At 66.7% G+C, this 230,686-nt stretch carries 200 protein-coding genes (2 of these 200 only partly in view); 115 read left to right on the top strand and 85 right to left on the bottom strand.

What is annotated here, in order from left to right:
* The 9 genes from CJ014_RS06050 to CJ014_RS06010 form a co-directional block, all read right to left on the bottom strand.
* A protein-coding gene (locus CJ014_RS06050) for an ABC transporter permease (RefSeq protein WP_100079630.1) crosses the window boundary here: on the bottom strand, positions 1–60 show its start. It extends 1,083 nt beyond the left edge of the window; only the first 60 of its 1,143 coding nucleotides appear in the window; it begins with the start codon at positions 58–60; its stop codon lies off the left edge, out of view.
* 195 nt (positions 61–255) lie between these two features.
* Positions 256–1,263, bottom strand: a complete 1,008-nt coding sequence (locus CJ014_RS06045) for a sugar ABC transporter substrate-binding protein (RefSeq protein WP_207765681.1) — start codon at positions 1,261–1,263, stop codon at positions 256–258.
* Positions 1,264–1,479: 216 nt separating this feature from the next.
* Entirely contained in the window at positions 1,480–2,154 is a 675-nt protein-coding gene (gene rpe / locus CJ014_RS06040) for a ribulose-phosphate 3-epimerase (RefSeq protein ID WP_100079629.1), read from the bottom strand.
* Positions 2,155–2,168: 14 nt separating this feature from the next.
* Complete coding sequence (locus CJ014_RS06035) at positions 2,169–3,257, bottom strand: DUF6786 family protein (RefSeq protein WP_100079628.1); 1,089 nt, start codon at positions 3,255–3,257, stop codon at positions 2,169–2,171.
* Positions 3,258–3,385: 128 nt separating this feature from the next.
* Complete coding sequence (locus CJ014_RS06030) at positions 3,386–4,255, bottom strand: MurR/RpiR family transcriptional regulator (RefSeq protein WP_100079627.1); 870 nt, start codon at positions 4,253–4,255, stop codon at positions 3,386–3,388.
* The gene (locus tag CJ014_RS06025) at positions 4,252–5,766 is read right to left on the bottom strand and encodes an FGGY-family carbohydrate kinase (protein ID WP_100079626.1); all 1,515 of its coding nucleotides are present in this window, start codon (positions 5,764–5,766) and stop codon (positions 4,252–4,254) included. Before CJ014_RS06025 ends, CJ014_RS06030 begins: the two co-directional genes overlap by 4 nt.
* 14 nt (positions 5,767–5,780) lie before the next feature.
* The gene (locus CJ014_RS06020) at positions 5,781–7,067 is read right to left on the bottom strand and encodes an NAD(P)H-dependent oxidoreductase (protein WP_100079625.1); all 1,287 of its coding nucleotides are present in this window, start codon (positions 7,065–7,067) and stop codon (positions 5,781–5,783) included.
* A gap of 124 nt (positions 7,068–7,191) precedes the next feature.
* On the bottom strand, positions 7,192–8,229 hold the full coding sequence (locus CJ014_RS06015; RefSeq protein ID WP_100079624.1) for an alcohol dehydrogenase catalytic domain-containing protein: 1,038 nt from the start codon (positions 8,227–8,229) through the stop codon (positions 7,192–7,194).
* Between the two features lie 5 nt (positions 8,230–8,234).
* Positions 8,235–8,843, bottom strand: a complete 609-nt coding sequence (locus CJ014_RS06010) for a KpsF/GutQ family sugar-phosphate isomerase (protein ID WP_100079623.1) — start codon at positions 8,841–8,843, stop codon at positions 8,235–8,237.
* A gap of 230 nt (positions 8,844–9,073) precedes the next feature.
* On the opposite strand from CJ014_RS06010, the gene CJ014_RS06005 reads away from it, so the two are divergent.
* Entirely contained in the window at positions 9,074–10,513 is a 1,440-nt protein-coding gene (locus CJ014_RS06005) for an L-fucose/L-arabinose isomerase family protein (protein ID WP_100079622.1), read from the top strand.
* A 158-nt stretch (positions 10,514–10,671) separates the two neighbouring features.
* On the opposite strand, the gene CJ014_RS06000 is transcribed toward CJ014_RS06005, so the two are convergent.
* From CJ014_RS06000 to CJ014_RS05965, 8 genes are all read right to left on the bottom strand, one after another.
* Complete coding sequence (locus tag CJ014_RS06000) at positions 10,672–11,931, bottom strand: MGH1-like glycoside hydrolase domain-containing protein (RefSeq protein ID WP_100079621.1); 1,260 nt, start codon at positions 11,929–11,931, stop codon at positions 10,672–10,674.
* Positions 11,932–11,948: 17 nt separating this feature from the next.
* A complete protein-coding gene (locus CJ014_RS05995; RefSeq protein ID WP_100079620.1) occupies positions 11,949–13,007 on the bottom strand; it encodes an ABC transporter ATP-binding protein in 1,059 nt (352 codons plus the stop codon).
* Positions 13,008–13,020: 13 nt separating this feature from the next.
* Complete coding sequence (locus CJ014_RS05990) at positions 13,021–13,863, bottom strand: carbohydrate ABC transporter permease (RefSeq protein WP_100079619.1); 843 nt, start codon at positions 13,861–13,863, stop codon at positions 13,021–13,023.
* The gene (locus CJ014_RS05985) at positions 13,860–14,711 is read right to left on the bottom strand and encodes a carbohydrate ABC transporter permease (protein WP_100079618.1); all 852 of its coding nucleotides are present in this window, start codon (positions 14,709–14,711) and stop codon (positions 13,860–13,862) included. Before CJ014_RS05985 ends, CJ014_RS05990 begins: the two co-directional genes overlap by 4 nt.
* 102 nt (positions 14,712–14,813) lie before the next feature.
* Complete coding sequence (locus CJ014_RS05980) at positions 14,814–16,088, bottom strand: ABC transporter substrate-binding protein (protein WP_100079617.1); 1,275 nt, start codon at positions 16,086–16,088, stop codon at positions 14,814–14,816.
* A gap of 42 nt (positions 16,089–16,130) precedes the next feature.
* Positions 16,131–17,141 (bottom strand): LacI family DNA-binding transcriptional regulator, encoded by a 1,011-nt coding sequence (locus tag CJ014_RS05975; protein ID WP_100079616.1) that lies wholly within the window; start codon positions 17,139–17,141, stop codon positions 16,131–16,133.
* 443 nt (positions 17,142–17,584) lie between these two features.
* Complete coding sequence (locus tag CJ014_RS05970; RefSeq protein WP_100079615.1) at positions 17,585–18,388, bottom strand: 2-keto-4-pentenoate hydratase; 804 nt, start codon at positions 18,386–18,388, stop codon at positions 17,585–17,587.
* Between the two features lie 68 nt (positions 18,389–18,456).
* Positions 18,457–19,524 carry a LacI family DNA-binding transcriptional regulator gene (locus CJ014_RS05965; RefSeq protein WP_100079614.1) on the bottom strand — a complete coding sequence of 356 codons (1,068 nt, stop codon included), beginning with the start codon at positions 19,522–19,524 and terminating at the stop codon, positions 18,457–18,459.
* A gap of 327 nt (positions 19,525–19,851) precedes the next feature.
* On the opposite strand from CJ014_RS05965, the gene CJ014_RS05960 reads away from it, so the two are divergent.
* From CJ014_RS05960 to CJ014_RS05940, 5 genes are all read left to right on the top strand, one after another.
* Positions 19,852–21,795 carry a heparinase II/III domain-containing protein gene (locus CJ014_RS05960; protein WP_100079613.1) on the top strand — a complete coding sequence of 648 codons (1,944 nt, stop codon included), beginning with the start codon at positions 19,852–19,854 and terminating at the stop codon, positions 21,793–21,795.
* A 155-nt stretch (positions 21,796–21,950) separates the two neighbouring features.
* Positions 21,951–23,246, top strand: a complete 1,296-nt coding sequence (locus CJ014_RS05955; RefSeq protein WP_207765680.1) for an ABC transporter substrate-binding protein — start codon at positions 21,951–21,953, stop codon at positions 23,244–23,246.
* A 75-nt stretch (positions 23,247–23,321) separates the two neighbouring features.
* Positions 23,322–24,203 carry a carbohydrate ABC transporter permease gene (locus CJ014_RS05950; protein ID WP_100079611.1) on the top strand — a complete coding sequence of 294 codons (882 nt, stop codon included), beginning with the start codon at positions 23,322–23,324 and terminating at the stop codon, positions 24,201–24,203.
* 15 nt (positions 24,204–24,218) lie between these two features.
* Positions 24,219–25,058, top strand: a complete 840-nt coding sequence (locus tag CJ014_RS05945) for a carbohydrate ABC transporter permease (RefSeq protein WP_100079610.1) — start codon at positions 24,219–24,221, stop codon at positions 25,056–25,058.
* 28 nt (positions 25,059–25,086) lie between these two features.
* The gene (locus tag CJ014_RS05940; RefSeq protein WP_100079846.1) at positions 25,087–26,175 is read left to right on the top strand and encodes an ABC transporter ATP-binding protein; all 1,089 of its coding nucleotides are present in this window, start codon (positions 25,087–25,089) and stop codon (positions 26,173–26,175) included.
* 76 nt (positions 26,176–26,251) lie between these two features.
* Here the strand turns inward: CJ014_RS05940 and CJ014_RS05935 are convergent, their stop codons facing one another.
* The gene (locus CJ014_RS05935; RefSeq protein WP_100079609.1) at positions 26,252–27,262 is read right to left on the bottom strand and encodes a tetratricopeptide repeat protein; all 1,011 of its coding nucleotides are present in this window, start codon (positions 27,260–27,262) and stop codon (positions 26,252–26,254) included.
* Positions 27,263–27,428: 166 nt separating this feature from the next.
* The gene (locus CJ014_RS05930) at positions 27,429–27,659 is read right to left on the bottom strand and encodes a DUF6429 family protein (protein WP_100079608.1); all 231 of its coding nucleotides are present in this window, start codon (positions 27,657–27,659) and stop codon (positions 27,429–27,431) included.
* Positions 27,660–28,057: 398 nt separating this feature from the next.
* Here CJ014_RS05930 and CJ014_RS05925 point away from each other — a divergent pair, with 398 nt between their 5' ends.
* The 11 genes from CJ014_RS05925 (at position 28,058) to CJ014_RS05875 (ending at position 39,261) form a co-directional block, all read left to right on the top strand.
* Positions 28,058–28,720 carry a pyridoxamine 5'-phosphate oxidase family protein gene (locus CJ014_RS05925; RefSeq protein ID WP_100079845.1) on the top strand — a complete coding sequence of 221 codons (663 nt, stop codon included), beginning with the start codon at positions 28,058–28,060 and terminating at the stop codon, positions 28,718–28,720.
* A gap of 3 nt (positions 28,721–28,723) precedes the next feature.
* Complete coding sequence (locus CJ014_RS05920) at positions 28,724–29,437, top strand: type 1 glutamine amidotransferase (RefSeq protein ID WP_100079607.1); 714 nt, start codon at positions 28,724–28,726, stop codon at positions 29,435–29,437.
* A 123-nt stretch (positions 29,438–29,560) separates the two neighbouring features.
* Positions 29,561–31,198 (top strand): sigma 54-interacting transcriptional regulator, encoded by a 1,638-nt coding sequence (locus CJ014_RS05915; protein WP_245427132.1) that lies wholly within the window; start codon positions 29,561–29,563, stop codon positions 31,196–31,198.
* A gap of 408 nt (positions 31,199–31,606) precedes the next feature.
* A complete protein-coding gene (gene nifH / locus CJ014_RS05910; RefSeq protein ID WP_100079605.1) occupies positions 31,607–32,437 on the top strand; it encodes a nitrogenase iron protein in 831 nt (276 codons plus the stop codon).
* An 84-nt stretch (positions 32,438–32,521) separates the two neighbouring features.
* Positions 32,522–34,087, top strand: a complete 1,566-nt coding sequence (gene anfD / locus CJ014_RS05905; protein WP_100079604.1) for a nitrogenase iron-iron protein, alpha chain — start codon at positions 32,522–32,524, stop codon at positions 34,085–34,087.
* An 11-nt stretch (positions 34,088–34,098) separates the two neighbouring features.
* Entirely contained in the window at positions 34,099–34,524 is a 426-nt protein-coding gene (gene anfG / locus CJ014_RS05900; protein ID WP_100079603.1) for a Fe-only nitrogenase subunit delta, read from the top strand.
* An 11-nt stretch (positions 34,525–34,535) separates the two neighbouring features.
* Positions 34,536–35,924 (top strand): Fe-only nitrogenase subunit beta, encoded by a 1,389-nt coding sequence (anfK, locus tag CJ014_RS05895; RefSeq protein WP_100079602.1) that lies wholly within the window; start codon positions 34,536–34,538, stop codon positions 35,922–35,924.
* A 73-nt stretch (positions 35,925–35,997) separates the two neighbouring features.
* Positions 35,998–36,684: a Fe-only nitrogenase accessory protein AnfO gene (anfO, locus tag CJ014_RS05890; RefSeq protein ID WP_165790763.1), complete on the top strand. Its 687-nt coding sequence runs from the start codon at positions 35,998–36,000 to the stop codon at positions 36,682–36,684.
* Between the two features lie 10 nt (positions 36,685–36,694).
* Entirely contained in the window at positions 36,695–37,234 is a 540-nt protein-coding gene (locus tag CJ014_RS05885) for a gamma-glutamylcyclotransferase (RefSeq protein WP_100079600.1), read from the top strand.
* A gap of 1 nt (position 37,235) precedes the next feature.
* On the top strand, positions 37,236–38,051 hold the full coding sequence (locus CJ014_RS05880; protein ID WP_100079599.1) for an NAD(+)--dinitrogen-reductase ADP-D-ribosyltransferase: 816 nt from the start codon (positions 37,236–37,238) through the stop codon (positions 38,049–38,051).
* 4 nt (positions 38,052–38,055) lie between these two features.
* A complete protein-coding gene (locus CJ014_RS05875; RefSeq protein WP_207765679.1) occupies positions 38,056–39,261 on the top strand; it encodes a sigma 54-interacting transcriptional regulator in 1,206 nt (401 codons plus the stop codon).
* A gap of 72 nt (positions 39,262–39,333) precedes the next feature.
* Here the strand turns inward: CJ014_RS05875 and CJ014_RS05870 are convergent, their stop codons facing one another.
* Positions 39,334–40,257: an alpha/beta hydrolase gene (locus CJ014_RS05870; RefSeq protein WP_100079598.1), complete on the bottom strand. Its 924-nt coding sequence runs from the start codon at positions 40,255–40,257 to the stop codon at positions 39,334–39,336.
* A gap of 99 nt (positions 40,258–40,356) precedes the next feature.
* On the opposite strand from CJ014_RS05870, the gene CJ014_RS05865 reads away from it, so the two are divergent.
* A complete protein-coding gene (locus CJ014_RS05865; protein WP_100079597.1) occupies positions 40,357–41,250 on the top strand; it encodes a LysR family transcriptional regulator in 894 nt (297 codons plus the stop codon).
* Between the two features lie 124 nt (positions 41,251–41,374).
* Here CJ014_RS05865 and CJ014_RS05860 read toward each other — a convergent pair whose 3' ends face one another.
* The gene (locus tag CJ014_RS05860; RefSeq protein WP_100079596.1) at positions 41,375–42,127 is read right to left on the bottom strand and encodes a winged helix-turn-helix domain-containing protein; all 753 of its coding nucleotides are present in this window, start codon (positions 42,125–42,127) and stop codon (positions 41,375–41,377) included.
* A gap of 484 nt (positions 42,128–42,611) precedes the next feature.
* Between CJ014_RS05860 and CJ014_RS05855 the strand changes: the two genes are divergently transcribed.
* The 26 genes from CJ014_RS05855 (at position 42,612) to CJ014_RS05730 (ending at position 72,013) form a co-directional block, all read left to right on the top strand.
* A complete protein-coding gene (locus CJ014_RS05855; RefSeq protein ID WP_100079595.1) occupies positions 42,612–44,423 on the top strand; it encodes a sensor histidine kinase in 1,812 nt (603 codons plus the stop codon).
* A 173-nt stretch (positions 44,424–44,596) separates the two neighbouring features.
* Complete coding sequence (locus CJ014_RS05850) at positions 44,597–45,574, top strand: extracellular solute-binding protein (protein ID WP_100079594.1); 978 nt, start codon at positions 44,597–44,599, stop codon at positions 45,572–45,574.
* Between the two features lie 77 nt (positions 45,575–45,651).
* Positions 45,652–46,719 (top strand): ABC transporter ATP-binding protein, encoded by a 1,068-nt coding sequence (locus CJ014_RS05845; protein WP_100079593.1) that lies wholly within the window; start codon positions 45,652–45,654, stop codon positions 46,717–46,719.
* On the top strand, positions 46,716–48,401 hold the full coding sequence (locus CJ014_RS05840; RefSeq protein WP_100079592.1) for an ABC transporter permease: 1,686 nt from the start codon (positions 46,716–46,718) through the stop codon (positions 48,399–48,401). Before CJ014_RS05845 ends, CJ014_RS05840 begins: the two co-directional genes overlap by 4 nt.
* A gap of 65 nt (positions 48,402–48,466) precedes the next feature.
* Positions 48,467–49,441, top strand: a complete 975-nt coding sequence (locus CJ014_RS05835) for a hypothetical protein (protein ID WP_100079591.1) — start codon at positions 48,467–48,469, stop codon at positions 49,439–49,441.
* 156 nt (positions 49,442–49,597) lie between these two features.
* Positions 49,598–53,389 (top strand): proton-conducting transporter transmembrane domain-containing protein, encoded by a 3,792-nt coding sequence (locus tag CJ014_RS05830; protein WP_100079590.1) that lies wholly within the window; start codon positions 49,598–49,600, stop codon positions 53,387–53,389.
* Positions 53,382–54,344 carry a respiratory chain complex I subunit 1 family protein gene (locus CJ014_RS05825; protein WP_100079589.1) on the top strand — a complete coding sequence of 321 codons (963 nt, stop codon included), beginning with the start codon at positions 53,382–53,384 and terminating at the stop codon, positions 54,342–54,344. The genes CJ014_RS05830 and CJ014_RS05825 overlap by 8 nt, the downstream gene beginning before the upstream one ends.
* A gap of 10 nt (positions 54,345–54,354) precedes the next feature.
* Positions 54,355–54,783: an NADH-quinone oxidoreductase subunit B family protein gene (locus tag CJ014_RS05820; RefSeq protein ID WP_100079588.1), complete on the top strand. Its 429-nt coding sequence runs from the start codon at positions 54,355–54,357 to the stop codon at positions 54,781–54,783.
* Between the two features lie 10 nt (positions 54,784–54,793).
* A complete protein-coding gene (locus tag CJ014_RS05815; RefSeq protein ID WP_100079587.1) occupies positions 54,794–55,294 on the top strand; it encodes a 4Fe-4S dicluster domain-containing protein in 501 nt (166 codons plus the stop codon).
* Positions 55,291–55,806: an NADH-quinone oxidoreductase subunit C gene (locus CJ014_RS05810; protein WP_100079586.1), complete on the top strand. Its 516-nt coding sequence runs from the start codon at positions 55,291–55,293 to the stop codon at positions 55,804–55,806. The genes CJ014_RS05815 and CJ014_RS05810 overlap by 4 nt, the downstream gene beginning before the upstream one ends.
* On the top strand, positions 55,806–56,891 hold the full coding sequence (locus tag CJ014_RS05805) for a hydrogenase large subunit (RefSeq protein ID WP_100079585.1): 1,086 nt from the start codon (positions 55,806–55,808) through the stop codon (positions 56,889–56,891). The genes CJ014_RS05810 and CJ014_RS05805 overlap by 1 nt, the downstream gene beginning before the upstream one ends.
* Before the next feature lie 10 nt (positions 56,892–56,901).
* Positions 56,902–57,135, top strand: coding sequence for a HypC/HybG/HupF family hydrogenase formation chaperone (locus CJ014_RS05800; RefSeq protein WP_165790762.1), 234 nt, complete (start codon positions 56,902–56,904; stop codon positions 57,133–57,135).
* A gap of 346 nt (positions 57,136–57,481) precedes the next feature.
* A complete protein-coding gene (locus tag CJ014_RS05795) occupies positions 57,482–58,054 on the top strand; it encodes a 4Fe-4S dicluster domain-containing protein (RefSeq protein WP_100079583.1) in 573 nt (190 codons plus the stop codon).
* 19 nt (positions 58,055–58,073) lie between these two features.
* The gene (gene cooS / locus CJ014_RS05790; protein WP_100079582.1) at positions 58,074–59,993 is read left to right on the top strand and encodes an anaerobic carbon-monoxide dehydrogenase catalytic subunit; all 1,920 of its coding nucleotides are present in this window, start codon (positions 58,074–58,076) and stop codon (positions 59,991–59,993) included.
* A 50-nt stretch (positions 59,994–60,043) separates the two neighbouring features.
* The gene (locus tag CJ014_RS05785) at positions 60,044–60,847 is read left to right on the top strand and encodes an ATP-binding protein (protein WP_100079581.1); all 804 of its coding nucleotides are present in this window, start codon (positions 60,044–60,046) and stop codon (positions 60,845–60,847) included.
* Positions 60,835–61,035: a CooT family nickel-binding protein gene (locus CJ014_RS05780; protein WP_100079580.1), complete on the top strand. Its 201-nt coding sequence runs from the start codon at positions 60,835–60,837 to the stop codon at positions 61,033–61,035. The genes CJ014_RS05785 and CJ014_RS05780 overlap by 13 nt, the downstream gene beginning before the upstream one ends.
* Entirely contained in the window at positions 61,032–61,340 is a 309-nt protein-coding gene (locus CJ014_RS05775; RefSeq protein WP_100079579.1) for a hypothetical protein, read from the top strand. Before CJ014_RS05780 ends, CJ014_RS05775 begins: the two co-directional genes overlap by 4 nt.
* A gap of 119 nt (positions 61,341–61,459) precedes the next feature.
* Positions 61,460–62,101 (top strand): Crp/Fnr family transcriptional regulator, encoded by a 642-nt coding sequence (locus CJ014_RS05770; RefSeq protein ID WP_100079578.1) that lies wholly within the window; start codon positions 61,460–61,462, stop codon positions 62,099–62,101.
* Positions 62,102–62,462: 361 nt separating this feature from the next.
* Positions 62,463–63,923, top strand: a complete 1,461-nt coding sequence (locus tag CJ014_RS05765) for a GumC family protein (RefSeq protein ID WP_100079577.1) — start codon at positions 62,463–62,465, stop codon at positions 63,921–63,923.
* A gap of 39 nt (positions 63,924–63,962) precedes the next feature.
* Entirely contained in the window at positions 63,963–64,970 is a 1,008-nt protein-coding gene (locus CJ014_RS05760; protein ID WP_100079576.1) for a UDP-glucuronic acid decarboxylase family protein, read from the top strand.
* Entirely contained in the window at positions 64,970–66,694 is a 1,725-nt protein-coding gene (locus CJ014_RS05755) for a sugar transferase (RefSeq protein WP_100079575.1), read from the top strand. The genes CJ014_RS05760 and CJ014_RS05755 overlap by 1 nt, the downstream gene beginning before the upstream one ends.
* Complete coding sequence (locus tag CJ014_RS05750) at positions 66,684–67,394, top strand: polysaccharide deacetylase family protein (protein ID WP_100079574.1); 711 nt, start codon at positions 66,684–66,686, stop codon at positions 67,392–67,394. Before CJ014_RS05755 ends, CJ014_RS05750 begins: the two co-directional genes overlap by 11 nt.
* The gene (locus CJ014_RS05745; RefSeq protein WP_100079573.1) at positions 67,391–68,635 is read left to right on the top strand and encodes a lipopolysaccharide biosynthesis protein; all 1,245 of its coding nucleotides are present in this window, start codon (positions 67,391–67,393) and stop codon (positions 68,633–68,635) included. The genes CJ014_RS05750 and CJ014_RS05745 overlap by 4 nt, the downstream gene beginning before the upstream one ends.
* Positions 68,632–69,909 carry an O-antigen ligase family protein gene (locus CJ014_RS05740; protein ID WP_165790761.1) on the top strand — a complete coding sequence of 426 codons (1,278 nt, stop codon included), beginning with the start codon at positions 68,632–68,634 and terminating at the stop codon, positions 69,907–69,909. The genes CJ014_RS05745 and CJ014_RS05740 overlap by 4 nt, the downstream gene beginning before the upstream one ends.
* A complete protein-coding gene (locus CJ014_RS05735; protein ID WP_165790760.1) occupies positions 69,906–70,793 on the top strand; it encodes a glycosyltransferase family 2 protein in 888 nt (295 codons plus the stop codon). Before CJ014_RS05740 ends, CJ014_RS05735 begins: the two co-directional genes overlap by 4 nt.
* On the top strand, positions 70,784–72,013 hold the full coding sequence (locus CJ014_RS05730) for a glycosyltransferase (protein WP_100079570.1): 1,230 nt from the start codon (positions 70,784–70,786) through the stop codon (positions 72,011–72,013). Before CJ014_RS05735 ends, CJ014_RS05730 begins: the two co-directional genes overlap by 10 nt.
* Here CJ014_RS05730 and CJ014_RS05725 read toward each other — a convergent pair.
* Genes CJ014_RS05725 through CJ014_RS05710 form a run of 4 tightly spaced genes read right to left on the bottom strand, consistent with a single transcriptional unit; the run spans position 71,982 to position 76,631 of the window.
* On the bottom strand, positions 71,982–72,725 hold the full coding sequence (locus tag CJ014_RS05725; protein WP_100079569.1) for a WecB/TagA/CpsF family glycosyltransferase: 744 nt from the start codon (positions 72,723–72,725) through the stop codon (positions 71,982–71,984). The genes CJ014_RS05730 and CJ014_RS05725 overlap by 32 nt on opposite strands.
* Positions 72,722–74,359, bottom strand: coding sequence for an FAD-dependent oxidoreductase (locus tag CJ014_RS05720; RefSeq protein WP_100079568.1), 1,638 nt, complete (start codon positions 74,357–74,359; stop codon positions 72,722–72,724). The genes CJ014_RS05725 and CJ014_RS05720 overlap by 4 nt, the downstream gene beginning before the upstream one ends.
* A 48-nt stretch (positions 74,360–74,407) precedes the next feature.
* A complete protein-coding gene (locus tag CJ014_RS05715) occupies positions 74,408–75,367 on the bottom strand; it encodes an aldo/keto reductase (protein WP_165790759.1) in 960 nt (319 codons plus the stop codon).
* 43 nt (positions 75,368–75,410) lie between these two features.
* Complete coding sequence (locus CJ014_RS05710; RefSeq protein WP_165790758.1) at positions 75,411–76,631, bottom strand: GNAT family N-acetyltransferase; 1,221 nt, start codon at positions 76,629–76,631, stop codon at positions 75,411–75,413.
* Between the two features lie 210 nt (positions 76,632–76,841).
* Between CJ014_RS05710 and CJ014_RS05705 the strand changes: the two genes are divergently transcribed.
* From CJ014_RS05705 to CJ014_RS05675, 7 genes are read left to right on the top strand one after another with little or no spacing between them, the layout of a single operon-like run.
* Positions 76,842–77,558 (top strand): GntR family transcriptional regulator, encoded by a 717-nt coding sequence (locus tag CJ014_RS05705; RefSeq protein WP_100079565.1) that lies wholly within the window; start codon positions 76,842–76,844, stop codon positions 77,556–77,558.
* Positions 77,559–77,562: 4 nt separating this feature from the next.
* Positions 77,563–78,588 carry an ADP-ribosylglycohydrolase family protein gene (locus CJ014_RS05700; RefSeq protein ID WP_100079564.1) on the top strand — a complete coding sequence of 342 codons (1,026 nt, stop codon included), beginning with the start codon at positions 77,563–77,565 and terminating at the stop codon, positions 78,586–78,588.
* A 1-nt stretch (position 78,589) separates the two neighbouring features.
* Complete coding sequence (locus CJ014_RS05695) at positions 78,590–79,531, top strand: PfkB family carbohydrate kinase (RefSeq protein WP_100079563.1); 942 nt, start codon at positions 78,590–78,592, stop codon at positions 79,529–79,531.
* A 45-nt stretch (positions 79,532–79,576) separates the two neighbouring features.
* Positions 79,577–80,626 carry an ABC transporter substrate-binding protein gene (locus CJ014_RS05690; protein WP_100079562.1) on the top strand — a complete coding sequence of 350 codons (1,050 nt, stop codon included), beginning with the start codon at positions 79,577–79,579 and terminating at the stop codon, positions 80,624–80,626.
* A gap of 22 nt (positions 80,627–80,648) precedes the next feature.
* A complete protein-coding gene (locus tag CJ014_RS05685) occupies positions 80,649–81,521 on the top strand; it encodes an ABC transporter permease (protein ID WP_165790757.1) in 873 nt (290 codons plus the stop codon).
* Positions 81,518–82,309 carry an ABC transporter permease gene (locus CJ014_RS05680; RefSeq protein ID WP_100079561.1) on the top strand — a complete coding sequence of 264 codons (792 nt, stop codon included), beginning with the start codon at positions 81,518–81,520 and terminating at the stop codon, positions 82,307–82,309. Before CJ014_RS05685 ends, CJ014_RS05680 begins: the two co-directional genes overlap by 4 nt.
* Entirely contained in the window at positions 82,309–83,367 is a 1,059-nt protein-coding gene (locus tag CJ014_RS05675) for an ABC transporter ATP-binding protein (protein WP_100079560.1), read from the top strand. The genes CJ014_RS05680 and CJ014_RS05675 overlap by 1 nt, the downstream gene beginning before the upstream one ends.
* 151 nt (positions 83,368–83,518) lie before the next feature.
* Here the strand turns inward: CJ014_RS05675 and CJ014_RS05670 are convergent, their stop codons facing one another.
* The 6 genes from CJ014_RS05670 to CJ014_RS05645 form a co-directional block, all read right to left on the bottom strand.
* Positions 83,519–85,588, bottom strand: a complete 2,070-nt coding sequence (locus CJ014_RS05670; RefSeq protein WP_100079559.1) for a heavy metal translocating P-type ATPase — start codon at positions 85,586–85,588, stop codon at positions 83,519–83,521.
* Positions 85,588–85,920 (bottom strand): hypothetical protein, encoded by a 333-nt coding sequence (locus CJ014_RS05665; RefSeq protein ID WP_100079558.1) that lies wholly within the window; start codon positions 85,918–85,920, stop codon positions 85,588–85,590. The genes CJ014_RS05670 and CJ014_RS05665 overlap by 1 nt, the downstream gene beginning before the upstream one ends.
* Positions 85,913–86,239 (bottom strand): hypothetical protein, encoded by a 327-nt coding sequence (locus CJ014_RS05660; protein ID WP_100079557.1) that lies wholly within the window; start codon positions 86,237–86,239, stop codon positions 85,913–85,915. The genes CJ014_RS05665 and CJ014_RS05660 overlap by 8 nt, the downstream gene beginning before the upstream one ends.
* Positions 86,236–86,628: a hypothetical protein gene (locus CJ014_RS05655; protein ID WP_100079556.1), complete on the bottom strand. Its 393-nt coding sequence runs from the start codon at positions 86,626–86,628 to the stop codon at positions 86,236–86,238. Before CJ014_RS05655 ends, CJ014_RS05660 begins: the two co-directional genes overlap by 4 nt.
* 112 nt (positions 86,629–86,740) lie before the next feature.
* The gene (locus CJ014_RS05650) at positions 86,741–87,082 is read right to left on the bottom strand and encodes a cation transporter (protein WP_207765678.1); all 342 of its coding nucleotides are present in this window, start codon (positions 87,080–87,082) and stop codon (positions 86,741–86,743) included.
* A complete protein-coding gene (locus CJ014_RS05645; protein ID WP_100079555.1) occupies positions 87,079–87,555 on the bottom strand; it encodes a hypothetical protein in 477 nt (158 codons plus the stop codon). The genes CJ014_RS05650 and CJ014_RS05645 overlap by 4 nt, the downstream gene beginning before the upstream one ends.
* Positions 87,556–87,870: 315 nt before the next feature.
* Here CJ014_RS05645 and CJ014_RS05640 point away from each other — a divergent pair, with 315 nt between their 5' ends.
* From CJ014_RS05640 to CJ014_RS05630, 3 genes are read left to right on the top strand one after another with little or no spacing between them, the layout of a single operon-like run.
* Positions 87,871–89,775, top strand: coding sequence for an ABC transporter ATP-binding protein (locus CJ014_RS05640; RefSeq protein WP_245427127.1), 1,905 nt, complete (start codon positions 87,871–87,873; stop codon positions 89,773–89,775).
* Complete coding sequence (locus CJ014_RS05635; RefSeq protein WP_100079553.1) at positions 89,772–91,571, top strand: ABC transporter ATP-binding protein; 1,800 nt, start codon at positions 89,772–89,774, stop codon at positions 91,569–91,571. Before CJ014_RS05640 ends, CJ014_RS05635 begins: the two co-directional genes overlap by 4 nt.
* Before the next feature lie 20 nt (positions 91,572–91,591).
* The gene (locus CJ014_RS05630; protein ID WP_133121812.1) at positions 91,592–92,320 is read left to right on the top strand and encodes a TetR/AcrR family transcriptional regulator; all 729 of its coding nucleotides are present in this window, start codon (positions 91,592–91,594) and stop codon (positions 92,318–92,320) included.
* Between the two features lie 54 nt (positions 92,321–92,374).
* Here CJ014_RS05630 and CJ014_RS05625 read toward each other — a convergent pair whose 3' ends face one another.
* Positions 92,375–93,547, bottom strand: a complete 1,173-nt coding sequence (locus CJ014_RS05625) for an NnrS family protein (RefSeq protein ID WP_100079841.1) — start codon at positions 93,545–93,547, stop codon at positions 92,375–92,377.
* 5 nt (positions 93,548–93,552) lie between these two features.
* Positions 93,553–94,248, bottom strand: coding sequence for an NnrU family protein (locus tag CJ014_RS05620; RefSeq protein ID WP_100079551.1), 696 nt, complete (start codon positions 94,246–94,248; stop codon positions 93,553–93,555).
* A 154-nt stretch (positions 94,249–94,402) separates the two neighbouring features.
* Between CJ014_RS05620 and CJ014_RS05615 the strand changes: the two genes are divergently transcribed.
* From CJ014_RS05615 to CJ014_RS05555, 13 genes are all read left to right on the top strand, one after another.
* Complete coding sequence (locus CJ014_RS05615; RefSeq protein WP_100079550.1) at positions 94,403–94,879, top strand: RrF2 family transcriptional regulator; 477 nt, start codon at positions 94,403–94,405, stop codon at positions 94,877–94,879.
* Between the two features lie 132 nt (positions 94,880–95,011).
* Complete coding sequence (gene fdxA, locus CJ014_RS05610) at positions 95,012–95,350, top strand: ferredoxin FdxA (RefSeq protein WP_100079840.1); 339 nt, start codon at positions 95,012–95,014, stop codon at positions 95,348–95,350.
* Positions 95,351–95,473: 123 nt separating this feature from the next.
* A complete protein-coding gene (locus tag CJ014_RS05605; RefSeq protein WP_100079549.1) occupies positions 95,474–96,760 on the top strand; it encodes an FAD-dependent oxidoreductase in 1,287 nt (428 codons plus the stop codon).
* Between the two features lie 17 nt (positions 96,761–96,777).
* A complete protein-coding gene (locus CJ014_RS05600) occupies positions 96,778–97,440 on the top strand; it encodes a protein-S-isoprenylcysteine O-methyltransferase (protein ID WP_207765677.1) in 663 nt (220 codons plus the stop codon).
* Positions 97,441–97,572: 132 nt separating this feature from the next.
* Positions 97,573–99,930, top strand: a complete 2,358-nt coding sequence (locus CJ014_RS05595; RefSeq protein WP_100079548.1) for a helix-turn-helix transcriptional regulator — start codon at positions 97,573–97,575, stop codon at positions 99,928–99,930.
* Between the two features lie 196 nt (positions 99,931–100,126).
* Positions 100,127–101,692 carry an ABC transporter substrate-binding protein gene (locus tag CJ014_RS05590; RefSeq protein WP_100079547.1) on the top strand — a complete coding sequence of 522 codons (1,566 nt, stop codon included), beginning with the start codon at positions 100,127–100,129 and terminating at the stop codon, positions 101,690–101,692.
* A gap of 143 nt (positions 101,693–101,835) precedes the next feature.
* The gene (locus tag CJ014_RS05585) at positions 101,836–102,861 is read left to right on the top strand and encodes an ABC transporter permease (RefSeq protein WP_100079546.1); all 1,026 of its coding nucleotides are present in this window, start codon (positions 101,836–101,838) and stop codon (positions 102,859–102,861) included.
* Positions 102,858–103,745, top strand: coding sequence for an ABC transporter permease (locus CJ014_RS05580; protein WP_100079545.1), 888 nt, complete (start codon positions 102,858–102,860; stop codon positions 103,743–103,745). Before CJ014_RS05585 ends, CJ014_RS05580 begins: the two co-directional genes overlap by 4 nt.
* Positions 103,742–104,587, top strand: a complete 846-nt coding sequence (locus CJ014_RS05575; RefSeq protein WP_100079544.1) for an ABC transporter ATP-binding protein — start codon at positions 103,742–103,744, stop codon at positions 104,585–104,587. The genes CJ014_RS05580 and CJ014_RS05575 overlap by 4 nt, the downstream gene beginning before the upstream one ends.
* Complete coding sequence (locus CJ014_RS05570; RefSeq protein WP_100079543.1) at positions 104,584–105,489, top strand: ATP-binding cassette domain-containing protein; 906 nt, start codon at positions 104,584–104,586, stop codon at positions 105,487–105,489. Before CJ014_RS05575 ends, CJ014_RS05570 begins: the two co-directional genes overlap by 4 nt.
* A 3-nt stretch (positions 105,490–105,492) precedes the next feature.
* Positions 105,493–107,040 (top strand): hydantoinase/oxoprolinase N-terminal domain-containing protein, encoded by a 1,548-nt coding sequence (locus CJ014_RS05565; protein ID WP_100079542.1) that lies wholly within the window; start codon positions 105,493–105,495, stop codon positions 107,038–107,040.
* Positions 107,030–108,139 carry an S-methyl thiohydantoin desulfurase family protein gene (locus CJ014_RS05560; protein WP_100079541.1) on the top strand — a complete coding sequence of 370 codons (1,110 nt, stop codon included), beginning with the start codon at positions 107,030–107,032 and terminating at the stop codon, positions 108,137–108,139. Before CJ014_RS05565 ends, CJ014_RS05560 begins: the two co-directional genes overlap by 11 nt.
* A 5-nt stretch (positions 108,140–108,144) precedes the next feature.
* Positions 108,145–109,248 carry an S-methyl thiohydantoin desulfurase family protein gene (locus tag CJ014_RS05555; protein ID WP_100079540.1) on the top strand — a complete coding sequence of 368 codons (1,104 nt, stop codon included), beginning with the start codon at positions 108,145–108,147 and terminating at the stop codon, positions 109,246–109,248.
* 132 nt (positions 109,249–109,380) lie between these two features.
* Here the strand turns inward: CJ014_RS05555 and CJ014_RS05550 are convergent, their stop codons facing one another.
* The 6 genes from CJ014_RS05550 to CJ014_RS05525 all read right to left on the bottom strand — a co-directional run bounded on the left by CJ014_RS05550 (position 109,381) and on the right by CJ014_RS05525 (position 115,210).
* Positions 109,381–109,722, bottom strand: coding sequence for a carboxymuconolactone decarboxylase family protein (locus tag CJ014_RS05550; protein ID WP_100079539.1), 342 nt, complete (start codon positions 109,720–109,722; stop codon positions 109,381–109,383).
* A gap of 40 nt (positions 109,723–109,762) precedes the next feature.
* A complete protein-coding gene (locus CJ014_RS05545; protein WP_100079538.1) occupies positions 109,763–110,641 on the bottom strand; it encodes a carbohydrate ABC transporter permease in 879 nt (292 codons plus the stop codon).
* Positions 110,638–111,534, bottom strand: coding sequence for a carbohydrate ABC transporter permease (locus CJ014_RS05540; protein ID WP_100079537.1), 897 nt, complete (start codon positions 111,532–111,534; stop codon positions 110,638–110,640). Before CJ014_RS05540 ends, CJ014_RS05545 begins: the two co-directional genes overlap by 4 nt.
* A complete protein-coding gene (locus CJ014_RS05535) occupies positions 111,527–112,582 on the bottom strand; it encodes an ABC transporter ATP-binding protein (protein WP_100079536.1) in 1,056 nt (351 codons plus the stop codon). The genes CJ014_RS05540 and CJ014_RS05535 overlap by 8 nt, the downstream gene beginning before the upstream one ends.
* 98 nt (positions 112,583–112,680) lie before the next feature.
* Complete coding sequence (locus tag CJ014_RS05530; protein ID WP_165790756.1) at positions 112,681–114,069, bottom strand: ABC transporter substrate-binding protein; 1,389 nt, start codon at positions 114,067–114,069, stop codon at positions 112,681–112,683.
* A 49-nt stretch (positions 114,070–114,118) separates the two neighbouring features.
* Positions 114,119–115,210: a mandelate racemase/muconate lactonizing enzyme family protein gene (locus tag CJ014_RS05525; RefSeq protein WP_100079534.1), complete on the bottom strand. Its 1,092-nt coding sequence runs from the start codon at positions 115,208–115,210 to the stop codon at positions 114,119–114,121.
* Positions 115,211–115,352: 142 nt separating this feature from the next.
* Between CJ014_RS05525 and CJ014_RS27780 the strand changes: the two genes are divergently transcribed.
* The 3 genes from CJ014_RS27780 to CJ014_RS05510 all read left to right on the top strand — a co-directional run bounded on the left by CJ014_RS27780 (position 115,353) and on the right by CJ014_RS05510 (position 118,904).
* Entirely contained in the window at positions 115,353–116,264 is a 912-nt protein-coding gene (locus CJ014_RS27780) for an alpha/beta fold hydrolase (protein ID WP_165790755.1), read from the top strand.
* Positions 116,261–117,100, top strand: a complete 840-nt coding sequence (locus tag CJ014_RS27775) for an IclR family transcriptional regulator (protein WP_165790754.1) — start codon at positions 116,261–116,263, stop codon at positions 117,098–117,100. The genes CJ014_RS27780 and CJ014_RS27775 overlap by 4 nt, the downstream gene beginning before the upstream one ends.
* 286 nt (positions 117,101–117,386) lie before the next feature.
* Positions 117,387–118,904 carry a S10 family peptidase gene (locus CJ014_RS05510; RefSeq protein ID WP_100079533.1) on the top strand — a complete coding sequence of 506 codons (1,518 nt, stop codon included), beginning with the start codon at positions 117,387–117,389 and terminating at the stop codon, positions 118,902–118,904.
* Positions 118,905–118,928: 24 nt separating this feature from the next.
* On the opposite strand, the gene CJ014_RS05505 is transcribed toward CJ014_RS05510, so the two are convergent.
* The gene (locus tag CJ014_RS05505) at positions 118,929–119,960 is read right to left on the bottom strand and encodes a serine hydrolase domain-containing protein (protein WP_100079532.1); all 1,032 of its coding nucleotides are present in this window, start codon (positions 119,958–119,960) and stop codon (positions 118,929–118,931) included.
* Between the two features lie 234 nt (positions 119,961–120,194).
* On the opposite strand from CJ014_RS05505, the gene CJ014_RS05500 reads away from it, so the two are divergent.
* The 8 genes from CJ014_RS05500 to CJ014_RS05465 all read left to right on the top strand — a co-directional run bounded on the left by CJ014_RS05500 (position 120,195) and on the right by CJ014_RS05465 (position 128,840).
* A complete protein-coding gene (locus tag CJ014_RS05500) occupies positions 120,195–121,424 on the top strand; it encodes a putative DNA modification/repair radical SAM protein (RefSeq protein WP_165790753.1) in 1,230 nt (409 codons plus the stop codon).
* On the top strand, positions 121,421–122,857 hold the full coding sequence (locus CJ014_RS05495) for a UdgX family uracil-DNA binding protein (RefSeq protein ID WP_100079530.1): 1,437 nt from the start codon (positions 121,421–121,423) through the stop codon (positions 122,855–122,857). Before CJ014_RS05500 ends, CJ014_RS05495 begins: the two co-directional genes overlap by 4 nt.
* Positions 122,858–122,933: 76 nt before the next feature.
* Positions 122,934–123,248, top strand: a complete 315-nt coding sequence (locus CJ014_RS05490; RefSeq protein ID WP_100079529.1) for a hypothetical protein — start codon at positions 122,934–122,936, stop codon at positions 123,246–123,248.
* A 238-nt stretch (positions 123,249–123,486) separates the two neighbouring features.
* Positions 123,487–124,482 carry a ligase-associated DNA damage response exonuclease gene (locus tag CJ014_RS05485; protein WP_425351895.1) on the top strand — a complete coding sequence of 332 codons (996 nt, stop codon included), beginning with the start codon at positions 123,487–123,489 and terminating at the stop codon, positions 124,480–124,482.
* Positions 124,479–126,029, top strand: coding sequence for a cisplatin damage response ATP-dependent DNA ligase (locus CJ014_RS05480; protein ID WP_100079528.1), 1,551 nt, complete (start codon positions 124,479–124,481; stop codon positions 126,027–126,029). Before CJ014_RS05485 ends, CJ014_RS05480 begins: the two co-directional genes overlap by 4 nt.
* Before the next feature lie 30 nt (positions 126,030–126,059).
* The gene (locus CJ014_RS05475; protein ID WP_100079527.1) at positions 126,060–126,254 is read left to right on the top strand and encodes a hypothetical protein; all 195 of its coding nucleotides are present in this window, start codon (positions 126,060–126,062) and stop codon (positions 126,252–126,254) included.
* 289 nt (positions 126,255–126,543) lie between these two features.
* On the top strand, positions 126,544–127,938 hold the full coding sequence (gene uxaC, locus CJ014_RS05470; RefSeq protein WP_100079526.1) for a glucuronate isomerase: 1,395 nt from the start codon (positions 126,544–126,546) through the stop codon (positions 127,936–127,938).
* Between the two features lie 176 nt (positions 127,939–128,114).
* Positions 128,115–128,840, top strand: a complete 726-nt coding sequence (locus CJ014_RS05465) for a GntR family transcriptional regulator (RefSeq protein ID WP_207765675.1) — start codon at positions 128,115–128,117, stop codon at positions 128,838–128,840.
* A 123-nt stretch (positions 128,841–128,963) separates the two neighbouring features.
* On the opposite strand, the gene CJ014_RS05460 is transcribed toward CJ014_RS05465, so the two are convergent.
* From CJ014_RS05460 to CJ014_RS05450, 3 genes are all read right to left on the bottom strand, one after another.
* On the bottom strand, positions 128,964–130,244 hold the full coding sequence (locus tag CJ014_RS05460) for a TRAP transporter large permease (protein WP_100079525.1): 1,281 nt from the start codon (positions 130,242–130,244) through the stop codon (positions 128,964–128,966).
* The gene (locus CJ014_RS05455; RefSeq protein ID WP_100079524.1) at positions 130,235–130,789 is read right to left on the bottom strand and encodes a TRAP transporter small permease; all 555 of its coding nucleotides are present in this window, start codon (positions 130,787–130,789) and stop codon (positions 130,235–130,237) included. Before CJ014_RS05455 ends, CJ014_RS05460 begins: the two co-directional genes overlap by 10 nt.
* A 184-nt stretch (positions 130,790–130,973) precedes the next feature.
* The gene (locus CJ014_RS05450) at positions 130,974–131,948 is read right to left on the bottom strand and encodes a TRAP transporter substrate-binding protein (protein ID WP_100079523.1); all 975 of its coding nucleotides are present in this window, start codon (positions 131,946–131,948) and stop codon (positions 130,974–130,976) included.
* A 903-nt stretch (positions 131,949–132,851) separates the two neighbouring features.
* On the opposite strand from CJ014_RS05450, the gene CJ014_RS05440 reads away from it, so the two are divergent.
* Together CJ014_RS05440 and CJ014_RS05435 are read left to right on the top strand one after the other, a co-directional pair.
* Positions 132,852–134,330, top strand: coding sequence for a tagaturonate reductase (locus CJ014_RS05440; protein ID WP_100079521.1), 1,479 nt, complete (start codon positions 132,852–132,854; stop codon positions 134,328–134,330).
* Between the two features lie 17 nt (positions 134,331–134,347).
* Entirely contained in the window at positions 134,348–135,835 is a 1,488-nt protein-coding gene (locus CJ014_RS05435; protein ID WP_100079520.1) for a UxaA family hydrolase, read from the top strand.
* Positions 135,836–135,886: 51 nt separating this feature from the next.
* Here the strand turns inward: CJ014_RS05435 and CJ014_RS05430 are convergent, their stop codons facing one another.
* Genes CJ014_RS05430 through CJ014_RS05420 form a run of 3 tightly spaced genes read right to left on the bottom strand, consistent with a single transcriptional unit; the run spans position 135,887 to position 138,597 of the window.
* Complete coding sequence (locus tag CJ014_RS05430; RefSeq protein ID WP_100079835.1) at positions 135,887–136,738, bottom strand: SDR family oxidoreductase; 852 nt, start codon at positions 136,736–136,738, stop codon at positions 135,887–135,889.
* 8 nt (positions 136,739–136,746) lie between these two features.
* The gene (uxuA, locus tag CJ014_RS05425) at positions 136,747–137,799 is read right to left on the bottom strand and encodes a mannonate dehydratase (protein WP_100079519.1); all 1,053 of its coding nucleotides are present in this window, start codon (positions 137,797–137,799) and stop codon (positions 136,747–136,749) included.
* 30 nt (positions 137,800–137,829) lie between these two features.
* On the bottom strand, positions 137,830–138,597 hold the full coding sequence (locus tag CJ014_RS05420; RefSeq protein ID WP_100079518.1) for an FCD domain-containing protein: 768 nt from the start codon (positions 138,595–138,597) through the stop codon (positions 137,830–137,832).
* Between the two features lie 345 nt (positions 138,598–138,942).
* On the opposite strand from CJ014_RS05420, the gene CJ014_RS05415 reads away from it, so the two are divergent.
* Positions 138,943–139,995 carry a LacI family DNA-binding transcriptional regulator gene (locus CJ014_RS05415; protein ID WP_100079517.1) on the top strand — a complete coding sequence of 351 codons (1,053 nt, stop codon included), beginning with the start codon at positions 138,943–138,945 and terminating at the stop codon, positions 139,993–139,995.
* Between the two features lie 21 nt (positions 139,996–140,016).
* Here the strand turns inward: CJ014_RS05415 and CJ014_RS05410 are convergent, their stop codons facing one another.
* Genes CJ014_RS05410 through CJ014_RS05385 form a run of 6 tightly spaced genes read right to left on the bottom strand, consistent with a single transcriptional unit; the run spans position 140,017 to position 148,163 of the window.
* Positions 140,017–141,063, bottom strand: coding sequence for a carbohydrate ABC transporter permease (locus CJ014_RS05410; RefSeq protein WP_425351896.1), 1,047 nt, complete (start codon positions 141,061–141,063; stop codon positions 140,017–140,019).
* Positions 141,064–141,077: 14 nt separating this feature from the next.
* Positions 141,078–142,073 (bottom strand): carbohydrate ABC transporter permease, encoded by a 996-nt coding sequence (locus tag CJ014_RS05405; protein ID WP_100079834.1) that lies wholly within the window; start codon positions 142,071–142,073, stop codon positions 141,078–141,080.
* The gene (locus CJ014_RS05400; protein WP_100079515.1) at positions 142,063–143,187 is read right to left on the bottom strand and encodes an ABC transporter ATP-binding protein; all 1,125 of its coding nucleotides are present in this window, start codon (positions 143,185–143,187) and stop codon (positions 142,063–142,065) included. Before CJ014_RS05400 ends, CJ014_RS05405 begins: the two co-directional genes overlap by 11 nt.
* A gap of 18 nt (positions 143,188–143,205) precedes the next feature.
* Positions 143,206–144,540 (bottom strand): polygalacturonase PglB, encoded by a 1,335-nt coding sequence (gene pglB / locus CJ014_RS05395; RefSeq protein WP_100079514.1) that lies wholly within the window; start codon positions 144,538–144,540, stop codon positions 143,206–143,208.
* Entirely contained in the window at positions 144,537–145,628 is a 1,092-nt protein-coding gene (gene bglB, locus CJ014_RS05390) for a beta-galactosidase BglB (RefSeq protein WP_100079513.1), read from the bottom strand. Before bglB ends, pglB begins: the two co-directional genes overlap by 4 nt.
* Before the next feature lie 12 nt (positions 145,629–145,640).
* Positions 145,641–148,163 (bottom strand): hypothetical protein, encoded by a 2,523-nt coding sequence (locus tag CJ014_RS05385; protein ID WP_245427123.1) that lies wholly within the window; start codon positions 148,161–148,163, stop codon positions 145,641–145,643.
* Between the two features lie 184 nt (positions 148,164–148,347).
* On the opposite strand from CJ014_RS05385, the gene CJ014_RS05380 reads away from it, so the two are divergent.
* The 3 genes from CJ014_RS05380 to CJ014_RS05370 all read left to right on the top strand — a co-directional run bounded on the left by CJ014_RS05380 (position 148,348) and on the right by CJ014_RS05370 (position 153,554).
* Complete coding sequence (locus tag CJ014_RS05380) at positions 148,348–149,622, top strand: ABC transporter substrate-binding protein (RefSeq protein ID WP_100079512.1); 1,275 nt, start codon at positions 148,348–148,350, stop codon at positions 149,620–149,622.
* A 198-nt stretch (positions 149,623–149,820) separates the two neighbouring features.
* Positions 149,821–151,539 carry a sensor histidine kinase gene (locus CJ014_RS05375; RefSeq protein WP_100079511.1) on the top strand — a complete coding sequence of 573 codons (1,719 nt, stop codon included), beginning with the start codon at positions 149,821–149,823 and terminating at the stop codon, positions 151,537–151,539.
* A 197-nt stretch (positions 151,540–151,736) separates the two neighbouring features.
* Entirely contained in the window at positions 151,737–153,554 is a 1,818-nt protein-coding gene (locus CJ014_RS05370; RefSeq protein ID WP_100079510.1) for a carbon starvation CstA family protein, read from the top strand.
* Positions 153,555–153,639: 85 nt separating this feature from the next.
* Here CJ014_RS05370 and btsR read toward each other — a convergent pair whose 3' ends face one another.
* A complete protein-coding gene (btsR, locus tag CJ014_RS05365; protein ID WP_100079509.1) occupies positions 153,640–154,356 on the bottom strand; it encodes a two-component system response regulator BtsR in 717 nt (238 codons plus the stop codon).
* A 429-nt stretch (positions 154,357–154,785) separates the two neighbouring features.
* On the opposite strand from btsR, the gene CJ014_RS05360 reads away from it, so the two are divergent.
* The gene (locus CJ014_RS05360; RefSeq protein WP_100079508.1) at positions 154,786–155,751 is read left to right on the top strand and encodes a GGDEF domain-containing protein; all 966 of its coding nucleotides are present in this window, start codon (positions 154,786–154,788) and stop codon (positions 155,749–155,751) included.
* An 82-nt stretch (positions 155,752–155,833) separates the two neighbouring features.
* On the opposite strand, the gene CJ014_RS05355 is transcribed toward CJ014_RS05360, so the two are convergent.
* The 19 genes from CJ014_RS05355 to CJ014_RS05260 all read right to left on the bottom strand — a co-directional run bounded on the left by CJ014_RS05355 (position 155,834) and on the right by CJ014_RS05260 (position 176,783).
* Positions 155,834–156,673, bottom strand: coding sequence for an energy transducer TonB (locus CJ014_RS05355; protein ID WP_100079507.1), 840 nt, complete (start codon positions 156,671–156,673; stop codon positions 155,834–155,836).
* A complete protein-coding gene (gene exbD, locus CJ014_RS05350; protein WP_100079506.1) occupies positions 156,670–157,146 on the bottom strand; it encodes a TonB system transport protein ExbD in 477 nt (158 codons plus the stop codon). The genes CJ014_RS05355 and exbD overlap by 4 nt, the downstream gene beginning before the upstream one ends.
* Before the next feature lie 4 nt (positions 157,147–157,150).
* Positions 157,151–158,101 carry a tonB-system energizer ExbB gene (gene exbB / locus CJ014_RS05345; RefSeq protein WP_100079505.1) on the bottom strand — a complete coding sequence of 317 codons (951 nt, stop codon included), beginning with the start codon at positions 158,099–158,101 and terminating at the stop codon, positions 157,151–157,153.
* Positions 158,102–158,103: 2 nt separating this feature from the next.
* Positions 158,104–158,556 (bottom strand): YbaN family protein, encoded by a 453-nt coding sequence (locus CJ014_RS05340; protein ID WP_100079832.1) that lies wholly within the window; start codon positions 158,554–158,556, stop codon positions 158,104–158,106.
* A gap of 11 nt (positions 158,557–158,567) precedes the next feature.
* On the bottom strand, positions 158,568–159,173 hold the full coding sequence (locus CJ014_RS05335) for a biliverdin-producing heme oxygenase (protein WP_100079504.1): 606 nt from the start codon (positions 159,171–159,173) through the stop codon (positions 158,568–158,570).
* Between the two features lie 80 nt (positions 159,174–159,253).
* The gene (gene hutW / locus CJ014_RS05330; protein WP_100079503.1) at positions 159,254–160,690 is read right to left on the bottom strand and encodes a heme anaerobic degradation radical SAM methyltransferase ChuW/HutW; all 1,437 of its coding nucleotides are present in this window, start codon (positions 160,688–160,690) and stop codon (positions 159,254–159,256) included.
* Positions 160,687–161,361 (bottom strand): biliverdin-producing heme oxygenase, encoded by a 675-nt coding sequence (locus CJ014_RS05325; protein ID WP_100079502.1) that lies wholly within the window; start codon positions 161,359–161,361, stop codon positions 160,687–160,689. Before CJ014_RS05325 ends, hutW begins: the two co-directional genes overlap by 4 nt.
* A gap of 146 nt (positions 161,362–161,507) precedes the next feature.
* Entirely contained in the window at positions 161,508–162,818 is a 1,311-nt protein-coding gene (locus CJ014_RS05320) for an HlyD family type I secretion periplasmic adaptor subunit (protein WP_100079501.1), read from the bottom strand.
* Positions 162,805–164,661 carry a type I secretion system permease/ATPase gene (locus tag CJ014_RS05315; protein WP_100079500.1) on the bottom strand — a complete coding sequence of 619 codons (1,857 nt, stop codon included), beginning with the start codon at positions 164,659–164,661 and terminating at the stop codon, positions 162,805–162,807. Before CJ014_RS05315 ends, CJ014_RS05320 begins: the two co-directional genes overlap by 14 nt.
* An 84-nt stretch (positions 164,662–164,745) precedes the next feature.
* Positions 164,746–165,477, bottom strand: coding sequence for a calcium-binding protein (locus CJ014_RS05310; RefSeq protein WP_133121809.1), 732 nt, complete (start codon positions 165,475–165,477; stop codon positions 164,746–164,748).
* A 158-nt stretch (positions 165,478–165,635) separates the two neighbouring features.
* Positions 165,636–166,421, bottom strand: coding sequence for a hypothetical protein (locus tag CJ014_RS05305; RefSeq protein ID WP_100079498.1), 786 nt, complete (start codon positions 166,419–166,421; stop codon positions 165,636–165,638).
* A 180-nt stretch (positions 166,422–166,601) separates the two neighbouring features.
* Positions 166,602–169,232, bottom strand: a complete 2,631-nt coding sequence (locus CJ014_RS05300; protein ID WP_165790752.1) for a TonB-dependent receptor — start codon at positions 169,230–169,232, stop codon at positions 166,602–166,604.
* 289 nt (positions 169,233–169,521) lie between these two features.
* Entirely contained in the window at positions 169,522–170,655 is a 1,134-nt protein-coding gene (locus CJ014_RS05295; RefSeq protein WP_133121808.1) for a FecR family protein, read from the bottom strand.
* A complete protein-coding gene (locus CJ014_RS05290) occupies positions 170,652–171,176 on the bottom strand; it encodes an RNA polymerase sigma factor (RefSeq protein WP_100079495.1) in 525 nt (174 codons plus the stop codon). Before CJ014_RS05290 ends, CJ014_RS05295 begins: the two co-directional genes overlap by 4 nt.
* Before the next feature lie 424 nt (positions 171,177–171,600).
* Complete coding sequence (locus CJ014_RS05285) at positions 171,601–171,849, bottom strand: alpha/beta hydrolase family protein (protein ID WP_100079494.1); 249 nt, start codon at positions 171,847–171,849, stop codon at positions 171,601–171,603.
* Between the two features lie 972 nt (positions 171,850–172,821).
* Positions 172,822–173,709 (bottom strand): YghX family hydrolase, encoded by an 888-nt coding sequence (gene yghX / locus CJ014_RS05275; protein ID WP_100079492.1) that lies wholly within the window; start codon positions 173,707–173,709, stop codon positions 172,822–172,824.
* A 322-nt stretch (positions 173,710–174,031) separates the two neighbouring features.
* On the bottom strand, positions 174,032–174,847 hold the full coding sequence (locus CJ014_RS05270) for a heme ABC transporter ATP-binding protein (RefSeq protein WP_342588521.1): 816 nt from the start codon (positions 174,845–174,847) through the stop codon (positions 174,032–174,034).
* On the bottom strand, positions 174,829–175,908 hold the full coding sequence (locus CJ014_RS05265; protein ID WP_100079490.1) for a FecCD family ABC transporter permease: 1,080 nt from the start codon (positions 175,906–175,908) through the stop codon (positions 174,829–174,831). Before CJ014_RS05265 ends, CJ014_RS05270 begins: the two co-directional genes overlap by 19 nt.
* Positions 175,905–176,783 (bottom strand): heme/hemin ABC transporter substrate-binding protein, encoded by an 879-nt coding sequence (locus CJ014_RS05260; protein WP_100079489.1) that lies wholly within the window; start codon positions 176,781–176,783, stop codon positions 175,905–175,907. Before CJ014_RS05260 ends, CJ014_RS05265 begins: the two co-directional genes overlap by 4 nt.
* A 745-nt stretch (positions 176,784–177,528) precedes the next feature.
* On the opposite strand from CJ014_RS05260, the gene hmuQ reads away from it, so the two are divergent.
* Positions 177,529–177,870, top strand: coding sequence for a heme-degrading protein HmuQ (hmuQ, locus tag CJ014_RS05255; protein WP_100079488.1), 342 nt, complete (start codon positions 177,529–177,531; stop codon positions 177,868–177,870).
* Positions 177,867–178,388, top strand: coding sequence for a heme utilization cystosolic carrier protein HutX (hutX, locus tag CJ014_RS05250; RefSeq protein WP_100079487.1), 522 nt, complete (start codon positions 177,867–177,869; stop codon positions 178,386–178,388). Before hmuQ ends, hutX begins: the two co-directional genes overlap by 4 nt.
* Before the next feature lie 236 nt (positions 178,389–178,624).
* On the opposite strand, the gene CJ014_RS05245 is transcribed toward hutX, so the two are convergent.
* The gene (locus tag CJ014_RS05245) at positions 178,625–179,260 is read right to left on the bottom strand and encodes a TetR/AcrR family transcriptional regulator (protein ID WP_100079486.1); all 636 of its coding nucleotides are present in this window, start codon (positions 179,258–179,260) and stop codon (positions 178,625–178,627) included.
* 403 nt (positions 179,261–179,663) lie between these two features.
* Between CJ014_RS05245 and CJ014_RS05240 the strand changes: the two genes are divergently transcribed.
* Positions 179,664–181,034, top strand: coding sequence for a hypothetical protein (locus CJ014_RS05240; protein WP_100079485.1), 1,371 nt, complete (start codon positions 179,664–179,666; stop codon positions 181,032–181,034).
* Between the two features lie 195 nt (positions 181,035–181,229).
* Entirely contained in the window at positions 181,230–182,543 is a 1,314-nt protein-coding gene (locus tag CJ014_RS05235; protein ID WP_100079484.1) for a PHB depolymerase family esterase, read from the top strand.
* Positions 182,544–183,086: 543 nt separating this feature from the next.
* On the opposite strand, the gene CJ014_RS05225 is transcribed toward CJ014_RS05235, so the two are convergent.
* From CJ014_RS05225 to CJ014_RS05205, 5 genes are read right to left on the bottom strand one after another with little or no spacing between them, the layout of a single operon-like run.
* The gene (locus tag CJ014_RS05225; protein ID WP_100079483.1) at positions 183,087–184,478 is read right to left on the bottom strand and encodes an ADP-ribosylglycohydrolase family protein; all 1,392 of its coding nucleotides are present in this window, start codon (positions 184,476–184,478) and stop codon (positions 183,087–183,089) included.
* 22 nt (positions 184,479–184,500) lie between these two features.
* Positions 184,501–185,415, bottom strand: a complete 915-nt coding sequence (locus CJ014_RS05220) for an ABC transporter permease (RefSeq protein ID WP_100079482.1) — start codon at positions 185,413–185,415, stop codon at positions 184,501–184,503.
* The gene (locus CJ014_RS05215) at positions 185,412–186,479 is read right to left on the bottom strand and encodes an ABC transporter permease (protein ID WP_100079481.1); all 1,068 of its coding nucleotides are present in this window, start codon (positions 186,477–186,479) and stop codon (positions 185,412–185,414) included. The genes CJ014_RS05220 and CJ014_RS05215 overlap by 4 nt, the downstream gene beginning before the upstream one ends.
* Positions 186,476–188,035 (bottom strand): ABC transporter ATP-binding protein, encoded by a 1,560-nt coding sequence (locus CJ014_RS05210; protein WP_100079480.1) that lies wholly within the window; start codon positions 188,033–188,035, stop codon positions 186,476–186,478. Before CJ014_RS05210 ends, CJ014_RS05215 begins: the two co-directional genes overlap by 4 nt.
* On the bottom strand, positions 188,032–189,144 hold the full coding sequence (locus tag CJ014_RS05205) for a BMP family ABC transporter substrate-binding protein (protein WP_100079479.1): 1,113 nt from the start codon (positions 189,142–189,144) through the stop codon (positions 188,032–188,034). Before CJ014_RS05205 ends, CJ014_RS05210 begins: the two co-directional genes overlap by 4 nt.
* A 231-nt stretch (positions 189,145–189,375) precedes the next feature.
* On the opposite strand from CJ014_RS05205, the gene CJ014_RS05200 reads away from it, so the two are divergent.
* A complete protein-coding gene (locus CJ014_RS05200) occupies positions 189,376–190,317 on the top strand; it encodes a LacI family DNA-binding transcriptional regulator (RefSeq protein ID WP_165790751.1) in 942 nt (313 codons plus the stop codon).
* A 303-nt stretch (positions 190,318–190,620) separates the two neighbouring features.
* Here CJ014_RS05200 and CJ014_RS05195 read toward each other — a convergent pair whose 3' ends face one another.
* The gene (locus CJ014_RS05195) at positions 190,621–192,138 is read right to left on the bottom strand and encodes an aldehyde dehydrogenase (NADP(+)) (protein ID WP_100079477.1); all 1,518 of its coding nucleotides are present in this window, start codon (positions 192,136–192,138) and stop codon (positions 190,621–190,623) included.
* Between the two features lie 26 nt (positions 192,139–192,164).
* On the bottom strand, positions 192,165–193,406 hold the full coding sequence (locus CJ014_RS05190) for an NAD(P)/FAD-dependent oxidoreductase (RefSeq protein ID WP_207765673.1): 1,242 nt from the start codon (positions 193,404–193,406) through the stop codon (positions 192,165–192,167).
* 67 nt (positions 193,407–193,473) lie between these two features.
* On the opposite strand from CJ014_RS05190, the gene CJ014_RS05185 reads away from it, so the two are divergent.
* From CJ014_RS05185 to CJ014_RS05175, 3 genes are read left to right on the top strand one after another with little or no spacing between them, the layout of a single operon-like run.
* A complete protein-coding gene (locus CJ014_RS05185; RefSeq protein ID WP_100079476.1) occupies positions 193,474–194,385 on the top strand; it encodes a dihydrodipicolinate synthase family protein in 912 nt (303 codons plus the stop codon).
* Positions 194,386–194,390: 5 nt separating this feature from the next.
* Positions 194,391–195,389 (top strand): 4-hydroxyproline epimerase, encoded by a 999-nt coding sequence (locus CJ014_RS05180; protein WP_100079475.1) that lies wholly within the window; start codon positions 194,391–194,393, stop codon positions 195,387–195,389.
* Positions 195,390–195,400: 11 nt separating this feature from the next.
* Entirely contained in the window at positions 195,401–196,054 is a 654-nt protein-coding gene (locus CJ014_RS05175) for a GntR family transcriptional regulator (RefSeq protein WP_100079474.1), read from the top strand.
* Between the two features lie 16 nt (positions 196,055–196,070).
* Here CJ014_RS05175 and CJ014_RS05170 read toward each other — a convergent pair whose 3' ends face one another.
* Positions 196,071–196,706, bottom strand: coding sequence for a helix-turn-helix domain-containing protein (locus tag CJ014_RS05170; protein ID WP_100079473.1), 636 nt, complete (start codon positions 196,704–196,706; stop codon positions 196,071–196,073).
* Positions 196,707–197,069: 363 nt separating this feature from the next.
* Between CJ014_RS05170 and CJ014_RS05165 the strand changes: the two genes are divergently transcribed.
* From CJ014_RS05165 to CJ014_RS05100, 14 genes are all read left to right on the top strand, one after another.
* Positions 197,070–198,668, top strand: coding sequence for an ABC transporter substrate-binding protein (locus CJ014_RS05165; RefSeq protein WP_100079472.1), 1,599 nt, complete (start codon positions 197,070–197,072; stop codon positions 198,666–198,668).
* 136 nt (positions 198,669–198,804) lie between these two features.
* The gene (locus CJ014_RS05160; RefSeq protein ID WP_100079471.1) at positions 198,805–199,827 is read left to right on the top strand and encodes an ABC transporter permease; all 1,023 of its coding nucleotides are present in this window, start codon (positions 198,805–198,807) and stop codon (positions 199,825–199,827) included.
* 1 nt (position 199,828) lies between these two features.
* Entirely contained in the window at positions 199,829–200,704 is an 876-nt protein-coding gene (locus CJ014_RS05155) for an ABC transporter permease (protein WP_100079470.1), read from the top strand.
* A gap of 1 nt (position 200,705) precedes the next feature.
* Complete coding sequence (locus CJ014_RS05150) at positions 200,706–201,593, top strand: ABC transporter ATP-binding protein (protein ID WP_100079469.1); 888 nt, start codon at positions 200,706–200,708, stop codon at positions 201,591–201,593.
* Complete coding sequence (locus tag CJ014_RS05145) at positions 201,590–202,414, top strand: ABC transporter ATP-binding protein (RefSeq protein WP_100079468.1); 825 nt, start codon at positions 201,590–201,592, stop codon at positions 202,412–202,414. The genes CJ014_RS05150 and CJ014_RS05145 overlap by 4 nt, the downstream gene beginning before the upstream one ends.
* A 75-nt stretch (positions 202,415–202,489) precedes the next feature.
* Positions 202,490–204,514 (top strand): hydantoinase/oxoprolinase family protein, encoded by a 2,025-nt coding sequence (locus tag CJ014_RS05140; protein WP_100079467.1) that lies wholly within the window; start codon positions 202,490–202,492, stop codon positions 204,512–204,514.
* 2 nt (positions 204,515–204,516) lie between these two features.
* Entirely contained in the window at positions 204,517–206,235 is a 1,719-nt protein-coding gene (locus CJ014_RS05135) for a hydantoinase B/oxoprolinase family protein (RefSeq protein WP_100079466.1), read from the top strand.
* Between the two features lie 65 nt (positions 206,236–206,300).
* Entirely contained in the window at positions 206,301–207,950 is a 1,650-nt protein-coding gene (locus tag CJ014_RS05130) for a hydantoinase B/oxoprolinase family protein (RefSeq protein WP_100079465.1), read from the top strand.
* Positions 207,951–207,986: 36 nt separating this feature from the next.
* Entirely contained in the window at positions 207,987–208,478 is a 492-nt protein-coding gene (locus CJ014_RS05125; RefSeq protein ID WP_100079464.1) for a GAF domain-containing protein, read from the top strand.
* Between the two features lie 6 nt (positions 208,479–208,484).
* Complete coding sequence (locus CJ014_RS05120; RefSeq protein WP_100079463.1) at positions 208,485–210,557, top strand: hydantoinase/oxoprolinase family protein; 2,073 nt, start codon at positions 208,485–208,487, stop codon at positions 210,555–210,557.
* An 11-nt stretch (positions 210,558–210,568) separates the two neighbouring features.
* Positions 210,569–212,233, top strand: a complete 1,665-nt coding sequence (locus tag CJ014_RS05115; RefSeq protein ID WP_100079462.1) for a hydantoinase B/oxoprolinase family protein — start codon at positions 210,569–210,571, stop codon at positions 212,231–212,233.
* A 14-nt stretch (positions 212,234–212,247) separates the two neighbouring features.
* Complete coding sequence (locus tag CJ014_RS05110) at positions 212,248–213,051, top strand: aspartate/glutamate racemase family protein (RefSeq protein ID WP_100079461.1); 804 nt, start codon at positions 212,248–212,250, stop codon at positions 213,049–213,051.
* 28 nt (positions 213,052–213,079) lie between these two features.
* A complete protein-coding gene (locus CJ014_RS05105; protein ID WP_100079460.1) occupies positions 213,080–214,183 on the top strand; it encodes a M24 family metallopeptidase in 1,104 nt (367 codons plus the stop codon).
* A gap of 610 nt (positions 214,184–214,793) precedes the next feature.
* Complete coding sequence (locus CJ014_RS05100) at positions 214,794–215,765, top strand: sugar-binding transcriptional regulator (protein ID WP_100079459.1); 972 nt, start codon at positions 214,794–214,796, stop codon at positions 215,763–215,765.
* A 60-nt stretch (positions 215,766–215,825) separates the two neighbouring features.
* Here the strand turns inward: CJ014_RS05100 and CJ014_RS05095 are convergent, their stop codons facing one another.
* The 3 genes from CJ014_RS05095 to CJ014_RS05085 form a co-directional block, all read right to left on the bottom strand.
* A complete protein-coding gene (locus tag CJ014_RS05095) occupies positions 215,826–216,650 on the bottom strand; it encodes a DeoR/GlpR family DNA-binding transcription regulator (protein WP_100079458.1) in 825 nt (274 codons plus the stop codon).
* Positions 216,651–216,764: 114 nt separating this feature from the next.
* A complete protein-coding gene (locus CJ014_RS05090; protein ID WP_100079457.1) occupies positions 216,765–217,796 on the bottom strand; it encodes a galactitol-1-phosphate 5-dehydrogenase in 1,032 nt (343 codons plus the stop codon).
* Positions 217,793–219,289: a xylulokinase gene (locus CJ014_RS05085; protein ID WP_165790750.1), complete on the bottom strand. Its 1,497-nt coding sequence runs from the start codon at positions 219,287–219,289 to the stop codon at positions 217,793–217,795. Before CJ014_RS05085 ends, CJ014_RS05090 begins: the two co-directional genes overlap by 4 nt.
* A gap of 635 nt (positions 219,290–219,924) precedes the next feature.
* Here CJ014_RS05085 and CJ014_RS05080 point away from each other — a divergent pair.
* From CJ014_RS05080 to CJ014_RS05060, 5 genes are all read left to right on the top strand, one after another.
* The gene (locus CJ014_RS05080; protein WP_100079455.1) at positions 219,925–220,887 is read left to right on the top strand and encodes a substrate-binding domain-containing protein; all 963 of its coding nucleotides are present in this window, start codon (positions 219,925–219,927) and stop codon (positions 220,885–220,887) included.
* A gap of 175 nt (positions 220,888–221,062) precedes the next feature.
* On the top strand, positions 221,063–222,076 hold the full coding sequence (locus tag CJ014_RS05075) for an alcohol dehydrogenase catalytic domain-containing protein (protein WP_100079454.1): 1,014 nt from the start codon (positions 221,063–221,065) through the stop codon (positions 222,074–222,076).
* A 63-nt stretch (positions 222,077–222,139) separates the two neighbouring features.
* Entirely contained in the window at positions 222,140–223,402 is a 1,263-nt protein-coding gene (gene gatZ / locus CJ014_RS05070; protein WP_100079453.1) for a tagatose-bisphosphate aldolase subunit GatZ, read from the top strand.
* 131 nt (positions 223,403–223,533) lie between these two features.
* Positions 223,534–225,039 (top strand): sugar ABC transporter ATP-binding protein, encoded by a 1,506-nt coding sequence (locus CJ014_RS05065; RefSeq protein WP_100079452.1) that lies wholly within the window; start codon positions 223,534–223,536, stop codon positions 225,037–225,039.
* An 18-nt stretch (positions 225,040–225,057) separates the two neighbouring features.
* Positions 225,058–226,005 (top strand): ABC transporter permease, encoded by a 948-nt coding sequence (locus CJ014_RS05060; protein ID WP_100079451.1) that lies wholly within the window; start codon positions 225,058–225,060, stop codon positions 226,003–226,005.
* 115 nt (positions 226,006–226,120) lie between these two features.
* On the opposite strand, the gene CJ014_RS05055 is transcribed toward CJ014_RS05060, so the two are convergent.
* Positions 226,121–227,128 carry a LacI family DNA-binding transcriptional regulator gene (locus CJ014_RS05055; RefSeq protein WP_100079450.1) on the bottom strand — a complete coding sequence of 336 codons (1,008 nt, stop codon included), beginning with the start codon at positions 227,126–227,128 and terminating at the stop codon, positions 226,121–226,123.
* Between the two features lie 201 nt (positions 227,129–227,329).
* On the opposite strand from CJ014_RS05055, the gene CJ014_RS05050 reads away from it, so the two are divergent.
* The 3 genes from CJ014_RS05050 to CJ014_RS05040 all read left to right on the top strand — a co-directional run.
* Positions 227,330–228,652 (top strand): alpha-L-fucosidase, encoded by a 1,323-nt coding sequence (locus CJ014_RS05050; RefSeq protein ID WP_100079449.1) that lies wholly within the window; start codon positions 227,330–227,332, stop codon positions 228,650–228,652.
* A 31-nt stretch (positions 228,653–228,683) separates the two neighbouring features.
* Positions 228,684–229,472, top strand: a complete 789-nt coding sequence (locus CJ014_RS05045) for a DUF4037 domain-containing protein (protein ID WP_245427117.1) — start codon at positions 228,684–228,686, stop codon at positions 229,470–229,472.
* Positions 229,473–229,556: 84 nt separating this feature from the next.
* On the top strand, positions 229,557–230,686 hold the 5' portion of the coding sequence (locus CJ014_RS05040) for an ABC transporter substrate-binding protein (protein ID WP_100079448.1). It continues 85 nt past the right edge of the window; 1,130 of the gene's 1,215 nt are visible here — the first part of the coding sequence; the start codon lies at positions 229,557–229,559; its stop codon lies beyond the right edge, outside the window.

Raw genomic sequence — 230,686 nt, 5'->3', positions numbered from 1 at the left:
GAGACGATTTCCGCCAGTCCTGTAGCTGCCCGACACCTGGTTGGTCTCTTGCGTTTCCATGGCGTATTTGAACCTTTGTCCGGGATGGGACGACGTGATTGCGCCGGCGCCGGAATGCTCCTGGTTTCCGTCGAAGGCTGCCGGCGCCGGCCGAATCCGGTCATGCGGCAGCCCGGCTCGCGATCGGCAGCCGAAGGGGAGACCCCGCCCGCATCGGACGGGGTCGTCCCATCTTGGCCAGCCGGAAAGGGCGCGTCACTTGCCCTTCTGGGCGAGGAGCTTGCAGCCCCACATGTCGTCCTTCTTGGCGTCGTAGTTGCCGAGCGTCAGGGCGAAGCCGGGGTCCAGCATCCACTTCTCGGGGGTCTTCTCGCCGGCCTTCACCGCCTCGGTGATGGCATCGAGCACCAGGTCCGCCTCGTTGTAGACGTCTTGCACGCCAGTGGCGTCGAGATAGCCGTCCCCCAGGAGCTTGCAGGCGGTCTTGTCGCCGTCGACGCCGCCGAGAATGACGTGGTTGTCGCTGCCCGACTTCTCCCACTTGCCGAGCGGCGCCAGCACCGACTTCACCACCGGGAACAGGAAGTCCGAGCTGACGAACAGGAAGTCGATATCCGGATTGGCCTGGAGGGCGCTCTGCAGGTTGGCGAGCGCGGTATTGGCGTCCCACTTGGTCGGGATCTCGATCGGTGCGCCGGTCCAAAGGTCCGGATTGGCCTCGATCGCGTCGAGGAAGCCCTGGCGGCGCTCGACCGCGTTGGGATCGCCAAGGTCGCCGACCAGAATGGCCGGGGTGACCTTGCGGCCGAGTTTCTTGGCCTGCTCGGCCATGAAGCCGGCGGCCTCGGCGGAGATCTTGCGATTGTCGGCGACGGCGACCAGCGCCTTGGCGTCCTTGCTGGACGGCGGGCGGTTGAACACGCCGTAGGGAATGCCGGCCTGGTTGGCGAGCTTGCCGATGGTCACGGCCAGTTCGCCGTCCTTCGGGATGATGATGATACCGTCAACGCCCTGGGCGATGACGCTCTTGACCTGCTCGAGCTGCTTGTTGGCGTCCTCGCTGGCATTCTTCTCGATCACGTTGAAGCCGCGCTCCTCCAGCGTCGACGTGATGGCCTGATGTCCGGCGACCCAGAACTCCGTTTCGAGGTCCTGGAAGGAAAAGGCGATGGTGAGCTTCTTGTCCGCGGCGTAAGCCGAACTGGCGAAGGCCATCGGCACCACGAGACAGGCTGAAAGCAGCAGGTTGGTAGCGAGTTTCACGGGCTCCTCCTTTGGTTGTTTTCTCTATTCGATTTGAATTTTGAAAACTACGCGGCGATAATGCCGCTAATCATATATCGACGCAAGGCCAAAATCTCGGGATTTTTCACATTTTTTCAGCGACTTGTCGGACAAAATACCCCCTCCACCTCCAGCCTGGTAGCTGAAGATTTTCGATTTTTGTTTTTCATATTGAAAATATGAAGTTTCCCGGAGCTAGGCAGCCCGCCGCAGCTCCGAAAGGTTCGACCGGTAGGCCTTCCGTCCGCCGGCAAAGGCCGCCGTCCCCGCGACGAGGAGGTTGGCGCCGGCCTCGACCGCCAGCCTGCCGGTTTCGGGGTTGATGCCGCCGTCGACTTCGACCTCGACGCCGCGACCGTCCTTGGCATCGAGGATGTCTCTCAGCGCCCGCACCTTCTCGAGCTGGGACCGGAGCAGCGTCTGTGCCGGCAGGCCCGGATCGACCATCAGCACGAGGACGACGTCGATATCGCCGATCACCGCCTCGATGGCGCCGGCCGGCGTGCCCGGATTGAGCGCCACGCCGGCACGGCGACCGAGCGCCTTGATGGTGGCGATGGCGCGATGAAGGTGCGGCCCCGCCTCGGCGTGCACGGTGACGATATCGGCGCCGGCGCGGACAAAGGGGTCGACGAGGCGATGCGGCTCGTCGACCATCAGATGCACGTCGAACGGCTTTCGCGTGTGTCCGCGCAGGGCGGCTACCGTCTGCGGGCCGAAGGTCAGTCCCGGCACGAAATGGGCGTCCATCACATCGATGTGGATGAGGTCGGCGCCAGCGGCGTCGATGGCCCGAACCTCCTCGCCGAGAGCGGCGAAGTCGGCGGACAGAAGCGAAGGCGCGATGCGGAGCGGCAGAGCGGCCGGCATGATCGGATCCTCCCTCAGAAGCCGGCGGCGGCCACGGCGCCGGCCCCGAGCAGGGTGGCGGCGATGGCGCGGACGCGGTGCGCGGGACCGGTGAACTGCCAGAAGGCGAAGATGTCGCGGCCGCTGCTACCGGCCGCGCCGCCGACGGTGCGGCCGTTGCACTCGAGCTCACCGAAGCCGCCGAACACGCCGCCGTCGTTATAGACGTGGACGGACAGGCCGCGGCAGTCCGGGCGGTCGGCCGGCTCCTCGACATAGTCGGACGACGGATCGTTCAGGAAGTTGCGGACGACGAGTTGCGCCCGCTCCTCCGGCAGCGCCTTCAGATAGCCAAGGCGTCCCGTCAGGTGCGGCGACCGGAAGCCGACCTTGTAGCGGCGGCGGCCGGTAACCGACAGCAACGCCGCGCCCGCCGCCCAGCGATAGTGAGCGGCATCGACCGGCTCGTAATAGTCCTCGTGCTCGACGCCCTCGCTGCTCGGGATGACCAGCGTGCCGTCCGGGATGAGCTGCGCCAGCGTCCAGGATTCGACGCGGGCGCCATCGGTCGAGCCGGGCCGCAGCGTCAGGTCGGCGCTGTGCTCGAAGCCGGCGTAGGCGACGCCGTCGAGCAATTGGTCGGCGGCCGACAGATGGCGGAGCGGGTTGGCGAGCGGCCGGTAGCGGCGGTCGATGCCGACCGCCACGACGTCGCCCTCGGGATTGAAGCAGGCGAGCGTCGCCTCGGTGTCGAGCCGGACCGACCGCGCCGCCGCGCCGAGGCGGTAGCTGCCGGGCGCCATCGCGGCAGGCAGGTGGTAGCTGCCCCAGTAGTCGGCGCGATCGCGGATGGTGAAGCGGATCTCCGGCGCCAGCCAGTAGCGCTCGCCGCCGATGTTCCAGTTGCCGGCCGCCGCGAAGTCGGCCATCGCCGTCGCCGATCGCCAGGCGGCCGGGTTGAGCCACAGCGTTGAACGACCGCCCGCGTCGAACGGGCCGAGGGCATGGCCGCCGCGCTCGACCACCACCAGCCGGTGGCCGGCGTCGAGATCGAGCACCGCATGCGCCAGCGCGCAACGGTCGAGTATGGACAGAACCTCGTCAAGGCCGACGGGACGGGCCACGGTCGTCTCCTCCGCTTTGGTGGCCGGCAGGCAAAAGATATCCCGCCCGGCGCGACGGACGTGCCGGAGAATGGCGGGAAAGCCCGCGGCGAAATGTTGGTTCCGGCTTGCCCGGCGGAGCTGCTCCGTCAGGCCTTGTTGATCTTCAGCGACTCGTTCGACAGCGTAAGCTGTTCGATGTATTTGTCTTTCTGCCGCATCAAAAAGTTCACGAACAGGCTCTCGACCACGCACAGCTCGGCGATGCGCTTCGACATGATCTCGCCGGAGATGTAGGTCGAGAACACAGCCGTCTGCAGCACGAAGGAGGCCCGCTTGGCCAGGGCCGAGAATGGGAAATTGGTGATGGCGACCACCACCGCGCCGCTGCCGATCGCCTGGTTGACCACCGTCAGCAGCGTCTTGGTCTGTCCCGAATGGCTGATGGCCACCAGCACGTCGCCTTTCTTGAGCTGGGCGGCCTGCATCAGTTGGATGTCGGGATCGGCCGACATCATGGCCGGGAAGCCGATGCGGCACCAGCGGTAGTAGGCCTCCTGCGACACCACGGCGCCGTTGCCGACGCCGCAGAACATGATCTTGCCGGCCGAGCAGAGGGCGTCGAGCGCGCCCTCGTAAGCGGCCTGGTCCAGCACGTTGGCCGTGTCGAGGATCGCCTGCGCTGCCGAGTTGAACACCTTGCGCGCCACCTCCTGCGGCGTATCGTCGAGGCGGAGGTCCTGATAGTCGAACAGGCCGTTGCGGCTCTCGGACGGCCGGAAGTCCGCCTTGAGCTCGGGATAGCCATCGTAGCCGATCCGCTTCGACAGGCGGACGATGGTGGCTTCCGAGCAGCCGGCCCGTTCGGCAAAATCGACGATCGACAGCGCCTCGATCTGGTCGGGATACTGCATGATGAAGTCGGCCGCCTTCTTCTCGGCAGACTTCAGCTTGTCGTAGACCGCCTGGAGCTTGAGCGCGCAGTTGTGCGGCACGCGATCGATATTGATCTTGTTCATGGCGCCCTCAAGCGTTGGTGGATGGGTCTCAGCGCCCCGTGCAGACCCTTGTAGACCTCGAAACGGCGCGCGTAGGCGGCATGGGCCGCCGGATCCGGCTCATGGACCGACCTGAACCGGACGGCCCTGCGCACGCCGTCGTCCAGCGAACTATATACGCCGGTTCCGCAGCCGGCAAAGATCGCCGCCCCCAGGCAGCCGGCTTCGGTGACCTCCAGGGTGCGGATCGGCACGGCGAGCACGTCGGCCTTGGTCTTGAGCCACGCCTCGGAGCGGGCGCCGCCGCCGATGGCCGTGAGACGGCTCACCTCGACCCCGGCCGCTCGCAGCGCGGCGAGGTTGAGGGCAAGCTCGTAGGTCTGGCACTCGATGATCGCCTTGGCGACGTCGGCGCGCCGGGTGGCGAGCGTCAGCCCGACCACCGCACCCATCGACACGGGGTCGCAGCTCGGCGTGCCGGCGCCGTTGAGATGCGGCAGCACCATCACCGGCGACGGCCCGTCCGGCAATTCGGACAGGATGGTCTCGTAGGCGTCGGCGCCGCGCTTCTCCGCCTCGATGACTTCCGCCGTCCCCCAGACATCGCGATACCAGCGCAGCATCAGCCCGCCGACGTGGTTGAGGGAGAAGGTGAAGTAACGGCCGGGGACCGCCGACAGCGTCGACGGATAGTAGCCGGCATAGAGGTCGGCGGCGCCGGCCAGATTGCTGAAGGTGGTCGACAGCACCTCGGCGGTGCCGGTCGATACCGCGGCATCGCCGTCCGTCAGCACACCGGCACCGACCGCGCCGGCCGGCTGGTCGTGCGCGCCGGCCACCAGCGCAACGTCGCCGGTGATACGGAGTTCGGCGGCGAGCGCCGGAGCGAGACGGCCGCATACCGTTCCGGTCGGCACGGCGGCCGAGAACAGCGAGCGGTCGAGCCCGAGATCGGCGAGCAGGTCGTCGGCCCAGTCGCCGCGCTCGATGTCCCAGGCCATGGTCCGCGAGGCCATGGTCAGGTCGATGAAGCCCGGCGCGCCGAGCCGGCCGAGGATGAAGTCGGCGTAGGTCACCACCTTGCATGTGCGCGCCCAGACCTCCGGCCGCGCCTCGCGCAGCCACAACAGCTTGCAAAGCGAATTGATGGCGTGCGGGCGCATGCCGGTGCGCCGATAGAGGGCCTCGGGACCGAACCGTTCGGCACAGGCACCGGCCTGCGGCGCCGAGCGGTAGTCCATGCCGAGGATGGCCGGATGGACCGGCTCGCCGTCGGCACCGAGCGGGATGATCGCATCCCCCTGGACGGAGAGGCTGAGCCCGGCGATCGCCGGCCGGCCAGCCCGCTCGACAGCCTCGGCCAGCACCTGGCGCGTCAAGCTCCAGACCTCGGCAGTATCCTGCTCGGCCTTGCCCTCCCGGTCGGCGTCGATGCCGTATTCGCGGTAGGACGCGCCGAGGGGCCGGCCGCCTTCCGAGAAGACGACCGCCTTGCAGCCGGTGGTGCCGACGTCGAGACCCACGAGTGTCATCGCCACAGCACTCCTCAGGCGTAAAGCTGATCCTGGATGCGGCGAAGCTGCAGGAGCACGGTCTCCTTCGCCGGTTCGACCATATCATAGGTAAGCGGCGTGCCTTCCGGCACCTCCGTCGTGACGACGCATCCCTTGGCGAGGCCGAGCGGCAGCAGCCGCTCCGCGCGCGCCACGGCCGCCGTCTCGATCGAGCCGCGATAGCAGAACTCGCCGATGCCGTCGAGAACGTCGCCCGGCTTCAGCGCCTTCTTGGTGATGGCGATGCACTCGGACACCAGCCCGCCCGCGGCATGGCCGGAGGACTCGCCGTAGAGCACGCACTGGGCGATGGTGAGCGGCACCTCGATCGAGCAGAGATGATAGGGCCGGTAGAGCGTGTAGTAGGGTCCGTTGCCCATGTCGCGCTGCACCAGGCCGTCGCGGATACGGGGATTGTCAGTGGTGACGATCACGAACACGCCGGGATGGACGCCGATGGCGAAATCGACGACGCCCCTCCTGCCGAGGACGCCGCCCTCGGCCTTTGGTACGAACACGCGGGTGAGGTCGGCCACCGACGACCTGGCGCCGTGCATGCCACGCACGTCCGGGACCAAGCCGGTGGCGTTCGACACCGCCGCCATTTCGACCGCCGTCTTGGAGCCGTCGACGAACTCGCACAGCATGCGGGCGTTCATGTTGCGCGCCTCGGCCTTGGCGCGTTCGGTGTCCGGCGTCGAGGCGTAGTTGAGCGGATTGTTCTTGCCCTTGCCGGCGGCGACGATCTCGAAACCGAGCGCATTGGCGAAGCGATGCAGCTCCAGGATGGCCGCCGGCTCGTCGCCGGCCGCCCAGCTGTAGACGACGCCGGCATTCTCGGCAAAGCGATGCAGCACCGGACCGATGGTAACGTCGCATTCGACGTTCATCATCACCACATGCTTCTTGTGGTCGAACGCGTCGAGCGACACGGTGGCGCCCATCTCGGCCTGCCCGGTGGCGTCGACCACCGCCGCGACGGCGGTCAGGCGGGTCGCCAGGCGATAGTCGGTGGTGGCGATGCGCCGGCCGGCCGCCACGGCCGCTTCCGCCTCGGCGAGATCGTTGGTGCGGACGACATCGGCCTTCTTCCGGGAGCTGGCATAGCCGGCGGCGGCGCGCTCGAAGCTGAGGTCGACGACGACGTAGACCTCCATGCCCTTCATCTCGCCGATCTGGCTGATGATTTCCGTGCCCATCTGGCCGGCGCCGACCACGGCGACGGCAATCGGGTCGCCGGCCTTTTCGCGCTCCAAGAGCCGCTTGTCGATCTCGTACATTCTCGGTTCCTTTCCGCACGCCGGCCGAAGCGGGACGTGACCAGCTTTTCCAGCGGGCGCGACAGATCGTTTCCCGTTCCGTGGATGGAACCGGATCGCCGCGCCGCGCGCCGCGTGAGCGATGTCAGGGCTTGACCAGCACCTTCAGGGCCCGCCCTTCGGCTGCGGCCCTGAAGCCCTCGACGATGTCGTCGAGGCCGACGGTCAGGTTGAAATATTTCTCCGGCCTGATCTGGCCGGCCGCGATGGTCGCCAGTGCCTTTTCGTGGATGTAGGCGGGATAGGAGAAGGCGCCGATCACCGAGATCTCGCCGTAATGCACCCGGTTGGCATCGAAGGTGGTGTCCGGCGCCGTCTTGGGCAGGCCGCCAAACAGCACGACCACGCCGCGCTTGCGGACCGCCCTCACCGCCTGGGCGTGGGTGGCCGCCACCGGGGTGGCGCAGATCGCCACGTCGGCACCGAGACCGGCGGTCGCCTTCAGTACTTCCGCCACCGTGTCCTGCGACCCGGCGTCGATCAAGAGATCGGGCTCGAAGCGCGCCGCCTCCTTCAGGCGGGTGAGGCCGGCCATAATGACGCGCGCCGCGCCGCGCGCCCGCGCCACCTCGATATGCAGGCAGCCGATCGGCCCGTCGCCGATGATCAGCACGGTGTCGCCGAGACCGACGCCGGCGTTTTCCTGCGCCGCGATCACCGAGGACGCCGGCTCCGACAGCGCCGCATCGTCGAGCGACAATCCCTCGGGGATGGCATGGATCATGCCGCGCTCCATGACCACCTTCGGGAAATGGACATATTCGGCAAAGGCGCCCGGCCAATGCGTGCCGACCATGCGGTGGTTGTCGCAGAGGTTGACGAGGCCGCGCCGGCAGTAATAGCAGACGCCGCAGGAGACGTCGGGCGCCACGGCGACGCGATCGCCCGGCTTGAAGCGGGTGACGTTGAAGCCGGTCTCGGTGACCACGCCGGTGAACTCGTGCCCCATGATCTGGGCGCCGACGTCGGCCTTGAGACCGGTCCTGAAGTTGCGGATGTCGGAGCCGCAGATGCCGCAGGCATGCACCTTGACGATCATGTCGTCGGGGCCGCAGGGCGCGAGGTCGAACGTACCGACCATCATGTGTTCGGGAGCGTCGAACAGAGCCGCCTTCATCTTCATCGACTTCACTCCTTGCCGGCCAGGAGGCGCTCGCCGACCGCCCCCGAGGGATGGATGATGGCGAACTGCTCGCGAGAATATCCGGTGTAGGTCATCAGCGCGATGCAGACCGCGTCGAACACGGCGATCACCGCCATGGTGCTGGTGGTGGCCAGCATGTTGAAGCGATCCGCCTCGCGTTCGATGCGGATCTTCAGCAGCTGGTCGGCGGCGCGGCCGATCTCGGAATTTTCATTTTCCGTGACGGCGATGATGAAAACCCGCTTGGCCTTCAGGGAGGCAACGAGGCGCACGATTTCAGGTGAGTTGCCGCCTTTTGAAATCAGGATGGCGATATCGTCCGGCTGCACTGCACCCAGCGCGCCATGCACGCCATCGCCCGGCGACAGGAAGAACGCCGGCCGCTCGATGCAGCAGAGCGAATGAGCGATTTTCTTGGCAGCGGCGCCGGACGTTCCGACGCCGGCGACGGCAATGCGCCCCCGGCAATCGCCGATAGCCTCGACCACTTTGGTGAAGGCAACCCTGTCGATGGCCGATGCAAGCCGGTCCAGTTCGGCCCTGCCGACCGACCAGGTCTCGCAGGCGGCGTCCCATATAGCCTCAGGCGACATTCTTTCCTCGCAGTGCTGATCCGGCACCGGCCGGGTGGGAGCGAATGCCCCAATACCGGTCAGCCGTTTTTCATATCAGTATTTCATTTCTAAAAACTGGAATTGGGAAATGCAAGCAGATTCTCGCCTCAAGTCGGCATAAATTTTCGTTTCGTAATTTCAATTATGAAATTCTGATTGACAGACAAGGGCGCAATGCTAGGCTCGGCCATCCAAAAAGGGAGGTTCTGATGAAAGACGGAAAGACCGTGTTCGGCTTGGTCGTCGGCACGCGCGGCTGCTTCAACACCGAGCTCGCCATCGCCGGGCGGACGCAGCTTGTCGCCAAGCTGGAGGCCCTCGGCTACGGCAGCGTCATCCTGCCGACGGACGCCACGCCCAATGGCCTCGTCGAGGATGCCGGCGACGGCTTCAAGTGTGGCAGGCTATTTTCGGACAACCGCGACATCATCGACGGCATCATCGTGGTGCTGCCGAATTTCGGCAACGAACTCGGCGTCGTGCACGCCATCGCCTCGGCCAAGCTCGACGTGCCGATCCTGCTGCAGGCCTGCGACGACGACATCGACCACGTCTCGGACGCCGAGCGCCGCGATTCCTTCTGCGGCAAGATCTCGGTCGCCAACAACTTCTACCAATACGGCATCAGGTTCACCGACACGGCTTTCCACACCTCTGCCATCGACAGCGAGCGCTTCAGCGCCGACATCCGCCACTTCGAGAGGGTGTGCCGGGTGACGAACGGCCTGCGCAGCGCCCGCATCGGCGCCATCGGCGCCCGGCCGCGCGATTTCCAGACCATGCGCTTCTCCGAGAAGCTGCTGCAGGCCTCGGGCATCACCGTGGTGAGCGCCGACCTGTCGGAGATCCTCGGCGCCGCCGGGCGGCTCGACGACGACGCCGCGGCCGTCAAGGCCAAGATCGCCGAAATCCAGGACTACGGCAAAGTCGTTCCCGACGTCCGCCGCGAGCATATGCTGCGCCAGGCCAAGCTCGGCATCGCCATCGGCGACTGGATCGCCGAGAATCAGGTTCACGCGGCCGGCGTCCAGTGCTGGACCAGCGTGCAGCAGAATTACGGCTGCGCCACCTGCCTGTCGATGAGCATGCTCGGCGAGCAGCTCATCCCCTGCGCCTGCGAGACCGACGTCGCCGGCGTGATCTCGATGTATGCGCTGATGCTGGCCACCGGCAATCCGTCGGCCCTGCTGGACTGGAACAACAACTACGGCGACGCGATCGACAAGTGCGTCTGCACGCATTGCTCCAACTATCCGTCGAGCTTCACCTTCGGCAAGGGCGCCGCGGAAAAGCTGGAGATCTCCTACCTCGGCGTACTCAGCACGACGCTCGGCCACGACAACTGCTTCGGCGCCGTCAAGGGCAAGGTGGCGCCCGGCGACATGACCTACTTCCGCCTGACCACCGACGACATCCACGGCACCATCAGAGCCTATGTCGGCGAGGGCCGGTTCACCGACGACCCGTTCCCGATGAAGGGCGGCATCGCCGTCTGTGCCATCCTGGAGCTGCGCAAGCTCCTGCGCTACATCATCAAGAACGGCTTCGAGCATCATGTCGGCATGGTGCGCGAGCACTGTGCGGCGGTGATCGAGGAAGCCACCAGCAACTATCTGGGATGGAACGTCTACCGGCACGGCGAGGATTGAGGCGGACAGGAAACGCGACGATCCCAAGACGAGTTGTCGTCCGTTCTTTCTCAGAACGAACCGCCGCCAAGTCGGCCCGGCTGCCAGGCAACCGGGCCGGATCGACTTGAAGCACGCCGCCGAGGCTCATATCCCCCACCCGCAGACCCAGGTCGCCGTCACGCGCTCTCCGCCTCCGCCAGCACCATGTAGGCCGCGGCCGTCCAGGAGAAGCCGAGGCCGCCGCAGCCTTCGCCGGTGACCGGGTCGAAATATTCCGCGAAGCCCTCGGCCTCGATGGCCGCGATGGCGGAGCGGCGCAGCGCCGCCGCGGCGGCCGGCTGTCGGTTGCGCATCAATCCGTCGATCAGCAGCCAGTCGATGATCGCCCAGGCCGGCCCGCGCCAGTAGCGCTTCGGTTCCCAGGCGCTGGTGCCCGGCTTGGTGGTCGGAAAAGCGACCTTCAGCCCGTCGGACCAGACCTTCATCTCCGCGACGATGGCCTCGACGATGGCCCGGTCGAGGTCGAGCGACAATAGCGGCATGAACCCGGCCTGCGTCGCGGCCTCGACGTCGGCGCCGGAGACGAGGTCGCGCGAGACGAAGCGCGAGAGCTGCGGCCGCCATTGCGCCAGGATGGCGCGCCGCGTGCGGTCGTTGAGGGCGGCGATCTCGTCGGCCTCGGCCGGCCGGTCGAAGCGGCGCGCCAGGACTTCGAGATCCTCGCCGGCCTTCAGCAGGATGGCGGTGGTCTGGATGTCGGCGACCTTGAACGGCGCCTTTTGCCACTGCCGGATCGGATTCCAGCCGCAGTCGGCATAGGTGTCGACGAGGTGGATGAAGCGGTGGTAGTCGGCGTCGCGCGGCCGCATGTCGGCGCTCACGTGGCCGGTATCCTTGCGCGCCACCGGCGTCGCCGTGGTCGTCGGCACCCGCGCCAGCGCCACGTCCCAGGCCGGCGAATTGTCGCTGCCGCTCTCCCAGGGGTGGAGCAAGGCGACGAGGCCGGTGCCGTCCGGGTCGCGGGCGCGATACCACCAGCGATGCCAGCGGAGCGCCGCTTCGTAGAGTGCCAGGCTGCGGGCGCGATCGCCGCCGGCCTCGTGGAGCTTGCGCAGCGCGATGGCGAACACCGGCGGCTGGGTGATGCCGGAGGTGGGAACCGGGTTCGGCGTGCGCCAGACCGCCGGACCGGGGAAATAGGTGTCGCTCGGCTGGTGGAAGACGATGTGCGGGATCATGCCGTCGGCCCACTGGCCCTCGGCGAGCCGCTCCAGCTCCCGGTAGGCGCGCTCGACGTCGTAGAGCGCGAAGCCCATGGCGACGAAGGCGGAGTCCCAATTCCATTGGAAGGGATAGAGCCGGTCGGTCGGTACGGTGTAGCCGCCGCGGTCGTTGGCGGCGAGGATGCGCCGGGCCTCGGCGATATGCTGGTTCATGCTGGAACTCCAGGAGGTCAGGCCATGGCGGCCGGATAGGACTTGCCGCTTTCCGGCGACAGCCAGGTGATGCGGTCGAGATCCGGGCGCAGGCTGATGACGTCGCCGCCGCGCACGCGCTCGGCCGGCGGCAGGATGACCCTGACCGGCTGGCCGTGGATGGCGCCGGTCAGCAGCAGATGCGAGCCCATCGGCTCGGCGACGCGCACCGTCATGTCGAGCCCGTCGCCGGGGGCGGCAAGCGCCACCGCCTCGCCGCGCAGGCCGAGCACCACCTCGCGGCCCGCTCCGGCCGGCGCCGGCAGCCGCAGCGTACCGGCCGCCACCGCGCCGTCCTCGACCGCGACGGTGATGAAGTTCATCGGCGGGTTGCCGATGAAGCCGCCGACGAAGCGCGTCGCCGGATGATTGTAGATTTCGACCGGCGAGCCGACCTGCTCGACCACGCCGTCGTGCATGACGGCGATCCGGTTGGACAGCCCCATGGCTTCCGTCTGGTCGTGGGTGACGTAGATCGTCGTGGTCCCGGCGCCCTGCAGCACGGTCTTGAGCTCGGTGCGCATCTCCAGCCGCAGCAGCGCGTCGAGGTTGGAGAGCGGCTCGTCCATCAGCAGCACCCGCGGCTCCACGGCCAGCGCCCGGGCGACCGCGACGCGCTGGCGCTGGCCGCCGGACAGCTTGTTGGGATAGCGGTCGAGATAGGGCTCGATGTGCAGGAGCCCGGCCGCCTTCTCCACCTGCTCCTTCACCCGCCTGTCGTCCGCCTTCTGCATCCGGAGCCCGAAGGCGACGTTCTCGTAGACCGTCATGTGCGGGAACACGGCGTAGTTCTGGAACACCATGGCAAGGCCGCGATCCTTCGGCGGCAGGCCGATCACCGAGCGCTCGCCGATCAGCACGTCGCCCGAGGTGGCGGTCTCCAGCCCGGCGATGATGCGCAGGAGCGTGGTCTTGCCGCAGCCCGAGGGACCGAGGAGGGACACGAATTCGCCGTCGCTGATCGTCAGCGAAATGTCCTTCAGCGCTTCGAAGGCGCCGAAATTCTTGCGGATCCCGTCAATGACGATGTTGGCCACGGGTCTGGTTCCGTTACTTGGAGGAGATGCCCCAGATCGCGAACAGGTAGCGCCTGACCGCGAAGATGAAGACCACCGAGGGAAGGATGAGGAGCAGTCCGCCGGCGAAGCGGTAGTGCATCGGGCTTTCGGCCAGCACCGTCAGCAGATAGGCGGTCAGCGTCCGGTTGCGGACGGTCAGCACCGAGGCCGCGAACACCTCGTTCCAGGAGATGACGAAGGCGAAGACGGCGGTCGCGGCGAGGCCCGGCATCGCCAGCGGCACCACGACCCTGAGCACCGCCTGGAGCCGGGTGCAGCCGAACACCCAGGCCGCCTCCTCCAGTTCGCGCGGCACGCCGAGGAAGATGCCCTGCGTGACCAGCGCGGCGAAGGGCAGCGCCAGCACGGTGTGGATCAGCCCGACGCCGACGACGGTGTCGTAGAGGCCGAGCTTGATGAAGGAGACGGTCAGCGGCAGCGCAAGGATGGCGAGCGGGAAGGCGCGGGTCAGCAGCACCAGCAGCCGGTAGCCGTCCTTGCCGGGAAAGCTGTAGCGGGCGAGCGCGTAGCCGGCCGGCGCGCCGAGCAGGATCGACAGCGCCACGGTGATGCCCGCCGCGCCCAGCGAGTTGAGGAACGAGCCGACGACGCCTTCCGTCCGCAGGAACAGCAGGAACGGCTCGATCGAGACGCCGGTCGGCAGCACGGTCTTCGGCCACAGGTAGACGCCCTGCCGGCCGCCGAATGCGCCGAGCGCCACGAGATAGATCGGCACCAGCACCCAGGCGCAGAGCGCGGCGATACCGCTCCACAGCAGCAGGCGGCGGGAGGACGGAAAGCTCGCGGGCGCCGTCTTCGGAAGGGTCGTGGTCATGGCAGCCGCTCCGGATCGACCTTGATGGCCCTGAGGTAGACGACGGTGGCGGCCAGCGAGACCACCATGATCAGCACGGCATAGGCCGCCGCCACGCCGTAGTTCTGGTTCTGGTTCTGCCAATTGTAGGCTTCGCCGACCAGGACGGGAAAGTTGCGGCCGCCCAGCGCGTAGACCACCGAGAAGACCTCGAAGGCGAGCACGGTGCGCAGGATCAGCGCCGATTGCAGGGCCGGCCGGATCAGCGGCAGCGTGATGCGCCAGAACCGCACCCACGGGCCGGCGCCGAAGATCTCGGCCGCCTCGCGGAACTCCTTCGGCACCTGGTTGAGGCCGGCGACGATGATCACCATGACGATGGCCGTGCCGCGCCAGATCTCGGCAACGGCGATGGCGAGGAACAGCGCGACCGGCGTCTGGTAGGACAGCCAGCTCGTCTGCCGCTCGATGATGCCGAGGCCGTAGAGCAGCGAGTTGAAGTAGCCGCTGTTCTGCAGGATCGCCAGCCAGACGAGGCCGGCGGCGAGATCGGAGATGCCGAGCGGGATGGTCCATATCCACAGGATCGTCTCGCGTCCGCGCCCGATCTTGCCGACCATCGTGCCCATGGCGAGCGCGATGGCGAGCTGCACCGGCACCACCGCCAGCGTCAGCAGGAAGGTATTCTTCAGCGAGCGGGTGAAGTTGAGGTCGCCGGCCATGCGCTGCGCGTTGGCCAGCGACGGCACGCCGTTGTCGGACATGGACAGCCAGATCGTCTGCACCAGCGGCACGAGGAACAGGAGCGCCAGGAAGGCGACCGATGGCAGGATCAGGACATAGGGGATCCAGGGCCGGTTCTGGGACATGGAATGCTTGTCGCCTTGAAACGAGTTCCGGGCAGCGATGCCCGCCGGGAAGGATGGGCGCCCGCACTCCGTCCGGGCGCCCGACAGGTCATGGCAGAGCGATCACTGCACCGGACAGGGGCCGTCGCTGCTGGCGTCGGGAGCCCAGCAGGGCGCCTTGGTGTCGGTCATCAGCTTGGCCAGCACGGCGGACTCCTCCTTGAGCACGGCGGCGACCGGCTCGTTCTGCAGGACGATGCGCTGGAAGCTGTCCATGTAGACCTTGTTGAACTCGCCGCCCTTGTCGCCGAGCCCGACCGGCAGCAGCGAGATCACCGCGTCCTTGGCGGCCTGGGTGGCCGTCACGCCGCCGGCGAGCAGGGCGACGCCGGGGTCGAGGTCCGGCGGCAGGTCGACGTTGAGCGTCGGAAAGAAGCCGACCCGCGCCGCGGTCAGCAGTTGCACGTCAGGCGTGGTGAGGTGCTCGATGACCTTGATGGCGCCGTCCTTGTCCGGCGCGCCCTTGGGGATGGCGAGCCCGGCCAGCACCGGCATGTAGCCGCGCCCCTTCGGCCCGGCCGGCGCCGGGAAGACGACGTAGTCGTCGGGCGTCGCCGAGATGGCGTTCTTGAGGCGGGCGATGTGGTCCCACGCCACCATGACTTCGCCGGCCGCCAGCGGCTCCTGCATGAAGTCGTAATTTGTGGAATTGGGCGTTACGTAGGCCCACAGCGCCTTCAGCTTCTCCCAGCCGGCGGCGGCGTCGGCGTTCTGGAACGTGCGGACGACGCCGCCGGTGAAGGAGGGATAGAAATAGCCCTGGAAATAGCGGGCCATCAGGCCCTTCGGACCGGCGGGAAAGCCGATCTGCGGCTGGCCGGTCGCCTCCTGCAGCGCCTTGCCCCAGTCGATGAGCTGGTCGTAGCTGAGCGCGTTCACGTCGGCGCCGGCCGGCAGATACTGGAGGGCCTCCTTCTTGGCGGCCATCACGTAGGTCGCCTGCATCCACGGGATATATTGCTGCGTCGGCTTGCCGAGCTTGCCGAGATCCAGCACCGACTGCGGCATGCCGTCGGCCGCGAGCTTCTTGGCCAGATCGTCGAGCGGTTCGAGCGTGTCGTTGTCGGCCAGCGGCGACAGTTCGCCGTGCAGGGCGCCGACCAGGCTGACGGTGCGCTTGCCGGCCTGACGCTCGGCCTCCATGCGGACCGCGAATTGCGGCGGCTCCTCGACCACGTAGTCGACTTGGCCGGCGTCCTTCAGCAGCTCCTGCCGCACCACGGTCGCCTCCTCGATCGGGCGCAGTTGGGTCGAGACGAAAACGGTCTGGGCCTGGGTGGGAGCGGCGAGCGCCATCAGCGCCGGCGCCAGAATCCCGAGTGACATGAGGCGTTGCATATCTTCTCCTCCTTGGTAGCTGGGTTGTCGTTCACGCCTTCCTCATGCCGTCCTGAGCGGGCGGCGATGGCTGTCGCGGTCGACGAATTCGATCGCGTGGAGTTCCTGGAGCCGATCGGCGGGCTCGCCGGCCATGGCGCGCAACAGCAGCGAGGCAAAGTTCGCGCCGAGGTTCTCCCCGGTCATGCGCATGGTCGAGAGCGACGGGCTGGCAAAGGCGCCGATCGGCAGGTCGTCATGGCCGACGATGCTGATCTCTTCGCCGCCGTCGACTTCGCGCAGCGCCCTCAGCGCGCCGATGGCCATCTCGTCGGTGGCGCAGACCAGGGCGGTCGGCCGTTCCGGCCGGCGCAGCAGGTCGAGCGCGGCGATGTAGCCGCCCTGCTCCGTCGGAGCGGCCTCGGCGCACAGGTCCGTGCCGAGGCCGGCCTCCTGCATGGCCGCCTGCCAGCCCCGCTGGCGGGCATGGGCGAAATAGTAGTCCTGCGGCCCGGCGATGTGGCCGATGCGGCGATGGCCGGCATCCTGGAAGCGTCTCGTCGCGGCGTGGAAGCCGGCGTAGCCGTCGCCGTCGATGTAGGGATGCGGCACGGCGCTCTCGGTGCGGCCGTTGGTGACGAAGGGAATGCCGCGCGATTGCAGGAACTCGACGCGCTCGTCGTGGCGCCTGGTGCGCACCAGCAGCATGGCGTCGACGCGACGCCCGTCGACGAAACGCCGGCAGAGGTCGAGCTCGCTCTCGCCGCGCGGCACCGGCGCGATGACGAGGTTGAGGCCGGCGCCGGCCAGGCACTCGGCGCATCCCGACAGCATGTCGAGGAAATGCGGCGGACCGATATGGCCGGGGTCGCTCGGCAGGGTCACGGCCACCAGCTCCGCCCGCTGCTTGCGCAGGCGCCGCGCCGAGGCATTGGGACGGTAGCCGGCCGTGGCGGCGGCGGCCAGCACCCGCTCGCGCGTCGCCGCGGAGACATCGGCATAGCCGTCGAGCGCCCGCGACACCGTGGTGATCGACAGGCCGAGCGATTGCGCGAGCTGTTTCAGGTTGGCCACGATCTTCCTCCCGATGGCCGGGCAGGATTTTCCAAAACGTTTTGGGAGTCAATCCCAAACGTTTTGGACATTTGTCGCAGGCCCGGTCCAAGCGTTCTTGCGGATCTTGCACGGCGCCGGATGTGCCCGCGTCCGAAATCCCCCGCCCGGCCAGGGGTTTGGCGCCGATCGCACCTTCCGACGAACGGGCGGCGCGACGGCCTTACCGATTCAATGGCGGCTTATCCTTTGGTCGATGGGATCACAGCGTCGGCCGCGAGACCGCCACAGGCGCTCTCGTCAACATCCGGGTTCTGCGACTTGCACCCGCCATCCGGGCACATGCCGGCAAGCGGATTGCCGGCAGCACGCCGCCGGCACCGCTCGGCGCACAAGACCGATGCTGCCTGTCGCTGATCCGGCTGCCGGCCGGATTGCCCTAAGTCCTGATCCTCGAAGGCGCTTCAGCGCGCCCTGGCGACGACGACGTCGATGTCGCAGGCGGCGGCGCCGGCGAACTCGATCCGGCCCAGGGAGCCGGGCTTGACGGGATGAATGCCGGTGGTCATGCCGGTCAGCACCACGTCGCCCTTTCCGAGATGCCGCCCGCGCCGGCGCAGGTTCTCCGCCAGGAAGACCAGCGCGGCCACCGGCCCGCCGGCGACGCTGGCGGCCGTGCCCTCCCCGGCCACCTGACCGTCGATCAGCATCCTCGAGGCCAGTTGCTCGGCCGGCAGATTCCGCCAGTCCGCGATCAGCGGACCGACGATCGCCCCGGCGTTGTTGCCGTGATCGCACACGACGGCGAGCGGGCCGATGTCGTTGAGGCTGGCCAGCGGGCTCGAGGCGACCTCGGAGCCGGCGTGGAGGCCTTCGAGCGCATCGAGCACCGCGTCCGCCGTCACGCCGGCCGGCCCCGGCTTGAGGTCCCTGGCGAACACGGCGACGAATTCGGCCTCGAGGGCGGCAAAGCCACCCTGGTAGACCGCCGCTTCGGCGCGTCCGCCGTCCGGAAGCCGGCGGACGTTGTCGGCGAAGATCGGTCCCGCGAGCCGGTCGGCGCCGAGAACCGGCCGGAGATCCGGCCGGATGCCGGCGACCTTCCAGCCGGCGACCGGCCGGCCGTCGAGCGCCAGCGCCCGCTCCTGGACGCGATAGGCATCGGCGAGCGTCGCCGGCAGGGCGCCGGGGAAGGCCTCGAGCTTCTCTGCCCGTCGCCGCGCCGTCACGAAGGCGGAGGCGATCTTTTCGATTTCAGCGGCAGTCATCTTCGTGTTCCTGATCTTCGTTGCATGCCGGCCTGTCACCTTCGGGTAACCGGCCGTCCGGTTGGGTGCTAGATGCTCGACCTGACCACCAGATGCGGCTCGACCTTCAGATGCTCGGCGCCGCGGCGGCCGTTGATCCGGCCGAGCAAGGCGTCGGCGGCCATGGCTCCGAGGCGGCGCCCTTCCGGATCGATCGAGGCGAGGTCGACGAAGGGGAGCGCCGCGACGCTCGAATTGTCGAAGCCGATCACCGCCAGGTCGTCCGGCATGGACAGGCCGACGGACCGGGCGATGTTGACGACGTGAACGCCGACGAGGTCGCTCCAGCAGAAGAAGGCGCTCGGCCGGTCCGGGGCGGAGAGGATCTGCCGGATGCGCGCGTCGCGCGCCGCCGAGGCCTCGCCGCCCGGCACGCGGTGGGGAATCATGGCGATCCGGATGTTGTCGGCCAGCCCGGCCTCCTGCATGGCCCGGCGATAGCCGAGGCTGCGCTGATGCATGACGCTGTGGAGGAACAGCGGGCTGTCCGGCGGCTGCAGCGCTCCCTCGTCGGGCAGCATCAGGCCGATGCGGGTGTGGCCCCGTTCGACGAGGGCGCGCACCGCGATGGCCGCGCCGAGCTGGTCGTCGCTGTTGACGGTGTCGAAGTCCGTCGCGTCGGGCTCATGCTGGTTCATGACCACCAGGGGCGTCTGCCTGGCGAAATGCTGCAGTTGCGCGCTCATCAGATGGGGCGAGACGAGAATGAGGCCGTCCATGCGGCTGTCGATCATCGACTCGATCAGCGAGGTCTCGATCTCCGTCCGCGACTGGCCAATGCCGATCATCGCGTGGTATCCGGCGGGTTTCAGCGTCTCCATGACGCCGTCGATGACCTCCGGCAGAAACGGATTGGTGATGTTGATGAGGAGGACGCCGACCCGGAAGGTCCGGCCGCGCATGCCGCGCGCCGCGGCGCTCGGCCGGTAGTCGAGGCGTTCGATGGATGCCATCACCTTGCTGCGCAGCGCCTCGCTGACGCCGTAGGCATCGCCCCGAAGCACCTTGGAGACGGCCGCGACCGAAACACCCGCGTCGGCGGCGACGGTGCTGATCGTCGCCCGCCGCCCGGGCTTGGGAATTGTCTCCGAATTCACTTCCGCGAGCGTCCTTTCCCGAGCACGTCACCCAACTCGGAGCAATCTAGAAAAAAGGGACTTGCAATGCAACGCATTTTATAGAACGATATATATATCGATACACAAACCGGACCGACAGAGGTTCGGCGCGGCAGGCGGGCGGCGAGGCCCGCGGGAGGAAGAGGCGGAAATCCGGCGATCGGCAAAGGATGACCGGCGTACGCCGGCATCCGGCCGCTGCCGCTATCCGATTGCCGGCCAGGCGTCCCGAACGGCTCGAATCGGATTTTCCGGATCGGCGCGGGACGGCCGGCGCTTCCAGCCGCAGCATGGGGAGACGCGTAAGTGTTCATCAACGGCCCGGACACGGAAAGGCTTTACCGGGGCTATGCCGGCCCGGAGGCGTGGAAGCCCTTTCCCGACATCGCCGATCGTGCGGGCTGGACCAGGCCGAAGCAGGATCCACGGCTGCAGGCGTCGGTCGACGCCATCATCCGGATCGCCGACGAAGTCACCGGACGCGCCATCGACCCGCTGCCGGCGACGCTCTACATGGATTTCATCCGCAACGGCGACCGCCAGGCCTACGAGGACCGCTATTTCCGCCGCCGCGCCCATCTGTCCCATCTCGTCATCGCCGAATGCCTGACCGCCGAGGGGCGCTATCTCGACCCGATCATCGACCACATCTGGGCCATTCTCGGCGAACCCTACTGGTGCGTGCCGGCGCACAACTTCGCCGGCCAGCACGAGATGGTCATGTACAAGACGGCCAATCCCTGGAAGGACGACGATCCGCTGCCGGTGCCGGGCGAGGAATATCTCGACCTCTTCAACTGCGAGACCGCCGCCATCCTGGCCGAGGCCTGCTACCTGCTGAAGCCGCTGCTGCTCGAGCGGGTGCCGTCGCTCTATCATCTCGTCCACCGGCAGATCGCGGCGCGGACGCTTTCGTTGCTGGAGGGGCCGAACCTCTACGGCTGGTACAACGGTCTCAACAACTGGACCGTCTGGTGCGCCCACAACCTGCTGACCGCCGCCTGCTACGTCGTCGACGACAGGGATCGCCTGATCAGCATCGTCCAGAAGCTGCTGCCGCCGATGCAGCGCTTCTTCGACAATCTGGAGGAGAGCGGCAGTTGCATCGAGGGGCCGACCTACTGGGTGGTGAGCGCCGGGCGGCTGGTCGGCTTCATCGATCTGGTGGAAAAGCGCTTCGGCGTCAAATTCGGCTTCGAGGACAGCACCAAGTTCCGCAATTTCGGCGCCCATCTGGTCCAGCTCCACATCGCCGGCAACAAATACGTCAACTTCGCCGACGGAAACCTCAAGATCGACCTCGATCACGGCCTGCTCAGCCGCTATGCGGAGATGATCGGCGCCCAGTCGCTGACCAACCTGATCTGGCAGGACGTCGCGCGGGTCGCCCCGGAACGGGAAGAGCGCCTGTTCAGGGAGACGGGCCACGCCGACTACGTGCGCCAGATCCTCATCCACCTCACCCGGCTGCTGTTCTGGACGCCGGAGATCGCCGAGGCGCCCGACCGGACCTATCGCAAGAGCCTGTGGCTGTCGGACATGCAGGTCATGGTGGCCCGCGAGTATCCGGAGGTTGGCAAGGGGCTGATGCTGAGCGCCATCGCCGGCAGCAACGACCCCAAGGTCAATCACCACTCCCACAACGACATCGGCCATTTCAACGTCTATCTCGACGGCGCGCCGCTGCTGATCGATCTCGGCCAGAGCACCTATTCCAAGGCGACCTTCGCCGCCGGCCGCTACGACATGTGGCACATCAGCTCCGAAGGGCACGCCGTTCCGAAAATCAACGGCCTCGTCCAGCGCGCCGGTTCCGGCACCGATGCGAGCGACGTCGCCTTTTCCGAGGACGAAGGCGCGAGCGTTCTCAGCCTCGACGCGGCGCCGGCCTATTTCGAAGCGGTCGGCAACAACCGGGTGCGCCGCCGCATCGTCTTCGACCACCACAAGGCTTCGGTCCACGTCGAGGACGACGTCTCGCTGGAGGCGGGACTGACCTCCTTCCAGCTGCCGCTCTACGTCTCCGACCGCGACATATCGGTCGAGGCGGCGGGCGTCTGCCGGATCCGGTGCGGGGCGCGCTTGCTGAGGATCGCCGCCACCAACCTGCGGCTCGACGGCATCGAGCGGCTGCCCCTGTCCGATCCCCGGCACCGCGATACCTGGGGCGAGGCGGTTCACCGGCTTCGCTATGTCGGCGAGGACCTACGGTCCGGCCGGTTCGCGCTGGATATCCGGGTCGAGGATTGAGGCCGGAGAGAATGGCCCGGCGGCGGACGATGGCGCCCGCCGCCGGGAGAGGAAAGGGTCTTCGCCGCCGCAACGGGCAAAGGCGCAGACGTTCGGAGGCGCCCGGCGGCGGGACCCGATGGCCTGTTGATCATCTCATGAAACGGGAGGAAACGATGAAACTGAGAAATGTCGCCCTTGTTACCTTGCTGGCCGGCACGGCTTTCGCCTCGTCCGCCCTGGCAGCCGAGCCCCTGAAGATCTGGATGCGCTACGGCGACAACGAAAAGGCGGTTCTGGAGGCGTTCACCAAGGCCTTCACCGAGAAGACCGGCATCCAGCTCGACGTCTTCCTCGCCAACCTCGACTTCGAGACGCGCCTTGCCCGCGCGGCGGTCGGCGGCACCCTGCCCGACGTGATCCTGAACGATGCCACGGCCATGGGCCAGATGAACGAGATGGGCATCCTGAAGGAAATCGACCGGGCCTCCATCGAGGGCGGCGACAAGCTGCTCGACGTGTCCTGGGACAGCATGCGCGCGCCCGACGGCAAGTATTACGGCGTTCCCTTCTCCGCCCAGGCCTTCGGCCTGTTCGTCCGCAAGGACTGGCGCGAGAAGCTGGGCTATCCGGTGCCCAAGACCTGGGACGACCTCTACGAGCTCGCCAAGGCGTTCACCACCAAGGATCCCGACGGCAACGGCAAGGACGACACCTACGGCTACGTGATGGCCCTGTCGCCGACGCGCGGCTATGCGAGCTGGTTCCTGTCCGACCTGATCTGGCAATCGGGCGGCGAGTTCCTGGCGTCGAAGAACGGCGGCTTCGCGTCGTCGCTGGCGACGCCCGAGGTCGAGCGGGCCATCGGCTACGCCCGCAAGATGGTCTGCGACGGCTACGCCCAGCCGGGCGCGATCACCTCGACCACCGGCGAGACGACGCCGGTGTTCAATTCCGGGCAGGCCGGCATCTACCGCTCCGGCCCCTACCACATCGCCGCCTTCGACAAGGAGCCGGGCAAGGACAAGTTCGAGGTCATCTCGCCGCCGGCCGGGCCGGCCGGCGTCGCCGAGCTCGCCGAGGGAACGTCCGCCTTCATCACGGCGGGCACGCAGAACGAGGCGGCCGCCAAGACCTTCATCGCCTTCCTGGTCTCCAAGGAGGGACAGGAAATCGGCATGGGATCGCTGAGCCCGAACGCGCAGCCCATCGTCCGCCTGTCGGTCAACAAGGACGTCAACACCGGCGAGGTCTACAAGGATCCGAGATGGGAGACCTTCGCCCAGCTCTATGCGACCAGCGCGCATTATTTCCCGCAGGTACCGAACTGGCAGCCGATCCGCCAGATGACGGCGGACGGCTTCAACGCGATCCTGTCCGACTGCTCCTCCGACATCGGCGCCGAGCTCAAGACGCTGGACGAGACCGTCGACCAGGAGCTGACCCGGCAGAACGTCCTCGCCAACGACTGACGGGAAAGAGGCAAGACTTCCGGCATCGACCGCCCGCGGCCGGTGCCGGCGCTTCCGCGACACAGAGGTGATGAAATGGGCGCCGATTCCCGACGCTGGCAATGGATCGTCCCGTGGCTGTTCCTGGCCCCGGCCCTGGTCGTCTTTACCTGGTTCAAGTTCGTGCCGGTCGTGAAGGGGCTCGTCATGAGCTTCTACAAGATCAAGTTCACCGGCGCCGACCAGTGGGTGGGGCTGGCCAATTTCCAGCGGATGCTGTCGGACACGGCGCTGCACGCCGCCACCGCGCATACGTTCATCTATGTCATCTCGTCGACCATCGCCGGCGGCATACTGTCCTTCGCGGTGGCGCTGCTGCTCGACAAGCCGGCGACGCACATCAAGATCATCCGGACGGCGATCTTCTTCCCGGCCGTCACCTCGGTGGCCGTGCTCGCCGAGATCTGGCGGATCATCTTCTATCCGGCGGCCGGCGGCGTCGTGAACAGCATCCTCGGCCTGTTCGGCGCCGGCCCCTACGGCTGGATGTCGGACCCCAACCAGGCGCTGTTCACCGTCATCCTGCTGCAGATCTGGAAGAGCGTGCCCTACAACATGGTCATCTTCATCGCCGGGCTCGCCGGCATCAACCGGGAGCTCTACGACGCGGCCGACGTCGACGGCGCCGGCCCCTGGTCGAAGATGTGGCACGTGACCATCCCGGGGCTCATTCCCGCCTTCTCCGTCGTGATCATGCTCTCGTTCATCCGCGGCTTCCGGGTGTTCACCGAGGTCTACACCACCACCGGCGGCGGACCGTCGGGCCGCACGTCGATGATCATGACGCACATCTTCACCGCCGGCTTCGAGCGGCTCGACTACGGCTACGCCGCGGCGATCTCGTTCGTGCTGTTCGCCTTCACGGTGCTGCTGACCGTGGCGCACGTGTTCATCAAGAACAAGATCGCGCGTTTCTGACGGGGGACATCGACCATGCAGGAAACCCTGACGATGAAGATCGGCCGCATCGTCCTCTACGTGCTGCTGCTGCTCGTCTTCTGCGGTCCGTTCTGGGGGATCGCCGCCACGGCGTTCAACAAGGGCACGGTGCAGCCGGGACAACTGGTGCTCTGGCCGCAGCAGCCGACCTTCCAGCATTTCGTCTTCGCCTGGGTCAACGTGAAGGCCTGGCTCTATCTCTTCAACTCGCTGGTGGTGGTGATCATCGGCACGGCGCTCCAGACCACGGTCAGCGCGCTGGCCGCCTATGCGCTCGCCCGCAAGACCTTCCGCGGCGCCGGCATCGTCAGCCTGGCGATCCTGTCCACCATGATGCTGCCGGACGAGGTCATCGCCATCCCGCTCTACCTCATCCTGCATGCCAGGCTGCCGGTCCTCGACGTGTCGCTCTACAACAGCTACGCCGGCATGATCCTGCCGATCGTCGGCTGGGCCTTCTCGGTGTTCCTGCTGACCGAGTTCATGAAGGCCATCCCGCGCGATCTCGAGGACGCGGCGCGCGTCGACGGCGCGAGCGAATTGCAGATCTTCCGCCTGGTCGTCCTGCCGCTGGTCAAGCCGGCGCTCGGCACCACGACGATCTTCGGCTTCCTGATGATCTGGGACCAGTATCTGCTGCCGCTGATCGCCGTCGACAACCGCAGCCTCTACACCATCCCCGTCATCCTTCGCTCGCTGCGCGTCGACGAGATCATGCAGCAGAACATCTTCATCGCCTTCACGGTGATCGCGACGATCCCGTGCATTGTCGTCTATCTGCTGCTGCAGCGGCATTTCAATCGGGGCCTGATGTCGGGCGCGGTCAAGGGCTGACGCCGACGGACCAGGAATGGAAGCCATCATGGGATCTGTAACGCTCAACAATGTAACGAAGACCTTCGGACAGCTCTCGGTGATCCACGACGTGTCGCTCCAGATCGAGGAAGGCGAGTTCTGCGTTCTCGTCGGGCCGAGCGGCTCGGGCAAATCGACGCTGCTCAGGATCATCGCCGGCCTCGAAGCGGTGAGCTCCGGGCAGGTGATGATCGGCGGACGCGACGTCACCACGCTGCCGCCCAAGCATCGCGACATCGCCATGGTGTTCCAGACCTATGCGCTCTATCCGCAGATGACGGTGCGCGAGAACATGGGCTTCGCCCTGAAGCTCGCCGGCGTCCCGAAGCCGGAGATCGCCCGCAAGGTCGCCGAGACCGCCGAGATGCTCGAGCTCGGCGCCCTGCTCGACCGGCTGCCGAAGGAGCTGTCGGGCGGGCAGCGGCAGCGCGTGTCGATGGGGCGGGCGATCGTCCGCAATCCGTCGGTGTTCCTGTTCGACGAACCGCTGTCCAACCTCGACGCCAAGCTGCGCTCCCAGGTGCGCGGCGAGATCGCCGACCTGCACCGCCGCCTCAGCACGACGTCGGTCTACGTCACCCACGACCAGATCGAGGCGATGACGCTCGGCCAGAAGATCGTCGTGCTCAAGGATGGCCGCGTCGAGCAGGCGGGAGCGCCGCTCGAACTCTACGAGAAGCCGGTCAACACCTTCGTCGCCGGCTTCCTCGGCACCCCGTCGATCAATCTGCTCCGGACCAAGGCGCAGGTGAGCGAAGAGGGAAAATTCGCGGTGTTCGAAAACGGCGCGAAGGTCAGGCTCGACCCGGCCTACGAGGTCGGCAACGGGCAGGACCTCGTCTACGGCATCCGGCCCGAGCACGTCCGGCTTTCCGGCGGCGCCGAGGCGGGCGGCATTCCGGCCCGGGTCCACTCGGTCGAGAACACCGGCTCCGACATGGTCGTATTCAGCGACGCCGGCCCGCTGCGCATCACCGCCGCCTTCAAGGAGCAGCGCAACATCGCGCCGGGCGAGGCGATCACCCTGACGCCCGACCTCGCCAAGGCCCATATATTCGACGCCGCAACGAGCAAGCGCATCCCGGCGCTGTCCTGACGCCGGCGCGCGGTAACCGATGCCGCAACACCGCAACACGGCCTTGCCTGATCCGGTTCAGCCATCGGACGTGCCGCTATCGCGCGTAGCGCCATGGTGCGATCATGCGCCCCTTTCGGTCCGCACGCTCGACGACGATCTCCTCGGAGAGGCGATCATCGATGGCGGCAAACGCGGCCTCCCTGGCCTTGCTCAGCTTTCGACGCTGTACCGGATCGTGCTGCCAGAGCAGAGCTTCGTTGCATTCCATTACGCGGGCGCGCTCCGCCAACACTTTCGGGTGGTTGTAGAGCCAGTGCAGAAAGGAAATGGCATTCGATGTCTTGTACCAGAGTTCGGCACAGAGATCGAAATACGCCCGCGCCGTTTCGGCCTCCGCCAGGTTCGAGTCATGCCAGATGGCGAGCGGCAGCGGATCGGGATGGCCGCACAGCATCTCCGCCACATAGGGAATTGTCACGAAGCCACGGCGCAGGCTGGTCGCGGCGGCGATCCGGTCGCCCTGTAACAGGTGAAGCAGGCCCTCCTCGTAATAGTAGGGAGGATAGTTCGGCGCCGCATCGCGGAAGAAGCGGGCGGCCTTGACCCGATCGCCGAGGCGCAGGTATTCCGAGCCGATGAGGAAGCGCAGACCCTGGTTGTCGTCGGGGTTCCAGCGCAGCAGCTTTTCCATGATCGCAAGGGCTTCCCGGCGCCGGCCGAGCCGGAGATGGCAAAGGAGCTTGCCGTGCGCGGCCCGCAGAAACGGCCGGTTCTCGAGAAAGCCCCATTCGATCGTTCCCGAGAACCCGGCCGGGATGGCACGCTCGCCGATCTCGAACCCGCGCGAACAGGCTTGCAACGCGAGTTTCGGCTTGCCCTGTTCCAACAGCTCAAATCCAAGATGAGCGTGACCGTCGATGAAGTCCGGCTTGCGGGCGACGAGCGCTTTCAGGGCCGCGATATACTGGGCATCGGTCAGTTGGTCGCCATCGCGTGCGTCCAGCGTTGCGGCCAGCGCGTCGGCGATGTCGTCGTACCCCTCGCCGTGCTGAAAGAGGCCGCTGCCTTCCAGGATCTCCAACGTGACCGTTCCGGCGGATTCCACGGTGCCATTTCCTCGTTGTCAGGCCGCCAGTGAGCGGTTCGGCCGTCTTTGCCTCCGAACAAGACGTCCGGCCGCCAGTCCTGCGGGTGTTGCCCCGCCGGGCCGAAGCGAAGGCAGCTTGACGCTTCCTGTCACCGCGCGACATCTCGCCCGAGCAATCCGGTGCTCACCGCGTTTTGGCGAACATCTCTTGGAACAGTTGCTCGGAGCGCGCGATCCCCTCCTGCGTGAGCCGGACGGACTTCGCCTTGCTCGCCGGATCGCCGATGAAGCCCTTGGCATGAAGCCGATCCATGACATTCCAGTCGAAGCTTTTCCAGGCGCGTCCGTCCTGGTCGAGCGTCAGGTGGAGCAAAGCCAGCACGGCATTGTCGATCTTGTCCTGGTCGATATCCATCGTCAGCCATCCCTGAAGTTGAACGATCCCTTTCTCAGCCATGATACCCTATTCATCGGGCGGCTGCGCTCGACCTGTTTTCCTGTCTACCCTTTTTGTGTCGGCGAGAGCATGCGACGGCGGCCAGAAACGATCCTCTTGTCCTTCCTGCCCATATGATCTTTCCCGCAGCCTGAACAGGACGAGGGCCGCGGACGCTCCAGCCGCCCGCCTGCCCAAGCAGAGCAGTCTCCGCTGGCTACTCCTGCATTGGCGTAATTTGGATATCGGGTTCTCCTTGGTCATCCGCCGGCAGCAATGGCCAGATACACCCTGAAATTGCTAATCTTGAAAAATGCAAGTGGCCCAGGTTATGCAGTTGCCGGTGCGTGTTCGACACCTACCGGAAGGATTTCTCCGTGCCTGATGCTGCCGCACCGGCTTCTCCCAGCGCCCGCACCCGCGTCAATCGCTATCGTTGGCTGGCCCACTACGACCGACAGACCATCTACGCCATCCTGGACGCCATGCCGGTGGCCCACGTCGGCTATGTCCACGACGGCAATCCCATCGTGACGCCGACGCTGCAATGGCGGGAGGGAGACCGGGTCTATTGGCATGGCGCGGCCCACGGCCGAATGATGAAGGCGACTCACGATGCCGAGGTCTGCCTGACCGTTTCGATCCTCGACGGGCTGGTGCTGGCGCGCGCCGCCTACAACTTCAACATCAACCACCGCTCGGTGATGGTGTTCGGCCGGCCGGAAGCGGTGACCGACCCGGCCGAAAAGACGCGCCTGCTCAAGCGTTTCGTCGATGGCTACGTGCCCGGCCAGTGGGAGCGGCTGCGGCCGGTCACCGATCAGGAGATCAAAGCCACCGCCATCCTGTCGCTGCCGCTCACCGAAGCCTCGGCCAAGCTGCGGGCCGGGCCGCCGGAGGATGGCGACGAGGATTACGCCTTTCCCGTCTGGGCGGGCGTCTTGCCGATCCGCCTTGCCGTCGGCGCGCCCGAACCGGACCCGCGCAACCTGCCGGACGTCGAAATGCCGGCCTCGCTGACCGCCTTTTCGATCGGCTGAGCCATGCGCATCCTGGTCTTCCAGCATCTCGCCGTGGAGCATCCCGGCGCGTTCACCGATCTCTGGCTGTCGGCCGGACATGGCATCGAGACCGTCGAACTCGACATGGGCGCGGCGATCCCGCCGCTCGACGGCTTCGACCTCCTGGTCGTCATGGGCGGGCCGATGGACGTCTGGCAGGAGACGGAGTTCCCCTGGCTGGTCGCCGAGAAACAGGCGATCCGCCGCTTTGTCCGCGATCTCGGCCGCCCCTATCTCGGCATCTGCCTCGGCCACCAGTTGCTTGCCGACGCGCTCGGCGGCTCCGTCGGGCCGATGGCAAGGCCGGAGGTGGGGTTTGCCACCGTCGACCTCACGGCCGAGGGGCGGGCCGATCCGGTTTTTGCCGGCTTTGCCGACCGCATCGACTGCTTTGAGTGGCACGGGGCCGAGGTGAAGACCCTGCCGTCCGGCGGCGTCACGCTGGCCGGCAACGCCGCCTGCCCGATCCAGGCCATGCGGTGGGGACGCCACGCCTACGGCTTTCAGTACCACGTCGAAATCACCGCGCAGACGGTGCCCGATTGGCAGGCCGTGCCTGCCTATCTGGCCAGTCTGAGGGCGGCGCTCGGCGACACCGCGGCCGGACTCGCCGACGAAGTGGCGGCCCGGCTGCCGGCCTTCGGGCGGGCCGCCCAAAGGCTCAACGGGAATTTCCTTTCTATCGCAAAAGCATAGGGCGAAATTTCCCCATCGAGCCGGCTGCACGAAACTTGGGCCTTCGGCATCGGCGCTTTGGTCCGCGACTTGCATTCAGGCAACCGAGGAGACATCGGGAGGAGGGAGACGGGACATCCGAGAGTGGCCAACGACGCTCGATCTTCGGCTGACTTGCTCGACCCCGACCTCGCCTTCGGCGAGCCGGTCGACGACTTTTCGCATTGCGGCACCGGCGAGTGCCGCGTCAACACCCTGCCAGTGCTCTATCGCCTCAACCAGGTGATTTCCGAGAGCTCCGGGCTTGCCGACGCGCTGCGCATCATCCTCGACATCATGCGCGTCAGCCTCCGCATGGATCGCGGCATCATCACGCTCTACGACCGCCGCTCGGACACCATCTTCATCCACGAGAGCTTCGGGCTGACCGACGAGGAGAGGAAGCGCGGCATCTACGCCCCCGGCGAAGGCATTACCGGCAAGGTGGTGGAAAGCGGCCAGGCGATCGTCGTGCCGCGCCTCTCCGAAAGCGCCGATTTCCTCAACCGCACCGGCTCGCCGGAGAGCGAGCGGCGCGCCAAGGCCGCCTTCATCTGCGTGCCGATCATGCTGGGAAAGAAGGTGCTGGGCACCATTGCCGGCGAGCGCGTCTACCGCAGCCGCCTGCTGCTCAAGCAGGACGCCGAATTCATCGCCGCCATCGCGCTGATGATCGCGCCGCTGGCCGAGCTTTACCTGATCGCCAACGTCGAGAAGGTGGCGCTCGAGACGGAGAACCTGCGCCTCAGGAACGAACTGAAGGAGCGCTACCAGCCGGCCAACATCATCGGCAATTCCAAGCCGATGCAGGAGGTCTACGAGCTGATCCGCAAGGTGTCGACGAGCCGGGCCACCGTGCTGATCCTCGGCGAGAGCGGCGTCGGCAAGGAACTGGTGGCCGGCGCCATCCACTATTCGAGCGCCGCGTCCGAGGGCCCCTTCGTCAAGTTCAACTGCGCCGCCATCCCGGAAAACCTGGCGGAAAGCGGCCTGTTCGGTCACGAGAAGGGGGCCTTCACCGGCGCGCTCGCCGCCCACAAGGGCTCGTTCGAGCAGGCGGACGGCGGCACCATCTTTCTCGACGAAGTGGGCGAGCTGACGCTGGCCGTGCAGGCCAAGCTGTTGCGCGTGCTGCAGGAACGGGTGATCGAGCGGGTCGGCGGCAGCCGGCCGCTCAAGGTCGACGTCCGCATCATCGCCGCCACCAACCGCGACCTCGCCGCCATGGTCGAGCGCGGCGAGTTCCGGGAAGATCTCTACTATCGCCTCTACGTCGTGCCGATCACCGTGCCGCCGCTCCGCGACCGCGGCTCGGACGTCATCCTGCTGACCGATCACTTCGTCGCCCAGTCCAGCCGGGCCAACCACAAGTCCATCAAGCGCATCTCGACGCCGGCCCTCAACATGCTGATGGCCTATCACTGGCCCGGCAACGTGCGCGAGCTCGAAAACGTCATCGAGCGGGCGGTGATCCTGTCCGATGACGACGTCATCCACGGCTACAACCTGCCGCCGTCGTTGCAGACCTCCGACGAGACCGGTACGACCTTCGGCGTCAGCCTCGAAAGCAAGATCCACGCGGTGGAATACGAGATGATCGTCGAGGCGCTGAAGAGCTCGAACGGCAACGTCGGGCTGGCCGCCAACGAGCTCGGTCTCACCCGCCGCATGCTCGGCCTCAGGATGGAGCGCTACGGCATCAGCTACAAGACCTTCCGCACCGGAACGCCACCCCGCCGCTAAATCCATTCAGCCGATCCGTCCCGTCGCCCCGCCGGCCGCCGCCGACGGGGCCTTTTCATATCCGGGCACTCCCCGGACGGATTTACGCTTTCGGTGAATAAGCCGGCGTAAATTTCCGGAAACGTAAATTCCGGTCCCGGACGATGAATTGCCGCCCGCCTCGTCAATTGTGCGGGAATGTAAATTTCGTTCTCGTTCTGACATCGCCGTAAATCCCAAGACATTGCGAACGGATTGCAACAACTGAAAGGCTTCCTTGAACAACAACTTGCCGAGCCGCTTTCCGAAAACGCATGGGAGCCATTCACGGCCCGTCTAATACTAAAGTCGTGGCACGCTCGTTGCGATCCTGTCTTCGTCATCGGCGGCCTCCCACCGCCCTTCAAGACCTTCCTGGAGACAACGATTATGACGACGCGCAAGGTAGCCATCTACGGCAAGGGCGGCATCGGCAAGTCCACCACCACCCAGAACACCGCCGCAGCTCTCGCCCACTTCCACGGCAAGCACGTGTTCATCCACGGCTGCGACCCCAAGGCGGATTCCACCCGCCTCATCCTCGGCGGCAAGCCGCAGGAGACGGTGATGGACACGCTGCGCATCCACGGCGCCGAGAAGGTCACCCTCGACAAGGTGATGAAGAAGGGCTTCGGCGACATCCGCTGCGTCGAATCCGGCGGCCCGGAGCCGGGCGTCGGCTGCGCCGGCCGCGGCGTCATCACCGCCATCGACCTGATGGAGGAGAACGAGGCCTATACCGAGGATCTCGACTTCATCTTCTTCGACGTGCTGGGCGACGTCGTCTGCGGCGGCTTCGCCATGCCGATCCGCGACGGCAAGGCGCAGGAGGTCTACATCGTCGCCTCCGGCGAGATGATGGCCATCTACGCCGCCAACAATATCTGCAAGGGCCTCGTCAAATACGCCAAGCAGTCGGGCGTCCGCCTCGGCGGTATCATCTGTAACAGCCGCAACGTCGACGGCGAGAAGGAATTCCTCGAGGAGTTCACGGCGGCGATCGGCACCAAGATGATCCACTTCGTGCCGCGCGACAACATCGTCCAGAAGGCCGAGTTCAACAAGAAGACGGTCACCGAGTTCGACGCCGAGCAGAACCAGGCCCAGGAATATCGCGAGCTCGGCCGCAAGATCATCGAGAACGAGGACTTCGTCATTCCCCGGCCGCTGTCCATGGACCAGCTGGAAGCGATGGTCGTCAAATACGGCATGCTGAACTAGCGCCGGTCCCCTCCCCTTCGCCCGTCCGTCGCGCGCTCCTCCCGCCCGCGCGGCGGCTCCCTCCCCGCCCGAAGAGGATTTCCCATGCCGTATCATGAATTCGAGGTCAGCAAGTGCATCCCCGAGCGCAAGATGCACGCCGTGGTCAAAGGACCCGGTGAAGACCTGACGCACGCGCTGCCCAAGGGTTATCTCAACACCATTCCCGGCACCATTTCCGAACGCGGCTGCGCCTATTGCGGCGCCAAGCACGTGATCGGCACGCCGATGAAGGACGTGATCCACCTCAGCCACGGTCCCGTCGGCTGCACCTACGATACCTGGCAGACCAAGCGCTACATCTCCGACAACAACAATTTCCAACTGAAGTATACCTTCGCCTCCGACGTGAAGGAAAAGCACATCGTCTTCGGCGCCGAGAAGCTTCTGAAGCAGAACATCCTCGAAGCCTTCGACGCCTTCCCCGACATCAAGCGCATGACCATCTACCAGACCTGCGCCACGGCCTTGATCGGCGACGACATCGCCGCCATCGCCGAGGAGGTGATGACCGAGCGGCCCGAGGTGGACATCTTCGTCTGCAACTCGCCGGGCTTCGGCGGTCCGTCGCAGTCGGGCGGTCACCACAAGATCAATATCGCCTGGCTGAACCAGAAGGTCGGCACCGTCGAGCCGGAAATCACCTCCGACTACGTCATCAACTACGTCGGCGAGTACAACATCCAGGGCGACCAGGAGGTGATGCTCGACTATTTCAAGCGCATGGGTATCCAGGTGCTGTCGACGTTTACCGGCAACGGCACCTACGACGCGCTGCGCGGCATGCACCGGGCGCATCTCAACGTGCTCGAATGCGCCCGTTCGGCCGAATACATCTGCGACGAGCTGCGCGCCCGCTACGGCATCCCCCGCCTCGACATCGACGGCTTCGGCCACAAGGCGCTCGGCGACAGCCTGCGCAAGATCGGCCTGTTCTTCGGCATCGAGGACCGCGCCGAGGCGATCATCGCCGAGGAAACCGCCCGGTGGAAGCCGGAGCTCGACTGGTACAGGGAACGGCTCCAGGGCAAGAGGGTCTGCCTGTGGCCGGGCGGCTCCAAGCTCTGGCACTGGGCGCACGCCATCCAGGAGGAGATGGGCGTCAAGGTGGTGTCGGTCTACACCAAGTTCGGCCACCAGGGCGACATGGAGAAGGGCGTCTCGCGCTGCGGCGAGGGAGCGCTCGCCATCGACGACCCGAACGAGCTCGAAGGCCAGGAAGCGCTGCTGACGCTGAAGCCCGACGTCATCTTCACCGGCAAGCGGCCGGGCGAAGTGGCCAAGAAGATGCGCGTGCCCTACCTCAACGCCCATGCCTACCACAACGGCCCCTACAAGGGCTTCGAGGGCTGGGTGCGGTTCGCCCGCGACATCTACAACGCCGTCTACTCGCCGATGCACCAATTGTCGGCCATCGACATCTCCAAGGACGACTATGCGACCGACAAGGGGTTCGTGACGCGGCGGATGCTGTCGGACGCCAACCTCTCCGACGAGGCCAAGGCGTCGCCGATCACCGGCTACACCGGTCCGTTCGACCCGATCCCGGGCCTGCGCGGAAAGTCCTATCCGGCCTTCGAGCGCCGCGTCGCCACCGAAGCCGCCGAGTGAAGGAGGCCCCCATGGCCAAGAAAGAGAAAAAAGACGTCGCTCGCGCGAACTATCCCAAGCTCTACGACCACGACCCGATGGCCGACCTCGACGACGAAACCCGCGCCAAGGTTTCCGAGCTCGAGACCTATATCATGAAGAACTGCCTCTGGCAGTTCAACTCGCGTGGCTGGGACCGGCGCAAGCAGAATGCCGGCATCCTCGGCAAGACGACGCAGTTGCTGGTCGGCGAGGAGGTGGAAAATCCGACGCCGCTCGACAAGTGCTACTGGGTCGACGCGGTGCTGCTCGCCCGCAATTTCAGGGAGCGCTGCGCCTGGCTCGCCGACCTCGGCGCCGACGAGATCCGCGCCATCCTCGCCAAGCTGCACGCCCGCATCGACTGGCTGACCATCGACGGCTCGCTCAACGAAGAGCTGACCGTCCAGAACTACTGAGGAGCCGACCCATGAATTGCGAAGTCAAGGCCAAGGACCGGATCGGCACCATCAACCCGATCTTCACCTGCCAGCCGGCCGGCGCCCAATACGCGTCGATCGGCGTCAAGGACTGCATCGGCATCGTGCACGGCGGCCAGGGCTGCGTGATGTTCGTCCGCCTGCTGATCTCCCAGCACCTCAAAGAGAGCTTCGAGATCGCCTCGTCGTCGGTGCACGAGGACGGCGCGGTGTTCGGCGCCCTCGATCGCGTCGAGACGGCGGTGGACGTGCTGCTCTCCCGCTATCCGCATGTCAAGGTGGTGCCGATCATCACCACCTGCTCGACCGAAGTGATCGGCGACGACGTCGACGGCCTGATCACCAAGCTGGAAGAAGGGCTGCTCGCCGAGAAGTTCGCCGATCGCGAGGTGCATCTCCTGCCCATCCACACTCCGAGCTTCGTCGGCTCGATGGTGTCGGGCTACGACGTCGCGGTGCGCGACTTCGTCAAGAAGTTCGCCAGGAAGGGCGAGCCGAACGGCAAGATCAACCTGATCACCGGCTGGGTGAATCCCGGCGACGTCAAGGAGCTGAAGCATCTCCTCAAGGAAATGGATATCGAGGCGACGGTTCTCTTCGAGATCGAGAGCTTCGACAGTCCGCTGATGCCCGACGGCAAGGCCGTGTCGCACGGATCGACGACCGTCGAGGATTTGCAGTCGACCGGCTCGGCGATCCACACCTTCGCGCTCAACCGCTACGAAGGCGCCAAGGCGGCGCAATTCCTCGAGAAGAAGCTCAAGGTGCCCTCCACCATCGGCCCGACGCCGATCGGCATCCGCAACACCGACGCGCTCCTGAGGAAGCTTTCGGCGGTGACCGGCAAGCCGATCCCGGAAAGCCTGGTCAGGGAGCGCGGCATCGCCCTCGACGCCATCGCCGACGTCGCACACATGTTCCTCGCCGACAAGAAGGTGGCGATCTACGGCAACCCCGACCTCGTCATCGGCCTCGCCGAGTTCTGCCTCGACCTCGAGATGCGTCCGAAGCTCCTGCTGCTCGGCGACGACAACTCCGGCTATGTCGACGATCCCCGCATCAAGGCGCTGCAGGACAACGTCGACTATCCCATGGAGATCGTCACCAACGCCGACTTCTGGGATCTCGAGGACCGCGTCAAGAACAAGGGGCTGGAGCTCGACCTGATCCTCGGCCACTCCAAGGGGCGCTTCGTCTCCATCGACTACAACATCCCCATGGTGCGGGTCGGCTTTCCGACCTACGACCGGGCCGGCATCTTCCGCAATCCGGTGGTCGGCTACGCCGGCGCCACCTGGCTGGCCGAGCAGATGGCCAATGCCCTGTTCAACGACATGGAAGTCAAGAAGAACAAGGAGTGGCTGCTCAACGTCTGGTGAGCCGCCGGCCCGCCATGCCCTTGGGGCGGCGGCGCCGCCGCCCTTCCCTTCCAGCGATGCCGCGAGAAACGTCATGAAGATCGCCGTGCATACCGATGCCGCCGGCCGTCCCGTCAGCCTCTACGAGGACGGCGTCATTCACCTCTACGAAGGCGGCGGCGACCGCTGGTCGAAGATCGGCGAATTCGCCTTCGCCCTGCCCGACGGCGCTTCCATCCCGCTGGTGCGCGGCCTCGTCGAGCGGGTTGCCGCCAGCCTCCGGGATTGCCGGACGCTGATCTCCGGCGACCGCAACGGCTACATCTATTCGCTGCTCGGCCAGGAGATGGGTTTTTCCTGTTGGACCTCGGAAGGCAGCGTCGACGATCAGCTCGCCATGGTCGCGCGCCGGCAGTCGGAAATGACCGCCGGGCAAGGCGCCTCGGCCTGCGCCACCGCCGCCTGCGCTTCCTCCGGCTGCGGCGGCCGCAAGGCGCCCGCCTGCGGTCCCGACGTGGAGGTTCCGCCGCCCAAGGACCTCGGCGGCGGCCGGCTGCGCGTCGACGTCGCAGCGGTGATGCGCCAACTGCCCGGCCTCAACTCGCGCCAGATCCTGATCCCGGTGCTGGAGGGCGGCGCCTTCAGCGAAATCGAGGTGATCTGCGACCATCTGCCGCGCTGGTTCGCCGCCAGGATCGCCCAGCTCGGCCTCGAATACACGTCCGAGACCCTGCTGGGCGTCGGCGTCGTCGCCACCGTCACCCGTCCAGCGGTGCAGTGAGGAGGCACTCATGGCCATCGACCGCCCCGTTCTGCAATTCCTCTACGGCGCCGATCTCCACCCCGAGCGCCTTGCCGCCTGCTGCCCCGGCGGCGAGGTGAAGGCGGTCGGCGTGTTGCGCGACCATCGCCTCGCCTTCTTCGGCCACAACGACCTGTGGGACGGCGGCGAGGAGACGGTGCTGGCCGAGAAAGGCGCGTCGGTGCACGGCATCGTCGTCGCGCTGTCGACGCGCGAAGCCGATTTTTTCGACAAGGTGCGCGGCGTCCGCCTCAACGGCACCGGCAGCCATTTCCATTATCCGACCAGGGTGGAGACATCGGGCGGCCCGCTCGACGTCGTCCTCTACAAGCTCGACGACAGCCGAACGCCGGCGCCGCCAAGCGTCGAATATATCGCCTACATGGCGGCCGGGATGCGGCATTTCGGCCTGCCGGCCGCCAGCCTTGCGACGCTGGAAACCCTGTCCGCCCGCCCCGCGACGGTGCCGGTGCCGCGCATCGCCTTCCCGGCCATCGCCGCCGCCGCGTCCGGCGGCTGCGCCTGCTGACATGCCGCCGCCGGCGAGCCTGCCATACGGCACCAATCTCGTGGGGTTGCCGACCGGGCTGATCGCCTCGGTGGGCTTCAACGACGAGCCGGCGCCCCTGCATATCTCCGGTGTGCGCGAGATGAACGATCCGCTGTTCGAGATGTTGGCAAAGGCCGAGGACCTGGCCGACGCCTCCGACGCCTTCCTGAAATACATGGTGGCGGTCTACGGCCTCGATTTCGCCCAGCGGAGCGACGACGGAGGCGCCGGCATCCGCCGGCCGTTCCGTTCGTCCTTCCTGCGCCTCCTGATCGGCTGGGGCTACGACAGCTCCAGCCCGGAGGCCGCCGTGCTGAAGGGCTGGGTGGAGAGCCGTTTCGGCCTGCTTCCGGGCTTCCATCGCCAGCCGATCGGCACGGTCGGCGATATCGCCTTCCTCGGCTATGTCGAGGAGCGCATGGCCAGCGGCTTCCATACCAACTCGATCTTCTCCCAGCTCGACCTGCTCTACGAATATGTCCAGTGGGTGCTCGCCAACCTCGTCTACCCCGAGGAAAGCCACGTCCGCCTCTATCGCGGCGTCGACGGCTTCCACGAGCACCACGTCGTCAGGCGCTTCGATCGCCGCCACTTCATCCTGCGGCTCAACAGCCTCTCCTCCTTCACCACCGATCGCTGGGTGGCCGACTGCTTCGGCCACACCATCCTGACGGTGGACGTTCCGCTCCCCAAGATCCTGTTCGCCAACACGCTGCTCGCCTTTTTCCCGCTGCGCTCGGAGCGGGAATTCTGGGTGATCGGCGGCGACTATCGCGTTTCCGTCGAAAGGGATTGATGCCGTGACCGACCTCGCCCCCATCCTCGACCGTCCGCTGCCCGTCGCCGAACGCCGCCACCAGGCCGGAGGCGGCGACGGAGAGCGGCTCATCGCCCGGATCGCCGGCATCGTCGACCGCAACCCGCCGGCCGACGCCGTGGCGGAACTGAAGCGGCTCCTGGCCGCGCACGGCGCGGGACCGGCGGGCAGGAGGGGCGCCGTTTGCGGCGGCCGCGACCGGCCGCGCTGCGTTGTCGGCAACCATCCGGCCATGCGGACGGCGACGGACACCGTCCGTCGCGTCGCGCCGACCGACCTGCCCGTGCTGATCCTCGGCGAGAGCGGCACCGGCAAGGGGCTGTTCGCCGAAATGGTGCATCGGCAGTCCGGCCGCTGCGGCCCGCTCGTCAAGGTCAACTGCGCCGCCCTGCCGGAGGCGCTGATCGAGAGCGAGCTGTTCGGCCACGAGCGCGGCGCCTTCACCGGCGCCTCGGCCGAGCGCAAGGGCCGCTTCGAGCTGGCGGCCGGCGGTACGCTGTTTCTCGACGAGATCGGCGACACCTCGCCGGCCTTCCAGGTGAAGCTGTTGCGCGTGCTCCAGGACGGCGAGTTCGAGCGGGTGGGCGGAACCCGCACGCTGCGCGCCGATGTCCGCATCGTCGCCGCCACCAACCGCGACCTCACGGCGGCGATCGCCGCCGGCGCCTTCCGCGCCGATCTCTTCTATCGGCTTTCCGTGGTGCCGCTCACGCTGCCGCCGCTGCGCGACCGCCGCCAGGACATCCCGGAGCTCGCCCGCCGCATCCTCGACGATTTCGACCGGGCGAACGGCGGCCGGCACACCCTGGGCAAGGACGCCATCGACCTGCTCCTCACCTGCGATTTTCCCGGCAACATCCGTGAGCTGGAGAATTGCGTGAAACGGGCAGCCGTCATGGCCGACGGGCCGGTCGTCTCGGCGACGAGCTTCTCCTGCCGGCAAGGCTGCCGTCCGTCGCCCGGAGCCTCTCCGGCCGTCCCGCCTGCCGCCCCGGCAATGATCATCGCCGGCGACCGCCCCGACAACGCCTCCGCCGAGGTTGCGCTTCGCGTCGGACGGGACGAGCTTCTCGAAGCGTTGGCCACGGCCGGCTGGTCGCAGGCAAAGGCAGCCCGGCTACTTGGCCTGTCGGCGCGACAGATCGGCTATGCCATCCGCAAATACGGCATTGTTCTCAGAAAGTGGTAAGGGCTGCCGCTATAGGCACCAGGACGCTTGGTCCTTGTGCCTATAGCGGCCTCGTCGACATCACGCCTTGGCTCAGAGAGTCTCGCCGTAGAACGCCTCGAGCTTTGCGACGGCCTGGTCAACGCAATCGGGCTTGTCGTAGAGGTCGTAGTGCGTGGCGCCGGGAACGACGAGGATGCTCTTTTTCTCGGATCGGGCCTTGTTGAACAGCTCGAAGCCGTCGCGGTAGGAGCCGAAGGCGCCTGTCCGGCCGCCGCCCACGATGATCTGCAAAGGCTGGGTGAGCAGCTTGTCCGCCAGGTGATAGGCGTCCCAGGCGAAGGCCGCGCCGGTGCTGACGACGTTCAGCTTGTTGGGCGAGCCGGGCCGCTGTCCGCGCGGCGTGGTGTAGTAGTCCACCGCCTCGACCACGTCGACATCCTCGATGCCGTAGGATTCGAGCTGCGCCCTGGACTGCGGGATATAGGTGGTGATCGCGGTCTCCGCGCCGCGGGCCTCGGCCGTGCGCTGCGCGCTGATGGCTTCGAGCGCCTTGATCGCCGCGTCGGGTGTCAGGTCGCCCTCGCGGCACAGCCGGCCGTAGTTGGCCCCGACGATGGTGCCGACCGCCTTGAAGCGGCGCTCCGTCATCGCCGCGTTCACCGCGTAGCCGCCACCGCCGCAGATGCCGAGCACGCCGATGCGGTTTTCGTCGATATAGGGCAGCGTCACGAGGTAGTCGGCGGCGCAGCGGAAATCCTCGACGCGGGTCGCCGGGTCTTCCAGGTATCGGCCGGGACCGCCGCTCGCACCTTGCGTCGAGGCGTCGAAGGCCAGGCAGACATAGCTGAGTTCGGCCAGTTTCGCGGCGTAGATCGCCGCCGTCTGCTCCTTGCAGGAGCTGATCGGGTGGGCCACGACGATGGCCGGATATTTCTTCGCCTCGTCGAAGCCGCCGGGCAGGTGGAGATCGGCGGCCACGTCCCAGGTCTTGTTCTTGAAGGTCACGGATTTCATGTTCGGTCTCCTTTCCATTGGATCGACCTGAAGATATCGCTCGCTCCGGTTTTCGTTTAGACAGTTCAATCGGGATGCCATGATTAGCTGGGCTTATGAATGTCGAACGAGAATCTCCGGGATCTGAACGCCTTCGTCGTCGTCGCGGCGGAAGGCAGCTTCACGCGTGCGGCGGCGCGGCTGGGCGTCTCCCAGTCGGCGCTCAGCCAGACCGTGCGGAACCTCGAGGAGCGGGTGGGGCTGCGTCTTCTCAACCGCACCACCCGAAACGTGTCGCCGACGGAGGCGGGCGAAAGACTGCTATCGGAGGTGGCGCCCGCTTTGGAGCAGATCGACCGCGGCTTCGCCCGGCTCGGCGCGCTGCGTGAGCGGCCGTCCGGCACGATCCGTCTGTCGGCCGACGAATATGCCATCCTCAGCCTGCTGTGGCCGACCCTGGAGCGGTTTCTGGCGCTCTATCCGGAGATCAACATCGAACTGGTGACGGACTACGGCCGCACCGATGTCGTCCGCGAGCGCTTCGATGCCGGCGTCCGTCGCGGCAAGCTGGTGTCGAAGGATATGATCGCGCTCCGCATCGGGCCGGACATCCCGATGGTCGTCGTGGGCGCGCCGTCCTGCTTTCAGGCGCGGAAACCGCCGAAACGACCGCAGGACCTGTCCGATCACGCGTGCATCAACCTGCGCCTTCCCACCCACGGCGAGTTCTTCGCCTGGACGTTCAGCAAGGGCGGAAAAGACCTGCGCGTCACGACGGAAGGCAGGCTCGTGTTCACCAGCGTCATTCAGGTGCGCCAGGCCTGCCTCGCCGGCTTCGGCCTCGCCTACCTGCCGCTCGATTTCGTGACCGGTTCCATCGCCGGCGGAGAGCTGGTCGAAGTGCTGGCCGACTGGCGCAAGACCTTCGAGGGCTATCATCTCTACTATCCGAGCCGGCGGCAACATCCGCCCGCCCTCGCCGTGCTGATCGACGCGTTGCGCTATCGCGGCTGATGCCTCTGGCTGGGGATGATCCGGAGAAAATATTCTAGATCGTCGTGCGTCCTAACGGACGCAAAGTTTCTTGTTGTCGCGTCGGATTTTCCGAAAGCCGGAGTCCACTTTCCGGTCCGATGCTCTAGCGGCCGCCGATCTCGTCCACCTTGACGTCGAACACGTAGCCGTGGCCGCGTTCCGTCTTGATGAAGCGCGGGCTGGTCGGGTTGGGTTCTATCTTGCGGCGCAGGCGGAGGATCAGCACGTCGATCGTCCGGTCGAAGATGTCGTCGGCCGCCCGGTGGGTGATCTCGAGGAGTTGGTCGCGCGACAGCACCCGGCCGTGGCGCTGCACCAGGGCATGCAGGAGATCGAATTCGGCCACCGTCAGCGCCACCGGCGCGCCGCTCGGCGCCGTCAGGCGACGCCGGTCGACGTCCATGACGTAACCGAGGAAACGATAGCCGTTGCGAATGGGCCGGGCGGCGTCGAAATCGTTGGTCATGCGGCGGCGCACCGCCTTGACGCGCGCCAGCAGCTCCCGGGCATTGAAGGGTTTGACCACGTAGTCGTCGGCACCGATCTCCAGCCCCATGATGCGGTCGAGATCGCCGCCGCGCCCCGTCAGCATGATGATCGGCACCGGGTTGGTCGCCCTGATGCCGGCGGCGATGCCAAAGCCGTCGCCGTCGGGCAGTTGCAGGTCGAGGATGATCATGTCGAGCCCTTCGGGCCGCGCCACGGCCGCGAAGAGATCGGCGGCGCAGGCGCAGGCGACCGCCTCGATGCCTTCGCTTTCCAGGGTATCGCAGACGACGTCGCGGACCGCCCGGTCGTCGTCGACGACCGCGACGCGCAGCCTCCGCGCCCCGTCGCGCGCCTTGGTATCCGGCATCGGCCCCACCTCCCGGACGTCTTCCGCGTCCGTTGCCAATCCGGCCAAGGTTTCATGCGGGGTCAAGGGCTTCAAGTGGATTTTCGGTGCAGCAGATCGTCCCGATGGCGGATCGTGAACAGTATTACAAACGCGCCGCCGATCGCGAAATACTGCGTTCACATGCCCCGACAACTCTCATGGCGTTATCTGCGGAGGAGAGGACCGGGGATGCTCGCATCTCCAGTCGGCCGGTCTGCCCGGACCGCAGGCGACGGAGGAGTGACCATGACAGCCCCCAGCCAGAGGCCCGCCCTGCCCGTCCGAGGCATGCCGCAGCCTGCGACCGAGACCCTTTCGATCCCCCTGCCGGCGGGCCGGCGCGCCACGGCGCGATAGTCCGCCTTTGCCGTCCACCGAATGCCGTGTTGGGATTGCTTTGCTGGCATAGCAATAGTGTCCAGCAATCATTGTCGGCAGGACGTTGACGCAGGAGATCGCAGGCATGGTCGTTTCGCCGCAGCCAACTTCCCTCACGGCCGTTTCACGGCCTGCGCGCCGCCGCGGGCTGCGCCGGAGCCTCTTCCTGGCATCGGCGGCCGTCCTCGGCGCCATCGTGCTGGTGGAGGGCGCGGCGCTCATCGGCCTCGAGCGGCTTGACGGGCTGCTGTCGGAGATGCAGCGCGAGTCGATCGCCGACGCAAGGCGCATGCTGGAGCTTTCCGAAAGCACGTCCAACCTGTCGCTCGCCGCGCGCCGATTCCGCGATATCGGCGACCGGGAGGACCTGTCGCAGGCGGAGATGGCGCTGCGGGACGAGCTGCGGCGGTTCTCGACGCTGACGCAGTCGCTGCCCGCCCTCACGACCGCTGAGCCGACTCCATCTGTCGTGCCGGCCCTCGTCCAGGCATCCGACCGGCTGAACGCCATCGTCACCGATCTCGCCGCCACCGTGGCCGAGGCGATCGACGCCAACGCCGGCATGCGCACCGCCACGCAGGATCTGGCGCTTCTCAAGAGCGTCCTTCTCGCCGACGACGGCAGCCACCCGACCATCGCCGTCGCCCTGTCGCTGGCGAGCGCGGCGATCGCCTCCTCGGACAGCGCCGAGGTTGAGAGCCAGCAGGCCGCCTTCCTGAAGCTTCTCGGGCACGACGGCCGGCCGATGGCGCTGACGCTCCTGGTGCCGCTGTTCGAGCGCCGCCTAGCGGTCATCGACGTCGAGAGCCGCCAGCGTCGACTGATCGCCTCGGCCGATGCCGCCGCCCGCGACATCGCCCGCCTCAGCCGGGACTATTCGGGGCTGCTCACCGATGCCAGCAGCGCCCGGCAGGCGGAGATCGCCCGGGCTCTCAGGATCGGCAAGATCGCCGCCGTCGTCATCGGCCTGGCGGTGCTCGCCACCGCCTTCGTCGTCGCCAACGCCTTCCTGCGCGGCGCCATCGCCGACCTCACCGGCATCGCCGACGCCATGCGCCGCCTGGCGGCCGGCGACACCGCGGCCGAGGCGCCCGGGGCCGGCCGCCGCGACGAGATCGGCGCGCTGGCCGCCGCCTTCGGCGTCTTCAAGGCGCAGGTCGCCGAGCGGGAGCAGTTGCAGCGGCAGTTGCAGCACGCCGAGCGGCTGGAGGCGATCGGCCGCTTCACCGGCGGCATCGCCCACGACTTCAACAACGTGCTGACGGCGATCTCCGCCAACGTCCAGCTCATCCAGGAGACGACGGACGCCGGATCGCCCAACAACCAGCGGGCCTTGCGCGCCCTGGAGGCGACGGAAAGCGGCTCGTCGATGGTCCAGCAGTTGCTGACCTTCGGCCGGCGCCGCTCGCTCGAACCGGCGCCGACCGACGTCGACGCGGTCATCGACGCGCTCGCCGACCTGCTGCACGACAACTTCGGCGGGCCGATCCGCCTGGAGACGGTCAAGGAAGGCGAGCGGGCGGGGCCGCTGGTGGCGCTCATCGACGCCGGGCAGCTCGAAAACGCCCTGATCAACCTGCTGTTCAACGCCCGCGACGCCATTTCCGGCGAAGGCGTCATCCGCCTCGCCGCCGGTCCGACGGCCGACGGCAAGATCCGCATCCGCGTCGAGGACAACGGGTCGGGCATGACGCCGGAGGTGCTCGATCACGTCTTCGAGCCGTTCTTCACCACCAAGCAGGCGGCGCAGGGCAACGGCCTCGGCCTCGCCACCGTCTACGGCTTCGTCCACCAGTCCGGCGGACGCATCGACCTGACGTCGCAGCCCGGACAGGGAACGGTCGTGGACATCGAATTGCCGCGCTATCCGCCGGCCGGCGGCGCCGCGCTCGCCTGACGGCGGACGGCGGCGCAGCGGCCGGCCGGAGGACCGGCCAACGAAAACGACGGGCGACGGATGATCCGCCGCTCCGACCCCATCGATGCCGGCATGGCCGAGCCGGCATCGGCATTTGCCAAAGAGGGGAGTTCGGCCCGCTACGGCCCGAAAAGCCGATTTTGGAGGAACCCATGAAGAAGCAGCTTCTCGCCGCCCTCACCATCCTTTCCGTCGCCGCGCCGGCCATGGCGCTCGCCGACGACGGCAAGGTCATCGTCTACACCGCCGCGCCGCAGGAGATCGTCGACAAGATCATCCCGGCCTTCGAGAAATCGTCCGGCCTCAAGGTCGAACTGATCAAGGCCGGCGCCGGCGAGCTGATCAACCGCCTCAAGGCCGAGAAGAACCGCCAGACCGCCGACGTGCTCTGGTCGGTCGGCGGCGAGATCCTGCAGGCCAATCCGGACCTGTTCGGCAGCTACACGCCGAAGGATGCCGACAAGATCGTCCCCGAGGTCAAGCCGAGCGGCAACTGGACGCCGTTCACCGTCGTCGCCACCAGCTTCGTCGTCAACACCAGCGAGCTCGCCGAGGCCGACCGTCCCAAGACGTGGGAAGATCTCGCCGATCCGAAGTACAAGGACAAGATCTCGATCGCCCGGCTCGACAAGTCGTCGTCCGCCTACATCCAGCTCGCCGCGCTGCTGCAGATCTACGGCCTCGACAAGGGCTGGGACCTCTACAGCCGCATCCTCGACAACACCCAGCTCGCCAACTCGTCCGGCGCGGTGCCGAAGTTCGTCAACGACGGCGAGGCGGCTATCGGCATCTCCAACGAGGACGTCGGCCTGCGCTTCAAGATCGGCGGCGGTCCGGTCGACGTGATCTATCCGTCCGACGGCACCACGGCGCAGGCGGACGGCATGGCCATGCTGGCGACGCCCGCCAACCCGGAGGCCGCCAAGACCTTCATGGACTTTGCCCTGTCCGAGGAAGGCCAGAAGCTGGTGGCCTCGATCGGCCGGCGCCCGGTGCGCGTCGACGTGCCGTCGGCGGAGATGCTGACGCCGCTGTCGTCGCTGAAGCTCATCAAGTACGACCTCGAATGGGCCGCCGGCTATCAGAAGACGGCGCTCGCCAAGTGGAACGAAATCATCATGACCAAGTGACGCCGGGCCGGGCGGCCGGCTGAGCCGGCCGCCCACCTTGCCGAACGACCCGAATATCTCCGCGGGGGGCTGCCGACATGGCGCGCGTACAAATCACCGACCTCAAGAAAAGCTATGGCGACTTCACGGCGCTGAAGAACATCTCGCTCGATATCGCCTCCGGCGCGTTCTTCACCTTGCTCGGGCCGAGCGGCTGCGGCAAGACCACGCTTTTGCGCGCCATCGCCGGCTTCCACATCCAGGACGAGGGGGGCATCCACGTCGACGGCGTGTCGATCGGCGACAAGCCGGCGCACCTGCGCGACGTCGGCATGGTGTTCCAGGACTATGCCGTCTTCCCCCACCTCAGCGTGTTCGACAACGTCGCCTTCGGGCTCCGCCAGCGCAAGGTGCCGGCCGCCGAGCTCAAGGCGCGCGTCGGACAGATGCTCGACATCGTCCAGCTCGGGCCGCTGGCGAGTCGCATGCCGCACCAGCTCTCCGGCGGCCAGCAGCAGCGCGTCGGGCTGGCGCGCGCCCTGGTCATCCGGCCGAAAGTGCTGTTGATGGACGAGCCGCTCAGCAACCTCGACGCCAAGCTGCGCGTCGAGCTGAGGCGCGACATCCGCGACCTGCAGCGGGAATTCGGCATCACCACCGTCTACGTCACCCACGACCAGGAGGAGGCGCTCGCCATCTCCGACCAGGTCTGCGTGATGTACGGCGGCATCGCCCAGCAGGTCGCCGCGCCCTGGGACATCTACAGCCGCGCCGCCAACCTGTTCGTCGCCTCCTTCGTCGGCTCCAACAACCGGCTGCGCGCCGTCGCGCGGGATGGCCGCCTCGATCTCGCCGGCACCTCGATGCCCTGCCCGGTCCCTGGCCTCGCCGGGCCGGTCGTCGCGACGATCCGCCCGGAAAAGGTGCGGCTCGGGGCGGGCGAGCCGGGCGCGGCCATCACCCTCGGCGGCACGGTGCGCCACGCCATGTTCATCGGCCGCGAGCTGGAAATCGCCGTCGACAGCGGCGATCTGGCGATCACCGCGCTGGTGTCGCCGGAGGCGGAGGCGGTGCGTCTCAGGCCGGGCGATCCGATCGAGATTTCGCTGCCGCATGCCGACTTCGCGCTCTACGAGGACGCCGACAACGGGAGGCTCCTGTCATGACCCTCGCGGCCGCTCCCGTCCCCCGCCGGCAACGGGCCATACCTTTCTTCAACTTCTGGAACGTCGTGTTCGCCCTCTGTCTGGTGATGATCGCCGTTCTGCTCATCGCCCCGCTGTCGGAGGTGTTCGTCGTCGGCTTCGTCGATCCCGAGACGGGAGGCTATACCCTCGCCAACTACGCGACGGTGCTCAGCCATCCCTATTACCTCGGCGCGCTGGGCAACACCATGCTCGTCGGCGTCGGCGGCATGGCCGGCGCCTGCCTGATCGGCGTGCCGCTCGCCTATTTCGTCGCCCGCTTCCAGGTGAAGGCCCGCAGCCTGATCTCGACCGTGGCGGTGCTGGCGCTGGTGTCGCCGCCCTTCATCGGCGCCTATTCCTGGATCCTGGTGCTCGGCAACAACGGCTGGGTCACCAAGCCGCTGCGCGAGCTCGGCCTCGCCGTGCCGTCGATCTACGGCACGCCGGGCATCATCCTGGTGTTCACGCTGAAGTTCTTCCCCTTCGTCTACCTGATGACCGAGAGCGCGCTGCGCTCGATCAACCGGTCGTTCGAGGAGGCGGCCGCCAACCTCGGCTGCTCGCCGACGGCGCGCTTCTTCCGGGTGACGCTGCCGCTGGTGTTCCCGGCGGTCAGCTCCGGCGCCATCCTCGCCTTCGTGCTGTCGATCGCCGACTTCGGCACGCCGGCGATCATCGGCCGGAACTTCCGCACGCTGTCGACCATCGCCTACAACCAGTACACGGCCGAGATGGGCGGCACGCCGTCGATCGCCGTGGCCATCTCGATGCTGATGATCGTCATCTCGATGGCGGCGGTGTTCCTGCAGCGCTACTTCCTGAGCAAGCGCCGCTATGCCGGCGCGCTCACCAACCTGCCCGAGCAGAAGCCGCTGTCGGGTTTGTTCGGCGTGCTGGTCCATGCCTTCTGCTATCTGGTGGTGCTCCTGGCGGCGCTGCCGATGATCGTGGTGTTCTATACCTCGATCCTCGCCACCAGCGGCCCGGTGTTCACCGGCGCCTTCGGCCTGACGAGCTACGCGCGGGTGTGGAACGAGCTGCCCAACGTCGTCGGCAATTCCTTCGCCTTCGCATTGGCGGCGGTGGCGATGATCACCGTCACCAGCACCTTTATCTCCTATATCGTGGTGCGGCGGGAAACCTGGCTGTCGGGCCTGCTCGACAGCCTTCTGATGGTGCCCTACGTGGTGCCGGGCGTCGTCATGGCCATCGGCTTCGCGCTGACCTTCAACCGGCCGCCGGTCGACCTGATCGGCACGGCGCTGATCATCATCCTGGTGGTGTTCATCCGCCGCCTGCCCTACGGCGTCCGCTCCACCTCGTCGATCCTGAGGCAGATCAAGCCGTCGATCGAGGAGGCGGCCGTCAACCTCGGGGCGCCGCCGGCGCTGGCCTTCCTGAAGGTGACGGTGCCGATCATGATCCCCGGCATCGTCGTCGGCGCCATGATGAGCTTCATCACCGCCATCAACGAGCTGTCGTCGACGCTGCTGCTCTACACCGGCGCCACGGCGACCATGCCGATCAAGATCTACTCCGCCGTGCTTGACGGCGAGTTCGGCCTGGCGGCGGCGCTGTCGACCATCCTGCTGGTCAGCTCCGGCATCTGCGTCTTCATCGTCTTCCGCCTGTCCGAGAACCGCGAGGGCGCCTTCGTCTGACGCCCCGACCCCCACGTGTCGCCCGCCAAGGAGCGGGCGGCATCCGTATGCCCGAGGATCGTTTCATGCGTATCGACTGCCTCTCCGTCTCCAAATACGCGGCGCCCGGAAAAGCCGGCGACGACATCCCGGTGGTGATTCCGGGGCGCTGCTATGCGGTGTTCGACGGCGCCACCGACGTCAACGGCGCCTCGATCGCTGGTGTCGGTAGCGGCCGCTTCGCCGCGCTCCAGGCGTCGGCTGCGCTCATCGACGCGCTGGTCGAGCAGGCGCCGGGGACAAGGACGCCGGACGAGCTGGTCGCCATCCTCAACGCCCGGCTCGGTGCGGCGCTCGACAAGGAAAGCCGGGCGCGCGGTGAGCGCATCTCGGCGGCCACCACCATGGCGCTGATGGAAGAGGTCGGCGACAGCCTGCGCTTCACGCTGGTCGGCGACAGCGGCATCCGCATCAACGGCGAGGAGACCTTCCAGAGCCTCAAGCCGATCGACGACATCATGTCGGCCGGCCGGGTGGCGCTCTATCACCACCTCAGGCGGCGCGGCCTTGCCGCAGCGGCGCTGGAGCCGGATTCGCGGCGCGGCGTCTTCCGCGGCTTCGACGAGGCCATCCCGGCCCTGATCTCCGAAGACGAGGCGGCCGAGGTCATTGGCGAAGCCCGGCGGATGCTGACCGGCCGGCTCGACGACGCCCTGCTCGCCTTCGTCGAGCCGATGCTGAGGGCCGGCATCGCCAGGGGGCAATACGGCTACGCCAACGATGCCGATCATCCGCTCGGCTACGCCGTCATCGACGGCACGGTGTCGCGCGGCTTCGGACTGATCAGCTTCGAGCGGCCGCGCCGCTCGGTCCGATGCGTGGAAATCTTCAGCGACGGCTACCTCGAACTGCCGGAAGGGACGGCGCTCGCCGACTGGGAGGCTGTGGCCGACCGGATCGAACGCGAGGACCCGACCAAGACCCTGACCCATTGGGGCGTCAAGGGATCGGGCCCGGAGCAGCTATTCGACGACCGGACCGTCATCATCCTCTCGGATTGATCCTTGGCCCGTGCTTCGAGGCGCTTGTCCGCCGCCGCCGCCGGCTTAATTTGCCTGGTGTCCTCCAGATGACGGATTTCTCCCGCCGACACGCCTAACGGTGCCGTGAAACGGTCCCGTCAGCCCGACCGGACCCGCAACGACACGGGACAGGTCATGTCGGACATTCCCCTTCTCGCCGGTTTCGGAGCGGCGCTGCTGCTGGTCTGCGAGTTCCTCGCCCTGGCCGGAATGGGCGATCTCAAGCGCATGCTGTTCTGGTCGACGCTCGCCGAGGCCGGCTGGGTCGTTCTCGGCGTCGGCCTCGGGACGGCGATCGGCGAGACCGGCGCGTGGATGCACCTTGCCCTGCAGGTGGTGATGCGGGCGCTGGTGGTGCTGGCCGCCATGGAGATCGTGCGCGCCAACCGATCGAGCCGCTTGTCCGACCTGGTCGGCAGCGTCGATCGCGCGCCGTTCGCCTCGCTGATGTTCGGCTTCGGCCTGTTCTCCGTGATGGGGCTGTCGCCCTTCAAGGGATCGTTCTCCAAGTTCGTCGTGCTCTACGCGGCCATCGAGACCGGACACTGGGAGCTGGCCGTCGTCGGCACCATCGCCAGCATCGTCGCGGCGGTCTATTCGATCACCACGATCCAGCGCGTCTGCTTCGAGCGGATGAGCCACGGCATTCTCGCCGACCGGCCGATCCCCTTCTTCGCCATACGGCCCGGCCAGTGGCCGCTGGTGGCGCTGGCGCTTGCCACCATCGCCCTGTCGCTCGATCCGGAGCCGGTGCTGGCGCTTGCCGGCCGCCTCGCCGGCCTTGGCGAGGGCGGCGTTCCGCAATTCGAGACCGCCTGGGCGCCGGAAGTGCTGGTGCCCTACGTCGGCGGCTTCGTGCTCTTCGCCTTCGGGCGCTTCTCGGCGCGGCTGCGCGACGCCGGCGCCGTCGCGCTGGCGCTCGCCACGCTCGGGCTGGTCATCGCCGGCGCGAGAAGCGGCGATCTCGGCAGCCTGTTCGCCGTGCTGTTCGCCGCCATCGGCCTGATGGTGACGATCTACTCGGTCCGCTACATGGCGCATTCCCACGCCCAGAACCGCTACTGGTTCTTCCTCTTCCTGATGCTCGGCTCGCTGATCGGCGTGGCGACCGTCGAGCACCTCGGCAGCTTCTACCTGTTCTGGGAGCTGATGACCTGGACCTCCTACCTGCTGGTGGTCCACGAGCAGACCCCGGCCGCGCTGGCCGCCGGCCGCAAGTATTTCCTGACCTGCGCCGGCGGCGCCTACGTCATGCACTTCGGCATCCTGCTGCTGCATGCCCATCTCGGCACCTTCGAGGTGTCCGAGATCGCCGCCCGCGCCGGCGACCTGCCGGCGAGCGTGGCCGTGGTGGTCGTGGCGACCTTCCTCGTCGGCTTTATCGCCAAGGCGGGCCTGTTCCCGCTGCACGGCTGGCTACCGGACGCCCATCCGGCGGCGCCGTCGTCGATCTCCGGCCCGATGTCGGGCATCCTGACCAAGGCCGGTATCTTCGGCATCCTGAAGCTGCTGTTCGTCGTGTTCGGCGCCGCGACGCTGTCGCGGATGGGGTCGGCCGGCGGGCTGTCGCTGCCGGGCATCGCGCTGATCGGGCTCGGCGGCGCCACCTTCCTGCTCGGAGAGATCGCGGCGCTGCGCCAGGACGATCTCAAGCGCCTCCTCGCCTATTCGACGCTCGCCCAGATCGGCGAGATCGCCATGATGATCGGCATCGGCACCGAGGCGGCGCTGGCCGGGGGGCTGATGCATGTCGTCGTCCACGCCGCGATGAAGACCCTGCTGTTCTTCGCCGCTGGCGCGCTGATCATGCGGGCCGGGGGACGGCGGCTGTCCGACCTCGCGGGACTGGGGCGGGCGATGCCGTTCACCAGCGCCTGCTTCGGCATCGGCCTTCTCGCCATCATGGGCGTGCCGCCCTTCGGCGGCTTCGTGGCCAAGTTCCTGATGATCTGGGCGGCGGTCGGCGCCGGCCGCATCGACGTGGCCGCGGTGATCCTCGCCGGCAGCGTGATCGGCGCCATCTACTATGCCCGCGTGCTGCGCGTCGTCTTCTTCGGCGTCCGTCGGCGCGAGGCCGTCGCCGAGGCACCGCTGTCGATGCGGCTGGCGCTCGGCGTGCTGGCCGCCTTCGTCGTCGGCGTCGGTCTGTGGCCGGCGCCGCTCCTCGACCAGGTCGCCCTGATCGCCGGCGCGCTCACCGATCAGGCGGGATCGGCCGCCCTGCCGGCGCTGCGGCTCGACTGGTCGCTCGCTGCGGCCATCGCGCTCGGCGGCTCGGTGATTGTCTACCTTGCCGGGCGCGGCGCGCCCCGCCGGGCCGGCGTGCTGGCGGCGCTGGTCGTCGCGGCGGCGCTCGCCGGCGTCATCCTGGAGGCCGATCGCTACGACCCGGCCTCCTTCGCCTTCGCCCTGCTCATCTCAGGCGTCGGGGTCGTGAACCTCGTGTTCTCGATCGGCTACATGGCGCACGGCCATGCCCAGAACCGCTTCTTCGCGCTGTTCGTCGCCATGATCGGTGGCCTCCTCGGCGCGGTCGCCGCCCGCGATCTGTTCGGCTTCTTCGCCTTCTGGGAGATCATGAGCAGTTGGACGCTCTATCTCGTCATCATCCACGAGGAGAGCGAGGACGCGCTCCGCGAGGGAACCAAGTATTTCGTCTTCAACTTCGCCGGCGCCAGCTTGCTGTTCCTCGGCGTGGCGATCCTCGCCGTCGGCGCCGGCACCCTCGACTTCGCCGAGCTGCCGGAAGCCACCGCCGCCATGGATCCGGCCTGGCTCGCCGCCGCCATGGGGCTGATCTTCATCGGCCTGCTCGCCAAGGCGGCGCAACTGCCCCTCCGCATCGACTGGCAGATGCACCCCGCCCCGGCGCCGACGCCGGTCTCGGGCTACATTTCCGCCGTGCTGCTCAAGGTCGGCCCCTGGGGCATCCTGCACTTCGCCGTGCTGCTGGGCGGCGCCGCCGCCATGGCGCGGCTCGCCGCCTTCCTGCCGTGGTGGATGCCGGCGCCGCTGACCATGGTCGGCACGGTGGCCGCCATCACCATGCTCGTCGCCGGTGCCCAGGCGCTGGTCCAGACCGGCATCAAGCGCCTGTTGATCTGGTCGACGGTCAGCCAGCTCGCCTACGTCCTGCTGGGTCTGGCGATCGCCACCGACATCGGCGTCGCCGGCGGCCTCTTCCACTTCTTCAACCACATGCTTCTCAAGAACACGCTGTTCCTGGCGGCCGGCTGCATCATGGCCCAGGGCCACGTGACCAGCCTCGACGAGCTCGGCGGGCTGGGACGGCGCATGCCCATGACCTTCGCCTGCTTCCTGATCGCCGGGCTGTCGCTCGCCGGTATTCCGCCGCTTGCCGGCTTCGCCTCGAAGTGGCTGATCTACCGGGCGGCGTTCGAGAGCGGCCACTGGGCCTTCGCGCTGGCGGCGCTGATGTCGAGCCTGTTCACGCTCGCCGCAGTGCTGAAATTCGCCCACGCCGCCTTCATGGGGCCGGCCTCGCCCAAGGCCGAACGGATGCATGAGGCGCCCGCCGTCATGCTGGTGCCGATGGCGCTTCTGGTCGCCGTCTCGCTGGTCGTCGGCGCCCTGCCCGGCCTCGCTCTGGTGCCGATTGCCCGGATCGAGGCGGCGCTGGGCCTGCCGGCGATCGTGGCGACCTGGGCCGGCGGCCTGCCGGGCGCCGGCGGCTGGAACCCGCTGGTGCTGACCATCCTGCTCGGCATGAGCGGCGCCGTCGCCGCGCTCTATCCGCTTCTCTCCGGCAGCCGGAAAGTCGCGACGCGGGTGCACGCCTGCGGTGTCGGCGACATCGCCCCCGCCCGAATGCGGGTTCCCGCCTCCGGTCTCTACGAGACGCCCGAGCGGCTGATCCGAACCGCGCTTCTCTCCGCTCCCGAAACGGACGAGCACTCCCATGCCTGACAACATCCTCACCCTGCTGTTCGCCGTGCTGGTCTTTCCCGGCGGCCTGTTCGCCCTGGCCTTCGGCCTCATCCTGCGCGGCCTCGACCGCCGCGCCGTCGCCCGCATGCAGCGGCGCGTCGGCCCGCCGCTCATCCAGCCGTTCATCGACATCCTCAAATTGATGGGCAAGCGGACCATGGTGCCGGAAGGCTCCAACACCTTCGTCTTCCTCTGGGCGCCGGTCGTCGCCGTGGCGGCGATGGCGGTCGCCGCCGCGATGATCCCGATCGCCGGCTTCTACCGGCCGAGCGCCGATCTCGGCGACATGCTGGTGCTGCTCTATCTGGTGACGGTGCCGGCGGTGGTGCTGATGCTCGCCGGCTCCGCCTCGGGCTCGCCGTTCGGCGCCATCGGCTTTTCCCGCGAGATGGCGATCATGCTCGCCTACGAGGGGCCGCTCCTGCTGGCGGTCGTCGCGGTGGCCATGGTCGCCGGCCACCATCTCGGCCAGCCGATCGCGCTGTCGCTCGCCGATATCGTCGCCGTCCAGCGCCAGCAGGGCGCCTTTATCCTCGACCCGATGCTGTGGCCGGCCCTCCTCGCCTACCTCTCCTTCATCCCGGCCAACCTCGGCTTTTCGCCCTTCGACATTCCCGAGGCCGAATCCGAGGTGCTGGAAGGACCGCTTCTCGAATATTCCGGCCCGGCCCTCGGGCTGCTCAAGCTCGCCTCGGCGCTGAAGTCGGTGGTGGTGATCGGGCTCGGCATCGCGCTGTTCTGCCCGATCGGTCCGTCCGGCGGGGCCGGCCTCCTCGTCTGGGCGCTGCAATGCGCCGTCGTAACGGTCTGTGGCGTGTCGCTGGCCAAGGCCGCCCTCGGCCGGATGCGCATCGACCAGGCGGTTCTCTTCTACCTGAAATGGCCCGAACTGCTCGGCATCGCCGGGCTGGTTCTCGCCGTCGCCAATCTCTGAGGAGGCCGCCATGGGCTTCATGCAGAAGGTCTTCCGCCGCTCGCCGTGGCTCTACCGGATCAACGCCGGCTCCTGCAACGGCTGCGACGTCGAGCTCGCCACCACCGCCTGCATCCCCCGCTACGACGTCGAGCGGCTCGGCTGCCAGTATTGCGGCAGCCCCAAGCACGCCGACATCGTGCTGATCACCGGGCCGCTGACGGCGCGGGTGAAGGACAAGGTGCTGCGCCTCTGGGAAGAGATCCCCGACCCGAAGGTGACGGTGGCGGTCGGCATCTGCCCGATCTCCGGCGGCGTCTTCCGCGACGGCCTGCCCATCGAGGGTCCGCTCGACCGCTGGCTGCCCATCGACGTCAACGTCCAAGGCTGTCCGCCGCGGCCGCAGGCGATCATCGAAGGCATCGCCAAGGCGATCGAAGTCTGGTCCGACAGGCAATAGGAGACGGTCCATGTCCTTTCTGAAAGTGCTCGTGAAGAACATCGTCGCCGGCCCGTCGACCGTCGCCTACCCGTTCGGCGAGCCCGAGACGCCCGCCGCCTATCGCGGCCGCGTCGCCTTCGACGCCGGCGCCTGCACCGGCTGCCGGATGTGCGAATACGTCTGCCCGGCCGGCGCCATCCGTTTCGACGAGCGGGACGACGGGCTGCATTTCGCGGTCTGGCACAACAGCTGCGCCAATTGCGGCCACTGCGCCCACTATTGCCCGACCAAGGCGATCCGCCTCACCAACGACTGGCACATGGCGCATCTGCAGAGCGAGAAATACGCGCTGGCCGACCATGCCGTGGTGCCGCGCGCCCGCTGCACGCGCTGCGGCGCCGACATCGGCTACGGGACGGACGCCATCGTCCGGCACGCCTATCGCGGCGTCGCCCGCCAAACCGAGCACCTGGCGCGGCTCTGTCCGGACTGCCGCCGCGCCGCCAGCATCAAGGGAGCCTCGCTATGACGACCCCGACCAGCAATGCCGAAATACTCCTCGCCACCACCAACACCCTGCCGGGAACCGTCGAGGCGCATCCCGAGCCGAACGGCCTTGTCACGATCTGGGTGCGGCTTGCCGACCGATCGACGCTGGCGGCGGGCTGCCGGTCCCTGAAGGCGGTCGGCGCCCGCCTCTCGATGATCACCGCCATGCCGGACGTCGCCGACCCCGGACACTTCATCGCCTACCATTTCGACGTCGCGGGATCGACCGTCACGCTGACCGTGCGCGTCGGCCCGGGCGAGACGGTGGAGACCATCGTTCCGATCTTCCGCAATGCCGACTGGCACGAGCGCGAATTCGTGGAGCTCTACGGCATCGGCATGACCGGACGGATGAGCATGCGGACGCTGTTCCTCGACGAGGAGAGCGCCGGCCGGCGGCGCAGCGAGCTCATTCCGCTGTCGCGGATCGCCAACGCCGCCAGCACCAAGGACCTGTGGGAACAACTGGAAGCAGCCAAGGAGGCCCAGTGATGGACACGTTCCAGATTCCGGTCGGACCGCTGCACGTGGCGCTCGAGGAGCCGATGTATTTCCGCCTCGACGTCGACGGCGAGCGCGTCGCCGCCGTCGAGATCACCGCCGGCCACGTCCACCGGGGCATCGAGCACCTGACCGAGCGGCGCAATTTCTGGCAGAACATCGTGCTCACCGAGCGCGTCTGCTCGCTGTGCTCCAACAGCCATCCGCAGACCTATTGCATGACGGTCGAGGCCATCGCCGGCATCGAGGTGCCGGTCCGGGCGCAATACCTCCGCGTCATCGCCGACGAGGTCAAAAGGGTGGCCTCGCACATGTTCAACGTGGCGATCCTCGCCCATATCGTCGGCTTCGAGTCGCTGTTCATGCACGTCATGGAAGCCCGCGAGATCATGCAGGACGTCAAGGAGACCATCTTCGGCAACCGCATGGACATCGCCGCCAACACCATCGGCGGGGTCAAGTACGAACTCGACGACGCGCGCGTCGCCTGGCTCGTCGATCAGCTCGACCGGCTGGAGCCGGTGATCGTCGGCGAGATCGCGCCGCTCTATCGCACCGACCGTTCGATCCTGTCGCGCACCCGCGGCGTCGGTGTCATCGGGCGGCAGGATTGCATCGAATACGGTCTGGTCGGCCCGGTGGCGCGCGGCTCCGGCCTCGACAACGACATCCGCCGCCTCGCCCCCTACGCGGTCTATGCCGATCTCGACTTCGACGTCGTCACCGAAACCGACGGCGACGTCTGGTCGCGCGCCATGGTGCGGCTCGGCGAAATCCGGCAGTCGATCGGCATTCTCCGCCAGTGCCTCGCCAAGTTGCCGAAGGGGCCGTCCTCGCTGCCCGGCTGGCCGGCGATCCCGGCCGGCGAGGCGGTGGCCAAGACCGAGGCGCCGCGCGGCGAGGTCGTCTACTATCTGAAGACCGACGGATCGACCATGCCCCAGCGCCTCAAGTGGCGCGTACCGAGCTACATGAACTGGGATGCGCTGGGCGTGATGATGAAGGATGCGCGGATTTCCGACATTCCCCTCATCGTCAACTCCATCGATCCCTGCATTTCCTGCACCGAACGCTGAGGACGCCGCGATGTGCATTGCCCGGCACGGACGGATATGCGGCATCGTCGACGCCGAACGGCGCATCGTCTCCGTCGGCATCGACGGCCAGCGCGAGGAGATCAGCCTGGCCTTCCTGTCGCCGCCCGGCGAAGCGCTCGAAATCTGGATCGGCGTCGTCGTCGCCATTCACGTCGGCTTTGCCGTGCAGCGGCTCGAGGAGGCCGACATCGCCTTGCTGGCCGAGCTGTCGCTGATGCCCTGAAGCGCCGGTGCGATGCGGCCAATAAGTTCCAGATTGTCTCTTGGATGACAGATCGCCGCACTGCCTTAGGCGTATCTTCGAGGACAGGGAGCGAGAAATCGAAGGTCCTCTTGGCCGCCGGAAAGATCCGGTGGGGCTATCCGGTCCGAAGTGCTGGGCGGATACTGGAGGATTGCGCCTCTCGTTCTTTCCGGCCGGCCGGCACGGGACTATAATTGCGATCAATTCGCAACTTGATGGTCCGAAACCGTGTGGAACGCCGTCCACCGCCGCGTCGGCGGCCGGGCGGAGCCGCGAAGACAAAAAGACGGAAGCGTACCCAGCGGGGTTCGGAGGGACAGGCGACATGCCGCACAGACAGGAAAACGAAATCATCTATGCCGATGCCGAGCGGTGTATGACCTGCCATTCGTGCGAGCTGGCCTGTGCCGTCTCGCATGCGGATGGCCAGGACATGATGTCGGCGATCGCCGCGCGGCAGCCGCTGCACGCCCGCAACCACGTCGTCGCCTTCGAAGGCGGCGCCATGCCCATGCAGTGCCGTCAGTGCGAGGATGCGCCCTGCACCTTCGCCTGCCCGACCGGGGCCTGCCGTCAGGCCGACGGCCGCGTCGACATCGTCGAGCAGCACTGCATCGGCTGCAAGCTTTGCGTCATGGTCTGCCCCTTCGGCGCCATCACGGTGCGTTCGGAGGCCCGCGTCGCGGCGGATGCCCTCACCAACCGCGGCGTCGCCAAGAAATGCGACCTCTGCGTGGACTGGCGCGCCGCCCACGGCAAGTCCGAGCCGGCCTGCGTCGAAGCCTGTCCCACCCAGGCGATCCGGGTCGTCAATCTCGACGCCTACCGCACCGCCCTGAGGGCGGCCCGCGCCCGCGAGATCGCGCAGTCCCACCGCCACATGCGCATCCCCTTCTGATATCTCAGGAAACGCCGAGATGACCCTTCACGATTGCACGACCTGCTCTTCGGACGCCTGTGCCACGGAAATGCTCCGCATCGCGGACGAACAGAACATCGAGACGGCCTGGCATCGCCACGCCGCCCAGCAGCCGCAGTGCGGCTTCGGTTCGTCGGGGCTGTGCTGCCGCATCTGCATGAAGGGACCGTGCCGCATCGATCCGTTCGGCAACGGTCCGAGGTTCGGCATCTGCGGCGCCGACGCCGACACCATCGTCGCCCGCCACATGGTGCGCATGATGGCGGCCGGCGCCGCCTCGCACTCCGAGCACGGCCGGCACATCGCCCTCGCCCTGCGCCATCTCGCCGACGGCCACCTCGACGACTACGCCATCCGCGACGAGGCCAAGATGCTGGCGGTCGCCGCCCGGCTCGGCGTGGCGACGGACGGGCGGGCGCTGATGGACGTGGTGCGCGACGTCGCCGACCTGACGCTCGGCGATTTCCAGAACCAGGACGAGAAGAAGCCCTGCACCTGGCTGGCGGCGACGCTGCCGGAGAAGCGGCTGAAGAAGCTCGGCGATCTCGGCATCCTGCCGCACAACATCGACGCGACGGTGGCCCAGACCATGAGCCGCACCCATATCGGCTGCGACTCCGACCCGACCAACCTGGTGCTCGGCGGCCTGCGCGTCGCCCTGACCGATCTCGACGGCATGGTCCTGGCCACCGAGCTGTCGGACGCGCTGTTCGGCACGCCCAAGCCGGTCGCCACCAGCTCGAATCTCGGCGTCCTGAAGGTCGACGCGGTCAACGTCGCCGTCAACGGCCACAATCCGATCCTGTCGGACGTCATCTGCCAGGTTGCCGCCGATCTCGAGGCCGAGGCGATCGCGGCCGGCGCCACCGCCGGCATCAACATCGTCGGCGTCTGCTGCACCGGCAACGAGGTGATGATGCGCCACGGCATCCCGCTGGCGACCAACTATCTGTCCCAGGAACTGCCGATCCTCACCGGCGCGCTCGAGGCGATGGTCCTCGACGTGCAGTGCATCATGCCGTCGCTGCCCCGCATCGCCGAGTGCTTCCACACGGTGGTCGTCACCACCGATCCGCGCAACAAGATCAAGGGCGCCACCCACGTCGACTTCTCGGAGACCAAGGCGGTCGAGACGGCGAAGACGATCCTGCGCATGGCGATCGCCGCCTACGGCCGGCGCGACAAGAACCGGGTGAACATTCCCAAGCTGGCGCAGCGGACGATCGCCGGCTTTTCCACCGAGGCCATCGTCGCCGCGCTGACGGCCGTCGACGCCGCCGATCCGCTGAAGCCGGTGATCGACAATGTCGTCAACGGCAACATCCAGGGCATCGTGCTGTTCGGCGGCTGCAACAACACCAAGACGATGCAGGATGCCTCCTACTTCAGGATCGCCACGGAACTCGCCCGCCGCAACGTGCTGGTGCTGGCCACCGGCTGCGCCGCCGGCGCGCTGGCCAAATCCGGGCTGATGACGCCGGAAGCCACGGAAAAATACGCCGGCGAGGGACTGAAGGCCGTCTCGCGCGCCATCGGCGAGGCCGCGGGGCTCGGCGGCCCGCTGCCGCTGGTGCTGCACATGGGCTCCTGCGTCGACAACAGCCGGGCCGTCATCCTGGCGACGGCGCTCGCCAACAAGCTCGGCGTCGACCTCTCCGATCTGCCGGTCGTGGTATCGGCGCCCGAGGCCATGAGCGAAAAGGCGGTGGCGATCGGCACCTGGGCCGTCACCATCGGCTTCCCGACGCATCTCGGCACCGTGCCGCCGGTCGTCGGCTCCGAGACGGTGACCCGCCTGGTGACCGAAACGGCCAAGGAGCTGATCGGCGGCCACTTCATCGTCGAGACCGATCCGGCGATCGCGGCGGACAAGCTGTTCGCCGCCATCCAGGAAAGACGCCGGGGCCTCGGCCTCTGATATCGGCCGGCGGGCCCTCCCCGCCGGCGCCGCTCCAGGAACGAACCGACATGAAGATTGCAGTCACGGGAAAAGGCGGGGTGGGCAAGTCGACGGTCATCGGCATGCTCGCCCGCGCCCTTGCCGAAGGCGGCTGGAAGGTAATGGCGATCGACGCCGATCCCGACGCCAATCTCGGCGCGGCGATCGGCGTTCCCGCCGAGACCCTGGCCGGCATCACGCCGATTTCGCGCATGACGGCGCTGGCGCGCGAGCGCACCGGCGCATCGGAGACCGCCGGCACCCACTTCATCCTGAACCCCAGAGTGGACGACATTCCCGACGGCCTGTCGGTCGAGCACGCCGGCATCAAGCTCCTCACCATGGGAACGGTCGATCACGCCGGCGGCGGCTGCGTCTGCCCAGAACATACGCTGGTGCGGACGCTGCTGCGGCACGTGATGACGCGGCGGCGCGAGTGCGTGCTGATCGACATGGAAGCCGGCGTCGAGCACTTCGGCCGCGGCACGGTGGAAGCCGTCGACCTGCTCCTCGTCGTCGTCGAGCCGGGGCACCGCTCGTTCCAGACGGCGCGCCAGATCGAGGGGCTGGCGCGCGAGCTCGGCATCCGCCGCATCGCGCTGGTGGCCAACAAGATCGACAGCGAAACCGACGAACGTTTCGTGCGGACAGAGGCCGGCGATCTGCCATTGCTCGCCATGCTGCCGGCCGACCCGGTCATCCGCACGTCCGACCGGGCCGGGATCTGCTGCTGGGACATTTCCGGCGACATCCGGCAGCGGGGCCGCGATCTCGCCGCCACCATCATCGAGCATGTCGCGGACATCACCGGGAGAATGCCATGTGCCTCGTGAAACTCGCCTTCGACGAAGACGCCGCGGACCAGGGTCCGGTCACCGATATCGTCAACGTCGAGGTCGATAACGACGACATCACCGTGACGACGCTGTTCGGCGAGAGCCTCCGGTTCCGCAACCTTTGCATCCGGCGCGTCGATCTGGCCGGCGCGACCGTGCATCTCGGCAGGAGGGCGCAATCATGACCGCTCGGAAAACACCGGCCTCGACCGGCGACGACCGCCTCGGGATCTACCTGGCCCATTTCGCCGATCACCTCGAAGACCATCTTGAGGACCTGACGCAGCACCGCGTCCGGGAAACGGAATCCGCCGAGCTGACGCGGCTTCTCGACGAGGCTTCCGCCAGCATCGAGGCCTCGCGCCAGGCGATCGGGCACGTCCTCGCCCACCTCGGCGTCGAAACCGGCGCCGGACACGACCACGATCACGGCCACGATCACGGATCGCATCATCACCATCATGGCGACGGGACACATGCACGGGACTGATCGTGTTAGGATAGGTACGCGCCCGCCGGCGTTCCCAGCGCCGGTTCGGCAGGATTTGGCGGAGGATCCCCGGCATCGGCCCCCGGTCGGCGCCGGACATGCGACGATGGGAGGGAGCGGTGCCGCCAAGGTTTAGTATTGCCAATATTCTTGTCGGACCGCAGGGCGAGGAGTTCCTGCGCGGGTTCATCCATCGCTCCTATCCGAAGGGCAGCCTCATTTCATCGGGGGACATCGACGAGAACGGCATCCTCGTGGTGATGAGCGGCCGCCTGCGCATGTTCCTGATCAGCGAGGATCGCGAGCTCAGCCTGTTCTACTTCGGGCCGGGCGACATGTTCTGCCTGCATTCGGGCTGCCTCATCGAGGCGGCCGAGCCGTCCGAGCTCAAGTTCACCGACCTCGCGACCTTCGACAAGAAGCTGCGCGAGAACCCGCAGATCGCCTGGGCGCTGATTTCCATCCTCGGGCGGGCGCTGGCCTCCTTCCTGCGAACCATCGAAGACCTGATGTTCCACGACATCAAGCAGCGCATCGCCAACTACTTCATCGACCACGCCCACTCCAGCGGCCGCCCGTCGCCGAGCGGCGTCGAAGTGGAGATCCGGCTGAGCGTCGAGGATATAGCTAAATCGATTGGATCGTCCCGCCAGGCGACATCTACGGCGATCAACAGCCTGATCAAGGACGGCCTGCTCGTCCGCCAGGGGCGCGGAGTGTATGCCATCCCGGCGATCGAAAGGCTGCGTTCGTTCCGGTGACAAGAGGCGGCCGACGGCTTCGGGTCCTCGTCTCCTTGGTTGAAGCTGATGCGGGTTTTACCGAGAGGGAGATAGCCAAAGCCTCCAGCCTTCCTCTCTCCCTCACCGCCCGTGCCCGGGCTGGCTAGAATTTCCGCAAGCGGCAACATCAAGAAGTTGAGAGGCGTCCTTGGCGCCCTCGGCCTGCGTGCATTGCGCGGAAATGCGCCAAATGCATAGCTGTCCCCCGCCTATTTTTGAATCATTTTAGTTTCAATGTACATTGTTTCTGTTAACTAGATCCTAACTTCTTCCCCCGGCGCGGGGCGGATCGTGATATTGGAATCATTCGAAACGCACGCGTCACTTGTGGGTCGGTGCTATGAAAATTGTTGAGCCGGAATATCCGGGTGGCCGCTCGAACGAGGCCAGCCTTGCCGAAGACTTGCGTATCCTGGCGCGAGCCTTCTCATCTCGCTGGCGGCTGATAGCGGGCATTGCCTTCCTGTTCGTTGTTGCAGGATTTGCCGTCGTCTGGCTCTCTCCCAAGACCTACACGTCCAGCGTTTCCATCTTCATCGATCCACGCGAACGCGGCCTCGTCGATCTCGGCGTGGCGCCGACCGGCATGGGCTCGTCGTCGCAGGGCGCCGACGGCGCGCTGGTCGACAGCCAGATGGCCATTCTCACGTCCCGCTCGGTTCTGGGCGAACTGGTCGAGCGGGAGCGGCTCGACACCGATCCGACCTTTAATCCCGTGGCGTCCGGTCCGCTGGCCGATCTGCGCGGTCTGGTCGCCGCCGCCCTTTACGGAACGGATCGCGACAGCGCCGCCGAGGTGTCCCCCTTCGACCGGGCGCTGGCCGGCTTGCAGAAAGCCGTGGCCGTGAAGCGGGTCGACAACACCTATGTTCTCGACATCTCGGTGGCCACCGGTTCGCCGGCGCGCTCCGCCGCGCTCGCCAACGCCCTGGCCGACATCTATCTCAGCAACGGGCAAAGCGCCGTCGACAATAGCGCCCGCGAATCCGCGGCCAGTCTGGAGGCTCGTCTCGCCGAGCTCGGCAAGGTCGCCGAGCAGTCGCAGCGGGCCGTCGAAGACTACCGCCGCGAGAACGGCCTGCTCGATACCGACGGCGTTCCGTTGGCCGAGCGGCAGGTGGTCGAACTGAGCAGCCAGCTTGTCAGCGCCTCGGTGGCGGTGGAAGCCGCCAAGGCCACGCTGGAAACATTGCGTGACAACGGTGTCGGTGCCTTTGCCTCGGAGACGGCGAGCCAGCTCCGCATGCAGATCGGACAGGCGCGGGCCGAGGAGAACATGCTTTCCGACACCTACGGCCCCCGGCATCCGCGGCTTGTCCGCGCGCAGGAGCAGCGCAAGGCCCTCGAAAACACGCTGAATGCCGAGCTTGCCCGCGTGCTTGCCAAGGCGGAGGCCGATTACAAGTCCGCCGTCGGGCAGCGGACCGCCTTGCAAGCCATCTTCGCCAAGTCGCAGGACAGCCTCGCCCAGTCCAATGCCGCTTCGGTGAAGCTCAAGGAACTCGAGCAAACCGCCAAGCAAAATCGCGAGCTTTTCGACAGTTTCGCCGTCAAGGCCAAGCAGGCGCGCGAGCAGATCTCGCTGCCGACCACGACGGCGCGCATCATCTCGCCGGCCCGGCCGGCCATCAAGCCGAGCGCCCCCAAGGCCTTGTTGCTGCTCGCCGCCAGCGCCTTCCTCGGCTGTGTCGCCGGGTTCGGAACGGCCTGGCTTCTCTACCTCGTCTCCGGTCCGCCGAAAAGACGGCGACCGGTTCCCGTCCAGCCGTTCCGAAGGCGGCATCTCGCCGCCGCCGAATAACGTCTCCCGCTAGCCGCCAGCAAGATTGTACCCGACAAAATGCCTTCATTTCACCAGAAGACGGTCCTCGTCACCGGCGGGGCCGGATTCCTGGGCAGCCATCTCTGCGATCGTCTGCTCGGGGAAGGACACAAGGTTCTCAGCCTCGACAACTTTCACACCGGCAGCCGCCTGAACCACCTGCATCACGCGGACAATCCCGATTTCAGCCTGATCGAGGCGGACGTCGCCGATCCGCTCCCCCATCTGCAGGTCGACGAGATCTATCATCTCGCCTGTCCGGCCTCGCCGCCGCACTATCAGGAGAGCCCGGTTTCCACGCTGAGGACCTGTCTTCTCGGCGCGATCAACGTGCTCGATCTCGCGGTTCGAACCGGCGCCCGGGTGATGCTCGCCTCGACCAGCGAGGTCTATGGCGATCCGCTGGTCCATCCTCAGCCCGAGGGCTACTTCGGCAACGTCAACTCCTTCGGCGAGCGCGCCTGCTACGACGAGGGCAAGCGGGCGGCCGAGGCGCTGTTCCACGCCTATGCGGGAGAGAAGGGCGCCGACATCCGCATCGTCCGCATCTTCAACACCTACGGCCCGCGCATGCAGCCGGACGACGGCCGCGTCGTCTCCAACTTCGTCGTGGAGGCGTTGCAGGACCAGCCGATCACCATCTATGGCGATGGATCGCAGACGCGCTCCTTCTGCTACGTCGACGACCTGATCGAGGGCTTCGTCCGCCTCATGGCGAGCGACGTCCGGACGCCCGTCAATCTCGGCAACCCCGGCGAATTCACCATGACCGAGCTCGCCGCCCTGGTGGTTGCCATGACCGGCTCCCGATCGCCCATCTCCTATCTGCCCTTGCCGGCCGACGATCCGCGCCGCCGCCAGCCGGACATCTCCAAGGCCGAGCGCCTGCTCGGCTGGAAACCGACCGTCTCGCTGGAGGCGGGCCTTGGTCCGACCATTGCCCACTTCCGGAAGGCCGTCGTGCCGTCGACTGCCTCGGCCTCGCTGCCGGACGACTTGCCGCCCTTTTCCGTTGCCGCCGAATAATGCTCCTGCTCGATCGCCGATCCCTGCTTACCGCCTGTGCCGGCCTGCCGCTGGCCGGACCGCTGTCGGCTGCGGCGCGGTCGGCCGGGCTGGGCGAGCTCGCCGCCCGATCCGGGCGCTATTTCGGTTCGGCGGTGACGCATCTCGATGTTAGCGACGCTGGCGATCACGTCCGCCTCTTCGACGCGGAGTGTTCGGTCTGGGTGCCGGCCTGGGAAATGAAATGGGGCGCGCTCGTTGCCAAGCTGGGCGCGGCGCCCGACTATCGGACGACCGATGCGATCGTCGCCGCCGCCGCGCGGCGCGGCAAGCGGCTGCGCGGCCATACGCTGGTTTGGCACGAGCATCTGCCGGCCGGCGCCGAGGGCTTGTCGAGCCAGGCCGATTGGCAGCGCTTCGTCGCCCCGCATATCGCGGCGGTGACCGGGCGGTATCGCGATGCGATCTTTGAGTGGGACGTGGTCAACGAGGCCATCGAGCCCTATGACGGCGGCGCCGATCTCATGCGCCGCACGCCATTCTACGCCATGCTCGGTCCGGACTATGTCGCCGAGGCCTTCCGTCTCGCCGCCGACGCGACGCCGGCGGCGCGCCTCTATCTCAACGACGATCATCTTTATTACGCCGAGGATTGGCAGGAGCGCCGGCGCACCGGCGTGCTCCGCCTTCTCGAGCGCTTGGTCGGCGCCGGCGTGCCCGTTCACGGCTTCGGCATGCAGGGCCACCTCGACACCCGCCTTCGCTTCGACGAAGGCATTTTCCGCCGCTTCCTGGCGCGCCTCGAGGATCTGGGCCTGACGATCGCCATCACCGAGCTCGACGTTACCGAAGCCCCTGATGCCGGCGGCCGAAGCCGGCAAGATCGTTTCCGTGGCCCTCGACAGTCCGGCGCTGACAGGTGTCGTGACCTGGGGGCTTGCCGACGCCGACAGCTGGCTGCGCCGGCGGTCGCCCGACATGGCCGACAATCAGGGCCTTCCCTTCGACGACGCCTATCGGCCGACGCCGATGCGCGACACGCTCGCCTCGCTTTTCGCCTCGTCCCGGACTCCGCACCCCACATGACCGATTTCATCGACGACACCACCTCGCTCACCGTGCTCGGCCAGCCGGCGGCCGTCCGCTCCTGGCTGAAACGCGCCTTCGATATTCTCGGGGCGGGTGCCGGCCTGGTGCTGCTATCGCCGCTGCTCGCCCTCGTCGCCCTGTTGATCCGGCTCGACAGTCCCGGCCCGGTGCTGTTTCCGCAGGAACGCTACGGCCTCGGCGGCCGCACCTTCCGCATCTACAAGTTCCGCACCATGACGGCGGCGGCGAGCCGGGAGGTCTTCCGCCAGGCCACGGTGGGCGACGTCCGCATTACCCGCCTCGGCGGCATCCTGCGGCGAACCAGCATCGACGAGCTGCCGCAGCTCTTCAATGTTCTGGCCGGCGACATGTCGCTGATCGGCCCGCGTCCACATCCGCTGGCGCTCGACGAGCACTATCGCCACGTCATTGCCGGCTACATGGATCGCTATGCCGTCCGGCCGGGCATGAGCGGCCTCGCCCAGGTGAGCGGCCACCGCGGACCGACGCCGACCGACGAATCCATGGCGGCCCGCGTCGCGCAGGATCTCCGCTACATCGCGACGTGGTCTTTTGCCGCCGATCTTCGTATCCTCGTCGCGACGGTCCTGCCCTGGTGGTCGCCGTGGAAATCGGAGGCGCGCGGTGGCGGTTGACGGCGGCGGATCCCGGTTCGAACTGATCGTCGGCGTGCACGACCTCTCCGAGCAGCCGGACGCGCGGGATGACGAGCTGAAATCCTGGGTGCCGTTTTCAGTGGCGGAACCGCTCCTCCGCACGCTTCTCGCCATGAGCCGGCGGACCGGAGCGCGGCTTCGCGTCACCAGCGACGACGCCTTCCGCTCCGACATCGAGCTGCTCGCTCCCTGGCTCGCGCGAAACGGGGTCGCCGGGATCTTCTTCGTGCCGACCAGCGTCCTCGGCCGGCCCGGCCGTCTCGCAGCCGCCGATCTCCGCGCCCTTGCCGGCCTCGGCATGAAGATCGGCGTCCATGGCGTCGATCATCTCGACTGGACGGCGATATCCGAGCGCCAGTTCCTCGACGACGTCGGCGAAGGCCGCGCCGCGCTCGAGGCGATTCTCGGCCGGCCGGTCGATATCGTGGCGCCGCCCTTCGGCCGCTTCAACATCCACATCCTCCATCGCCTGTTCGCGATGGGCTTTCGGGAGGTGCATACCAGTCGTCCCGGCCTTGCGCTGGCGTCGGCGGCGATCAAGCCGCGCAATATGCTGAAGCCGGGCAACGTGTCCGCCGTGCTCGCCGTCGGCGGCCGCCGGGGCGGCTGGCGGGATGTTGCCCGTTGCCGTCTGCGCCCGCTGTCGACCCGCCTTCGAACGCTGGCCGGTGTGCCATGACGCGGGCCGTTGTTCTTTCGCTGATCGACCAGGCACTGAACAGCGCCTTCAGCCTGCTGCTCAACCTGGCGTTCATCGCCTTCGCGACGCCGGACGAATTCGGCCGCTTCGCCTTCCTCCTGGCCGGCAGCTTCTTTGCCGTCTCGGCGCAGAATGCGCTGATCGTCATGCCGCTCAACTACCTGCTGCCGGGCCGCGAGCCGAAGGAAGCCGACGCGACGCTGTCGATGCTAACCTCGGCCAATCTGGTGCTGACTTTTCTGGTGCTGCCGGCGAGTCTCGGCCTTGCCGCCGTCATTGGCGCCGACGCCTGGCTGTCGCTCGCCACCGCCGGTTATTTCCTGACGATCATGGTTCGCGAGTACGCGCGCAACCTCATGGTGGTCAAGGGGCGGATCCACCGTACGCTGGTCTACGATGTCATCGCGCTCGGATCGGCGGCCCTGCTCGCCGTCGCCTTCTGGGAGGTGCTGCCGCCGGCGGCAGCCGTTCTCGCCGCCCTGTCCGCCGGCAATTGCCTTTCCTTTCTGGTGTGCCGCTTCGATCTCAAGGCCGATTTCCGCCGGCTGCCGGCTCACCTGTCCGCCTACAAGCGCGTCTGGAAAGACACCCGCTGGGCGCTGCAGGGGGCGCTTCAGAACGAAGTCATGGCGCGCAGTCACGTCTTCCTGGTGGAGAGGATGCGCGACGCGGCGTCGCTCGGCATGCTCAACGCCGGACGGGTCGGCGTCTCGCCGCTGCTGCTGGTCGGCACCGCCTGGTGCCGGGTCGCCCGCCCCAGGATGGTGGAGGAGCTGAGGCACGGCGAGGTCGCGGCGGTGCTGCGGCTGTTCCGGTCGGGCGCGACGATCGTCGCCGGTGCGGCGATCCTCTACGGCCTTTTTCTCCTCCTGGCCTGGCCTTACATTGATGCCTATGCCTTCCGCGATCGCTACGGCGACATGGCCGGCAATCTTTTGTGCTGGTGGCTCTATGCCCTGGTGGCCGGTCAGACGTCGGTGATGGCCGCCCTGATGGAAGCGCGCCGCCAGTTTCGCGCCCTGGCCTTCGTCGGCTTCGTCGGCGCGATCGTCGTGCCGCTGCTGGTAGTCGCGCTGCTGTCCCTGGGGCTCGATGCCTCGGCCGCCGTGCTCGGACTTGCCGGTGTTTCGCTGCTCGAATGCCTGACCTTCGGCGTGCTGACGTTCCGCGATCTCAGGCCGCGGGATGCCGGCGAGGGGCGGGAGGGCGGCATTCCATGAGCGAGACGATCGCCCACCGCATCGGATACGGCTATCGGCGCCGGCTCGCCACGCTGCTGCCGGCCATCGATCTCGCCTATTTCATGCTGGTCTGGCCGCTGGTCTACGCCCGCTACTACGTGCCGGCCGACCTTTCCACCGGCCCGATAATGGAGGCGCAGCCGGGCCTTCTCAACCGGCTGTTCTTTCCCGGCATGGCCGCCCTCTCGGTGATCCTGCTCATTGCCGAGCGTCACCGGATCGGCCGCTTCCAACTGTTCGGCTCTTGCCTGCTGATCGCCTTCTTCGGCTATCTCGGCCTTACCGCGGCCTGGGCGCTCGCCCCGGCAATGACGCTGACCCGGCTGTCGCTTTATATCTTGCTGCTGATCGGCCTCGTTCCGGCGCTGTTGCTGGCCGACAGGATGGACGACATTCTGAGACCCATGTTCTGGGTGACGGCGGTCGCCGTCGCCGTGAACGTCGCCTCGATCGCCGTCGTGCATACGACGTCGATCGGCTTTCCCGGCATCTACTCGCACAAGAACACGCTGGGCGCCAATGCCGCCATTGCCGGCCTGTTCGCCATCTACGCATTGACGCGCGCCGACCATCGCGTGCGCGTGGCGGGTTTCCTGTGCCTGCCGGCCGTCGTCGGCCTACTGCTGATAAGTCAGTCCAAGACCTCGCTGGGCATGATGGTGCTGGCGCCGGCAACCGCCTTGTTTGCCGCCGGGGTCCGCCGCCGCCTCAGAATAGCGCTGCCGATCCTGATGGTCGTCCTGACCATACCCGCGGCATTTCTGCTGGGCGGCGGCGTGCCCGGCTTCGACTATCGCGACGTGTCGCTGCTGGTGAGCGGAGACCCCACCTTCACCGGCCGCACCGAAATCTGGAAGTTCACGGCGGCCCATATCGCCGAACGCCCGCTGACCGGCTGGGGCTTCCAGTCGTTCTGGGGCATCGGGCCGGCATCGCCGGCGGCGCGGATGACCGACACCTTCATCGCCCGGACGCCGCATTCCCACAACGGCTACCTCGACATGGCGCTCGAAGGCGGCATGATCGCCCTGTCGCTCTTCCTGATGATCGTTCTGATGATCGCCTGGTGGATCGACCGCCTGGTCGACCGGGATGCCGGCGCCGGCATCCTTATGACGTCATGTCTTCTCTATACCCTGTGGCAGAACCTGCTCGAGACCGACTGGCTGCATGGCATGACGACGTCGAACGTTCTCCTGATGCTGATGATGCTGTCGGCCGTGACGATACGGCAGGGAAGAGCGCTGACATGATCTCCATCCTGATCGCCAGCATGGGCCGGCCCTTCCTGCTGTCGACGCTCGAAAGCGTCGCCGGGGCGCGCATTCCCGAGGGCGAGAGCGTCGAGATCGTCATCGCCGACGACAGCCCGGACAACGCGGTGGCGCGGCTTCTCGCCGGCCGCGACTTCGGATTGCCGGTGCGTATCGTGGCGGTCGGGGCCGGCAACGTCTCGCATGCCCGCAACGCCTGCCTCGACGCGGCGGCGGGCGACTGGCTGATCTTTGTCGACGACGACGAAACGGTCGAACCGGGCTGGCTCGAGGGCCATCTTTCCGCTGCCTCGGACTTTGCCGCCGACGCGGTGTTCGGGCCGGTGTTCCCGCGCTATCCGGAGGGCACGCCGGCCTGGTTCGTCGCCGCCGATCCGCTGTTCCAGGACTGGAATTGGGACGACGACGGCCGCCCGAACCCGCACGGCCGCACCGGCAACACGCTGATCCGCCGCGCAGCGCTCGGCGGCCTGCGCTTCGATCCGGCTTTCGGCCGGTCGGGCGGCGAAGACCACGACTTCTTCCTGCGCTTCGCCGCCGCCGGCGGCCGCATGGTGGTAACCAACCGGGCGCGCGCCCATGAGGATATCCCCCCGGCGCGCGCCACCCCGGCCTATGCGTTGCGCCGCGCCGTCCGGGGCGGCCAGATCTATGCCGAGACCCGCCTCAGGGACGGCGGCAAGGCCGCGGCGCTTCTCTTCGCCGTCGACGCGGCGCTCAAGCTTGCGATCGGCGCCGCTCTCTGGCTGCTGCTCAGGCCGTTCGATCGGCCGCGGGCGTTCCGTTGCGGCAAGCGCGCCGCCATCAATTTGGGCAAGCTCAAGGGCGTCGTCGGCTCGCGGCCGATGGCGGCATGGGGATGAGCCACGCGGCGGCCATTGGCGAGGGGGCAGCGGAGGGAAATCGCCGGCCGCTGATCCTGCACCTCTCCTCCGACTATCTCGATCCCATTCGGCCGCCGCCGATCACCGATGCCGTGGTGCGGCTCGTCGACCGCATGACCGACCATCCGCAGATCGTCGTGTCGTTGCAGCGCGTCATCGATCCGCGCCGGATCGCCTGGCGCGACTTCGGGGATTTCGAGGGGCGGCGGCTGATCGTCTACCGCTATTTTGCGCCCCCCTTCGGCATCGGCATGGCGGCCTGTCAGTTCGTTGTGGCGCGGCGGATCGGCCGCTTTCTCGCCGCCGAAGGGCTTCGGCCCGATATCGTGCACAGTCACCGCTTCACCTTCGAGGGGATTGCCGGCTGGCTGCTCGCCCGCCGCTTCCGGGCGGCTCTGTTCTGCTCGATGCGCGGCGAGGTGGAGCGCAAGGTATTCCGTTCTAAGCCGACCTATAGGCCGCTGTTCCGCCGCATCGCCCGCGATGCCGCCCGCATCTTCCACGTCTCGGCCTGGTACCGCCGGGACTTCGAGCGCCACACCGGCGTCGACCGGCAAAAGACCGATTTCCTGCCCAACATCGTCTTCAATCCCACGCCGTCCATCGCGCCGGTCGCGCCGCGGCCGGTGATCGTATCGCCGATGTCGCTGCGCGCCATCGACAAGAAGGGCCTGCCGGAACTGATCGCCGCCTTTGCCGGAGCTGGCGACCGGCTTGCCGGCGTCAGCCTCGAAGTGATCGGCGAGGGCCCCGGGGAGGCGGTCGCCCGCATACGGTCGCTGATTGCCGCCCATGGTCTCGAAGGCCGCGTGCTGCTCCGCGATTTCATGCCGCACGCGGCGCTGCTCGACCATCTCCGCGGCGCGCTCGCCATGGCGCTGCCCTCGCATCAGGAGACGTTCGGCATGGTCTATCCGGAGGCGCTGTTCGCCGGCACGCCGATCCTTCACACGCTGGGCTCGGGCATCGACGGCTATCTCGACGGTCTCGACGTCGGCGTCGGCGTCCGGCCGGGCAACGTATCGGACATCGCCGCCGGTCTCGTGAGGCTCGTCGAGGACAACGCCGCCTATCGCGCGAGGATCGCCGCCGCCGCCGGCATTCTCTACGATCGCCTCGCCCCGGAACGGACGATCGCCCGCTACCGGGCGGCCGTGGCCGAAGCGGTTAGCCGGAACGGCGTTGCCTCAGATAGATGAGGAACACCTTGGGACCGTCGACGAGATAGCGGCGCCACAGGCGGCGCGGCTCGGACATGAGCCGGTGCAGCCATTCGAGGCCGAGCCGCTGCCAGCCGTCCGGGGCGCGCGGCAGCGTGCCGCTCAGGAAATCGACGGCGGCGCCGACGCAGAGGATTACGCCGCCCCTGTCCCGCCGGGCCGCCCGCACGTCGGCGGCGTAGAGCTCCTGCTTGGGAAACGACAGGCAGGACAACAGGATCTGCCAATCGGCCTCGGCCGCCGCCGTGACGGCCGCCTGCCAGTCCGGCGTGCCCGGCGCCAGTCTTGCCGGCGTATCGATCAGGCGGAACTGCCAGTCGGGAAAACGGGCGGCCATCGCCTCGGCCTGCGCCGGCGTCGGACCGGCCATGGCGATGACGAGGTCGCGGTTGCCCGGCGCCGCCAGCACGTCGGCCAGCCGGTCGGTGCCGGTGCGCGGCGTCAGCGCAAGGCCGCTCCAGCGGCCGAGGCGGCCGAGCACCTTGCTGTCGCACAGGAAGAGATCGGCCGAGCGGTAGACGGCGACCGTCTCCGGCGGCAGTTGCCGGTCGAGCGCCACCACGTGGTGGACGTTGGGCGTCACCAGCATGGTGGTCCGTCGCCCGCGCGCCGCATCGACGATCAGGCGGACGATGTCGTCGATCGGGCCGGTGCTGAAGGCAATGCCGAGGAAGCGATGAAGGTCGGTCACGGCCGTTCCCCGTTGCAAAGGTGCTCGGCGAGGCGCACCGCGAAGGCGGCGATGCTGAGCGTCGGGTTGCACTGGCCGGACGTCGGGAAGACCGCCGAGCTCGCCACGTAGAGATTGTCGATGCCGAAGCAGCGCAGGTTCCCGTCGACGACGCCGTCCTCCGGCCGCGCCGCCATGCGCGCCGTGCCGAGCTGGTGCGTGCCATGGGCGGCGAGGCCGAGAATGGCGTCGACCGTCTCCTCCGGAGCCTGCCGGTATTCGAGACGGCCGACGCCGGTGCGCGTCAGCCAGCCGGCAAGATGCTCGTGAGCGCGCCACACGGCCTCGGCGTCGGCGCGGGCAAAGCGGTAGTCGATCCGCAGCTTCGGCACGCCCAGCCGGTCGAAGTCGTCCGTCAGCGTAACGCGGCTGTCGGGCTGCGGGCTCTGCTCGGCGTGATAGGACAGGCCGTAGCGCCGTCCGGCGTTGCGCACGAAGAAGCCGGGCATCGGCGGCCGGGCGACGTAGCGCCGATAGAGGAAGGTCGTCAGGCTGAGGGCGGCCCGCGGCAGGTCGCGAACGATATTGACGACATGCGGCCAGACGGCGAGGTCGTCGGGTATGTGCCTCTTCCGGATCGCCTCGGCGATGACCAGCCGGCCGATCGGCTTCAGGGCGAAGGCGAAGCAGACCATCGACAACAGGCCGCTCCGGTGACGCGGATCGGCGACCGGCGGCACCACCGGCCAGAAGGAGACGTTGAGCAGGCGATGCTGGCGCTGCGCCGCGTCCGACGGGATCAGCCGCCGACGGACGTAGGAGCCGTGCTCGTCGCGGTAGAAGTCGTAGGCGGCATCCATGGCGTCGGAGCCGAAGGTAATGTCGGCCACCTCGCCGATCACATGGCCCATGTAATAGCGGCCGAGCGGCCCGTCGTTGCCGCCGAACAGCGTCGGATGCTTGTTCTGGAGAACCAGGAGCTGGCGGGTGCTTTCGAGGCCGCCGGCCGCCAGCACGACGGTCTTCACCGGCAACAGGCGCCGCGTGCCCTCGCGGTCGGCCACCGTCAGGCCGGCGATGCGGCCGTTGTCGTAGGTCATGTCGACGACGGTGGCGTTGAGGCGGACGTCGATCAGCGTCGAGCGCTCGATTTCCGCCGCGTGCGCCGTCTGGACGGCGGCGACGCGCGAGAAGCGTTCGAGCCGCGTATAGTCGACGCCGTCGTCGTCGATGTCGACGCCGGCAATGGGCGCCCGAAACACGTTGGCGCCGGCCGTGAGATAATCGACCGCCTTGTCGTAATAGGGCAGGATGTCGGCAAGGCGGATCGGCCAGGCCGCGTCGACGAGACCGGGCCTCTCCTCGAAGTCGATGGCGTCGAACGGCTGGCAGCGCACCGCCCAGAGGTTGGAGGTGCCGCCGAGTTGCCGGGCGACGGCGATCGACATGTCGTCGTGCCGCTGGGGATCGACGATATCGGCGTCCGACAGCGCCTGCTGCAGGCGGTCGGAACGCTTGGAGCCCGATTCCAGCACCAGGACCCGCTTGCCGCGCCGCGCCGCCTCGAGCGCCAGCACGAGGCCGGCCGGGCCGGATCCAATGACGCAGATGTCGTGATCGCCGATCGGTGACGCGGTAAAGGAGGCTGAGATCAAGGATTGTCCCCTGTTTTGCTCAAGCTATCGGCAGCCGGATGGATGCCGTCAAGGGGCGGACAGGATTCTCTCGGCGAGCCGCGCCGCCGCCGCGTCGGGCGGCTCGGCGGCAAGCCGCAGGTTGTCGGCGAGATGGTTGCCCGAGAACATCGAGGAGAGCACCACGCCGTCCGGATTGACGACGAAGGCCCGCCGCATCAGGAGCGCCGTCGCGACCGTCTCCGGCGATCCGCCATAGCCGGCGGCGGCGGCTTCGGCGGCCAGCGTGGGCGCCGATTTGAGCTTGCGTATCATCCTGTCGCGCGCGCCGCCGACGCCGAATACCGAATGGGTGACGAAGCCGGCCGGCCGGTCGAGGGCCTGGCGCAACGCCGGCAACTGCCGGCCGTCCGGATCGTCGGCGAGCTGGAAAAAGGTGAAGAGCGGCAGGGCCGCCGCCGTGAGCGCCGCGTCGAGCGAGCCGGCCATCGATATGTGGCGGGCGTCGCCGCGCGCCAGGACCCGCTCGAGGGCGCGAAGAACGTCGTCGCGATCGAGGTCGGCCGGATCGGGATCGTGCAGGGCAAAGACGTCGAGGCGGTCGGTGCCGAGCCGCCTGAGCGACGATGCCAGCGAAGCCTCGATGAAATCGCCGCTGAGCGCCACCCGCCGGTTGCGCGTCGCCTTGATCGAGCGGAACCGCCGCGACAGGCCGCGCGCCACCGACACCAGCGGCCGCCCGAGATCGTAGGCGAGGCGCATCAGGCCGTTGTGCCTGGGCGGAGCGAGGCCGACCTTCGAGCAGAGGAACAGACTGTCGCGGTGGGCGGCAACGAAGGGCGCCAGGATGTCTTCCGCCCGGCCGGCCCCGTAGGAGGGAGCGACGTCATACCAGGTGACGCCGCCTTCGAGGGCGGCTTCCAGCATCCGCCGCCCTTGCGCGGCGGAGACGCGCGAACCGAGCGAGGCGCAGCCCAGGCCGATCGGCGATGTCTCGATGTCCGTACCGGGAATAACGATCGTCCGCACCGCTTGACTCTCCAATTGGGACTGCCGCCGGGGCACACCCGCCTCAATCCTTTTTCCGACCTTTGCGTGTCTCGTCGCTAGCCTCGGCAATGGTCTTCATGCGCGCGCGCAGGGCGATCTTCAAGCGCCAGAGCAGGTAATAGGCGTGGCCGGCGAGCGTTTTGGGAAACAGCGCGTCATGGAGGCCGATTTCCTCGCAGCCGAAGCGCCGCTTGTAAACCATGTCGCCGATGGAAAGATCGAAGTACTCATAGCCGGCGGCGCGGAAATATTCGATGCTTTCGGAGAAAAGCTGCAGTCCCGGCGAATAGGGCTTCCATTGGCCGAGCTTCGAAGCGGGCAGCGTCGCCAAGGCCCGGCGCCCGTCGGAAATGCCGAACAGGTAGGCGATCGGCTCGCCGTCGGCCGTCAGCTTGGAGAGCCAGCCCCGGCACGCGCCGCCCTCGCCGCGCAGAAGACCCAGATAGAGGGCCGACCAGTCATTCTCCTCGAGAATGTTGGCGCGTTCCTTCTCCTCGGTGGCGGCAATTCTCAGTTCACGAAAGGCGGCGATATCGGTTTCGTCGATCGCTCCACCCATGGCGATGGAGAAATCCCGCCGGTGCGTCTGGGCCAGCTTCTGCGTGGCGCGGCGGAGATTGCCGCGGAAGTTGGCAGGGCGGGCGGCGACAACGTCGTCGGCGCTCCGCGCGGCGAGCTTCAGCGCCCAGGCCGACAGCCGGAGGCGGCCAGCATTGGGGAGGCCGATCAGAGGGTTGGGCGTCTCTCCGTACCGATCCGGCACCCGGTTGCAATAGAGAAGGTCGACGCCGGGAACCGCGGCGAGCACCGCCTTGATCACCCCCGGCAGATCATCGGCGGCGAGTGAGGCGTCGAGGATCGGCGCGCAATAGTCGATCGGCCGGGCATCGGTATGCAGCCAGCGCAATCCGTGCCGGCGCGATCGCATCATCGGAAAGAGAGCGACCGGACGACCGTCCCACGACCGCACCAGCGCCACCACGGGCGCGGCGAGATGGTTGGCCGTCAGCGCACGAAAGACAAGCCGCATGAAGCCGTGGCTCTGGAACGGCGTGGCGTTGTCCCGACCGGCGAGGGCCGACCACTCGGCCTCGAGATGATCGACGTTCTCATGGATCTCGACGAGCCAGTTGCCCCTTGAACGCACCATTCCCGTCTCGGTCCACGCATCGATGGCGCCACTATAGCTATGTTCGGCGATATCCGGAATGGAAAAGCCGGCCGTCATGTTCACCGCAAACACCGGCGCCCCCACCGGCCACGATCGATCGCCGGTCGGCCAAGCCTGAAAGGTTTGGCGGATGAGATCCCGGCTTTGCCTGGATGTGATGGCAATTGGTCTACCCATGAAGGAGGATCGACGAAGTTTCTTGACATCGGCAATGGATCGACGGCTTGATGGAACAGGTATGAACAGGTTCATTGAACAAGGCTGGGACGTGGGTGACATCAGGTGAATGACGATCTGAAACCTGGCGCCCCGAAGCCGGAGCAAATCGCCAGCGTGCTGGAACGGGAGATCCGGTCGGGCAAACTGGGCTTCGGGGAGCGCCTTCAGAGCGAGGCCGAGCTGGTGAGGCGGTTTTCCGTCAGCCGCAACACTTTGCGCAAGGGATTGGAGACGCTCAACAACCGGGGCCTGATCACCACCCGGGTGGGGATCGGTTCCTTCGTGACCTTCAACGGCAAGACGATCGACGACGCCGTCGGCTGGGCGCGCGCGCTGGCCAACGTCGGCGCCGAGACGACGATGCGCGTGCTCCGCATCGAGGTGCTCGAGGATGCCGCCCTCGCCGAGCTGATCGGCACCGACAAGGGAACCTTCATCGCCGTCGATCGCCTGCGCTGTCTCGCCGCCGATGCGCGGCCGATCTCGCTGGAGCGCAGCCGTCTGCCGCTGCTCGCCGAGCTCGAAAGCGTGCCACTGCGCGGATTGAAGGGCGGCTCGCTCAGGCAGACGCTGCACGAGGCGGGCCTGCATGCGGCCAGCGGCGAGGAATGGGCGGACATCGAAATGCTCGGCGCCGACGACGCGGCGCTGTTGCAATGCCCGCCGGCCACGGCGTTCCTGCGGACGCGCCGCCTCAGCCGCGACATCGACGGGCGGCCGATCGAATATGTCGTCAGCCTCCTCAATCCCGATTATTTCGCGCTGCGCCTGGAGTTCTGAGAAAATGCCGGCATCGATTTCCGTCATGAAGGACAGGGCGCTGGCGGCGCTGGTGGGCGGAGCGCTCGGCGATGCCATGGGCATGCCGACCCAGCTTCTGTCGCCCGGGCAGATCTCGGCCCGTTTCGGCCGTGTCGAGACATTCGTCGCCCCGAGCGACGACCACCCCGTCTCCCGCGGGCTGGAAGCGGGAACCGTCACCGACGACACCGAGCAGACGCTGCTTCTCGGCATGGTCCTGCTCCAATCCGACGGGAAATTCGATCACCATCGCTGGATCGAAGCCCTGGTCGCCTGGGAGAACGACATCCGGGCGCGCGGCGGCTACGACCTGCTCGGTCCCTCGACCAAGCGGGCGATCGAGGCCATCAGGAGCGGGCTTTCGCCTGAGGAAGCCGGTCGTTACGGCGACACCAACGGCGCCGCCATGCGCATCGCGCCGGCCGGCATCATGGTGCCGCCGTCGGCGCGGCTGATCCACACCGTCGCCGAAACCTGCCGCGCCACGCACAACACGTCGATCGCCATCGCCGCCGCGGCGGCAGTCGCCACCGTGGTCAGCCACGGCGTCGACGGCCTATCCTGGCGCGATGCCACCAGCAAGGCGATCGACGCGGCGAAGGCGGCCGAGACCGAAGGCGCCTGGGTGGCCGGCGCCCGCCTCTCGTCGCGCATCGCCTGGGCGCTCGACATGGCGGATCGCGCCGGGACCGCCACCGACATCCGCTCGTTGTTCGATCTCCTGGGCACCAGCGTCGCCTCGCAGGAATCGGTGCCCGCCGCCTTCGCCACGCTGGCGCTCGCCGACGGCGATGTCTGGGCCGCCGCCCAACTGGCGGCCAATCTCGGCGGCGACACCGATACCATCGGGGCGATCGCCGGCACGATGGCCGGCGCCTGCTCGGGCATGGCGCATCTGCCCCGGGAAAAGATCGCCCGGCTGAAGGGCTTCGACATCGAGGCGGCGCGGGACATGGCAGAAAAGCTGGTCGACATCCGCGTTGCGGCCGAAAATAGCGGAGGAGGCTGAGATGGCCGAGCCGCGCCTCCTGCATTTCGGCAGCGCCGTCGTCGACTTCGTCTATCGCCTCACGCGGCTGCCGAAGCCCGGCGACGATATCATCGCTTCGAGTTTCCAGGTCTCGCCCGGCGGCGGCTACAACATGATGGTCGCGGCGCGGCGCAGCGGATTGAGCACCGCCTACGCCGGCCTGATCGGCGACGGCATGGCCGGCGCCGTTCTCGACAAGGCTTTCCGGGAAGAAGGCATCGACCGCCTTCAGCCGCCGCTCCACGGCGAAGACAGCGGCGTCTGCATCGTCCTGGTCACCGACGACGCCGAGCGGACCTTCGTCTCGCGACCGGGCGCCGAGTGCCGGCTGACCTCGGCCGCGCTGTCGTCGCTGGCGACCACCGGCGACGACTGGTTCTTCACCTCGGGCTATACGCTGGCCTATCCGGAATGCCGGCACGAGCAGGCCCGCTTCATCGCCTCGCTCCCCGCCGGCTCGCCGTTCGTGTTCGATCCGACGGGCATCGTGGCGAGCATCCCGCCGCCGATCCTGGCGCAGGCGCTGTCCCGCGCCGACTGGCTGAGCTGCAATCGCGGCGAGGCCGAGGTCATCGCCGGCCGCGGGTCCTGCCCGGAGATGGCGGCGCGCCTCCTGGAGGTCCACTGCCCCATGGCGAAAGGGGTGGTCATCCGGGACGGAGCGGAAGGCGCCTGGCTGGCCTGCCGCGGCGAAGCGCCGGTCTTCGTGCCCGCCTTCGCGGTGCGGACGGTCGACACCAATGGCGCCGGCGATTGCCACGTCGGCGCCTTCGTGGCGGCCCTGGCCACCGGCCTCGCTCCGCATCAGGCCGTCTGCTACGCCAACGCGGCGGCGGCCCTCTCGACGGAATGCCGCGGCGGCGCCACGGCCCCGACGCGGCAGCAGGTTGACCAATTCCTGAAGCGTGCCGGGAGGAAATGAGTCGGACAACGACGCTGCACGCAGAACACGAAGGAGGAACATGCCATGACAGGGATTTCCAAGCTGGCGCTGTTGGCCGCTGCGGTGATGATCGCGCAGCAAGCCGTTGCCGCCGAGGTTCATGTGCTGAACTGGAAGGGATACGGCGCGGACGAGCCCTGGGCCGTCGCCGCTTTCGAGAAGGCGACCGGCAACAAGGTCGTCAACGACTTCTTCAACTCCGAGCAGGAGATGCTCACCAAGCTGCGGACCAATCCCGGGCTCTACGACGTCGTCATGATCAACGCCGCCTTCAACGATCAGGCGACGACCGAAGGGTTGATCCAGCCGATCGACGTATCCGGGATCGCCAACTACAAGGACCTCGGTCCGGAGAAAGCGCAGTCGCCGTTGCTCAATCACGACGGCAAGATCTACGGCGTGCCCTGGGTGTGGGGCCTGACGTCGATCGCCGTCAACGACAAGGCGTTCGACAAGACGCCGACCTCGATCCAGGTGATGTGGGACGAGGCCCACAAGGGACGGGTGGTGCTGCGCGACGACGCGCTGGAGGCCATCCAGTTCGGCGCCATCGCCACCGGCCAGGATATCAACGACATCAAGGATATGGAGGTGGTCAAGGCCAAGCTCGCGTCCCTGATGCCGCAGATCAGGACCTTCTGGGGTGCCGAGAACGACTGGAACCAGATGGTCGCCGCCAACCAGATCGACGTCGGCACCTACTGGAGCGGCTCGGCGGGGCGGGCCAAGAAGAACTTCAAGCTGCCGGTGACCTTCGTCGTGCCGGAAGAAGGCGCCGTGGGCTGGCTGGATGCGTTCTCGATCCCCGCGGGGTCCAAGAACGTCGATGGCGCGCTCGCCTTCATCGACTACATGATCGACCCCGCCTTCTACGTCGAATGGGACAACAAGGTCGGCGCGCCGGTTTCGGCCAACGTCAAGGCGGTCGCCGAACTGCCGGCTGATGCCTTCAACCGCGCGGTGATGGGCGATCCCGAGGTCGCCAGCCGCATCCGGTTCCAGGCGCCGGTTTCGGATGCCGACCGCGAGAGATACCTGCAGATCTGGCAGGAACTCAAGGTCAACGTGCAGTGACATCGGCCGGCGGGAGAGAGAGATGAACGGCAATTCCACGCTCGCTGCCCATCGGTCGCAAGGCATGAAAGCCGCGCAACTGCTCTTTCCCGCCTACCTCTGGCTCGTCCTGGCGGTCTTCCTGCCGCTGTCGGCCATGGTGTTCTTCAGCTTCGTGACGGAGATGCCGTTCACCGGCAAGCCCTGGTCGATGACGGTCGCCAACTATGCCGCCTTCTTCACGACCGGCATCTACGCCAAGCTGCTCCTGTCGTCGCTGCGCCTGGCGTTCGAGGTGACCTTTTGGTGCGTCGTCCTCGGCTTTCCCGCCGCCTATGTGCTGGCCAAGGTCCTGAAGGGCCGCAGCCGGGAGGCGATCTTTCTCCTGGTCATCCTGCCGTTCTGGAGCAACGGCCTGGTGCGTGTCTTCTCCTGGGCGATGGTGCTGCGCAGCGGCGGCATCCTCGACACGCTGCTCAACGCCGTCCTGCCGTTCAAGGTCGACATCGACCTCATCTATTCCTATCCCGCGGTGATCATCGGGCTCGTCCACTCCTACGTCCCCTACATCGTGCTCACCTGCTATCTCAGCCTGCAGGCGATCGACGACAGCGTCATCGAGGCGGCGCGCTCGCTGGGCGCCTCGCGCTTCACGGTGCTGCGCCGGCTGATCATTCCGCTGTCGCTGCCGGGCATCGTGGCCGGAGCCGTGCTGGTCTTCGTTCCGGTGATCGGCTCGTTCATGGAACCGCGCATCCTCGGCGGCCGCACCGGCACCTTTTACGGAACGGTCATCGAGGACCAGTTCGTGGCCGTGTTCAACTGGCCGCTCGGCGCGGCGCTGTCCTTCATTCTGCTGGCCGTGGTGCTGTTCATCCTCGCCGCCGCCTCGCCCGTCATGAGGAGGAGCGCATGAGCCCGCTGACCCGCCTGCTCGAGGTCGTGGGAAGGCTGTTCGTCGGCTTGCTGCTCGCCTTCCTCTACCTGCCGATCGTCATCATGGGGTTGATGTCGTTCAACGCCTCCCCGTTCTACATGCTGCCGATCGAATGGTCGACGACCTGGTACGTCCAGCTCGCCGGCAATGCCCAGCTCGTCGACGCGTCCCTCTACAGCCTCAAGATCGCGCTGGCCACCGCGCTGATCGCGACGACGCTCGGAACGGCGGCCTCGCTCGCCCTGTTCCGCTACGAGTTCAAGGGCAAGAAGATCCTCCAGGCGCTGCTGCTGCCGCCGATCGCCATTCCCTGGCTGATCACCGGCACGGCCATGCTGGTGTTCTTCTTCGGCGTCGGCATCGGCCGGGGGCTGCATGCCCTCATCCTCGGCCACGTGGCGCTGGCGCTTCCCTACGTCATCATCGTCAACAACGCCCGGCTGAAGACCTTCGCCCCCGAGCTCGAGGAGGCGGCGCGTTCGCTCGGCGCCAATCAATGGCAGGTCACCCGCCGGGTCACCCTGCCCTGGATCGCCCCGAGCGTGGTCGCCGGTGCGCTGTTCGCCTTCGCCGTGTCCTTCGATCAGTTCGTGGTCTCCTATTTTCTGGCGACGCCCGGCCAGACCACCCTGCCGGTCGAGATCTACGCCGCCATCCGCAAGGGGTTCACGCCGGAGATCAACGCGGTTTCGACGATCATCATCGTGTTGTCGATGGCTTTGATGCTGTTCACGGCGCGCTTCTACAAGTTCGGAGGAAACGACTGATGGCCAGCGTCGAAGTCAGGAACCTGTCGCGGAGCTTCGGGACCTTCAAGGCGCTCGACGACGTTTCGATCAGCTTCGAGGATGGCGGCTTCTATGCCCTGCTCGGCCCGTCGGGCAGCGGCAAGACCACGCTGCTGCGGCTGATCGCCGGCTTCGGCTATCCCGACCAGGGCCACATCGCCATCGGCGGCGAGAGCGTCGAGCGCGTTCCCCTCGAAAAGCGCAACATCGGCATGGTGTTCCAGAGCTATGCCCTGTTCCCCAACATGAACGTGTTCGACAACATCGCCTTCGGGCTCGACGTGCGCGGCGTGCCGCGCGAGGACGCGGCCAGAGAGGTCCGCCGCGCCCTCGAACTCGTTCAGCTCTCCGAGCTGGAGACTCGCCGGCCGCACCAGTTGTCCGGCGGGCAGCGCCAGCGCGTCGCCCTGGCCCGCGCCATCGTCATCAATCCGCGCGTCCTGCTGCTCGACGAGCCGCTCGGCGCCCTCGACAAGGCGCTGCGCCTCGATATGCAGGTGGAGCTGAAGCGCATCCAGCGCGAAGTCGGCATCACCACCATCTTCGTCACCCACGATCAGGAAGAGGCGCTCACCATGAGCGACCGCATCGGCATCCTTCGGGCCGGGCAGTTGGTCGAGGAAGGCGCGCCCGAGGACATCTATCGGCGCCCGAAGACGCGCTTCGCGGCGACTTTCCTCGGCGAAGCCAACATCTTCGAGGGCATCTGGACCGACGGCCGGCTCAGGCTCGCCGACGGCACCCTGCTCGAGACCGCGCCCGGCGCCGGCCGGGGAGCCACCGGCGAGCCCGGCTGCTGCCTGATCCGCCCCGAGCAGGTGAGGATCGCCGGCGAAAACGACGGCGGCACGGGAAACCGGCTCGAAGGCCGGATCACGCGGCGGCTGTTCGCCGGCAACTGGACGACGGTGTTCGTCGACTACCAGGGCAAGACGATCCGCGTCGGTCAGGCCAACACCGATTTCCTGAAGCTGGAAGACGGAAGCAAGGTGACCCTGGCCTTCTCGGGCAGCAACACGATTCCGTTGCAGTCATGACGACCCGCTTTCGTTTTTCCAACGGGCTTGAGGTCGCCTACCAGAACGGCGGCGTACCGAGCCGGGAGTAGGATGGCGCTCGCGCATGGTTCCCCACCCGGCCCGGCGGCGCATTGCCGTCGAGAGCGACTTGCAGCCCGCGCTCCGGGCTTCAGCGCCGTCGGGAAAATCGCTTGTGCAGCGCGTTGAGCAGGATGCCGAGGGTGGTGCCGTTGTGCAGCACCGCCGTCGCCACCGGCGACAGGAAGCCGAAGGCGGCGGCGCCGAGGATGGCCGTGTTGAGCCAGACCGTGGCCTTGTAGTTGCGGGCGATCAGCCGCATCGCCTCGTTGGCGGCCTCCTTGGCGTCGGCGATCCGCTCGATGTCGTCTTCCAGCAGCGCGATGTCGGCGGTCAGGCGGGCGATGTCGGCGCCGCGCTGCATGGCGATGCCGACATGGGCGCCGGCCAGCGCCGGCGCGTCGTTGATGCCGTCGCCGACGAAGGCGATGCGGGCGCCCTCGGCGTTGAGGCGAGCGATGATCGCCGCCTTGTCCTCCGGCATCAGCTCGGCATAGAAGCCGTCGAAGCCGAGCGCATCGGCCATCTCGGCGGCGCGTTCGCGATGGTCGCCGGTGAGCATCAGGATGCGCCGGGCGCCGAGCTTGCGCAGGCGGGCGATGGTCCGGGCGCTCGAGGCGCGCACGCTGTCTTTCAGGCCGATGATGCCGATCAGCTCGCCGCCGTAGCCGATGTAGAGCAGCGTCTTGCCGTCGCGATAGAGCCTGCCGATGGTCTCCTCGGCCGGCCCGAGGTCGATGCCCTCGTCCTCGGCCACGAAATGCCGCGATCCCACCACGATCCGCTTGCCGTCGATGACGCTGGAAACGCCGTGGGCGACGATGAACTCCACCTCCTGGTGATCGAAGTGGTGGCTGCCGAGCTCCCGCGCCGCGGCCACCACGGCCAGCGCCAGCGGATGGAAATAATGCTCCTCGACCGACGCGGCGAGGAACACCAGATCCTCCGGCGTGTAGCGGCCGTCGAAGGTGACGGCGTCGGTCACTTCGAGGAGACCGGTGGTCAGCGTGCCGGTCTTGTCGAAGATGAAGGTGTCGGCGGCAGCAAGCCGCTCCAGCGCCGAGGCGCCCTTGATCAGGATGCCGGCCTTGCCGGCCGCGTACATCGCCGACTTGAAGGCGACGGGCGTCGCCAGCTTCAGCGCGCAGGCATAGTCGGCCTGCAGCACCGAAGCGGCGCGGCGCCAGTCGCCGGTGAGGAGCCAGGCGCCGCCGGCCAGCTTCAGCACCACCGGCACCAGCCGGTCGGCAAGGCGGGCGGCGTCGAGCTGCGCCTCGCTCTTGGCCTCCAGGCACTGCTCGACATAGTCGGCGATGCGGGCGGCGGCCGTCTGCCGGCCGACCTGCTCGGCGTAGATCACCAGCCGTCCGTCCTCGACCAGCGTCCCCGACAGCACCGCGGCGCCCCGGCCCTTGGCGAGCGACACGCTCTCGCCGGTCATCGCCGCCTCGTTGACGGTCGCCTCGCCGGACAGCACCGTGCCGTCGACCGGAATGACCGCGCCGGTGCCGACCACCACGGCGTCGCCGACCGCCACCTCGCCGGCCGGCACCACCATTTCGGCGCCGTCGCGCAGCACCCAGACCTCGTGGCTCGACGGCCTGAGCAGGCTGCTGAGCAGTTCGTCGGCCCGGCGGGCGACGCTGTCCTCGAGATATTCGCCGAGCGTCAGCATGAAGGCGGTGGTGGTGGCCGCCGTGTAGTCGGCGCGCATCAGCGAGATGGTGACCGCCAGCCCCTCGAGCGCATGCGAGGTGACGCCGTTGTCGCGCCAATCGCCGAACGCGTTGGCAAGAACCGGGGCCGTCGCGGCGAGGCTCATCGGCAGGCGGAGCGGCGCCGGCACGAAAGCGACGCTGCCGGCGGTGGCGAGGCTGGCCATCACCCGGGCCCGGTTGCCCGGCGGCCGGGCGCGGCGCGCCGGCCCGCTGCCGAGGTTCAAGCCGGCGACGGCCGCGACCAGCCGCTCGGCGCTCGTCACGCCGGGATCGTAGGTCAGCGTCAGCGACCGCACATGACCGTTGGCGCGCGCCGAGGTGACGCCGGCGATCTCCAGCGCCAGCGTGGCGAGCGCCGACCCGTCGAGCCCCTTGCGGTAACGCAACCGCAAGCGGCCGGGCAGCCGGTGCACGACGTCAAGGCCACCGACGAAGGCCGCCATCAGACGGCGCCGTCCTGTTCCGCGGCCAGCTCCGCCTTGATGTCTTCCATCTGCTCCTTCATCTCCTCGATGCCCGAGGCCATGCCGGCATAGAGCCTCATCCAGGACTTCATGATCCTGCCGCGCAATGCCTCGTCGCTCAGGACGTAGGCGCCGGCCCCGCCGAGGACGAGGCCGAGCAGGAACTGATCGGAGCGTCGCGACGGCAGCAGGCGGCCGAGGCCGGCGACGATACCACCGCTGCCCGCCGGCGCCATGGCCTGCGGCATGCCGGCGTTGAGGGCCTTAAGCTGCTTCTTCAGCTTCTTGAGCTTCCTGTTCTTCTTAGCCACCTTCGGTCTCCTTGTCCTTGATGGGAAGTTCGCCCGACGCGAGGGCGTTCAACGCCTCGGCGGCAACGACGCCCGCCGCGCCGGCGGCGACGGCGGTAGCGGCCGCGGCATAGTCGCGCCGTCCCAATGCCTCGGCCGCCATGGTGCCGGCGGCGAGCGCCGCCCCGCCCTGCAATGCGAGGCGCAGAACGTCGCGTCCCGGCCGCCGGCCGCCCTGCAGGGCGGCGAGCAGGCCGGTGACGACGAAGCCCCTGGCGAAGACGGTGCCGAGCGCCTCCGGATTGCGGCTCTTTCGCCTGCCAGCCTTGGCGCGCTTCATGACGACGTGCCGGGGGTTGCCGCCGGCTTGACGGCCCGCCGGCGGGCCGGCCGCGCGGCGGACGGCTTGCCGGTAGCCGATTTGGCGGCCGGCCGGACAGCGGCCTTCGGCGGCTCCGCGGGCGCGGCCGGAGCCTCCCCGGCGGGGCTTGGCGGCGCCGTCGGTTGCAGCCTGTCGCGCAGGCTGGCCGACGTCTTCTCGACGGTGGAAAGGCCCGTCACCGCCGCCTCGCGCAGGCCGGAACGCGCGGATTCGAGGCCTTCGCGCGCCCTGGTGCCGATGGTGTCGGCGGCAGCCTTGAGGCCGTCGCCGGGCTTGGCGGATCGGGCGAGCCGGATGCCGGCGATGCCGACGATCAGGCCGGAAGCGAACGTGAGGAGAGGCAGCATCCGGTGACCTTTCGCGCTGGAGCGGACCCTTCTCCGGATGACCGCCCGGACGGATCCTGCTCGGACTTGTGGAACTCCGGGAGCGACCGGCAGACCGGCGTTCCCGGAGCGGCTAGGCGCCGGACGAAGCGACCAGCAACCGAAGAAGCCGCTCCGCCGGTTCGGTTCTCTCGCCCTGCGCCAGATTCTCCCAGGCGGCCGGGGGAATGGCCGCCGGGTCGTATTCGACCACGCAGGACCGGGCCAGCGGGTTGAGCTTGGCCGAGCGGATCCCCGGCACATCCTGCGCGATGCGGGCGAAACGAAGAACGCGCTCGGCGGCGCCCGACGGCGCCGAGGCGACATCGCCCGACAGCCTGAGACGGATGCGGCCGGGAATGTGATGGGCGATCGACAGCGCCGCCACCATCGCCCGCCAGCCCTCGACCGGATCGATATCGGAATGGACGTTCATCGGACGAGCTTCCGCCGGTGCTTGAGAAGATGGATGGCGAGCAGCCCGAGATAGGCCCCGCCAAAGGCGGCATGGACGCGGCGGCTCACCGCGAGCGCCGCCATGCTGGCGCCGAGCGTGGCGAACATGCCGATCTTGGCCGGCCGATTGAGCGCCCCTACCCTCTCCCAGACGTCGGGGGCATCGTCCCCGTCGTCGTCATCGGCGGCGTCGACCGGTGCTTCAGGAACATGCGACAGGACAAGCGCCACGGAGCGGGCCTCCATCTCTGCCTGCCCGACGGTCTCGACGTCGTAGGCGACGAGCAGGCCGCCGGTGCCGGCGCTGCCGGTCGCCGCCGTCACGCCCGGCCAGCCGCCGATTTCGGCCGCAAGGGCAGCGTTGACGGCCGGCCGGCGAAGAACGGCGTGCCTGAGGCGCAGCCGGCCCGGCAGGCTGGAGGCAATCCCCTTCGCTTCATCCCTGGATGCCATGTCGAACGCCTTCCGTTGGGCGGAGCCGGAACTGCCGGCCTGGAGCGGAGCCCCGGCGGGCAGCCTGGGAAAGGCTTGCCGCCACCGGGCCTTGAGGGCTGAAATCTCAATGCAACCGGGCAGCGAAGGTCAATCGGCAATCCTGCGTAAATCGACCAAGAGATCATGTTGTTTTGTTTCCCGGTTTTCGTCCCGCCGGCAAAATCCGGCGCAACGTCAGTCCCTTCGCGGCAACACGCCGCCGGAGCGTCTCCCTACGCATGAATACGGAATTAGCAACATATTGTTGCTATTGATTGGCGGGAGCGTTAGCCCTTGACCAAAGTCGTCCACCGGACGGCTGCGAAATGGATCTCCGACATGACCGACATCACCAGGGACGGCCCGGCCGTCGGGGAGGCCGATCGCCGACCGAAGCCCGGCGCCGACGCCCCCGACTATCTCGCCAGCCTCAAGCTCTTGTCGCGCTTCCTCGCCGGCTCCCGGCTTCATCTCGCAGCCGCCGTCGTCATCGCCACCGCCGCCGTCGCCTGCGAACTGCTGCCGATCGTCGCCGTTTGCCGCGTATTGACGGCAGTGCTCGCCGACGGCATCGACGCGGCCCTGCTGCTCAAGGCCGCCGGCGTCGCGCTCGCCGCCGTGATCGTCGGCTACGCGCTGATGGGCGCCGCCGTCGGCCTGTCGCACGTCGTGGCCTTCGACGTGCTTTGCCGGCTGCGCCTTGCGCTCGCCCGCCATCTCGGCACCCTGCCGCTCGGCTGGTTCGAGGGCCGCAAGAGCGGCGACGCCAAGAAGCTGGTCATCGACGAGCCGGAGAGCATGGAATTGATCTTCGCCCACGGCATTCCCGAGGGCGTCAGCGCGCTCGCCACCTGGCTCGCCGTCTCCGCCTGGTTGATCGCCGTCGACTGGCGGATGGCGCTCGCCACCATGGCGCTGACGCCGATCTCCTTTGCCGCCCTCGTGCTCGGCATGCGCCGCGGCGGCCGCCGGGCGGCCGACTACCAGCGGGCCGGCGCGCGCATGAACGCCTCCATCGTCGAGTTCCTGGCCGGCATGGCGGTGGTCAAGATCTTCAACCGCAGCGGCGACAGCTTCGCCGAAACGGCCGGCGCCGTGCACGGCTATGCCGCGGTGGAGACCGCCTGGGCCCGCGATTATCTGCCGCTCGGCGGCACGTTCTTCGCCCTGGCGCCCGCCGGCATCGTGGTGATCCTGCCCGTTGGCGCCTTCCTGATGGCGGCCGGCTCGCTCGACCTGCCGACGCTGGCGCTGTTCGTCATTCTCGGCGCCAACTACAGCCAGCCCTTGATGAAGCTGTTCAACCAGTTCCACACGCTCGCCCACATTTCCATGGGCTCGACGCGGGTGGCCGAGGCGCTCGCCGAGCCGCCGCAGCCCGACAGCGGCCGGCGCGTCGCGCTTGCCGGCCACGACGTCGTCTTCGAGAACGTCTCCTTCGGCTACGGTCCGGTCGACGTGCTCTCCGATGTCAGCTTCACCGCCCGTGCCGGAGCCGTCACCGCGCTGGTCGGCCCGTCGGGCGCCGGCAAGAGCACGGTGGCCGGCCTCGTCGCCCGCTTCCGCGATCCGCGCGCCGGCCGCGTCACCCTCGGCGGCGTCGATCTTCGCGACATCGCCCTCGATCAGTTGATGGAAACGGTGGCCTTCGTCTTCCAGGACAGCTTCCTGTTCTCCGACACCATCGCCGCCAACATCCGCTACGGCGACCCCAGGGCCTCCGATGCCGAGGTGGAGGCGGCGGCGCGGGCGGCGCGCGCCCACGACTTCATCACGGCGCTGCCCGACGGCTATGCCACCCGGCTCGGCGATCGGGGGCGGCAGCTTTCCGGCGGCGAGCGGCAGCGCATCGCCATCGCCCGCGCCATCCTGAAGGACGCGCCGGTGATCGTGCTCGACGAGGCCACCGCCTTCGCCGACCCGGACAACGAGGCGGCGATCCAGGAGGCGATCGGCGCGCTGACCGCCGGCCGCACGCTGATCGTCGTCGCCCACCGCCTGCACACCGTCATGGCGGCCGACCAGATCCTGGTGCTGGACGGCGGCCGCGTCGCCGAGCGCGGCCGCCATGACGACCTCGTGGCGGGAGGCGGCCTCTATGCCCGCCTGTGGCGCGATTACACCGAGGCGCGCGATCTCGGCCTCAAGCCCGCCGCCGCGCCGTTCCCCGTCCCGCGCGAGGAGGCGCTGCCCCGATGACCGCCGTCGATCCTCTGGTTCCGGCCGGCGAAGCCGCCGGCGCCGACATCCATTCCGATCTTGCCAGCCTGCGCCGCGTCTGGCGCCTCGCCGGTTCGCGGCGCGGCAGGGTGGCGCGTGGCGTCGCCTTCCGCTTCCTGCAATCGCTCAGCCTCGGCCTCGCTTTCGGCGGTGTCGTCTGGATGCTGACCGGCCTTGCCGGAGGACGGGCGATGGACGTCCGCTGGGCGGGCGAACTGACGGCGCTGATGGCCGCGTCGCTCGCCGGCCAGGTGCTGTTCGGCTATCTCGCCGCCCGCGACAGTTGGCTGGCGAGCTTCGCGCTGGCCGGCGATCTCCGCCTGTCGATCCTCGACCACCTCAGGCGCCTGCCGATGGGCTTCCACCTGTCGCGGCATCGCGGCGACACGGTGACGGCGCTGACCTCCGACATGCAGATGCTGGAGAGCTTCCTTTCCGACGCGCTCGGCCGCATCGCCCAGGCCTTTGGCCTGCCGGTCGTCGCCGTCGCCTTCTTCCTCGTCCGCGACTGGGCGGTCGGGCTCGCCCTCCTCGCCCCGATGGCGGCGGCGCTGCCGGTGTTCATGTGGTCGAGCCGGCGGCTGGCCCGGCTCGGCATCGTCCGCCAGGACCTGCAGGCGGCGGCCGGCGCCCGCATGATCGAATTCGTCCAGGGCATCGCCACCGTCCGCGCCTTCAACCGCATGGCCAAGGGCGAGGAGAGCTTCCGGGCCGCCGTCGAGGCCTTCCGGGCGCTCTCCATCCAGATGGTGGCCCGCCTTTCGATGCCGATGGCGCTGTTCGGCGCGACGCTGATGGCCGGCGTGCCGGTCGTCATGCTGGTGACCGGCCTGCGTTACCAGGCCGGCAGCATCGACACCGCCACCTGCGTGGCGGCGCTGGTGCTGGTCTTTGCCGCCTATGCGCCGCTCCTCGGCCTCGCCCAGGTCATGGAGCTCGTCCGCATGGCCGACGCCTCGCTCACCCGCATGGACCGCATCCTCACGGCAAAGCCGCTGCCGACGCCGGCCGTCCCGGCCGAGCCGCGCGGCTTCGCGCTCCGTTTCGAAGCCGTCGACTTCGCCTACCGGGCCGGCCAACCGATGCTGTCGGGCGTCGACTTCGCGGCGCCGGAGCGGACCATGACGGCGATCGTCGGTCCGTCGGGCTCCGGCAAGAGCACCATGCTCAGCCTGATCGCCCGCTTCTGGGACGTCGGCGCCGGCGCCGTCCGCATCGGCGGCGTCGATGTCCGCGATCTCTCCGAGGAAAGGCTGGCGTCCCTGATCACCGTGGTATTCCAGGACGTCTATCTGTTCGCCGGCACCCTCTTCGACAACATCGCCTTCGGCCGGGCCGGCGCCTCGCGCGCCGATGTCGAGGCGGCGGCCCACGCCGCCCAGGCGCACGACTTCATCGCGGCGCTGCCGGACGGCTACGACACGCGCGTCGGCGAGGGCGGCGCCACGCTGTCGGGCGGCGAGCGCCAGCGCGTCTCCATCGCCCGCGCCATCCTGAAGGACGCGCCGATCGTGCTGCTGGACGAGGCGACGGCGGCCATCGACCCCAGCAACGAGCTGGCCATCCAGAAGGCGCTGGCCAGCCTCGTCGCCGACAAGACGCTGGTCGTCGTCGCCCACCGGCTGTCGACCATCCGCGCCGCCGACCAGATCCTGGTGCTGGATGGCGGCCGCATCGTCGAGCGCGGCGGCCATACGGACCTGCTCGCCGACAACGGCCTCTATCGCCGGCTCTGGGACGGCCGCAGCCGCGCGGCCGGCTGGCGGATCAGGTGACCCTTGGCGGCGTTGACCGAATGCCCGAACCGATGTATCCGCCGATAACCGCCGAAGAGGAGCTCATGCCGGTCGCCGATCCCGCAGGCCGCCGTTCCGCCGGCCGGCCGCCCCGCGTCACCCGCGAGGCGATCGCCGAGGCCGCCCTCCGCCTCGGCCCCGACCGGGCGACGCTGATGACGATCGGCCGGGCGCTCGGCGTCGACCATTCCACGCTCTACCGGCACGTCAAGGGCCGCGACGACCTGATGAGCGCCGCCGTCGACCGGGCGCTCGACGGCATCGGCTGGCAGCGCGGCGTGGCGGAGGACTGGCGCGCCTATCTCGTCCGCGTCTCGGAAACCGTCTGGGACCTCTACGAGCGTTACCCCGGCGTCGCCGAGACGATCCGGGCGCTGGAGGCGACGCCGCCCTCCGTCGTCCATGCCTTCGCCGCCATGTGCGACGAACTGGCCGGCGCCGGCTTCTCCGGCTCCGACGCCATGCTGGTCGTCGACAGCATCATGGACATGACCAACGATTCCGCCGTCGGCTGGCGCCGCCTCGCCGGCGCCTCGGCCAATGGAACGACGGTGGCCGAAGCCATGCGGCGGTCCTGGGAGGCCGAGTTCGCCGCCGAGGGCACGGGGAATTCGGTCGCCGCCGCGATGGCCGGGGTGATCGCCGGCGAGCCCCGCCACTGGTGGCGCCGCAAGCTCGACCTGCTGCTCGACGGCGCCGCCGGACTGCTGGCCCGGAAATCCGGTTAAGCTCGTTCGACCGGCCGGAGCAAGTCCATCCCGGTATCTGAGGTCGATATCGGCTCAGGTCTTCGTCCGGGTCCACAAGAGCATCGGCCCATAGAGCGCCGCGAAGGCGAGAAACGCGGCCACCCAGGCGGCGGCCGCCAGTTCGAGCAGCGTAGTCGTCCAGTCGGCGAGGACGGCGGTCGCCAGCCGCAAGATCACCGAAAGAATTGCCAGCAGATAGATGAAGGTCGTCGTCGGGGAAGACGCGAGGGGGCGGCCGGAGTGCCCCCGGCTCGTACGGGTCATCACGGCGAGCGTCATGACCCCGACGGCGCCGGCCGTCCAGGCATGAAGCGCCGTGGCGGGCGGCATGGCCTCCGGCCATATGTTCGAGATGCCGACCAGGAAAAAGCCGAAGGGTATGAAGGCATATCCGACGTGCAGGACGAGAACGAGCGGCTCGCGCCAGGTGCGGAGCCCCGCCCATCGGGCGAGCCGGATGCCCTGCAGCAGGGCGCTCAGGACGAGCGCCGCCGCCGTGAGGACGCGATCCGGAAAAACGACCCAAATCCCGAGGCTCGCTCCGGCGCAGCCGAGCGCGTAGCGGTCGAACGCGTTGAAGGGCGTCGGGAGAGGCCGGCCTTGGCGCTTGGCGAGCCAATTGCGGGTGAAGCTCGGAACGATCCGTCCGCCGATCAGCATGATCAGGATCGCCAGGAGCGAGGTGGTGGCGCGGATCGCGTATAGCGGCTGGCCATATAGGTAGACCTCGGCGTGAAAGGCGATGTTGGCGAGCGTCAGGACGGTGAGGATCAGCGCCATCTTGAGATTGCGCCAATTCTTGCCGGCCATGATTTCGCGCCAGACGATGGCGGAGAAGCCGACAAGGAACAGGCTGTCGACGGCGGCCGCCGCGACAAATCCGACGACGTCGATGAACAGGATGGCCATTCGCCCGGCCACCCAGACCGCGAAGAGAGCGCCCAATGGCCTGCCGCGAACCGGCAGCCGGCCGGTCCAGTTGGGAATCGTCGTCAGCAGGAAGCCCACGACGATGGCGGAACCGTAGCCGAAGAGGAACTCGTGCGCGTGCCAGGCGACGGCGCCGTAACGCGACGCAAAGCTCACCTGCCCGGTCAGCAATGCGATCCACAGCAGCATGGCGACCGCCGCCCAGATCGCGCCGCCCAGAAAGAACGGGCGGAAGCCGTTGCCGAACAGCACGAAGCGCGACCGGGAAGCCGGCATGGGCGTCACCACGAGAGCAGACTCAGCGGGTCGGGTCCGATGAGCAGCCGATGACCCTGAAGGAGAAACCAGACATAGGCGGCGAGAGCGACGGCCGTATAGAGCACAAATCGGCGGGAGAACCGGATCCGGACCTGTCGCGAGACGACGGCGAGAAAGGGAAGGACGGAGGTGCCGCGCGCAAGGGCCTGCCAGCGCTGTTCTCCGAGATGGACGCGGGCCCGCCGGTCGAGAACGGGCATGGCCGCCAATGCCAACACGGCCATGCCACCGAACAGAATGAGGGACACCAGGTCGCCGTTGGCCGGAAGATGGGACGCGGCCCAGATCAGGAAGCCCCAGAGCACCGGATGCCGCGTCGTCGCGACGATCGGCGCGAGCGGAGCCGCCGGATCGCTGCGGCGAAGCGAAATCGACAGCGGATTGGGTTCGGCAAGTCCCACGACGACGAACCAGAACGCCAGCGGCATGGCGACGACGGGAATGACGGGCTGCCATGGCGCGAAGGTCCAGAGGCCGACGTAAGGCGCGTCTCGCGCCGCGACGATGATCCAGCCGAGCAGCACGAGCGAAAGAACGGAGTATCCCAGAAGGTATCCGCGACGGCCGAGGAGCGCGATCAGCCTGTGACGGACCGGCGGCGCCGGCGGCACGACGTGCGACGTCAGGAAGAGAAGGAGGGCAAGGAGAAACTCGGCCATGGTCGGAACGTCTGGGGTGGGTGGACGCCAAAATAAGATTCATTTACTGTATATCATATACGGCGCGGAAGGCTTCCCTGGTTTCCGCGAACGACCGGGACGAAGCGGTTCCGAACGGGCGCGGGAATGCCGCGTCGTCGACCGGGTAGATGGCATGCGGCTGACGACATTCTCCGATTATGCATTGCGCGTGCTGATGTATGCCGGATCGGCCGGCGATCGGCTGATCACCATCGAGGAGACCTCGAGGGTTTACGGCATCTCCCGCGCCCACCTGATGAAGGTGGTCAATATCCTGACCAAGACGGGATATCTCAAGGGCGTTCGCGGGAGATCGGGCGGGTTCACGCTGGCCAAGGCTCCTGAAAATATAAACCTCGGCGCGGTGGTGCGGGCGACCGAGCCGGATTTCGCCCTGGTCGAATGCTTTGCCACCGGCAATCGGTGCGTCATTACCGGTTGCTGCCGCCTACCCAACGTCCTCAACGAGGCCCTGGGCTCGTTCGTTGCCACGCTCGACCGCTACACCCTCGCCGACCTCATGCTCAGGGAATGCGATTTCAAGGTGCCGCCCCCAGCCGTCGACGACATGCGCGGCCCGGATTTCGCGGCCGCCTGGACAAGCCGTTAACCGGGCCGCGCATGGCCTCGGCGGCGTGCGGGGACAAGCGCGATTGCGCCCTTCGCTGGCCCGCGAGGTATCGGTTGCGCTAAAAGATTCATTTGATATATATCTTTTATGGCCGCTGGAATGAGGATGGGCATGACCCACGTCGTCACAGACAATTGCATCAAGTGCAAGTTCACCGATTGTGTGGAGGTCTGCCCCGTAGACTGCTTCTACGAGGGCGAGAACATGCTGGTCATTCACCCGGACGAATGCATCGATTGCGGCGTCTGCGTTCCCGAGTGTCCGGCCGAGGCGATCTTCCCGGACACCGATCTGGCGGCCGCGCCGCAATGGCTTCGGCTGAATCAGGAATACGCGGAGAAGTGGCCGAACATTACCCGGAAAAAGGAGCCGCTGCCGGAAGCGGACGCGCTGAACGGCGTTGCCAACAAGCTCCCGGACTTCAGTCCGAAGCCGGGTGACGGCGACTGAGCCGGGACCGCTCGCGCAAGTCCATCCGGCAAATGATCCGTCGCCTTTATCGGGGCGGCCATCGGGAATAGAATAGTATTTTGGTGCAAGCGCACCGGCGCCTGGATTGAGGGAGGCGGTCTCATGACCGACGGCGAAAGGACGGCAACGACCATCGAGACCGATTGCGCCGTCGTCGGCGCCGGTCCCGCCGGCCTCATGCTGGGCCTGCTCCTGGCGCGCACCGGCGTCGACGTCACCGTCATCGAGAAGCACGGCGATTTCCTCCGCGACTTCCGCGGCGACACCATCCATCCCTCGACCCTCGAGGTGATGCACGAGCTGGGCCTGCTCGACGAGCTCCTGAAGCTGCCGCACACCGAAGCGCCGCGGCTCCATGCCGAGATCGGCGGCAGGGACATCACCATCGCCGATTTCTCGCGCCTGCGGACGCGATGCCGCTTCATCGCCTTCATGCCGCAATGGGAGTTCCTCGACTATCTCGCGCGCGAGGCCGGGCGCTTGCCGAAGTTCCGCCTCATCATGCAGGCCAAGGTCGCCGGGCTGATCGACGACGATGGCCGGACCACCGGCGTTCGTGCCGCGACGCCCGACGGCGACCTGACGATCAGATCCGCGCTCGTGGTCGGCGCGGACGGCCGCAATTCGATCGTGCGCGAGAAGGCCGGGCTCGACATCGAGCGGTTCGGCGCCCCTCGCGACGTGCTGTGGATGCAGCTCACGCACCGGCCCGATGATCCGCCCTACACCATGGGGCATGGCGGGCCGCGCCAGGGCTTCGTCATGGTGGATCGCGGCAGCTACTGGCAATGCGGCTACGTGGTGCGCAAAGGAAGCTTTGACGACGTGAAGGCGCGGGGCATCGAGGCCTTTCGGGCGGCCGTCGCCGCCGCCTCGCCTCTGCCGGCCGACCGGGTGGAGGAAATCCGGTCCTGGGACGACGTGCACCGGCTCAGCGTGCGCATCGACCGGCTGAAGCGCTGGTGGCGGCCCGGGCTGATCTGCATCGGCGATGCCGCCCATGCGATGTCGCCGATCGGCGGCTTCGGCGTCAACCTCGCGATCCAGGACGCCGTGGCGGCCGCCAATATCCTCGCCGCGCCGCTCCGCGAAAATGGGCTGACGGACCGCCATCTCGCCGCCGTCGAGGCGCGGCGCTCCTTCCCGACCAGGGCGACGCAGAAGCTGCAACTGATGATGCAACGCGACCGGCGCAAGCGGGAGAAGGAGGATGCGACGCGCAATGGTCCGCCCTCCTTCATGCGTTTCATCGCGCGCTGGCCGGTGCTGGCCCATCTCGCCGGCCGCCTCGTCGGCATCGGCTTCCGGCCCGAGCATGTCCGGGACCGAGCGATGGCGGGGCCGCGATCGCAAGGAGCCGCCCACGAGGCGATGGAGGCCAGACCATGACCCCGTCCGGACGCCCCATGACGACCAGCCTACCGGCGATCGCCACCATGGTTCTGGCCCTGGTCCTGCTGGCGCTTGCCCTTGGGCGCTGGCGCGAGAACGGTGCCGGCGCGCTGGTCTGGCTCGCGGCCTTCCTCGCCACCGTGGCCATCCGCACGCCGTATTCCCTGCGCAACCGCCACAACCGGATTGTCGAGGCCAGCAAGGGGCCGACAGACATGCTCCTGCTCGCCGGCATGTTCGCGACGATGATGGTCCTGCCGCTGCTGCAGCTCGCCACAGGCCTGTTCGACGCCGCGAACTATCGGTTGCCGGCATGGGCGGCATGGATCGGCGCGCTGCTGCAGATCCCCTATCTGTGGCTGTTCTGGCGCAGCCATGCCGATCTCGGCCGCAACTGGAGCCCGGGCCTCGAAGTGCGCGAGAGCCATGAGCTGGTGACGCGGGGCATCTATGCCCGCATCCGCCACCCGATGTACGCGGCGATCTGGTTCTCGGCGCTGGCGCAGCCGCTGCTCGTCCAGAACTGGATCGCCGGCCTGCCGGTGATCCCGGCCTTCGCCGCCATGTGGTTCATCCGCGTCCCGAACGAGGAGGCGATGATGCGCAGGACATTCGGGGCCGCCTACGACGCCTACTGCGCCACGACAGGCCGGCTGTTTCCTCCGTTGCGCGGCTGAGGCGACAAAGCCTCCTGGCATGGCGAGGCCTGCCGGACACCGAGGGGCACGGTTCGGCGGCCGGCAACGATCCTCTTGTTCTCCCTGCCCATATGATCTTTCCTGCGGCCTGAACAGGACGAGGGCCGCGACGTGGATATCGGAGAGATCAGGAAAAGGCGTCTGCTCCGGCTCGTCGAGGCGCGCGGCGAGCCGGTCGTCCTGATCGAGGCCCTGGCCGGCATGGGCAAGTCGCGCCTGCTCGCCGATTTCGCCGCCGCCCGGGGGCTGCCGGTGCGGCGGGACGGCCAGCCGCCCGGGATAGCCGGCGACCTTCGCCTGTGGGACGTGCCCGCGGACGCTCCGGCCGCCCGCCTGCCCGATCTCGCCGCCGGCGGCAGGCTGGTGCTCGCCAAGCGTCCGGCCACCCGCCTGTCCGGTCTCGACCGGCTCGCCGCCTTCGGTGCGGCCTACAAGCTGCCCGAGGAGGCCCTGCTCTACGAGGCTCGGGAACTCGTCGCGGCCTTCGGCGAAAGGCCGGGGGCGGAGATCGCCCTGGCGACCGGCGGCTGGCCGCTTCTGATCGATACCGGCGGCCGGCGGTCGATCGATCCGGTCGTCTTATCGCGCTTCATCGCCGAGGAAATTCTGGCGGACCTGCCGGCCGAAACGCTCGTCCGCCTCGCCATGATGCTCGCCGGCCGCAGGGTGACCGGCGGCGCGCCGCCGCTGCCGCTCGCCCGCCTCGACGCGTCGGGCGCCTGGGAGATCGGCGGCCGCGACATCGCCGAGCCGCTCGCCGACGCGCTTGTCGCCGAGCAGGGCCGGCGCATCGCCGACCCCGGGCTCCGGCCGGCCATGGCGGCGGCGAGCGCCGAATTGGGATTTACCACCGAAACCATCCTGAACATGCAGCGATCCGGTGAGTTCGAGGCGGCCGAACGCCTGCTGGAGACCGAACACGGCTGGTATTTCCTCTATTTCCACGGCGCCATCGCCTTCGACGCCGTTCTCGCCGGTTTTCCCGAGGAGGCGAGCCTGCAAAGCGACACCGTGGCGCTCTGCCGGGCGCTGCAAGCCCTGAAGCACGGCGAGGTGTCCCTTGCCCGTCGCCTGCTGGCCGACCGCTTCGGCAGTGCGACGCTCGATCCGGGCCGCGTGCTGGCCGATCGCGGGCAGTACACGGTGGCGTTCCGCAGCTTCCGCCTGGTCATGCTGATCTACGAGGATATCCCGCTCACCGACGAGCTGCTGCGCCTCGCCTTCGCCATCCTGGCCGATCTGCCGATCGAGGCGCATCTGCTGAGGGGCAGCATCCACAACGCAATCCTCGAATTCTACCTCCGCTCGCGCCGGTTCGCCGAAGCCGACGACGTCGCCGAGCGGGCGTTGCGCCATTATCGCGCCGCCGGCGCCAGCCTGCTCGCCTTCTACATCTCCCTCCACCTCGCCATCATGCGGCTGATGGCCGGCGACGCGGCATCCGCCGGCGAATGGGCGGCCGAGGCCGAGCGCGACATCGCCAGCCTCGGCTTCGACAGCCCGCACGACCAGCTTCTCCTCAAGCTTCTGAAGGGTTGCGTCGGTTACGAGGAAGGCAGCGACGAAGCGCTGATCCTGTTCCTCAACCGGGATCTCGAGCTGTTCTCGCACGGCGAGATCTGGCCGACGCTCATCGAGTTCGCGCTGCAATACGGCAGTCAGGCGCTGTCGCGGCGCTATTCGGCCATCGCCGCCCGGTCCTTCCTCGACCGCTGGCGCGTCTACCAGGTGCAGAACCGGCAGTTCCAGATGATGATCGACAGCCGGGAAGTGACGGTGATGCAGAACGGCAACCGGTGGCGCGAGGCCGCCGACCGCCTCGCCCAGTTGCCGACGCCGGTGACCCAGGCGGTCGCCTCCAACGCCCGGCAGCTCGCCCGCCTCGGCCACCGCGACGAAATCGCCGTCGCCCTCTGCTGGCTGCGGCACATGGTGTTCGAGACGCCGACGCGGCCCGACCTCGTCGACTGCCTCGCCGCCATCGAGGCCAACCTCGCCCTGACGGCGCGCCAGCGGATCGGCGTGCAGATCTGGAACGCCTACGTCCTCAAGCGCCAGCGCGACCTCACCCGGGCGCGCGCCCAGTTGCAGGCGACCTTCGAGACGGTGGCGCGCAACGGCTGCATCGGGTCGCTGTCCGAGGAGCAGGTGTTCCTGGCCGACCTCCTCGCCAACCGCCGCATCGCCGATTTCCTGTCGGCCTTGAGCGAGGCGCGCCAGGTGCTGCGCCGCCTGCGCGACTTCGGTCTCGGCAACTCGGGCCTCGGTTCCCGCAACGGTCTTTCGCGCCAGGAGACCAAGGTGCTGATGATGGTCACCGAGGGCGCCTCCAACAAGTTCGTCGCCAAGATGCTGCAGATCTCCGAGGCGACGGTGAAGTTCCACCTCGGCAACGTCTACCGCAAGCTCGGCTGCCGCCGACGCAAGGAAGCGATCGCCGCCGCCCGGGCGCTCGGCCTCGTCGGCTGAGCCGCAGCCCCGGACCTATACCTTTTTGCGCAAAACCTATCCGCTTGGGCGCTTGAGAAGCATTCGCGGCTTTCGCAACATCGGCCTCGAGCTCACGGGACGGAAATCGTCCGAAACGACCGCGATCGAGGCCGGGCCATGGTTGCCCGGCCGGAAAACAGCGGCGGCTTCAAATCAGAAAGAGGGGTCCCAGTCCATGAACCGCAAGTCACGCTTCCTCTTCACTGTCTTCGCGGCGGTCACGGCTTCGGGCATGGCCGCCGCCACGGCCGAGGCCAAGACCGTCGTCACCATGAACACCGTGCAGATCTTCGGCACCATCGATCCGGCCAAGATCTCCGACTACACCGACTACATGGCGGCGGTGAACCTTTACGACGGCCTCGTCAACGTCGATCCCGCCGGCAATCTCGTGCCCGAGCTCGCCGAGAGCTGGACGGTTTCCGACGATACCCGGGAAGTCGTCTTCAAGCTGCGCGCCGACGCCCGGTTCTCCGACGGCACGCCCGTCACCGCCGCCGACGTCGTCTATTCCGTCGAGCGCCTGCTCAGGATCAACCAGGGGCCGGCCAACCTGTTCGCCGACGTGCTGAAGCCCGGCTCGGTGACCGCCGTCGACGACCATACGGTGAAGTTCACGCTGTCGAAGACCTTCGCGCCGTTCCTGTCGACGGTGCCGGCGATCATGGTGCTGAATTCCAAGGTGGTCGAGGCGAACCTCGGCGACGACGACGGCCAGAGCTACCTCGCCACCCATGTCGCCGGGGCCGGCGCCTACACGCTGACGAGCTGGGACCGCGGCTCGCAGATGACCATCGACCGCAACCCCGACTACTACAAGGGCTTCGGCCCCGGCCCGATCGACGAGGTGCGCTGGATCATCACCAACGACGAGGCCACCGTGCGCTCGCTGGCCGCCTCGGGCGAGCTGACCATGTCCTCGCAGTACCAGTCGCCGGAGACCTACAAGGCGCTCGAGGCGATGGGACGCTTCAAGATCGTCGCCGAGGACACGCCGACGGCCTTCTACCTCAAGCTCAACAGCAAGGTGGCGCCGACCGACGACATCCACATCCGCAAGGCCATCGCGCTCGCCACCGACTATGCCACCATCCGCGAGGTGATCGTGCCGGGCGGCGAGCTCAACGGCCCGCTGCCGAAGAACTTCGCCGACTTCTACGCGTCGGACCTGCCGGCCCCGGTCTACGATATCGAGGCGGCCAAGGCCGAGATCGCCAAGTCCAAATATACCGGGCAGAAGATCCCGATCGTCCTCGGCTATGTCGCCGGCACCAAGTTCGAGGAAGAGATCAGCCTGCTCATGCAGGCCAACCTCGAACAGATCGGCTTCGTCGTGACGCAGCAGGCCGACCCCTGGAACCGCATCACCGAGCTCGCCAGCAAGGTCGAGACCAGCCCGGCGGTCAACCAGATCTTCTTCTCGCCGACCTATCCGTCGCCGGACTCGATGTTCTTCACCCAGTATCATTCCAAGGCCGCCGGCACCTGGTCGTCGATGGAGTGGCTGCAGGATCCGGAGGTGGACAAGCTGATCGACGACGCCCGCGCCACCACCGACAAGGCGGAGCAGGCGGCTCTCTACAAGACGCTCCAGCACAGGCTGGTCGACCTGCAGGCCGACGTCTTCCTGCAGACCCAGACCGTCCAGCACGCCATGGACAAGTGTCTCGACGGCTTCAAGGCGGTGCCGATGCAGTCGTTCGATTACGACTTCACCAAGTACAGCTGGACCTGCCAGTAGCCGTTCGGGCAACATGACCGGGCCGATACCCTTGAGCTCCATTTCATGAATTCACGAGAGTGCCCCCTGCTCTCGTGACGTCGGACCGGCGCGCAAGCCGAATGGCGCGCCGGTCCCCTTCCCCAGGCTCCGGAGACCGCTCCTTGGAATTCCTCCGCTTCCTCCTGCGGCGCGTCCTGTGGTCGCTGCTGGTCCTGGTCGGGCTATCGATGGTGATCTTCATCATCGCCCGCGCCGTTCCCGGCGATCCGGCCCGCATGGCGCTCGGGCCGACGGCGACGCAGGAACAGGTCGCCGACCTCCAGAAGAAGCTCGGCCTCGACCGGCCGATCGTCGAGCAATACGGCTTGTTCGTCGTCGGCCTGGCGCATGGCGACCTGGGCAGGTCGCTGCTCACGGAGCGGCCGGTCAACGACGACATCCGGGACACCTTCGCCGCCACGCTGGAACTGGTATTGGCCACCATCTTCATCGCCGTGGTGTGCGGCGTGCCGCTCGGCGTCGTCGCCGCCTACTGGAAGGATCGCTGGCCGGACAACGCGGTGCGGCTCGTCGCCATCTTCTCGGCGGTGACGCCGAGCTTCTTCCTGGCGCTGCTTCTCCAGATCCTCGCCGGCTACGTGCTGCATATCCTGCCGACCACCGGCCGCCTGCCGCCCAACTTCGACTTCGCCCCCGGGTATACCGGCCTCGTGCTGGTGGACTCGATTATCGCCGGCCGTCCCGACGCCTTTCTCGAGGGCTTGCGCTATCTGCTGCTGCCGGCCATCTCGCTGGCCGCCGCCACCATGGGCCAGATGGCGCGCATCACCCGCTCCTCGATGATCGACGTGTCGAGCCAGGACTACATCGAGGCGAGCCGCGCCTTCGGCGTGCCCGAGTGGGTCCGCGTCTGCAAGTACATGCTGCGCCCGAGCTTCGTGCCGCCGCTCACCATTCTCGGCCTCGAATTCGCCTCGCTGATCGGCAACGCCTTCGTCGTCGAGCTGGTGTTCGCCTGGCCCGGCATGGCCGCCTACGGCATCCGCACCATCCTCCAGAAGGATCTCAACGCCGTCATGGGCGTGGTGATGGTCTCCGGCGTGTTCTTCGTGCTGGTCAACCTCGTCATCGATCTCCTGGTCGGCCTCGTCGATCCGCGCGTGCGCATCCGGGGGAGCCGGCAATGAGCGACGAACTCGCCCTCCCCGAAGACGCGCCGCGCCTGTCCAGCGCCTATCAGAGCTGGTATCGCTTCTCGCGCAACCCGACGGCGATGATCGGCCTCGTCATCGTCGTCGCCTGCGTCCTCGCCGCCCTCCTTGCGCCGTGGATCACGCCCTACCCCGATCACGTCGGCGCCGTCGTCAATTTCCGCGCCCGTCACCTGCCGCCGTCGGCGGACTACTGGTTCGGCACCGACAACGTCGGCCGCGACATCTTCACCCGCGTGATCTTCGGCTTCCGCGTCTCGCTGCTTCTCGCCGTCGTCGTGCTGGGCACCGCCATCCCGATCGGCACCGTCCTCGGCCTGACGGCCGGCTACTTCGGCGGCTGGGTCGAGATCGTCATCATGCGCCTCACCGACATCGCCCTCGCCATCCCGCCGCTGGTCATGGCGCTGGCGGTGGCGGCGGTGCTGTCGCCCGACCTCGTCAACTCCATGCTGGCCATCGCCGCGCTTTGGTGGACCTGGCACACCCGCCTCATCTACTCGATCACCCGCCAGCTCAGGACGCGGGAATTCGTCGAGGCGGCGGAAACGCTGGGCGCCAGCAAGTTCCACATCCTCTTTCGCGAGATCCTGCCCAACTGCGTGTCGGCCATCGCGGTGAAGACGTCGCTCGACTGCGGCTTCGTCATCCTGGTCGGCGCGTCGCTGTCCTTCCTCGGCCTCGGCATCCAGCCGCCGACGCCCGACCTCGGCACCATGGTGGCCTCCGGTTCGGCCTTCCTGCCCGACTACTGGTGGGAATCGGTGCTGCCGGGCTGTGCCATCCTGTTCGTCGCCCTCGGCTTCAACCTGCTCGGCGACGGCCTGCGCGACCTCTACGACGTGGAGAACGTGCGATGAGCGACGCCCTGCTCTCCGTCCGCGACCTTTCGGTCGAGTTCACCACATACGGCCGCACCCAGCCGGTGCTGCACGGGGTCAGTCTCGACGTTCCCGCCCGAAGCCACGTGGCGCTGGTCGGCGAAAGCGGTTCCGGCAAGACGGTGACCATGAAGTCGATCATGGGCCTTCTGCACATGCCGCCGGCCTCGATCAGCTCCGGCGCCATCCTCTACGACGGCCGCGACCTCCTGACCATGCCCCGGCGCGAGCGCCTGAAACTGACGGGCACCGACATGTCCATGGTGTTCCAGGACCCGATGAGCTCGCTCAACCCGGTGTTCACCATCGCCGACCAGATGTCGACGATCCTGAAATACGCCGACCGGCGGCTCGGGCGGTCGCGGTCGCGCCGCGAGCGCATGCAGCGCGTTCTCGAAGTGCTGGCGCAGGTCAGGATGCGCGAGCCGGAGCGGGTGGCGCGCTCCTATCCGATCATGCTGTCGGGCGGCATGCGCCAGCGGGTGCTGATCGCCATGGCGCTGCTGTCGGAGCCGCGCCTGCTGATCGCCGACGAGCCGGGCACGGCGCTCGACGTCACCACCCAGGCGCAGATCCTCAAGCTGCTCAAGGACCTGGTCGAGGAGCGGGGCCTGGCACTCCTGATGATCACCCACAATCTCGGCGTGGTGCGCGAAACCTCCGACTACGTCTACGTCATGCACAAGGGCGTGGTGGTCGAGGAGGCGCCGACCGCCGAATTGTTCGCCGCGCCGAAGGTCGCCTACACGCGGGCGCTGATCGACGCGGTGCCGCGCCTCACCGGCGCCCGGCCGGCCGAACGGACGGAGGCGGCACCATGAATGCCAGGCAGAGCCCGCTTCTCGAGGTCGTCGACCTCGTCAAGACCTTCCCGATCGCCGGCGCCTTCGGTGGCCGGGCCGGCGAGATGACGGCCGTCGATCACGTGTCCTTCTCCATCCGGCGCGGCGGGGTCTACGGGCTTGCCGGCGAGAGCGGCTCGGGAAAATCGACCATCGCCCGCATGATCATGGGACTGTTCCAGCCGACGGGCGGCGACGTCCTGCTCTCCGGCGCGAACATCACCGGCACGCTCGGTACCCGCGCCCATTCGCGCCAGGTGCAGATGGTGTTCCAGAACCCCGGTTCGTCGCTCAACCCGCGCCGTACCATCGGCCAGTCGATCGCCGTGCCGCTCGAAGCGCACGGCCATCCGCGCGCCGACCGGCGGCGGCGCATCTCCGAGCTTCTCGACATGGTGCAACTGCCGGCGAGCTTCGCCGACCGCTACCCGCACGAGCTTTCCGGCGGCCAGAAGCAGCGCGTCGCCATCGCCCGGGCGCTCGCCGTGGCGCCGCAACTGGTCGTGCTCGACGAGCCGACGTCGGCGCTCGACGTGTCGGTGCAGGCCAGGGTGATCGAGCTGCTCACCAGCCTCGGCCGGCAGCTCGACCTCACCTATCTCTTCATCTCGCACGACCTCAGCCTGATGCGCAATTTCGCCGACGAGGTCGGCGTGCTCTACCGTGGCCGCATCGTCGAGAGCGGACCGACGGCCAGGGTCTTCGAACAGCCCGAACACGACTACACGCGCCTCCTGATCGCCTCGGTGCCGGTGATCTCGGCCGAGGAGGAGGCGTTGAGGCCGACAATTCCCTTGATCGACGGAGAGATTCCGACGGCGGAAAAACTGCTCGCCCTCCGGGAGAGCCAAAGAGCAACCGAAGTTCCCAAGAGGACCTGACAGATGATCAGAATTGGCATCGACGTCGGCGGCACCAATACGGACGCCGTCGTGATGGATGGCGCGCGCGTGCTCGCCGGCGTCAAGGCGGCGACGACGGCCGACGTCATGACCGGCGTCGTCAACGCACTCGCCGACGTGCTGAAGGCGTCCGGCAAGGCGGCCGCCGACATCGACGTGGTGATGATCGGCACCACCCACTTCACCAACGCCGTGGTGCAGCGGCGCGACCTCGCCAGGACCGCCGCCGTCCGCCTCGGCCTGCCGGCGACCGCCTCGCTGCCGCCGATGGTCGACTGGCCGGAGGATCTCCGCGACGCCATCGGCAACCTCAGCTACCTCGCCCACGGCGGCAACGAGTTCGACGGCCGCAAGATCTCGCCGCTCGACGAGGCCGAGCTCAACGCCATCGCCGACGACATCAAGGCCGAGGGCGTCAACACCATCGCCATCACCTCGGTGTTCTCGCCGGTCAGCGACGAATGCGAGAAGCAGGCGGCCGCCATCTTCGAGAAGGCGATCCCCGGCGCCCACATCACGCTGTCGTCGGAGATCGGCCGCATCGGCCTCCTGGAACGCGAGAACGCCGCCATCATGAACGCCTGCCTGCGCGACCTGTCGCGCGAGGTGATCGAGGCCTTCCGGGGCGCCATCGCCTCGGCCGGCATCAGGGGCAAGTTCTTCCTGACGCAGAACGACGGCACGCTGATGGAGGCCGCCTTCGCCGAGAAGTTCCCGGTGCTGACCTTCGCCTCGGGACCGACCAACTCGATGCGCGGCGCCGCCTTCCTGTCCGGCGTCAAGGACGCCATCGTCGTCGACATCGGCGGCACCACCTCCGACGTCGGATCGCTGCAAAAGGGCTTTCCCCGCCAGGCGACGGTGGCCGTCGAGGTCGGCGGCGTCCGCACCAACTTCCGCATGCCCGACGTGTTCTCCATCGGCCTCGGCGGCGGCTCGCACGTCATCGAGACCGACAAGGGGGTGAAGGTGGGGCCGACCTCGGTCGGCTATCGCATCATCACCGAGGCGCTGATCTTCGGCGGCAACACACTCACCACCTCGGACGTGGTGGTGGCCGCCGGCAAGTACGATCTCGGCGACCGCGCGAAGGTCGCCCATCTTTCCCCGGAGCTGATCGCCGCCACCGAGGCGCGCATCGCCGCCATGCTCGAGGATTGCGTCGAGCGCTCGCGCCTGTCGCCCGACCCGTTGCCGGTGATCGTCGTCGGCGGCGGCTCGATCCTGGTCGACAAGCCGATCGCCGGCCTCGAGCTGATCAAGCCCGACCACTTCGCCGTGGCCAACGCCGTGGGCGCCGCCATCGCCCAGGTGTCGGGCGAGGTCGACCGCGTCTATGCGCTGGCCGAGATCGGCCGCGACGCCGCCCTCGCCGACGCCAAGGCGCAGGCGGTCGAGGCGGCGGTCAGCGCCGGCGCCGCCCGCGACAGCATCGAGATCGTCGACGTCGAGGACGTGCCGCTCGCCTACCTGCCCGGCAACGCCACCCGCGTCCGCGTCAAGGCCGTCGGAGAGCTGCATGTCGTCTAAGGGCTATCTTCTGAAGGAGAGCGACCTGCACCCACTGTCGCTCGGCGCGGCGCTGCTCGGCACCGGCGGCGGCGGCAATCCCTACATCGGCATGCTGCGGACGCGCGAGCTGATCCGGTCCGGACACGAAATCCGGGTCATCGGTCTCGACAGCTTGCCGGACGACGCCTTCGTCGGCGAGGTCGGCGGCATCGGCGCGCCGGTCGTCGGGATCGAGAAATTCGAGGAAGGCCACGAGTGCTATCATGCCGTGCGGGCCGTCGAGGAGGCGGCCGGCGTCAGGATGTCGGCCCTCATCTCGGCGGAGATCGGCGGCTCCAACAGCCTCGAGCCGATCATCGCCGCCGCCTATGCCGGGCTGCCGGTGATCGACGGCGACGGCATGGGACGCGCCTTCCCGGAAGTGCAGATGACCACCTTCTTCATCTACGGCGCGCCGACGGCGCCGGGCGCCATCGCCGACGAGAAGGGCAACGTCGTCGTCTTCCGTAAGGTGGTCGACATGTTCTGGCTGGAGCGCTTCGCCCGCGACGCCGCCGTCGCCATGGGGGCGACCGCCGGGCTCGCCTCGGCGCCGATGACCATGGAGTTCGTCCGCCGGACGGCCGTTCCCGGCACGGTCAGCGAAGCGCTGAGGATCGGCCATACCGTGCTCGACGCCCGCCGGGACCGGCGCAACGTCGTCGAGGCGGTGCTGAAGGTGACCGGCGGCGGCCTCTACTTCACCGGCAAGATCACCGACGTCCGGCGCGAGCTGACCGGCGGTTTCGCCCGCGGCCACGCCATCCTGTCCGGAATCGACGACTTCGCCGGCTCGGAGGCGCGCATCGCCATCCAGAACGAGAATCTGGTGCTGTGGGTCGACGGCGAGCCGAAGGTGATGGTGCCCGACCTGATCGTCAACCTCGACCTCGACACCGGCGAGCCGATCACCACCGAGGTGCTGCGCTACGGCCAGCGCGTCGCCGTGCTCGGCCTGCCGGTCCACCCGCTCATGAAGACGGAGAAGGCGCTCGCCGTCGTCGGCCCCAAGGCCTTCGGCTACCCCGAGCTCGCCTTCGTGCCCATTGCCGCCCCGCCGGCACCCGCCCAAGGATGACAGCCATGAAGATCAAGCGCACCGTCCACGTCGAGGACATGGAAGACATCGCCACCGGCGGCGCCATTCTTGGCACCGGCGGCGGCGGCGACCCCTACGTCGGCAAGCTGATGGCCCAGGAGGCGATCCGCCGGCACGCGCCGGTCAAGATCGTCGACGTCGACGAGCTTGCCGACGACGCGCTGGTGGTGCCGGTGTGCATGATGGGCGCGCCGACCGTGATGACCGAGAAGATCCCGGCCGGCCGCGAGCTGATCGTCGCCTTCCGCAAGCTCGAGGAACTGCTCGGCCGCAGGATCGACGCCGTGCTGTGCGGCGAGGCCGGCGGCGTCAACTCGACGACGCCCTTCGTGGTGGCCGCCGAGACCGGGCTGCCGCTGGTCGACGGCGACGGCATGGGCCGCGCCTTCCCGGAACTGCAAATGGAGACCTTCGGCATGTTCGGCGTCAAGGCGACGCCGATGGTGCTCTGCGACGACAAGGGCAACTCGCTGGTGCTCGACACCGTGTCCAACGCCTGGACCGAGCGTCTCGCCCGTGCCGCCACCGTCGAGATGGGCGGCTCGGCCCTGCTCGCCTTCTATGCCATGGACGGCGCCACCGCCAAGAAATGCGTGGTGCGCGGCACGCTCGGCCTGACGGCCAAGCTCGGCGAGACGCTGCGCGAGGCGCGGGCCGGCCATCGCGATCCGGTCGCGGCCATCGTCGACGAACTCGGCGCCGGCGTGATCTTCCACGGCCGCATCAAGGACATCGAACGGCGCACCGTCGGCGGCTTCGCCCGCGGCAAGGCGCGCTTCGAGGGGGTTGACGAATGGAAGGGCCACGACTTCCGGCTCGATTTCCAGAACGAGTTCCTGGTGGCCGAGCGCGACGGCGACATCGTCGTGACGACGCCCGACCTGATCACGGCGCTCGAAGCCGAGAGCGGCAATCCCGTCACCGCCGACGCGCTCCGCTACGGCCTGCGCCTCAAGGTGCTGGCGCTCCCCTGCAACCCGCTGTGGCGCACGCCCCAGGGCATCGACCTCGTGGGACCGCGCTATTTCGGCTACGACGTGGACTACCGGCCGCTCGAGCCCGCGACGGCAGGTCGACCTTGCCGATGAGCGGGTTTCGGCGATGAGAGCATGGGACCGAAAAGGCCAGATCGTCGCTCTGCGCCCGTCGGGACGCATGACGATCTGGTCTCGTTGCGATAGGGCCGGACACCGGAGCCTTGCAACGCGGTGGCGGCCGCCTCAGGAGGCGCTCAGGTCCTGATAGGCATCGAGCGTCCGCGCGGTATAGACAAAGGCGGCGCCGGCGTTGAGCGCAATGGCGACGCCGAGCGCCTCGGAGATTTCCTCGCGCGTCGTGCCCGCCTTGATCGCCGCCTCCACGTGCGCGGCGATGCAGCCGTCGCACCGCGTCGTCACCGCAACCGCCAGGGCAATCAGCTCGCGGGTCTTGGCGTCGAGATGGCTGGTGTTGTTCGAGGCGGCGGCCAGCGCCCGATAGCCCTTGACGAGATCCTCGTTGAGTTCGGCGAGTTCGCCGGCCCGGCCGATGACCTCCTTGCGGTATTGCTTCCAGTCCAACATGGTTTTTCTCTCCGTTCGGTTCGGTATAGGACGCTGCCCGTCAGCCCTTGGTGCCGCCCTCGCCGATCCCCGGCATCAGCCCGGACTGCGCAAGCAGATAGGCGGCCATGGAAAACAGCGTCAGCAGCGTGGAGCCGGCCAGCAGCATGCCCCACGAATAGATGCTGTCCTGGCCGATCCAGGTCGAAAGGCCGAGCGGCAGCGTCTTGTTTCGTTCCGAGGACGTCAGCACCAGCGCGAACAGGAATTCGTTCCAGGCGTTGTTGAAGGCGAAAACGCCGACCGAGGCGACGCCCGGCAGCGCGATAGGCAGCGTTACCCGCCGGAAGGCTTCGAAGCGGGTGCAGCCGTCCAGCATGGCGCTTTCCTCGAAGGAGGCCGGGACGGAGCGGAAGTAGGCGCGCATGAACCACAGGGCAAACGGCAGGGTGAAGGCCGTGTTGGCGGCGATCAGGCTGACAAGCGTGTCCTGCAGGCCGACATAGGACGCCAGCATGTAGAGCGGGATGATCACCAGCGTCTCGGGCAGCATATAGCAGAGCAGCGACAGGGCGGCGAAGATCGCGAGCCCGAAGAAGTTGAACCGCGCGAGGGCGTAGCCGCCGACGGCGCCGAACAGCAGCGACAGCGCCGTGGACCCCACGGCGACGATCAGGCTGTTGGCGAAATAGCGCGGGAAGCCGGTCTGGATGAAGAGGTCGGCGTAATTCCGCAGCGTGAAATCGACCGGCAGGAAAGCCGGCGGCGCATTGTAGAGCTCGGCCGGCATCTTCACCGAGCAGAGCACCATCCAGATGAAGGGGAAGCCGACGACGCTCGCGGCGGCGAAGGCGGTCAAGAAGACGAGCGCCTTGCCGCTGAGCTCGCGCAGCAGCAGGCCATCCGACGCGACGTCGCCAAGGCGGAAGGCGCGGCTCATTGGCGGGCCTCCGACCAGCGGTGGATGAGCAGATAGGGGACGAGCAGCAGGGCGATCAGCAGCAGGATGACCAGCGCGATGGCCGAGGCGCCGCCGGCGTCGAAATCATGGAAGCCGCGGACGTAGACCAGCACCGGCAGCGTGGTGGTGGCGTTGATCGGTCCGCCGCCGGTCAGGAGATAGATGAGATCGAACTTGTGCGCCGTCCAGATGGTGCGCAGCAGCGCCGTCAGCACGAAGACGGGCAGGATGTGCGGCAGCGTGATGGTCACGAAGCGCCGGACCGGACCGGCGCCGTCGAGCTTGGCGGCGTCGTATTGCTCGCCGGGGATCGATTGCAGGATGCCGAGGATGGCGATGACCACGAAGGGCGTGAACTTCCAGACGCCGATCAGGATCACCGACAGCAGCGCGACGCGGGGGCTGGTCAGCCACTGGATCGGCCGCGCGACCAGACCGGCGCTTATGGCGATGTGATTGACGATGCCGACGATGTCGTCGAACATGTAGCGCCAGACCAGCACGGCGACGATGGTCGGCAGCAGATAGGGCGCGAGCAGGATCGTTCGCGCCAGCCAGCGCAGCGGAAAGCGCTGGTTGAGCAGCAGCGCGAGGCCCGTGCCGAACAGCATCTCCAGGCCGACGCTGCCGCCGATCCAGATGAAGGTATTGCCGAGCGCCGCATAGAAATCGGCATCGGCGAAAAGGCGGCGGAAATTGGCAAGCCCGACGAAGTCGCCGCTATAGCGGCCGAGCGGCACGTCCTGGACCGCGAGCGCGAAGATGGCCACCGTCGGCACGGCGATCAGCATCAGCACCAGCGCCACCGAGGGCGCCAGCGCCAGATAGGCAAACCGCCGGTCGCCGGGGTAGACGGTCACCGGTTCAGCCATCGGATCGCTCCTGCACGAAACGCGCCGTCACGCCGGCGTCCCGGACGGCAAGGCCGGTGGCCTTGTCGAAGAAGCGCAGGTCGGCGGCGTCGACGCGAAAATTCGTCTCCTGGCCGGGCGAGAAGGGCATCGCCGACTGGCTCGGCAGCGCGGCGACCACCCGGACCGGCTGGCCGGGGGCGCGGGCATCGGCATAGACGAGGTTGACGTTGCCGAGATACTCGACGTGGCGGATCACCACCGGAAAGGCGACCGCCGGACCGGCGGCATCGCCGACGATGACGGTCTCGGGACGGAATCCCACCAGGAGATCGCCGTGGTCGACGATGTTCATCGGCGGCGTGCCGATGAAGGTGGCGACGAAGGTGTCGCCGGGAAAGCGGTAGACCTCCTCCGGCGTGCCGATCTGGCGGATGCGTCCGGCCTGCATCACCACGATGCGATCGCCGAGCCCCATGGCTTCCACCTGGTCGTGCGTGACGTAGAGCGCCGTCAGACCGGTGCGGCGCTGCAGCGCCTTCAGCTCCTCGCGGGCGGCCTGGCGCAGCTTGGCGTCGAGATTGGAGAGCGGCTCGTCGAGCAGGAACAGCGCCGGCTTGCGCACCAGGGCGCGGGCCAGCGCCGCCCGCTGGCGTTCGCCGCCGGACACCTGCCGGGGCTTGCGGCCGAGAAGGTGGCCGATGCCCACCATGTCGGCCACCTCGGCAACCCGCGTGTCGATCGCCCGGCGCGGCAGCCGCTTGACCTTGAGCGGGAAGGCGATGTTCTCGCGCAGCGTCAGATGCGGGTAGAGGGCGTAGTTCTGGAACACCATGGCGATGTCCCGGTCCTTCGGATGCAAGCCGGTGGCGTCCCTGCCGCCGAGCCTGATCCGGCCGGCCGTCGGCCGCTCCAGGCCGGCGATCAGCCGCAGCAGCGTCGACTTGCCGCAACCCGATGGTCCGAGGATGGCGAGGAATTCTCCGTCCTGCACCGAGAGCGTCACGCCGTGGACACCACCCTCACCGTTGAACCGCTTCTCGATGCCTTCGATATCGACCCGCGCCATGCCTTCCTCTGTTCCGTCCTTGTTCGGCCTCGTGCATTTTCGGGCGACGTGGGCACTGGTTCGCGCGACGCAATGCGCCGCCTCAATGAGATCGGGCGTCAGCCCTTGCGGGCGGCCGCCAGGGCGCTTTCCATCTGAGCTTGCCCCCAGGCGACGGCGTCGGCCGGCGCCTTGTCCTGCAACAGCACCTGCTGAACGATCTGGGCCGGAATGTCCTTGGCGATGATCGCGCCGATGTAGGGGTTGGTCACGCCGGAGAGCTCGACCTTGCCGCCCTCTATCTTCGCCCCGGCCTCGGATTCGAAGTCGAGCGTGTCGGAGATGTCGAAGCTCGCTTCGGCGAGGTCGTTCCGGCCGGCGAGCGCCGGCGTGCCGGCCAAGAGGCGCGGATCGGAGCGGACGGCGGCGGTCGGCGGGATGAGGTGGGGATAGGCGGTCAGCGCGAAATCCACCGCCCGGTCGCCGGTCAGGATATATTGCAGGAATTCCTTGGCGGCCCCGACGTTGCGCGCGCCGACCGCCTCGGAGGCGAGCGCGAGGTTGTTGGGGTTGGCGAAGCCGACGCCGACGCCGGCCGGTCCGGCCGGCCGCTTGCCGGCGCGGGTGCGCGTGACGAGGTCGGGCTTGTTGGCGGCGGCCGTCGACACGAGGCGGCCGGCCCAACTGACCAGGGCCACCTTCTCGGTCAGGTAGGCGTTGACGAGGTCGTTGTTGACGTAGTTGACCACGCCGGGCGGAACGGAGGCGAACAGCCGCTTCTGGAAGTCCAGCGCCGCGACGGCGGCATCGCCGCCGAACACCAGGTTGAGATCCTTGTCGAAATAGGTGCCGCCGGCCGACCAGTAATATTGCGAGAAGAACAGCGAGGTCACCCGGTTCTTGTTGGCCGGGAACACGGTGCCGAATTGGTCGCCCGTGGTGAGCTTGGCCGCGGTGGCGATATACTCGTCCCAGGTCCTGGGCAATTCGACGCCGGCGGCTTCCAGCAGATCCTGGCGATACCAGAAGACGCTCGAATGGCCGATCGTATAGGGGATCGAATAGCGCTTGCCGTCGATCGGCGCGATCATCCGGTCGGGATACTGGTCGACGCCGATCGCGTTGATGACGTCGTCGAGCGGTTCGAGGAAGCCCTGGCGACCGAAGCTGAAGCGCTCCTCCGGCAGGATCTTGAAGATCTCCGGCATGGTGTGGGCGTTCAGCATCGCCGTGACCTTCTGAAGCCGCCCGGCGCTGCCGACCGCCTCCATCTCGATCTTGAGGCCGGGGTTGTCCGCCTCGAAGGCGGCGATCGCCTTGTTGAAGAACTCGATGGTCGGCGGGTCGGTCTCGTCGTGCAGGAAGCGGATGGGCTCGGCCGCCCGGGCGATCCGCGGCGCGGCCAGGGCGACGGCGCCGACGGCGGCGCCCGCCAGCCCCTTGATCACGCTGCGGCGGCTCGGCTTGGCGCCGGAAGCCGTTGCTGCTGGCTCGAATGTGGCATTCATGGCTGGTCTCCTTCGGATTCTGGGGAGGAGGGTCAAGTCTCCGGCGGCCTCAAAGCGCGACGCGATAGCGGCCGATCGCTTCTTCATTGGGCGCAAGGCCGATACCCGGCGTCTCGAGCAGCTCCACCGACCCGTCGGGCTGGATCTTGGGGGTCTCGAGGTAGACCTGGCCATGCAGCGGGTCGAACTCGGCCGGGTAGTATTCGAGATAGAGGGCGTTCGGAATGGCGCCCAACAGGTGCAGATGGGCCTGCTGGTCGCCGTGGGCGGCGATGTCGAGCCCGTGCGCCTCGGCGAGATGGGCGACCTTGATGAACTCGGTGACGCCGCCCATCCAGCGGGCGTCGGGCTGCAGGATGGCCACGGCCTGCGTGGCGATCAGGTCTCGGAAGCCGTGCTTGGTGTACTCGTTCTCGCCGGCGGCGAGCGCGATCGACGTCGAGCGGCTGATCTTGACGAAGCCCTCGTAGTCGTCCGGCTGGACCGGCTCCTCGATCCAGAACACGTCATAGGGCTCGACGCGGCGGGCGAACTGGATGGCCTCGTAATAGCGGTAGGCGCAGTTGACGTCGACCATCAGGCGGATGTCCGGCCCGATCGCCTCGCGAACCGCCTTGACGCGCGCCACGTCTTCGCCGAGCGGCACGGCGCCGACCTTCATCTTGACGGCCCTGGCGCCACGCGCGACGTAGCTCTCCATCTCCGCCTGCAAATCGCGGATCGTCTTGTCGGGAGCGTAGTAGCCGCCCGCCACGTAGCTCGGAATGCGGTTCTTCACGCCGCCCAGCAGCTTGTAGAGCGGCAGGCCGGCCACCTTGCCCTTGATGTCCCACAGGGCGAAATCGAGCGACGACAGCGCCCGCGTCTCGTAGCCGCGGCGGCCGTAGAGCTTGGGGCTCCAGAGGTCGGCCCAGATCCTTTCGGTGAGCAGCGGGTCCTGGCCGATCAGCTTCTGGGCGAAGGCGTCGCGGAACTGCCGCTCGCCGGCCGCCGCTCCGCCCAGGCCGATGCCGGTGACGCCCTCGTCGGTCTCGATCTTGACGACGGCCCGCCGCACGTCGGTCCAGGTGTGGACGCCGTTGGAGATCGGCACCGGACGGGGCCACGAATAATACTCTGAAACGATGCGGGTGATTTTCACTGGGGGACCTCGAAAGCTCGTTCGAGGAGCTAGACTGACGATCGCGTATTGATTTTGTCAATAGATGAAGATAATACCCACTAGATGATAAATTACGTGATTTTTCATGCCCCTTAAGCGACGAATTGGAGTTGTTTTTTCGATGCGACCGGCGAATGGCGAACAGCCTGTTCTTGAGAAGCTGATCCATGTGATTTCGGACGACGGCTACGCCCTGGCCGGATGTCTGTTCGAATCGGAAAATCGGGCCGCCGACCTCGCCATCGTCTGGGTTCACGGCGTCAGCCTCGGCTTCGCCGAACCCGAATATGCGGCCATCGGCCGGGCGGCCGCCCGGCTCGGCGCGAGCTTCCTTTCGGTGGAGACGCGCGGGCACAACTTCGGCGCCTGGCTGCGCGGCCCGGACGGCCGCACCAAGCTCGCCGGATCGGCCTGGGAATATCTCGTCGAGGCGCCCAGCGACATCGGCCCCTGGCTCCGCCGGGCACGCGCGCTGGGGCGCCGCCGCGTCGTCATGGTCGGGCACGGCTGGGGAGCGGCGAAGATCGTCTATGCGCTGGCGCAAAGCGGAACCGACGGCGTCGACGGCGTGGTCTGCGCCTCCTCGGCCTCGCTGGTCCGCGACCAGCTCGATCCGACGCTGGTCGAGGAAGCCGCCCGCCTGACGGCGGCGGGAAACGGCTGGCACCTGCTGCCCTGGGGCACCCGTCCCGGCATGGCGCCCAACACCATCAGCGCCGAGACCTACGCGATGCGCGCCCGCGTGCACCGGGAGCTTTACGGCAGCGGCGGCATTCCGCCGGCGCTGTCGCGGATCGACGTGCCGATCCTCGCCTGGTTCGGCGACGCCGAGGGACGAAGCGAGGACTCGATCCAGGGCTTTTTCGGCTCGATGCGCCGCAATGCCATCACGGCGCCGAGCTTCCAGACGGCGATCCTGACCGGCGGCAACTATCTCTATACCGGCATCGAGACGGCGGTTTCCGGCCGTATCGTCGCCTGGGCCGGCGGCCTCGGCGAACGAGCCGCCGGCCACCGGAAAAGCGCAAGATGACCGCGCCGCGCCGTGGCCGCACGCGCACCCGCGAGGACGTCGGGGTCACCCGCACGCTCGATCGGGGCCTGGCGCTGCTCGAACTCCTGGGTGACGCGCGCCAGGCCACGCTCAGCCAGTTGGCGCGCGGCGTCGGCATCTCGCCCACCACCGCCTCCCGTCTTCTCGAAACGCTGAAGGGGCGCGGCCTCGTCGACTATGACGAGGAGACCGGCCTGTTCTCCGTCGGCATGAAGGCCTTCGTCATCGGCTCGAGCGCGGTCCGGGCCCGCCGGCTCGACCGCGTCGCGCTGCCCTCCATGCGGGCGCTCGCCGAGGACACCCGCCTGCCGGTCAACCTCGGCGTCCGCGATGGCCAGAGCGCCATCTACATCGAGCAGTTCGAAACCGGCGGCACCATGCGCCTCCTGCTTCGTCTGGGGCGGCAGCTTCCCTTGCACGCCACCGCCATCGGCAAGGTGCTGGTCGCCTGGCTTTGGGACGACGCCCTCGCACAGGCGATCGGCGACGGGCCGCTCGCCAGCTTCACCGTCCACACGACGACCGACAGGGACATCTTTCTGGCCGACCTCGATGCGGTGCGCGCCAACGGCTGGGCGACCGACGACCAGGAATACGAGGAGGGCCTGTTCTGCGTCGCGGCGCCCATCCGCGACCGGTCGGGCGAGGTCGTCGCCGGCCTGTCGGTGTCGTCGCTGGCGAGCCGGGTCGGCGACGAGGCCATCCGCGAGCTGGCCCGCCACGTGACGGCCGCCGCAAGCGAGGTCTCCGGCAAGCTGGGCTGGCAAAGCGCCAACAGCGGCCTCGATTTCGAGCTCGACCAGTTCATCGACTAGAGCAAATTTCAGCAAAAATGGGAACCGATTTTGCGTCCGAAATTGCGCCTAATCAAAGAGATAGAGCATTTCCGGCGAACCTGTTTTCGCCGGAAATGCTCTAGGGTCGCGCCTCGACCGGCAGCAGGGCAGCGTCGAGAGCGCCCCGCGAAAATCCTTGGCCATAGGGTCAGGATCAGTTGAATCTGGTAGCTCGGCGCGACATCCGCCGAACGACGGGTTGCCCATCGGCTGCGCATTCCTCATCCTGAAAGCGTGACCAACACATCCTCGCACAGGAGGCCCGATGCAGCCGCTGCTGAAAGCCATCATCGTCGCGCTGGCGGTGCTCGCAAGCGTTCCCGGCGCTCCCCGGGCCGAAACGCCCGAGCGGCCGGCGCCAACCGGTGGGATCCTGTCCCTTCTGCCCGCGCCGCAGACGACCGGGCATTCGATCGATGTCGACGGGCGCACGCTCCGCTATCAGGCCCGGGCCGGCACGCTCTCGCTGCTGGCGGGCAATGCCGACATCACGGCGGAAGTCTTCTACGTCGCCTACACCCTTCAGGCCGATGGGGCTCCGAAGGCGGAGGCGCAGCGTCCCGTAACCTTCGTCTTCAACGGCGGTCCGGGCGCGGCGTCCGCCTATCTCCATCTCGGCGCGCTCGGTCCGCGGGTGATCGCGACGGCCGCCGACGGGCGTTTCCTCCCGTCGCCGCAGACGCTCATCGACAATCCCGGCACCTGGCTCGACATGACCGACCTCGTGTTCGTCGACCCGGTCGGCACCGGCTACAGCCGCGAGGCGCCCGGCCAGGAAACGCGCAGCTTCTGGGGCGTCGATCAGGATGCGGCCTCGTTGGGGGCGTTCATCCGGCTCTATCTCGCCCAGGCGGGGCGCAGCCGGTCGCCGGTCTTTCTTGCCGGCGAGAGCTATGGCGGATTTCGGGCGGCCTTGCTTGCCAGAACCCTCCAGCAGGACGTCGGCATCAGCCCGAGCGGGATCGTCCTGATCTCGCCGGCGCTGGAATTCATGCTGGTGCGGCCCGACCAGTTCGATCCGCTCCACCTGGCGCTCGAGCTTCCCTCGCTCGCGGCGGTGCGCCTGCGGCGCGACGGCGTCACCGGCCCGGCCCTGCGGGACCGCCTGGCCGAGGTGGAGCGCTTCGCGCTCGGCGACTATCTCGTCGCCCTCGCCAGCGGCCTCGAGCCGGGCGGACGGACGGCAAGCGCGCGCGTGGCCGAGATCACCGGCCTGCCGCTCGACCTCGTGCAGCGCAATTTCGGGCGCGTGACCACGGGACTTTTCATCAAGGAATTCGCACGCGCGCGGGGAAATGTCCTGAGCCCGTATGACGGCATGATAGAAACCGCCGACATGGCGCCGCGCAGCCCGAGAGTTTCGGGGCCCGATCCGATACTCGACCGCAGCGTGCCGGTGCTGACGTCGGCCTTCGTGGCCTATGCGCGCGACGAACTGAACTTCCGCACGGACATGTCCTACCGCCTGCTGAACGAAGAGATCAGCCGCAACTGGGAGTACGGGACCGGCCCGTCGCGCCAGGGCTATGCCGGCGTGATGGACGATCTCCAGCGGGCGCGGAGCCTCAATCCGGCCATGGGCGTCCTCATCGTCAATGGCTATACCGACCTGGTGACGCCCTACATGACGTCGCGCTATCTCGTGGGGCAGGTGGAGGCCATTCCGGACGCGAAGCCCATCCGGCTGGACGTCCTGGAAGGCGGCCACATGATGTATTTCAGGCCGGATAGCCGGCAGGCGTTGAAGGAGGCCGCCGCCGAACTCTATCGGGCAACGGAGTAATCGTCGCCAAACGAAGCGCCAATCCTAGTTTGTCTCCCGTGGTGCGGACGCCGTCCCCGCATCGGCCACGATACCGATTATTTCGCCCAGCAGGGCGTGCAGATCGTCCCGGTGCCCCGTTCGGCTTGACGGGGAGCCAACGTCGGACGTCATGACGACCGTCAGCCCCAGCGCGGGGACGACGTAGACCATCTGTCCGCCGTATCCCCAGCCATACTTGACGTCCTGGCCAGCGATCCGCGCCGAGAACCAGCCATAGCCATATCCGTCGCCGGTATATCGGGAGCTGGTGCGGCTTTCCCAGGATCGTTCGATCCAGTCCTGCGGGATCAGGCGCCGACCGTCCGGCGTCAACCCTCCGGTGCGATAGAGTTCGCCAAAGGCCAGAAGCGACCTCGGTGTCATCGACATGAGATTGCCGCCGACGTAAATGCCTTGGGGATCGCGATCCCAGCCGGCGATGGAAAACCCCTTCAGCGGCCCCAGCCAGTCGCGCGCCAGCGCCAGCGTCGAGCGGCCGGACCGGCGGGTCAGGATCGCCGACAGCAGGTGCGTCGAGCCGGTGGAATAGATCATCCGGCCGCCCGGATCGTCCTCGAAGGGTTGGGCGAGCGCGAAACGCACCCAGTTCGCGCTCTCGATCCACGCTCCATATCGCGGGCCCGACGTGGAGCCGAGACCGGCCTGCATCGACAGGAGATTGCCGACGGTGATGCGGGCCAGCCGTGGATCGGCATCGGCCGGCAGATCATTTGCGAGTATCGGCGCAATCAACTGGTCGGTGCCTTCCAGCACGCCTTTGTCGATGGCGATGCCGACGAGGGCCGAGATCACCGATTTCGAGGCCGACATGATGCTGGTGGGCGTGCCGGGCGAATGGCCGCGATAGCCGCGTTCGGCGACGACAGTCCCGTCATGGGCGATGAGGACCGTCTGGAGCGGGGCGAGCGCCTCGGCGCGGTCGAGCGCCCCTTCCAGCGCCGGACGAAAGGATTCCTCCGCCATTGCCGGCGTGGAAAGGAGCGAAAGGACAACAACCATCGTTCGCAGCAACATGCGATCCACTCCGGGATGACCGTGATCGACAAGCCACCGTAGACGACAATTTGGGTGAGAGCGGGATGAAGGGAAGTTTCCTCGCCGAAAGGGTCTTCAGATGTCCTCCATTCAACATCCCGATGCTGGCGCCCGTGATCCGCCGCTTGCGGGCCTCCGGCCGCCCCTCATATTTTCGCCTGTCCGGGGGCTGCCGAATTGACGAACAAATCATGAACATATATCCTGTCGCACATGGCAAGAACCCTCCAGGACAAGCTGGCGATTCTCTCGGACGCGGCGAAATACGATGCCTCCTGCGCTTCCTCCGGCGGCGAAAGGCGGGATGCGCGCAAGGGCGGTCTCGGCTCTTCCGGCGGCAGCGGCATCTGCCATGCCTATACGCCGGACGGGCGCTGCATCAGCCTCTTGAAGATTCTGATGACCAATTTCTGCATCTTCGACTGCGCCTATTGCATCAACAGGGTGTCCTCGAATGTCGAGCGTGCGCGGTTCTCGGTCGACGAGGTCGTCACGCTGACGCTGGAATTCTACCGGCGCAACTATATCGAGGGGCTGTTCCTCTCCTCGGGCGTCATCCGCTCGCCCGACCGGACCATGGCGGACATGGTCCGCATTGCCCGGACCTTGCGGCAGGACCACGGCTTCAAGGGTTATGTCCACCTCAAGACCATCCCCGACGCCGGCCCCGATCTGATCCGCGAGGCCGGACTCTACGCCGACCGCCTTTCGATCAACGTCGAACTGCCGCAGGATGCCAGCGTCCGCCGGCTTGCCCCCGAAAAGCGCCCGGAGACCATCCGCGCCGCGATGGCCCAGGTACGGCTGGAAGGAGAGGCCGCGACGGATCGGACATTCACCGGCAGGCGCCCGCCCCGCTTCGCCCCCGCGGGCCAGAGCACCCAGATGATCATCGGCGCCGACGGCACGGACGATGTGACGATCCTGCAAAGCTCGACCCGGCTTTACACGGGCTACAAACTTCGCCGCGTCTATTATTCGGCCTTCTCGCCGATCCCCGATGCCTCATCGGCGCTGCCGCTGATCCAGCCGCCTTTGCTGCGCGAACACCGGCTTTATCAGGCGGACTGGCTGCTGCGCTTCTACGGCTTCACCGCCGACGAGATCGCAACCGGCGCCAAGGCGGGCCATCTCGATCTGGAGATCGACCCAAAGCTCGCCTGGGCCCTGCAGCATCGCGGGCTTTTCCCGCTGGACGTGAACCGCGCCGCCAAGGACATGCTGCTGCGCGTGCCCGGCTTCGGCACCCGCACCGTCGACCGCATCATCGCCGCGCGCCGCACCCGGGCCTTGCGCTACGAGGATCTTGTCCGGATGGGCGCGCTGATCAAAAAGGCGCGGCCGTTCATCTCCCTGCCGGGCTGGTCGCCCGGCGGGCTGACCGACAGCGCCGACCTGCGCGCCCGTTTCGCACCGCCTCCGCAACAGCTATCCTTGATATGAGCTACGGCGTCACCCTGCCGGAACAGGGCATGTTCGATGCCTGGCGCGAGGCGGCCCGCATCGCGATCAGTCACCGCATCCCGCCCGGTGAGCTGGACTGGGCCGGTACGGGCGGCTTGTTTGCCGCAGACCCCCTGCCCGATGCGCCCGGGCCCCATCGCGCGCGGGTGCCGCGGTCCTTCCTGAAGCTCGCCATGTCGGTGATCTGGCATTGCGCGCCCGAACGGCTGGCCCTGCTCTATCAGGCGCTCTGGCAAATCGACCGCCGCGAGGGCGATCTGCTGTCGCCGGCCGATCCGCTGGGGCGGCGGCTGAACCTGATGGCGAAAGCCGTCGGGCGCGATATTCACAAGATGCACGCCTTCGTGCGGTTCCGCGAGCTGCCCGCCACGGGCAGGCGCCGCTTCGCCGCCTGGTTCGAGCCCGAACACAACACGCTGGAGCCCGGCAGCCGGTTTTTCGCGAAACGCTTTGCCGATATGGACTGGATGATCGCGACGCCGCACCTGACCGCGCGTTTCGAGGCGGGCGCCCTCGGCTTCCTCCCCGGCGGCACGCGCCCAGACCTTCCCGAGGACGCTTCGGAGACGCTCTGGGCCACCTATTTCGCCAATATCTTCAATCCGGCTCGCATCAAGCTGGATGCGATGCGCTCCGAGATGCCGAAGAGATACTGGAAGAACCTGCCCGAAACGCGGCTGATCCCCGACATGCTCAAGGATGCCGAGGAGCGGGTGGCGCGGATGCGCGAGGCGGCAGCCACGGCACCGCGCCCCGGCGCCGCAGCGGTTTCCACCCGCTACCGCGCCGCGATGCCGGTCGCCCCCGTCCTTCCCGAGACGCTGGACGAGGCGCGCGCGGCCGCACTGCACTGCCGGCGCTGCGGGTTGTGCGAGACCGCCACCCAAACCGTCTGGGGCGAGGGCTCCGCCACCGCCCGCCTGATGATGGTCGGAGAACAACCCGGAGACCGCGAAGATCTCGAGGGGCGCCCGTTTGTCGGCCCCGCCGGCCAGCTTCTGCGCGCCGTCATGGCGGAGGCCGGGATCGACCCCGCTGAGGTCTGGCTCACCAACGCGGTGAAGCATTTCAAGTTCGCGCCGCGTGGCAAGCAGCGCCTTCACCGGAACCCCGCGCGGCAGGAGATCGAGCATTGCCGCCGGTGGCTGGACCTGGAGCTGGCCCTCGTCCGGCCGCAACTCGTGGTAGCGCTCGGGGCCTCGGCCGCTTTCGCCCTGACGGGGAACGACGCACCGCTCGGTTCCCGGCGGGGACAGATCGAGACGGGATTGCATGGACGACCGGTTCTGATCACCTGGCACCCGGCCTACATCGTTCGCCTGCCGGATAGGACGAGGCAGGCAAAGGCTCGCAAAGATCTGATGCTCGACATCAGCTCGGCGGCGCAGGCTGCCGGCCTCGGCCGGGAATGAACCGGCAGCGTCCGTTGGGGGGAACCTTTTCGCTTGCCGCACGTTTGCAACCGATCACTGGTAATGGAGTCGCACGATGGCTGATGCCGCCTATGAAATCCGCGCCAATCTGGAAAAGCAGATTGCCGATCTGAAGAAAGAAATGTCGCACATCAACAAGTTGCTGTCCTCGCGGGCATCGGATGCGATGGAGGACGCTCAGGAGGCTTTCGAGGACGGCAAGGGCCGCGCCCGCCATGCGGTCGCTCAAGTCCGCGAGCAAGCCAACGTGGCGGTCGGCGCGATGCGCGACAATCCCGGCACCGCCGCGACCATCCTGTCGACCGTGGGCCTTCTCGGTCTCGCGGCGGGTCTCGTGCTTGGTGGAATTTTCTTCGATCGTCGCCGCTGACCTCCGGCCGGACGGGGGAGCCCTCCCCTTTCCGGCCTCGGCGACCCGCATCGCTGTCCTGCGGGCCGCAGGGCCGGACGGCCAGGCCGCAAGTGTGCCGATCCCACCGAAAGGCAGGACTGATGGTGCGCAAATCCCCGATGCGCGACCGGGCCGACACGCCGGCTCGCGACAAAGACCTGCCCGGGATGGCGGAACGCCGATATTGGACGCGCGAGGCCGGGCCGCGGGGTCCGGCATGACGCTGAGGGCGGAGGACGTCATCTATCCCACCGAGGCCGGGCTCTACTGCGCGCCGGGGGATTTCTACATCGACCCCCTCCGTCCGGTTCCGCGCGCAATGGTCACCCACGGCCATTCCGATCACGCCCGTCCCGGCCATGGCGCGGTGATGGCCACCCGCCAGACGCTCGACATCATGGCGATCCGATATGGCGAGGATTTCGCCGCCAGCCGCCAGATCGCCGAGGGGCCGGTCCGGATCGGCGGCGTGACGGCCAGCTTCCATCCGGCCGGCCACGTGCTCGGATCGAGCCAGATCCTGATCAACCCGGATGATGGCCCGCGCATCCTGATCTCGGGCGATTACTGTCGCACGCCGAACCCGGTCTGCCTGCCCTGGGAGCCGGTTGCCTGCGACATCTTCATCACCGAGGCGACCTTCGGTCTGCCGATCTTTCGTCATCCCAATCCCCTGACGGAGGCCGGACGGCTGATTGCCAGCATCGCCGAGTTTCCGAACCGCCCGCATCTGGTCGGCGCCTATGCGCTCGGCAAGGCGCAGCGGGTGATCGCGCTGGCACGGGCGGCCGGCCATCATGGCCCCATTGCCATCCACGGCGCGCTGAAACGCCTCTGCGACTATCATGTCGACCAAGGGATCGACCTCGGCCCGCTGGTGGCGGCGAGCGACCCCGGCGAGGCGCAGTTGATAATTGCGCCGCCCTCGGCCTTCGCCTCGCCATGGGTGCAGCGCTTCCGGGATCCCGTCCTCTCCTACGCCTCGGGCTGGATGACCGTCCGCGCCCACGCCCGCCAGCGCGGCGTCGAACTGCCGCTGGTGATCAGCGACCACGTCGACTGGCCGCAACTGACCGCCACCATCCGCGAACTGGCTCCGCGGGAGGTCTGGATCACCCATGGCGCCGAGGACGGCCTGACGCGGTGGTGCGAAATCGAGGGCATCCCCTCCCGTCCGCTGCGGCTGATCGGCTATGAGGACGAGCCGGAATGAAAGCCTTTGCCCGCCTCCTGGAGCGTCTGGCCTTCACGCCCGCCCGCAACGCCAAGCTCACCATCCTCTCGCATTATTTCCAGACCACGCCAGATCCGGATCGTGGCTATGCCCTGGCCGTGCTAACCGGCACGCTGGATCTCAGGCAGGTCTCGCCCTCGCTCCTGAAACGGCTGGCCTCCGAGCGGGTGGACGAGCAGCTTTTCCGTCTGTCCTATGATTTCGTCGGCGACCTGGCCGAGACCATCGCGCTGATCTGGCCAACCGACGCGGAGGTCAGCACGGAGGTTTCTCTTTCGCAGGCTGTCCTGTTGCTGCGCGAGACCGGCAAGTTGTCGCTGCCCGGCGTGATCGCCGACCTTCTGGACCGGCTGACGGCTCCCGAGCGGCTGGCGTTCCTGAAACTGGCAACGGGCAATCTCAGGGTCGGCGTCTCGGTGCGGCTCGCCCACACGGCGCTGGCGATGGGCACTCTGCGCGGCAGCGAAGAGATCGAGGAGATCTGGCACGGGCAGGCCGCCCCTTTCCTGCCGCTGTTCACCTGGCTCGCGGGCGGCCCCTCCCCTGCCCCGGCATCCGCGCCGTTTCGCCCGGTGATGCTGTCGACGCCGATCACGGCGGAAGAACTCGCGCCGCTCGACCCCACCCGGCATATTGCCGAGTGGAAATGGGACGGTATCCGCGTCCAGGCGGTTGCCGAGGATGGAATGCGCAGACTTTATTCCCGCACCGGAGAGGAGATCGGCGCGGCCTTTCCCGATATCATCGAGGCCATGACCTTCGAGGGCGCGGTGGACGGCGAATTGCTGGTCCGCCGCGGCGCGGAGATCGCCCCCTTCGCCGACCTTCAAAAGCGGCTTGGCCGCAAATCGGTAGGCCGCGTCCTGCTGCAAAGCCACCCGGCGGCGCTGATACTCTACGATATCCTGGCCTGGCGGGGCGAGGACCTGCGCCCGCTGCCGCTTTCCAGCCGGCGCGCCCGCCTCGAAGCCGCGCCTTTCGACAGCCCCCGGATAGGCTTGTCGCCGCTTCTGCCCTTCGAAACCTGGGAGGAGCTCGCCCGGCTGCGCGCCGCGCCCCACGCCCCGGTGATCGAGGGGGTGATGATCAAGCGCCTCGACACGCCCTATATCGCCGGTCGTCCGCGCGGCCCCTGGTTCAAATGGAAACGCGATCCGATGGTGATCGACGCGGTGCTGCTCTACGCGCAGTCCGGGCATGGGAAACGTTCCGGTTTCTACAGCGATTTCACCTTCGGGCTGTGGGAGGGCGAAGAGCTGGTCCCGGTCGGCAAGGCCTATTTCGGCTTCACCGACGAGGAACTGCGCGAACTGGACCGGTTCGTGCGCAGGAACACCGTCCAGCGCTTCGGCCCCGTGCGCCAACTGGCGCCGAAGCTGGTGGTCGAGGTGGCGTTCGAGGGGCTGAACGTCTCGCAGCGTCACCGCTCCGGCGTCGCCATGCGCTTTCCCCGCATCTCGCGCATCCGAGCCGACAAGCCGGCGGCCGACGCCGACCGGCTCGAGACGCTCAGGGCCATGCTGTGACGGATATTGGGGTGGGAGGGCGGTCGAGCTGTGCCGCTTGAGGCAGCCGAATTCGGCATCGAGACCATCGAACGGCCGGTCGGCGATCCGGCCCGCATCGACGTCGGTAGTTCGCAGGCGTTCTGCGACAAATACGGCAACGAGCCGACGGCCTCGCTCTGCCGACACTTCGGACGGCGCCTCAAGTCGCTCAGGAAGCTCATGCCATATAAATTCATCTGGTGAACGCGGCGGTATCCTCGATCCTCAGCAACTGTCACGGTCCCGCAAAAGCGAAACCGTGACGCTCGCCTCCGCGCGCATTTACGTGCCTGTCGCGTCCGATAGGTAAAACTACCGGACGGAAAATCTTGCTTCGCTTTCAAGCCGATTTTGATATATCACGTAATATATTAGATGGACGCGGCGGCGACACCCGGGCGGCGGCGTAACGGTCATCGGCCTGTCCGGTCCGGGGCACGCCACCTGCCACGGAGCCGTTGGGTTCAAGAGATATGCGACAGGAGGTAGGGGCATGCCGTCATTCGTTACCGAAACATTCCTGCTGACCACCAGGACCGCCGAGAAGCTGTACTTCGACGTGGCTGCCGATCTGCCGATCGTCGACTACCATTCCCACTTGCCGCCGCGCGAAATCGCCGAGCGCAAGCGCTTCCGCAATATCGGCGAGCTCTGGCTGGCCGGCGACCACTACAAATGGCGCCAGATGCGGACGGCGGGCATTTCCGAAGAGCTGATCACCGGCGCGGCCGCCGACCGGGACAAGTTCGATGCCTATTGCCGGATCATGCCGCTCCTGGCCGGCAATCCGATCTATCACTGGAGCCACCTCGAGCTGAAGCGGCTGTTCGGCATCGATCTCGACATCAACGCCCGCACTGCGCCGGCCATCTGGGAGGCGGCCAACGCCGCCCTCGACAAGCTCGACACCTGGGCGCTGCTCGAGCAGGCCAGGGTCGAGGTCGCCTGCACCACCGACGATCCGGCCGACGCGCTGGATCTGCACGCCGTCATCGCCGACAGCCCGCTCACCACCCGGGTGCTGCCCGCCTACCGGCCGGATGCAGCCATGCGCATCAATGCCGCCGCCTTCGGCGACTACCTCGGCAGACTGGCGGGCGTGTCGGGCATCGCCATCACCGACTTCGAAGCGCTGGTCGCGGCGCTGAGGTCCCGCGTCGGCTTCTTCCACGCGCGCGGCGGCCGCGTCTCCGATCACGCCGTCGACACCGCCCTGCCGGTCGGTCCGGTGGTGGCCGCGACGCTGCAGGCTCTGTTCGCCAAGCGGCTCGGCGGCGCCAGCCTGACGCCGTCCGAGGAGGGGGTCTACCTGTCCGGCCTCCTGGAGAGGCTCGGCGGCATCTACGCCGAATACGGCTGGACCATGTGCCTGCATATCGGCGCCCAGCGCAACAACAACAGCCGGCAGATGCGGGCGCTCGGCCCGGACACCGGCTACGATTCGGTGTCCGACCTATCGAGTTCGGCCGGCCTTGCCTCGCTGCTCGACCGGCTGGACGCCGACGGACGATTGCCGAAAACCATGCTGTTCTGCCTCAATCGCGGCATGAACGAGGTGCTGTCGACGCTGATCGGCTGCTTCCAGGGCGGTTCGGTGCCCGGCAAGCTGCAGTTCGGGCCGGCCTGGTGGTTCAACGATCACCTCGACGGCAACCTCGAACAGATCCGCACGCTCGCCAACCATTCGGCGCTCGGAACCTTCGTCGGCATGGTGACGGATTCGCGCTCCTTCGCCTCCTATCCGCGCCACGACTACTTCCGCCGCTTGCTGTGCCGCCAGCTCGGCGAATGGGTCGAGGCGGGCGAGTTCACCTCCGACGCCGAGGCGCTGGCCACCATCGTGCGCGGCGTCGCCTACGAGAACGCCAAAGGCTATTTTGGCTTCTAGAGCACCGGACCGATGCGCAAGCGAAAATTTGGAGCGGCGGCCCGGCCATCTCCGGGCCGCCGCTCCGGGTACGGTGTGCCGCGGCGGCCCGCATGGCATTGTTGGGACTTCAGAAAAGCGTCGGGTCTGTGATAGCGTTGCCGAGAACCATTATTCCGTCGCGAAACTGGATTGTCATGGACAACGCTGCCCAATCCAAGACGAATGCCGGCGATCAGCCGGCCATGAGCGCCTCGCGCCGCGTCTATCTCGATCTCAGGCAACGCATCGTGTCGATGCAGATGCGCCCCGGCGAACGGATCATCGAGCGCGACATCGCGGAGGTCCACGGCACCAGCCGCACGCCGGTGCATGAGGCGGTGCAACGCCTCGCCGAGGAGGGCCTGATCGAGATCTTCCGGCGCGTCGGCACCTTCGTCGCCCGCATTCCGCTCGACCAGCTCAACGAGGCGATGCTGGCGCGCGCCGTGCTGGAGCTCGCCGTCGTCGAGCGGGCCTGCCGGCTGATCACCGACGACGGCGTGGCGGAACTGCGGGCGCTGATCGCCGAGCAGGAGGCCAGCGTCGCCAGCCAGGACGACAGCGCCTTTCATGCCCAGGACGAGCGCTTCCACGAGACGCTGGCCAACATTTCCGGCGTGCCGATCTTCTGGCGGCTGATCCAGCAGGCCAAGACGCAGATCGACCGCTACCGTCGGCTGACGCTGGCGGTGCCCGGGCGCATGGAAAACGTGGTGGCCGAGCACCGTCGCATCTCCGAGGCGGTGATCGCCAAGGACGCGGAGGCGGCGACGCGGCTGATGCGCGAGCATCTCGAAGGCGTGCTGCCGATGGCCGAGGTGATGAGCCTCAAGCTGCCGGCCTATTTCATCAACCACCTGCCGGAGTTCAACGGCCGCTGAGGCGCATGCCGGCTTTTCGCCGGCCAGACCCGCCGCTACCACACGCCTGACCAGAAACGACAACGGCCGCTTCCCCGAGGGAGGCGGCCGCTCTGCATGAACCGGGCGGATGGCTTCCGCCGGTTACTTCAGGAGATCGTGCACGAACATCGACGTCTCAGGCACCAGCGTGACGATCAGCAGCGTCACCCACAAGGCGGCCATGAACGGCCAGATCGACCTGACCACCTTGCTCACCGACACCTCGCCGATGGCGCAGCCGAGGTAGAAGGCGGCGCCGACCGGCGGCGTGTTGAGGCCGATGGTGCAGTTGAGCAGCACGATGATGCCGAACTGCACCGGGTCCATGCCGTACTGGACGACGATCGGCAGGAAGATCGGCGTGCAGACCAGGATGTGGGCGGCCATGTCGAGGAAGATGCCGAATACGAACAGCGCGATGTCGACCAGGATGAAGACGACCCATGGCGTCGTGCTGATCGAGCTCAGGAACTGGCCGGCCAGCTCGGCCACGCCGTAGATGCTCATCAGATAGCCGAACATCGTGGAGATGCCGACCAGCAGCAGCACGATGCCGGTGGTCTTGGAGGCCTTGGCCGCCGCCTTGAGGAAATGCTGCCAGCTCAGGCTGCGGTAGACGAAAACCGTGAGGAGCAGGGCATAGAGGGCCGCCACGGCGCCGGCTTCGGCGGCGGTGAACACGCCGGACAGGATGCCGCCGACGATGATCACCATGATGAACAGGCCGGGCAAGGCGACGGCCAGCGACAGGGCCACCTCGTGCCAGCCGGGGAACTGGCCGCGCGGGTAGTTGCGGGCACGGGCGACGAAGTAGGCGGTCAGCAGGTTGGCGATCGACAGGATCACCGCCGGCACGGCGCCGGCCATGATCAGCGAATTCATCGACACGATGCCGCCGGCGGCCAGCGAGTAGATGATCATGTTGTGGCTGGTGGGCATGACGGCGCCGACCAGCGACGAATAGGTGGTGACGTTGACGGCGTAGTCGGCGTCGATGCCTTCCTTCTTCATCAGCGGGATCAGCGCCGAGCCCATGGCCGAGACGTCGGCGACCGGCGAGCCGGAAACGCCGCCGAACATGGTGCAGGCCACCACATTGGTCATGCCGAGGCCGCCGCGCACGTGGCCGACCAGCGCCTTCGAGCAGCGGATGATGCGGTCGGCGATGCCGCCGTACATCATCAGTTCGCCGGTGAAGATGAAGAAGGGGATGGTCAGGAAGGCGAAGACGTTCATGCCGGCCGCCATGCGCTGGAAGACGACGGCGACGGGCAGCCCTTCGTAGAGCACGGTGGCGAGCGAGGACAGGCCGATGGCGAACACCACCGGCATGCCGACCAGCAATCCGAGGACGAAGGTCAGGCAGAGAATGGTCAGTGCCATGACGGAACGACCTCCAGGTTGTTGACGCGGGCGATGATGCGCTCGATGGCGAAGATGATGATCAGCAGGCCGCCGACGGCGAGCGGCACGTAGGACCAGCCCTGGCTGATGGGCAGGCCGGGATTGACGTATTCCCACATTTCCCCGGCGAGCACGGTGCCGCCGTAGCTCATGAAGGCGCCGAACACCATCATGCCGAGATAGACGGCGATGTCGGCCCACAGCCGGACCCTGGGCGGCGCGAAGGCCAGGAAGGACTCCATGCCGATGTGGCGGCCGTCGCGCACGCCGACGGCGGCGGCGAAGCAGGTGACGTAGAGAACGACGACCAGCGCCAGGATCTCGGTCCAGGACGGCGAGTCGTTCATGACGTAGCGGCCCCAGATCTGATAGAGGACCGCCAGGAGAATGATGATCAGGCCCAACACCGCGAACTTCAGGCAAATGCGCGAAAGCCGGGCCTGAAAGCGGAAATAGACCGCCAAAGTCCCGCCGACCTCCTCGGTCGTCAGTCGGCGCGTCGGGGTCTGCAGGTTCGCAGCCATCCGTTTATCTCCTTGAGCCTGTCCGGTCGTCGCCGGGCGGCGGCGGCTGGCGTACAGGCGATGACGATTGGAAGAGGCGGCAGCCCGGCCGGAAAGCCATCGGGACGCCTGGCGCCGCCGGGCCGGTTCTGCCCATAGCCGTCGGTGGCCGGCCGGCGGGTATGCCGCCGGCTGGCCACGGTCCTCACTTGAAGTCGGCGATGCGCTGCAGCAGGTCCTTGAGCGCCGGATCGGTCAGGAACTCGTCGTAGAGCGGCTTCATGGCGGCCTGGAACGGCGCCTTGTCGATGGTGATCACCTCGACGCCGGCCTTGCCGACGATGTCCTGGGACTGGCTTTCGAGCTCGGCCCAAAGCTGACGCATGTAGGGCACGGAGTCCTTGGCGGCCTTGCGGACGGCGGCCTGCTCTTCCGGCGTGAAGCTGTCGTAGACCTTCTTCGACATCAGCAGCACGTCGGGCGCCATCGAATGCTCGTCCAGCGTGTAGTACTTGGCCACCTCGTAGGCGTGCGACGTCTGGTAGGTCGGCCAGTTGTTCTCGGCACCGTCGATCAGGCCGGTCTTGAGGCCGGTGAACACCTCGCCGGTCGGCATCGGCGTCGGATTGGCGCCGAGCAGCTTCATCATGGCCACCCAGACGTCCGACTGCTGGACGCGGATCTTGAGACCTTTGAGGTCGTCGATGCTGCGCACCGGATTGCGGGTGTAGAACGAGCGCGAGCCGGAATCGTAGAAGGCGAGGCCGACCATGCCGTGCGCCTCGCAGTCGGCCAGGATCTCGTCGCCGATCGGGCCGTCGACGACATGGTGGAAGTGGTCGACGTCGCGGAACACGAAGGGCATCACCGGCACGGTCATGGCCGGGCAGATGGTGTTGAGCGTGCCGGCGTTGACGCGCAGGAAGTCGATGGCGCCGAGCTTGATCTGCTCGATGGTGTCCTTTTCCGAGCCGAGCTGCGAGCTCGGGAACACCTTGATGCTGTACTTGCCGTCGGTGGCCTTGCTGAGCTCGTCGCTCATGAAGTTGACGGCCTTGACGGTCGGGTAATCCGGCGGCTGCACGTCGGCGGCGCGGAACGTGCGGGCCTCGACGGCGGATACGCCGAGCGCCATCGCGCCGGCGGCAAGGGTCATGGCAACGGTGTAGGTAAGCTTCATTTCGGTCCTCCCATCCTCACAAGGCTCGGGCCGCCGGCAGAGCCGGCAAGCCGATCGAATGCGTTACGGCAGCTCGGGCCTGATCACCCGAACGGCGATGTCCACCCCGACAGTTTCCCCAAAGGCGGTGCGCGCCCCGGGGACCCCGGCACCACGGCGTGGGTGCCGGTCGTCATGCCGGTCGGGACGATGTCGCCGGCCGACAGATTGCGGCCGCGCGCGGCGAGCGCGGCGGCCATCGAGCGCGATGGCGCGGTTCCGGATGCGACAGGCGCCGTCGGGGCGCTCCGGCAGGCGGCAGGGAAAAGCGGCAAGATTGCGTGCCCGGCGACGCGCCGTCACGAAGGCGCGAGCGATCTCGTCAACCTCATGATCCAACAACCGCTGCACGCTTTCCCCCAGCAAGACCGTGGCGCCGTCGCGCGTCCTTCTCCATCCATGCGCAATATCGACTGCGCATGCCCCCAAAGCCGGCCCTTCGACCGCGGCGACGCTCTGATATATTCAGTGATATATTACTAGCGGACGCAGGCCGTCAATTGTTTCAAAGTTGGAACGCCATTGGGTCGAATACCGATGGCCGGCCGCCCGCGAAGGTCGCCGCATCGGCGGCGCGAGGCGGACTCGTCAGCCGGCCGCGTTCGTTTTTTGCGCGAGCCGCCGCTTCTCCGCAGGACGCCAAAACGCTCGGGCGTGGCGAGCGACATGCGGGCCGGATCGGTACTGCGCCATCGGGGGCCGCCGGTTGGGGAGTGGCGTATCCCGCCAACCGCCCTCCCCCAAGGCGGTGCGCCGTCATCGCCCCTCCGCGGTTGTGCGTAGGCTTGCTTGCGGCAAGCGAATTGCCGTCTTATATATCACGTGATATATCACAAACGGATCCGATTTGGTGGGGAGCTTGACATGATAGAGATCGGCGCGGCGCAGCTCGGAGGTCGGACGCGCCCGACCATGCGCGTTCTTCAGTTTGGCGAGGGCAATTTCCTGCGCGCCTTCGTCGACTGGAAGATCGACCGCATGAACGAGGCCGGCGGCCTCGACTGGGGCGTCGTGATCGTCCGGCCGATCGCCCAGGGCAACCCGCACTGGCTCAACGAGCAGGACGGGCTCTACACCGTGCTGTCGCGCGGCGTCGCCGAGGACGGCGCCAAGGTGTCGGAGGCGCGGGTCGTCGGCGCGGTGCGACGCGAGATCGGCGCCCATCAGCACTGGCACGAGGTGCTGGCGCTGGCCCGCGATCCGGAGATCACTGTCGTCATCTCCAACACCACCGACGCCGGCATCGCCTATGTGCCGACCGTCCAGTACGCCGACGCGCCGCCGGCCTCCTTCCCCGGCAAGATGACGCGCCTGCTGCACGAGCGCTGGCAGGCGTTCGGCGGCAGGCCGGAAGCCGGCTGGCAGATGATCGCCTGCGAGCTGATCGACCACAACGGCGACGAACTCCGGCGCATCGTGCTGCGCCACGCCGAGGAATGGGGCCTCGAGCCGGGCTTCATCGCCTGGGTGAAGGAGGCCAACGCCTTCTACAACACGCTGGTCGACCGCATCGTGCCGGGCTATCCGAAGGCCGAGGCGGCAGCGATCGAGCAGGAGCTCGGCTACGGCGACCGCTTCATGACCACTGCCGAGCTGTTCCACTTCTTCGTCATCGAACGGCAGCCCGGCCAGCCGGAGCTGCGCCTGCCGCTTGCCACATACGATCCGGACACCATCGTCGTCCCCGACGCCACGCCCTACAAGGCGCGCAAGGTGGCGATCCTCAACGGCGCGCATACCGCGCTCTGCGCCCTCGGCCTGATCTGCGGCATCGAGACGGTGGGCGAGGCGGTGACCACCAAGGTCGGGGCCAAGTTCCTCGACCGGCTGCTGGCCGAGGAGGTCATCCCCTTCCTCACATTGCCGAGGGACGAGCTCCAGGCGTTCGCCGACGCGGTGTTGAGGCGCTTTGCCAACCCCTATATCCGCCACCTCTGGTACGACATCTCGCTGAACGGCCTCGTCAAGTACCAGACGCGCGATCTCGACCGCCTCACCGCCTACATGGAGCGCCACGGCAGGCCGGCGCCGCTGCTGACGCTGGCGCTCGCCGCCTGGCTCGTCTTCTATCTCGGCCGCTTCAAGGGCGCCGAGGCCTATCCGCCGCGCGACGCCGCCGACATCCTCGACAGGATCAAGGCGATCGGCGCGCTCGACGACGGCACACCTGCCGGCCGCGAAGCGATGGTCTCGGCCTATCTCGGTGAGCCCGCCTTCTGGGGCCAGTCGATCGATACGCCGGCCTTGCGGGCGGCCGTCGTCGCCGACTTCGCGGCGCTGACCCGGGAGCCGATGAGCTTCGACCGGCTGGGCGCGCTGATCGACGCCCGCCGATCCATCTGACACCAGGAGAAGCCGCCATGCCGCGCGTTCTCAAGATCCATCCCGACGACAGCGTCGCCGTCGCCCTCGAACCGCTCGCCAAGGGCACCGACATCGCCGCCTTCGGGTTGACGCTGCGCGACGACGTGCCGCAGGCGCACAAGTTCGCGCTGCGCGACATCGCCGAAGGCGACAAGGTGATCAAGTACGGCGCGGTGATCGGCCTCGCCCGCGAGGCGGTTGCCAAGGGCGCGCATGTCCACGTCCACAATCTCAAGACCGCGCTCGGCGACATCCTCGACTACAGCTATGCCGGCAACGTCGCGGTGCGGCCGCAGAACGGCGGCCCGGCGCCGACCATCCAGGCCTACGAGCGGGCGAACGGCGACATCGGCATCCGCAACGACCTCTACATCGTGCCGCTGGTCGGCTGCATCAACGGCCTTGCCGGCAACATCGCCAAGGCGGTGGAGCGCGAGGGCCTGCTGCCCGAGGGCTCCAAGGTCAGCGTGCTCAGCCATCCCTACGGCTGCTCGCAGCTCGGCGACGACCTCGCCAACACGCGCGGCATCCTGCAGAACTACGTGGCCCACCCCAATGCCGGCGGCGTCCTGGTGCTCGGTCTCGGCTGCGAGAACAACACCAAGGCCTACTTCCGGGAGGGGCTGGAGCTGCCCGATCCATCCCGCGTCCGCTTCCTGCTGAGCCAGGAGGCCGGCGACGAGATGGCCGAGGCGCTCGCCATCTGCCGCGAGCTCGCCGGGACGATGGCCAACGACAAGCGGGTCGAGGTCGGTGCCGATCGCCTCAGGGTCGGCCTCAAGTGCGGCGGCTCGGACGGCTTCTCCGGCATCACCGCCAATCCGCTGCTCGGCGCCTTCTCCGACTGGCTGACCGGCATCGGCGGCACCACGGTGCTCACCGAGGTGCCGGAGATGTTCGGCGCCGAGCAACTGCTGATGGCGCGGGCGGAAAGCCGCGAGGTGTTCGACAAGACGGTGGCGCTGATCAACGACTTCAAGCGCTACTACGTCGACAACAACCAGCCGATCTACGAGAACCCGTCGCCGGGCAACAAGGCGGGCGGCATCTCGACGCTGGAGGAGAAGTCGCTCGGCTGCACCCAGAAGGCCGGCCTTTCCACGGTGCGCGACGTGATCGGCTACACCGGCAGGATCAAAAGGCCCGGCCTCAACCTGTTGTCGGCGCCGGGCAACGACGGCGTGGCGGTGACGGCGCTGGCCGCCGCCGGCTGCCACATGGTGCTGTTCACCACCGGCCGCGGCACGCCGCTCGGCGGCGTGGTGCCGACCATGAAGATCGCCACCAACAGCGACCTCGCCGGCCGCAAGCCGCACTGGATCGACTTCGACGCCGGCCCGATCGCCATCGGCGAGACCACCGTCGAGGGCCTGCGCGACAGCTTCGTCGACGCCGTCCTCGCCATCGCCTCCGGCAAGCCGACCCGCAACGAGATCAACGACATCGGCGAAATCGTCATCTTCAAGACAGGCGTCACACTGTGATTTGAACTCTACGCTCGCCGATGTCCCGGAGCGCCACGTCCCTCGCGCGGCTCACACGCCGGAATAGGCGGAGAACCCGCCATCGACGGGCAGCACGACGCCGTTGACGAAGCCGGACGCCTTCTCGCTGGCGAGGAACAGCAGCGCGCCGATCAGCTCGTCGGCCTCCCCGAAGCGGCCCATCGGCGTATGGGCGACGATCTTGCGCGCCCGCTCGGTGAGTTCGCCGTCCGCCCCGATCAGCATGCCCCGGTTCTGGTTGGTGACGAAGAAGCCGGGCGCGATGGCGTTGACGCGGATGCCGACCCCGGCAAAATGCACCGCCAGCCACTGGGTGAAGTTGCTGACCGCCGCCTTGGCGCCCGAATAGGCCGGGATCTTGGTCAGCGGCCGGAAGGCGTTCATCGACGACACGTTGACGATCGACGAGCCGGGGCGGCCGATCATCTGCCGGGCGAAGGCCTGGGTCGGCAGCAGCGTGCCGAGGAAGTTGAGGTTGAAGACGAAGCCGACGCTCGCCGGATCGAGGTCGAAGAAGGTCAGCAAAGCCGGATCGTCGAGGTCGGCCGCCTCCAGCACCTCCTTGGTGGTGGTGCCCTTGGGGTGGTTGCCGCCGGCGCCGTTGACGAGCAGATCGCAAGGGCCGAAGGCGGCCGCGACCCTGTCGGCCGCCGCGGCCAGCGACTCGCGCTCCAGCACGTTGGCCGTCACCGCAATCGCTTCGACGCCGTCCGCACTGAGCCCGGCGACCACCCGGTCGGCGGCCTGCCGATCGAGGTCGAGCACGGCGATGCGGGCGCCGCAGGCGCCGAGCGCCGCCGCGAATGAGGTGCCGAGCACGCCGGCGCCGCCGGTGATGACGACGGTCTTGCCGGCGAGATCTATCTTGAACGGGATATCCACGGTTGCCCTCACTGCCTGGCGGCCACGGTCTTGGCGATGCCTTCCCAGAGGCCGTTGATGTAGACGGCGCCCAGCGCCCGGTCATAGAGGCCGTAGCCGGGCTTGCCGGTCTCGCCCCAGATCATGCGGCCGTGGTCGGGGCGGTAATAGCCGGTAAAGCCGGTGTCGTGATAGGCGCGCACCACCTCGCCGAGGTCGACCGAGCCTTCCGAGGACAGGTGCGCCACCTCGTGGAAGTCGCCGGCGGCGCTGGTCTTGACGTTCCTGAGATGGGCGAAGGCGATGCGCCCCCGGCCCGAGAACTCGCGCACCATGGCGACGAGGTCGTTGCCGAGATCGGCGCCCAGCGAGCCGGTGCAGAAGGTGAGCGAATTGGCCGGGCTGTCGACGACGGCCAGGATGCGGTCGAGGTCGTCGCGGTTCTTGACGATGCGCGGCAGGCCGAAGATCGGGCGTGGCGGATCGTCGGGATGGATGGCCATGCGGATGCCGGCCTCCTCGGCCGCCGGGATGACCGCCTTCAGGAAATAGGCGAGGTTATCGAACAGCTTTTCCTCGTCGACGCTCCGGTAGTCGTCGAGCAGCGCGGACAGTTCCTCGGGCTTGTAGCTGGCGTCCCAGCCCGGCAGGCTGATGCCCTTGGAGACGTCGATGGCGTCGGCCTCGGCGGCGTCGAAGGACAGGGCGTTGGAGCCGTCGGGCAAGGGCATGGCGAGGTCGGTGCGCGTCCAGTCGAACACCGGCATGAAGTTGTAGCAGACCATCTTAACGCCCTCGGCGCCGAGGTTCCGGAGCGTCGCGCAATAGTTGGCGATCAGCCGGTCGCGGTCCGGCTTGCCGAGCTTGATGTCCTCGTGCACCGGCACGCTTTCCACCACCTCGAAGGCAAGGCCGGCGGCGTTGATCGTCTGTTTCAGCGCCCGGATGCGCCCGGCCGGCCAAACCTCGCCCACGGGCACGTCGTAGATGGCGCTGACGATGCCGGTCATGCCGGGAATCTGGCGGATCTTGGCCAGCGTGACGGGATCGTCGTCGCCATACCAGCGGAAGGTCATCTTCATGGATCGCCCTTTCGAAAGCCGGCGGAACGGTCAGCCGCCCGGAACGGCCGTCTTGATGGTGGCCGAGGTGAACAGAAAGCCGTCGAAATGCGGGTCGTCGACGTCGGAAATCGCCAGCAGCGTCTCGCGGACGCGCTGCAGATGCGACCACATGGCATCGTAGGCCGCCTCGGGGTTGCGCGCGCGCAGCGCCGCCAGAACCGCCTGATGGTCGTCCAGCCACTGCCGGCGATATTCCTGCTCGGCGATCCGGCGGTGCAGTTGCAGCCACATGGCGCTGCGGTGACGCCGCTGCCAAAGGCTGCGAACGGTCTCGTGAAGCACGGTGTTCTGCGTCGCCTCGGCGATCAGCAGGTGGAACATCTCGTCGCTGCGGTGGTCGGTATCGCCCGCCGCCACGTCCCGGCGTTCCATGTCGAGCGCCTCGCGCATCCGGGCAATATCGCTCTTGGTCGTCCGGTTGGCGGCGAAGGCGGCAACTTCGCTTTCGATCAGTTGGCGGGCCTGCAGCAATTCGAACGGACCGACGTCGTCGGCCAGACCGGCGCCCTGGGCCGACAACGTCGGCGTGCGGGAGACGACATGGATGCCCGAGCCGACGCGAACCTGCACCAGCCCCAAAATCTCCAGCATGATCAGCGCTTCGCGGATGGTTGGCCGGCTTACGGAAAATGCCTCGGCGAGATCGCGCTCGGGAGGCAGGCGCTCGCCCACCTCGTAGCGGCCGGCCGCGATGTCGCCCTGAAGCTGCTCGGCCAGCTCGCGATACCGTCTCTGCGTTTTCGCGTCGGAGTTCATCGCCAACTTTCCATCGATCGGCACGGCAAGCGCCGGAGGCGGCCGCGATCATTTCCCCTATCCGGTCAGGCCAATAATGATTTATGCCATCAAATCTGTCAAACCATTCATTGAAATTGGACTGACCAATTTTCGAATATCCGCCGCGGGGCAAGGGGGTTGCCGCCGATGCAATCTGGAGCAACGGCGAAAATGATATAGGATGGCGGCGGAGTCATTCCGGCCCGCGGGCCGGGGCTCCGGAATACCGTGTTCGAATTTCCTTTTAGGGAAGCACCGGTGCCCGCCTGTTCCGAAACCGGTTCGGAACGGGGGCGGCAGCCACGACAAATCTGGGCGAGGATCATGGCGGCAAGGGGAAAAGTCGGTCTGAAGGAGATCGCCAAGGAGGCCGGCGTCGCCCTGAGCACCGCTTCGCATGCGCTCAACGGCACGGCTCCCCTCAGCGTCGAGGTCAGGGAGCGGGTGCTGGAGATCGCCCGGAAGGTCGGCTACCTCGAAAAGCGGCGCCGGCAGGCGACCATCACGTCGCTGACCTCGATCCTGGTGGCCATGGCCGGCAACGCCGCGAGCAATACCGCCCTCAACCTGGTGAGCTGGACGATCCTCGACGGGTTCAAGCAGGAATGCGAGCGCCGGGCGATCCGGGTGGTGCCGCATGTGAGCGGCGTCGACCGGATCGACATGGCGGAGGTGCGCAGGGCGGCGCTGGCGGAAAAGATCGACGGCATCGTGGTCCTCGCCGACGATCGGGCGGAGCTCGTGCGCGGCCTGACCAGCCTGTCGCTGCCGGTGGTGATCATCAACGGCGAGGACCCGTCGATGACCGTGGACACGGTGACCGGCGAGAACCGCTTCGGCGCCCGGCTCGGCGTCGAGCATCTGCTGTCGCTGGGCCACCGCCGGATCATGCACCTCACCTGGAAGGGGCGCACCACCATCCGGCGCCGGTTCGACGGTTATGCCGACGCCTATCTCGCCGCCGGCCTGCCGTTTCCGCAGGATCTCGTCGTCGAGGCGGCCGGCTACACGCCGGCCCAGGGCCAGGCGGCGATGGTGGCGGCGCTGAGGAGGGATCCGCAGCTCGGCGGCGCGACCGCCATCTTCTGCGCCGCCGACAATCTTGCGCTCGGCTGTCTTTCCGCGCTGGCAGAGGCCGGCATCAAGGTGCCCGAGCAGATTTCCGTGCTCGGCTTCGACGGCATCATGCCGGGCGAATTCACCCAGCCGCCGCTGTCGACCATCCAGTTGCCGATCGGACGGCTCGGCGAGGCAGCCCTGTCGCTGCTCGAACAGCGCGTGATCGCCAACGATCCGCTGCGTCCGGCCTACCGGCTGGAGCTCGGCTGCCGGCTGGTGCGGCGAGGCAGCATCGCCCCGCCGCGCGGCGCCGGATGAGGCGCCGTTCGGGAGCGCGGATCACTTCATGCCCGTGCCGGCGATGCCGGTGGTGATGTACTTCTGCAGGAACAGGAACACCACGGTCACCGGCAGCAGGCTCAGGAAGGTCATCGCCAGGATATAGTGCCACTGGACCGAGAACTCTCCCTGGAAGGCATTCAGTCCGATCTGCAGCGTGAAGTTCTCGCGGCTGCTCAGAACGATCAACGGCCAGAGGAAGTCGTTCCACCGCCACAGCACCGAGAAGATAGCCAGCACCGCCAGCGCCGGGGCGGTGAGCGGCAGGACGATCCGCCAGAAGATGCGGAACTCGCTGGCCGCGTCGACGCGGGCCGCCTCGATCAGCTCGTCGGGGATGGTCAGCATGTACTGGCGCAGCAGGAACACGCCGGTCGGCGATGCCACGGTGGGAATGATGACGCCCCACAGATTGTCGACGAGGCCGACCCCAACGATCACCATATAGGCCGGCACCATCACCACGGTGAGCGGGATCATCAGCGTCGAGATGATCAGCACGAACACCGCCTTGTCGCCGCGGAAGCGGTACTTGGACAGGGCGAAGGCGGCCATGGCGTTGACGATCAGCGTCAGGATGGTGGCGACGACGGTGACGAACACCGAGTTCTTGAGGTAGGTCAGGAAGTTGAACCGTTCGAGCGGGTCGCTGTAGTTTTCGGTGGCGATCGTCAGCTTCTGCACCGGCGAGATGGTGCGCGCATCGACGCTGACCGGCGCCGCCGGATTTTCCGGATCGACCATCTGGGCCTTGATACCGATGCGCCGGACCATCGCCATCTCGCGGCTTTCGCCGTCGATGGTGACGGTCCACAGGCCGAGCGGCCGGTCGTAGCCCGGCACCACGACCTGCTGGGTGGTGCGCGGCAGCAGGCTCGGCGGGAAGCGGGTGATCTCGGCCTCCGGCTTCATCGACGACAGACCCGCCCAGACCACCGGGACCAGCACGGCGATGGTGCCGCCGATCAGCCAGAGCCAGGACAGGATGTCGGTGATGTCGATCCGCCCGCGCCGGCGGGTGCGCCCGAGAAAGGCGACGGGATTGATGGTGCCGGCCATGGTCAGATCTCCTCCGTTTTCCTGGCGAGGCGCAGTTGCACCAGCGTCAGGGCCAGCAGCACCACGCCCATCAGCACCGAGGCGGCCGAGGCGAGGCCCAGCAGGCGCAGGTCGCTGCCGAAGGCCATCTGGTAGATATACTGCACGATGAAGCTGTTGGCGGTGCCCGGTCCGCCGCCGTTGGTCAGCACCCATGCCTCGTCGAATATCTGCACCGAGCGGATCATCAGCAGGATCAGCACCACCAGGAGGTTGGGACCGAGCAGCGGCAGGGTGATCGCGAACAGCGTGCGCCGGCGCGAGGCGGCGTCGATGGCGGCGGCCTCGTAGAGGTCCTTGGGGATCGCCTGCAATCCGGCGAGCAGGATCAGCGTGTAGAAGCCCATGTGGAACCACACGGAGACCAGCACCACGAAGAACCGCGCCCAGCCGACCTCCAGCAGGAAGACGTGCGGCGGCACGCCCATCATCTCGAAAAAGGCGTTGAGCAGGCCGTTGCGGTCGAGAAACCATTTCCAGATGAGGCCGATGACCACCGGCGACAGCAGGACGGGATAGAAGAACATCGCCCGGAAGAAGCCGCGGCCGACCATGGCGCGGTTGAGGATCAGCGCCGTGACCAGCGCGACCAGCAGCGTGGCGACGACATTGAAGCCCACGAACCAGAAGGTGTTCCAGATGGCGGTCCAGAACAGGGATTCCTGGCAGGTGCCGGGACGGGAATAGTCCTGGCAGCTCAGGAGCTGGCGGAAGTTGTCGAGACCGACGAACGGCCGGTCGGTGACGAAGAGGTTGGTGCCGCCGGTTACCGCGTAGCCGACGGAGATGGCGATCGGCAGGAAGGTGAAGATTCCGAAAAGGACGAGATTGGGCGCGAGGAACAGATAGGGGACGCGCTTGCGCCCCATCAGCCGCTCGAGGGCGTTGATCGGGATCTCGACCAAGGACATGACGCCTTCGACGAGCCGTTCGAGCACCGCGGAAGCCTTAATTGCCATGGACCGCCCCCCGCCGCTGGCCGGCATCGCGGCGGGCGATCGCCAGCTCGCTGTCCGGATCGAAGACATGCAGCCGGCCCGGCATCGGCGCGATGGCGAGCCGGGTGCCGGACGGCGGCGCGAAATGGCCGGTCTCGTGGACGATGATCGGCTCCTGCGTTTCCGCCAGGGCGCCGTAGACATAGGTTTCGGTGCCGAGGCTTTCGTAATACTGCACGACGAAGGGAACGCCGCCCTCCTCCACCCGCTGGAAATGCGCCGGGCGGATGCCGGCGAGCACCCGCTGGCCGGGCCGGACGGCGGCGGGATCGACGTCGCAGGGCAGCACCGCGCCATGGCCGAGATCGATCGAGGCGCCTTCCGGGCCGATCCCGGCGATGGACGCCCTGACGATGTTCATGCGCGGCGAGCCGAGGAAGCCGGCGACGAACAGGTTGCGGGGATAGTCGAAGAGTTCGAGCGGCGAGCCGACCTGCTCGACGCGGCCGGCCCGCAGGATGACGATCTTGTCGGCCATGGTCATCGCCTCCACCTGGTCGTGGGTGACGTAGATCATGGTCGTCTTGATCTGCTGGTGCAGCCGGGTGATCTCGGCGCGGGTCTGCACGCGCAGCGCCGCGTCGAGGTTGGAGAGCGGCTCGTCGAACAGGAAGATGTCGGGCTCGCGGACGATGGCTCGGCCGATCGCCACGCGCTGGCGCTGGCCGCCGGACAACTGGCGCGGCTTGCGGTCGAGATAGGGCTCGATCGCCAGCATGCGCGCCGCCTCGGCGATCCGGGCGTCGATCTCCGACCGCTTGAACTTCAGGTTCTCCAGGCCGAAGGCGAGGTTCTTCCGGACGCTCATGTGCGGATAGAGCGCGTAGGACTGGAACACCATGGCGATCTTGCGCTCGGCCGGCGACAACTGGCCGACGTCGCGGCCGCCGATCTCGATCCGGCCGGACGTGACGTCCTCAAGGCCGGCGATGATGCGCAGCAAGGTGGATTTGCCGCAGCCGGACGGCCCGACGAAGACGACGAACTCGCCATCCTTCACGGAAAGGTCGATGTCGTGCAGCACATGAACCGCGCCGAACGCCTTGTTCAGGCTGGATAGTTTCAGTTCTCCCATTCCCTCCTCCCGCGAGGTTCATCTTGCTTGGCGGACGATGTCGGCGCTGTTCCAGCCGACCGGCAACGGCTCCGGACGCCCGATGACCACGTCCTCGGTCGAAAGACCCTCGACACCCTTGACGAAGACGGCCGGCAGGCCGCCCGGATAATCGACGAGGCCGACCACCCTGCCGTCGGCGCCGAGCGTCCAGGCGTTGGCCCGGCCGGCCGCGTTGGGCGCCGGCGCGAGGTCGGCCCCGGTCGGGCGCATGTCGTAGCGAAGCGCCGTGCCGAGATCGCCGGGCGTCTGGACGAGATGGATGCGGGCGAGGCTGACGTTGCGGATTCCCGCCTCCGACGCCGATACCAGGGCGATGGCGCCTTGCATGCGGCCGGTGATATCCTCGACGACAAGATCCTCGACGGCGCCGGCCCGGCGGCTCGGCCGGCGGTCCAAGACGGTGACCGTCAATCCCTCGCCCGATCCCCAGAAGCCATCCGGCGTCTCGCGGCAATCGACGTCGATCCGCGAGAAGCGGACGTTGGAAATCCGGCCGCCGTCGCGCGAGAACAGGCCGAGGCCGCGGTTGGAGTCGACGACGCGGCAATCCTCGAAGACGATGTTCGAAAAGTCGCCGAAGGACTCGGTGCCGACCTTGAGCGCGCAGGACAGGCTGGCCACCTCGGCGCGGCGGACCAGGATATCCTCGCAGCGGCCGATGGCCTCGCCGTCCGGCCCGGCGCTGGTCTTGAGACAGATGCCGTCGTCGGCGGTCGAGATGACCACGTCCTCGATCAGCGCGCGCCGGCAGGCGTCGAGCACCAGGCCGTCGGTGTTGGGAAGCCGCCGGTTGTTGGAGACGCGGACCTTGCGGACGGTGACGTCCTCGCAGTCGACCAGATGCAGCGTCCACATCGGCGAATCGTCCACCGCGAGGTTTTCGAGCCGGACGCCGCGGCAGGATTCGAACACCACCACCCGCGGCCGATAAGTAGCCGGTACGAAGGTGCCCATCGCCGCCTCCTCGCCGACGATGAACCGGCCGCCGCCGGCCGCGATGCGTCCCGGGCCGGTCAGCGCGACATCACGGGCGCCGCGCGCCACGACCATCCCCCTGTCCGACTTTTCGGCGATCACCGATACCGTCGTCCCGGCAAAGGCGTCGTAATCGGGAATCGGCCTCAGCACCGCGCCTTCGGCGAGGTTGAGCTCGACGCCCGACCGCAGGCAAAGTCCCCCGGCGATGTGCTCGCCCGCCAGGAGTCGCACCACGCCGCCGCCCTCGGCGGATGTCCGGTCGATCGCCGCCTGCAGGACGGCGGTCGCGTCGCCGCCCGTCGCCTCGACGAGAACTGCCCTGCCCTTGGTCACCGTTCGTCCTCCCGAGAGCCCAGCATTTCGATCAGCAGCAGCATGGCGAGCGCCTGGCCGTAAGGCGTCGGCAGGTTGGGAATGCGCCGGTAGAAATCGAGATCGTGCCCCATCGCGGTCCCGTCGGAGACCTTGCCGACGACGCCGGTCTCGTCGATCTCGGCCAGCACGGCGCCGAAGGCCGACAGCGCCGCGGCCCGGTCCTCCTCCGGCAGGATGCCGGCGCGCACGGCGCGCAGGATGCCGTAGGCGATTCCGGCCGTGGCCGAGGCTTCCACCGGCGAGGCCGGATCGTCGAGCAGCGTATGGAAAAGCCCGTCCCGCCGCTGCAGCGCCTTCAGCGTCCGGACCTGGCTATGCAGCAGATTGGTGAGAAAGCGGCGGTCCTTGGCCTCGATCTCCGGCACCAGATCGAGCAGTTCGGGGATGGCGACGGTGATCCAGGCGTTGCCGCGCCCCCAGAAGGCCCGGGCGAAATTGTGCCGGCCGTTGAAGGTCCAGCCGTGGTACCAGAGGCCGGTCACCGGATCGGAGAGATAGCGGGCGTGGACGAGAAACTGGTAGACGGCCTCGTCTATCCAGTCGCGCCGCCCGAGCAGCCGGCCGGCGCGGGCCAGAAACAGCACGGCCATGAACAGCGTGTCGTCCCAGAGCTCTCCCTCGTTGAGGCGCTCCTTGACGACATGCTGGAAGCCGCCGTCCTCGGTCTTCGGCAGCGAGCGCACCAGCCAGTCGGCCCAGTCCTCGATCAGGGCCCGGAAATCCGGACGATCGACATGCTCGACGAGCAGCGCCAGGGGCAGCATCGGAGCGGTGGAATTGATCTGACGCGGCGGCAGGCCACGGCCGATCTGCCAGGCGTACCAGTCGGTCAGTTGGGCGATCGCCGCTCTGTCTCCGGTGGCGAGCGCCCGGCGCAGAAAGCCGTAGAGACCGACGCCGACCTCCCAGTCCCACTCCTCGAAGGCGATGCCGCCGGCATCCCCCGACGCCAGCCCCTCCCGGATACCCTTGAGCCGGCGGAAGGCGGCGGCCACCCGATCGGTGGTTTCCCGGAGACCGATCCTGTCGATTGTCAGCTGGTCCATACGAATTCCAATTCAGGCAAAGAACGGGGGAAATGCGTCGAGCCGCGGATCGGCGCTGTCATGGGTCAGGACCGGGATCGGCCCGGTATGGTCGAAGGCGACGCGTCGGCCGCCGACGCTGAAGGCGCCGTCATAGGCAAGGCTCAGCGTTTCCCGGCCATCCGGGCTGAAATCGAGGCGGAGCGCCTCGCGATCGAACGTCACGGTGCTGGCGCGAAGGCGCGTCCGGAAGGCGCCAAAGGCGTGGGCGTCGCCCGAGCCGATCACCGCCACCCAGCCGACAGGCCCCTCGCCCGTTCTCACCTCGTGTCCGGCGGTGGCGCCAGACTCGACCGGCGCGAGGCCGTTGGACGCGTGAAGCGCCGCGAAGCCGCGCCCGGAACGGACGATCAGCCAGCCGTCCTCGATCAGGATCTCGTCCATTCCGTCGCGCCCGACATAGGCGTGCGTCCAGCGGATGCGCGCGGCGCGAGGATCGGCGACGAGAAGGGCGACGTCGCGGTGCTGGGCCACGCGCGGCAGGATGCCGCTGCCCGCCCAGTAGGACGGCCGCCGGGTGCCCCATGGATCGTCCTCGCCCGGATGGTTGACCCAGAGCCGCGCCATGGGATGGCCGGCCAGGCGGATGTCGAGCACATGCTGCTGGTGGCCCGGCTTGCCGGTCCTGTGATCGACGACGGTGGAGAGCTGGGCCGCCTCCGTCTTGAACAGCACCAGCTTGCCGCTCTCCAGTCCCTGCGCGTAGCGCGCCTCGATCGACCGGCCAGGGGCGAGATCGACGAGGTCGGCGAGGCCGGCCGGCGGCGCGTAGGGACCGGCGCAGAACATCGGCAGCGCGGCGACGCCGCCATTGAGCCAGCCGCGGCCGAAGGCGACGGTGGCGAAGGGGGCGAGCTCGGTCAGCGGCCCGGCCCTCAGCTCCTTGTCGTAGGCGCGCCCCTGCGAGCCGGCCGGCACGCCGGCGAGCGTATGCAGGGCGATCATGGTGAAGATGCGGTCGAGCATCGCCCCCGCCCGGTCGGCGATCGGCGCGTCCGCCCAGCGGTGGAGCGCCAGCAGCCCGATGAAGTCGATCGGGTAATAGGCGGCGGAGTTCCATTCGGCGAGACCGTGGGCCTCGACGCTGTCGAACCAGCGGCCGAGCCGCTCCTCCGCCAGCGCCGCCTGCTCGCGGCCGCTCCGCCCGGACCGGAGAAACCGGTCGTCGGGATAGAGGCGGCCAGCGATGAGCTGGCTGGCGTGGAAGCAGAGAACGTGGTTCTCGCTCCAGAACCACATGGTGTCGTTGCCGGGCTCGTCCACCCAGTAGCGATAGGCGAGCACGGCGGCGCGGATGCGGTCGGCCGTCGACGCGGAGAGGCGATCGCCGTGGGCGCCGGCCAGCCAAAGCAGCGGCACCATGACGAAGTCCGAGCAATCCTCCGCCCGGTCGATCGTCGCCAGCGTCGCGTCGACGATGGCCGCCATCGCCGCGGGTTCCCCATCGTCGGACGCCAGCATGGCCAGCACCCGGCCGATGCGCGGCGCCCCGCGCCGGGCGGCGAAACGGAGCGCCCGGCGCTTGCGCTCGGCGAGCGTGGCGCCGGGCGGCGCCGGCGCAAGGTCGTCGATGAAGGCGGCGTCGAACGCCCGCGTCACCTTGCCCGCGCCCGTCCCGAGCGACAGCCGGACGCCGTGATAGCCGCTGCCGACGCGCTCGCTGCCGGCGACGACAAGCCGGGGTTCCCCCGCCCCGAGCACCGTCTCCGACACAGCAAGGCAACTGCGGTCGTGTCCGTGGCTGACGATCCGGACCTCGACCGGCAGGTCGACGCCGGGCGGCGTATCGAAGAGGAGCTCCAGCGGCGCGCCTGCGAAGACGTCGCGCGCCGGGCGCACCTGCCGGGCCAGCGCCTCGAGGCGGGCCAGCGCGTCGCGGTCCACAGCCACGGGCAGCAGCACCGTGAGCGGCATGTCGCCGCCGAGCTCCATCTCGACGAACCAGACGGTGTCGCGCTCGGCCAGATCCTCGCTGTGCACCAGAATTTCGTTGTCGCCGGCGAGAAGCGGCAGGCGGACGCGGGTCTCGCTTTCGACGTTGCGAAGGAAGGGCTCGAAGCGCACGCGCTCGATGCCGTTCACCCAGACGCGGACGCCGCCGCAGGTCCGGAGGAGAAGTTCGACCGTGCCGTCGGCGTCGGCGCGCCAAATGCTCCTGAGCCAGCGGCGCACGTGGGTCGGCACATGCCAGAAGCCGGTGAACTCGACCCGGCGGTTGCTTCCGGGCAGGTTCAGGTGATCGACCGGCCAGTCGGTCTCCGGCTCGATCGATCGCCCCGGCATGGTCGCCCGGAACGCCTTGCGGCAAGGCAGGTCGCCGACATCGACGAAGCCGTTGACGAACCGGTAGCCGACCCTGTCCTCGGCCGGAGCCGGCTCGCCGGGAAAAAAGCTCTCGACGCGTGGCGACACCACCCAGGATGTCAGCGACTGACCGGGCGACACGACGTAGGCACCCCCGGCTCCGACGGGGATCGCCATCTGGCGAGCCTTCATGAATATCTCCCATTCATGAAAGAGTTTTCATTTCTACAGCAACAGACGGCAACCTGCCGTCGCCGCGATTTTGCTACTGAAAAACAGCTTGACGGCCGCTTTGTCAATGATCAAATTGCCATCATTCTGGCACCAGTCGGAGGAGCACCGCCAGATCATAAAATTTCTTTCATGGGAGGACTGGATGTCGAAATCTTTCATCGGCACGAGCCTGTTCGCCGTCGCGTCGGTCTGGGCGGCCTCGTCCGCGTTGGCCGAGCAGAAGGCCATCACGTTCCTTTTCACCGACGACGACCAGAGCTACGTCGACCACATGGCTTCGCTAAGCCGGGAGTTCGAGGCGAGCCATCCGGACGTGAAGATCAATTTCGTGTCGTCGGGGTATGACGCGGTGGGCAAGCAGTTGCCGGTCCAGCTCGCCGTGGGCGAAGGTCCCGACCTCGCCAAGATCGCCGACTGGCAACTGGCCCCCTATTATCTCGACATGCGGCCCTACATGAAGGACCCGGAGAGCTTCGCCAAGCTGCACGGCGCCAGCCTGGACCTGCTGCGCCTGCCGGGCATCAACGACCCGCAGTCGATCAACGGCTACATCGCCTCGCAGACGCTCAACCTGCCCTTCGTCAACAAGACGCTGTTCGAGCAGGCGGACGAGCCGCTGCCCGCCCCCGGCGCCACGCTGAAGGACATCGTCGAGGCCTCGGCCCGCGTCGCCAAGGCCACCGGCGCGCAGATCCCGTTCACGCTCGACCGCTCCGGCCACCGCTTCGCCGGCGGCGCCTTTTCCTACGGCGCGACCTTCATCAAGGACGGCAAGTTCACCTTCCCCGACGACGCCGCCAGGAGCTACATCGCCGATCTCTACCAGTGGACGCAGGACGGCAGCTTCCCGAAGGAAATGTGGGGCGCGGCCGGCGGCTCGCAGTACAAGAACATGGGCGACGAGTTCGTCAACGGCAACGTCGTCACCTATCTCGCCGGCAACTGGATGGTGAATCCGTTCCAGAACAAGATCGGCGACGCCTTCGAATGGACGGCGGTCAGCGCCCCGTGCGGCGCCGCCGGCTGCTACGCCATGCCCGGCGCCACGGCCATCGTCGGCTTCAAGCGCACCAAATATCCGGAGGTGGTCGGCGAATTCATCGAGTTCCTCGGCTCGGAGAAGGTGCAGCGCGAGATCGCCGAGAACTACGTCATCCTGACCGGCGCCCGCCTCGACAATGTCAGCTACCAGCTCACCAACGCCAGCGCCAAGGCCTCGATGGCGGTGTTTGCCGACAATCAGAACAACATTCCCGGTTCGGCCATCGAGCTGATCCGTACCAAGGGCAGCACGGCGATGTTCCAGCAGATCGTCCAGCGCATGAGCCAGTTGATCGTCGGCGAGCTGTCGCTCGACGAGACCTACAAGGCGCTGGAAACCGACATCGCCAAGATCAACGAGACCGCCGCGAACTGACATCGCGCTGCGTATTCTTCGAACGCCCGGGCGCCGCCATCCGCGGCGCCCGGATGTTTTTTGGACGCCCGGCGGTCCCCCAGCCACGAAGGAAGGCGCGCCGGGAAATTCATCTGCCCAGATACGCTATCGCGCTCCAGCGGGCTATGTAATAGGCTTCCCTGGTATCCTTCTTCGCCAAGAACGCCACTTCCGCCCATGCCCACCTGGATCGACCTCGTCCTCAAGCTCCTGCAGCAGATGTGCGTTTATCTGGTGATCGCCTATCTGTTCTCGAAGACGCCGATCATCCTGCCGCTGATGCAGGTGACGGTCCGCCCCTGGCGCCGGATCATCTGCTACGTCGTCTTCTCGACCTTTTGCGTGATGGGCACCTATTTCGGCCTGCATATCGGCGAATCGATCGCCAATACCCGTGCGATCGGCGCCGTGCTCGGCGGCATCTTCGGTGGGCCGCTGGTCGGGCTGGCGGTCGGGATCACCGGCGGCCTCCACCGCTACTCGATGGGCGGCTTCACGGCCCTGGCCTGTGCCCTGTCGACGGCGGCCGAAGGGCTGATCGGCGGCCTCGCCCACGCCGATCTGATGCGCCGCCACCGCGCCGCCCTGCTGCTGTCGCCGGCCTTCGTCGCCGCCGTCACCCTGGCTGCGGAGCTCACCCAGATGGCGATCATCCTGGCGCTTGCCCGGCCGATCGAGGCGGCGGCCCATCTCGTCAGCGACATCGTCCTGCCGATGACGCTCGCCAACACCATCGGCGCGGCGCTGTTCATGACCATCCTGCTTGACCGCCGCAAGCTCTACGAAACCCATTCGGCAGTGTTTTCGGCCAAGGCGCTGAAGATCGCCGCCCGGGCCGAAGGTGTGCTGCGCCAGGGCTTCAACGCCGAGAACAGCACCACGGTGGCCCGCATCCTCTACGAGGAGGCCGGCGTCGGCGCCGTCGCCATTACCGACCGCGAGAAGATCCTGGCCTTCATCGGCATTGGCGCCGATCATCACGTGCCGGGCCGGGCCATCACCTCGGTCCAGACCCGGGAAGCAATCCGCGACAACAAGGTGATGTATGCCGACGGCGACGAGGTCTCCTACACCTGCTCGATCGATCCCGACTGCCCGCTCGGCTCGGCGCTGGTCATTCCATTGCAGGGCGAGGACGGCGAGGTGATCGGCACCATCAAGCTCTACGAACCGAAATCCAGGCTGTTCTCGTCCTTCAACCGGGCGCTCGGCGAGGGCGTCGCCCGGCTGCTGTCGGCGCAGATCCTGGCTGGCCGCTACGAGCAGCAGAAGCAGAGCCTCGCCCAGTCGGAGATCAAGCTGCTGCACGCCCAGGTCAATCCGCACTTCCTGTTCAACGCGCTCAATACGCTGTCGGCGGTCATCCGCATCGATCCGCCGGCGGCGCGGCGGCTGGTACAAAACCTTTCGACCTTCTTCCGCAAGAATCTGAAACGCGCTGGCGAAGAAGTGGCGATCGAGGACGAGATCGAGCACGTCAGCGCCTATCTCGAGATCGAGAAGGCGCGTTTCCGCGACCGGCTGGAGGTGGTGATCGACCTGCCGGACGAGCTGCGCGGCGTGCACCTGCCCGCCTTCTCGCTGCAGCCGATCGTCGAGAACGCCATCAAGCACGGCACCTCGCAGCTACTGGACAAAGGCCGGGTGTCGATCTCCGCCCGCCGCGACGGCGGCGACGTCGTGGTCGCCGTCGAGGACAACGCGGGGCTCTACGAACCCCGCCCCGGCAGCGACGGGCTCGGCATGTCGCTGGTCGACCGGCGTATCCGCGCCCGCTTCGGCAGCCGTTACGGCCTTTCCGTCAGCGCGGAGCCGGAGGTGGCGACGCGGGTGTCGCTGCGTGTTCCGCTGCAAGGGACGGGCGTCGATGGAGCGACGGCGGTTCCGGCCGCCTGACCGGCGGCAACGGCACGGCCCGCCGCATAGGTAATACTATGTAAATTCAGTCGTTTCGGCCGCCGGCCGCATTTTCGCACGACCGCTCGCGGCGCCAAAACCGCCGCTCGTCCTCCGGATTCCGCCGCTCGCCGGAAGCCCGCCCCGCCATTGCCGGTCAGACGCTAGGGTCCGCCATCATCTCGGAGGACCCAATCGTGGAAAACGCCCTGACGCTCGTGATCGTCACGCTGTGTATACTGGCGATCTGCTACCGCTTCTACGGCATCTTCTTCGTCAAGAAGGTGCTCGGCACCGATGACGGCGCCGTCACGCCGGCCCACGCGCTGGAGGACGGCCGCAACTATGTTCCGACCAAGAAGTGGGTGAACGCCGGCCAGCATTTCGCGGCCATCGCCGCCGCCGGCCCGCTGGTCGGCCCGGTGCTCGCCGCCCAGTTCGGCTACCTGCCCGGCTTCGTATGGCTGCTCGCCGGCTGCGTGCTCGGCGGCGCCGTGCACGACACCGTCGTGCTGTTCGCCTCGATGAAGCACAAGGGCTCGTCGCTGTCGGAGGTCGCCAAGGCCGAGCTCGGGCCGGTGGCCGGCTGGTGCACGGCGCTGGCCATGCTGTTCATCATCACCATCACCATGGCGGGCCTGTCCATGGTCGTGGTGCATGCCCTCGAACGCAATCCCTGGGGCACCTTCGCGGTGTTCATGACCATCCCGATCGCCATCCTGGTCGGGCTCTACGAGCGTTTCGGCGGCAACGTCAAGATCGCCACCTACTTCGGCCTCGCCGCCATCCTGGCGTCGGTGCTCGCCGGCCCATACATCCAGGACACCGCCATCGGCGCCTGGTTCAGCTACCACAAGGAAGCCGTGTCGCTGATGCTGCCGGCCTATGCCTTCCTGGCCTCGGCGCTGCCGGTGTGGCTGCTACTCACCCCGCGCGGCTACCTTTCCAGCTTCATGAAGATCGGCGTGTTCGGCGCGCTGGTGGTCGGCGTGGTGTTCATCAACCCCGACATCCGCATGCCGGCCCTTACCGAGTTCGTCAACGGCGGCGGCCCGGTGCTGTCCGGTCCGGTCTGGCCGTTCATCTCGATCACCATCGCCTGCGGCGCCATCTCCGGCTTCCATGCCTTCATCGGCTCGGGCACCACGCCCAAACTGACCGACAAGTGGAACGACATCCTGCCGGTGGCCTTCGGCATGATGCTGGTCGAATGCGTCGTCGCGGTGCTGGCCCTCATCGCCGCCACCGCGCTGCCGATGGCCGACTACTTCGCCATCAACGCCGCGCCGGACGTGTTCGCCAACCTCGGCATGACCACCGTCGAACTGCCGCACCTGGAGCAGGAGATCGGCATGGATCTGGCCGGCCGCACCGGCGGCGCCGTGACGCTGGCCGTCGGCATGACCTTCATCTTCACCAAGATTCCCTGGTTCTCGACGCTCGCCTCCTACTTCTTCCAGTTCGTCATCATGTTCGAGGCGGTGTTCATCCTGACCGCCGTCGACTCCGGCACCCGCGTCGCCCGCTACCTGATCCAGGACATGGTCGGCGACCTCTACGCGCCGATGAAGCGGATCGACTGGCTGCCGGGCGCGCTTGCCGCCTCGGTCCTCGCCTGCCTGCTGTGGGGCTATCTGCTCAACTCGGGCGACATCAACTCGGTTTGGGCGCTGTTCGGCGTCTCCAACCAGATGATGGCCTCGCTCGGGCTGATGGTCGGCGCCACCATCATCCTGCGCCTCGCCACCAAGCGCATCTACGCGCTGACCTGCCTCGTACCGCTCGCCTACCTCTACGTAACGGTGAACTACGCCGGCTACTGGATGGTGGCGAACGTCTACCTCAATCCGGCGGCCAAGGGTTACAACCCGGTCAACGCGGCGATCTCGGTGATCATGCTGGTGCTCGGCGTGGTGATCCTGGCGACATCGCTGAAGCGCTGGAAGTCCCTGCTCGCCGCCAAGGGAGCCGAACGGCAGGCGCTGCCCGACTTCGCGGCCGCTCCGGCCGAGTGAGGCAAGCGCGCGGCACCCCTCCCTTAGCCGCAGCGCAAGCCGGGTCCTGGCATCGGGACCCGGCTTTTTTTCATGGCCATTTGCATCAACCGATGCCGAGCCGTTCCTTCAGCGAGCCGAAAAAGCGGCGGCTGACCGGGATCGCCCGGCCGCCGAGCGTATGGATGGTGGCGAGCCCGCCGTCGCCGAAGGCGATGTCGCGAATGCGGTCGGGATTGACCATCACCTGGCGGTGGCAGCGGATGAGGCCGGTGCGCTCCTCGATGGTCCGCAGCGTCAGTTCGGTGAAATGCTCCTCCCCGTCCGTGCCGAGCACGAAGACGCCGGAGGCCCTGGAGAGCACCGCCTCGACTTCGTCGAGCTTCATCAGGTGGACGCGGTTGAGACCGGTGCAGGGGATGTGGCGCAGCGGCTGCGTCGCCTCGGCCGGCAGCGGCGCGACGCCGGCCGGCGGCCGGCGCAGCCGCTCCAGCGTCTTGGCGAGGCGTGCCTCCTGCACCGGCTTCAACAGGTAGTCGAAGGCGTTGGCATCGAAGGCGCGCAGGGCATATTCCTCGTAGGCCGTCAGGAAGACGATGCGCGGCAGACGGTCGGGATCGATCATGCCGAGCATCTCCAGCCCGGAAATGCGCGGCATCTGGATATCGAGGAACACCACGTCCGGCCGAAGGTGGTTGATGGCGGCGATGGCCTCGATCGCGTTGGCGCTTTCGCCGACGATGTCGATATCGGCCTCCCGGCCGAGCAGCAGACGGATTTCCGCCCGCGCCAGTTCCTCGTCGTCGATCAACAACGCACGCATCCCCTACCCCGCGGTTTTCCTTCCCGATCAGGAAGCCGGCAATGACAATAGCAAGTTTTCGAAATGGCTGCCAAGTTACGATACCGGCTCAAAGTGCGTTCAAGAAGGATTTCCGGAGCGCCCCTGGTGTCCGGCAGGCAGTCATCGTCTCGATCGCCTGAAATAAAAACGCTGCGACAACTTTTCTTCGCAGAAATTGCCGCCTATAGCCTGCAAAACAAAAGATTATAGAACGTCGCTCGCCAGGAGCGAGCGCGATCGTATCATTTACCCAAATTCAACCCGTAGCTCATATAGGAGCCTTGCAATATAAAGGCGACGTCGACAAGCTGGTTCGTCGCGCCTTGCAACACCGGGGCGCTTGAGAGAAACCGGGCGCCCGCCATCCGGGCATCGCTTCTGGACTGTTGAACCCTTTCGGGATCGGGGATGAATTATCGCACTCATATCGGTAAGCGAACCAGGAACGGGTTCGACCCCTTTTATACGATCGTCTCCTGGCTGCTGAACAGAAGCCCGTGGGAGGCGTGGGCCCTCGTTGTCGGTGGCGTCGCGATAATAACGTTCCTCGATCTTCTGCCCGGAAACGGCGATATCAGCGTCCGTTCCCTTTACGTCTTCCCGGTCATTCTCGGCTGCTGGATGCTGGGCCGGATGCATGCGATCACGGTCACGGCTTTCGTCGTTCTCGCGATGTCCATCAAGGCTCCCCTCGTTCAGGGGCACGTCGATCTCCTGCCAATCGTGACAAGCACGCTGGCCCGCGCCGTGTCCTTTGCGGCGGTCGCGGGTATCGTTGCGGGCTTCAGGAGCAGATACAACCATGTGCTGAACATGGCGCAAAAAGACCGGATGACGGGCGTCCTGAACAAGACCGCGTTCGAGGAAGAAGTCAAAGCCATGCTCGCCGCCGGCCATGCCTCGGGAAAGACGGTGCTGCTCGCCGTGATGGACCTCGACGGCTTCAAGAGCGTGAACGATCAGCACGGCCATGAAACCGGAGACGAGGTGCTGATGACGTTCACGCACCACGTCGCAAAAGAGATCCGACGCGCCGATCGTTTCGGGCGGATCGGCGGCGACGAGTTCGCGCTGGCGCTGCAGGCGGCCTCGCCGGAGGAGGCACGGCTGCTGGCCACGAGACTGCATCGGCGCGTGACCGAGGCGCTTGCCGGAACTTGTCATTCCGTCACATGCAGCATGGGAGCGCTGATCGTTCCTCCCGAGCCGCGCAGGACCAGCCGGGACATGATGCGGGAAGCCGATCGGCTCATGTATGCCGTCAAGAGGGGCGGCAAGAATGCCGTCGTCGTCGCCGAGGCGGAAGCCCTGCCGGGGGACGGCCACGCCGACGATCTTCATGACATACAGCCGGTTGCGGCCGGTTTCCCGTAAGCGCGCAGACGCCATCGGTCCGATGGCTCGCGCTCTCTCCCAAGCGCACAGGTGGGCTCCCTGGGGTCACCAAGATTTTGGATTACTTTAGGTCGAAGAGAACGGGCGTAGTAATGGCGGATGGCACGCCAGGGGGCGGAGCGGGCAGCGGGGAAGCGCGGCGGACGAGGGCCAGCACCTCGTTATCGAGTTCGGGAAAGCCGGAGGAGCGGGCGAGCACAGCGGAGAGCACATTGCCCGCGTCGTCGATCGCGAAGCGCACATAGGCGACGCCCTGTTCGCGGCGTGACCTGGCACCGGCGGGATAGCGCTTGCGGCGCTCCAGATGCGCCATCAGCCGGGCCTGCCACTTCGCCAGCGACGATGCGGAGGACAACAGGCCGGAGGCGCTCTGGCGGGCGGCATTGCGGTCTGACTGGCGGACCTGGGCCTGGGCCGCCATGGCGGCTTGCGAAGCGGCCTGTTCCTGCTGGCGCCGCTCGGCCTTCTTCTTCGGTTCCGGCGGCTTTGGCTTGGCAAGGGGAATGGGCACTTCGGCATCGATGATTGGGAGGATCGTTGCCTCTTCGGCCGGCTCGATCTCGTCCGTGGCGACCTCCTCCTCGACCGGCGCGGGCTCCTTCTCGACGATCCTCTCGGGCGGCGTCTCGGGTGCCTCCACCCGCTCGGCCTCGGGGCTGTCGGGGGCGTCCTGCTGGTCGGGCGCGAGGTCGTCGGCTTCGGTCAGGATCGCCTCGGGCACGTCGGCGAATTCGATCATGATGGCGGCCGGCGGCGCGTCGACGGCGGCGGTCGGCGGTTGGCGCGTCAGCCAGGCCGCCGCGCCGAGATGAGCGGAGAGCACGATCAGGCCCGCGGCGGTCCAGAGCGCCGCCTCGGCGGCCTTGGCGCCGCGTCCGACCGAGGCGCTCCAGCCGCTCACGGGAGCGGGGTTCCGGGCTGACGGCCGGCCCCGTCGTCGGGAACGGAGGCGGCCGGCGCGGCCTCGAGGCCGATCAGGGCGATCCTCACGTAGCCGGAGTCGCGCAGCAGGTTCATCGTCTCCATGAGATCGCGATAGGAGACCGCCTGGTCGGCCCGCAGGAACACGCGCGTCTCCCTGTCGCCGCCGGTGAAGGCGTCGAGCGCCGCCGCCAGCCCCTCGCGCGCCACCGGAGCGTCGCCGAGATGCAGAGCGAGATCGCTCCCGAGCGTCAGGTAGAGCGGCTTGTCGGGCCGCTCGGCCGGCTTGGCCGTCGAAGCCGGCAGGTCGACGTCGACATCCACGGTCGCCAAGGGCGCCGCCACCATGAAGATGATGAGCAGCACCAGCATGATGTCGATGAAGGGGACGATGTTGATGTCGCTGTTCTCCTCGGGCAGCGAACCCGCATTCCTTCTTATGCCGCCGGCCATGGCCCTACTCCGCCGCCGCAAGTGTGGAAGCGGACCGGTCTTCGGCCGGCACCCTGCGCAGGTCGATGTCGAGGCTGACCAACTGTTCCACGCCCGAGGCGGCATCGGCCAGCAACTGCGCGTAGCCGGCGACGGCGCGGGCGAAGACGTTGTAGACGATGACCGCGGGGATGGCGGCCACCAGGCCTATGGCGGTGGCCAGCAGCGCCTCGGCAATGCCGGGCGCCACCACGGCAAGGTTGGTGGTGTGCGCTTCCGAGATGCCGATGAAGGCGTTCATGATGCCCCAGACGGTGCCGAACAGGCCGACGAAGGGTGCGGTGGAACCGATGGTGGCCAGGAGCCCGGTGCCGCGCGCGAGCCGGCGGCCGGCCTGTGCCTCGATGCGGGCAAGCCGCGCGCCGACGCGCTCCTTGACGCCGTCGCCGCCGACATGGTCGAGCGCCATGGCGGAGCGGCGCATCTCGTCGGCGGCCGATCGCACCATGAAGGCAGCCGGTCCGCCGCGCCCGGCCAGCCGCGCATCGGCATCGGAGAGGCAGGCGGCCCCGGCGATCGCGGCGACAGCCCGCTTGGCGCGCGTCCTGGCACAGGCGATCTCGATCGATTTGGCCAGCCACACCGTCCACACCGCCAGCGAACCGAGCACGAGGCCGATCATGACGGCCTTCACCACCCAGTCGGCGGCCAGGAACATGCCCCAGGGCGACAGGTCATGCGGCAGGTCGGCGGTGCGCTCCGGCGCGGCCAGCAGATGCGAAATCGTTGCCGCCGGATTCTCCAACAGGGACGGTACGGGCGCATCGGCGGACGGCGCCGGCGCAACGACAGGCGCGGCCGGCGCTTCCGTCGCGGCCGCCCCCTGTTGTGCAAAGGCCGGTGCCGCGAGCACCATCATCGCCATCACCAGGAAGGAGCGCCTGATGGCCGCCGCCGAAGCCGATATCCGACGCATCCTCATTCTCCGATCTCCCGTTCCCCGCCGGTTATCCCCTGCGCTTCGGGCTCCGGACGCCGCACGATCCATACCGCCGCCGCCGTCATCAGCCCCAGCACCGCCAGCGCAAGCCAGACGGGCGGATGCGCGAAGAAAACAAAGCAGGCAAAACCCACCGCCTTGCCCAGGCAGGCGCCGATCTTGGCCCGGCGCGACATCGCGCGATGCGTCCGCCACGCCAGGAGGGAAGGACCGAAGCGCGGATGGGCGAGCAGCCGCGCTTCCAGTTGCGGCGACGATCGTGCGAAGCAGCCGAGAGCCAGGAGCAGGAAGGGCGTGGCCGGCAGCATCGGCAGAAAGGCGCCGACCACGCCGATGGCGAGGAACAGCAGCCCAAGCCCGCGCAGACCCAGGCGCAACCCCAGGCCAATTCCCAGCCGTGGCCGATCCCTCCCGTCAGCGGACGCGCTCATGCCGGGCTCCATCACCGCGGGGGGACCAGATGGGTCGCCAGCAGCATGTGGTAACGATCGAACGCCTCGATGCCGCCGTCGACCAGCCGCCGTTCGGCCGCTTCATCGAGGCCGAGCTCCTCGAGCGCGGCCAGGAAAGTCTGCCAGTGCGCGCCGCGCGATTGCGATGCCGCCGCAAGGTGGCGCGCGCCGGCGTCCCCGGTCAGCCCCAGCCCGGCCGCCGACCTCATGAAGGTCGCCGCGCTGAGATTGCCGCCTTCGGCCACATACAGCCAGCCGAAGGCGCCCGCCACGTCGACGGAGTGCTTCTCGCCGGAGCCGGTCTCCGGAAGGGCGACGCCAATATCCAGCATGTCCTGCCGGATCAGGTCGAGGCGCCGGCGCGCCGCCATATCCGGGATCAGGCCGGCCAGCGCCGGGCTGCGCTGAAGGCGGTCGATCTCCTGGTGGAAGGCGTGCTGCACGGCCAGAAACCGTCGATAGCGCTCGAGATCGCCGAACGGATCGAGCGCCAGAAAGCGCTCGTCGAGGCGCTCGTGGGCCTCCTGCGTCGCCGCCTTCAGGCGGGCGACGCGGCTCGTCCTCCCGTCGGGAGCGGTCGTCGTCTTCGTGTCCATTCGCTTCTCTCCTGTCTGCGGCTTTACCGGGCGCCCTCCCCGGCAGCGCCGCGGAAGCGATCCCCGGACGGGCGCGGCGGCTATGGCGCTCTCCCGGCGTGGATGCCGGCGCGCTCCCTCGTCGATCCCAATGTCTCGCTCGCCTGGATCAGGCCGGCGGCGAGGGTCGTCATCCAGAAATCGCCGGCCACCGTGGTGCGGAACGAACTGCCTTGGCGCGCGCCCAGCCCCGCCGCCGTCCAGGCCGACAAAAGCGGCTCGGCGGCGGCGAGAAAGCCCGGAACCAGCGCCTCGACGCTCGCGCCGTCGAACACCCCGTCCTCGAGCTGCGAGCGGATACGCGCGTGGACGGCGCGCCGCGGCGTGCCCTCGGCCATCATTGCCACCGTCGGCGCGCCCACCTCGATCCGGCGCGACCACTCGGCGAGGTCGGCCACCGTGCGCCAGGAGCGGCCGTGCGCCGAGCCGCCGGCGCCGGGGCCGAAGGCGAGACAGGCGGCGTCGGTCTTGACCAGTTGGTTGTAGAGGCTGCGCTCGCGGCCGGTGCGGGCCATATGCGCCTGCGACAGCTTCTTCCAGCCGAGCTCGGCAAAACGGCCGACCGCATGGGCGTAGCTCTCGGCCTGCGTGGCCAGGCTCGGCACCGGCAGCGTCTTGCCCGCCGTGATCGCCCGGGACAGCGGTACGCCCGGAAAGATGCTCAGCGCGTAGATGTCGAGGCCGTCGAGGCCAAGCCCGGCCGCCGTCTCGACGTCGTCGCGCCACACCGTCGCGTCCTGGCCCGGCAGGCCGTAGATCAGGTCGATGACCAAGGACGCTCCGCCGGCCTGCACCAGTTCCTCGAGCAGCGCCAGCAGGCCGGCACGGTCGAACTTGCGGCCGAGCCGACGCCGCACGCGGGTATCGAAGCTCTGCACGCCGATGGAAAAGCGCGTCACGCCGGCGCCGAGCGCCGCCTCCACCTTGTCGGGCGTGAAGTCGTGGGTGCGGCCCTCGAGGGTGATCTCGCAGTCCTCGGCCAGCGGCAGACAGCGCCTGAGCGCCCCAACCACCGCCGCGATGTCCTCGGCCGCCAGCGCCGTCGGCGTGCCGCCGCCCAGGAACACCGCCTCGATCGGCCGGCCGTCGCGGTGGAGCGGCCGCGCGGCGGCCGCTTCGATCTCGCGTACCAGTCGGCCGGCGAAGGCGTGCGTCTCCTCGGCGTCATACGGATTCTGGTAGAAGCCGCAGAACAGGCAGTGCGTATGGCAGAACGGGACATGGACGTAGGCCACCCGCCGCGCCGGGCTCGCCGCGCCGAAGACGGCCGCGACGTGCCGGGGGAACTCCTCCTCGGCTATGCGGCGGTCGGTCTGCCAGGGCATCATCGGCGCGCGGCGGGCGAAGGCGCCGGTCAGCGCGTCGCCGCCGGCAACGGGCAGAAACGCCGACAGGTCGGCCGGGCCGGCCGACGGGCTCATGCCGCCGGCGGCGGTGGGATGGCCGGCCGGCCGCGCGGACGGCTGCTGGGGCCTCATGGATGCTTCTCTCCCCGCTGATCCTCGCGCGAAACCGACGGACGACCCTGCCCCGGCACCCGGAACTGCCGGTCCACAAAGCCGAGAACACGGGCAAATCCGCTTACGGCCCCATCGATCAGGCGCACCTCTCCGTCCCCGTCGAGCGGAATGGCGTCGAAGGCCGTCGTGAACGTCCGCCAATGAAGACCGCGGCCTTCCGGCGCCCCGGCAAGATGCCTTGCGCCGAAACTTTCGGAAAAGCCCAGTTTGGCGGCTTCCTTCAGCAGGAAGGCGGCGCCGAGATTGGAGCCTTCGGCCACATAGAGCCAGCCCAATGCGGTGGGCAGATCGACGGCCGCGCCGGGAAGGAATGCGGGATCGCCATCCGGCGCCGGCGGCTCGACGCCGAGATCGGCAAGATCCCGCTCGATCAGGCCGAGCCGCCGACGCCCCCGGAGGTCGGGCAGCAACCCGGCGAGGCCGGCATCGTCGTAGAGCGCGTCGATGTCGCGATGGAAGCCGTGCTGCGTTCGCAGGAACAGACCGTAACGCTCCCGGTCGGCAAACGGTCGATGCCCCATGATCGCCTTGTCGAGCAAATCATGGGTCGGATGTGTGGCTGCATGCAAAAGCTGCGTATGGCTCCGCACATGCCCGGCGGGTGCTTTCGCCAAGGTATTTCTATCCATTCCGACCTCGAATCGAGTTGCGTTGACATGCCTGGAAGGGCGAACGGCAAGGCGCTCGCCTCGATGGCCCCTCTCGTGCCGTTCGGCGGCGGCCGGCCAATTTCCCAGCCTTCATTGCGGCGTCCGCTTCAGCTTTGCCGCCCATGCTATTCCTCCCGGAACGCGCGATTGAGCTGGTCGGCGAGGGGCTTGACCAGGTAGGAGAGCGCCGTGCGCTCGCCGGTCCGGATCAGCGCCTCGCAGGGCATGCCCGGGACCAGCGCGAGGTCGCCGAGGCGGGCCAGTTCCTCGGGCGGGATGGAAATCCGGACGAGGTACCAGGACAGGCCGGTGCGCTCGTCCTCGGTCAGGTCGGCGGCGATGCGGCTGACGCGGCCGTTGAGCTCCGGGGTGGTGCGCTGGTTGAAGGCCGACATGCGCAGGACGGCAGTCTGGCCAAGCACCACCTGATCGATGTCCTGCGGATAAATCCGCGCCTCCAGCGCCAGGGCGTCGCTCTGGGGCACGATCTGCATGATGGTGTCGGCCGGGGATATGACGCCGCCGACGGTGTGGACCGCGAGCTGGTGCACGACCCCGTCCTGAGGCGCGAGGATGTCGATGCGCTTCAATTGGTCCTCGGCCGCCACCTTGCGCTCGACATATTCGCCGGTCTGGGCCTGAATTTCGCGCAGTTCCTGGCCGACCTCCGTCTTCAGATCCTGGTCGATGGAGAGGATCTGCAATTTCGTCTCGGAAATGCGGCCGGCGGCCTGCGCCTGAAACGCGATCTTTTCGCCCCGCTCGCCATCGAAGGTGGCGGCCTGCGTTTCGAGGGCGTTGAGGCGCTGAGCGTTGACGACGCCCTTCTCGAACAGCGGGCGCAAGGCCGCGATCTCCCTTTCGAGGACGGCAAGACCGCGCTGGTAGGCGAGCTCCTGCGCCTTCAGGCCGTCGATCTCGTGCTCGTATTGGGCGATGCGCTCGCGAAGCTGCGCCTTGCGGCCGTCGCGGGATTCACGGCGGAATTCGAAGAGGCGGCGGTCGCTGTGCAAGGCGGCGGCGACATCGGCGTCATCCGTGCGCGCGAGCAGCCATGCGGGAAACTCGATTTCCGGCTTGTCGTCGCGCTCGGCCTCCAGGCGGGCCAGGCGGGCGGCAAGCTCGTCGAGCCGTTTGGCGACGATGGCGAGTTGCGCGCGCGTCTGCGTCGCGTCGAGCCGCACGAGAACGTCGCCGGCGGCAACCCGGTCGCCGTCGCCGACAAGGATCTCGCCGACGATGCCGCCGGTCGGGTGCTGGACCTTCTTCACGTAGGAATCGACGACCAGGGTGCCGTGGCTGACGATGGCGCCGGCAAGAGTGGCGGTGGCCGCCCATGCGCCGACGCCGCCGACGAGCAGGCCGCCGATGACGAGACCGGCGGCGAGATGCCCACGGATCGAGCGAGCGACGAGGACGGCGTCAGTGGCGGACATCGGCGTCCTCCGCTTCCGGGGTCTTCTCAGCCGCCGTATCGAAGCCGCTTGCCGGAGCGGCGGCGACGTGGAACGGGTGCAAGGTGCGGGTGGTGGGGCGATAGGCCGGCGGGCCGGAAGGCGCGGCGCCGTTCGTTGCCGGATGGCGGTCCGGCGGCGGCTTGAGAACCTTGGACAGAACCTCGTCGCGAGGGCCGAACGCCTTCATGCGCCCGGCCTCCATCACCAGCACATGGTCCACCGCATTGATGGCGCTCGGCCGGTGCGCGACGACGATGGCAATGCCTTTGCGTTCGCGGACCGCGGTGATTGCCCTGACGACGCCCGTTTCGCCGTCGCTGTCGAGATTGGCGTTCGGCTCATCCAGGACGACGAGGAAGGGGTCGTCGTAGAGCGCGCGGGCAAGGCCGATGCGCTGGCGCTGGCCGGCCGAAAGCGCCGAGCCGGCCTCGCCGATGCGGGTCTGGTAACCGGCTTCGAAGCGCAGGATGAGTTCATGGGCGCCGGCCGCCATCGCGGCGGCGACGATCTTCCCTGCATCGGCTTCGGGCTCGAAGCGGGCGATGTTTTCGGCGATCGTGCCGTCGAACAGCTCGACGCCCTGGGGAAGATAGCCGATATGCCGGCCGAGCGCCTCGCGATCCCACTGATCGAAGCTCGCGCCGTCGATGCGGATCTTGCCGGCGGCCGGCTCCCATGCGCCGATCAGGGCGCGGGCGAGCGTGGACTTGCCCGAGCCGGACGGGCCGATGATGCCGAGAGCGCTGCCGGCCTGGATGGCAAAGCCGATCCCCATGACCGTGGGCTTCCTGTCGCCGGGCGGCGCGACGGCAAGGGCTTCGGCGCACAGGTCGCGCGCCGGCCTGGGCAGCGCCAGGACCGGCCCGGCTTCCGGCAGCTTCCCGAGGAGATCCTGAAGGCGCGCCCAGCTCTGGCGCGCCATGAGATATGGCCTCCAGCTGGCGATGGCGAGATCGACCGGCGCCAGCGCGCGCCCCATCATGATGGAGGCGGCGATCATGACGCCGGCGCTCGCCTCCTGCCGGATGACGAGCCAGGCGCCGACGCCGAGGATGGCCGACTGGAGCGTGATGCGCAGCGCCTTCGAAATGCCGCCAAGGCCGCTGGCGACATCGCCCGCCTTGCGGTTGGCGGCGAGATAGGCAACGTTGGCCTCCCGCCAGCGGGCGGCGATGCGGGGTCCGAGACCGAGGGCGCGCACGACTTCGGCATTGCGGCGGCCGGCCTCCATCAGCGCGTTGCGGACCATGTTGTGCTCGATCGTGGCGCGGATCGGCCCTTGCGAAAGAAAATTGGTGAGAAGCGTCAGCGACACCAGCACGATGGCGCCGACCAGCGCCGTCGTGCCGAGCCAGACGTGGAAGGCGAAGCAGATGCCGAGATAGAGCGGCATCCACGGCAGGTCGAAGAGCGCGGTCGGCCCCTGGCCGGACAGGAAGCCGCGCACGTTGTCGAGATCGCGCAACGGCTGGAGGCCGTCGCCGGGAAGCCGCGCATGCAGCGGCAGGCGAACGACGGCGTCATGGACACGGCCGGAGAACTCGTGGTCGAAGCGCTCGCCGACGCGCAGCAGCACGCGGGCGCGCAGGATGTCGAGCGCGGACTGGAAGGCGTAGAGACCGGCCGCCAGCACGGCAAGCCCCACCAGCGTCGGCACGCTGCGGCTCGACAGCACCCGGTCGTAGACCTGAAGCATGAACAGGGGCGAGGTCAGCGCCAGGAGGTTGACGACGCCGCTGACGAGCGCGATAGCGGCAACAGTCCGAGTCAAGCCGAGGGCTTTGAACGGTTCAGAGCGAGGCCTGGGCCGGATTGGTTGCATGAGCGCCGGAACCTCCTGGAGTGGTAAATTCTGCTGAACGGAGACGAAGACGTGCGCACCCAGGACGGATGCGCACCCTTCGCGTCAGGCGACGAGGACGTTGCCAGCGTCGAGGGAGCCGAAGGCGATATTCTCGACGGTGATGGTGTTGCCGTTACCGTTGTAGGTAATGACGGCGTTGTAGACGTCCTGAACACCCTGGTTGATCCAGCTCACCGAAAGCGAGGTGAAGGCATCGGCGCCCCAGGCACTCACATCGATAACGTCCGCATCGGCGTCGAAGTCCTTGATGGTATCGGCGCCGTCATTGCCGGTGAAGAGAAAGGTATCGGCACCGTCGCCTCCATAGAAGACGTCGTCGCCGCCGAAGCTCAGCAGAACGTCATCGCCGACAGTGCCGTTCTGTACGGTGCCCTGCTCGGCGAAATAGGCATAAAGGCCGTCGAGGCTGCCATTCTGTGACAGGTCGGTGATAGCGGCGTCCCAGGCATCGGTCAGCGGTGCGCCATCGAGGTCCACCGACAGGCCCACCGTCTGCGACCAGGTGTCGGCGGAACCCGAGTAGGTCAGGTTGCTGCCGAGTGCGAGCGTGTCGACCGTTCCGTCAACGGTCCCCGGCGTCAGGCTGTAGTCGTCGCCATTGACGATCACCGAAGACGCGGTGGCGTTTCCCGGCGTGCCGGCGAACCATTGATCGGTGGTGTTGCGGACCTGGTTGAACGAACCGTCGCCGCGATAGCCGAAATTGTCCTGCCAGTCCGCCAGGAAAGAAGGAAGATCGCTGCTTGCCGTCGTGTAGTTCAAAATCACTGACATGTTCATCTCCTTACTATTTCGTCGGCGCTTGCCGGAATATCGCCAGCCCGGTTGCGAGCGGCGGCTCCGACCAATGCGGATGAGTGAGTGGCTTCGGGTTTGAAGTCAGATACGCCGCCGCGTGCGGAGCGGCGGCGTTGCGTCATGCCGTGCGGCTCTTAGGCAGCGAGGGCGAGCGAGTCGGCGAAGACGAAATTCGACACGGTGAGGTCGGTGACGCCTGTGACAACGATACCGTCGCTGAAGTCGGCGCTGTAAATGATCGTATCACCAGCATCGACCGCGATATTCAGATCGGTCAGGCTCGTAGCGCCCCATGCGGAAACGTCGAGAAGGTCTTGCGCCACGTCGAAGTTATTGACCGTGTCTTCCGTACCGGAGCCTTCCTGGAAGACGAAGGTGTCCTGTCCGCCAAAGCCAACGAGGACGTCATTAAGACCGACATTGCCGATCTGGATTGTGCCTTGCTCGGCAAAGTAGTCGGTCAGACCGGCGAACTCCTGGGTGACGGGAGCCTGGCCGGGGATCGTGAAGGTGTAGGTCCCTCCATCCACTGCGCCGCCGTGAGACAACGCATAGATCGCCTCGTTGAACGTGCTGGTGATCGGCAGGTAGCCGGACTCGGGCGTGATAATGAGCTGATTGGTCTGGGTGAAGATGTCGTTGTTGTAGTCCTGGACCAAGTTGACGCCGAGTGCGAGCTGGGTCACCTGCCCGTTGAAGGCGCCCGGCGTGTACGAATAGTCCACGATGTCCATGATCGCCGAGAGTTCGCCATTGGTTGGCGTTCCAATGTAGGTGGACGTGCCGGCAACCCACTGATCTTCTCCGCCGGCGATGCCGTTGAACCAGCCATTGCCATTGTAGGTGAAGTTGGCGTCATAGGAGTCGAGATAGGCGCGCAGATTGCTGCTTGCCGCGGTCAACTGAAGCACGACTGCCATGTTAAATCTCCTTTGGTCGGTCTCGTCTGTTCGTCCGGGACGAACCTCTGTTCCGCAGCCCAGCGGGCCGGGGAATTCCTTGGAGCATCGGATCGGAAAGCGGGCTCCGGTTTTCGAAAAATCCGATGCGATAACAAAAGACTAGACCGTCGTTCTGTGTCCGTGAGGACGCACGACGATCTAGAATTTAAGGTTGAGCGATGCCGTGATCGTGCGTCCAGGCATGGCGTAGTAGTCCGCACCGAGTGCCGAGACGTAGGCCTTGTCCGTCAGGTTGGTGACGGAGACCCGCAACTTCGCATTTTCGTTGATAGCGTAGGACCCGTAGAGATCGAAAAGCGTGTAGTCGTCAAGCTTGTAGTTGTTCTGCAACGAACCGATCGTCGGCTCCGTCTTGCCGACATAAGTCATGCGGGCCCCGAGCGTCAGCTTCTCATCGAAAAGCCGCACGCCACCGTCGAGCGCCACCCGAATTTCGGGCTGGACGAAGATTACCGACGACTCGGCGCCCAGATATCCGAGCCCGGCGCCGGAACCGTACCATCGCGGGTAGTCGGCCTCGTTATAGGTGAGCGTTCCGCCGAGATACCACGCTCGAGCGTCGTAATTGGCCTCGACCTCGACGCCCTTCATGCGCGTCGCTCCGCTCAGATTGACGGGCGACGTATAATACCGGGCGGCGTCTTCGTTATACGTGCGCCCCAGCGCGATATAATCCTCGACTTCACGATAAAAGCCAACAACCTTGAGGCGCAAGCTATCGTCCGCCTTGAACAGAGCATCCTTTGAAATATTGACGCCGAGTTCCCAGGTTTCCGCACTTTCGGGCTCAAGATATGGGTTCGGAGCATAGCTGTTGGACACGCCCTGGTGGCCGCTATTCAGGAAGGATTCCATCACGGTCGGCGGGCGGAAGCTCTCCGAATATTTGACGAAGGGCTGAAGCCAGTCATAGGGCTTTACTGCAACGGTGAAGGTCGGAAGGAATGCTCCGTCCGAGCGATTAATGTTTACGCCGTAGCGGGGATAATAGGGATCACCATAAACATATTCCGTCCACGCCGGCTGACCGCCGATGCAAATATCTGGCCGTGTTGGGAACGGCTGACGGCAGGGTATTTCGGGATGTTCAATTGTCTGGATAATATCCCGTGTCTCATTGCCATAGATCGTCGTGCTGCCGCTTGCCCTGTACCAGTCGTAGCGAAAGCCGCCCTGTACGGTCAGCCAGTCGTCGTGCTCGAGCTTGGCGTTGAAGAAACCGCCGGCAACGTCGCGTTTACCTGCGGGGTTGCCGCCGTTGTAGTAGTCCGTCTGGTCCATGCCGTCGATGATGACGGCGGGATTGTTCGACTTGCCGTCGTCCCGGAACGCCTCGGCGCCATAATTGAGTGAGAGAAGCCCGAAGGACGTGTCGACGCGGCTGGTATTCTCGATGCTGCCGCCCGGTGTTTCCATCTTGTAATTGCGACCCACGCCATCGATGACGTAAGCGTTGTCCTCGTGATCCGTCTGGTTGTAGTAAAGCCGGGCCTTCAGATCGACCAGATTGCTGTGCGGGTTCCAGTCGAGTGATGTCGCAAACGTGTCGTTGACGACATTCTGCTTTGTTTCCAGCAGCATCGTGTCGCCTAGAAAGGTGGAGTAATTGCCGGTGCTGAAATCGGATTCGTTACGGACCCAGCTGAGCGACAGCTTGGCGTCGTCCGTGATGTCGGCCTCTGCCTTGAGAATGGTGGACAGCACCTCCTGGCCCGAGAACAGAAAGGTGTCGCCGGTCGCCGTCGTTGTCTGGGCGCGCAATTCTCCGTTCTTTCCGACCTCGTAGGCGCCGATGTTCTTGTGGCTGACGCCGCCAAGAACCGAAAAACTGTCGGACAGGCGAATTGCCGCCGCTAACGAACCGTCGAAATGATAGTTGTTGGTGCCCGTCGTTCCGTTGAGCTCGACGCCCCATTTGCGATCCGGCTGGATCAGATCGTCGGCGACGATCGTGCGGAAGTTCACCGATCCACCCAGCGTACCCAAGCTTCCGGCGCCCGAGGTCCCGCTCTTTTCAACCTCGATGGCGCGGACGAAAGCCGTGTCGACATAGGTTTGTTGGGTGGCGCCATGCCCGTTGCGCTGGAAACTCTGACGCGCGCCGTCGATCATCATTCCGACGCGATCGTTATCCTGAAGGCCGCGGATATTCACCGAAATACCAGGCTTCTGTGCCTCGGCGCGGCTTGCATAGACACCGGCGACGTTGTCGAGCAGGTCGCGGGCGTTGCGGGACGGCGCGCTCTGAATCGCCTCGCGTGAGATCACGCCAACCGAGGACGGCGTTTCGTAGACCCAATCGGGCGTACCCTGATAGCCGGAGCCGGAAGAGGCGGCGCGCTCGCTCTGGCCGGTGACCGTGATCGTGTCGAGCAATAGCGAGCCGTCGGCGGTCACGGCCCCGTCGTCCGAGGCGTCCGTTGTTTGGCCGCCGACGATGACGGCGCCTTGCGCGGTGATGCGCCAGGAAACGCCGGTTCCCTGAAGAAGCCGCGCCAGAGCGTCGCGCGGCGTGAATGTGCCGACGACGGCATTCGCGCTCAATCCTTGCGCGACTTCGGCCGGAAAGGCGACCTGAAGGCCCGACTGCCGGCCGAACTGGCCAAGGGCATCGGTGAGCGGTTGCGCCGGGATGCTGAACTGGCGCGTCGCGGCAACCGTCGAGGTGTTTTCGATCGCCTGGGACAAGGCACTTCGCGGGATGACGACTGAAGCGGCGGCAAGCGCGCAACCCGCAACGCCGACGAGCAGCCGGGACGTGGCGGCCACCCCCGTTACCTTGGTCGTTGAAACTCCATTCCGTGTACCCCCGATACGCATCGTGCCCCCGCGCCTTCATTGTCGTAACGCACACCGCTCTTGACGCATGCTTCCGACCGTAAAGACGAACAACTCCGCGAAATTCTCACGGAGGCGCGAAAATTCTCGAATTTTTTTGTCAGGTTTTTGGACGGCTCATTGCTACAATTCGTAGCAAGCCTTTGATTTTACATTATACTTTAGAAGACGCGCGGTGTGGAAAACCGGAGGGCCCGCTCCCCGCCGGGGCGGCGGCGGCTCAAAGGCGGGTGACGATGCGCACCAGCGGCGAGACCGATCTGACCTTGCCGCCGAACGGTCCGACGAGAGCCGACAAGGCCTGATCGGGATGGCGAAGGTCGAACAGCCCGCTGACCTTGCGGGCGGCGAGGCTTCCGTCCGGCACGGAAATCCATGCCGGATGATAGCGCTGGATCAGTTCGACGGCGGAAGCGACGGTGGCATCGGCGAGGAAAACCTTGCCGTCGCGCCATGCGCCGATCTCATCCAACGATACGGCGGTGACGCTGACGGCGCCGGTGTCATGATCGACGGCAAACCTTTCGCCGGGCTTGAGGACCGTGACGACGCCGTCCTGCGCTCCAGAGCGGATGACGACCGAGCCGCGCAGCAACGCTATATTGGTGGTCGACGACGACACCTGAACGTCGAAGGCGGTGCCTAGCACCTCGAGCTCGATGCCCTGCGCATCGACGACGAACGGACGCTCGGCGTCGCGGAAAACATCGAAGAAAGCCTCTCCGGCCAGCAGCGTCACCTTGCGCTGCGCGGAATCGACCTTGGTGCTGATGGCGCTGCGGCCACCCAGTTCGACCGTCGAGCCGTCCGCCATGGCGACGATCTCGGTCTCGCCGGCGCCAGTCCGATGATCCGCCTGCCAGGCAATCAGGGCGATCGGGGCAACGATCCAGATCAACCAGGCGACGGAGACCGCGGCGATGGCCAGGCCGGCGGAACGAACAAACGAAGCGCGCGCCGAACGGGCGCGCGTCATGGTCTCAACGAGTGGCGCCAGGCCCGGTTTGGGGAGGGACGGAACGTCGCCCCAGACCTTCTGATTGTCGGCCGGCCTGATTGCGCCGAGCAGCTGCCAGGTTTGGTTGACGCTTTCCCATGCGGTCCGGTTTCCCCGCGAAGCCATCAGCCAGGCATCGAATTCCCTGAACAACGGCGAACCATCGGGCGCCGTCTCCAATTTCAGAATCCAGCCCGCCGCCTCCTCGAGAAGTTCCTGTTCCGCTTTCACTTCGGTGCCCAATGTGCGCTGTTTGCCGGCGGCCGCGCCAGTCTGCTTGTTCATGAAGAAGGCGAATGCCGCGACCACGATACCATTTTCCTTCGTTTGATTCTTTACAATGTGATTTTCGTTCACGAGGGGCGATGATCGGCGGGATCCTGTCTGAGGCGCAAGGTGAGCGTGGCCACGGCCGTCTGCACGAGACGGTATACGGTCGGGACGGATACGCCGAGGTGGGCGGCGATCTGCTCGGGCGGGTAGCCGCCGAAGCGGTGCATCTCCAATGCGACGCGCTGACTTTTCGGCAGATCGGCGATGATATCCATGGCTCGCCTTACGCTTTCGCAAAAGAGAACTGTTTCCTCCGGCGTCGGCATTGGCGGAGGCGCGGCCCAGGGGGGAGTGTCCTCCATCCTGCTTCGGCGTTCGAGCTTCTTGCGCCGCAGCATATCGACGGCAAGGTTGTGGACGATGCGGAACAGGTAGGACTTGTGGCGGAGCGGGCTACCGGATGCCTTGGGGACGAAGCGGAGATAGGCTTCCTGAAGGATGTCCTCGGCAGCCTCGCGCGAGCCCAGCATGCGGGCGGCATACTCGATCAGGCCCGGCCGTTGGGACAGATACGTGGAGAAGCGGAGGTCCGGTCCTTCCTTCATCCCAAATTCCTTCGCATTGCGGCTATTATTCTGGCGCAGGAAGAATTCAGCTCCTTTTCAAGGAGGTCCGTTCTCCGAGCGAGGGTGCCCCTTTCGTGCAGCCAAGGCGTTTTCTCGTTCCGTCGGCACGCATACCCCTGCCTCGGTCCCCCAAATCCCCCATCGGCGGCCCTTGCAGCCTTGCGCAGGTTAGTAAGCACTCTCAAAATTTCATTGCAACGTCAGATATTTAGAATACATCTAAGCCAGACTGCGGCAATCGGGAGCAAATTCTAAAACCGGATTATTATTTTCATGTTTTCCTGCGATTTTATCGCACCTGAACAATTCTTAGTTGCTTCCGGCGCTGGTCTTGGCAGACTTTACAGGTTCCAATCAAATTTCCGTGATCTGACCTGACTCGCAGCCCCGCCTTGCCGAGCCTTCAAATGACGCGCAGCACCTCTTTCAGGAAACCGATCGTCCGGCCGACCACCTCCGGCCGGTCAAACTCCGGTCCGGCATGGCCGGCGCCCTCGACGAAGTGCAGTCGCGCCCGGCCGGGACCGGCCACCTCGTTGATACGGGCGGCGAAATGCACCGACATCTGCACGGGGACGATCGGATCGGCAGGCGCGTGCTGGAACAGCACCGGCGGGCAGTCGGGCGTCAGCCAGGTTTCGGGGTTGGCCATGGGGCCGCCGGCACGCCGATGATCGCGCTCAGGGCGATCATCGACACAGCCCGTAGCTTTCTGCGTCTGGTAAGCATGGTATTTCCCTCCGCTGATGAATGGGTGTCTTCGAGGGGCTTTCGGGCGCCGGAACCTCGCGGCACGAAGCGCTCCGACGTCGGACATCCAGGGGCGCGGCGGCTCGCCCGAACTTCCGGACCCGATATTGCGGCTCCGGATCAGCGCGTCCTGGCCAAAATAGGGTAACAGCCACCCTAGCCCTGATCGCCTCCAACGACAGGGCTGCGTCCGCAACCGCGGACGCCGAAAGTTCTCGATTAATTTATTCGTGGTTCAAATTATAGCATATGCCAGGCCTGTCAAGGTCGACGTATGGCGATAAATTGTAATAGACTGTAGTATCAGAAGGCGCGTAAATTCGGATTACTTCATAATTATGCCGAAATCGAACTAAATCGGGCTGAGCCGCTGATCATAGGCCGGATTATCTCTGTCGTGGTGGTGCCGCCACGGCGAACCTATCCTATGGCGCATCCTTTCATTGCTGAGGCAACGATGCGCCATCAAAATCTGGCATCAAACACTTCGCTCACGTTGAACCATTTCTGCTCGACTGCCCGGCATCAAGCAGCCAGTCATCCGATCCTTGGGTGACTGCCAGAGCATTTTCGAGCGAAGTGGATACAGGTTCGCGTGAAGAAAATGAGTCAATTCAAAAAGATAGAGCGTTTCTGCGTTTCCATGAAACACGGAAACGCTTAAGGTGCTTCAGCAATTTCAGTTTCCCCGCTCGGGGCCGAATGGGCACCGATGGAAGCTCGCAGTTGGCGGCAGACGAGATGGCATGCCGCCAGGCGCTTCTCGTCTGGGCCGCGCGCATGGTTCCGGACGCCGCTATCCCGCGCCGGAAAGCATACTTGGCTTGCGCGACTTGCAAGGCGGCGATGCCCCGAGCCCTATCGACCACCGCACTCAGGCAAGATAACGCGTGAACCAGTCGATGGTCCGATCCCAGGCGAGCTTTGCGGCAGCCTCGTCGTAGCGTGGCGTCGAATCGTTATGGAAACCATGGTTGGTGCCGGGATAGATATAGGCCTCGTAGATCTTGCCGTTTTCCTTCAATGCCGTCTCGTAGGCCGGCCAGCCGGCATTAACCCCGTCATCCAGTTCGGCATAGTGCAGCAGCAAAGGCACCTGTATGCGCGGCACGTCCTCCGCACGTGGCTGTCGGCCATAGAAGGGTACTGCCGCGCCAAGCTCCGGATAAGCGACCGCCGCAGCGTTGGAAACGCCGCCGCCATAGCAGAAACCGGTGATGCCGACCTTCCCGGTCGTCGCCTCATGGGAGATGAGGAACTCGACGGCCGCAAAAAAGTCATTCATCAGTTTCTCGGGATCGACCTGTTGCTGTAGTTCGCGTCCCTTGTCATCATTGCCGGGATATCCGCCCAGGGAGGTCAGCCCGTCGGGTGCAAGGGCTATGAATCCAGCCTTGGCTACGCGGCGCGCCACGTCCTCGATATAGGGATTGAGGCCTCGATTTTCGTGCACGACGACGATGCCCGGAACCTTGCCCGGAGCCTTTGCCGGGCGAACCAGATAACCACGCACGTCGCCATGCCCTTTCGGCGAGGGATAGGTGATGTATTCGGGCACAATATCTGGATCGGTGAATTCCACCTGCTGCGCCAGCGCATAGTTCGGACTCATCAAGGTGAGGATTGCCGTCGCCGTCAAGCCGCCGACTGCGAACCTGCCCGCCCGGTCAAGAAACTCCCGTTTCGTGATTTTGCCGTGTGCGTAGTAATCGTAGAGTTCGAGCAGTTCCTGGGGAAAATCCTTCGCGGTGAGACGGGTCATATGAGTCACCTTCCGTTTTCTGCAATTCCCGCCTCATGGTAACTTGGCCATTGGATTTTGGATAATTACGATTGGGTAACCCTGCCGGGTCAGCTGACGGGACCGGAGCTCGATTTCGCGGATCGGCAGATCGGTAACCGGCTTGGAGACGTCCTTGTGCCAGGGATTGCGCCAGAAGCCGCAGAACAGGCAGCGGCTCCGGCAGAAGGGGACATGGAGATAGGCGACCGACGATGTTCGATGGGGTGCCCGGTGGCACCAGATCGGTAAGTCGGACGGTCGGCAGGCAGGGGGCGTCCAAATCCATGCGTTCAATTCCGTTTCAAGCAGAGCCGGTCGGATTGCGAGCATCGGATCGCGATTGCGGCAGGAAGTAAGGCACGCCGCGTGCCGGCAGCCGGTTGATCGTCCCGACAACTTCGTAGACGCCGCTAACCGTCTCGTCGGCGATCACCGCCGCAGGTGGGCCCTGCTGCACAATGCATCCACCAAGCATGAGGACCACATGGTCGGCGAATTCCGCCGCGAGATTGAGGTCGTGCAGCACGGCCAGCACCGTACCCCCCTCGGCGGCGAAGGCACGCGCCAGCTCCAGCGTGCGGATCTGATGGCGAAGGTCGAGCGAGGCGGTCGGCTCGTCGAGCAGCAATGCCTGCTCGGTGGGCGGACGGCCCGCCTGCCATAGCTGCACCAGGGCGCGTGCCACGTGGGCGCGCTGCTGCTCGCCGCCGGACAGCGTGTGGAACTGCCGGTCGGCCAGGTCGTCGAGGCCGACACGGGCTAGCGCGTCACGCGCGGCTATCTCGCCGTTGCGGCGGTGGCCGCAGCCCATGCGCGTGACCTCGGAAAGGGTGAAGGAAAAGGCGAGATGCACCGCCTGTGGCACCACGGCGCGTCGGGTGGCGAGCTCGGCGGCGGAAAGGCCGGCAATGGCCGTGTCCCCGTAGCGCACGGTGCCGCCGCTCGGCCGAAGCTCGCCGGCGACAAGGCGCAGCAAGGTGGATTTTCCCGCCCCGTTGGGGCCGATCACCACCGTGACGCTGCCCGCGGTGCAACCGAGGTCGATGTCGCTGACCAGCGAGCGGCCGCCGATAGCGTAGGAGAGGTGGTCGGCGCGGATCATGGCGCAATCTCCCAAGGCCGCCGGCGCAGCAGCATGGACAAGAACACGGGGGCTCCGATCAGGGCGGTGATGATGCCGAGCGGCAGCTCGGCCGGCGCGACAACCGTGCGGGCGAACATGTCCGCGGTCACCAGCAGCAGCGCGCCGCCGAGGGCCGAGGCCGGCAGCAGGAATCGGTGCGAGGCGCCACCGGCCAGCCGCAGCACGTGTGGAACCACGATGCCGACGAAGCCGATCGAGCCGGTTACCGCCACGGTGGCGCCGGCCGCCGCCGCCACCGACAGGATGACGACTTTCTTGACGCGCTGCACGTCGACGCCCATGTGGAAGGCGACGGCGTCGCCCAGCGCCATGGCGTCCAGGCCGCGGGCGAGGAACGGACAGGCGATGATGGCCGCCAGCACGAATGGCGCCACCGACAGGACGCGCGCCGCCGTCGCCCCGCCGAGCGAGCCGAGACTCCAGAAGGTAATGTCGCGCAGCTGGTTATCGTCGGCGAGGAAGATCAAAATGCCCGTCAGCGCCGCCGCGAAGGCGCCGACGGCGATGCCGGCCAGCACCAGAGTGGCGGTCGAGGTCCGCTGGCCACGCGTGGCAAAGAAATACAGCAGCGCCGTGTTGAGAAGCCCCCCGGCGAAGGCTAACGTCGGCAGATACTCCTGTCCGAGCAGCGCGGCGAGCGGCGCCAGCACGCCGTCGCCGAGCACGATGGCGGCGACGGCCGCCGTGGCGGCTCCCGACGTCACGCCGACGACGGCCGGATCGGCCAGGGGGTTGCGAAACAGCCCCTGCATGAGCGCGCCGGCAAGGCCGAGACCGGCGCCGACCAGCAGTGCCAGTGCCGTTCGCGGCAGGCGGATTGCCTCGATTACCAAGCGTGTCTGGGCGCCCATCTGCTCGGTCCTGCCGGTCAGAAACCGCCAGAGATCAGCGAATCCGACGTCCGTCGCCCCGGTGGCCAGCGACAGCACGGTGGCCAGGACGAGCCCGGTGCCGAGCAGGACGAAGACGACGGTCGGTGCGCCGACGTGACGGAGCACCGGGCCGCGGACGGTGGCGAACAGCGCGGTGCTCACGGCTTGATCTCGTCGGGATAGAGAGCCCGGGCCAGGTCGCGGCCGGCAGCGGCGGTTCGCGGGCCGAAGCCCAGGAGGTAAAGCCCATCCATGGTGACATAGGCACCGGCAGCGGCGGCCGGCGTGCCCTTGAGCGCCGGCAACGCAAAAGCCGCGTCTTCGGCTATGGCGTGACCACCGTTGTTCATCACCAGGAGCACGTCGGGCGATGCCGCCAGCACATCCTCGTCGGAGAGCGGCTTGTAGCCGTTGACCGCCGCCGCAGCGTTGACGCCACCCGCCAGGCGGATGATCGCATCGGCCGCCGTGCCGGCGCCACCGGCGGTGATGCGACCATTGGCGAGCGACAGGGCGAACAGCACCCGTTTGGGCTTTTCCCTGACCGCCGCGATCTCGGCCTTGAGGGCGCCGATGTCCTGTCGAACCTTGGCAGCCAGATCCGCGGCGGCCGCTTCGACACCGACCGCCCGCCCCACGCTTTCGATCTTGGCTGGTATCGCATCCGCCTCCGGCGGTGCGTCGATAGTCACCACCGGAATGGAACTCGCTTCTATGATCGCCAAGGCGTCCGTCGGCCCGGCGCCTTGCTCGACCAGAATGAGGTCGGGCTTCTGCGACAGAATGCCTTCGGCCGACAGCGCGCGCATATAGCCGATCTGCGGCTTGGCGCGCGCCTCGGGCGGAAAGGCGCTCGTGGTGTCGACAGCAGCCACCCGATCGCCTTGCCCGAGCGCGAATAGGATCTCGGTAATCGTGCCGCCAGCTACGACAATGCGATTGGCTTTGGGAAGCGATTGCCCCGCAACGCTGCCCAAGATCCCCATCGCCCAAAAAGCGGCGATGGCCAAGGTGGCAAACTTGATTATTTTTCTCATAATTATATACTCTTAGGCTTGGAAGGCTGCCGGACAACGGGTTGGGCATCAAACAGCCAATCCGAGGCGCAACTGCAAACTTGACAATAATACTCATTTGCAAATAGAAGGCAAACAGATTTGCGGAAGTTGTTTAGAAAGAATCTGAACTACAGGTGATAAAAACACAGATGCGTTCCACACTCTACATTGTTTCTCGTCTTTTCAGATCCGTCTTCATTGTTTCTATACTTGCGAATAAAGACTAACAATTTGAGGATTCTTATGAATCTCTACTTACAAAAACCAAGATGCATACGCGCAAGAAACCATGCGACAAGACGAATATGACGCCGAGCAAAACCATCGATGGTGGCTCGGTTATCGATCCCGAGGTGACTGAACTAGCGAGCGCGTTGACTGTGGCCGATGTCTTTCAGGACACGCCAAGCCTGACCGCCGACAGCGACGGGGGCGGCATGTCCATTAACATTCGTGGCCTAGCGAAAAGCCCATCGTCGGAGCGCGATGGCGAGCGGTGGCCGCCAGGGACTACATCTCCTCCGGCCCGCCAATTTTTAAGGTTTGGTGTGATCGACCTGTTCGTCTGCTATCGGCCAACGGAGGACTTGACGTTCAACCTCAACGTCAGGAAGTTCTTCAGTGAGGAATATAGCTCGACGAGGATGCTTCCTCCGATACCTCCGTCATGTTTACTCTGCCCGCCGTCTCGGCGATTAATGTCTCCTCGCGCAAAGGACAACCCATGTACATCGCCATGAACCGGTTCCGCGTTGCCTCCGGATACGAACAGGCCTTCGAAGCCCAGTGGATGGGCGGCAAGCGCCGTCTATCGGAGATGAAGGGCTATCTCGAATTTCATCTCCTGCGCGGCCCATCGGCCGACGACCACACCCTCTACGCCTCGCATACGGTGTGGGAGAGCTACGATGATTTCCTGGCCTGGACGCAATCCGAGCAGTTCCGCTCGGTCCATGCCCGGGTCGGTGAATCCAAGGTCCAGTACCTCTCCGGGCCGCATTTCGAGGGCTTCACCGTGATTGTGCACGAGGACGGCCACGGTGAGCGCCGGTCCGTCGCAGCATGACCGACGTTCTGGGGACCGGCTCGGACGATCGAGCCGCTCGGCGGGAGCGTGCGCTGGCCGCACTCGCCGAGCAACCGGATGGCATTGTCGAGGCCATTGCCGAGCAGGCCGGACTGGCGTCCCTCGATATACTGGAAGCGCTGCCCGAGCCCGGCTGCCGCCTGCTCGACGGGACACTTTTCGATGCCGTATGGCAGGAGCTTGCCAGTTGGGGCGAGGTGCTGCTCATCGTGCATACCCGCGACATCGTGCTCGAGGCGGCCGGCACGCTGCCTCGGGGATCGGAAGCGCACGGCTGGTTCAACATCCATGGCGATAGCCCGATCGGCGGACATATCCGCAAGGAAAATTGTCGCGCCATCGCGTTGGTCGACCGTCCCTTCCATGGCCGCCGCTCCTGCTCGGTGTGGTTCCTCAACGACAAGGGCGAGGCCATGTTTAAGGTTTTCATCCGGCGTGGCGCCGATAAGGCGTTGAACGCCGAGCAGTTGGCACGATTTGAAGCGATGAATTACTAGAGGCTCGATCGTCGAACCTTTGCCCGTCTCTCGGGCCAAATCGCTGCCGCGGATGGCAATATACGCAATCCATTACTCGGATGGATCTCAAGCGAGGCGGGCGCCGCGTGTTCTGCGCTTATCCGAACGCAAACGCCGAGCAATAGCTGGCGCCCTCATGGGCAAGGCCGTGCGGTAGAGGTGGACGAGGCTCGCTCACCCAATGGGGGCGCACAGCGCCTCGATCAGCTTTCTTCCTAGCGGATGCCACGCAGGAAAATCTCCAGCCGCTTCCTGATATGCTCGATCCTTTGCCTGCGGTCGACACGGTGGCGCAGCCGGCGTCGCGGCAGCAGGGCGCCGAAGACGATATCCATCAGCATGCCGGCGCAAACCATGGCATCGTCGATCACCATCCGGCCCTTGAGCGTCTCCGCCTTGAGCCAATCGATCAGTTCCTCGCGGGAGCGAATGATCTCGTTTTCATAGAGGTAGTCCGACAGCTCCGGATACTGCACGGACTCCCGCACGATAAGGCTCAGAATGGCTTCGCGCTCGAATTCGGCCGCCTCGTCGATATCGAGCCGGAAGATCCGGACCAGTGTTTCAAGCGGCGGCAGATCCTCGCCCTCCGGTCGTGGCAGATCGAGAATCAGGTGACGGTGCTCGGTGACAACCGCTGCGAAGAGTTCGGTTTTGGTCGCGAACAACGAATAGATGTCGCGCTTCGACACCCTTGCCCTGGCGGCGACCAGCGCCGTGGTCGTTCGCGAAAAACCGAGTTCGACGAAGGCTTCATGCGCGGCGCGGAGGATGGATTGCCGGCGCGCGGCATCGTCGACCAGCTTGGGACGCCCGCGCTTCCTAACAACGTCCTTCTTATCGCCGTCCATTCGGTGCTCCGGTTCCGCGAATGACCGAGAGCATCGCTACCCCCTGAATGGCAGTGCCGCAAGCCTGGCGCGCCCAAAGCCGCCCGTCGAGGACATGCGATCTCCGCTCCGACTCGTCCTGCCGGTTCAAGTTGGTTTCGGCTTGACGGCATTCGAGTTCATGTTATTGGTACCGATAAGGACCAATAAACTTCGAGCGTTCATCGACAGCTTTCGAGAGGATCATTGGGGTCGATCCTTCGGTCAAACGCTCGGTATTACAGAAAATGACGTGAGGTTGTCTGCGGAATTTTGATTGCGCGGATTTAGTCCCCCTGTATCTGGAGGAAACGTGGGTTTCGATACGAAATCTGCGTTGGTCTTGCTGTCTCTGAGGAGAAGCAGCACGAGTGGAGGAGTACGAATGGTTCACGGTTGCAAGAAAGGTTTCGCTGCCCATCTGCTTACGGTGTCGCTGGTCGTCCTGCCGATTGCGTCGCTGGCGGCGAACAGCTTTGCCGGCGAGCTCAAGGCGGGGGCGGCCAAGGAACGGATCGCGATACCCTCCGCGTTTTATCCCAACGAGAATTTCTCGGTCGAGGCTCAGCCGCTGCAAACGCGCGTCCTGATGCTTCAGAACGACGACGACAAGGCTGTCATGGTCGTCGTCGACATGACATCGGTCAGCGTCCCGCTGGTGAGCGAACTCAAGGCGCTGGTCAGTCGGGAGACCGGCGTCGCCGCCGACAACGTCCTGATCATGTCCAGCCACACCTTCTCGGCGCCGCACATGCAGGACGCGACGCATCTGCCCTCCGATGAGGCCAAGGCCAAGAACAAGCTGCTCGTCGATGCCGTATTCGCTTCGGTCAAGAATGCCGCCGACGCGGCCATGAAGGCGATGCAGCCGGCGTCGGTCGGCTTCGGGACAGGCACCAGCAACATCAACGTCAATCGCGAGATCCTGACGCCCAAAGGGTGGTGGTTCGGCGCCGACGAGCACGGCGCCTCCGACAAGCAGGTCGCCGTGGTCCGCTTCGACGACATGTCGCACAAGCCGATCGCCTTCATCGTCAACTACGCCGTCCAGCCGTCGGTGATGAACGAGTCGGTCGGCGCCGACGGTGGCCGCGTCGTCACGCCGGACCTTGCCGGCGCCGTCTCCGACTATGTGGAAGGCCAGTATGGGGGCGGCGCCGTCTCCTTGTTCTCGGTGGGAGCGGAGGGCGATCAGTCGCCGGCCTACGTTTCCAACCAGTACAAGCTGACCCGGGCCGGCGAGGTGGTGCGCGAGGACGCCCACGAGGCCGGCCTGCTGCTGGTGAAGGCGCAGGGCGACCGCCTCGGCGCCGAGGCCGTTCGCGTCGCCGAGACCATCGAGGCGGACCAGAGCGCGCCGAAGATCGCCGTCGTCAGGGACAGCGGTCACATGGCGGGCCAGAAGATCCCGGCGAACATCAAGGATATCCACGTCACGACGAGCTACGATTATCCGCCGGCCGATCCGGTGGAGGCGCCGATCGCCCTGCTGCGCATCGGCGATATCGCCCTGGTCGGCGTGCAGGTGGAGCTTTCAGCCTCGACGGGCATGGCCATCAAGGCCAATTCGCCGGTCGAGAAGACCGTCGTCATGGGGCTGGTCGACGGCGCAGCCAAGTATATGGCGGCGTCCGACGCCTATGACCGCCTCACCTATGAGGCGATGAACTCCTTCTACGCCAAGGGCAGCGCCGAAGCGCTCGCCGACCGCATCGGCGGGATGCTCTCGGACATCGCGGCCGACCTCAGGAAATAGGGCACGCACCGGCGGCCCCGGCTTGGCGGCCGGGCTTGGTCGGCTATATTGCCGATGATCTCTCATACGACACGCCGCTATTCGAGATGAGTACAATCCGGCGCCGAGGACAATATCGTCGACGAGTAGCCACCCAACAGGCTGGCATTTCGGCCGGATATTCTTTCGCTGAAATCGCTCTCAAGGAAACACGCCATGCCGTCACGTCGAGACCTGCTGACGCTCGCCCCCGCCGCCGCGCTGGGCTCCCTGATCCTTGCCTCGGGCAAGGCGGCCGCCGCAACGCCGCCGCCGGGCGGCGCCATGGCGATCAACTCCTCGGTTTTCCGCGGCGAGCACATCAAGGCGGTGACGGCGGTAACCGAGGTCTTCGGCCGCAGCCAGCGCTGCACGGCGGCGATCGTCGAATATGACGCGCCGATCAGGAGCGGGGCGGCGAGCGCGGCCCAATTCAGCGTCGCCGGCAGGACCATTGCCAAGGCCTATGCCAACGATCACGCGGCCAAGGCCGACCATGGCCGCGACGGGCATTTCGTCGTTCTGGAACTCGATCCCAACGATGACGGCGCGGTGGTGTTTTCGCCCGAGGTGGAACAGCCGGCGACGGTGGTGGTGTCGCAGGTCGCCCCGGTCGCGGCGGTGTCGGGCGAGACCTACGCGCCGACGACCACGGCGATCATCAACACGCGGCAGTCGAACCTGATCGTCGACGATTTCCAGCAGTTCCGGTTCAATGATCCCGACACCGATCTGCCGCTCGCCTATAACCTCTATATTCCAGAAGGGTACGACGCGACGAAATCCTATCCGCTGGTTCTCTTCATGCACGACGCCGGCGTCACCGGCACCAACCCGCTGCGCACGCTCGAGCAGGGGCTGGGCGCGATTTCCTTCGCCAGTCCGGAAGACCAGGCGAAGCACCCGGCCTTCGTGCTGGCGCCGCAATATCCCGTCGCCATCGCCAACGACGCCTCCCAGACGAGCGACTATGCCGACGTGACCATCCGGCTGATCCGCGACCTGACGGCCCGCTACGGCATCGACCGGAGCCGCCTCTACACCACCGGGCAGTCGGGCGGGTGCATGACCTCCATCGCCCTCAACGTCAAATATCCGGACTTCTTCGCCGCCACCTTCCTGGTGGCCGGCCAGTGGGACGTGGCGCAGGTGCCGCCAATGGCCGGGAACAAGTTCTGGATCATCGTGTCGCAGGACGACGGCAAGGCCTGGCCGGGCATGAGCGCCGTGGTCGACACGCTGGAGAAGAACGGCGCCAAGATGACGCGGGCGATCTGGGACGGCCGTTCGGACGCCGCCGGGTTCGAAGACGCGGTGGCGGCGATGCTGAGGGACGGGCCGGACAGCAACGTCTATTTCGCCGCCTTCCGTCAGGGCACGGTGATCCCAGAAGGGGTGGAGGTCAACGGCGGATCCGGCCACGTCTGGACCTGGCCGATCGCCTACGCCATTCCCGGCGTGCGCGACTGGCTGCTGCAACAGCACAAGTGATACGTTCGTACGAGCGGCTGCCCTCGGAGGAGGAGACCGCCATGTCCGGGGCTCGTGGTGGATTGCCCCACTGTGGAACCAACGATGCCGCCATCGCGTCCTTGCCGGCGGCAGCGTCGTTCGGGCAACCGTCGGATACGCCCGAATTCGGCCAGAAGATCTTCCACCGTCTTGCCCCTGTCGGCAATGACGAAATCTCCGGGCGGACGACCAGACCACCGGCGGCCACCGGCACGTTGATCGACAGCCCCTCTTTGCGGCCGGAAACATCGTGTGGGTGCCGCGTACCGTGACGGCACGCGTCCGGATCGGCCAACCGATATCCTCGAGTTCTGCGCTGCCGGCCCGCCCGGATGGCGCCGGGCGGGCCGTATTTGGACCAGCGGTAGGCGCGGCCGATGGCCGCATTGGGAGCTTGCGCTCTCTTGCGGACGATTTTGCGCTGCCTCCAAAGATCGGTGCCGATCCGGAAGATGTCGCGGCGATCGTCCTTGTTCGCGGGACGGACGGCTTCCTGTCCCGCGTCTTGATCCCGGTCAGGGATCAACTCTTCCGCCACTTGAGGGCGGCATCGGCTGTCTGATCGACCAGCGCGTCGAAGGAGATCTTGGCCGGGCGCCGCATGTAGGTGACGATGTCGTCGGCTAGAAGCGGCGCCGACCAGCGGTCGGCGATCACCGCCCTTCCCTTGGCGATCGCCAGCACGCAGAGGATCTGCGCGGCATTGCAATCGACGTCGTGGCCGATGCCGCAGACGATCTCCAGCGTCAGGTCGAAGTCTCCCCGGCCGAAATAAAGGGCGATCACCTCGGCGGCGGCGTTGGGATAGGCGTGAATCCAGTTGTATTCGACGTAACGGGCGTCGCAGACGGCCCAGGCGCTGCGCCAGTCGGGCGCCGTCTCGCAGGCCTTCAGGGCGAAATCGAGCACCGCGCCATATTCGGTATCGGTGCGGAACAGCGCGATGGTCGAGGTGAGCAGCGAGCGGACATCCGGTTCGACGAAGGCCCGGGCGGCGAGCACCGCATTGAATACCTCGCCAAGGATACCGTTGCCGGCATGCGACACCTCGGCGTCGATCCAGGCGAGGCGTGCCGCTTCATGCGCCCGGCCGGGAACGACCATGCCACAGATGACCCCGCGCATCTGGGCGCCGATCCATTCGTCGAACGGATTGTCGGTGGTGGCGGTCTCCGGCGGCAACAGACCTCTACGCATGCTGGACAACGCGATCGCCTCCGCCGACCAGGCCGTCGGGATGAGGCTGGTCCAACGCTCGCAAATATCGGCGCCGGTAATGCCGGGCCCTTCGGCGCCGTAGGCTTCCAGGAAGGCGATCTCGAAGGTGATGTCGTCGTTGTAGGTATTGGGCTCGCGCACGTAGGAGCGGATCGGACCGAACACCTTCAAGAGATTTTCGGCCGAATAGCCTTCCAGGGCGGTGCCGGCGGCGGCCCCCACCAGTTGGCCGAGCCAGCCGGCGGCGAGGCGGTCCCGAAGTTCGGCGTCGCCGTAGGCCGGCACGACGTCGGCCGGCCAGGCGACCGTCCGCTCGAATTCCGGCCAGGAGGCATGTCGCACCGTCTTCTGCGACGGATGGTCGGGATCGGGCCGCGCCGCCCGCATCAGCGCGCGCAGGCGCATGTCGATGACGTAGAGACGCTCGAAATCGCCGGCGGCGAGTGCCGTGAGGCCTTGGGCGAGAAGCTCGGAATAAGGCGCCAGCACGAAACCCTTGTTCTCCAGCGACTGCAACGCCGCTGCCATCAGGTTTTCCGGGGCGGCCGAACCCGGCACGTTGCTCTTCCAGAACAGGGCAAGCAGGACATCCTGCCCGACCATGGCGGCGCTGGCATCCCAGGTCTGTTCCTCCTTGCTGCGGACCACCGGCATCGTCTGTCGCAGGAGATCGCGCGTCACTTCCCAGGCTTTCATGGTTCTTTCCATTTTTGACGAGTTATCTGCCCGCAGGCCTGGCGCGGCCGCGGGCGGTCCAGATGGTCAGGATGACGATCGGCACCACGTAGGGGATCATCTGCATCAGTTCGTTGGGCAGACCGAAGGTCTGCATGGTGATGGCCAGCGTCTCGGCGATGGCAATGACGATGGTGGCGGCGAGCGTGCCCCAGGCGGTTCCCATGCCCATCACCTCGATGGCGATGGCAATGAAGCCGCGCCCGGCCGTCATGTCCTGGGCAAACCAGGAGACGTAGCCCATGGAGAGATAGGCGCCGGCCATGCCGCCGAGCATGCCCGACAGGACAAGCGCCTGAAGCTGGATGAGCTTCACCGAAATGCCGACCGTGGCAGCCGCCTTCGGGTCGACGCCGACGGCGCGAATGCGCAGACCGAACGCCGTTCTCGCCATCATCAGGCTGATCAGCGGCACGGCCAGCAGCGCTCCGTAGGTGAGCACGTTGTGACCCGAGACGAGCGGCCCGATGCCCGGGATATCCCGGACGAACGGCAGGTCGAGGGAGGGCATGACGCCGCTCCTGAGCGCCCCGGACATGCCCTTGTCGCCGGTCGCGAAAAACAAGCCCAGCGTCGTGCCCGAGGAGGCCGCAAGGTTGACCGCGATGCCGGCGATGATCAGGTTGGCGCCAAGGCCGTTGACGGCAAACGCCATCAGCGCGCCGATCAGGCCGCCGGCGACGATCGCGGCCGATAATCCCAGCCAGGCGCTGCCGGTCCAGGCACTGACCAGAACCCCGGCGAGCGCGCCGGTCAGCATCATGCCCTCCATGCCGAGGTTGAACACCCCGGCACGATCGGAGATCAGGATGCCGAGCGCGGCGATCAACAGCGGCGTCATGACGCGCAGCACCGTTGCGAAGGTCGCGGGGTCGGTGATGATGGCGAGGCCGGTCATTGCGCGGCCTCCACCCGCCGTATCCGGCGGATCAGCCGGAGCACGGCCGGGTGCTGGAAAATGGCGCTGGCCGTAACCGCCAGCATGATGGCGGCCGTGACAAGGCCGACCACTTCGCTGGGTATGCCGATGTCGCGGGCCAGGAAGTCGCCGCCGACCTGCAGGTAGCCGAGAAACAGGGCAGCCGGCACGACGTAGAAGGGATTTTCCCGGGCGAGGATGGCGATGATGATGCCCGTCCAGCCAAGGCCCGGCAGTTGCGTCCACGAAAAGCGCGGATAGAGACCCAGCACCTGGATGGCGCCGGCCATGCCGGCGATCAGCCCTCCGACGAGTTGCGCCTGCATGATGATTCGCCGCGACGGCAGGCCGAGATGGGCGGCGAATGCCGGTCCCTGGCCGACGATGCGCAGATTGAGGCCGGAGCGCGTGAAATAGAGCCAGATGCCGACGGTCAGGCAGGCGGCCAGCGCAACGATGGCACCGGAGTTGAGCCGCGTTCCCGACAGAAGGCGATCAAGCCTGGCGTCGGCGGGGATACGGTAGGACATCAACGAGCCGGCGGCCGGATCGCGCAGGTAATAGTTGAGGAAGAACACGCCGGCGTAGAGAATGGCGAAGTTGAGCACCAGCGACGTCACCATTTCCGGCGCGTCCCAGCGCAAGCGGAGCTCACCGGGGATGACGCAGGAGATGCTGCCGACGACGGCGCCGACGATGATGGCGACAAGCGGCGTGAACGGCCCGAAGGACGGCAGCAGCAGCGCCGCCGCGGTGGCGGCGAGCCCGCCCAGGAAGACGCCGCTCTCGATGCCGAGGTTGAACAGACCGGAGCGGAACACCACGGTGGCGGCGAGGCCGGTGAAGGCGATCGGCGTTGCATATTCGGCGACATTGCCAAGATGCCTGACGCTCGACAGCGGCCCGAGCAGGAAGGCGGCCACCACGGCGCCGGGCTGGTCGTGCGGCAGCGCGAAGGGGATCAACACCGCCAGGATCACCGCCGCAATGACCGCCAGCGTGATCGCCAGGCGCACGAGGCCAGCCAGAAGGGCCCGGTTCATGGCATGCCCTCCAGGCCGAGCATAAAGGGACCGAGCCGCTCCGGCGTCAGTTGCGCTTCGTTGGCGAGCACGGCGGTGATCCGACCGGCGAACATCACCACGACGCGATCGGACAAACGCAAGAGTTCGTCGAGATCGGCGGTGACAAGCAGCACCGCGGCGCCGCGTTCGGCGGCATCGACGATGCGCTTGTGGATGAAGGCGGCGGCGGCAACGTCGATGCCGCGGGTCGGCTGGTCGGCGATCAGGAAACGCGGCTCGGTTGCCAGCTCGCGCGCCGCGATCAGCTTCTGCACGTTGCCGCCGGACAGCGAGTCGAGCCTTTCGCCGATCGACAAGGCTCGAACCGAATAGTCTTCGACCATGGCCGCGACCGCCCTGGAGATGGCGCCACGACGAAGAAAGGGACCGCGCTGGAAGCGCTTGTCGCCGTCGGTGCCGGCGATGGCGTTGTCGGTCAGCGTCAGCGCCGGCACCCCGCCTTGCGTGAAACGATCGGACGGCAGATGCGCCATGCCCCGGGCACGCCAGCGCGCGGTCGAGGCGCCGGCCATGTCTTCGCCGTCGAAGCGAATCGAGCCCGATACCGGGCGAGCGGTTCCGGTGACCAGCGATACCAGCCCGCGCTGGCCGCTGCCATCGACCCCGGCGACGCCAACGATCTCGCCGGGGTGAATGACGAGGTCGATGCTTTGCAGGCGATCGGCCGGATCGCGTGAGGCAAGGCTAGCATCGGACATGGCGAGCAGCGGCTCGCCGGTCACTTGGCGCGGCTGACGGCGGGTGATCTCTACCGGTCGTCCCATCACCATCTGCATGATCATGTTGTCGGGCACGTCGGCGAGACGGGCGGCGCCGGCCAGTTGGCCGGCCCGCAGCACCGTCACGGTCTCGGCGAGACTGCGCACCTCGTTGAGCTTGTGCGAGATGAACAGGATGGTGATGCCGTGTTGGCTGAGATCGCGCAGCCGGCTGAACAGCTCGTTGATTTCCGGCGGCGACAGAACGGCCGTCGGCTCGTCGAGGATCAGAATCCGGGTATCGCGCGACAGCGCCTTCAGGATCTCCACCTTCTGCTGGGCGGCAACCGGCAACCGGCCGGTGACGGCATCCGGATCAACGGCAAGACCGTACCTGCGAGACAGCATCTCGACCCTGGCCCGGGCGGCGGCGCGGTCGATCAGCCCCCCTTTGCCGGGCTCGTGGCCGAGAATGATGTTCTCGGTCACCGACAGCGTCGGGATCAGCGAGAAGTGCTGATGCACCATGCCGATGCCATGCCGGCCGGCAAAATCGCGCGTCGCGGTCGACACCGGCCGACCATCGAGCCAAATCCGGCCGCCCGTCGGCTCCTCGAGGCCGAACAGGATCTTCATCAGCGTCGACTTGCCGGCGCCATTCTCGCCGCAGATGGCATGAATGGTCCGCGCGGGAACCGAAAAGGACACGTCGCGGAGCGCGACGGTTCCATTGGCGTAGGTCTTGGAAATGCGATCGAACGCGACGGCGGGCGCTGGCCCGGCGGCTCGCTCCCCGTCGTCGCGCCCGTCGGTCATGGCTTCACGGAGTTGCGCAGCGCGTTGAGGTCGTCGCTGGACATGCCGAAGGCGCTGGGCACCTTGATCTCGCCGCTGGCAATCTTTTCCTTGGCGGTCTTGATGGCGGCAAGCAGTTCCGGCGTCGCCAGCTGCTGGTAGTTGCCACTTTCGACCAGACCGACGGCCCCCTCGGCAAGGCCGAGGCTTTCCTCCGAACCGAACTTCAGTTCGCCGGCCACGTACTTGTCGTAAGCCTGCAACAGGCTGACGTCGACGTTCTTCAGCACCGAGCTCACCACCTGCGAGGCGATGGCCGGATCGCTTTCGGCAAAAATGGCTTCCTGGTCGGAATCGACGCCGAGCACGTATTTGCCGGTTTCCTTGGCCGCCGACAACTGGCCGAGGCCGGCCTGCGAGGCGGCGGTAAAGCCAATGCCGACACCGGCGCGATACTGGGCGAGACCGAGCTCCTTGCCCTTGGCGGCGTCGGAGAACGAACCGACGTAGGACACGGCGATCTTGATGTCGGGCGAGACGAACTTGGCACCGGCGATGTAGCCGACCAGGAAATCGTTGATCACCGGGATGTCCATGCCGCCGAGGAAGCCGAGCGAGGTGCCGATGTCGCCCTCGAGCTTGCCCGACTTCAACAGCTCGGCATTGTAGACGCCACCGAGATATGAACCCTCGTTCTGTTTGTAGGAGATCGAATAGACGTTGTCGTAGCCGCCGTCAGCGTAGGGCACCGAAGCGTCGAACAGGATGTACTTCTTGTCCGGATATTGCCTGGCCACTTCGGCCAGCGTCTCGGAGATCGAATAGGTTCCGAGGATGATCAGGTTCCAGTCCTGCTCGGAGGCGTCGAGCAGCGCCGGCTCCCACTTGGTGGCGTCGTCGCCGATCTCGAGGACGCGCGTCTCGACCTTGTCGGCATACTTGGCCTTGATCAGCTCGATGCCGTGATTGGCGGAGTCGAAAAACGACTTGTCGCCGAGGGCACCATTGATGATCAGCAGGATCTTGTCCGCTGCCGCGGCTTCGGCGACAGCGGCAACGCTCAGAAGGCCGGCCGTGGCGAGAACCAGGCCGGCACGCAAGGCGGATCGCCTCGCCTTGAAACGGATCATGACTTCCCCTTTTCTTTTTTGGACGACACGCATATTCCCCTTGCGCCGACGAGCCGTCGTGCCGTGGCCGGGTCGCCGGTGAAGCATCCTGTTTAAACGTGTAAACGGAGAGTTCTGAATATCGCCGGCCTTGTCAAGGGTCGATTTACACGTTTAAACCAAATCGGACCGTTACCGGGTAAAATGATGGCGGCTGAAAAGTCTGGCGGCAGAATTCCAACGATCAAGGACGTGGCGAAGGCGGCGGGCGTGTCGCAGGCGACGGTGTCCTACGTTCTCAACAATCTCAACAAGGTATCGCCCGAGGTCGACGCTCACGTACGGCGGGTGGCGCATGAACTCGGCTACAGCCGCAACCGGGCGGCACGGGCGCTGAAAACCGGCCGCAACAACGTCATCGGCTGCATCATGCCGTCCCTGCTCAGTCCGGTCTTCCCGGAGATCGCCCAGGCGGTGCAGCAGCGCGCCGAGGAACATGGCTTTGCCACCTTCGTCATCGATTCCGGCCTGCAGACCGCGGCGCGCGAGGCCGAGGCGATCCGCGTCTTGGCCGACCATGGTGTCGACGGCGCCATTGCCGTGCTCGGTTCGCCGCGCCCCGCTTCGGATCGCCCGACCTTGCCGCTGGTTGTCGTCGACCAGCCGATGGACGGGATGGACGCCGTCTATGCCGATCATCGGGAGGGAGGCCGTCTGCTGGCCGAATACGCCGTCGGCCTCGGCCACCGGCGCGTCGGTTTGCTCTCTGGCCTGCAGGGCCTCTACAGCAGCCGCGAACGCCGCGAGGGCTTCGTCGAAGCGGCGCGCGGGCGCCTCGACATCGCCTGGAACGTCGAGGTACCGCTCGTTCCGAGCCTGCCACAGGAAGCCGTCGACGCTCTCCGTCGCGGTGACGTGTCGCTGGTCGTCTGTGTCAACGACCTCATCGCCATGCTCGCCCTCAGCGCCTTGCGGCAGGCACGCGTCCGCGTGCCGGAAGATGTGTCGGTGATGGGCTTCGACGACATGCAATGGTCGAGCTGGCCCCTCCTCAACCTGACGACCGTGAGGCAACCGCTGGGCCGGCTCGGCCGCGACGCCGTCGACCTATTGGTCCGCCGCCTCGATGCGCCGGATGCCGAGATCACCAACATCATTCTGCCGGTCTCCCTTATCGAGCGCGGTTCGACGTAATCCGCTTCGCCCCGACCGAGCCATCGGCAACCAGCCGCCGACCTTGCTGCAAATCCCCGGCGACACGACCAGCCACAGGCGGATCGAAGCAAGCATGACGGCGGCGAGGAAGCCCGAGCCTAGAGCAATTTCAGCAAAAGTGGGAACCGGTTTTGCGTCCGAAATTGCGCCTACCATAGAGAGCCGAATGCCATCGTCACTCACCATCACCGCGTCGCTCGTCGGCGTTCGGCGGCGCCCGCTGCGTCGCGAAGATAAATGCAACTTAGCATCGCAAGTTGAGATGGTTGCGTGGGGCAGTGTCTATCCTAGATCGGCCGGCAGGAGGGCTTTAGGTAGATTCTGATAGCACACCGGCCTGACAAAGCGATCTATCGCGCGCGTTCCCACCGATGTGGTGCGCGGATCGGCGGTCGCCGGCCAGGGGCCGCCATGCACCATCGCCTCGCAGACCTCGACCCCGGTCCCGAAGGCGCCGTTGATGACGCGGCCGGCCTTGTCCTCGATCAGCGGCCACATCGCCCGAACCGCCGGAATATCGTCGTCGGCGACATGCAGTGACAGCGTCAGTTGCCCGCCGATTGCCGCCAGGGCTTCCGCCATTTCGTCGACATCCGAGCAGCGGACCAAAAGCGCGGTGGGGCCGAATACCTCTTCGGCCAGCAAGGCATTGGAGAGAAAGACCGGCGCATCGACGCCCAAAAGGCCCGCCTGCCCCTCGCGCGGTCCGGCCTCGGCGCCGAGTGCGATCGTCTCGACCCCCGGTGTCGCCGCCAGCCTGGCGGCGCCGGCGGCGTGGTTGGCGGCGATAGCCGGCGTCAGCATGGTCGCAGCGGGCGTCGCCGCGATCTTCGCCCCGGCTGTGGCGAGGAAGCGATCGAGCGCCGGCCCTTCCGCCGCGATCAGCAGGCCCGGCGCCGTGCACATCTGGCCGCAACTACCGGTGAGGGCCGGCACGAAGCCGTCGGCAATGGCCTCGGCCCGCTCGTCGAGAGCGGCGGGAAAGAGCAGGACCGGATTGATCGCACTCATTTCCGCGTAGACGGGAATGGGTTCCGGCCGGCTTCGGGCAATGGCGACGAGCGCCTTGCCGGCTCGCGCCGATCCGGTGAAGCCGACCGCCTTGATGCGCGGGTCGGCGACGAGGCGACTGCCGGCCTCGATGCCCGCGTCATGGAGAAGGCCGAAGACGCCCGCCGGAAGTCCGGACCGGCCGACGGCCGTCGCCACCGCTTCAGCCACCATCTCCGATGTTCCGGGATGCGCCGGGTGGGCCTTGACCACCACCGGGCAGCCGGCGGCCAGCGCCGAGGCCGTGTCGCCGCCGGCGACCGAGAAGGCCAGCGGAAAGTTGGAGGCGCCGAACACAGCGACCGGGCCGAGCGGCACGTTCATCATCCGGAGATCGGGTCGCGGCAACGGCGTGCGGTCGGGCAGCGCGTCGACGCGGCGGCGGTCGAGATAGTCGCCGGCCCGCAGGACGTCGCCGAACAGGCGCAACTGGCCGACGGTCCGCGCCCGCTCGCCCTCGATGCGCCCCCGCGGCAGGCCGGTCTCCAGCATCGCCCGTTCGACCAAGCTGTCGCCGAGCTCTTCGATGGCCGCGGCGATGCGGTCGAGGAAGGCGGCCCGGTCGGCGCGCGGCACGGCGCGGTAAATCCGGAACGCGGCGGCGGCCGCCTCGGCGGCATCGTCGACATCCCGCGGCAGAGCGCTGCCGTAGGCGGGAGACAGCGCCTCGCCGGTCACCGCGTCGAGCCCGTGGAAGCGCGCGCCGGCACCGAAGCGCGGCTTGCCGTCGATCAGCATGGTTCCTTGCATCGATCCTTGTCCTTGCGGCTTCTGGTTCACTGGAAGCGAGCCAATGAGAATGCGCCGATGGCCGGCGCGGGCTCGCCGTTCCTCAGCATGGCGACCACGTGCCGGGCCGTCACCGGCGCCAGCGTCAACCCGAGATGCTGGTGGCCGAAGGCGTAGTAGAGGTTGCCGGTCTGTGGCGCCTTGCCGATCGCCGGCAGATAGTCGGGCAACGTCGGTCGCGAGCCGTGCCAGCGCGCGAACGGCCCGCGCATCGGCAGGCCGAGTTCGCCGACGTGGCGCTCGAGCGTGCGCCAGCGCCGCTCGTCCGGCGGCGCGTCGTGGCGCGTCAGCTCGACGAAGCTGGCGGCGCGGAGCCCGCCGAAAAAGCGCGTGACGATCGTCGATCGCTCCTCGAACACCAGCGGCGGCAAGCCGTCCGGCCAGTCGTGGTCCGTGCTCTGGATATGATAGCCCCGTTCGGCGATGATCGGCACCTTGAGCCCGAGCGGCGCGAGAAGCTCGCCGGAACGGACGCCGCCGGCGACGACGATCCGCGCCGCGGCGATCGGTCCCGTATCGTCATGCGCTTCCGCCCGGCCGTTCCGGACGGCGATCCGCCGCACCGATGCCTTGCGCCGCTCGCCGCCCGCAGCGACGAACGCCTCGGAAAGCGCCCGCAGCACCGCGCCGGTGTCGAGCACCTGCGCGGTGTTCTCGAACACGATGCCGGCGGCGGGCGGCCGCCGCAGCAGCGGACCGAGCCGGGCAAGCTCGTCCGCCGTCGCGTCGTGGAACCGGGCCGTTCCGATATCCGTCGCTCGCCAGGCGGCGATGCCGGCCCGCGCGGCGGCAGGCGCAGTCCAGACGACGATGTGGCCGGATTCCACGAGCAGTTCGGGCCGACCGATTGCCTGCACCAGCTCACGCCAGGCCGGCAGCGCCTCCGCCATCAAGGCGCCGAGAGCCGCCTTCCCCGCCGCGAAGACCGACGGACGCGAGGCCGCCACCATGCGCAGGCCGAACGGCAGCCAGGCGCCGATACCCGACGGCGGCAGCGCCAGCGCACCGCCCGCGAGCGTCAGCCGGCGCGGCACCGACGCCAGCGCCGACGGCGAGGCGAGCGGCGCGATCTGCTCGATGGCGATGTGGCCGGCATTGCCCCATGAGGCGGACGGGCGCGACTCTTCCGAGTCGACGAGCAACGTCGCAATGCCGCTCCGCTGAAGTCCGAGCGCGATCGAGAGCCCAACGGCTCCCGCGCCGATGACGACAGTCTTCTCCGAGTCCACTTGACCATCCTCTGACTTATCGAATATCGTATACGATATCTTTTGCAGCGAAAAGAGGGGCTGGACAATGGCTGTTTCATGGAGGGGCGTATTTCCGGCGGCGACCACCCAGTTCGCGCCCGACCTTTCGGTCGACATCGACGCCACCCAGCGCGGCTATGACGCTCTCATTCGCGATGGTGTCGACGGTCTGATCGTGCTCGGCACCTGCGGCGAGAACAATTCGCTCGAAGCCGACGAGAAGCGCGCCGTGCTGAAGGCGGCCGTCGAGGTGAACGCCGGCCGGGTGCCCGTCATCACCGGCGTCTCGGAGCTCGATACCCGCCGCGCCGTCGCCTATGCCCGCGACGCCGAGCGCGCGGGCGCCGACGGCCTCATGGTGCTGCCGGCCATGGTCTACGTGCCCAAGACCGAGGAACTGATCGTCCACTTCCGCATGGTGGCCGAAGCGACCAGCCTGCCGATCCTGCTCTACAACAACCCGCCCGCCTATCGCGTCAGCATCGGCCGCGAGGTGCTGGAGGCGCTCGCCGACTTGCCCAACGTCGTCGCCGTCAAGGAGAGCGCGCCGGACTCGCGCCGCTTCACCGACCTCATCAACGCCTTCGGCGACCGCTACGACGTATTCGCCGGCCTCGACGACGTAGCCCTGGAAGGGTTGATGCTGGGCGCCAAGGGCTGGGTCTCAGGTCTCACGTCGGCCTTCCCGCAGGAATCGGTGCGGCTCGTCGCCGCCGCGGCCAGGGACGACTGGACGACCGCGCGTGCCATCTACCGCTGGTTCATGCCCCTGCTGCATCTCGACGCCGAACACGATCTGGTTCAGACCATCAAGCTGGCCGAGCAGATCATGGGCCGCGGATCGGAACGCGTGCGCATGCCGCGCATGGTCCTTTCCGGCGCCCGCCGCGCCGAGATCATCGCCATGGTGGAAAAGGCCGCGGCCACCCGCCCGAGCCTTGCCGCCGCCGCGGAGTGATCGCCATGCGTCACACCTTCTTCTGCATCGACGGACACACGGCCGGCAATCCGGTCCGCCTCGTCGCCGGCGGCGCGCCCTTGCTCAAGGGCGCCAGCATGTCGGAGCGGCGCCAGGATTTCCTCGCCCGCTTCGACTGGATACGCACCGGTCTCTGCTTCGAGCCGCGCGGCCACGACATGATGTCCGGCGGCTTCCTCTATCCGCCCATCCTGCCGGATGCCGATTGCGGCATCCTGTTCGTCGAGACCTCCGGCTGCCTGCCCATGTGCGGCCACGGCACCATCGGCATGATCACCTTCGGCCTCGAGAACGGCCTGATCACACCGCGGACGCCGGGCCGGCTGCGCGTCGAGGTTCCGGCCGGCGTCATCGACATCGACTACGGCGTCGAGGCCGACCGGGTGAGCTTCGTGCGCATCACCAACGTTCCCGCCTTCGTCGCGGCGACCGGCATCGAGATCGAGGTGCCGGACTTCGGACCGCTCACGCTCGACGTCTCCTACGGCGGCAACTTCTACGCCATCATCGAGCCGCAGGGCGCCTACAAGGGCCTCGACGATCTGGGAGCGGCGCGCATCGTCGCCCTGTCGGGCCTGGTAAGGAAGCTGGTCCGCGACAAGTTCGAGCCCGTCCATCCCGACGATCCGACCATCCGCGGCGTCAGCCACGTCCTCTGGGCCGATGCGGCGAAGGGAGACGGCGCCGACGGCCGCAACGCCGTCTTCTACGGCGACAAGGCAATCGACCGGTCGCCGTGCGGCACCGGCACCTCGGCGCGCCTCGCCCATCTCGCCTCGAAGGGCCGCCTGGCGGTGGGCGACACCTTCGTGCACGAGAGCTACATCGGCAGCCGCTTCGTCGGCGGCGTCGAACGGGCGACGACCGTCGGTGGCCGCCCGGCGATCGTGCCGTCGATCCGGGGCTCGGCGATCGCCACCGGCTTCAATACGATCTGGATCGACCGGGCCGACCAGTTCTGGAACGGCTTTCAGGTGGTGTAGCGAGCAACGACATGACCATCCTCCAAAAAGTAAGCCTTGCCGAGCAGATCGCCGTGATCCTGCAGGAAAGGATCATCGCCGGGGAATTTCCCGGCGACGCGCCGCTCCGGCAGGACGAACTGGCGGCCGAGTTCGGGGTCAGCAAGATCCCGCTGCGCGAAGCGTTCGCCAAGTTGGAACAGACCGGCCTGATCACCTCGCAGATCAATCGCGGCTTCTTCATCCGCCCGCTGACCGCCGACGAGGCGCAGGACGTGTTCGACCTGCGGCTACGGATCGAGCCGGATGCCACCGCGCGCGGCGCCCTGCACGCCGGCGACGGTGACGTCGCCTTGGCCCGCAAGGCCCTCGAGGCGCTCAACGCGGCGATTTCCGATCATGCCTCCAACGTCGGCCCCCTCAACCGCGCCTTCCATATGGCGCTGGTGCGGCCGATCGCCGCGCCGATTTCCAAGCAGACGCTCGAACGCGTTCACGTTATTTCGGAACGCTACGTCGTCCGCCATCTGGCGCCGATCGGCCGATCCGAACGCGCCGAAAGCGAGCACGCGGCGATCTTCGACGCCTGGAAGGCCGGCGACGCCGAAGCCGTGCGGCGCGTCAGCCAGGCCCATATCGCCGCCACCTGGGACGATCTTCGCTCCGAATTCGATGGAGGCGCGTAAATGGCGTTCCGGCGCTTCAGGCCTCGAGCGGCGCGATTACCCGCGAGCAGATCCAGAGGATCCTGGCCGCCTCGTCGCCGGTGGAGACAAGCGCATGCCCCATGGTGCTGTCGAAATAGCAGCTATCCCCCACCTGGAAAGTCGTCGGAGCATAATGTTCGGTATGCAGCGTGACGCTTCCGCTCAGCACGTAGAAGAATTCCTCGCCGACGTGGCGGACGAGGTCCGGGAAGCTCGTCAGCGACCGCGCGTCGATCGTGGTGAGAAGCGGAATGAACTGCTTGCCGGTGAGGTCGGCCGCCAGCATCTCGTATGTGTATTGCGCCGTCGACCGAACGACGCCCTGCCCAGCGCGGGTGACGGTCCGGCGACCACCGACCGGATGCGACGGCTTGCCCGAAAACAGCTCCGTGACGTCGATGTCGAGCCCGTCCGCCACCCGGATGATCGTCTCGTAGGTCGGGGACATCTGGCCGTTTTCGATCTTGGAAAGCGTCGACGAGGCGAGGTTGCAGCGTTCGGCCAACTCCTGAAGCGTCAATTCGGCGTCCTTGCGCCGGCGCCGGAGGATTTCGGCGATGGAGTCTCCCGAACGGCCCGGAGCACCGTCATCGATGGAGGGCCGGCGGTTTGATTTGGAATGTGGCGTCATTTTTTCCTTTAGGAAAGGTGGTTGCCGGAGGTCGGAAATCCGAGACCGAACGCGCCCATAGGTAGCACCCCTTGATAAGGAGTCAATCTAAAGGAGAGAATTTTCCTTGAAATATTGAGCGAATTTATCGTGTCTCCCAACCCATGAGCAAGCCATCAGGCGGTCGGCATATTGTCACCGGCAGTCATTGTCATGCCACATCATTTTCCTAAGATCAATAAAATTAGCGAATAAGAAAAAATATCTTGACTGCCATCTGCGTCAGGTGAACTGTGTAGTTTGGGATGAAAAATGCGGGCGATAACCGCGGGCATCCCAACCGGCCGGAACGGGCCGTTCTCGAACCATCCAGAGGGGTTCAAGATGAAATTCAAAGCTAGCCTTTTGGCGTCCGCGGTGCTGACGGTGTCGCCTTTTCTTCTGGCGACGCAGTCCCACGCTGAACGGGTCCTGCGGCTCGATGAATCTCCCGTCGGCGAGATCGATCCGGCCAAGGCCACCGACTATGCCGACACGGTTCTGATGCAGAACCTCTACGACACACTGGTCGAGCCGAAGAAGGGCGGCCCGGGCGTCGATCCGCTGCTGGCATCCGAATGGGCGGCCGACGGCACCGCCTACACTTTCAAGCTGCGCCCCGACGTCAAGTTTCACTCGGGCAATCCGCTGACGGCCGACGATGTCGTCTTCTCGCTGAACCGCATGATCGCCATGGGGCAAGGCTTTTCGAACCTTTTCGCCGGCCGGGTGGAGAAGGCCGAGGCCGTTGACCCGCACACGGTCAAGTTCACGCTGGCGTCGCCCTATGCGCCGTTCGTCGCCGCACTCGCCCGCCTGCCGATCGTCGATTCCAAGGAGGTGATGGCCCGCAAGGCGGACGGCAAGTACGGCGAATTCGGCGACTACGGCGAGGCCTGGCTGTCGGCCCACGACGCCGGTTCGGGTGCCTACACCGTCGAGAGCCAGAACCCGCAGACCGAAACGGTCATGGGCAAGTTTTCCGGCTACTTCCTGCCCTTCGCGGAAAACGCCCCCGACAAGGTGCACTACCGCTACGGCGTCGAGGCGCCGACGGTTCGTGCGCTGATGTCGCGTGGCGAGCACGAGATTTCCGACCTTTGGCTACCGCCCGAGGTCATCAGGGCCATGGCCGCCGAACCGGGCATGAAGCTGCTCCAGGAAGCCGGCGCCACCGGCGAATACATCAAGCTCAACACCGCCCGGGCGCCGCTCGACGACGTGCACTGCCGCCGCGCGCTGTCCTATGCCTTCGACTACGGCAACACGCTGAAGATCCTGAAGATCAACGACACGATCAGCCAGGGCATCCCGATGAAGGGCCCGCTGCCGTCCGGCCTTGTCGGCTACGATCCCAGCCTGCCCGACATCACGCAGGACATGGCCAAGGCCAAGGAAGAACTCGCGCAGTGCAAGTATGATCCGAAGTCGAGCCCGCTCGACATCGCCTGGATCGCCGAGGTGCCGGCACGCGAGCGCATCGCGCTGCTGATGCAGGCCGCCTTCTCCCAGCTCGGCTTCCCGGTCAACGTCATCAAGACCCCGTGGGTCCTGGTCTCCGATCAGGTCACCAAGCCGGAGACGGCGCCGCACGCCGTCGAGATCGCCGTGGCCGCGGTCGCGCCCGATCCGGACTCGCTGCTCTACAACATGTATTCGTCCAAGGTCCCTCCGACCTGGATGTCCGCCGAGCACCTCAAGGACGACAAGGTGGACGAGCTTCTCGAAGCCGGCCGCAGCGAGGCCGATCCGGCCAAGCGGGAAGCGATCTACAAGGAGCTCAACGTCCGTCTTCGCGATCTCGCGCCGACCATCTACGCCTACGAGTTCACCGGCGTGTTCGTGGCGCGCGACGCGGTCGCCGTGCCGACGCTGGAAGATCCGGCGCAGAGGACGCTCGACAACTTCAACCTAGTCTTCCGGACCATGAGCGTCGCGGACTGACGGCCCCGCCGGGACAAGCCGGCGGTCTTCCCCGATGTTCGCACGGAGCGGGGCGGAGCCTCGTGCCGCTGAAGCGGCGTGACCCGGGTTCCTTCCCGGTCCGCCGACGTCTCCCATCGCAGGGTGTGGCGATCTCATGATCTGGAAGACCCTCTACTCGCGCCTCAAGGCGTCGCTGATCGTCATGATCGGCATTTCCATACTCATCTTCGCCGTCGCCCGGGTGATGCCCGGCGATCCGGCGCGCATCGCCCTCGGCGCCAACGCCTCCGCCGAGCAGGTGGCGGCGTTGCGGGCCGACCGTCACCTCGACGATCCCTTGCCGTTGCAGTACTGGGAGTTCGTCAAGGCCCTGTCGCACGGCGACCTCGGCAAGTCGCTGTTCACCAACCGGCCGGTGTCGACCGACATCGCCCAGTTCCTGCCGGCGACGCTCGAACTCGTCGTCGTCTCGGGCCTGATCATGGCGCTGCTCGGCTTGCCGATCGGCGCGATCTCGGCCCATTTCCGGGGACGCGCCATCGACCAGATCGGGCGCCTCGTCGCCCTGCTCGGCGTCTGCACCCCGGCCTTCGTCTGGGGCGTCATCCTCCAGCTTCTCCTCGGCTACTTCTGGCCGATCTTCCCCATCCAGGGGCGGCTCATGGACGCCACGCCGGTTCCGCCGACCGTCACCGGCTTCTACCTTCTCGACAGCCTCATCGCCGGCGAACCCGGCACCTTCCTCGACGCGCTCCATCACCTCATCCTGCCGGCGGTGGCCCTGGCGCTCGGCGGCATGGGACAGGTCGCCCGCCTCACCCGCTCGAACATGATCGAGGTCTACGGCAAGCCCTACGTCGAGATGGCGGAGGCCTACGGCTTCCGTCCCTGGCGTATCGTCAGCCGCTACGCTTTCGTTCCCGCCTTCATTCCGACGCTGACCATCCTCGGCCTCGAATTCGCCGCCCTGCTCGGCAACGCCTTCCTGGTGGAAAAAGTGTTCGGCTGGCCGGGCCTCAGCCGCTACGGCGTCGACGTCATCCTGCGCAAGGATCTCGACGCCATCGTCGGCACGGTGCTGATCATCGCCGCGGCCTTCCTGATCATGAACATCGTCGTCGACCTTCTGGTCACCCTCATCAACCCGCGCATCCGCCTGTCGTCGAGGAGGGACTGACATGGACCGGTCCCTTCCCTTGGCGCGTCTCTTCCGCCTCGCCTCCTCCAAGGCCTGGGCGACCTTCTTCGCCAATCCGCTGTCGGTGCTCGGCCTCATCATCGTGCTGGTGATCCTGGTGCTGTCGGTCTTCGCCGGCGTGCTGACGCCCTATCCGGAGCACGTCGGCCCGGTCGGCGACTTCTCCGCCATGAACGCGCCGCCCGACGGCGCCTACTGGTTCGGCACCGACACCATGGGCCGCGACCTCCTGACCCGCATCGTCTACGGCTACCAGCTGGCGCTGATCATGGCCGCGGTGGTGCTGTCGATCGCCACGCCCGTCGGCGTCGTCGTCGGGCTCGTCGCCGGCTACAAGGGCGGCTGGGTCGATTATGCGCTGATGCGCATCACCGACATCTTCCTCGCCGTGCCGCCGCTGGTGCTGGCCATGGCCATCATGGGCTTCCTGCAGCCGACGCTGATGAACGGCATGCTGGCGATCACCGCCATGTGGTGGCCCTGGTACGCCCGCCTCGTCTACAACGTCACCCGGGCCGAGACGCAGGAAGGCTACGTGCTCGCCGCCGAGACCGTCGGCGCCTCGACCGCCCACATCGTCTTCCGCGAAATCCTGCCCAACTGCATGCCGTCCATCGTCACCAAGATGACGCTCGACGTCGGCTTCGTCATCCTGATGGCGTCGTCGCTGTCCTTCCTCGGCCTCGGCGTGCAGCCGCCGACGCCGGATCTCGGCTCGATGGTCGCCGAGGGCGCCAAGTACATGCCGAGCTCCTGGTGGCTCACCGTCTGGCCCGCCGTCGCCATCCTCGTCGTCGTCCTGGGGTTCAACCTGCTGGGCGACGGCCTGCGCGAGGCCTTCGAGGCGGAGGGCTGAGATGACCGAACCCGTTCTTGCCATCCGCGATCTGGAGCTGACCTTCGGCCGCTGGCGCCGGTCCAAGGTGCTTCATGGCGTCTCGTTGCATGTCCGTGCCGGCGAGAAGGTGGCGCTGGTGGGCGAATCCGGCTCGGGCAAATCGGTCACCGCCCGCCTGGCCATGGGCCTCCTGCAGGAGACCGGCAACGTCGACGTCGCCGGTTCCATCCGGGTCGACGGGGTCGAGGCCGCCGCCGGCGGCCGGCAGATCCGCCGGTTGCGCGGCCGCCGCGTCGCCATGATCTTCCAGGACCCGACCTCGGCCCTCAACCCGGCGTTCCGCATCCGCGGCCAGTTCCGCGAAGTGCTGCGCACCGCCGAGCCCGGCCTGTCGGATCGCGAGGCGGATGCCCGCGCCGAGGCGGCGCTGGCCGAGGTCAGCATTCCCGATCCGGCCCGGGCGCTCAATTCCTATGCCTTCCAGCTGTCCGGCGGCATGAACCAGCGCGTCATGATCGCCATGGCCCTCGCCAACCGCCCGTCGCTGCTGATCGCCGACGAGCCGGGCACGGCGCTCGACGTCACCGTCCAGGCCCAGACGCTGGAGCTGATGCGCGACCTCGCCGCGACGCGCGGCACCGCCGTGCTCCTCATCTCCCACAACCTCGGCGTGGTGCGGGAATTCGCCGACCGCGTCTACGTCATCTACCGCGGGCGCATCGTCGAGCACGCGCGCACCGCCCAGCTCTTCTCCGACCCGCGCCATCCCTATACCCGCGCCCTGCTCGCCGCCATTCCGAAGATTTCCGGCGGCGGCCTGCCCGACCTGCCCGAACGCAGCCCCGATTTCGAGAATCCGCGCATCGTCCACGAGGGCTGCGCCGAGCCATGGGAGCTCCGGCCATGAGCGAGCCCATTCTCGAGTTCGACAATCTCGGCAAGACATTCGAGGCCGACGGCAGCCGCGTCGTCGCGCTCGACGACGTTTCGCTCGCCTTCGAGCGCCGGGGCTGCCATGCCATCGTCGGCGAGAGCGGCTCGGGCAAGACCACGCTCGCCAACCTGGTGCTCGGCCTCATCCGGCCGACCGGCGGCGGCATCCGCTTCAACGGCGTTCCCCTGCCCGGCGAGCGCGGCATCGAACACCGCCGCGCCATCCAGCTTGTGCAGCAGAACCCGCTGTCGGCGCTCAACCCGCGCCGCAGCGTCGGCGCCAGCGTCCGCCTGCCGCTCGACGTGCACGGCATCGGCACCTCGTCGGAGCGGCCCGCCCGGGTCGCCGCCCTGCTGGAAGAGGTCGGGCTGGAAGCCGCTCATGCCCGCCGCTCCCCGCGCGGCCTGTCCGGCGGCCAGCGGCAGCGGGTCGCCATAGCCCGGGCGCTCGCCTGCGAGCCGGAACTCATCGTGCTCGACGAGCCCACCTCGGCGCTCGACGTGCTGGTGCAGGCGCGCGTCCTGCAACTGCTGGAGCACCTGCGGCGGGAGCGCGGCCTCACCTATCTCTTCATCACCCACGACCTCGCCGTGGTGCGCGCCGTCGCCACCACGGTGAGCGTGTTCCAGCGCGGCCGCCTCGTCGAGAGCGGCGGCGTCGAGGAGATCTTCGCCGCTCCGCGCAACGACTACACGCGCCAGCTGATCGGCGCCGTGCCGGTCGTGACCGAAGCGGAGGCCCGCCTGCGCGAGACGATCCGCGCGGGAGCGCCGCCCACCCCCGGCGCGGGGTGAGCGCCGGCCTCACCGTCCATTGACCGACTGATCCAAAGGGGCGCTCGACCCCGTCACGCAAATAGGGCCCTGACTATGGCGACACGCATCGGCGTCGATATCGGCGGGACTTTCACCGATCTCGTCTACTACGACGAGGAAACCGGGCGGACGGTCGAAGGCAAGGTTCCCACGGTGCCCTCCTCTCCGGACGAAGGCGTCGTCGACGCCGTCCGCCGGTGCGTGCCGAAGGAGGTGATCGAGCGGGCCGAGTTCTTTCTCCACGGCACCACCGTCGGCCTCAACGCGCTGCTCGAACGGCGCGGCGCCAAGGTCGGCCTCATCACCACGGCGGGCTTCCGCGACGTACTGGAGATCCGCCGCGGCGACCGCGCGGAAATGTACAACCTGTTCTGGAAGCAGCCCGAGCCGCTGGTGCCGCGCCACCTTCGCCTCGAGGTGGACGAGCGCATCCGGGCCGACGGCGGCGTCCACCGGCCCCTCGACGAGGCGTCGGTGCGGACGGCGGTGGCCGCGCTGATGGCCGAGGGCGTCGACAGCATCGCCGTCTGCCTCATCAATGCCTACGCCAATCCCGCCCACGAGGAGCGCGTCGCGGCCATCGTCCGCGACCTTGGCTTTGCCGGCAGCATGTCGCTGTCGCACCGCATCTCCGGCGAGTATCGCGAATACGAGCGCACGTCGACCACGGTGATCGACGCTTTCGTGCGCGCCCGCATGTCGGGCTACCTGAAGCGCCTCGACGCCCGCCTGCGCGAGCTCGGCTTTCGCGGCACGTCGCTGATTACCCGCTCCGGCAGCGGCTCCATGACCTTCGGCGAGGCCGAGGACCGCCCCTTCGAGACCATCATGTCCGGTCCCGTCGCCGGGGCCCAGGGCGCCAGCGAGATCGCCCGCATGCTCGACATCGAGGCGATGGTGACCGCCGACGTCGGCGGCACCAGCTTCGATACCGCGCTGATCCTGGGCGGCGAGCCGCAGATCCTCTACGAAGGCGTGATCGACAACATGCCGATCCAGACGCCCTGGGTCGACGTGCGCTCGATCGGCTCCGGCGGCGGCTCCATCGCCCACATCGACGTCGGCGGCCTGATGCGCGTCGGCCCGCGCAGCGCCGGCGCCGCGCCCGGGCCGGCCTGCTACGGCAAGGGCGGCACCGAGCCGGCGATGACCGACGCCGCCGCCTTTCTCGGCATGCTCGGCCCCGGCCGTCTCGCCTCCGGCATCACCCTCGACATCGGCAGGGCGGAGACGGCGATCGCCCCCGTCGCCGCCGCCATCGGCCAGAACGTCGAGGCGACCGCCATCGGCATCCTGCGCATCGCCGCGTCGTCCATGGCCAACGCGATGCGCGAGGTTTCGGTCGAGCAGGGCCTCGATCCGCGCCGGATGGTGCTGCTGCCCTTCGGCGGCGCCGGCCCGCTGATGGCGACGCTGCTCGCCGACGAACTCGGCATGACCCGCATCGTCGTGCCGCCGCTGGCCGGAAACTTCTCCGCCTGGGGCCTGCTCGGCGCCGACATGGTGCAGTCGGCCGCCCGCACGAAGATCATGGACCTCGACGACGCCGGCCTCGCCGCCGCCGGCGACGTGCTCGCCGACCTGTTCCGCGAGGTTGCCGCCCGCGGCGACCACGCGGTGCCCGAAACCGTCAGGAGCGGCCGCCTCGATCTCCGCTACAAGGGCCAAGAGCACTGGCTGTCGATCGATGTGCCGGTGGCGGGCGACCGCTTCGCCCTCACCGCCGCCGAGATCGGCGCCGCCTTCGCCGAGGAATACCGCCGCAGCTTCGACGCCGTGCTGCCGGGCGTGGTCGAAATCGTCTCCATCCGCGCATCCGAGCGGGCGCCGCTGCCGCGCCGTGGCGAGATCGCCGCCGCCACGGCGGCGCCCGCCGGGGCGGAAGAGGCCTTCGACGCCTATTCCTTCACCGGGAAAGCCCGCCTGCGCTTCCGCGTCGTGCCGCGCGCCGCCATCGGCGAAGTCCTCGACGGCCCGGCCATCGTCACCGAAAGCACCGCGACGCTCTACCTCGACGCCGGCTGGACCGCCTCGGCCGGCCGCCACGGCGAGCTCGTCCTCCAGCGCAGGGGCGCCTGACCATGCCGACCAGCAACACCGTCCTCCACCGCGCCGGCGCCGTTCGCACCGGCGATCCGGCGGCCGCCGACCCGGTCACCACCGAGGTCATCCGTCACGCGCTGAACTCGGCCGCCAACCAGATGAAGCGGGCACTGGTGCGCACCGCCTTTTCGCCCGTCATCTACGAGGTGCTCGACTTCGCCGTCGCCATCTACGATCCGGAGATGCGCCTGCTGGCCCAGGCGCCGAGCCTGCCCATGTTCATGGGCACGCTGAACTTCTGCGTCGAGGAGGCGGTCAGGAACGTCGGCGGCACGGAGAACCTCTTCCCCGGCGACATGATCATGTACAACTGGCCCTACGGCACGGGTTCGCACCCGCAGGACCTCGCCGTGGTCAACCCGGTCTTTCTCGACGACGGCGAGCTCATCGGCTACACGGCGATCAAGGGCCACTGGCTCGATATCGCCGGCAAGGATCCCTACTGCACCGACACGATCGACGTCTTCCAGGAAGGCACCATCTATCCGGGCGTCAAGATCTACAAGAAGGGCGAGCTCAACGACGACATCCACCGCATGGTGATCGCCAACAGCCGCGTGCCGAAATTCGTCGCCGGCGACCTCAACGCCCAGGTGGTCGGCTGCCGCGTCGGCGCCACCGCCTTCCGCGAGGTGGTCGGCCGCTTCGGCCGCGCCGAATTCCTGAACTCCGTCGAGAACATGTTCGACCACGGGGAACGGGTCGTCCGCTCCTATTTCGAGAAGATCCCGGACGGCCGCTACGTCGCCAGCGGCGAGATGGACAGCGACGGCATTTCCGACGAGCCCATTCCCTTCGAGATCGCGGTGGAGGTCAAGGGCTCCGACGTCCGCATCGACTTCAGCAACGCGCCGGAGTCGCGCCCCGGCCCGGTCAACTGCCCCGTGCCGTCGACCATTTCCTGCGCCCGCGTCGCCATCACCATGCTCGCCGGCTACGGCGAGGCGCCGCACGAAGGCCATTTCCGCGCCATTGAAGTGGTGACGCGGCCGGGCACCATGTTCCATCCGCTGCCGCCGGCCCCCTGCTTCCTCTACGGCTGGCCCGCCGACCAGGCGATCGAGGTGATCTACAAGGCGATCGCCGCGGCGCTGCCCGAGGCGGTGCCGGCCCAGAGCGGCGGCTGCATCTGCTCGGTGGTCTGGTGGGGCACCCGCGAGAAGACCGGCGAGCCCTGGGCCGACGGCTCGCCGCACCCGGTCGGGCAAGGCGCCTGGAAGGGCGGCGACGGCGGCACCATGCTGCACATCTCCGAAAGCGCCACCCGCTTCTCGCCGATCGAGGTCTGGGAGGCCAAGAACCCCTGGCTCATGGACCGCCTGGCGCTCCGCCAGGACAGCGGCGGCCCCGGGGAGTGGCGCGGCGGAGCCGGCGTCGACTTCTTCTTCCGCATGACCGAGGACATCTACATCACCACCGTCGTCGAGCGCACCAGGAACGCCCCGTGGGGCCTTTCCGGCGGCGGCTTCGCCGTGCCCAACGGCGCGGCGGTGCGCTTTCCCGACGGCCGGCTCGTCCCGGTGCCCAAGACCACGCGCCTCGCCGTCCCGAAGGGCGCCGTGCTGGAGCTCGCCACCGGCGGCGGTGGCGGCTACGGCGACCCGAAGGCGCGGCCGAGGGAGGCGGTGCTCGCCGATCTCGAGGCCGGCTACATCTCCGAGGAGTTCGCCCGCGAACATTATCCGCAGGCCTTCTGAGGAGGCGCGGGCGCCCGCCCCGGGCGTCGTGGCGAGGGGTGGAGAAAGCAAGAAGGCAGAGCGTCATGAGCGGCTTCGATCCGGTTACCTTCGAAATCATCCAGAACGCCCTCGAAGCGGTCACCGACGAGATGTTCGCCGCCCAGCGCAAGACGTCCATGAGCGCCATCATCTACGAGGTGCTCGATCTCGGCAGCGGCATATGCGACGCCGAGGGCGAGATCGCCGCCTCCGGCGCCGGCATTCCCGCCTTCGTCGGCGTGCTCGACAAGGCGGTGAAGCGCATCCTCGACAAGCACCCCGCCGCAACCATCCGCCCCGGCGATCTCTTCGCCACCAACGATCCCTACTGGGGTGGCGTCACCCATCTCAACGACATGATCCTGGCGCTGCCGGTGTTCTCGGACGGACGCATCGTCGCCTGGACCGCCAACATCGCCCACTGGAACGACGTCGGCGGCAATGTGCCGGGCTCGATGTCGTCCGAGGCGACCGAGATCTTCCAGGAAGGCGTCCGCGTTCCGGCGGTGAAGCTGTTCGCCGCCGGGGTCGCCAACGAGGCGGTGTTCGACATCCTGATGGTCAATTCGCGCCTGCCCGACTTCCTGCGCGGCGACCTCTGGGCCGGCATCGCGGGGGTGCGCATCGGCGAGCGCCGCATCCTCGAACTGATCGACAAGTACGGCGCCGCCTGCTTCACCGCCGCCCTCGAGGACTTCATGCGGCTCGGCGAGCGCCACGCGCTGGCCGGCGTCGCCCGGCTGCCGAACGGCCGCTACGCCTTCGCCGAGGAGCAGGACGACGGGGCGGTCTACAGGGTGACCGTCGAGATCACCGACGACAGCTTCGTCGTCGATCTCACCGACAACCCGCCGCAGAAGGGATCGTCCAATTCCAGCCGCGAAGGCTCGGAGATCTCCGCCCAGCTCGCCTTCAAGGCGGTGGCCGACGCCGACGCGCCGGGCAATGGCGGCTTCTATCGCCCGCTGAAGGTGCTGACGCGGCCCGGCACCGTCTTCCACGTCGAGGCGCCGGGGGCGATGGGCTACTATTCCGAGGTCGAGATCCGCCTGTTCGACCTCATCCTGCGCTGCCTCGCGGCCCATATCCCCGACATCGTGCCGGCCGGCAATTTCGCCTCCATCTGCGGCACCGTCATCGGCGGCCCGCACCCCGACACCGGCCGCCACTACACCATCGTCGAGCCGCAGCTCGGCGGCTGGGGCGCCATGAAGGGCCGGGACGGCAACCCCGCCATCTTCTCCGGCTTCCACGGCGAGACCTACAACTGCCCCGCCGAGGTGGCAGAGGCCCGCTACGGCCTCACGGTCGACGAACTGGCGCTGACCGTGGCCGAGGGCGGCGACGGGCGCTGGCGCGGCGGCAAGGGCATCTCGGTGCGCTACCGCGTGCGCGCCGACGACAATTTCCTCAGCGTCGGCTACACCCGCACCCGCGTTCCGCCCTGGGGCGTCGCCGGCGGCGGCGACGGCACGCCGAACTTCGTGGAAGTGCTGCGCCCCGGCAAGCCGGCCGAGCGCTACGCCTTCGGCACCAACATTCCCCTGAACCGCGACGACGTGATCCATCTCGTCACCGGCGTCGGCGGCGGCTACGGCGATCCGCGCGAGCGCGATCCTTTGGCCGTGCGCCGCGATCTCCGCGACGGCTACATCACGCCCGAGCACGCGGAGGCCGTCTATGGCCTCCGCTGAACCCGCCCTCCCCCGATCCGCGACGGACGCCCGCCCATGCCAGATCTGACCGATTTCCTCAAGGCCACTGAATCGGCCGGCAACCAGCCTCACGCCACCTTCGCCGCCCTCGAGGCGCTGACCCGCCGGCTGGTCGGCGTGAAGCTGTTCACCGTCATGACCGCCGACACGCGCGGCCGGTCGTCGGAACGCATCTATTCCAACATGCCGGACGCCTATCCGGTGTCGGGCACCAAGCCCTACAACGAGACGCACTGGTCCGAGATCACCCTGAACCAGAGGAAGACGTTCGTCGCCAACAGCATCGAGGACATAGCCAAGGTGTTCGGCGACTACCCGCTGATCCGGTCGCTCGGCTGCGAATCCGTCATCAACGTGCCGATCGTCGTGGCCGGCGAGGTCGTCGGCACCATCAACTGCCTCGACGTGGCGGGACACTACACCGAGGAGCGGGTCAAGGCCGCCGAGGCGCTGAAGCTGCCGGGCGCCCTGGCCATGCTGCTTCACGACCGGATCAGGAGGACCTGACAAGCCATGAGCACCAAGACCATTCGCGTCGCCACCGACGTCGGCGGCACCTTCACCGATCTCGTCTGTTTCGAGACCGATACCGCGACCGGCGAATCCCGCGTCATAACCGCGAAGTCGGACACGACGCCGCCGAATTTCGAGCAGGGCGTGCTCAACGTGCTCGACAAGGGCGGCGTCGATCCGTCGACCGTCGATTTTCTCGCCCATGGCACCACGGTGGTCATCAACGCGCTGACCGAGCGCAAGGGCGTCAAGGTCGGGCTGATCACCACCGAGGGATTTCGCGACAGCCTGGAGATCGCCCGCGGCAACCGGCCGGATTTCTTCAACCTGCATTATCGCAAGCCCGAACCCTTCGTGCCGCGCTACCTGCGCCGCGAACTGCCCGGCCGCATGAGCTACAGGGGCGAGGAGATGCGCCCGCTCGACCTGTCGGCCCTGCCGGCGATCCTCGCCGACTTCCGGGCCGACGGCGTCGAGGCGGTGGCCGTCTGCTTCCTGCACGCCTACGCCAATCCGGCCCACGAGCGCGCGGCGCTGGACGAGATCCGGCGGCTGTGGCCGGAGGTCGCCGCCGTCTCCTCGCACCAGATCACCCGCGAGTGGCGCGAATACGAACGGTCGAGCACGGCCGTGCTGTCGGCCTACGTCCAGCCGACCGCCGAACGCTACCTCACGCGCCTCAGCGACGGCCTTTCGGCGAAGGGCTTTGCCGGCAACCTCTTCATCATGCAGTCCAACTGCGGCGTGGATTCGGTCGAATCCGTCTCCAAGATTCCCATCACCATGGTGGAATCCGGCCCCGCTTCCGGCTTCTGGGGGGCGGCCGAACTCGGCAGACTTATCGGCGAACCGAATGTGCTCGCCCTCGACATCGGCGGCACCACCGCCAAGTGCTCGCTGATCGAGGACGGCCGGGTGCGCATCATGACCGACTACTGGATCGAGCGCGACAAGCGGTCGGCCGGCTACCCGATCATGGTGCCGGTGGTCGACCTCGTCGAGATCGGCAACGGCGGCGGCTCGATCGCCTGGGTCGACGATTTCGCCAAGCTGCACGTCGGGCCCCAGTCCGCCGGCGCCATGCCGGGCCCGGCCGCCTACGGCCGCGGCGGCACCAGCGCCACCACCACCGACGCCAATCTCTGGCTCGGCCGCATCAACCGCGACTATTTCTGCGGCGGCTCGGTGGTGGCCGACATGAAGGCCGCCGAGGCGGCGCTGAAGGCGGTCGGCGACCGTCTCGGCGTATCCGTCACCGAGGCGGCGCGCGGCATCATCCGCATCGCCAACAACAACATGGTCAACGCGCTGAAGCTGGTGTCGCTCAACCGCGGCCACGACCCGCGCGACTTCACCCTGGTCGCCTTCGGCGGCGGCGGCGCCATGCACGCCGCGGCGCTGGCCGCCGAACTCGGCGTCGCCAAGGTGGTGATCCCGGCCGGCGCCTCCGTCTTCTCGGCCTGGGGCATGATGATGTCGGACCTCAGGCGCGACTTCTTCGTCACCCATCTCGCCGATCTCAAGACCGGGGCCGCGGCCGAGATCGAGGCGCTCTACGCCGAAACCGAGAAGCTGGCGCTCGACCAGTTCGCCACCGAGGGCATCGCCGCCGGCAAGGTGCGCTTCCTGCGCTACGGCAAGTTCCGCTACCAGAACCAGGAGCACACCACGGAGGTGCTCCTGGAAGGCCCCATCACCGACGCCCGCCTCGGCGCCATCGAGACCGCCTTCCACGAGGCCTACGAGCGGGAATACACCTATCGCCTCGCCGCGCCCGTCGAACTCGTCGGCATCCACCTGGTCGCCGCCGCCGAGGTCGGCAAGCTCGAGATGAAGGCGAGGCCGCCGTCCGGCAAGCCCGCCTCCGCGGCCCTCAAGGGCCGGCGCTCCGTGGACTATGCGCTCGACGGCATCCAGGACGCCGCGATCTACGACGGCGACAAGCTGGAGCCCGGCATGGCCTTCGCCGGCCCGGCCGTCGTCGAGGATTCCGGCACCACGGTGGTCGTCCATCCCGGCAACCGGGTCGAGATCGACGGCTACGGCAACATCCACATCCGGCTGAAGAACTGAGGGAGGGACCGATGACCGCCACGGCCTACGACCCGATCACCCTGGAGATCATCCAGAATTCCCTGCAGGCGACAGCCGACGAGATGTTCGCCGCCATGCGCAAGACGGCGATGAGCTCGATCATCTACGAGGTGCTCGACATGGGCACCGGCATCCTCGACGCGAAGGGCCAGCTCGCCAGCTCCGGCGCCGGCATTCCCGGCTTCATCGGCGTACTCGACAAGTCGGTGAAGGTGCTGATCGCCAAGTTCGGCAAGCCGGGCGACATCGAGCCCGGCGACGTCTTCATCACCAACGACCCGTATTACGGCGGCGTCACCCACCTCAACGACCTCGTGGTCGCCATGCCGGTGTTCGTCGGCGACCGGCTGATCGCCTGGACCGCCAACATCGCCCACAATTCCGACGTCGGCGGCAAGTCGCCCGGCTCGCTGTCGGCCGACGCCCGCGAAATCTTCCAGGAAGGCCTGCGTCTTCCCGCCATCAAGATGATCTCGAAAGGCCAGCCGATCGCCGGCATCTTCGACATCATCACGGTCAATTCGCGCATGCCCGACTTCATCGAGGGCGACCTCTGGGCCGCCATCGCCTCGGTGCGGATCGGCGCGCGCCGCCTTGCCGACCTCGCGGAGAAATACGGCGTCGAGACCTTCGACGCCGCCATGGCCGGCTTCATGGACTTCGGCGAGGAAATCTCCCTCGCCGCCCTCGCCGGCCTGCCCCATGGCACCTTCGAACTCGCGGAGGAGCAGGACGACGGCCGCTTCTTCAACGTCCGGATCACCATTTCCGACACGGAATTCGTGGTCGACCTGCGCGACAATCCCGAGCAGAGCGACGGGCCGACCAACGCCGGGCACGACGACACCATGGTGTCGACCCAGGTCATCTTCAAGGCGCTGACCTCGCCGGAGGCGCCGGCCAACGAAGGCTCGTTCCGCCCGCTCAGGCTGCTGACCCGCGAGGGCACCGTGTTCCACGCCAGGGAGCCGGCGGCGGTCGGCTTCTATTACGAGGTCGGCATCCGCGTCACCGACCTCATCTGGCGCTGCCTGGCGCCGCACATTCCCGGCCGGCTGCCGGCCGGCCATTTCGCCTCCATCGCCGGCACCTTCATCGGCGGCATCCATCCCGACACCGGCCGCCAGTACACCATCATCGAGCCGCAGGTCGGCGGCTGGGGCGCCGCCGCCGGTCGTGACGGCAACTCGGCGATCTTCTCGGCCGTGCACGGCGAGACCTTCAACTGCCCGGCCGAGATTTCCGAGGCGCGCAACGGGCTCACCATCGATCGCATGGAGATCAACTGCGACGGCGGTGGCGAGGGCGAGTTCATCGGCGGCCGCGGCATCCGCCTCGACTACCGCATCCGCCGCGACGACAGCTTCCTGACGCTCGGCTACACCCGCAGCCGCATCCTGCCCTGGGCGCTCGACGGCGGCCGCGAAGGCTCGGCCAACTACGCGCTGATCCTGCGCAAGGACGGCTCCTCCGAACGCTTCGCCTACGGCTCCGGCATCCGCGTCGACCGCGACGACGTCATCCGCATCGTCACCGGCGCCGGCGGCGGGTTCGGCGATCCGAAGAAGCGCGCGCCGGAAAAGGTGCTGGCCGACGTCCGCAACGGCTATCTCGGCCCCGAGAGGGCTGCTGAAATCTATGGCGTCACGCCCTGAACAGGAGATTGGACATGCCCCCCGTCAAGATCATGTATCTCAACCCGGTCGCCGACAATCCGGAGGTCGACCGCCTGTTCGCCGACATGGCGAGGGCCTACAAGCTCGCCGGCACCGAGGTGCACGTCACCGCGCTGCCGCGCGCCGACTATCCCTTCTCGCACATCGAGTATCGCACCTACGAGGCGCTGGTGACCGGCGGCATCGTCCGCGCGGCGCGGGCCGCCGCCCGCGAGGGATTCGACGCCTTCACCATCGGCTGCTTCTACGACACCGCTCTGCACGACGCCCGGGAGATTTCCGGAGCCATGGCGGTGACGGCGCCCTGCATCGCCTCCTGCGAGATCGCCGCGAGCCTTGCCAACCGCTTCGCCGTCATCGTCGTGCGCAGCAAATGCAACGTCCAGATGGGCGCCAACATCCGCGAATACGGCTATGGCGATCGCTTCTCCGGCTTCTACGAGATCGGCCTCGGCGTCGACGACCTCCAGCGCGACCACGCCGAGACCGAGCGTCGCCTCAAGGCGGCGGGCCGGCGCGCCGTCGACGACGGCGCCGAGATGATCGTCCTCGGCTGCACCATGGAGATCGGCTTCTACAAGGAAATGGAGGCCGAGCTCGGCGTGCCGGTGATCGATTCGGCCATCGCCTCGCTGAAGCGGGCCGAATACGCCGCGCTGCTCAGGCATCAGTGCGGTTGGGTGCCGAGCCGGACCGGCAGTTGCGAGGCGCCCACGGAAGCCGAGATCGCCAGATTCGACGCCTTCGGCGGTTCGCGGCCGGTGTTCGGCAGCCGGATCGTCGTCGAGGCGAGCTGAAGTCCACCAACCGAAGGAAGCCGTTGCCATGTCCCCATCGACCACCCGGCGCCTCGCCGCCCTCCGCAGCTGCATGGCGAAAGCCGGCGTCGGCCTCGTCGCCGTCGCCCCCGGTTCGCACATGGACTGGATCGTCGGGTTTCACCCCCATGCCGACGAGCGGCCGTGCCTGCTCCTGATCGGGCCGGAGCGCGAAGCCTTCCTGATGCCGGCGCTGAACGCCGACGGCGCCCGCACCTTCACCGACATCGCCTTCCACACCTGGGCCGACGAGGCCGGCCCCGACGAGGCGCTGCGCGCGGCGCTGGCCGATGCCGGGGCCGCCCAGCCCGGCCGCGTCGCGCTCGACGAATGCATGCGCCTCGATTTCGGACTGCTGCTTCTCGACGCCCTGCCCGCCGGGACGGCGCGGGAATTCACCGCCTCGACGCTCGGCGCCCTCAGGATGCGCAAGGACGCCGACGAATATGCCGAACTGAAGCGCAACGCCCTCATCGCCGACCGGGCGATGCTGGCGGCCTTCGCCGCCCTCCGGCCGGGCATGACCGAACTTGAGCTCGCCAACGTCGTCAAGGCGCATTTCCTGTCAGAGGAAGCCGCGCCGCAGTTCTGGATCGTCGGCGCCGCCGGCAACGGCGCCTTCCCGCACCATACGGCGAGCGACCGAGTCATCGAAGCCGGCGACGCCGTCGTCATCGACATCGGCGGCCGCAACGGCATGTTTCCATCGGACATCACGCGCATGGCGATCGTCGGGCCGGCGCCCGAGGGCTACGACGCCGTGCATGCCGTCGTCGAAGCCGCCGTTCGGGCGGGGCTTGCCGCCGCCAGACCCGGCGTCGCGGCCAGGGAGGTCGATGCCGCCGCCCGCGGGGTGATCGCCGCCGCCGGCTACGGCGACTATTTCCTGCATCGCACCGGCCACGGCATGGGAATAGACGGCCACGAGCCGCCGTTCCTCACCGCGACTTCGGAGACCGTGCTGGACGAAGGCATGGTGTTTTCGATCGAGCCCGGCATCTATCTGCCCAGCCGTTTCGGCATCCGGCTCGAGGAGATCGTCATCCTGCGCAAGGACGGACCGGAAATCCTCTCCGAACTGCCGAGGACCGTATTCCGCAAGGAGGCATGATCCCTTGGCCCGTGTGATGGATCCGAGGCCCGGCAAGACAAAAGCCCAGGCTCCTGTTGTAAGCCTACACACGCAACGATCTCGGCCCTATCTGCGACAGGAAACGACTGTGGTGTTCGGGAACCATCTCCGGCGTATCCTGAATGGCATAACTTGCCTGCTCGTAAGAGCTGCTTGGGTCGGTGTCGCGTACGGCATGCGGCCCATGTGTCGTTGGTCATCTTTGATCCGGGCATCTATGGCTCTCTTCAGGCGGCAAAACCACATATACCCTGCGCAGTTGACGACCACCTCTTCCGGTTTGTAGAGTTTTCCCGGCACGTCGCGGCGGATAGCCGCTTTCCCAGCAAGCCATCTTCTCATTGCAGTTCGTGCAGTAGCTGCGGAGCACTACTGTTGCGCGTGACGCTCATCGGAAATGAATAGCGGCCCTTGAGAGATCGCCGAACTTCCGCTTTGATGGAAGAGGATGCCAATTTCGTCGGCACGGCATAATCGAGGGGCACCGAACAAAGGACTGAAACACAGCGAAATGGGCAGATCGCTTGCCGCTGTAGCATGGGGGATTGTTGGCGGATGATTCCCACTAAATAAAGGATTAGGCGAGGAAATGAGCTCGACGGCAAAGGATCTACAAGAGCGCAAACTTGATCAGGCCGCAAGGGCAGCTTGGTTTTACTATATCGCCGGCAATACTCAGGAAGAGGTTGCCGCTAAACTTAATGTCTCTCGACAAACCGCTCAGCGCCTTGTCTCTATCGCTGTCTCAGAGAAACTGATTAAATTTCGCCTTGATCATCCCATTGCCGCATGTGTCGAACTCGAAGAGCGCATTCGAGAGCATTTCGAACTGGATATTTGCACTATTGTACCGACTGCGGAGAGCAACTCAGATTCATCTGGTGGTGTAGCCTTGGCGTTAGCCGAGCGTATTGAAGCATCGCTATCGGTTCGCGAGCCAACAATCATCGGCATTTCGACAGGGCGAACACTGTTGGCTGCCGTGGCCGAAGTGCCGACTATGAATCAGCCTGAACATAAGATCGTATCGCTGATTGGCGCAATGTCGCGAGATGGACGGGCGAGCCACTACGAGGTCGTTTCAAGGCTTTCCGATCGAACCAACGCCCAGTGCTACCCGATGCCGACGCCGGTCGTCACCTCGACGGTCGAGGAGCGCATCCTCCTGCAGTCTCAACGGTCCTACCAGACCATCTTGTCGCTGGCCGAGAAAGCTAGCGCTTGCTTCGTTGGCGTCTGCGAAATCGCTTGGAATTGCCCCCTTCAACGAGACGGCTTCCTCACCGAATCGGAGGTGGTGGAACTAGCGGATCGTGGCGCCGTTGGCGAGATTGCCGGTTGGGCCTTCAACGCTGCAGGCCAGATCATCGAAGGCTCAACGAACTTGCGCGTCGCTGGCGTTCCATTGCGGACAATGGCCGACTTACCCATCGTCGCTGCCGGTTCCGGTATTCATAAGGTTCAAGCTGTTCGTGCAGCCTTGCGCGGCAAATTGATTAAAGGGCTGATCACCGATATGGCCACTGGATCGGCCTTGCTCGCTGGCACTCCTGAGATTTAGCAGCCATTGCATGTCATACCATGGAGAAACCAGGAGCTTTCCGCGCCCTTGTCTATCCGTTCATGCCGCGTTTCCATCTTGCTTGATGGCCTCGTCGACATCGAGGCCGACCGTTCGCGTCCGGCAGCCGGCGCGGTCGAGCTTCTCTAACCAGGCGACGGACAAGCTGTCGTCGGTAATCAGGTCGAGCCGCTCGTCGAGCGGCGTCACCTTGTAGGTGGCGCGCGGGCCGAACTTGCTGGCGTCGGCGAGGACGGTGGTGCGCGCCGCCCGGGTGATCATCTTCTCGTTGAGGCGCGCCTCGTCCTCGTCCATCGTATAGGTGCAGCCGTCGTCGCCGACCGTGCTGGCGCCGAGGAAAAGCTGATCGAACCACAGCCGTTCCAGCATGCTTTCGGCCAGCGCGCCGAGCACCGAGGCGTTGCGCGAGCGGAGACGGCCGCCGAGCAGCGTCACCTGGACGTCGCGGATGTCGGTCAGCACCTGCGCCACCGCCAGGCAATTGGTGAACACCGAAAGCGGCAGCGGATTCATCCGGATGCGGCGGGCGACCTGCAGCACGGTGGTGCCGGCGGCGAGAAACACCGACATGTCCGGCCTGAGGTCGGCATAGGCGGCGAGGCCGATCGCCCGCTTGGCGGCGATGCAGGTCTGCTCGCGCACCTCGAAGGCCGCCTCGATACCGGCGGAATCGGCGATGCGGGCGCCGCCATGGGTGCGATGAACCGCCCCTTCGGTTTCGAGCGTGAGCAGGTCGCGCCGGACGGTCGGCAGCGAAGCCCCTACCGCCTCGGCGATCTCGTGGATCGAGGCCGACGTTTTTTCGAACAGGTAATGGCGGATGGCCGACAGGCGATTATCTTTCACACTGGGGCCTCTTGATATATCCAGACAATTTTATATCTGCCATCGCCCGCATTATTACATCGATCTCAAATTTTTATTATTGGATACACTCAAGCTATAGGGGGAATTTCCCCTGGTTGCTTTTGAAAATTACTATTTTGTATCGAGCATGATTTTTCCGCGGACCGCCTTCGAAAGAAGAAGCTCTGGAATTGTCCCGGCTTCATTCAGCGGTAGCACACGGTCGATCAAGCCTTCCAACCGGATACGGTTGTTGCCGAGGGCCTCAGCCGCAAAGGCCCACTCCCACCCCGGAAATGGAGCGGAATAGTTCATCCACGATCCTTGAACGGTGAGTTCCTTGCGGTTGATTTCCTCGAATTCGGCCGGCTGCAGCGTCAATGGCACATGTGGCGTGCCAACGTACATGACCCGTCCCTTGCCGGCCGCGATTTTCAGCGCCAGGATCTCGGCATCCGGGACACCGGCGGTCTCGAAGACGATTTCGTAGCCACCATCAGCGATAGCGGCGTCAACCGCCTCGACATCACGCGAGTCAACCACCGTGTCGGCGCCGTAGTTCTTGGCCAACTCAAGCTTGCTGGGGTCGATGTCAAAGGCGCTGATCGGACCAGCCCCCAGAAGCTTGGCGGACTGCATCAGCAAGAGGCCGATCGTGCCAAGTCCGACAATCGCGGTCGAACGGCCCGGACGAAAGTCCATGATGTTGATGGCATGAAGGCCGACCGTTACCGGCTCCATGAAGGCGCCCGCCAACAGGTCGATCGAATCGTCTAGAGGAACAGCGTTGATCCTCGGCATTGTCACATACTCGGCGAAACCGCCGGACCGCCGCGAACCGATGAAACTATAGCCCTTGCCCAACGCGAAGTTGCCGCGTTGCGACTGAGGATGCTCGAAGATCGGAACCAGGGGAGCACATGCCACCTTGGTGCCGATCAAGCTCTCCTCGACCCCCTCCCCCACCGCCTCAACTGTTCCCGAGAACTCGTGTCCCAGAATGATCGGGTAGAAATGAGCGCCGTCGTGAATAAGCCTCGGAACATCAGAGCCGCAAACGCCACTGTAAGCAACGCGGACCAGAAGCTCTCCTTCACCAACTTCCGGATCTGCGATGTCTTCGACCCGAAGGTCAGCGTTGCCGTGGAGAACAGCAGCCTTCATTTTTCTACCTCGTAATTCTCTCGGATTTGATTGAGCTGCGCCAGGGCGTGGAGATTGCTCTCGTAAGCAATGTCAAATATTGAGAAGAGATCGTCGTAATATTTGCTGCGGGCAGGATTCGGCTCCCGCAACTCTCCACGTGGAAGCAGAGCAAAGGCATCATCGATCGATCGGAAGCTGCCGATACCAATGCCGGCCAGGATGGCAAGACCAAGATTGCCCACTTCCGTTTGACCGGATGGGATCAGACGCATTCCGGTGGCGTCGGCAAAAATCTCGGTCCACAGCAGGTTATTGGTAATACCGCCGGTCAGCGCCGCCGCGGAAGGGCGCTCCGTCCTCAGTTTCCGGAATGCGTGACGAGCTCCGAGGGCCGTGCTCTCCATGAACATGCGGGCCAAGTGCCGCCGATCGGTCCCTGGCGTAATGCCAATCATCACGCCCGACAGAGCATCGTTCCAAAGCGGCGCTCTTTGGCCGGTCATATATGGGAGGAATATGAGGGGATGGCTGGCAAAGCCGGTTTCCGCGGCAGCCGCGCACAGCTTGTCGAAGTCGCGCTCCCCGAGAAGGTTGCGAAACCACAGAAGTCCGGCACTGCCGTAATCGACGCTGCCGTTAACCAGCCATTTGCCGTCGATTCCCGAATGATAGACGAGACCGTGACCATCGACAGGTGGAGCATCGACAAGGACACCAACATTCGTTGCTGTGCCCGCCGCCACGTACGCGTCCCCGTCGTTTCGAAGACCGAGGCCCGTCGTTGCGGCGACATTATCCATGGCGCCCGCGATAACCGGAGTGCCGGCCGCCAAGCCAAATGTTACCGCGGCGGCCGGCGTGACACGACCGACGACCTCGCTGCAACCAGCGATCTCCGGCAATTTCCCTCTATCGAGCCCTGATACCTCGATAAGCTCGTCGGAATAGGCACCGGTGCGGATATCGCAAAGCTGTGAAAGCCCGGCCTCGGAGCGGTTCATGACGAACACGCCGGTCAACTGATGAACGAGATAGGAACTGCAATGAAGCAGTACCGCGCTGGCGTCATAGACGTTTCTCCGGCAGTCGCGGAGCCACATTGCCTTAGGACCAAAGTTCGATGGATCGGAGCGATTGCCCGAAATGCTCAGATGAAGAGCCCCATGCTGTCGATTGATGAAGTCGCTTTGCTCCTGAGCGCGGCGATCAAGCCAGATAAGGCCGGGACAGAGCGGCTTGCCTTGGCTATCCACGGGCAGCATCAGACTCGACATGCCATCAATTCCGATACCGGCAATAGCGTCGGGCGGTAAACGCGTCCGATCGAGGATATCGTGTACGGCCCATATCAAGGCACGAGTCCAGTCGTCGGGATTCTGCTCAGCCCAACCAATCTTCGGGTAGTTTGTTATATATTCTTGTTTCGACTGCGCGACTATTGTCATCGCGGCGTCGAACAACGCGGCCTTTAGACTCGACGTTCCAACGTCTATCGTCAGTATGAAATCCACATGGGCCTCCCCGGAATCGACTCGAACACTTTGATTCAGTCCATATCTGGTCTCACTTGCCAAAATAGACTTTTCCCGCGCCCGGTTAACCCTCCCCAATGCCGACCCTCAAATGAGCTTAGCAAGTCGCCGTTGATAGAGCAATTGCCAATCGATAGGGCATATGCCATATCCCTGTGGGACACAGCGATTCCTTCATGTAATGCGAATAAGGTGCAATATTATTCCATAAATGTCTTTTTTGGCGATTTTCCGTTGAAACCATTCAACGGATCGCCGAGTTAATGCCATTCAAAGTTGATTTGATCATAAATTCACCCTCTAAAATAGATTTTTAATGTACGTATTAGCCCATCATGTTGACATATGATTGGAGATAATGTTTCTTGTCTGAGCAGTTGCCCAAGAATGGCTGCGGCGCTCTGGGCAATGGGAGGCCGAGCAGATTTCGGACGAGGCTTCTGATCGTGCGCGGAGCAAGAGTTCTCCTTCACGATCTGTCGGTTCGGAAGACTATCGCGGCACGCCAAGGACGCCGGGCGTCCGAAGCGTGGGGTCTAGCAGGCCTTAGTGTTCAACACTGATTTCGCTCTCGGCCGAGAGAGGATGGCTGAGGGCTGTTTAGGAGGAAAACGATGAGCTTCAAGCGTCTTGCCCTGGCGGCTGCTGCCGTTGCCGCCTTGTGTGTCTCGGGGACGACTATGGCCAAGGACCTCAAGGTGGGGTTCTCCAACCGCACACTGAACGGCCCTTACTTCAGCGCGCTCACCGAGCACATCAAGAACAAGGGCGCGGCCGAAGGCTGGACCGTGATCACCACGGACGCTCGCGCCGATCTCAATAAGCAGATCGCCGACGTCGAGGATATGCTGGCGCGCGATCTGGATTACCTGATTCTCAACCCGCAGGATCCAGCCGCAGGCCTGCGCATCGTCAAGGAAGCCAACGCCAAGAAGGTGCCGGTGATCATCATCGACAGTGACCTGGCCATCGGCGCCGACGTCATCACCCGCATCGCACCCGACAACGCGAAGAACAACCAGTTGATCGGCGAGTACGCCGTCAGCCAGTTCGGCGATACGCCGATACAGGTGGCGCTGATCTCCGGCAATCAGGGCAACTTGGTCGGTCAGACCCGGTCGATGAACTTTTTCAGGGGCATCATCGATGGCCAGCTCCGCGCGGCCGCCAAGACCAACTTCTCGATCGTGACGCAGGTCTGGGGCGGCTGGGATCAGCAAGGCGGTCTGAAGGCGATGGAGGATGTGCTCGCGGCTCATCCGGAGACCAACGCCGTCTACACGGAGAACGACGACATGGCTCTCGGTGCCGTGCACGCCCTGAAGGCCGCCGGCAAGCTTAAGGACGTCAAGGTTTACAGCTACGACGGCAACAAGAACGCCTACAAGTCGATCATCGATGGCGAAATGCAAGCCACCGGCGAAAACAACCCGGAAATCATGGCCCAGATGGTCGTCGACACCATCAAGAAGTATGACGCTGGTGAACACCAGTTTCCTGATTACTCGCTCTGCCCGCCTCTGATGGTCAACAAGGACAACGCCGAGAAGGTCTATAACCCCGACTCGCTGTTCTGAACCGGCGGCTTCATTTCTCCTTCCCCACGAGAACGGAAGCGGCGTATCGCCGCTTCCAACCAACAACAGACTGAGTCCTCAGGTCCCCTAGCGACCTAACCGTCGGGATCGAACCACTAGCAATCTCGGTCAGTGATTATCCGAGCAGTGCCCGATCGGTTTCTGGAGAGCGTCTATGCAATCCTTGATGAAATCCCTGATCATTCCCGAGCCTGGCAAGATGGCGATTGCCGATGTACCGCGCCCCGACCCCAAGGCCGACGAAGTTCTGATCCGGGTTCGGGCCAGCGGCATCTGTGGCACCGATGTTCACATCTACAACGGCGGCTTTACCGCCTCCTATCCGGTGGTGCCGGGTCATGAGTTTGCCGGTGAAGTCGTCGCCGTGGGCCCCGCCTGCACGCGGATATCGATCGGGTCCCGCGTGGCGGTTGAGCCCAATGTGCCCTGCAACAATTGTCCGGAATGTCTGCGCGGCGAGCATCACTTCTGCCGCAACATGGTGGTGCCGGGCGTCAATCGGTCCGGCGGCATGGCCGAGTACGTCATCGTCAATGAGCGGGGCGTTTTCGATATCGGCGATCTTTCGTTCGTCGAAGGCGCCCTGGTCGAGCCGCTCTCCTGCGTCGTGCACGCCACCGAACGGTTGGGCGTCGGTTGGGCGGAACATGTTCTCATCCTGGGGGCCGGTCCGATCGGCATTCTGATGGGGCGCCTGATCAAGGCGCGTGGCGCTGCCCGCGTCGACTATCTCGAAAGGAATCCTCAGCGCCTTGCCAATGCCGCTGCGATGGGATTCGGCGAGGTCTATTCCAGTTCCAGCGACATCGCCGACAAAGTCTACGATGCCGTCGCTGACGCCTCCGGCAGCTCGGCCCTCGTTGCCGAGGCCGCCAACCGGCTGACCCGCCCGCGTGGACGAGTTCTGATTTTCGGCGTGCCGCACAAGACCGGACAGATTGCTCTCGACCATTTCCGTGTCTATCGCGAGGAAATCTCTGTCATTGCCTCCTTCACTTCGCTGAAGAACAGCATCCAGGCGATCGATCTCATGAAGAGCAAGACCATCGACGTCAGCGACATCGTCTCCCATCAGATCAAGCTTTCCGAGTGCCCGGATTACATCCTGCGCATGCAGGCTAGCGATGGTGATCTCCGGAAAGTGACGGTCACCGACTTCACTCACTGATGCTTGGGGAAAGGGCTTCATCGATGAGGTTGCTTTCTCCTGCGATGACTTGACGAGGAAAAGATGAAGAACATTCTAGCTCGGCATGCCAGCGGCGAACCGGTCGGAATTTGCTCGGTCTGCTCGGCCCATCCCTTGGTGATCCGCGCCGCTCTCCTCTACGATCTTCACACCGATCGGGTAGTGTTGATCGAGGCGACCTCCAATCAGGTCAACCAGTTCGGCGGCTACACCGGCATGACAGCGGCGGACTTTCGGGATTTCGTCTGGGGCATCGCCGACGAGATCGGCTTCCCGCGCGAGCGCCTGTTCCTCGGCGGCGATCATCTCGGCCCCAATACGTGGCGCAACAAGCAACCTGCCGAGGCGATGGAACTGTCCCGGCGTCTGCTTGCCGATTATGTGGCCGCCGGCTTCCGGAAGATTCATCTCGACGCCTCGATGGCCGTCGCCGGAGAAACCGACCCGATCGACCCGGCGCTCGCCGCAGAACGCGCCGCCGACCTGTGCGCTGCGGCTGAAGCTGCCCGCCCCGAGGGCGTCGAGCCGCTCTACATTATCGGAACCGAAGTTCCGGTACCCGGAGGCGAGGCCAACGGTCTGGCCGGCATCCAGGTTACCCGCACCGCCGACGTTGAATCGACGATCGAGACGCACCGCCGGGCCTTTGCCTCCCGGGGCCTCGAGGCGGCTTTCGAGCGCGTCGTTGGCGTAGTCGTCCAGCCGGGTGTCGACTTCGACAATGCCGGCATCATCGCCTATGCTTCCGAGAAGGCGGCCAGTCTTTCCCGGTTCATCGAAGGTCGCAAGGGGCTTGTCTACGAAGCCCACTCGACCGATTTCCAGCCGCGCGAACAGCTTCGCGAGCTGGTGCGTGATCATTTTGCCATCCTGAAGGTCGGACCGGCGCTCACTTACGCTCTGCGCGAGGGGCTGTTCGCGCTGGCTGCTATCGAAGATGAACTGATACCAGTCGAAAATCGCTCGGATCTCCGGCGCGTCATTGACCGCGTGATGCTCGACGAGCCCGGCTACTGGCAGAAATACTATCCGGGCACCTTCTCGGAGCAGTCGTTGCTGCGTATCTACAGCCAGTCGGATCGTATTCGCTACTATTGGCCTCACCCGGCCGTGAACGCCAGCGTCGACCGGCTGTTTGCCAACCTGTCGTCCATCGCGCTGCCGATCGGTCTCGTCCGGCAGTACGCGGGCCACGAACGCGCTCGCCTCGGAAATGGGGCGGTGACGGCCGAAGCCATCGTGCTGGACAAAATTTGGCAGGTGCTCGACGACTATCGGTTCGGTTGTTACGGGCAATTGAACTGACACTGCTGGCCGACCAATCCGGCGCCGATTTGTGGAGGGGCAAATCGGCGCCGGGCCATAATAGCTGGCGACAACTGCTTGCGATTCAAGCCTTTACGGGAGCCGCCACAGGACAGGGCCGAGGAGGATATATGTCCGACTACGCAATTCGCATCGAAGGCGTCGGCAAGACATTCGGGGGCGTGCATGCCCTGCGGGACGTTGACCTACGCGTCCGGGCAGGCACCATTCACGCGCTGGTCGGCGAAAACGGTGCCGGCAAGTCGACGCTGATGAATATTCTCGCCGGCATCCTGCGCCGCGACAAGGGCACAATCGAGGTCTTCGATGACGCTGTCGATTTTACCAGCCCGGTCGAGAGTCAGAAGCGGGGCATCGCCATCATCCATCAGGAACTGGCGCTGGCACCGGACATGTCGGTGGCCGAGAACATGTTCCTCGGCGACCTCGGCAACGGATCGCCGTTCGTCGACTGGAAGACGATGAACCGGAAGGCCGGCGAAGCACTCACTGCCTTCGGTTTTAACATTTCGCCGAAGACGCTGTGCGGCGACCTGTCGGTCGCCTACCAGCAGATCGTCGAGATCACCAAGGCGCTGGTCATCCAGGATTGCCGCGTGCTGATTCTCGACGAGCCGACGGCGGTACTGGCCGATCCGGAAACCGACGTCCTGTTCGATAACCTGCGCAAGCTCAAAGAGAGCGGCATCACCATCATCTACATCTCGCACCGCCTCGAGGAGATCTTCCGCATCGCCGACGCCATCACCGTCTTCAAGGACGGACGAACGGTCACCGATCTCGACCCCAGGGCCTGCACTGAAAATGACATCATCACCAATATGGTTGGCCGCAAGCTTGAGGCCCTGTTTCCAGCAAAGCCGACGGAGGCCGCCTCCGGCGACGTACTGCTCAAGGTCGACCGCCTCAGTCGTTCCGGCGTGCTCGACGACATTTCGCTGACGCTGCGCGCAGGCGAGATTGTTGGCCTTTCCGGCCTGATCGGCTCGGGACGCTCGGAAGTGGTGCGGGCGATCTTCGGCATCGACCCTATCGACGGCGGTACCATTGAGGTGTCGGGCAAGCGTCGCGTCATCCGCAAGCCGGCCGACGCCATGCGTGCCGGCATCGGTCTGGTTCCGGAGGACCGCAAGCGTCAGGGCGGCATCCTGCCGATGAGCATCCGCGAAAACATGACGATGACCAATCTCGGCGCCATCAGCCGCTACGGGATCAGCGATGCGCGGGCCGAACGCCGCATCGCCCAGGCATCGCAGGAGCGCGTCAAGATCAAGCTCGGAGCCTTGAGCGATGCCTTGTCTTCGCTGTCGGGCGGCAACCAGCAGAAGGTGATCGTCGCCAAGTGGCTCAACACCAACTGCAAGGTGCTGATCCTCGATGAGCCGACGCGCGGCGTCGACGTCGGCGCCAAGGTGGAAATCTACGCAATCATCGCCGCGCTGGCGGCTTCGGGCGTCGGCATCCTGGTGATCTCTTCGGAACTCGTCGAGATCATCGGCCTCTGCCACCGGACCTATGTGATGAGCGAAGGACAAATCGCCGGCCAACTCAAGGGCAGCGAGATGACGGAGGAAGCCATCATGCGTCTCGCCATTCCCAAGCGCCGCATCCATTGAGAGTTTTCGGGGGAATTCATGACTGCCAACAAGCTGTTCCGTCTGGTGCTCACCCAGTCGACCGTCGTCGTCTTCGTGCTGATGCTGATCGCCGCCGGCCTTCTGTCCGACCGTTTCTTTACGCCCGACAACATAACCAACATCCTGCGTCAGAGCGTGCCGCTCGGCATCGTGTCGCTTGGCCTGCTCTACGTCATCCTGACCGGCGGCATCGACCTTAGCGTCGGCTCGATCATGGCGCTGATATCGGTGGTGACGGCGCTCGCCATCCCCGACTATGGCGTGACCGGCGCCATCGTCATCTCGCTCATCGTCGGCATTCTCTGCGGTCTGGTCAGCGGCTCGCTGGTCGCGAACTTCGGCATTGCGCCTTTCATCGCCACGCTCGCCACCATGACGATTACGCGCGGCCTGTCGCTGATCGTTTCCAAGGGACAGCCGATCTTCATCGACAATCAGTCGTTCATGGATTTCGGTAGCGCCTCCTTCGCCGGCATTCCTCTTCTGTTTTTCCTGCTAATCCTCATTACGGCCGCCGCGCTGTTCCTCAATCGGAAGACCGTTTTCGGCCGCCTGGTTATCGCCATTGGCTCCAACGAGACGGCAGCGCGCTTCTCGGGCATCAACCTCACCGCCATCAAGCTCGCCGTTTATGCCATCTCCGGCTTCACCTGTGCCATCGCCGGCGTTGTTTCGGCAACGCGCACCGGCGTCGGTTCGCCAATCCTTGCCATCGGCTTCGAGCTCGATGCCATCGCGGCGGTTGTGGTCGGCGGCGCCAGCTTGGCCGGCGGCCGCGGCACGGTGATCAACACGCTGATCGGCGCGCTGATCCTGTCCATGATCTCCAACCTGATGAACCTGATGGACATTCCCGGCTATCATCAGCAGGTGGTGAAGGGCGTGATCATCGTTCTCGCTGTCTTGCTCGAGAGCGCCAAACGGCGTGTCTCGACCGCTCATTGAAGCCGAACGAGATCTAAAGCATTTTCGAGCGAAGTGGACACCGGTTCGCGTGAAGAAAATGCGTCAATTCAAAAAGATAGAGTGTTTTCGCGTTTCCATGAAACGAGGAAACGCTCTAGACCCTTCGGCAGGAATTGCCAGGAACGAATTTCGGGGTCAGGACGAAATCCTGCGGCGGCTCGACGGCGCCTTGAGGGTCGGTAATCCGGTGCATGAGGCGCCGGGCAATGATGCTACCCAAAGCCAAGGTATCCTGGACCACCATGGTGATGCGCGGGGTGATGACCGAACTCCATTGCACATTGTCGATCATGGCCAGCGAAATGTCTTCAGGGCAGCGGAAGCCCAATTCCTGCATGGCCTGCAGCGCAGACAGAGCCACCGTATTGTTGGCGCCGATGATTGCGGTGGGCCGTTCGGGCTGGATGAGCAGGCGCATCGCCGCATCGTAACCGGCTGTGCGGGTAAACTGCCCATCGACGACGAAATTGGGATTCACCTCCACACCGGCACTTGCCATCGTGTCCGTGAACCCGCGATAACGCTCCGTCGCCGTATGCATGTGGCTCGGGCCGGTAATGAAGGCAATACGTCTGTGGCCGAGTTGCAGGAGATGCTCGGTCAACATCGCGCCGGCAAGATGGTTGTCGGAGCCGACGAAATCGCGTTCGATACCGGCCACCTTCTGGTCGAAGCAGACGACCGGAACGTTCAAGCCGGCGATGAAGTCAACATACTCCTGATCGTAGCCGGAAGGCGCTAGCGCCAGGCCCGCGACCTTAAGGCCGATCAGGTGCTCAACCATCGCCTTCTCGCGCGTCGTCTTGCCCGAGGAATCGGTGACGACGACGAAGTGCTGGCGATCGAGCGCGTAGTTTTCCAACTCGCGCCGGATGTCCCCGAAAAACGGGTTGCCGACATTGCCGACGATAAAGCCGATCATGCGGCTGCGCCCGCGAGCAAGGCTCTGGGCAAGCGGATCGGCGACGAAGCCGACCGCCGTAACGGCCTCCCGGATTTTTTCAAGAGTCTTCTGACTGACACGGGCCGGATTGCTCAAGGCCAATGAGACCGTCGATACGGATACGTCAGCGAGCTTGGCGACATCACGAATTGTGGCCATCAGTCCTTCGAACCGCTTCTATAATTTCAAGCCTTCCCGACGAAAGGCGCATTCCCTAAAGCTTCTACCATAGAACTAACATCTATATGAATTCACACAATACAATGGCTGAAGTTTTCAACAGCATGCTTGACATCCGCAATGAAAGGATCTACGGATTATCGAACCGGTTCGATTGAGCAAAATATCTGGGAGGATATTGTGAGCAACGTGGGAACGGTCAGAGGAGGTCCTGATGCGACCGATGGCAAGGCGTGGTTTGCGCACGATCGGTTCGGCATGTTCATCCATTTCGGGCTTTATACGCTCGGCGCTCGGCACGAATGGCTGAAGAGCCGCGAAGAGTTCACCACCGAGGCTTATCAGAAATATTTCGACAACTTCGATCCAGATCTCTACGACGCTCGCGAATGGGCGCGCCGCGCCCGCGCAGCCGGCATGAAGTATGTGGTGCTGACCGCCAAGCACCATGAAGGCTTCTGTTTGTGGGACAGCAAGGTCACCGACTACAAAGTGACCAATACGCCCTACGGCAAGGACCTTATCGGCCCCTATGTCGAAGCTCTGCGGGCCGAAGGGCTCAAGGTCGGCTTCTATTACTCGCTGCTCGACTGGCATCATCCCGATTTCCCGATCGATGGGCATCACCCGCTACGCAACCATCCCGATGCGGCCAAGCTCAATCAGGGCCGCGACATGACCCGCTATGCCAAATACATGCGCGATCAGGTGACGGAGCTTTTGACGGAATTTGGCAAAATCGACGTGATCTGGTTCGACTTCAGCTATCCCTGCCGCGACTACAAGGGATTCCCCGGCAAGGGGCGTGCCGACTGGGAGAGCGAGAGCCTGATCAAGCTGGTGCGGGAGTTGCAGCCCGACATCATCGTCGGCGACCGCCTCGACCTGCCGCGCGACGAAAACCATCTGCCCGATCTCGTGACGCCGGAACAATATACGCCGCGTATCGCGCCGACCGTCGCCGGGCTGCCGGTGCGCTGGGAAGCCTGCCACACCTTCAGCGGCTCCTGGGGCTATCATCGCGACGAGACGAGTTGGAAGGATGCGGGTCAGCTTCTCAACATCCTGATCGATACGGTCTCGCTCGGCGGCAATTTGTTGATGAATGTCGGCCCCACCGGACGCGGCACGTTCGACGCCCGCGTCATCAAGGCGCTCGACGTCTATGGCGAATGGATGCGTCTCAACGGACGCGCGATCTACGGGGCCGGGCCGTCGATATACAAGGCGCCGAATGGTTGCCGTTTCACCCAGAAGGGCAACCGGCTCTATCTGCATGTCCAGACTTGGCCGTTCCGGCACATTCATATCGAAGGCTTGGGACGCAAGGTCAGGTATGCGCAATTCCTGCATGACGCCAGCGAAATCCATTGGCTCGATCCGGATGCCGAAGTCGATTCCAATATCGGCGTTGCCGTCGGAGAAGACATGCTGAGCCTCGAGTTGCCGGTCATCAAGCCCGATGTCGTGGTGCCGGTGATCGAACTGATCCTCAAGGATTAAGCGTGCTTCGGCACGGGTCTGCGGTGCCATTATGATGAGCCGCGAAGCCGAACTCGTTGCAACGATGACACCGTTGATCGCCGACCTGGCCGAAGACGGCGATGGCGCCGTCGCGTTGGCTGGCTCGCGCGGCAAGGGATGGTCGGATGCGCAATCGGATTTCGACTTCCGGGTCTATGCCGATGCCTATCGCGGGCCGGAGCTCAGGCGCACAGGTTCGTGGAAGCGGTTCGAGGAAGCCATGCGCGACTGGCAGGTCAAGGGAATCCGGATGGAAGGGGTCTGGATGCGCCGCTACGCCGGGGTGCGCCGCGATCTCGACGCCTGGCTGGCCGGTGTTGCCGTGCCGAGAAATTTCGAGTGGACGATCTGGGGGTATCACTTGCCGACAGATCTCGCCAGCCAGCGGATCATCGTTGATCCACGCGGTTTGCTGGCCGGATGGAAACAACAGCTTGCACAATATCCCGAGGCGCTCAGAGCCTCGATCCTGCAACAGCATATGGACATTCTACGCTACTGGGCCAAGGACTACCATTACGAGAGCAAGGTCGTTCGCCGTGACCTCGTCTTTCTGGTCGGGCTTACGGGGAAACTGGTCAACGCCATTTTGCAGACCGTCTTTGCCTTCAACCGGACCTACTATCCGGGCGATGGCTGGAACTTGCCCATGGCGGCCGAGCTCGAGCGGCTGCCGCCCGATTTCCTTCAGCGGATGACCGCTATCCTGGAGCCGGGACACGATCCCGACGCCTGGCAACGCCAGAGAGCGGAACTGATCAGAATGATCGCCGACTTGGAGGATCTGATCGCAGCCTGAAAGAACTGCTTGGTCGAACCGGAAGGGAGAGACCCGGGCTCTGAAGACCGTCACCGCAACCGTCGTCAAAGAGGAGGAACCAGCATGAAACGTTCATCGATCTTCGCTGCGGCCCTTGCTGCCAGTTCCCTGCTGGGCATCGGCGCGCAAGCACAGGACTCGACCGTCACCATCACATGGCAAATGTGGGGTGCGCCGAACGATACGCAGCTCTGGCAGCAACTGGCCGATCTCGTCACGCGGCAATACCCGGACATCAAGGTCGAACTGCAGCTCTCGGGCTGGACGGATTACTGGACGCGCCTGCCGGTTCTGGCAGCATCGGGGCAAGTTGCCGACATCATCTCGATGCAGTCCATGCGCATGCCGAACTTCTATTCGCTGCTTGAGCCGCTGGACGACTATGTGAAAGACGGCGGAGTGGAGGTTGCAGATTTCGAGACCTCGATCATGGCCGGACTTTCCTATGATGGCAGGCTCTATGCGCTGCCCTACGACGTCGGTCCGTGGATGGTGTTCTACAACCGGGACAAGTTTGCAGCGGCCGGATTGAAGGAGCCGGCCAAGGACTGGACGTTCGACGATTTCAAGGCTGCGGCCAAGGCGCTGACCAAAGACGGGACTTACGGCTACGGGACGCAGGCCTTCGACTTCATCGCCGGCCCCATCGCTCTGGGTGCCGAATATTTCAACGCGGACAACCAGTTCGACCTGACCAATCCGGGCTTTGTCGAGGCGTTCGGCAAATATGTCGACCTGACCGCCAAGGACAAGCTCTCGCCCGTTTTTGCGTCCGCTGCCGACGCGTCTGCGGCCAGCGGTCGTTTTGCCTCGGGCAATGTGGCCATGTATATCGACGGTCCCTGGACATTGCTCACGGCCCAGGCCAATGCCGACTTCGAGATCGGCACCGCGCCGTTGCCACGCGGAAACGATCGATCGCGTTTCATCACCGCCGGTTCGGGCTGGGGTATTTCCGCAACCAGCCAGCACAAGGATGCCGCCTTCAAGGCATTGCAGGTGCTGACCGGTCCGAAGGCCGCAGAAATCCTCGGCTCAGCCGGCCGTGCTCTGCCGGCACGGCTTGCCGAGCAGACCTACTGGTACGACGTCGCCGCCAAGAGCGTCAGCGGCACCCGCGATACCCTGCAATACATGTTCGCCCACACAACCCCCTTCCGCATCAACGAGAAATGGAACCAGTTCGAGAATCT

The sequence above is a fragment of the Pleomorphomonas carboxyditropha genome, from assembly GCF_002770725.1.
In the GTDB taxonomy this organism is placed as follows: domain Bacteria; phylum Pseudomonadota; class Alphaproteobacteria; order Rhizobiales; family Pleomorphomonadaceae; genus Pleomorphomonas; species Pleomorphomonas carboxyditropha.
The sequence above is the reverse complement of the archived record's forward strand: the minus strand, read 5'-3'. Positions and strand labels throughout refer to the sequence as shown.

Bases quoted from the DNA above. Each gene is read 5' to 3' on its own strand.
- rpe (WP_100079629.1), bottom strand. From the start codon at position 2,154: ATGCCGGCCGCTCTGCCGCTCCGCATCGCGCCTTCGCTTCTGTCCGCC.
- CJ014_RS06030 (WP_100079627.1), bottom strand. From the start codon at position 4,255: ATGAACAAGATCAATATCGATCGCGTGCCGCACAACTGCGCGCTCAAG.
- CJ014_RS06025 (WP_100079626.1), bottom strand. From the start codon at position 5,766: ATGACACTCGTGGGTCTCGACGTCGGCACCACCGGCTGCAAGGCGGTC.
- CJ014_RS06020 (WP_100079625.1), bottom strand. From the start codon at position 7,067: ATGTACGAGATCGACAAGCGGCTCTTGGAGCGCGAAAAGGCCGGCGAC.
- CJ014_RS06015 (WP_100079624.1), bottom strand. From the start codon at position 8,229: ATGAAGATGAAGGCGGCTCTGTTCGACGCTCCCGAACACATGATGGTC.
- CJ014_RS06010 (WP_100079623.1), bottom strand. From the start codon at position 8,843: ATGTCGCCTGAGGCTATATGGGACGCCGCCTGCGAGACCTGGTCGGTC.
- CJ014_RS06005 (WP_100079622.1), top strand. From the start codon at position 9,074: ATGAAAGACGGAAAGACCGTGTTCGGCTTGGTCGTCGGCACGCGCGGC.
- CJ014_RS06000 (WP_100079621.1), bottom strand. From the start codon at position 11,931: ATGAACCAGCATATCGCCGAGGCCCGGCGCATCCTCGCCGCCAACGAC.
- CJ014_RS05990 (WP_100079619.1), bottom strand. From the start codon at position 13,863: ATGACCACGACCCTTCCGAAGACGGCGCCCGCGAGCTTTCCGTCCTCC.
- CJ014_RS05985 (WP_100079618.1), bottom strand. From the start codon at position 14,711: ATGTCCCAGAACCGGCCCTGGATCCCCTATGTCCTGATCCTGCCATCG.
- CJ014_RS05980 (WP_100079617.1), bottom strand. From the start codon at position 16,088: ATGCAACGCCTCATGTCACTCGGGATTCTGGCGCCGGCGCTGATGGCG.
- CJ014_RS05970 (WP_100079615.1), bottom strand. From the start codon at position 18,388: ATGACTGCCGCTGAAATCGAAAAGATCGCCTCCGCCTTCGTGACGGCG.
- CJ014_RS05955 (WP_207765680.1), top strand. From the start codon at position 21,951: ATGAAACTGAGAAATGTCGCCCTTGTTACCTTGCTGGCCGGCACGGCT.
- CJ014_RS05950 (WP_100079611.1), top strand. From the start codon at position 23,322: ATGGGCGCCGATTCCCGACGCTGGCAATGGATCGTCCCGTGGCTGTTC.
- CJ014_RS05945 (WP_100079610.1), top strand. From the start codon at position 24,219: ATGCAGGAAACCCTGACGATGAAGATCGGCCGCATCGTCCTCTACGTG.
- CJ014_RS05940 (WP_100079846.1), top strand. From the start codon at position 25,087: ATGGGATCTGTAACGCTCAACAATGTAACGAAGACCTTCGGACAGCTC.
- CJ014_RS05930 (WP_100079608.1), bottom strand. From the start codon at position 27,659: ATGGATATCGACCAGGACAAGATCGACAATGCCGTGCTGGCTTTGCTC.
- CJ014_RS05920 (WP_100079607.1), top strand. From the start codon at position 28,724: ATGCGCATCCTGGTCTTCCAGCATCTCGCCGTGGAGCATCCCGGCGCG.
- nifH (WP_100079605.1), top strand. From the start codon at position 31,607: ATGACGACGCGCAAGGTAGCCATCTACGGCAAGGGCGGCATCGGCAAG.
- anfD (WP_100079604.1), top strand. From the start codon at position 32,522: ATGCCGTATCATGAATTCGAGGTCAGCAAGTGCATCCCCGAGCGCAAG.
- anfG (WP_100079603.1), top strand. From the start codon at position 34,099: ATGGCCAAGAAAGAGAAAAAAGACGTCGCTCGCGCGAACTATCCCAAG.
- anfK (WP_100079602.1), top strand. From the start codon at position 34,536: ATGAATTGCGAAGTCAAGGCCAAGGACCGGATCGGCACCATCAACCCG.
- anfO (WP_165790763.1), top strand. From the start codon at position 35,998: ATGAAGATCGCCGTGCATACCGATGCCGCCGGCCGTCCCGTCAGCCTC.
- CJ014_RS05885 (WP_100079600.1), top strand. From the start codon at position 36,695: ATGGCCATCGACCGCCCCGTTCTGCAATTCCTCTACGGCGCCGATCTC.
- CJ014_RS05880 (WP_100079599.1), top strand. From the start codon at position 37,236: ATGCCGCCGCCGGCGAGCCTGCCATACGGCACCAATCTCGTGGGGTTG.
- CJ014_RS05870 (WP_100079598.1), bottom strand. From the start codon at position 40,257: ATGAAATCCGTGACCTTCAAGAACAAGACCTGGGACGTGGCCGCCGAT.
- CJ014_RS05865 (WP_100079597.1), top strand. From the start codon at position 40,357: ATGTCGAACGAGAATCTCCGGGATCTGAACGCCTTCGTCGTCGTCGCG.
- CJ014_RS05860 (WP_100079596.1), bottom strand. From the start codon at position 42,127: ATGCCGGATACCAAGGCGCGCGACGGGGCGCGGAGGCTGCGCGTCGCG.
- CJ014_RS05855 (WP_100079595.1), top strand. From the start codon at position 42,612: ATGGTCGTTTCGCCGCAGCCAACTTCCCTCACGGCCGTTTCACGGCCT.
- CJ014_RS05850 (WP_100079594.1), top strand. From the start codon at position 44,597: ATGAAGAAGCAGCTTCTCGCCGCCCTCACCATCCTTTCCGTCGCCGCG.
- CJ014_RS05845 (WP_100079593.1), top strand. From the start codon at position 45,652: ATGGCGCGCGTACAAATCACCGACCTCAAGAAAAGCTATGGCGACTTC.
- CJ014_RS05840 (WP_100079592.1), top strand. From the start codon at position 46,716: ATGACCCTCGCGGCCGCTCCCGTCCCCCGCCGGCAACGGGCCATACCT.
- CJ014_RS05835 (WP_100079591.1), top strand. From the start codon at position 48,467: ATGCGTATCGACTGCCTCTCCGTCTCCAAATACGCGGCGCCCGGAAAA.
- CJ014_RS05830 (WP_100079590.1), top strand. From the start codon at position 49,598: ATGTCGGACATTCCCCTTCTCGCCGGTTTCGGAGCGGCGCTGCTGCTG.
- CJ014_RS05825 (WP_100079589.1), top strand. From the start codon at position 53,382: ATGCCTGACAACATCCTCACCCTGCTGTTCGCCGTGCTGGTCTTTCCC.
- CJ014_RS05820 (WP_100079588.1), top strand. From the start codon at position 54,355: ATGGGCTTCATGCAGAAGGTCTTCCGCCGCTCGCCGTGGCTCTACCGG.
- CJ014_RS05815 (WP_100079587.1), top strand. From the start codon at position 54,794: ATGTCCTTTCTGAAAGTGCTCGTGAAGAACATCGTCGCCGGCCCGTCG.
- CJ014_RS05810 (WP_100079586.1), top strand. From the start codon at position 55,291: ATGACGACCCCGACCAGCAATGCCGAAATACTCCTCGCCACCACCAAC.
- CJ014_RS05805 (WP_100079585.1), top strand. From the start codon at position 55,806: ATGGACACGTTCCAGATTCCGGTCGGACCGCTGCACGTGGCGCTCGAG.
- CJ014_RS05800 (WP_165790762.1), top strand. From the start codon at position 56,902: ATGTGCATTGCCCGGCACGGACGGATATGCGGCATCGTCGACGCCGAA.
- CJ014_RS05795 (WP_100079583.1), top strand. From the start codon at position 57,482: ATGCCGCACAGACAGGAAAACGAAATCATCTATGCCGATGCCGAGCGG.
- cooS (WP_100079582.1), top strand. From the start codon at position 58,074: ATGACCCTTCACGATTGCACGACCTGCTCTTCGGACGCCTGTGCCACG.
- CJ014_RS05785 (WP_100079581.1), top strand. From the start codon at position 60,044: ATGAAGATTGCAGTCACGGGAAAAGGCGGGGTGGGCAAGTCGACGGTC.
- CJ014_RS05780 (WP_100079580.1), top strand. From the start codon at position 60,835: ATGTGCCTCGTGAAACTCGCCTTCGACGAAGACGCCGCGGACCAGGGT.
- CJ014_RS05775 (WP_100079579.1), top strand. From the start codon at position 61,032: ATGACCGCTCGGAAAACACCGGCCTCGACCGGCGACGACCGCCTCGGG.
- CJ014_RS05765 (WP_100079577.1), top strand. From the start codon at position 62,463: ATGAAAATTGTTGAGCCGGAATATCCGGGTGGCCGCTCGAACGAGGCC.
- CJ014_RS05760 (WP_100079576.1), top strand. From the start codon at position 63,963: ATGCCTTCATTTCACCAGAAGACGGTCCTCGTCACCGGCGGGGCCGGA.
- CJ014_RS05755 (WP_100079575.1), top strand. From the start codon at position 64,970: ATGCTCCTGCTCGATCGCCGATCCCTGCTTACCGCCTGTGCCGGCCTG.
- CJ014_RS05745 (WP_100079573.1), top strand. From the start codon at position 67,391: ATGACGCGGGCCGTTGTTCTTTCGCTGATCGACCAGGCACTGAACAGC.
- CJ014_RS05740 (WP_165790761.1), top strand. From the start codon at position 68,632: ATGAGCGAGACGATCGCCCACCGCATCGGATACGGCTATCGGCGCCGG.
- CJ014_RS05735 (WP_165790760.1), top strand. From the start codon at position 69,906: ATGATCTCCATCCTGATCGCCAGCATGGGCCGGCCCTTCCTGCTGTCG.
- CJ014_RS05730 (WP_100079570.1), top strand. From the start codon at position 70,784: ATGGGGATGAGCCACGCGGCGGCCATTGGCGAGGGGGCAGCGGAGGGA.
- CJ014_RS05700 (WP_100079564.1), top strand. From the start codon at position 77,563: ATGCCGGCATCGATTTCCGTCATGAAGGACAGGGCGCTGGCGGCGCTG.
- CJ014_RS05695 (WP_100079563.1), top strand. From the start codon at position 78,590: ATGGCCGAGCCGCGCCTCCTGCATTTCGGCAGCGCCGTCGTCGACTTC.
- CJ014_RS05690 (WP_100079562.1), top strand. From the start codon at position 79,577: ATGACAGGGATTTCCAAGCTGGCGCTGTTGGCCGCTGCGGTGATGATC.
- CJ014_RS05685 (WP_165790757.1), top strand. From the start codon at position 80,649: ATGAACGGCAATTCCACGCTCGCTGCCCATCGGTCGCAAGGCATGAAA.
- CJ014_RS05680 (WP_100079561.1), top strand. From the start codon at position 81,518: ATGAGCCCGCTGACCCGCCTGCTCGAGGTCGTGGGAAGGCTGTTCGTC.
- CJ014_RS05675 (WP_100079560.1), top strand. From the start codon at position 82,309: ATGGCCAGCGTCGAAGTCAGGAACCTGTCGCGGAGCTTCGGGACCTTC.
- CJ014_RS05670 (WP_100079559.1), bottom strand. From the start codon at position 85,588: ATGGCGGCCTTCGTCGGTGGCCTTGACGTCGTGCACCGGCTGCCCGGC.
- CJ014_RS05660 (WP_100079557.1), bottom strand. From the start codon at position 86,239: ATGAAGCGCGCCAAGGCTGGCAGGCGAAAGAGCCGCAATCCGGAGGCG.
- CJ014_RS05655 (WP_100079556.1), bottom strand. From the start codon at position 86,628: ATGCTGCCTCTCCTCACGTTCGCTTCCGGCCTGATCGTCGGCATCGCC.
- CJ014_RS05650 (WP_207765678.1), bottom strand. From the start codon at position 87,082: ATGAACGTCCATTCCGATATCGATCCGGTCGAGGGCTGGCGGGCGATG.
- CJ014_RS05645 (WP_100079555.1), bottom strand. From the start codon at position 87,555: ATGGCATCCAGGGATGAAGCGAAGGGGATTGCCTCCAGCCTGCCGGGC.
- CJ014_RS05635 (WP_100079553.1), top strand. From the start codon at position 89,772: ATGACCGCCGTCGATCCTCTGGTTCCGGCCGGCGAAGCCGCCGGCGCC.
- CJ014_RS05630 (WP_133121812.1), top strand. From the start codon at position 91,592: ATGCCCGAACCGATGTATCCGCCGATAACCGCCGAAGAGGAGCTCATG.
- CJ014_RS05625 (WP_100079841.1), bottom strand. From the start codon at position 93,547: ATGCCGGCTTCCCGGTCGCGCTTCGTGCTGTTCGGCAACGGCTTCCGC.
- CJ014_RS05620 (WP_100079551.1), bottom strand. From the start codon at position 94,248: ATGGCCGAGTTTCTCCTTGCCCTCCTTCTCTTCCTGACGTCGCACGTC.
- CJ014_RS05615 (WP_100079550.1), top strand. From the start codon at position 94,403: ATGCGGCTGACGACATTCTCCGATTATGCATTGCGCGTGCTGATGTAT.
- fdxA (WP_100079840.1), top strand. From the start codon at position 95,012: ATGACCCACGTCGTCACAGACAATTGCATCAAGTGCAAGTTCACCGAT.
- CJ014_RS05605 (WP_100079549.1), top strand. From the start codon at position 95,474: ATGACCGACGGCGAAAGGACGGCAACGACCATCGAGACCGATTGCGCC.
- CJ014_RS05600 (WP_207765677.1), top strand. From the start codon at position 96,778: ATGACGACCAGCCTACCGGCGATCGCCACCATGGTTCTGGCCCTGGTC.
- CJ014_RS05590 (WP_100079547.1), top strand. From the start codon at position 100,127: ATGAACCGCAAGTCACGCTTCCTCTTCACTGTCTTCGCGGCGGTCACG.
- CJ014_RS05580 (WP_100079545.1), top strand. From the start codon at position 102,858: ATGAGCGACGAACTCGCCCTCCCCGAAGACGCGCCGCGCCTGTCCAGC.
- CJ014_RS05575 (WP_100079544.1), top strand. From the start codon at position 103,742: ATGAGCGACGCCCTGCTCTCCGTCCGCGACCTTTCGGTCGAGTTCACC.
- CJ014_RS05570 (WP_100079543.1), top strand. From the start codon at position 104,584: ATGAATGCCAGGCAGAGCCCGCTTCTCGAGGTCGTCGACCTCGTCAAG.
- CJ014_RS05565 (WP_100079542.1), top strand. From the start codon at position 105,493: ATGATCAGAATTGGCATCGACGTCGGCGGCACCAATACGGACGCCGTC.
- CJ014_RS05560 (WP_100079541.1), top strand. From the start codon at position 107,030: ATGTCGTCTAAGGGCTATCTTCTGAAGGAGAGCGACCTGCACCCACTG.
- CJ014_RS05555 (WP_100079540.1), top strand. From the start codon at position 108,145: ATGAAGATCAAGCGCACCGTCCACGTCGAGGACATGGAAGACATCGCC.
- CJ014_RS05550 (WP_100079539.1), bottom strand. From the start codon at position 109,722: ATGTTGGACTGGAAGCAATACCGCAAGGAGGTCATCGGCCGGGCCGGC.
- CJ014_RS05545 (WP_100079538.1), bottom strand. From the start codon at position 110,641: ATGAGCCGCGCCTTCCGCCTTGGCGACGTCGCGTCGGATGGCCTGCTG.
- CJ014_RS05540 (WP_100079537.1), bottom strand. From the start codon at position 111,534: ATGGCTGAACCGGTGACCGTCTACCCCGGCGACCGGCGGTTTGCCTAT.
- CJ014_RS05535 (WP_100079536.1), bottom strand. From the start codon at position 112,582: ATGGCGCGGGTCGATATCGAAGGCATCGAGAAGCGGTTCAACGGTGAG.
- CJ014_RS05530 (WP_165790756.1), bottom strand. From the start codon at position 114,069: ATGAATGCCACATTCGAGCCAGCAGCAACGGCTTCCGGCGCCAAGCCG.
- CJ014_RS27780 (WP_165790755.1), top strand. From the start codon at position 115,353: ATGCGACCGGCGAATGGCGAACAGCCTGTTCTTGAGAAGCTGATCCAT.
- CJ014_RS27775 (WP_165790754.1), top strand. From the start codon at position 116,261: ATGACCGCGCCGCGCCGTGGCCGCACGCGCACCCGCGAGGACGTCGGG.
- CJ014_RS05510 (WP_100079533.1), top strand. From the start codon at position 117,387: ATGCAGCCGCTGCTGAAAGCCATCATCGTCGCGCTGGCGGTGCTCGCA.
- CJ014_RS05505 (WP_100079532.1), bottom strand. From the start codon at position 119,960: ATGTTGCTGCGAACGATGGTTGTTGTCCTTTCGCTCCTTTCCACGCCG.
- CJ014_RS05500 (WP_165790753.1), top strand. From the start codon at position 120,195: ATGGCAAGAACCCTCCAGGACAAGCTGGCGATTCTCTCGGACGCGGCG.
- CJ014_RS05495 (WP_100079530.1), top strand. From the start codon at position 121,421: ATGAGCTACGGCGTCACCCTGCCGGAACAGGGCATGTTCGATGCCTGG.
- CJ014_RS05490 (WP_100079529.1), top strand. From the start codon at position 122,934: ATGGCTGATGCCGCCTATGAAATCCGCGCCAATCTGGAAAAGCAGATT.
- CJ014_RS05485 (WP_425351895.1), top strand. From the start codon at position 123,487: ATGACGCTGAGGGCGGAGGACGTCATCTATCCCACCGAGGCCGGGCTC.
- CJ014_RS05480 (WP_100079528.1), top strand. From the start codon at position 124,479: ATGAAAGCCTTTGCCCGCCTCCTGGAGCGTCTGGCCTTCACGCCCGCC.
- uxaC (WP_100079526.1), top strand. From the start codon at position 126,544: ATGCCGTCATTCGTTACCGAAACATTCCTGCTGACCACCAGGACCGCC.
- CJ014_RS05465 (WP_207765675.1), top strand. From the start codon at position 128,115: ATGGACAACGCTGCCCAATCCAAGACGAATGCCGGCGATCAGCCGGCC.
- CJ014_RS05460 (WP_100079525.1), bottom strand. From the start codon at position 130,244: ATGGCACTGACCATTCTCTGCCTGACCTTCGTCCTCGGATTGCTGGTC.
- CJ014_RS05455 (WP_100079524.1), bottom strand. From the start codon at position 130,789: ATGGCTGCGAACCTGCAGACCCCGACGCGCCGACTGACGACCGAGGAG.
- CJ014_RS05450 (WP_100079523.1), bottom strand. From the start codon at position 131,948: ATGAAGCTTACCTACACCGTTGCCATGACCCTTGCCGCCGGCGCGATG.
- CJ014_RS05440 (WP_100079521.1), top strand. From the start codon at position 132,852: ATGATAGAGATCGGCGCGGCGCAGCTCGGAGGTCGGACGCGCCCGACC.
- CJ014_RS05435 (WP_100079520.1), top strand. From the start codon at position 134,348: ATGCCGCGCGTTCTCAAGATCCATCCCGACGACAGCGTCGCCGTCGCC.
- uxuA (WP_100079519.1), bottom strand. From the start codon at position 137,799: ATGAAGATGACCTTCCGCTGGTATGGCGACGACGATCCCGTCACGCTG.
- CJ014_RS05420 (WP_100079518.1), bottom strand. From the start codon at position 138,597: ATGAACTCCGACGCGAAAACGCAGAGACGGTATCGCGAGCTGGCCGAG.
- CJ014_RS05415 (WP_100079517.1), top strand. From the start codon at position 138,943: ATGGCGGCAAGGGGAAAAGTCGGTCTGAAGGAGATCGCCAAGGAGGCC.
- CJ014_RS05405 (WP_100079834.1), bottom strand. From the start codon at position 142,073: ATGGCAATTAAGGCTTCCGCGGTGCTCGAACGGCTCGTCGAAGGCGTC.
- CJ014_RS05400 (WP_100079515.1), bottom strand. From the start codon at position 143,187: ATGGGAGAACTGAAACTATCCAGCCTGAACAAGGCGTTCGGCGCGGTT.
- bglB (WP_100079513.1), bottom strand. From the start codon at position 145,628: ATGGACCAGCTGACAATCGACAGGATCGGTCTCCGGGAAACCACCGAT.
- CJ014_RS05385 (WP_245427123.1), bottom strand. From the start codon at position 148,163: ATGAAGGCTCGCCAGATGGCGATCCCCGTCGGAGCCGGGGGTGCCTAC.
- CJ014_RS05380 (WP_100079512.1), top strand. From the start codon at position 148,348: ATGTCGAAATCTTTCATCGGCACGAGCCTGTTCGCCGTCGCGTCGGTC.
- CJ014_RS05375 (WP_100079511.1), top strand. From the start codon at position 149,821: ATGCCCACCTGGATCGACCTCGTCCTCAAGCTCCTGCAGCAGATGTGC.
- btsR (WP_100079509.1), bottom strand. From the start codon at position 154,356: ATGCGTGCGTTGTTGATCGACGACGAGGAACTGGCGCGGGCGGAAATC.
- CJ014_RS05360 (WP_100079508.1), top strand. From the start codon at position 154,786: ATGAATTATCGCACTCATATCGGTAAGCGAACCAGGAACGGGTTCGAC.
- exbD (WP_100079506.1), bottom strand. From the start codon at position 157,146: ATGGCCGGCGGCATAAGAAGGAATGCGGGTTCGCTGCCCGAGGAGAAC.
- exbB (WP_100079505.1), bottom strand. From the start codon at position 158,101: ATGCGTCGGATATCGGCTTCGGCGGCGGCCATCAGGCGCTCCTTCCTG.
- CJ014_RS05340 (WP_100079832.1), bottom strand. From the start codon at position 158,556: ATGAGCGCGTCCGCTGACGGGAGGGATCGGCCACGGCTGGGAATTGGC.
- CJ014_RS05335 (WP_100079504.1), bottom strand. From the start codon at position 159,173: ATGGACACGAAGACGACGACCGCTCCCGACGGGAGGACGAGCCGCGTC.
- hutW (WP_100079503.1), bottom strand. From the start codon at position 160,690: ATGAGGCCCCAGCAGCCGTCCGCGCGGCCGGCCGGCCATCCCACCGCC.
- CJ014_RS05325 (WP_100079502.1), bottom strand. From the start codon at position 161,361: ATGGATAGAAATACCTTGGCGAAAGCACCCGCCGGGCATGTGCGGAGC.
- CJ014_RS05320 (WP_100079501.1), bottom strand. From the start codon at position 162,818: ATGTCCGCCACTGACGCCGTCCTCGTCGCTCGCTCGATCCGTGGGCAT.
- CJ014_RS05315 (WP_100079500.1), bottom strand. From the start codon at position 164,661: ATGCAACCAATCCGGCCCAGGCCTCGCTCTGAACCGTTCAAAGCCCTC.
- CJ014_RS05310 (WP_133121809.1), bottom strand. From the start codon at position 165,477: ATGTCAGTGATTTTGAACTACACGACGGCAAGCAGCGATCTTCCTTCT.
- CJ014_RS05305 (WP_100079498.1), bottom strand. From the start codon at position 166,421: ATGGCAGTCGTGCTTCAGTTGACCGCGGCAAGCAGCAATCTGCGCGCC.
- CJ014_RS05290 (WP_100079495.1), bottom strand. From the start codon at position 171,176: ATGAAGGAAGGACCGGACCTCCGCTTCTCCACGTATCTGTCCCAACGG.
- CJ014_RS05285 (WP_100079494.1), bottom strand. From the start codon at position 171,849: ATGGCCAACCCCGAAACCTGGCTGACGCCCGACTGCCCGCCGGTGCTG.
- yghX (WP_100079492.1), bottom strand. From the start codon at position 173,709: ATGACCCGTCTCACCGCGAAGGATTTTCCCCAGGAACTGCTCGAACTC.
- CJ014_RS05260 (WP_100079489.1), bottom strand. From the start codon at position 176,783: ATGAGAAAAATAATCAAGTTTGCCACCTTGGCCATCGCCGCTTTTTGG.
- hmuQ (WP_100079488.1), top strand. From the start codon at position 177,529: ATGTACATCGCCATGAACCGGTTCCGCGTTGCCTCCGGATACGAACAG.
- hutX (WP_100079487.1), top strand. From the start codon at position 177,867: ATGACCGACGTTCTGGGGACCGGCTCGGACGATCGAGCCGCTCGGCGG.
- CJ014_RS05245 (WP_100079486.1), bottom strand. From the start codon at position 179,260: ATGGACGGCGATAAGAAGGACGTTGTTAGGAAGCGCGGGCGTCCCAAG.
- CJ014_RS05240 (WP_100079485.1), top strand. From the start codon at position 179,664: ATGGTTCACGGTTGCAAGAAAGGTTTCGCTGCCCATCTGCTTACGGTG.
- CJ014_RS05235 (WP_100079484.1), top strand. From the start codon at position 181,230: ATGCCGTCACGTCGAGACCTGCTGACGCTCGCCCCCGCCGCCGCGCTG.
- CJ014_RS05225 (WP_100079483.1), bottom strand. From the start codon at position 184,478: ATGAAAGCCTGGGAAGTGACGCGCGATCTCCTGCGACAGACGATGCCG.
- CJ014_RS05220 (WP_100079482.1), bottom strand. From the start codon at position 185,415: ATGACCGGCCTCGCCATCATCACCGACCCCGCGACCTTCGCAACGGTG.
- CJ014_RS05215 (WP_100079481.1), bottom strand. From the start codon at position 186,479: ATGAACCGGGCCCTTCTGGCTGGCCTCGTGCGCCTGGCGATCACGCTG.
- CJ014_RS05210 (WP_100079480.1), bottom strand. From the start codon at position 188,035: ATGACCGACGGGCGCGACGACGGGGAGCGAGCCGCCGGGCCAGCGCCC.
- CJ014_RS05205 (WP_100079479.1), bottom strand. From the start codon at position 189,144: ATGATCCGTTTCAAGGCGAGGCGATCCGCCTTGCGTGCCGGCCTGGTT.
- CJ014_RS05195 (WP_100079477.1), bottom strand. From the start codon at position 192,138: ATGCAAGGAACCATGCTGATCGACGGCAAGCCGCGCTTCGGTGCCGGC.
- CJ014_RS05185 (WP_100079476.1), top strand. From the start codon at position 193,474: ATGGCTGTTTCATGGAGGGGCGTATTTCCGGCGGCGACCACCCAGTTC.
- CJ014_RS05180 (WP_100079475.1), top strand. From the start codon at position 194,391: ATGCGTCACACCTTCTTCTGCATCGACGGACACACGGCCGGCAATCCG.
- CJ014_RS05175 (WP_100079474.1), top strand. From the start codon at position 195,401: ATGACCATCCTCCAAAAAGTAAGCCTTGCCGAGCAGATCGCCGTGATC.
- CJ014_RS05170 (WP_100079473.1), bottom strand. From the start codon at position 196,706: ATGACGCCACATTCCAAATCAAACCGCCGGCCCTCCATCGATGACGGT.
- CJ014_RS05165 (WP_100079472.1), top strand. From the start codon at position 197,070: ATGAAATTCAAAGCTAGCCTTTTGGCGTCCGCGGTGCTGACGGTGTCG.
- CJ014_RS05160 (WP_100079471.1), top strand. From the start codon at position 198,805: ATGATCTGGAAGACCCTCTACTCGCGCCTCAAGGCGTCGCTGATCGTC.
- CJ014_RS05155 (WP_100079470.1), top strand. From the start codon at position 199,829: ATGGACCGGTCCCTTCCCTTGGCGCGTCTCTTCCGCCTCGCCTCCTCC.
- CJ014_RS05150 (WP_100079469.1), top strand. From the start codon at position 200,706: ATGACCGAACCCGTTCTTGCCATCCGCGATCTGGAGCTGACCTTCGGC.
- CJ014_RS05145 (WP_100079468.1), top strand. From the start codon at position 201,590: ATGAGCGAGCCCATTCTCGAGTTCGACAATCTCGGCAAGACATTCGAG.
- CJ014_RS05140 (WP_100079467.1), top strand. From the start codon at position 202,490: ATGGCGACACGCATCGGCGTCGATATCGGCGGGACTTTCACCGATCTC.
- CJ014_RS05135 (WP_100079466.1), top strand. From the start codon at position 204,517: ATGCCGACCAGCAACACCGTCCTCCACCGCGCCGGCGCCGTTCGCACC.
- CJ014_RS05130 (WP_100079465.1), top strand. From the start codon at position 206,301: ATGAGCGGCTTCGATCCGGTTACCTTCGAAATCATCCAGAACGCCCTC.
- CJ014_RS05125 (WP_100079464.1), top strand. From the start codon at position 207,987: ATGCCAGATCTGACCGATTTCCTCAAGGCCACTGAATCGGCCGGCAAC.
- CJ014_RS05120 (WP_100079463.1), top strand. From the start codon at position 208,485: ATGAGCACCAAGACCATTCGCGTCGCCACCGACGTCGGCGGCACCTTC.
- CJ014_RS05115 (WP_100079462.1), top strand. From the start codon at position 210,569: ATGACCGCCACGGCCTACGACCCGATCACCCTGGAGATCATCCAGAAT.
- CJ014_RS05110 (WP_100079461.1), top strand. From the start codon at position 212,248: ATGCCCCCCGTCAAGATCATGTATCTCAACCCGGTCGCCGACAATCCG.
- CJ014_RS05105 (WP_100079460.1), top strand. From the start codon at position 213,080: ATGTCCCCATCGACCACCCGGCGCCTCGCCGCCCTCCGCAGCTGCATG.
- CJ014_RS05100 (WP_100079459.1), top strand. From the start codon at position 214,794: ATGAGCTCGACGGCAAAGGATCTACAAGAGCGCAAACTTGATCAGGCC.
- CJ014_RS05090 (WP_100079457.1), bottom strand. From the start codon at position 217,796: ATGAAGGCTGCTGTTCTCCACGGCAACGCTGACCTTCGGGTCGAAGAC.
- CJ014_RS05080 (WP_100079455.1), top strand. From the start codon at position 219,925: ATGAGCTTCAAGCGTCTTGCCCTGGCGGCTGCTGCCGTTGCCGCCTTG.
- CJ014_RS05075 (WP_100079454.1), top strand. From the start codon at position 221,063: ATGCAATCCTTGATGAAATCCCTGATCATTCCCGAGCCTGGCAAGATG.
- gatZ (WP_100079453.1), top strand. From the start codon at position 222,140: ATGAAGAACATTCTAGCTCGGCATGCCAGCGGCGAACCGGTCGGAATT.
- CJ014_RS05065 (WP_100079452.1), top strand. From the start codon at position 223,534: ATGTCCGACTACGCAATTCGCATCGAAGGCGTCGGCAAGACATTCGGG.
- CJ014_RS05060 (WP_100079451.1), top strand. From the start codon at position 225,058: ATGACTGCCAACAAGCTGTTCCGTCTGGTGCTCACCCAGTCGACCGTC.
- CJ014_RS05055 (WP_100079450.1), bottom strand. From the start codon at position 227,128: ATGGCCACAATTCGTGATGTCGCCAAGCTCGCTGACGTATCCGTATCG.
- CJ014_RS05045 (WP_245427117.1), top strand. From the start codon at position 228,684: ATGATGAGCCGCGAAGCCGAACTCGTTGCAACGATGACACCGTTGATC.